Raw genomic sequence first — 224,265 nt, 5'->3', positions numbered from 1 at the left:
CGGCTGGTTGGCGACGAAGCCGACGGTGCGGCCCTCGACACGGCCGAAGCCGGTGACGATGTTTTTCGCAAAATTCTGCTGGATTTCGAAGAAGTCACCCTCGTCGGCAACTTTAAGGATCAACTCCTTGATGTCGTAGGGTTTGTTGGCATTGTCGGGGATCAGCCTGTCGAGCGACAGATCGTGATCGGTGACCGACTGGTGGCATTCGATCTCGGGAATTTCCGCCGTGTTGGAGGCGGGCAGCAGATCGACCAGCCGGCGCATCTGCAACAGCGCCTCGACGTCATTGTCGTAGGCTCCGTCGGCGATCGAGGACTTCGTCGTGTGGACGGAAGCGCCGCCGAGGCTTTCGGCGGTGACCGTCTCGTTGGTGACGGTCTTCACCACATCCGGCCCGGTGACGAACATGTAGGAGGTGCCGCGGACCATGAAGATGAAGTCGGTCATCGCCGGCGAATAGACGTCGCCGCCTGCGCAAGGGCCCATGATCAGCGAAATCTGTGGGATGACCCCGGAGGCCAGAACATTGCGCTGGAAGATCTCGGCGTAGCCGCCGAGCGCCGCCACGCCTTCCTGGATGCGGGCGCCGCCGGCGTCGTAGATGCCGATGATCGGCGCGCGGTTGCGCAATGCCATCTCCTGCACCTTGACCACCTTTTCGGCATGCGCCTCGGACAGCGAGCCGCCGAACACGGTGAAATCCTTGGCGAAAAGATAGACCGGGCGACCGTTGATGGTGCCCCAGCCGGTAACGACGCCATCGCCGGCGATCTTGGTTTTCTCCATGCCGAAATCGGTCGAGCGGTGCTCGACGAACATGTCGAACTCCTCGAACGAGCCTTCGTCGAGGAAGACGTCGATGCGCTCACGGGCGGTGAGCTTGCCCTTCTTGTGCTGGGCCTCGATGCGGGCTCGGCCGCCTCCCATGCGGGCGATCTCGCGGCGCCGCTCGAGTTCCTTCAGCACGTCCTTCATGACCGGTCCCCAAAACGGAAAGCTGGATTGTGGTAATCGTGGCAGCAAGTGAGCGCAAGCGCCGCTTCGCCATGGCTTCTGCTGCGCTGCAGCATCCGACCCCTTGCATTCCGAAGCGAAGTGGGCCATATGCGGCGGCATAGGCGCTTGGGCCGGGAAACTCCGGCCTTCTCGACGAATGAGACTGGTTGCGTCTGTTTTCCCTCTTCCCGACATATCGGCAAGGTGGCGAAAAAGCCCCGTGGCATGAAGCCTGCGGGCACGACAGCGCAGCCGTGTGGACGATGACGTCCGCCCGCCTTGTCGTTTCATGACAATTTTCGACGGCAGGTTGCGCCCTGCCGCCATCGATGTTTGCGGCCAGAAGCCGCATGAAAGAAGAATATTTTGACCAATGAAAACACTTTGACCGGTGAGAACACTGGGGAACTGACCGGTTTCGCCGCACTTGGAATTAGCGGTGCACTGCTCAAGGCCACCCATGCCGCCGGCTTTACCGATCCCAAGCCGATTCAGGCGCAGGCTATCCCGCCGCAGCTCGAAGGCCGCGACATTTTCGGCATCGCCCAGACCGGCTCGGGCAAGACCGCGGCGTTCGCGCTGCCGATCCTGTCGAAGATCATCGCGCTTGGCACCAGGCGCCGGCCGAAGACGGCTCGTGCGCTGATCCTGGCGCCGACGCGCGAGCTCGCCGTACAGATCGAGGACACCATCAAGATTCTCGCCAAGGGCGCACATGTCTCGACCGCGCTGGTGCTTGGCGGCGTCTCGCGCTTCAGCCAGGTCAAGAAGGTTGCACCCGGCGTCGACATCCTGATCGCCACGCCTGGCCGGCTGACCGATCTGGTGCGTGAGGGCGACCTCGTACTTGCCGACACCAAATGGCTGGTGCTCGACGAAGGCGACCGCATGCTCGACATGGGCTTCATCAACGACGTCAAGCGCATCGCCAGGGCAACGGCGCCGGACCGTCAGACGGTGCTGTTCTCGGCGACTATGCCGGCCGAAATCGCCGAGCTGGCGAAAGGCTTGCTGAAGAACCCGATCCGCGTCGAGGTCGCCCCCCACAGCACTGCGGCCGCGGAGATCGTGCAGGGCGTCGTCTTTGCCCGCACCAAGCAGAAGCGCCAGGTGCTGTCGACGATGCTCGCCGACGACGCGATGAAGTCCGTTATCATCTTTTCGCGCACCAAGCATGGCGCCGACAGGGTGACCAAGGACCTCGAGCGCGACGGCTTCAAGGCCGCCGTTATCCACGGCAACAAGTCGCAGAATGCCCGCCAGAAGGCGCTCAACGATTTCCGCGAAGGCTCGGTGCGAATTCTCGTGGCGACCGACATTGCAGCACGCGGCATCGATGTGCCCGGCATTAGCCATGTGGTGAATTTCGACCTGCCGGACGAGGCGGAGAGCTATGTCCACCGCATCGGCCGCACCGGCCGTAACGGCATGGATGGCATCGCCATCACGCTTTGCGACCCTTCGGAAAACGCCAAGCTGCGCCAGGTCGAGCGTATCATCCGCACCAAGCTGCCGATCGTTGCCGATCATCTCGGCAGCCCCGATCCGCAGCGCAATCCGGCCGAGAAGAACGAGCGCAGCTTCGAGCCGGCCAACGATCGCAACGACCACAACGGCCGTCGCGACGGCAGGCGTCCCGGCGGCGCCAACAACGGCTTCGCCAAGAAGCGTTTCGGCGGCGACAAGCCGGCCTTTGCGGGCGACCGCAAGCCGGAAGGCGCCAAGCCCTTCAAGGGCAACAACAAGCGCCGCTTCGGCGGCAAGCGGCCGGCTGCGCGGGCGGCATAACCTGACCGTTTTGCGTCCGGCCAAGCCTGGCTTGGTTACTCACGATTGAAAAGGGCGACCGGAGTGATGCTTCAGTCGCCCTTTGCTTGAGGCCTTTGGTTTACTTCACCACCGCCTCGACCCACACGACAATCCGCTGCGCGAGGGAAGGCGTGGTCGATGGCGCGAGCGCGTCGCCGGCAATGACGTGGCGCCCCAGCGACCCGCAAACACGATCCGTCGCCCCGCCACCGATCCTATTCGACCGGTGGCTTGCGGTCGAAATTCAGCGGCCGCGCATTCCAGCGGGTGACCGTGCTGATCACCCATCGGGAGAACGGCCTCGGCAGCATCCTGAGCAGCTTCAGCGTCCAGCTCAGGCGGCGTGGGAAAGTGACTTCGAAGCCGCCACATTCGATGCCTTGCGCGATACGGCGCGAGGCCAGGTTGACCGGCATCAAGCCCGGCATCGGCAGGAAGTTCTTCTCAGTCAGCCGCGTGTCGACAAAGCCCGGATTAATCACCTGGATGCGGACGTTCATCTTGTCGAAATCGTATTTCAGCGACTCGGCCAAGATATTGACTGCCGCCTTGGTGCCGCCGTAAGCGGCGGTAGTGGGCCAGCCGAAATAGGCGGTGACCGAACCGATCAGCACGACATGGCCGCGCGAGCGTACGCGCATGCGTTCGATGACCGGCACCAGGCCATTGATGATGCCGAAATAATTGACTTCGAAAGACCGACGGAAATTGCGCGCGACAAGATCCTCGCCCGGCGTTGCGATATAGCTTCCCGCGTTGAACACTGCCAACACGATCGGACCGAGATTTTTCTCGATCGCTGCAACCGTCTCTGCCATGCGTTTTTCGTCGGTCACGTCGCAAGGAAAGGCTGCAACACCCCCCGACATCTGCGCCGTTTCGACGATGAGCGTATCGATCGGATGGTCATCGGGCGCAGTCACCGCGACGACATAGCCCTGAGCGGCAAGATCCTTGGCCAGTGAACGGCCGATACCGCTGCTGCCGCCCGTAATCCAGGCGACGCCATGCTTCGGATTGGCCCGATAGAGTGTCATGCTGCGCCCCGCCGGCTCTTCTTAACCTGCGCTCTACCGGTGAAGAAATCGAATGAAAAGAGTGCTTTTCGGTACATCGTTGAAATGAATACCGGCTGGGCGCCCTTGGGTGCAGGAATTGCAGTGTGCGAATGCGACTGGACCAGGCAAATTCTTGCCTTGAAACCGAAGCTTCGGGTTTCTAGGGTTTCGCCGCACCCACAAAGGAATCTCCATGCCCCGTTCTGTGATCGACGTGATCGGCAACACGCCCCTGATCCGCCTCAACAAGGCCTCGGAAGCAACCGGCTGCGAGATCCTGGGCAAGGCCGAATTCATGAATCCCGGGCAGTCGGTCAAGGACCGCGCCGGCCTGTTTATCATCCGCGATGCGGAGCAGCGCGGGTTGCTGCGGCCCGGCGGCGTCATCGTCGAGGGGACGGCCGGAAATACCGGCATCGGCTTGACACTGGTTGCCAAGGCGCTCGGCTACCGCACGGTGATCGTCATTCCCGACACCCAGAGCCAGGAGAAGAAGGATACAATCAAACTGCTCGGCGCCGAGCTGATCGAAGTGCCCGCCGTGCCTTACAAGAACCCGAACAACTACGTGAAGCTGTCGGGCCGGCTGGCCGAGCAGATGGCGAAGACCGAGCCGAACGGCGCGATCTGGGCCAACCAGTTCGACAATGTCGCCAACCGTGACGGCCATATCCGCACTACGGCCGAAGAAATTTGGAACCAGACCGACGGCAAGGTGGATGGTTTCGTGTCGGCGGTCGGTTCCGGCGGCACTCTGGCAGGCGTCGGTTTCGGGCTGAAGGCCAAGAACAGCCAAGTCAAGATAGCGCTGGCCGATCCGCTGGGGGCTGCGCTCTATTCCTTCTACACCAGCGGCGAGCTGAAATCCGAGGGCAGTTCGATCACCGAAGGCATCGGGCAGGGGCGGATCACCGCCAATCTCCAAGGCTTTACACCCGATTTTGCCTTCCAGATCCCCGACGAGGACGCACTGCCGATCATATTCGACCTGATCCAGGAGGAGGGGCTTTGCGTTGGCGGTTCGACCGGCATCAACATTGCCGGCGCCATTCGCCTGGCGCGCGAGTTAGGCCCCGGCCACACCATCGTGACCATGCTTTGCGACTACGGCACGCGCTACCAGTCGAAGCTGTTCAATCCTGAATTCCTGCGCGAAAAGAAGCTGCCGGTGCCGGGGTGGATGGAGCAACAGAGCACGATTTCGGTACCGTTCGAAAGGGTTGCGTGATGGCGCACAAGACCGAAGCGCTGTTTCGTGACGACGCCTATCTGGGGACGGCCGACGCCACCGTCGTCGCAGTCAACGATCGCGGGGGCATCATTCTGGACCGGACGGTGTTTTACGCCACATCGGGCGGGCAGCCGGGCGACACTGGCAGCCTCGAGCGCGCCGACGGCACCGGCATAGCGATTGCCGCTACGATCACCGGCGAAACCAAGGACGAGATCATCCATGTGCCGGCGCTGGAGCAGGCAGTTCCAAAGGTGGGCGAGCGCATGCGGCTCGCCATCGACTGGCCGCGGCGGCAGTTGCTGATGCGCATGCATTCTGCCTGCCACCTGCTTACCGTCGTCTGCCCGTTCCCGATCACCGGCGCCGCGGTTTCCGAGGACGACAGCCGTATCGATTTCGACATCCCGGACGCCGGCTTTACCAAGGAAGACGTAACGGCCAGACTGATGGAGCTGGTGCGGGCCGACCACCCGATCTTCACCCGGCTCATTTCCGACGAGGAACTGGCATCCAATCCGGGCCTGGTGAAATCCAAGAATGTGCGCCCTCCGGCTGGCACGGGAAAGATCCGATTGGTCTGCATCGGCGAGAACGCCTCGATCGACAGCCAGCCTTGCGGCGGCACCCATGTAAAGAGCACCGGCGAAATCGGCGAGATCCATATCGGCAAGATCGAGAAGAAGGGCCGCGAGAACCGGCGCTTCCGCATTCGCTTTGGTCCTATGCCGCCAGCCTGATATAGGACTGCGACAGGCGGGACAGGAGAGAAAAGATGGCCGACGACAGTCCTTTCACCATCGATGCCGATTGGTTGCAGAAGCGGCTCGGCAAGCCCGGCCTGACGATTGTCGACGCGTCCTGGTATCTGCCGGCACAAAAGCGCGACGCGCGCGCCGAGTATGACGCAGCGCATATTCCAGGCGCCCGCTTCCTTGACCAGGACGCGGTTTCGGACCCCGACGCGGCTCTGCCGCACACGCTGCCGTCGCCGCAGCATTTCGCGCAATATGTCGGCGCGATGGGTATTTCGGCCGATGACACGATTGTTGTCTATGACGGGCCAGGGTTCTTTTCTGCACCGCGCGTCTGGTGGTTGTTTCGCGTCATGGGCGTATTCCAAGTCTATGTTCTCGACGGCGGCTTCGATCGTTGGAAAGCCGCCGGACGGCCGGTGACGGCGGAGCCGACGAAGATCGCCCCTTGCGTGTTTTATGCCAACTTTGATGCCGCCCGCGTCGCCAGCCTTGCGGACATGCGCCGGATCGTCGAGACGGGGGAGAGCCAGATCGCCGACGCGCGCTCGCCTGGCCGTTTTGCCGGCACCGAGCCGGAGCCGCGCCCCGGCATCCGCTCCGGTCATATGCCGGGCGCGCACAACGTGCCGTTTTCGGCGCTTTCGGAAAACGGCGAGTTGTTGCCAAAGGACAGGCTACGCAACGTGATCGAAGGAGCGGGCATCGACCTGTCGAAGCCGGTCGTCACCTCCTGCGGCTCGGGCGTCACCGCGGCAGCCATCACGCTAGCTTTGGAGACGCTTGGCCATACCGACAACAGGCTTTATGACGGTTCGTGGACCGAATGGGGCGGGCTTTCCGACACGCCCGTCGTGACAGGCAAGGACTGACGGGGATGGAAGACGGATCGCGGGAAGACATCGACGTCACCGTGACGTTTCTCGAAATGCATGTGCCGCCTGCCTATTCGCCGCCTCTGCCGTACAACCGCCAGATCGCGCTGCTCAAGACCAAAGACATTCCGCTGCATTTCTATCGCTATTTGATGGATCGGGTCGGCCGCAAATGGCACTGGGTCAATGTGTTGAGGCTGAACGACGAGGAGCTTGCGGCGGGCATCCACCGCGAGGACCGCGACATCAGGGTGCTTTATCTGGATGGTGCGCCGGCCGGCTTCTTCGACCTCAAACCGCATTTGCCGGAGGAAGTGGAACTCGCTTATTTCGGAATGATGGAGCACGCGACCGGGCAAGGCATCGGCCGCTGGTTCCTCGGTGCGGCAATCGCCGCGGCGTGGTCGCACGGGCCAAGGCGGGTAACCGTGCAAACCTGCACCCTCGATCACCCGGCAGCACTGCCGCTCTATCAAAAACTAGGCTTTACGCCAGTGGCGCAAAAAAAAGAGGTCGTACATCCGATGTCTTTCGCCGAGCGCGCGGCCAGCGTCATGCGGCCCTGATTCAGGCCGTTCATCCAGGCTTCAGCTTGTCGTTGCCACGCCCAGGGGTCTGGATCAACACTCAAAGGTGTGTCCGACTTGTATGAGCCGGGCACTTTCCATATCGCTGTCGTCTAAAAACCGATGGTGATGGAGGATCGCACGATGACAATACGGGTGGTAATGGCCGGTGCGACGGGCTGGGTCGGCAAGGCGCTGGTTCCGGCGATCGGGGCGCAAGGCGACATGGCGCTGGCCGGGGCCGTGTCACGCAGCGGCGCTGGGCAGGATTCCGGTCTGCTGGTTGGCATGCCGGCTAATGGTATTGTCGTTTCGGCTTCGCTGGCCGAGGCGCTGGAGGCGCCGTCGGACGTGCTGGTCGACTTCACCAAGCCGCATGTCGTGAAAGACCATGTGCTGCTCGCCATCGACAAGGGACGGCACGCTGTGATCGGCACATCGGGACTGGGTGCTGCCGACTATGCCGACATCGATGCCGCGGCGCGCGCCAACGGCGTCGGCGTCGTTGCCGCCGGCAACTTTTCCATCACCGCCACGCTGATGAAGCGGTTTGCACTTATGGCGGCAAAATACGTGCCGGATGTCGAGGTCATCGATTATGCCAGTGCAAAGAAGCCCGACGCGCCCTCCGGTACCGCACGGGAGCTTGCTGAGGCGTTGGCCGACATCCGCAAGACCTCAACGGCAAAGCCGGTCTCCGAGGTCTCTGGCGTGCCGGCTACACGCGGGGGTGCGGTCGGCGCAGGCGAGGGGGTGCAAGTGCACGCGCTTCGCCTGCCGTCCTACATCCTGTCCTGCGAGGCGCTGTTCGGCCTGCCAGACGAGCGGCTGACCATCCGCCACGACGCCGGCTCGTCCGCGGCACCCTATGTGGCGGGCACGCTGCTCGCCATCAGACGGGTACAGCAGATCAAGGGTCTGGTTCGCGGTCTCGACGCGCTGATGGACTGATCCATTTCGGCAGGAATCGGGTGGGAAGCTCTGTCTTGCGAGCATAATTTCCGGTCAACGACACCGGAGATTTTGCCATGACGATAAGATTCAAAGCCTTGCCAACCGACGCAGTCCGGGCACTTCAGCGCGGCGGGGCGGATGCTTATGGCCTGATGCCAGAGCGGCAGATTTCGGACGGCGACGGCGTGCCTTGCCGTCATTGCTTGAAGAATGTTGCTGCGGGGGAAGCCTATCTTGTTCTGGCCTATAGGCCTTTTCCGGAGCTGCAGCCTTATGCCGAAACCGGGCCGATCTTTCTGCATGCGGAAGAATGCGAACGCGCTGCCGAGGTTGAGTTGCTTCCAGAAATGCTCGAAAGCAGCGATTACATCGTGCGCGGTTATGGCAAGGACGACCGTATTGTTTACGGTAGCGGCGGCGTCATTCCGACCGACGCCATTGCCGCACGGGCAGAGACGTTGTTCAAACGCGACGACATTGCCTACGTCCACATCCGCTCGGCCCGCAACAATTGCTATCAGTGCCGGATCGACCGCGCGTAACCGAACAGGCTGCACCGGCTTGGGCCTGTCGCACTCCCGTCGCATACAAGCGGTAGAAAGAGACTGTCGATCGATTTGCCGACCGCGGATGAACCGGCGGAAATCTCGATAACCGAGGAAGCGGGGCTTTGGCTCCGCTTTTTTGTGCCTGCATTGTTCGCAAAACAAAAAAACCCGCCGGGATTAGCCGGCGGGCTTGAACGATTTGCCTGGAGGGCCTTAGTTGAACTTATACTTCGCACCGATACGGACGGTGTGGAAAGAAGGAGTGGTGGTGAGGACATCGCTCGGCCCTCCAAACTCCTCCAGAATGTCCTTCTCGGCAAACTGCGAATAGCGATATTCGAGACCGACAGTTACGTTGTTGGTCACGGCCGCTTCCAAACCACCACCGACCGAGAAGCCGCTCGAGCCCCAATCGATGATGTCGCCGATGGGTGAAGATGCGTTCAGATCGAAATGTTGCCAGCTGTAACCGCCAAGCACATAGGCGAGGGTTGATTCGTTGACCTTCAAACCGACCCGGCCCAGCACATCGAAACCATAGTCGGTGTCCAGATTAATGGACCCGCCGGGCACTTCCAGCTCCGAGGTCATGCCGGAGTAGCGAGCATCAACCATAACGCCGGCAACCCAGCTGCCGAAGTCATGATCGTAGCCGGCGTTCAATTCGCCAAACACGCCTTCGCCGCCGATACCGTTGAACTCCAGGTCGCCAAGCGGCGGAACATTGATCTGATGCACCGACGCACCCGCGCCGCCCGCACCGCCGATATAGAAGCCGGTCCAGTTGTAGGTAGGTGCCTCAAAGGAAGAGACACCGCCATTCTGGGCGCCAAAACGATAATTGGCTGCTACCTGGAACGTGTGACGCGATGTATCGAGGTTGATTGCGCCATCCGGTACACCGAACTCGGAAAGGACATCATCGTTGGTGCTGAATTGCGTAAAACGATATTCGGTTTTGATGGTCCAGTTGCTGTTGATGGCCGTCTCGACGCCGGCTCCGACGAAGTAGCCGCTCTGGTCCCAGTCGAAGTCAAAACCTGCGCTCGTGTCAAATTTGTATTTCTGCCATGAATAGCCACCAAGGACATAGCCCAAAGTGTTTGGCGTGAAGAGGTAGCCTGCCCGCAAGCCAGCGTCGAAACCATAGGTCTCTTTGACCGATGCGTCGAATCCAGCAACGTCGAGGGAGGTTTCGATGTTGCCGGCATGAGCGTCCAGAAGTCCGCCGATCAGGAACCGCGGCGCCACCATATAGTCATACCCAACGGTGAGTTCACCGTACAGGCCTTCGCCACCAATACCGTTGAACGACACCCCAGGAATGAAGTCGCTGCTCAACTCGTGGACGTTCGCCCCGGCGCCAACGCCAAAGCCGACGTAGATGCCACTCCAGTTGAAGCCCGCCGTCTCCACGACCGGTTCGACCACGTCGGCGGCATGAGAGACCGACCCAAGCGCCAGAACAGAAACTGCGCCGAGAAGAAGAGATTTCGTGAATTTTCTGCTGATCATTACCATGCCCCTGGTGAACCCGGCATCTACGTAGCATCGGCTCATTGTGGCGGCTGTAACAAAAAAGCCACAGAAAGAGCACATTGCATCAAACGGGCACCAGATGCGGGCAAGACCGGCTGTAGACCGAGAAAATTGCCTGTGAACAAGCAGCCGCCGACAGCATCGGCGACTCATCAGGAACAAACGGTTGGAAATCAGGCCGCGAGAACGGCCTTCGGCTCGACCAGTTCGTAACCGAGCGCTTCGGCCACCGCGCGATTCGTTATCTTGCCCTTGTGGACGTTCAGTCCGTTGCGCAGATGGTGGTCGTCTACCAGCGCCTTGAGGCCCTTGTCGGCGAGCTGCAGGCCATAGTGCAGCGTCGCATTGTTGAGCGCGTGGGCCGAGGTGACCGGCACCGCACCCGGCATGTTGGCGACGCAATAATGGATGATGCCGTCGACTTCATAGGTCGGCTCGGCATGGGTGGTAGCGTGCGAGGTCTCGAAACAGCCGCCCTGGTCGATGGCGACGTCGACCAGCACGGCGCCTTTCTTCATGCCCGACAGCATTTCGCGCGTCACCAGCTTGGGCGCTGCTGCCCCCGGGATCAGCACGGCGCCGACGACTATGTCAGCCGAAAAACATTCTTCCTCCAGCGCCTCGACGGTCGAGTAGCGGGTGTGAACGCGGCCGCCAAAGATGTCGTCGAGCTGACGCAGGCGCGGGATCGAGCGGTCGATAATAGTGACGTCGGCGCCGAGGCCGGCCGCCATCCGTGCGGCATGCAGGCCGACAACGCCGCCGCCGAGCACGGTGACCTTGCCGGGGAGCACGCCGGGCACGCCGCCAAGTAGCACGCCGCGGCCGCCATTGGCCTTTTGCAGCGCCGTGGCGCCCGCCTGGATCGACAGGCGGCCGGCAACTTCCGACATCGGCGCCAAGAGCGGGAGGCCGCCGCGCTCGTCGGTGACCGTCTCGTAAGCTATCGCGGTCACGCCGGAGGCCAACAGGCCCTTGGTTTGCTCCGGATCCGGGGCAAGATGTAGATAGGTATAGAGGATCTGGCCATCGCGGAGCTGAACCCATTCGTTGGCCTGCGGCTCCTTGACCTTCACGATCATGTCGGACTTGGCAAACACGTCGGCTGCCGTCTTGGCGATCGTGGCGCCGGCAGCGCGATACGCGTTGTCATCGGCGCCGATGCCTGCACCGGCGCCGGTCTCGACCAGCACTTCATGGCCATGCGCGACATATTCGCGGACCGAGCCCGGTGTCAGGCCGACGCGGTATTCGTGATTCTTGATTTCCCGGGGGCAACCGACGCGCATCTTTTTTCTCCTGATCCGGCCCTTGGGGCTCGTTCCCTGTCTAGAGATAGTGAACCACGAATCGCTCGATAAGTGTTTGCGAATGCGCTTGCCTGAGAGGCGACTCTTCGATAATCGTTGCGCAAAACATTGCAATTGTCGCAGGAACTCGCAAAAATGCCGCTCGACAGGATTGATATCGCCATTCTTGAGACGTTGCAGAAGGATGGGCGGATACCCAATGCAGCGCTCGCCGAGAAGGTCGGCCTATCGCAGTCGGCCTGTTCGCGGCGGCTGGACAATCTGGAGAAATCCGGAACCATCCGCGGCTATCACGCCCGGCTGTCCAACGCTGCACTTGGGCACCAGATGACGGCGATCGTGCATATATCGCTGTCCGGGCAATTCGAGAAGACTTTGTCGGATTTCGAGGCAGCGATAAAGCGCTGCCCGAACGTCCTATCCTGCCATTTGATGTCGGGCGAGTATGACTACATCCTGCGCATAGCGGCAAAGGATCTCGTCGACTACGAACGTATCCACAAGGAGTGGCTGTCGGCAATGCCGCATGTGACGAAGATCAATTCGTCCTTTGCCTTGCGCGAAATCGTCGATCGCACGGCCGTGGGAATGAAACCTGAACTCGCCTAGTTGTTGACTGCCTCGGTCACCACACAGTCCATCGGAATGTCGTGCGGCTGCGGGTAGATGGTGACGATGCGCTGCAGTTCGTAGCCGACGCCGATGACCAGCGGTTTGAAGGGCATCGCGGCAAGCGTACGATCGAAGAAGCCGCCGCCATAGCCCAGGCGAAACTGCTCAGGGTCGATGCCGACAATCGGCGAAATGACGATGTCGGGTAACACCGGATCGCCGTCAGCCGGTATCGGGATATTCCAGACGCCCTTCTCCAGCCGGTCTCCGTGGGTATAGGCGCGAAAGACAAGCGGCCGGTCTTTCTCGACGACGACGGGCAACGCCGTGCGCCCGCCCCGCGCGTTGACGGTTTCCATCCACGGGCGCAGGTCCGGCTCGCCACGAAACGGCCAATAGAGGCTGACCACGCGGCCGGCGACGTCACCGATCACCGCGTCGAGCCCTTCGGCAATGCGCTGCGACATGGCTGCGCGCGTGTCGGCTGAAACGGCAAGGCGGGATGCGATCAATCGCTGGCGCTCGGCCTTGCGCCAGCGCCTTACGTCGGTCCAGTCGGATAGCGGCGCTTGGAACTCCGGGTCGAGCTCGTGCATAAAACAAGGCGGCGAGGCGTACTGCGCTGAGCCTTCATCTTCATCGCTAGCCATGCTTCACCTGCAATATACAGTTCCAACCAAGTCGTATCCTGGACGCAGGCTATATCTGGGAACGAGTCTGCAGCATGCGTATTCACGACATCAAGGGACGACTCCCAGTTAGTTACAGCGCAGGGATTGCTGCACTGCACAACGACACCTACATCAGCCTTGGCGAGAGGGATGAGTGAGATGAACACAGTCAACCATCGCGTCGTCGTCGTGGGCGCCGGATTCGGCGGTCTCGAATTCACCCGCGCACTTGCCGGCGCGCCGGTGCGCATCACCATGATCGACAGGCGTAATCATCACCTCTTTCAGCCACTACTCTACCAGGTGGCGACGACGGCGCTGGCCACCTCCGAAGTGGCCTGGCCGATCCGCCATCTCCTGCGCAAGCGCGATGATGTGACGACGCTGCTCGCCGCCGTTACCGGCATCGACCGCACCGGCAAGCGCGTGCTGCTGCAGGACGGCGGCACGGTCGCTTACGACACGCTTGTGCTGGCCACCGGCGCGCGGCACGCCTATTTCGGCCATGACGAATGGGAACCGTTCGCCCCGGGCCTGAAGACGCTGGAGGACGCCACCACCATTCGACGGCGTATTCTTTTGGCTTTCGAGCGGGCCGAACGGGAAACCGATCCCGCCAAGCGTCAGGCATTGCTGACGTTGGCGATCGTCGGCGGCGGGCCGACCGGCGTGGAACTGGCCGGCACCATTGCTGAGCTGGCGCACGACACGCTGCGCGGCGAGTTCCGCAACATCGACCCGCGGCAGACGCGTGTGGTGCTGATTGAGGCCGGCGACCGCATTCTCTCCAATTTCGCTCCCGAACTCTCCGGTTATGCAACGAAGGCGCTCGAACGGCTCGGCGTGACCGTCGAACTCGGCCGGGCGGTTACGCGCTGCGATGCCGAGGGTGTCGTCTTCGGGGACACACACTTGCCGGCCAGGACAATCCTGTGGGCGGCGGGCGTCGCCGCTTCGCCGGCCGCCGAATGGCTCGGCGCGGCAGCGGACCGCGCGGGCAGAGTGCTTGTCGAGCCTGACCTGAGTGTGCCGGGAAACCCGGAGATTTTCGTCATCGGTGACGCAGCGCACGTCCTGCGGCCGGATGGCCGGCTGGTGCCGGGCGTCGCGCCCGCCGCCAAGCAGCAGGGACGGCACGTCGCCGCGACGATCAAGGCAAGGCTTGCCGGTGACGCGACACCGCGTCCTTTCAGCTACAGGCATGACGGCGATCTGGCGACGATCGGCAAGCGCGCCGCGGCCATCGATTTCGGCTGGATCAAGCTCACCGGCAGGCTTGCCTGGTGGCTGTGGGGCTTGGCGCATATCTACTTCCTGATCGGCTTTCGTAACCGGCTTGCGGTTTCCCTGAGCTGGCTATGGATCTACTTCACCGGTCAGCGCAGCGCGCGGTTGATCACCCAGGGCGACGACGATAAGGGCTGATTGTTCGCTGCCGGACATTCATCGGCGCGTCACCTCCTCTTGATGGAATCGGCTTCTGGACTCGGCTGGATTTCGGCGCGAAGCTTTGCTTCGGGCAGGACTTGTCACGTCGTGGAAGAAAGAGAAAACGAATGTCCCAACTGCGCCACCTCGTCTCACGCCGCGATTTCCTCGCCGGCGTTGCCGTGAGCGGAGCGCTGATTATGCTGCATCCGTTCTCCGCCCGGGCACAAGCCAATCAGGCGCATCTGAGGATTATGGAGACGACCGACATCCACGTGAATGTGCTGCCTTACGATTACTACGCCGACAAAGCCAACGACACGATGGGGCTGTCGCGAACGGCATCGTTGATTGAAGCCGTGCGCAAGGAAGCAACCAACGCGATGCTGGTCGATAATGGCGACCTTCTACAAGGCAACCCGATGGGCGACTACATCGCCTACGAGAGAGGGATGAAGGATGGCGATCTGCATCCGGTCATGAAGGGCATGAACCTGCTCGGCTACGAATGCTCGACGCTCGGCAACCACGAGTTCAACTATGGCCTGTCGTTCATGGGACAAGGTGCTGGCCGGTGCCAATTTCCCGTTCGTCTGCGCGAACCTGATCCGCGGCACCGAGCTCGCCGCGAACCCGCGCGACGACAAGCTCTATCTCAAGCCGTATGTCATCCTCGACAGGAAGATCAAAGACGGATCGGGCGCCGAGCAACCGATCAGGATCGGCATCATTGGCTTCGTGCCGCCGCAGATCATGGTCTGGGACCTGAAAAATCTCGAAGGCAGTGTCAAGACGCGCGACATCGTCGAGGCGGCCAAGGCGTGGGTGCCGCAAATGAAGGAAGAAGGCGCCGACATCGTCATTGCGCTCTCCCATTCCGGCATCGACGTGAAGCAAAGCGACATGATGGAGAATGCCTCCGCCTTCGTGGCAGGTGTCGAAGGCATCGATGCAGTGTTCACCGGCCACCAGCACCTCGTCTTCCCTGGCAAGAAGGACTTTCAGTCGTTGGAAGCCGTCGATCCGGCGAAAGGCACGCTGCAAGGCAAGCCCGCCGTTATGGCCGGCTTCTGGGGCTCGCATATGGGGCTGATCGATCTGTTGCTGGAGCGCGACGGATCGACATGGAAAATCGTCCCGGCGACCTCTGAGGCCAGGCCGATCTTTGAGCGGGTCGACAAGACGAACAAGCCGACCGTCGCGGACGACCAGCGCATCGTCGACGCGCTCAAACAGGATCACGAGGCGACGCTCGCCTATGTGCGCCGGCCTGTCGGCAAAACCTCGGCGCCGCTCTATTCCTATTTTGCGCTGGTCGCCGACGATCCATCGGTCCAGATCGTCAGTCAGGCGCAGACCTGGTACTTGAAGGACATCCTGAAGAACACCGAGTGGAAGGATATGCCGCTGCTGTCGGCAGCGGCACCGTTCAAGGCGGGTGGGCGCAACGGCGCCGACTATTACACCGACGTGCCGGTGGGCGATATCGCCATCAAGAACGTCGCCGACCTCTACCTCTATCCAAACACGGTGCGCGCCGTCGAAATCACCGGAGCGGAGGTGAAGGAATGGCTGGAAATGTCGGCCGGCATCTTCAACCGGATCGAACCGGGCAAAGCCGACCAGGCGCTCATCAACACTGACTTCCCATCCTATAATTTCGACGTGATCGACGGCGTCACCTACAAAATCGATCTGTCGCAGCCACCGAAATATGATTCGAAGGGCGGGCTGGTGAATGCTGGCTCGAACCGCATCATTGACTTGATGTTCAACGGCAATCCAATTGATCCCAAGGGGAAATTCGTCGTCGCCACCAACAACTACCGAGCCGGCGGCGGAGGCAATTTCCCGCAGATCAATGCCTCGAAGATCATCTACGAAGCGCCCGACACCAACCGCGATGTGATCGTTCGTTATATCGTCAGCAAAGGCACCATCAATCCGTCGGCGGACGCCAACTGGTCGTTTGCGCCACTACCGGGAACCAGCGTCGTATTCCAGACCGGCGCCAGGGCAAAGGATTTCATTGCGCAAGTGACGTCGCTGAAGATCGAGCCGGCGGGCGAGGGCGAAGCAGGGTTTGCCAAGTACCGCATCACTCTCTAGGTGAGGATTTGAGCGTCGACTCGAAACTGTCTCAGCGCTAAGATACTGTCCGGTATGGCAAACCTTTTTCCAGCAGATGGCCTTGTCACCCACGTGGTGCGAAACGCCGCTTGATGGCAGGCATGACCAGATCCAGTGCGTCCGTCGAAATCCCACCGGAATAATCGTCCGGCAGTTGGTCGATCGAGGCTGGGTCGTCGAGGCCTTGTGAAAAGCCGCCGCCGGAATAGGGACCGAGCAGGTAGACATGGCTGCCGACACCGTCCATACGGTCGAGAAAACGGTCCGGCCAGCCCCACATCCACTTTGCGACATTGACGGGGATGAGCAAAGTGCCCTGGCGGCAGGCATCAGGAACGTAGCCGCTCCAGCCGAGCGCAGTGTAGCGAAGAATGCAGCGCGTCAGGGATGCGCGACTCAGCGTGTGCGTATCCGGCAATGCTGCCTTGACCGCGTCCATAGGCCTGTCGCCGCCATAGACCGTCAGATTGGCGCGCTCGGCCGGCGTCAATGTGGCGAGCCAGGCAGCCAGCATCTCGCCTTCCTTGGGATCGTTGCTTTTGACGTTGATGTTGAAGCGCCGGTTCGGGAAGCGCTGCAAGACTTCATCCAGCGACGGCATCATGCCGACACCCTTGCCGCGAAACGGAAAGGTCTTGCCGCCATCGGCAGTGTAGCCATAACCAATATCGAGCGTCTTCAATTCGGACATTGCATGGCTGCGCGTTTCACCCTTGCCGTCGGTGCGACAATCCAGCGTCCAATCGTGGAAGACGGCGAACTTGCCGTCCGTGGTAGGATGGACATCAAGTTCGAGCGCGTCCGCACCGAGCGCGAAGGCGGCTTCCATCGACGGTATCGTGTTCTCGAGGAAGGAATGGCGCGGCGTCAGCATGCGAGCGGCCGTGCATGTTTCCGATCCGAGGTTCGTACGGTCGAAATCCTGAGCCAGGCCGCGATGCGCAAGCACCGAAGGGGTGCCGGCCGGCCGGCTCGAAAGCAGCGAGGTGTTGTTGAGCCAGATGCCGCCCGCAGCGACAAGAATTGCAACGAGGGAGATCGTCCGTCTGCGCATGATATGATTCCCATTGGCCGTTATGGCCGCATCCTGCGTCACGATCGGACTTTTTGACGGCCGGGCAGATCAAACGGCCGCTAAAGATTCCCGGGGAGGGTCCCCAGCAGCGTTGGAATCGTTATGGTTGCAGCCGTCCATATGCGCTAGTTTTAGTCATGCGTTATGTCATCGTCATCACGACCGTCACCTTTTTCCTGATCTGGGACGGCATTTACAACCAAGGCCGCTACCTCGACAGGACGGTCAGGGAGGTGACCCGCATCGTGCACTATGTAACCAGCATGGTGTAGTTTCTCTTCGCTGCTACGGTTCGCAGACGCGACAAACCTGCCGATTGACGGCACGCTGCCGCTGACACAAAAGAACGCCGGTCCAACGGTCGAGGAGGCTGGGTTGATCCGGCATATCGTTTTCTTCAGCGCACGGCATAAAGCGGATGTCGAGGCAGTGCGCACGGGCCTCCTGGCGCTTGGCAAGATACCTCATTCGCGTCATTTCGAGGTAACGCTCAACACCAAGGTCGACCCGCTCTCGGATGAGATCGATGTGGTCGTCTACGCCGAGTTCGAGGACGAAGCGGCGCTCGCCGCCTACAAGGCGCATCCGCTCTATGCAGAGACGACCAGCCGGGTCAAACCGCTACGCGAATTGCGTTATTCGGCCGACATCGTTGCAAGTTGACGAGTCGCCGTCCCCTAGGCGATGTGGTCTTGCCGCTGAGGCGTCGGCCAGCCCTTGAACCATTTTCAGGAATGAGGCACACCGCGCGGGACATGACCGAGAACACCTCCGCAAGGCCTCATCCGCTCGATCACTTGGTGCTGCCGACCGCGAGCCTCGATATTGCGCGGGCGCGCTTGACCCTGCTTGGCTTTACCGTTGCCCCGACAGGTATCCACCCTTTCGGAACGGAAAACTGCTGTGTCTTCCTCACCGACGGCACCTATCTCGAGCCGCTCGTGGTCGCCGACAGACAGGCCGTGGCAAAGGCGATCGCGAACCGCAATGTCTTTGTCGCGCGTGATCGCACCTATCGCGAAGAAAACGGCGATGAAGGATTTTCTGCCGTGGCGCTGGGCACCGAAAGCGCCGCCGCGGACTACGCGCGCTACATGGAAGCCGGTCTGTCGGCGGGAGACGCGCTAAGCTTTTCGCGCGCCTTCACCGATGCGACGGGAACGAGCGACACCGCATCGTTCAAACTGGCCTTCGCGGCTACAGGCAAGGCAACGGACGCTTTTCTCTTCGCCTGCGAGCGGATCAATGCGCCGAACATCGACCGCACTGCGTTGCAGGTCCACGCTAATGGCGCAACCGGCATTGTCGAAGTCGTAGCAGTCACTGGCGAACCTTTCGAACAAGGCCGGTTGATTTCGATCGCAGCCGGAATCGAGGCGCAGGGCGGCACTGTCTATGAGCTGCCGAATGCCGTTGTAACCATTCTGGATCCTGCAGCCTATTCGGCACGCTTCGGCATTCCTGCCGGCGCGCCATCTGAACTCCGCTTTGCTGGGATCGTCTTTTCGATTAGGCACGCCGACGCCGTCGCCAAGCTGCTTGCAGCCAATTCCGTCGAACACCACACGCGCGGCGGTGATATCATCGTGCCGCCGGCGCCAGGGCAGGGCGCCGCCTTCATTTTCCGGGAGATCGCATGAACAAGCTCAATCCACTGATGCCGAACTCTTCCGTTGCGGTCGGCAAAGTCATTTTCGGCAACAGCGCGCCCTTATCGCTGATCGCCGGTCCATGTCAGCTGGAATCGCGGCAGCACGCTTTCGACATGGCCGGTGCGCTAAAGGAATTGACTGAAAGGCTCGGCATTGGGCTCGTCTACAAGACCAGCTACGACAAGGCCAATCGCACCTCGCTTGGCGGCACGCGCGGCGCGGGGCTTGAAGCGGCAATGCCTATCTTCGACGACTTGCGCAAGAATTTTGTGCTGCCGATCCTGACTGACGTCCACACTGAGGAACAATGCGCGATCGTCGCTCCGCATGCCGATATCCTGCAGATTCCTGCCTTCCTCAGCCGCCAGACCGATTTGCTGATTGCTGCGGCAAGAACCGGCAAGGTGGTCAATGTGAAGAAGGGCCAATTCCTCGCGCCGTGGGACATGAAAAACGTCGTCGCCAAGATCATCGGCTCCGGCAACGCCAATGTCTTGGTGACCGAGCGCGGCGCATCCTTCGGTTACAACACCCTGGTGTCCGACATGCGGGCGCTGCCGATCATGGCCGAGATCGGTGCGCCGGTGATTTTCGATGCCACCCATTCCGTGCAGCAGCCGGGTGGGCAGGGCGGTTCGTCTGGAGGCGACCGGCGCTTTGTCGAGACGCTGGCGCGCGCGGCCGTCGCGGTTGGCGTCGCCGGCGTCTTCATCGAGACGCACCAGGACCCCGACAACGCGCCTTCCGACGGTCCCAACATGGTGCCGCTAAAGGATCTTCCCGCATTGCTTGAACGGCTGATGGCGTTCGATCGCATTGCCAAGAGCGTGGGTTGAACCAGCAGTTGCGCCACAGCAGCGTCGTCAAGAAAACTTTGAAGAATTTCGAACCCGCCTGGAACCTTAGCCCGCGGCCCTCATTGTCAAAATCTAATGTCAACGACGACGAGGAGAACACCATGACGACCCAGACGGGACACACCGAAGCCATCGCCGCTTCGCGGGTTATCGGCACATCGGTCTACAACACGGAAGGCACTCATATCGGCGACATCGAGGACGTCATGCTCGACAAATTGTCGAACGGAATCATGTTTGCCGTGATCGGTTTTGGCGGATTTCTCGGCATTGGCGAGAAATACCACGCCATTCCGTGGGCGAGCCTTGATTATGACGAGAACAAGGGTGGCTATGTCGTGCCGTTCACCAAAGACCAGCTGATGGCCGCTCCTTCTTACTCGATCAACGAGCTGACCGGCGCCGACGGCGAGGCCGCACGTGACGCCTCATACAACTACTACAAGGTCGAGCCTTACTGGCATTGACCTTACTGGCACCGACTAAGTCTCCTGGAATCAAAAAGGCCCCCGGGAAATCGGGGGCCTTTCGATGTGGCGGGTTGCTACTGCGCAATCTGCAGGGCCGGCAAAGGCGACGATCCCTGCGGGGGTTGCTGATTGTCGCACGACGTCAGGAACGCAGCCGCGATCAGGAACAAACTCACAATACCGCTCAACTGGGACATGGCGAAACTCCTCCTGTTTCGCCCCGCGCGACAACAGCCATAAACCAGAAACCGGCATGCGGCCTATGACAAATGATGACAGTGTTTTGTGCTTCGTGAGTCCCAAGAGCGGCAATGGGCGCGGGGCAATATTTGCAACTGCCCCGATTGCGTTTTGCGGCGCTTTGGCTAAGAGGTGCGCGACGCTTCAATCGATCAATCGGGGACATCGCAATGACGGCCATCATCGACATTGTCGGGCGTGAAATCCTGGACAGCCGCGGAAATCCGACCGTCGAGGTCGACGTCGTGCTCGAAGACGGTTCGATGGGTCGCGCCGCGGTGCCGTCCGGTGCCTCTACCGGCGCGCATGAGGCGGTCGAACTGCGCGATGGCGGCCCCCGCTATCTCGGCAAAGGCGTGCTCACGGCGGTCGAGGCGGTGAACGGCGAGCTGTTCGAGGCGATCGGCGGCATGGAGGCAGAGAATCAGATCCATATCGACCAGACCATGATCGAGCTCGATGGTACGGCCAACAAGAGCCGGCTCGGCGCCAACGCCGTCCTCGGCGTGTCGCTGGCGGTGGCCAAGGCCGCGGCCGAAGCGGCCGACCTGCCGCTCTACCGTTATGTCGGCGGTACCAAGGCCCATGTGCTGCCGGTGCCTATGATGAATATCATCAATGGCGGCGCGCATGCCGACAACCCGATCGATTTCCAGGAATTCATGATCCTGCCGATCGGCGCGCCGACGCTGCGCGACGGCGTGCGCTGGGGCTCGGAGATCTTTCATACGCTGCGAAAGAAGCTGAAGGACGCCGGCCATAACACCAATGTCGGTGACGAGGGCGGCTTTGCTCCCAACCTGAAGAGCGCGCCGGCCGCGCTCGACTTCATCATGGAATCGATCGAGCAGGCTGGCTTCAAGCCTGGCGAGGAGGTTGCGCTAGGCCTCGACTGCGCGGCGACCGAATTTTTCAAGGATGGTAACTACGTCTATGAAGGCGAGAGGAAAACCCGCGACCCGAAGGCACAGGCCAGATATCTGGCCAAACTTGCTGCCGACTACCCGATCATCACCATTGAGGACGGCCTGGCGGAGGATGACTGGGACGGTTGGAAAATGCTGACCGATCTCATCGGCAAGCAAACGCAGCTGGTTGGCGACGATCTGTTCGTCACCAACACGGCGCGGCTGCGCGACGGCATCCGCATGGGTGTCGCCAATTCGATCCTGGTCAAGGTCAACCAGATCGGCTCGCTTACCGAAACGCTCGACGCCGTAGAGACCGCGCACAAGGCCGGCTATACCGCAGTGATGTCGCACCGCTCGGGCGAGACCGAGGATGCGACCATCGCCGACCTCGCCGTTGCCACCAATTGCGGGCAGATCAAGACGGGCTCGCTGTCGCGCTCGGATCGCATGGCCAAGTACAACCAGCTCATCCGCATTGAGGAGGAGCTCGGCAAGCAGGCGCAATATGCCGGCAAGTCGATCGTGAAAAGGTGATTCCGAGAGAAAATCCGTGGCGGTGAGGGCGGGGACATTCCCGCCCTTTTTTGCTTCCTGGCTCTGAATCCAACAGGCTGTAACCGTCCATTAAGCACAATCGGGCGACAAAGGCGGCGTAGGGGATTCGGACCATGTGGACACGCCAGCACAAGCAAAGAAACACCGGCCGGCTGATCATCCCCTCGCTCTGCGTGGTGTTCCTGACTTATTTCGGCTTCCATGCCTATCATGGCGAGTTCGGGATATATTCCAAGTATCAGCTCGAAGCCGAGACTGCCGAATTGCAGGGCAGGCTCAATGCCGTCAGGACGCGCCGGATCGATCTCGAGCGCCGCGTTCAGCTGATGCATGAGGGCACGCTGGAGAAGGACATGCTGGACGAGCAGGCGCGCAAGGCGCTTAATCTGTCCCACGCCGACGAGATCACCATTATGTTGCCGGTCGCAAGATAACCTGATTTCAGTTAATCGGCGATATTTGCAATGATTTTAATTGCTTAGATGCATGACAGCCATGCGTTTTCGGCATGGCGAAAGCCTTCCCTGCATGTTAGCCTGCCTCAAATCGGTGGGAGAACTGATCTCCCTCGCTGTCCGCCAAGAGACGCCAACAGGGAGTGATGCATGGCCACCGCCACCAGAAAAGCGCCTGCCAAATCCAAATCAGACGGTAAAACGCCGGGCCTTTCCACCCCGAAGCCTGTTGAATTCACCAAAGACCAGGAGCTTGCCGCCTACCGGCACATGCTGCTCATCCGCCGCTTCGAGGAAAAGGCCGGCCAGCTTTACGGCATGGGCTTCATCGGCGGTTTCTGCCACCTCTACATCGGCCAGGAAGCGGTCGTTACCGGCATGAAGATGGCGCTGATCGATGGCGACCAGATGATCACCGCCTATCGCGACCATGGTCATATGCTGGCCATGGAGTTGTCACCGCGCGGCGTCATGGCCGAACTGACCGGGCGCCGTAGCGGCCTGTCGAGAGGCAAGGGCGGCTCCATGCACATGTTCTCCAAGGAGAAGCATTTTTACGGCGGCCACGGCATCGTCGGCGCGCAAGTGTCGCTCGGCACCGGCATTGCCTTCGCCAACCGCTATCGCGGCAACAACAATGTGACGCTGACCTATTTCGGCGATGGCGCCGCGAACCAGGGCCAGGTCTACGAAAGCTTCAACATGGCGTCGCTGTGGAAGCTTCCGGTGATCTACATCATCGAGAACAACCGCTACGCCATGGGCACCTCGGTCTCGCGCTCTTCGGCCGAGACGGATTTCTCGCACCGCGGCGCCTCCTTCAAGATTCCAGGCATCCAGGTCGACGGCATGGATGTGCGCGCCGTTAAGGCCGCCGGCGACCTCGCCGCCGAATGGTGCCGCGCCGGCAACGGGCCGCTCATTCTCGAAATGCAGACCTATCGTTACCGCGGCCATTCGATGTCGGATCCGGCAAAATACCGCTCCAAGGAAGAAGTGCAGAAAATGCGCTCCGAACGTGACCCGATCGAGCAGGTCAAGGCGCGGTTGCTCGACAAGAAATGGGCAAGCGAGGACGAACTCAAGGCCATCGACAAGGAAGTCCGCGACGTCGTCGCCGACGCCGCAGAATTTGCCCAGAACGACGCGGAGCCGGATCCGTCCGAGCTCTGGACCGACATCGTACTTTAACGAGAGGGCAAGGACATGCCGATCGAAATTCTCATGCCCGCCCTCTCGCCGACCATGGAAGAGGGTAATGTTTCCAAGTGGTTGAAGAAAGAGGGCGACAAGGTCGTAGCCGGTGACGCCATTGCCGAGATCGAGACCGACAAGGCAACGATGGAAGTCGAAGCCGTGGACGACGGCACCCTTGCCAAGATCGTGGTTCCTGCCGGCACCGAGGGTGTCAAAGTCAACACACTGATCGCTGTGCTGGCCGTCGATGGCGAAGACGTCGACGAGGCAGGCGAAGGTATCGGCGAGGAGGCCATTGAGTCGCAAGCGGAAGCGCCCGCGGCTGCTCCGGCCAAGAGCGAAGCTGCAGCACCTGTTGCCGCCGCACCCAAGCTGGAAATTGCCGCCGATCCCGACGTCCCGGCCGGCACCGAAATGGTCTCGACCACGGTACGTGAAGCCTTGCGCGATGCAATGGCGGAGGAAATGCGCCGCGACGGCGATGTCTTTGTCATGGGCGAGGAGGTTGCCGAGTACCAGGGCGCCTACAAGATCACGCAAGGCCTGTTGCAGGAATTCGGTCCGCGGCGCGTGGTCGACACGCCGATCACCGAGCACGGCTTTGCCGGCGTTGGTGTTGGCGCGGCGATGGCCGGCTTGAAGCCGATCGTCGAATTCATGACCTTCAACTTCGCCATGCAGGCGATCGACCAGATCATCAATTCTGCCGCCAAGACGCTCTACATGTCTGGCGGCCAGATGGGTGCCCCGATCGTCTTTCGCGGCCCGAACGGGGCGGCTGCCCGCGTCGCCGCGCAGCATTCGCAATGCTATGCCGCCTGGTACAGCCATATTCCCGGCCTGAAAGTGGTGATGCCTTATACCGCCGCCGACGCCAAGGGTCTGCTCAAGGCGGCGATTCGCGACCCGAACCCGGTCATCTTCCTCGAGAACGAAATCCTTTACGGCCACTCCTTCGACGTGCCGAAGATGGACGATTTCGTGCTGCCGATCGGCAAGGCGCGCATTCACAAATCCGGCAAGGACGTGACCATCGTCTCGTTCGGCATCGGCATGACCTACGCGATTAAGGCCGAGGCGGAGTTGCGTGGCATGGGCATCGATGCCGAGATAATCGACTTGCGCACCATCCGCCCGCTCGACTTCGACACGATCATCGCCTCGGTCAAAAAGACCAATCGCCTGGTGGTGGTCGAGGAAGGCTTTCCGCAGAACTCGGTCGGCGACCATATCGCCAATCAGGTCTCGCAGCGTGCCTTCGATTTCCTCGACGCACCGGTCATCACCATTGCCGGCAAGGACGTGCCGATGCCCTATGCAGCGAACCTCGAAAAGCTGGCGTTGCCCAATGTCGGCGAGGTCGTCGAGGCGGTCAAAGCCGTCACATATCGCTGAGCAGGGCGGAGGACAAAATGCCTATCAACATCACCATGCCGGCGCTGTCGCCCACAATGGAAGAAGGCAACCTTTCCAAGTGGCTGGTCAAGGAAGGCGACAAGGTTTCGCCCGGCGACGTGATTGCCGAGATCGAGACCGACAAGGCAACGATGGAAGTCGAAGCCGTCGACGAAGGCACGGTCGCCAAGCTGGTGGTTCCGGCGGGCACTGAAGGCGTCAAGGTCAATGCGCTGATCGCGGTCTTGGCGGCTGAGGGGGAGGATGCGGCGGCCGCCGCGAAAAGCGGTGATGGCGCTGCGCCGGCAAAGGCTGAGGCGAAGCAGGAAAAAGCACCAATCTCCCCACCCGTGGGGGAGATGTCGACGAAGTCGACAGAGGGGGGCGCTGTCCCTCCCGCCGCAGGGAGCGAGGCGCCCCCCTCTGGCCTGCCCTCGTTGCCCCCAGTTGGCATCTCCCCCACACGGGGGGAGATCAGCCAATCGGCAAACGGTGAGCGCATCTTCGCGTCGCCGCTGGCCCGGCGCATTGCCAGCGAAGCCGGTATAGATGTCGCGGCGCTGACCGGCTCCGGCCCCCACGGCCGCGTGGTAAAGGCCGATGTCGATGCCGCAATTTCCGGTGGCGGCGCCAAGGCGGCACCAGCAGCAAAAGCGGCCCCCGCCGGCGCTCCGGCGCCTGCCGCCGCAGCACCCAAGGCGATGCCGGACGAGCAGGTGCTCAAACTGTTCGCCGAAGGTTCCTACGATCTTGTCCCGCATGACAGTATGCGCAAGACGATTGCGCGGCGGCTGGTCGAGGCCAAGACCACCATCCCGCATTTCTATCTGACGCTCGACTGCGAACTCGATGCACTTCTGGCCCTGCGCACACAGATCAATGCGGCCGCCCCGGTGAAGAAGACCGAGAAGGGCGAAACGCCGGCCTACAAGCTGTCGGTCAACGACATGGTCATCAAGGCTCTTGCCATGGCGCTGATGGCGGTTCCGGATGCCAATGCGTCGTGGACAGAAAACGCCATGATCAAGCACAAGCACGCCGATGTCGGCGTTGCCGTATCGATCCCCGGCGGCCTGATCACCCCGATCATCCGGCGTGCTGACGAAAAGACGATGTCCGTTATCTCCAACGAGATGAAGGACCTTGCCGGGCGCGCCCGCAGCCGCAAGCTGAAGCCGGAAGAATATCAGGGCGGCACCACGGCGGTGTCCAATCTCGGCATGTTCGGCGTCAAGGATTTTTCTGCCGTCATCAACCCGCCGCACGCGACGATCCTGGCGGTCGGCGCCGGCGAGCAACGCGCGGTGGTGAAGAACGGCGAGATCAAGATCGCAACAATCATGTCGGTGACGCTGTCGACCGATCACCGCGCAGTCGACGGTGCGCTCGGCGCCGAGCTGCTCGTCGCCTTCAAGCGCATGATCGAAAATCCGATGGGCATGCTGGTCTAAGCGGGGAACAGGGCGGTGCGGAAATTCTACACCAGCCTTTTCGCCTCCATCCAATCCGGCTCGTAAACGATTATCGTACATTGGCTGTTCGGGCGGTAGCGATTGCGGATAGGTCTTTGTTGGAGGGGGAAAACGCATGAAAACGGTCCTCTGCTATGGCGATTCGCTGACCTGGGGCTATGACGCGGCAAGCCTCGGCCGGCACCCGCTGGAAGATCGCTGGCCGAGCGTGCTGCAGGCGGCATTGGGCAGCGGCGTCGAGGTCGTTGCCGAAGGCCTGAATGGCCGAACCACAGCCTTCGACGATCACTTGGCCGGGGCGGACCGCAATGGCGCAAGGCTGTTGCCAACAATCCTGACGACGCACGCACCGATCGACTTGATCATTATTATGCTCGGCGCCAACGATATGAAGCCGTGGATTCATGGTAATCCGGTCGCGGCCAAGCAAGGCATGCAACGCCTGATCGATATCGTGCGCTGTCACGATTACCCGTTCAATTGGCCGGCGCCGCAGATCCTGATCGTCGCGCCGCCCGTAGTCAGCCGCACGGAAAACGCCGAGTTCAAGGAAATGTTCGCTGGCGGCGATGACGCGTCAAAGCGGCTGGCGCCGCAATATTCCGCCCTTGCCGACGAGGCCGGCTGTGGCTTCTTCGATGCCGGCACGGTGGCCAAAACCACGCCGCTCGACGGCGTCCATCTCGATGCCGAAAACACGCGGAACGTCGGGCAAGCGCTGGCGCCGCTCGTGCGCCTCATGTTGGAATTGTGAAGGAGAAAGCCGTGGCTGAGAACTACGACGTCATCATCATCGGCTCCGGCCCCGGCGGCTATGTCACTGCAGTGCGTTCGGCGCAGCTTGGCTTCAAGACGGCGATCGTCGAGCGCGAGCACTTGGGTGGCATCTGCCTCAACTGGGGCTGCATTCCGACCAAAGCGCTACTGCGCTCCGCCGAGATCATGCACTATTCGGATCATCTGAAGGACTACGGCCTGAAGAACGATGGCAAGGTCAGCGTCGACACAGCCGCCGTCGTCGATCGATCACGAAAGGTCTCGCTGCGACTCAACGGCGGCGTCGGCTTCTTGATGAAGAAGAACAAGGTCGACGTCATCTGGGGCGAAGCCAAACTGACCAAACCTGGCGAGATCGTCGTGTCAAAATCGTCGAAGAAGCCGATGGAGCCGCAGCCGCCGGCGCCCAAGGGCGTCAAGGGTGAGGGCACCTATAGCGCCAAGCACATCATTCTGGCGACCGGCGCCAGGCCGCGCGCGCTGCCCGGCATCGAGCCTGATGGCAAGTTGATCTGGACCTATTTCGAGGCGATGGTGCCGAAAGAGATGCCAAAATCGCTGCTGGTGATGGGCTCGGGCGCCATCGGCATCGAGTTCGCCTCGTTCTACCGCACCATGGGCGCCGAGGTGACGGTGGTCGAACTGCTGCCAGCCGTGATGCCGGTCGAGGACGCCGAAGTGTCGAAGTTTGCGCAAAAGCAGTTCGAGAAGCAGGGCATGAAGATCATCCTCGAAGCCAAGGTAACCAAGGTCGAGAAGGGCGCCAGTTCGGTCACCGCGCATGTCGAGATGAAGGACGGCAAGGTCGAGAAGATCACCGCCGATCGTATGATCTCGGCCGTCGGCGTACAGGGTAACATCGAAAACCTCGGCCTCGAGACGCTCGGCGTGAAGACCGACCGCGGTTGCGTCGTCGTCGACGGCTACGGCAAGACCAACGTGCCGGGCATCTACGCCATCGGCGACGTTGCCGGACCGCCGATGCTCGCCCACAAGGCCGAGCATGAGGGCGTGGTCTGTGTGGAAAAGATCGCCAATTTCCCCGGCGTGCATGCCACCGACAAGCTGAAGATCCCAGGCTGCACCTATTGCAATCCGCAAGTCGCCTCGGTCGGACTGACAGAAGCCAAAGCGAAAGCCGACGGAAAGGACATCCGTGTCGGCCGCTTTCAGTTCGCGGCAAACGGCAAAGCGATTGCGCTCGGCGAGGACCAAGGCTTCGTCAAGACCATTTTCGACAAGAAGACCGGCCAGTTGCTGGGTGCCCACATGGTCGGCGCAGAAGTAACCGAACTGATCCAGGGCTTCGTCGTGGCGATGAATCTGGAGACCACCGAGGAAGAGCTGATGCACACGATCTTCCCGCACCCGACCCTGTCAGAGATGATGAAGGAGAGTGTACTCGACGCCTATGGTCGCGCACTGAATGCATGATAAATTAGTTGGGCGAGTCTCACAGGGAAGACACAACGGAACTCGACGGCAGAGCAATTCGTTTCGCAGGCATCATCCATCATACAAGGAGAGGGCATATGGAAATGAACGGCGTGGGCTGGGTAGCAGCCATCATCATCGGTGGCCTGGCGGGATGGCTCGCCGAGATGGTCATGAAGAGCAATACCGGCATCCTCATGAACATCGTTCTCGGCATTGTCGGCGCAATCGTGTTGAACGCCATCTTGCAGGCCCTGAACATTGGCATCTTCGGCGTCGGCTGGATCGCCTATCTGATCACCGGCTTCATCGGCGCCTGCATTCTGATTGCGGTCGGACGACTGGTGCGCCGCTAACCTCTGTCGGCACTTGCTATGCGAAAAAGGCCACCGCGGCATGCGTGATCGCGGCCTTTTTCTTTTCGCCGAAAAGTCCTAGATGACGTGGGTAGAGCGAGCGCTGGACAAGCGCTTGCCAATGAGCCGGGTTTCACATGGTCACCGTCCTTGACACGATTGCCAATGCGCCGCGCCTGCGGCATCCCGAAAAGGCGCACAAGCCGGATCAGGACGTACTGCGCAAGCCTGACTGGATCCGCGTCAAGGCGCCGATGTCGAAAGGCTATGCCGAGACGCGCGAAATCGTGAAGTCTCACAAGCTAGTGACGGTTTGCGAAGAGGCGGGCTGCCCCAATATCGGCGAGTGCTGGGAGAAGAAGCACGCCACCTTCATGATCATGGGCGAGATCTGCACGCGGGCCTGCGCCTTTTGCAATGTCGCCACCGGCATCCCGACCGCACTCGATCCCGACGAGCCGGCGCGTGTCGCGCATGCGGTCAAGCAGATGGGCTTGAGCCATGTCGTCATCACCTCCGTCGATCGCGACGATCTCGCGGATGGCGGGGCCCAGCATTTTGCCGATGTCATCCGTGCGATCAGGGCAGCAACCCCGTTGACGACGATCGAAATCCTGACGCCCGATTTCCTGCGCAAGGACGGTGCGCTGGAGATCGTCGTGGCGGCCAAGCCGGATGTTTTCAACCATAATCTCGAGACCGTGCCGTCTAACTATCTGACGGTTCGGCCGGGCGCGCGCTATTTCCACTCGATCAGGCTCTTGCAGCGGGTCAAGGAGCTTGACCCCTCGATCTTCACCAAGTCCGGCATCATGGTTGGCCTTGGCGAGGAGCGGAACGAAATCCTGCAACTGATGGACGACCTGCGTTCGGCCAATGTCGACTTCATGACCATCGGCCAATATCTGCAGCCGTCGAAGAAACACCATCCGGTGATCCGCTTCGTCACGCCTGAGGAATTCAAGTCCTTCGAGACGATCGGCAGGACCAAGGGCTTCCTGCTGGTGGCGTCGAGCCCGCTGACGCGCTCGTCGCACCATGCCGGCGACGATTTCGCCAGACTACGCGCGGCGCGTGAAGCGTTTCTCAGGAAGTCCGCCTAACAAACTGGTTTCATGCCACAATTCGAAGCCCATCGCCGCGTCGCGCATACGCCGGAGCAGATGTTCGCTCTGGTCGCCGATGTCGAATCCTATCCGCAATTCCTGCCGCTTTGCGAGGCACTGACGGTTCGCTCACGCAAGGAACGCGACGGACGCACCTTGCTCATCGCCGACATGAGCATCGGCTACAAGGCGATCCGCGAGACCTTTACCACGCAGGTGCTGCTGAATCCGGACGAGAACACCATCGATGTGAAATACATTGACGGCCCTTTCAAATATCTGAGCAATGTCTGGCGCTTCGACCCGGCCGACGGCGGCGGTTGCAACGTCTGCTTCTTTATCGACTACGAGTTCAAGAGCCGCATTTTGGGGGCGTTGATGGGAACCATGTTCGACCGTGCCTTCCGCATGTTCTCCGAGGCGTTCGAGAAAAGGGCCGAAATCATCTACGGCGCGCCATCGGCAGCCTGATCCGCAGCGAGCGCGCGCAGACCCAGCTCAAGCGCATGCCGGACCGTCTCCCGGCGGATGAAATCACGGCCCTTGTCGGCGAAAAGCTGGCATTCGCTGACTACCGGCCGGCCAGCCACGGCGACGCCGAACCAGACCAGGCCGACAGGTTTTTCCGCCGAGCCGCCGGCCGGACCGGCGATGCCAGTTACCGCCAGTGCAAGCCCGGCCGGCGAATGGGCCAAGGCTCCGGCCGCCATCTCCACTGCGGTCTCGCGCGAGACCGCGCCGTGCGCCTCGAGCGTAGCGGCCGAGACGCCGAGCATCTCGGTCTTGGCCTGGTTGGAATAGGTGATGAAGCCGCGATCGACCACCGCGGAAGAGCCGGCGATGTCGGTCAGGGCGGCGATGATCATGCCGCCGGTGCAGCTCTCGGCCGTCGCCAGCGTGATGCCGCGCTGCTGGCAGGCCTGAAGCAGGGCATCTGCGAGATCGCTATTGCTCACTCGGGGACATCCCCTGGAAACACGACGCTGGCGGTCGCGATGGCCGCTATGCCTTCCTCACGGCCGACGAAGCCGAGCTTCTCATTGGTTGTCGCCTTGATCGAAATGCGATCGAGCGAAATTCGCAGGATTGCGGAAAGCGTTTCGGTCATGGCCTCGCGATGCGGGCCGACGCGCGGCGTCTCGCAGATCAGGGTGATATCGGCGTTGGCGATGCGCCCGCCGCGCGCGCGCACCAGCTTGGCCGCGTGTTCGACGAAGATGCGTGAAGCGGCCCCTTTCCACTGTGGGTCGGAGGGCGGGAAATGCGTGCCGATGTCACCGGCGCCGCAGGTGGCGAGCAGGGCGTCGGTCAAGGCGTGGAGACCGACATCGGCATCCGAATGGCCGGACAATTTCCTGTCGTGTGGAATGGCGACGCCGCACAGGGTGACATGGTCGCCGGGCTCGAACGCATGGACGTCATAGCCATTGCCCGTTCGGATGTCGGGAAAACGTGGGGCGCTAGAAAGCCGCTGATCCGCCATTGCAATATCCCGTGCCCAGGTCAGTTTGACGTTGTCCGGCGAGCCGGGAACGATCTTCACCGGAATATGCGCCCATTCGGCGATTGCCGCATCGTCGGTGAAATCCGCTTTGCCCAGATGATGAGCCTTTTCGTGCGCAGCCAGGATCGGCCAGAACGGAAAGCCTTGCGGTGTCTGTGCGGCATAAAGCCCGGCCCTGGACACGGTTTCGCCGATCATGCCTTCGGCCGTTTCGCGCTTGAGCGTATCGGCAACCGGCAAAGCAGGCAGTGCCCCCTGGCGCTCGCCAATAGCTGCGATCGTGCGGTCTATTAGTTCCGCATCGACAAACGGCCGGGCCGCATCATGGATCAGAACCCGGCCCGGCGCATTGCTTCTCAACGCCAGCAGTCCAAGGCGGACGGACTCCTGCCGTGACGTACCGCCGGTCACAGCGACGACACGGTCGGCGTTCGCACCGGCCGCACGGCGGAAAAGCGCGCCGTCGTCGGCATGAATAGCAACGACGACAGGTCCAATCTTCGGATGCGTCAGAAAGGCACCGAGCGTGCGTGCAATAACGGCGCCGCCGCCAATTTGCTGGTACTGCTTCGGCCCATTGGCCTGTCCAGCGCGCGCGCCGCGGCCGGCAGCAACGATGACCACGGCGACCTTGTCGTCCGCAGCTTGCTTTTCGCTCACATCTCTCATGCCGAGACGCTTAACGCATGATCCCGAAAAGTGGTATCGCTTTTGAAAGACCCAGGATTGATGCGGTGCGGCGATCCGTTTTTTTCCCAAATGCGCCTTAATGTCACGACATTGCGCGTTGCACATTGCCGTCGTTCTGGCTAGAGAATGTGCAGCAACCGAAGGTGCTTGGTTTTTGTGCATGCCTGATGTGACCAAATTAGCTTCGCCGCTGGATGTGGGTGGCGTGAGAATCCGCAATCGCGTATTTCTCGCGCCCCTGTCGGGCATCACCGACGAACCGTTCCGGCAACGCGCGCATGCGCATGGCGCCGGGCTGGTCGTATCGGAAATGGTGGCGAGCGGTGAGCTTGCAAAGGGCAGGGCTGGTTCCAGCCTGCGCATCCGTCATTCCGGGCTGCCTGTCCACATGGTCCAGCTTGCCGGCCACGAGGCAATGCACATGGCCGAAGGCGCGCGAATCGCGGTCGGCGAAGGCGCCGACATCATCGACATCAACATGGGCTGTCCGGCCAAAAAGGTGACGGGCGGCTATGCCGGTTCGGCACTGATGCGAGACCTCGACCACGCGTTGTCGCTGATCGAAGCGGTAGTCGGCGCGATCGCGGTGCCAGTCACGGTCAAGATGCGGCTCGGGTGGGACGAAGGCGCGCTCAACGCGCCGATGCTGGCGCGACGCGCCGAGCAGGCCGGGGTGAAGATGGTGACGGTGCACGGCCGCACGCGTTGCCAGTTCTATCAGGGCAAGGCCGACTGGCGTGCCATCGCACGCGTCAAGCAGGCGGTCTCGATCCCGGTCGTTGCCAATGGCGATGTCGGCTCGCCGGCAGAGGCCGCGTCGATCCTCGAGCAGTCTGGCGCCGACGCGGTGATGGTCGGCCGCGCGCACTATGGCGCGCCGTGGACGGCCGGCAGCATTGTAGCGGCCGCGCTGGCCGAGCCGGTATCCAGCATGCCGGAAAGCCCGCAAGCGCTGGCCGACTACGTCATTGCCCATTACGAAGACATGCTGGCGCTCTATGGCGTGGAAAGCGGAGTGCGCCAGGCGCGCAAGCATCTCGGCTGGTATCTCGACCGCCACGCCGGCGGCACAAGCGACGACCGGCGCAAGACCATACTCACGTCTTTCGAGCCTGGGCGTGTCATTGCGTTGCTGCGCGACATGTTTTCAACCGCTCCCGAAGCGGCGAACCTGCGGAGTGCGGCATGAACGCTACCGTCACACAGAGCACGGATATGGCGGACGCCGCGCATATTGTGCTCAACACCATTCGCCGGCCGGTGATCATGGTCGATCCGGAAGGTTTCATCACCTTCGCCAATGCCGATGCCGAGGATTTTTTCCGGTCGAGCGCCACGATGCTCGCCCGCAACACGCTGCACAAGCTCATTCCTTTCGGCAGCCCGCTGCTGACGCTTGTCGACCAGGTGCGCGAGCGCCGGGCGCCGGTCAACGAATACCGGGTCGACGTGTCGTCGCCACGTCTCGGCATCGAGAAGGTGGTCGACCTCTACGTCGCACCAGTGACGGAATTTCCAGGCTCGGTCGTGGTGATGTTCCAGGAACGCTCAATGGCCGACAAGATCGACCGGCAGATGACGCATCGCGGTGCGGCACGCTCGGTCACCGGCCTCGCCGCGATGCTTGCCCATGAGATCAAGAACCCGCTGTCCGGCATTCGTGGTGCTGCGCAGTTGCTAGAGCTGTCGGCGTCCGACGAGGATCGCGCACTGACCAGGCTGATCACCGACGAGACCGACCGCATTGTCTCGCTGGTCGACCGCATGGAGGTGTTTTCCGACGAGCGGCCGATCGACCGCTACCCCGTCAACATCCATGTCGTGCTCGACCATGTCAAGGCAATCGCCAAGAACGGTTTTGCCAAGCGAATCAAGATATTGGAGGACTATGATCCATCATTGCCTCCGGTTTTTGCCAATCGCGACCAGCTCATCCAGGTGTTTCTCAATCTGGTAAAAAATGCCGCCGAGGCGATCGGCAGTGATCCGCAGGGCGAGATCATGCTATCGACCGCCTTCCGTCCGGGCATCCGTGTTTCCGTACCCGGGACCCAGGACCGCGTATCGCTGCCATTGGAATTCTGCGTGCGTGACAACGGTTCGGGTGTTTCCGAAGACATCCTGCCGATCCTCTTCGATCCTTTCATCACCACCAAGCCGAACGGCTCCGGTCTCGGTCTGGCGCTGGTCGCAAAGATCGTCGGCGAGCATGGCGGCATCATTGAATGCGAATCGACCCCGCGCGGCACCACTTTCCGCATCCTGATGCCGGCGTGGAAAGAAACCCAGTTTGGCACCGACGACGACGGTGAAGGAGACCGCAAATGACCGTTCGCGGCAATATTCTCGTCGCCGACGACGATGCGGCCATCCGCACTGTCCTCAACCAGGCGCTTTCGCGCGTCGGCCACGACGTGCGTGTCACCTCCAACGCTTCGACGCTGTGGCGCTGGGTTGCGGCGGGCGAGGGCGATCTGGTTATCACCGACGTTGTCATGCCTGACGAGAACGCCTTCGACATGCTGCCGCGCATCAAGAAGGCGCGACCGGAACTGCCGGTCATCGTCATGAGTGCGCAGAACACGTTCATGACAGCAATTCGTGCCTCCGAAACCGGGGCCTACGAGTATCTGCCGAAACCGTTCGACCTGACGGAGCTGCTTAACATCGTCAACCGCGCTCTTTCCGAGCCGCGGCGGCCGAAGATCGATACGCGGGCCGACGAGCCGCCGGAAACGATGCCGCTGGTCGGCCGCTCGGCGGCCATGCAGGACATCTACCGCATGCTGGCGCGCATGATGCAGACCGACCTGACGGTCATGATCAGCGGCGAGTCGGGTACCGGCAAGGAACTGGTGGCGCGCGCGCTGCATGAATACGGCCGCCGCCGAGGCGGTCCGTTCGTCGCTATCAACATGGCGGCGATCCCGCGCGACCTGATCGAATCGGAGTTGTTCGGGCACGAGAAGGGCGCCTTTACCGGCGCGCAGAACCGCTCCACCGGCCGTTTCGAGCAGGCCGAAGGCGGCACGCTCTTCCTCGACGAGATCGGTGATATGCCGATGGAAGCGCAGACGCGGCTGCTGCGTGTGTTGCAGCAGGGCGAATACACCACGGTCGGCGGCCGCACGCCGATCAAGACCGACGTGCGCATCGTCGCTGCCACCAACAAGGACCTGCGCACACTGATTAATCAGGGGCTTTTCCGCGAGGACCTGTTCTACCGCTTGAATGTTGTGCCGCTCAGGCTGCCGGCGCTGCGCGAGCGGTCGGAGGACATTCCGGACCTCGTCCGCCACTTCTTCAAGCTCGGCGTCAGTGAAGGCTTGCAGACCAAGCGCATTTCCACCGGCGGCATCGAGCTGATGAAGCGCTACCCATGGCCCGGTAATGTGCGCGAACTCGAAAACCTCATTCGCAGGCTGGCCGCACTGTATTCGCAGGACGAGATTTCCGCCGAGATCATCGAGGCGGAGTTGAAGACCGGCGAAAGGCCTGTCGTTCCAGGTGGCGGCAACCTCATTCCCGATGACCTTTCCATCGGCCAGGCGGTGGAGCATTTCCTGCAACGCTATTTTGCCTCGTTTGCCGGCGACCTGCCCCCGGCCGGGCTCTATCAGCGAATCCTCTCTGAGGTCGAATATCCGCTGGTCCTCGCCTCGATGACCGCAACGCGCGGTAACCAGATCAAGGCTGCCGAATTGCTGGGGCTCAACCGCAACACGCTGCGCAAGAAGATTCGCGAACTCGGCGTCAACGTCTACAAATCGTCCAGGCAGGTCTAGACGAATCCCTTTACGAGCGCTTTCCAGGGGATCGATTGCCGAAAGATTTCCGTCTAGGCCACACTTGTTGCATAATCGCCACAATGCGTTGCATACATCCGACGTAATCACTGGCTCTAGACAGCGACATGGCCCTGCACGCACCGACACTGAGCAAATCGCTTTTCAGCAATACGGGCGCGCGAGACGGTCGCCGGCTGCTTGCGCTGCCGGGCGTGATCGCCATTGCCGGTGCGCTGGTGACGGCGGCGATCTCCTTCGCCATTCTGGTCGGTGCGACGCCGATCACGCCCGACGCGAGGACGACGCTGGCGCTGATTGCGCTTAATGCGGCGTTCGTCCTGTTTCTGATTTTGCTGGTCGGCCGCGAGGTGCATCGCATCCTGATGGCACGACGGCATGGCAAGGCTGCGTCGCGGCTGCATGTGCGCATAGTGGCGATGTTTGCGCTGGTCGCCGCCATCCCCGCCATCATGGTGGCGATCATCGCGTCGATCACGCTCGACATCGGCCTCGACCGCTGGTTCGAGATCCGCACCAAGACGATCGTCAATTCGTCGTTGTCGATCGCTGACGCCTATGTGCAGGAAAACGCGCGAAATCTTCAGGGCACGACGTTGTCGATGGCTTACGACCTCGACGCTTCGCGCACGCTTTACGGCCTCGATCGTACCGGTTTCCTCGACCTCATGAACAAGGAGGCGGTGGGTCGCTCGCTGGCGCACGCGGCACTCATCAAGCCCGATGGTTCCTTCGTCATGAGCGCCAAGACCGACGCGGACTTTGCCATGCCAGAGCCGCCTGAGGGCGCCGTGGCAAGCGCTGCAGACGGCAAGCCGGTGCTGATAGAACCGCGCACCCGCAACATCATGGGTGCCATCGTCAAGCTGCGCGAGATCGACGGCCTCTATCTTTACACCATCCGCCTCGTCGATCCCGAGGTGATCAAGGCGCGGCAGATCGTCAAATCCAACACCGCCGAATATCGCGGTCTCGAAGACAATCGCCGCACCTCGCAAGTGGCTTTCGCGCTTCCCTATCTGTCGCTGACGCTGATCATCATCCTGTCCGCCATCTGGACCGGCATTGCGGTGGCCGACCGCCTGGTGCGGCCGATTCGTCAGCTCATCGGCGCGGCCGACGAGGTCGCTACCGGCAATCTCGACGTAGCCGTGCCTGTCCGCCCCTCCGACGGTGACGTCGCCTCGCTCGGCGACACCTTCAACAAGATGCTGATGGAGCTGAAATCGCAGCGCAACGAGATCCTGTCGGCCAAGGATTTGATCGACGAGCGGCGGCGCTTTTCGGAGGCGGTGCTTGCCGGCGTCACCGCCGGGGTCATCGGCGTCGATCCATATGGCATCGTCACCATCGTCAACCGTTCGGCCGAAACCATGCTGGCCATATCCGCTCCGGCAGCGCTTGGGCAGAACCTTTCCGCGGTGCTGCCGCATGTCGGCCGCGTCTTCGAGATCGGCCGCAAATCGGGCAAGCCGGTCTATCGCGAACAGGTCACCTTCTATCGTGCCGGCACCGAACGGACCTTCAACGTGCAGATCACGATTGAAGCCGGCGACGACGGTTCGGAGGATAAGTCCTACGTCGTGACAGTCGACGACATTACCGATCTGGTCCAGGCACAGCGTTCCTCTGCATGGGCCGACGTGGCGCGGCGCATCGCCCACGAGATCAAGAACCCGCTGACGCCGATCCAGCTTTCGGCCGAGCGCATCAAGCGCCGTTACGGCAAGGTCATCACCGAGGACCGTGAGGTTTTCGATCAATGCACCGACACCATCATCCGGCAAGTGGAGGACATCGGCCGCATGGTCGACGAGTTCTCGGCGTTCGCCCGCATGCCGAAACCGGAAATGAAGGCAATCGATCTGCGCGATTCGTTGCGCGAGGCCTCGTTCCTGGTCGAAGTAAGCCGCGCCGACATCACCTTCGAGCGCGTCTTCGGCAATGAGCCGCTCAAAGGCACGTTCGACAGCCGCCTGATGGCGCAGGCGTTCGGCAACGTCATCAAGAATGCCGCCGAAGCCATCGACGGACTTGATGCAGAGGATCGTCCGCACGGCATAATCCGGATTCAAGCCGGACGTCAGAATGGCGCGATTCGAATCGACGTCATCGACAACGGCAGGGGCTTGCCGCGCGAAAACCGGCAGCGCTTGCTCGAGCCTTACATGACGACACGCGAGAAAGGCACCGGGCTTGGCCTCGCTATCGTCAAGAAGATCGTGGAGGACCATGGCGGGCGACTCGAATTGCACGATGCACCAGCGGACTTCCACGATGGGCGGGGTGCAATGATCAGCATCATCCTGCCGGTTGCCGCCACAGTTCCGATACGCGGCGAGGGCAAGACGGAACACGAAAAAGAAACTGAAAAGGTCGGTAATGGCGTCTGATATTCTCATCGTCGATGACGAGGAAGACATCCGCGAACTCGTCGCCGGTATCCTGAGCGACGAAGGTCACGAAACACGCACGGCGTTTGACGCCGACAGCGCGCTGGCGGCGGTCGCCGACCGAGCACCCCGGCTGATCTTCCTCGACATCTGGCTGCAGGGTTCGCGGCTCGATGGCCTCGCTTTGCTGGACGAGATCAAGACGATGCACCCGAACCTGCCGGTGGTGATGATCTCGGGCCACGGCAATATCGAAACGGCGGTCTCGGCCATCCGCCGCGGCGCCTATGATTTTATTGAAAAGCCGTTCAAGGCCGACAGGCTGATCCTTATTGCCGAACGGGCGCTTGAAACGTCCAAATTGAGACGCGAGGTTTCGGATCTCAAATTGCGCAGCGGCGAGACTTTCGACCTCATCGGCATGTCGTCGGCAATGAGCCAATTGCGCCAGACCATCGAGCGCGTCGCGCCGACCAACAGCCGCGTCATGATTATCGGCCCCTCCGGCTCGGGCAAGGAACTGGCGGCGCGCGCCATCCACGCATTGTCGGCGCGCAAGAGTGCACCTTTTGTGACGCTGAGCGCCGCCAACATCACGCCTGAGCGTATGGAGATCGAGCTGTTCGGCACCGAATCGAACGGCGTCGAACGCAAGGTCGGCGCGCTGGAGGAAGCCCATCGCGGCATTCTCTACATCGATGAAGTGGCCGATATGCCGCGCGAGACGCAAAACAAGATCCTGCGCGTGCTGGTCGAACAGCAGTTCGAGCGGGTAGGGGGCACCAAGCGGGTCAAGGTCGACGTGCGCATCATCTCGTCGACCTCGCAGAACCTCGAAGCCATGATCGCCGACGGCCGTTTCCGTGAGGACCTTTATCATCGCCTGGCCGTGGTTCCGGTCATGGTGCCGGGACTGGCCGAGCGTCGCGAGGACATTCCTTATCTGGTCGACAATTTCATGAAGCAGATCGCTCGCCAGGCCGGCATCAAGCCGCGTCGCATCGGCGACGACGCGCTGGCGGTGCTGCAGGCGCACAACTGGCCGGGCAACGTTCGGCAGTTGCGAAACAATGTCGAGCGTCTGATGATCCTGGCGCGTGGCGATGATGTCGATGCGCCGATCACCGCCGACCTCTTGCCTGCCGAGATCGGCGACGTCATGCCGCGCACTCCAAACAAGTCCGATCAGCACATAATGGCGCTGCCGCTGCGTGAAGCACGCGAACAATTCGAAAAGGATTATCTGATCGCCCAGATCAACCGTTTTGGCGGCAACATCTCGAAGACGGCAGAGTTTATCGGCATGGAACGCTCTGCATTGCACCGCAAGCTGAAGTCGCTGGGCGTCTGACAGCCAAACCAGTCGTGGCCCACGCAATTATCGGTTACTGCGGTCCTTGGAATTGCATAAGAAAGCTGGGACTTCTTCCAGGGATTTGCCATGCCGCGCATTGCCTATGTTAACGGGCGCTATGTCGCTCACGCCGAAGCTTCGGTGCATATCGAAGACCGTGGCTATCAATTCGCCGATGGCGTCTACGAGGTCTGCGAGGTGGCACGAGGCTTCATCGTCGACATGCCGCGCCATCTCGCTCGATTGAACCGCTCACTTACCGAACTCTCGATCGATTGGCCGATCACGCGCGGCGTGCTACCGCTCGTCATGCGCGAGGTGGTGCGCCGCAACCATGTCGTCGACGGTCTGATCTACGTCCAGGTGACACGCGGCGTCGCCAGCCGCGAGTTTTTCTTCCCGCCGGCGGGCACGAAGCCGTCACTGGTGGTGATCGCCAAAAAAGCCGATCCTGCAGTTGCCGCGAAGCGGGCCGAGAGCGGGATCCGGGTCATCACGGTGCCGGAGAACCGATGGGATCGGGTCGATATCAAGTCGGTCGGCCTGCTGCCGAACGTGCTGGCCAAGCAGAAAGCCAAGGAAGCCGGCGCTCAGGAGGCCTGGTTCGTTGATGTTGACGGTACCGTCAAGGAAGGTGGATCGTCGAACGCGTGGATCATCACCAGGGACGGCGTGCTGGTGACACGGCCCGCCGAGCACGGCATCCTGCGCGGCATCACCCGCACGACACTGTTCGATGTCGCCGCCAAGCTTGGCCTGAAGATTGAGGAGCGCGGCTTTTCGGTTGCCGAAGCCAAGGCCGCGCGCGAGGTTTTCATCAGCTCTGCAACCACGATTGCCATGCCGGTGGTGGCGATCGATGGCGCTCCCGTCGCCAACGGCCACCCGGGCTCGATAACAGTTTCATTACGGCAGGCCTTTTTTGACGTTGCGGAAAAAAGTCCAGCCTGATAACCGCACAGATGGAATGAACATCAATATATCTCGTTCTGCTTGTCGTTACTGACGGCAAGATGGTGTTTGCGTGCTTGACATGTGCCGGCTAATTTGGCGCATTGGCCTGCAAACCGAAGGGGATCGGCGAAAGACAAGAACAATGGCGGAACGATCGCAAAATCTTCAGGACCTGTTCCTGAATTCAGTTCGCAAGAGCAAAAACCCACTCACCATCTTTCTCATCAACGGCGTGAAGCTGACCGGCGTGGTCACTTCGTTCGATAATTTCTGCGTTCTGCTGCGTCGCGACGGCCATTCCCAGCTTGTCTACAAGCACGCTATTTCCACGATCATGCCGAGCCAGCCGGTTCAGATGTTCGATGGTGAGGAAAGCCAGGGCGCCTGATTGGCACGTGAGAAAGACGCGGACCGCAGCGTTCGCGGAAAACCAGCACATCAGACCGGGACAGAGGCCAACGGCCGGACCCGGGCGGTGGTCATCGTGCCGGTGCTTACCCGGCAGCCGCGTGGCGACGACGATACCAATCGTCCGCGCCTGACCCGTTCCGCCGAGGCCCGTCGCGACGAGGCGGTCGGCCTCGCCAGCGCCATCGACCTTGACTTGGTCCACACGGCGGTGGTGACCGTCAATGATCCACGTCCGGCGACCCTGCTCGGCAGCGGCAAGGTCGCGGAGTTCGCCGAGATCGTCAAAGAGGGCCACGCGGAAGTGGTCATTGTCGATCATCCGCTGACTCCGGTACAGCAGCGCAACCTCGAAAAAGAGTTGAACGCCAAGGTGCTCGACCGCACCGGGCTGATCCTGGAGATTTTCGGCGAGCGCGCCCGCACCAAAGAAGGCACGCTGCAGGTCGACCTTGCCCATCTCAACTACCAGAAGGGCCGCCTTGTCCGAAGCTGGACCCACCTCGAGCGCCAGCGCGGCGGCGCCGGCTTTCTCGGCGGTCCTGGCGAGACCCAGATCGAGTCGGATCGGCGTGTGCTGCAGGACAAGATCACCAAGCTGAAGCACGAGCTCGAAACCGTGCGCCGCACCCGCGACCTGCACCGTGCCAAGCGCAAGAAGGTGCCATTTCCGGTGGTGGCGATCGTCGGCTACACCAATGCCGGCAAGTCGACGCTGTTCAACCGGCTGACCGGAGCAGGGGTGCTGGCCGAAGACATGCTGTTTGCCACGCTCGACCCGACGCTGCGCCGCGTGCGCCTGCCGCACGGTACGCCGATCATCCTTTCCGACACGGTAGGCTTCATTTCCGACCTGCCAACACATCTGGTCGCGGCCTTCAGGGCGACGCTGGAGGAAGTGGTCGAGGCAGACCTCGTCATTCATCTGCGCGACATCTCCGATCCCGATACGGCCGCGCAGGCCGAAGATGTCGAGCGCATCCTTGCCGATCTCGGCGTCGATGCCCGCGATAGCAAGCGCGTCATCGAAGTATGGAACAAGATCGACCGGCTCGACGAGGGCTACCGGGCGCGGCTGCTTGCTGATGGTGCTGACGGCAAGAAGGCACCGCCAATCGCCATATCGGCAGTGACCGGCGAGGGCATCGATGCGCTGAAGGCGATCATCGAGACGATGATGTCGGGCGAACTGGAGACGTTCACCGTCACGCTCAAGCCCGACCAACTCGCCGTCGTCGACTGGCTTTACCGCAACGGCGACATCGCCTCGCGTGATGACAATGAGGATGGCAGCGTGACCATCGCGCTCAAGGCCACGCACAGCGCCCGGCAGGAGATCGAAAGCCGATTGCGACGTCAAAACAGCGGGTAGGGACCTTTACTTCGCGCTTTTTGCTTGCTGCCAGAGCGCTTCCATCTCGTCCAGCGTCGCCTCTTCTAGGCTGTTTCCCGACGCTTGCAGCGTCCGCTCGACATAGTGGAAGCGCGACCGGAATTTTTCGTTGGTGCCGCTGAGTGCCGCTTCGGAATCAATTTTGAGGTGCCGGCCGAGATTGACGATCGCAAACAGCATGTCGCCGAACTCATCCTTGATCGGCGCGCTGTCGCCTTTGGCGAGCGCTTCGCGCAATTCGCCGATCTCCTCCTCTATCTTTTCGAGGATCGGTGCCGCCTCGCTCCAGTCGAAGCCGACGCGGGCGGCCTTTTCCTGCAGCTTGAGCGCCCGGGTCAGCGCGGGCAGCGCGACCGGCACGCTGTCGAGAAAGCCCTTGCCATGGTCTTCCGGGTCGAGCCCACGGGTGAGGCGCGCACTGCGCTTCTCCGCCTTTTCCTCTGCCTTGATCTTTTCCCACATGCCCTTGGCCATGCCGGCGCTGCGCGCCTTGTCGTCGCCGAAGACATGGGGATGGCGGCGGATCATTTTTGTGGTGATGGCCTGGACCACATCGCCGAATGAAAATTCGCCGGCCTCCTCGGCCATTTGCGCGTGGTAGACCACTTGCAGCAGGAGATCGCCAAGCTCGTCCCGCAGATCGTCGAGATCGCCGCGCGCAATGGCGTCCGCCACTTCGTAGGCTTCCTCGATCGTGTATGGCGCGATTGTCGAAAAGCCCTGCTCGATATCCCACGGGCAACCGGTTTCCGGCGCCCGCAGCGCTGCCATGATCTCGATCAGCCGGGAAATGTCTTTCGAGGGTTTCATCTGGGAAACGCTATCCTGTACACGGCTGTGCGGCCAACGGCTTCAGCCGGTGAGGGCGCCTTGTCCACAGATGGGCCGCCAGACCATGATACGAAAGTGGACCCGGTTTCCGGAAGATCCTAGTTAGCAAAAGCATCAGTCGAGCACGGAGACGATCGCCTTGGCGAGCGCATCCATGCCGTCCTCGGGCAGCCCGGCAACGTTGATGCGGCTGTCGCCGACCATGTAGATGCCATGCTCGGCGCGCAGCCGCTCGACTTGCGCTTCCGACAGGCCGAGCCGGGAAAACATGCCGCGATGGCTGGCGACGAAATCGAAACGGTCGGAGTTGGACTGCCGGCGCAGCGCCTCGGAGAACTGGACGCGCAGCCGCAGCATGCGCAGCCGCATCTCTTCAAGCTCTGCCTCCCAATCGGAACGCAATGCGGGGTCTTCGAGCACGATGCGCACCGCCGCCGCGCCGTGGTCCGGCGGCATCGAATACATGGCACGTGCCGCCGACAGCATCTGGCCCATCGCCAAATCCGCCTGCGCGCCGTCTTTCGCCATGATCAGCGCTGCACCGACTCGGTCGCGATAGACGGCAAAGTTCTTCGAGCAGCTCGAGGCAACGACCATTTCCGGAACTTTTGCCGCCAGAAGGCGCAAGCCGGCGGCATCCGCATCAAGCCCGTCGCCAAAGCCCTGATAGGCGATGTCGACAAAGGGCAGCAGGCCGCGCTCAACGACAAGATCGGCAATGGCAGCCCATTGCGGGATTTCTAGATTGGCGCCCGTCGGGTTATGGCAACAGCCATGCAACAATACGACGTCGCCAGGATTGGCGGTTCTCAATGCATTCAGCATGTCGTCGAAGCGAACCGCACCAGAAGCAGCGTCGAAATAGGGATATTCGCGTGTCTGCAGGCCAGCGGCGCGCATCACCGGCGTGTGGTTCGGCCATGTCGGATCCGACAGCCAGACCATCGCGTCGGTGCGGGTCCTTTTCAGCAGCTCTGCCACCAGCCGCAGCGCGCCGGAGCCGCCAGGCGCCTGTGCCGCACAAATGCGTGTCATGTCGGCGGCTGGGCCGAACACCAACCTGGCCAGCGCCGCGTTGAAGGCGGTATCCCCGGCGAGGCCGAGATAGGTCTTGGTATCCTGGCCCTGCAGCAACCGCTTTTCGGCTTCGCGCACCGCGCGCATCACCGGCGTCTTGCCGTCGCGATCCTTATAGACGCCGACCCCGAGATCGACCTTGTCGGGACGCGGGTCGGCGCGATAGAGGCCGATCAAGGCCAGGATCTTGTCGGCAGGCGCGGGCTGGAGATTTTCGAACATCGATAAGTTTCCGTTGGCGGCGGAGTGATACGCAAACCGGCCGTGCTTTGCCAGCAGTTTCATATGCGCCAACGCGGCGTCGGTTTGCCTCGAGGGCGGCCGATACTATCTGCCGGGCGAGGGCAGGCGCGATATCTCCCAGAGAGAGCGCGGCGAGCCGAAAAATTCGGGCGAGCGGGATTAAAATTCCGACCTGCTCCGTAAACAGGACATGAAACGGCCGATGCCACGCTTCGACATTCTGGGACAGCTCGGTTCACTGCGCCGCTATGCACGCTCGCTGACACGCGACAGCGCCGATGCAGAGGATCTGGTGCATGATGCGCTGGTGCGTGCCTATGAGCGACGCGGCAGCTTCCGCTCCGGCGGAAACCTTCGCGTATGGCTGCTGTCGATCGTCCACAACGCGTTCATCGACGGCTTGCGATCCCGCAAATCCGAAGCAATGCGCATCGAACAGGCCGGCTATCTCGCCGAGGCCAGCGTCCAGGCTGCGCAGGAACATTCGGTCCGTCTGGCACAGGTGCGCGACGCTTTTTTCACATTGCCGGAAGAGCAACGTTGCGCGCTGCATCTCGTCGCCATCGAGGGGCTCAGCTACAGCGAGGCGGCCGAGGTTAGCGGCGTGCCGCTTGGCACGCTGATGTCGCGCATCGGCAGGGCACGTGCGGCACTCCGCGAGATGGAGGACGCGGCACCGGCACGGGCGAAAGGCCATCTGAAGATCGTCGGAGGTCGATAATGAACCAACTGCGCGATCCCGTGACCGACACCGATCTCGACGCCTATGTCGACGATCAGCTGGACGTGGCACGCCGCATCGAGGTCGAGGCGTTCCTTTCGGCCCGCCCGGACGCGGCCGCGCGGGTGATGTCCGACCTGCGGATGCGTGACGAATTGCGCGTGGCGCTTGCCGGATCGAAAGGCATGGCGCGGCCCTCGACGGCCGAGGCCGCACGGCGGCTGGAGCGGGGATTGGCGCGCGGCCGCGTCCTTGGTGCTTTGCAGCGAGCGGCGGCAGTCGCTGTCTTCGTCGCTGCCGGCTGGCTTGCGAACGGGCTCATCGGACCGATATCGGTGACGGAAGTCGTCGCTTCGACCCATCCGCCCGCCTATGTGGAGGACGCGGTCCGGGCGCACCGCACGACGCTCGTGCGCGAGGCGATGTCGTCGCAACCCGAAGCGCCCGGCTACAATGCCGACGAAGTTCGCGCCGCGACGGCGATCATTATGCCATCGCTGCCAGCGGACTGGACGGTCCGCGACGTGCAGATCTACCCATCGCAGTTCGGCCCGAGCGTCGAGATGGCTGTCGAGACGAAAGAGATGGGGCTGGTCTCGTTGTTCGCAATCAGGCCCGGGACATTCGACGTCGTCAAGCCGACTGTCGTTCCCTCGGGCGACGTTTCCTCAGCTTATTTCCAGATCGGCGAGGTCGCCTACGCGGTCGTCGCACGTAGCGACATCCAAGGCATAGATCTCACGGCCGAAGCGCTCGCCAAGACGCTTTACTGATCGACCTTCAAGAAGGAGAACCACATGAACAATCTCGGATATATCGGGGCCGGAGCCCGAGCCGGAGCCGTCTACGACGAAGGCCTGCGCCGGCACATGCTGCGCGTCTACAACTACATGGGCCTTGGCCTCGTCGTTACGGGCGTGATCGCGTTCGTGGTGGCTTCCACACCCGCGCTTTACGTGCCGATCTTCTCCACACCGCTGAAATGGGTGGTTATGCTGGCACCACTGGCTTTTGTGCTCTTGTTCTCCTTCCGGATGCAGACGATGTCGGCGGCCGGCGCCCAGGCGATGTTCTGGGCATTCTGCGCGGTCATGGGGCTGTCGCTGGCTTCCGTGTTCCTGGTCTTTACCGGCACCAGCATCGCACGCACCTTCTTCATCGCCGCCACCATGTTCGGCGCGACCAGCCTTTACGGGTACACGACCAAACGCGACCTGACGCAGTTCTCGTCGTTCCTGATCATGGGCCTGATCGGCGTGGTGATCGCCAGCATCGTCAATATCTTCCTGGGCTCGACCGCGCTCCAGTTCGCGATCTCGGTGATCGGCATCGCCGTCTTCATCGGCCTCACCGCCTGGGATACCCAGACTATCAAAGAGCAGTATGCGGAAAACTTCGGTGCGGAATCACAGCAGAAGCTCGCTGTCTTCGGTGCATTCTCGCTCTATCTGAACTTCATCAACATCTTCCAACTGCTGTTGAACTTCACCGGCGAGCGCGAATAGCCGGCGTCGGACCACGACCGGAGGCGGATATCATGGACAGAAACGATCAACAGGCGATCGGACGCCTCTTCGAGAAGTTGGCAAATGTCGAGCGCCAGGCGTCGCCGCGCGATGCGGAAGCAGAGCGCTTCATCCAGGATCAGATCGGCCAGCAGCCTGGCGCGCCATATTACATGGCCCAGACGATCGTGGTTCAGGAGCAGGCCTTGAACGCAGCTCAGGCGCGCATCGAAGAACTGGAAGAGCAGGCGCAGCAGCCCGCCGGCGGTGGACCGCTCAGCAGCTTCTTCGGCCGCAGCGGCGGCAGGCGCTCGGGCTCGGTTCCGCGGGTAGGGCGCGCCGCCTCCGTTGCAACTGAAGGGCCGCAGGACACGCCACAGCGGGCAGGCGGCGGTTTTCTTGCTGGCGCTGCGCAGACCGCGATGGGCGTGGCCGGCGGAGTGCTGCTCGGCAACGCGATCGCCGGCATGTTTGGCGGCAGCGAAGCGAAGGCAGCTGAACAGCCGACGCCGCAGCCGGACGAAGCCGATCAGGCAGGCGATGCCAGCTCCGACAATGGCGGTGACTTCGGTGATATGGAGTTCTGACGAGCGACCCAGACTGTGCCTGTGCCGGCGCTGGTGACGATTGCGGGCCAGCATAGGCGAGATGGCGAGGGCAGCATCCGGGAAGCGAGCCCTCGCCGGCGGCTAATAACCCAGGCGCTTCAGTTCAGTCTTGACCGCTGCGATCGTCTTGAAGCGGAAGTGCTTCGTTGTGCCGTCGCGCCAATGGCAGTCGCATGTGGCGTCGAACTTCCGGCTCGCTTTCAATTGAGTCAGCGCCTTCTGGCCTGGCTTGGGGCCATCGAAGATGCGAACTTCGTAGAGCGTCCCTTCGACATCGTAGTGCATCTGAGCCCAGGAAAGTATCACGATCAGTTCCTTTGCCGGGTCGTGGTCGGCGTTGGCGAGGCCGAGCGCTATGTCCGGCGTGTCGCCCTCTTGTTCACCGATCGTGACCTGGATTGTGCGATATCTGTTGTCAGCTAGCCGTTGCAGCGCGACGAGCGGGCGTTCCGGATAGTCCTCAGCGGTCTGGTAATCGACGAAGAGTGTCTGGAGGCCGCTCCAGCTCACGGCTGTGGTGTGCGGATCAGCATTGTCGGCGAACCCGACAACACGTTTGGCGAAAGCCAGGTCGTTCTCGCCTGGCGCACGATCAAAGTCCTGCGCTCGCGCGCCAGTGAGCACGCAGGCGAGGGTGAGGACGAAACTTGTGAAGAGCCCAAGTCGCTTCATGATTCGCAACCCTAGCATGCCGGTTGAGAATCTTCGCGCCTGGCCGGCAGCCGATGAAATCTTGTCTGGCCATCATGCGTGAGGAAGCCGGCTTTCAAACTTGACGGACGATGGTGCCGATTACATTGACGAGAAGGCGCGCGGCGGTCATCGCCGACAGGCCGTCAATGTCGGCGGGAGGATAGAGCTCGACAAGGTCGAATCCTGCGATCTTGGCCCGCCTGCCGAGGCCCGCGATCAGGTCGATCACTTGCGTATAGGTGAGGCCGCCGGGTGTACGCGCAGCTACGCCAGGCATGATACCGGGATCGAGGCCATCGCAGTCGAGCGTGATGACGATCCGCGCTCCTTCCGGAATGTATCGGAGAGCGGCTTCGACGCCCTGGGCGTGAACCTCGCGGGCGGTCACGAAACGGCTGCCATAGCGCCGCGCAGCTTCGATTTCGGTGATGCGTGCGCTACCGACGCCACGGATGCCGACCTGCACGATGCCGGCAACATGCTGCATCTCGCTCGCCCGGCGCATCGGGTTCGAATAGCCGTATCGTTCGCCATGCAACTCGTCGCGCCAGGCCATGACTGTCCTCGCTGGGATACGTGCTGCCGTGACCGGCTCCGAAGATCACCGCACGAGGCATGCGGCCATCGGCGAGGTGATCGGGAAAGCCGAGAAAGTGGGTCATTTGCTGGTTGTAATGCTGCGGTTCGTCAGACGCACGACAAATGTCGCATCTCTAATTTGCTCAACCGTCGCATTCCTAAAATGGCTGCTACAAGCTTCAGTCGCATAAGATAGGTTATGGAACTGAAATGGCGGATAAGAATGTGGCGTGGAAGTGGCACCAGCGAGCCGCTGGGCCGGCTTTAGAGCGAGAATTGGTTTCACGCACCTTGCGAGACCCCACTCAGAAACCCAACCGTAAAAACTCGATCCTTCACGCTGATTCGTAAGGGATTTCGATCGTCATGCCATCATAAGCAGGCTCGACGTTGGCCGGCGTCTCGGCCATTACCGTTGCGTAGTCGAGTGGCACATGCATATGCGTCAGCACCGCGTTCTTCGGCGCCAGTCTTTCGATCCAGCCAAGCGCCTGGCCAAGCGACAGATGGCTCGGATGGACGGTGTATTGCAGCGCGTCGATGACCAGCACGTCCAACCCGCGCAAGCGCTCGGCGGTCGCGTCCGGAAAGTCGCTGACATCAGGGCAATAAGCCAGCCCGCCGATGCGGAAACCCAGCGAGGTGATGTCGCCATGAAGCTGCACCAGCGGTTCGAGGGTGAGGGCGCCGCCCTCGCCCTCGATCACCACCGGCCTGTCGTGGTCGATGATATGGGCGTTCACGATCGGCGGATACGAACTGCCTTTCGGTGTTTCGAAACAGTAGCGGAACGCCTCGCGTAAGCGCAGCATGGTGGCCTGATCGGCATGGATGTCGATCCGGTGGCGCTGCTCCAGTACGAAGCCGCGCAAATCGTCGATGCCGTGGATATGGTCGGCATGCGGATGTGTATAGACCACCGCATCGATGCGCCTGACCGATGCCAGCAGCATCTGCTCGCGGAAATCCGGGCCGGTGTCGATGACGACCGTGGTCCGGACGCCATTCGCCGCGATCCGCTCGACGAGCGCTGCGGTGCGCGTGCGCCGGTTTCGGGGGTTCGCGGGATCGCAACTGCCCCAGTCGCCGGTGATGCGTGGCGTGCCCGGCGATGAGCCGCAGCCGAGGACGGTAAGACGTAACCGGTCGCTCATGCGTCAGGCGCCCGGCGCGCTCGGGCGCGGCATTTTCCTGAACAGCCGGAAGAAATTATCCGTGGTGATATCAGCGATCTCGGCCTCGCTGAAGCCGATCGTCTCGGCCAGCACCTTGGCTGTATGCGCGACATAGGCGGGCTCATTGCGCTTGCCGCGAAACGGGATCGGCGCAAGGTATGGCGCGTCGGTTTCGACCAGCAGACGGTCGCGCGGCACATCGGCGGCGACGGCGCGCAGCTCGGCGGAGTTCTTGAAGGTCAGGATACCGGAAAACGAAACGTAGCCGCCGAGCGCGACACCGATCTCGGCTAGCCTGCGCCCAGACGAAAAACAGTGCAGGATGAAGGGGAAGGCGCCCTTCCCTGTTTCTTCTTCGAGGATGTCAGCCATGTCGTCGTCGGCGTCGCGCGAATGGATGACCAGCGGCAGACCGGTCACGCGCGCCGCGGCGATGTGGGTGCGAAAGCCCTGAGCCTGTGCGTCGCGCGGCGCATGATCGTAGAAATAGTCGAGCCCGGCCTCGCCGATCGCCACCACTTTGCGATGAGCAGAGAGCCGCACCAGATCATCGACAGCGACGTCAAGCTCTTCCGCCGCATTGTGCGGATGGGTGCCCACCGAGCAATAGACCTCATCGAAAGTCTCTGCAATCTCAAGCACTTGGCTAAATCGCTTCACCCTCGTCGAGATCGTCACCATACGGCCGACGCCGGCCGCGAGGGCGCGGGCGACGATGGTCGCCCGCTCTTCGGCGAAATCCGGAAAGTCGAGATGGCAGTGACTGTCGACCAGCATCAGGCGCTTGTATCCGTTTGCTCGACATAGCGTGGAAATACTGGTTCCGGCGCCGGCAGCGCCGTACCGGACACCAGCGCATGACGTTCGGCGACATGCGCGAAGTCGCGGCTGTCCGCCGGCACTGCCAAAAGATCGAGCAGCTTTGCCGCCGAGCCTGGAATGAAGGGCTGGCACAGCAATCCGACACGCCGGATCACCTCTGCCGTCGTCCACAGCACCGTTTCCATGCGTGCCGGATCGGTCTTCTTCAGCGCCCATGGCTCCTGCCCAGCGAAATAGCGGTTGGCTTCGGCCACCACGCCAAAGATCGCCGCCAGCGCCAAATGGATGCCCTGGTCGGCCATCGTCCTGCGCGCCGTGACAAGGGCAGCATCTGCCTGATCGAGGATCGCCTTGTCGGCGTCGCTCAATTCGCCACGCTTCGGCACCACGCCGCCGCAGTTCTTGCCGATCATCGACAGCGAGCGCTGCGCCAGATTGCCAAGATCGTTGGCAAGGTCGGCATTGGTGCGGTTGACGATCGCATCATGGCTGTAGCTACCGTCCTGACCGAACGGCACTTCGCGCAGGAAGAAATAGCGCACCTGGTCGAGACCGTAGTGCTCGATCATGGCGAACGGGTCGATGACGTTGCCGACCGACTTCGACATTTTCTCGCCGCGGTTGAACAAAAAACCATGCGCGAACACGCGCTTCGGCAATTCGATGCCAGCCGACATCAGGAAAGCCGGCCAGTAGACCGCGTGAAAGCGCACGATATCCTTGCCGATGACATGAACGTTTGCAGGCCAGAAAGACCATCTCTCGCTGGCCGGATCCGGATAACCGGCAGCGGTGATGTAGTTGGTCAGTGCATCGACCCAGACATACATCACATGCTTGTCGTCGCCCGGGACCGGCACGCCCCAGTTAAACGTGGTGCGCGAGATGGACAGATCCCTGAGGCCGGATTTGACGAAGCTGACGATTTCATTGCGCCGCTCCGCTGGCCCGACGAATTCGGGGCTGTTCTCGTATAGTGCGAGCAGCCTGTCCTGATAGGCGGAAAGCCGAAAGAAGTAGCTTTCTTCTTCGGTCCATTCGACAGGCGAGCCGAGCGGTTCGCGGCGCACGCCGTCGTCGCCGACCTTGGTTTCGGCCTCATCGAAATAGGCTTCCTGCCGAACCGAATACCAGCCGCTGTAGCGGTCGAGGTAAATGTCGCCATTCTCAGCCATGCGTGTCCAGATCGCCTGGCAAGCCTTGTAGTGCCGCTCCTCGGTAGTTCGGATAAAAACGTCGTTCGAGCAGCCGGTCGCTTCGAGCATCGAACGGAAGATCGCCGAATTGCGATCGGCAAGCGCCTTCGGCGTCAGGCCTTCGGCGTCCGCCGTCTGCTGCATCTTCAAGCCGTGCTCGTCGGTCCCCGAGACGAAGAAGACGTCCTTGCCGTCGAGCCGCTGGAAGCGGGCAAGCGTGTCGCTGGCGATCACATTGTAGGCATGGCCGATATGCGGCTTTCCGTTCGGATAGAAGATCGGCGTCGTGACGTAGTATTTTTCGCGTGACATGGATGAGCCGTCATGAATGTCTGAATGAAAGATGTCGCGGTGAGATATCGCATCGAAACGGCAATTGCCATCCGACGCCAATGTGGTGGCTTCGAAGTTCCTGCGATTGATTGGGATCAATGCTCAGGGGCTTCAAAGCCACGCCAGCGGCCGTCACATTCGCATTGCAGAATTCAGGCGGTCGATCATGGTCAGGGCGTGCTGCTTTTTGTCGAGATTGTAGGTCTCGGTTTCAGATATAGCGTTCAAAGCCTCGTGCCAAGTATCCGACAGCGTTTTGGCCCGCGCGAGATCGCCGGCGAGCGCGGCCTGGCTGGCGCCGGCCGACAGCAGGTCGAGCGCGCGGCGATTGAATATCTCGAACGGGATTGCCTGGTCGCGGCCGGCGACCGCCTCGGCAAGACGGTAGGCGCCTGCGACATCTATCTTTTTGGACATCACCAGGGCATCGAGGGTCGCGGCGATTTCAAGCCCGCCATACTGCGTCAACAGGATCGCGTTGCGCGCGCTGCCCCCTGCCCGCTCCGCCAGCGCCGCGCGCGCCGCAGGATCCTCCGGTGGCGGCGGCTCGATGCCCTCCAGAACCGCCATCAAGCTCTTGGCATCGAGCGGGGCTAATCGCACCATCTGGCAGCGCGACCGGATCGTCGGCAGCAAACTGCCCGGCGCATGGACGATGAGGATGAACAAGGTGCGCGCGGGTGGCTCTTCAAGATTCTTCAGCAAAGCATTGGCAGCATTGGTGTTCATGTCGTCGGCGGGATCGACGATAACCACCCGGTAGCTGCCGTCGTGCGAGGTCAGTGACAGAAAGCGGCTGACCTTACGGATTTCGTCGACCGTGACCACTGTCTTGAAGCTCTTGGTCTTGTCATTCGCGGGGCGTGTAAGATGCAGAACCGAAGGATGTGCCCCGGTGGCGATCTGGCGAAACAGCGACGAAGCCGGATCTGGAACGGCAAGGCTTTCCAGCGCCTGCTCGAAGGCCGGGTGCTTCAACAGATGATGCGCCAGATGAAAGGCCAGCGTCGCCTTGCCTATGCCCACCGGTCCGGCAAAGATCAGTGCGTGCGGCAGCTTTCCCGAGCGGTAAGCGGTGGCGAGCATGTTGGCCGCCTGCGGGTGACCGACAAGACGCGGCGTCTCGGATGGCTCGGGCACCCCGTCCAGCGTGTTGTGCTGTTCGGGCGCGATGCGTTCGAAAATCATGCCGGCGCCACCTGCCTTCTTTGCGCCGGCATCATCCTCTCGAGAGCCGCGAAGACGATGGCGGTAACGATATCCTCCACGGTGTCGGGGTCGGCTGACGCATCGACGACGACGCAGCGTTCGGGTTCAGCTGCGGCGATCGCGAGAAACGCCTCGCGCCGGCGTTGGTGGATGGCCAATGTTTCCTTCTCGAAGCGGTCCGGTCCGTCACTGCTCCCCCGCCGGGCGGTAGCGCGCCTCAGGCCCTCGGCGGGGTCGATATCGAAGATCAGCGTCATGTCCGGCACCATGCCGTTGATGGCGACCTTCTCCAATGCGTCCATGAATGCCGGGTCGAGGCCGCCGGTGACGCCCTGGTAGACGCGTGAAGAATCCATGAAACGATCGCAAAGCACGACCGAACCGCGCTCGACCGCCGGCCGGATGACCTGTTCGACATGGTCGGATCGCGCAGCGGCGAAAAGCAACGCTTCCATCTTGGGGCCGAACGGCTCGGCTGCGCCTGAAAGCAGGACATGCCTGACCGCCTCCGCGCCCGGCGAGCCACCCGGCTCACGCGTCACCAGCACATCGTATTTTTTGGCGCGCATCTTCTTGGCCAGCCGCTCGATCTGCGTCGACTTGCCTGCTCCTTCGCCGCCTTCAAAAGTGATGAAAAATCCGCGCGCCAAAGCCTTTGTCCATACTTCGGGGACCGTATAGTCCGGGCGGCAAAAAAGGTCCACCGCGACGGTGCTAACGCAGCCAGCCGACGGCCAGTTCCTTGGCGGCGTCGAGCGCGCGCTGCGGCAGCGAACCGACACCGATCGACTCGGCGGCAAACAGCGGCGTCTCCTGGCTCAGAGTATCGCCGATCCAGACGCGCAGCGTACCGACCGGCTGCCCCTCCTCCACCGGCGCGGCAACCGGTCCGTCATAGACGATCCTGGCGGTGAGCTTGTCGCGGTTGGTGATCGGCAGGAAGATCTGCACCGGTCCTTTTGCCTTTAACGCGACTCCGGATTTCGCGCCGCCAAAGACCTGGGCTTCGCCAACCACTTCGTCCTTGGCGAATACTTCAGTCTTCTCGAAGGAGCGAACGCCCCAGTCGAGCAGCTTTCGCGCTTCCTCAGCACGCTCGCGGTCGTTTGCCAGGCCGCTCATCGCCGCGATCACCCTTGTGCCGTTGTGGCTGGCCGAGCCGACAATGCCGAACCCGGATTGCTCGCTGGCGCCGACCGCGAGCCCGTCGGCGCCTATATCCATGGCCAGCAGCGGATTGCGGTTCCTCTGGGAAATCTTGTTCCAGGTAAAATCCTTCTGGCCGTAATAGCGGTAGAGATCCGGGTAGTTGCGCCAGATATGCAGCGCCAGAAGTGCGAGTTCGCGAACGCTCGTTTGCTGCCCATCTGCCGGCAGACCGGTGGAGTTGACGAAGGTCGATTTCTGCAAGCCGATCTGGCGGGCACGCTCGGTCATCTGCGCCGCGAAGTTTGCCTCGGACCCCGCGATTCCTTCAGCGATGACGATACAGCCGTCATTGGCCGCCTGCACGGTCACGCCCTGGATCAGGTCTTCAAGCCGGATCGTCGACTTGAGTTTCGCGAACATAGTCGATGTCCCCGAAGGCGCGCCGCCCTTGCGCCAGGCGTTTTCGCTCACCACGAAGGTGTCGTCGAGCGTCAGGCGCCCCGATTTGATGGCGTTGAAGACCACTTCCATCGTCATCAGCTTGGCCAACGAGGCCGGCGGTATCAACCTGTCGGCGTCCTTGGAAAACAGCACGGTTCCGGTTTCGGCATCGATCATGAAGGCCTGCGCGGCCTTGGTCTCGAAAAGCTGTGCCGAGGCCGGCGCAAGCGAGAGCAGCAGCAGGCCGAGCGCTATAAGCCCAGTGAAAGGGCGAAAAAATTTCATCAGATTCGACCAGTGAGCCGGCGCTCTTGCACGTTGGCAGAAGCTATCAGGCTTTTGCCTGGCGGATCAATCGCGCACGAAAAAACCAGGCAACCCCGAGCTCAGTCGCGTACAGCAAGCGCATCGGGCGCACCATGCGACCACGCTGCCTGCAGCATCTCGTCCAGGCTGCCACGGCCGTCGGCATAGAGGTTGACCGAGTACCAGTCCTTGCCTTCAAGTTCCGAGCGCTGGATTTCGGTCTTGCCGAAGCTGGAAAGCTGGGTCGCCACCTGCTCGGCTTCGGCGGCATCCTCGAACGAACCCGCCGCGACATAGTCCGTGGGCGACTGGGTTGGAGGAGCTTGCCGCTTCCACGATTGAAGAAGCTCGGCGGGCGACATGCCGGTGTCGTCCAGCTCGGCAAACGCGTTGGAGGCGCGCTGCACGCGCTCGTCGGCGTAAGACAGCGACGCCATGGTGAATGGAGATTGCGCCGGCAGGTTGATCTCCGGACGCTCCGGCACGATCGGGCCGAAATCGGGCAGTACAATGTCTCCCGAAGCAGACGCTTGCACCGCTATGACAGGCCCTGCATCGGATCCCTGCCCGGTATTCGTCAGCTGACCGGGGAACGGCACGGCTGCAGCGCTCACCGCCAGGCTTGGCGACGGCCCATTCATGGCGACCATGATACCGCTGGGCAGACCGTCCGACGGATCCGGCGCCCTGTTGCCTGGACGATACGAAGCCATAAGATACTGCCCGTCATTGCCTTCGAGCGGCGCATGGCCGACATATTCGACCTTCACCTCGGCCGTACCGATATTGGCATAATCGAGCATTTCAGCAGCGCGCTTCGACACATCGATGATGCGTCCATCATGATAGGGTCCGCGATCGTTGACGCGCACGATCACCGAGCTGCCGGTCTTCATGTTTGTGACCCGCGCATAGCTCGGGAGCGGCATAGTCGGATGCGCCGCCGTCAGATCTGCCATGTCGTAGACTTCGCCATTGGCGGTCAACCGGCCGTGGAACGCCTCACCATACCAGGACGCTAGGCCAACCTTGGCGTAACGTTTGTCTTCCCTCGGATAATACCACTTGCCGCGCACCTGATAGGGCTTGCCGAGCTGGTTGCGCCCCCGAGACGTCTTGAACATCACGCGCGGGCTGGCTTTCACGCCATATTCGGCTTCGGAAAAATATTCCTTGGAGCGAGGTTTCTTGTTGACCATCGCCTTCTGCTGCGGCGCGGCACATGCCGCAAGAAACGCTGCCGACAAGGCAAACAGCGCGAAAGCGAAAGCGCGACGAAGACGCGGGCGCGCCGTGGTCTGCATATTTTGATTGTCCCCTATAGCATCGACGAAGGCACCGCAGCATAAACGTCAGCGATGCCAAAGCACCCACTCCAGAAACGCCGGCAACGCCCTACCCCAATGCTTTTGTGCGCAGGAATTGTTTATCACCGTATTAACCGATTGTGGTCGGAACCGGGCGAGATTGTGGCGCGGACCGTCTCGCCGGTCGGGATGAAGTCATCGCTTAGATCAGCAAAACGCCGTTCGTGGCGGGCTTTGAACCTCGCCTGGCGTGTCTGCGAGCGCAGACTCAGGGACCGAAGATCACGAGCTCGGTGAACGTCAGATCTCCAGGTGTGGGTGGTCTGGGACCCTTGAAGTATTTCAGCCCCTTGTTGGGGCGGTACCATCCCACCAAACCTGGAATCGGCTCCTTGGCGTCGACAAAGCAAACCAGGATTCCGCTTCGCAAGAGAAAGCGCCCCATGGCACCGGCGCAGCGGCTCAAATCCGCGAGCGAGCGGCAATAGATGACCTGATGGCACCGGATAAGACCGTGCAATATTCGGCGCGGCATCAACACCAGGGGGAACGCTGCTCCGTCGCAGATGCAGATCAACGACAGGCACCCCAGCGCGGCGTGTTCCGAGAGTATGTATCTCTCACTCTCGGACAGCATCGCCAGTTCCGGAAGATCGGGACGCACTTCGACCACGCGACATGACCGCGGCGCCGAATTTAAAGCCGGCAAGAAGGTAAATTGTCCGCTGGAGAAGAGCCGAAAGCCGAGCGCCCGGTTGGCTTTCAATGTCGCTTGCGCCGGCGAAATGTTCGTGTAGGTCACGTCCTTCCGCTTGAGAACCGCCGCAACCAACATGGCGCCATAGGAACGGAATTCTGCGTCGACTGACCAGCTCGAAAGATTGCAGCGGATTTCCTCGCTCTCCGACCCCTGGTAGCGAGCATAAAGGGTGAGCACAACGCCGACGATCCGATCGGCATGCTCCAAAGCAAAGCCATATTGTGGGAACTCGGCAACCGCAGGCCGCTTCGACAAACGGGTCAGAGCCCGGATCCAGTAACTTCGGTTACGCGCCGGAAAGCCCCTGCACAGACAATCGACCACTCCCTCCCAGTCGGTTTCGCGAATTGGTCTACAGCGAAGACCGGGCGGGAGAGCGCCAAGTACGGCCAAAATTCAACTCCAGAAGACGATTTTACTTACATGTGCCTAATGCGCCCAACATATCAGCGCGCAACGATTAATAGTCCGTGCGGGTTTTAAAAACGATTTTCCACACTCAGCACAAACAGCTCGCCATGACGCTGCTCACCGTCCTGGATCGCGCCGAAAGGTGCGGCCGCCACGGTTGACTTGGCGTTGAATCCAGCTTTACAGAAATGGAGCGCGAACCGATCGGGGAACGTCCTGGTGCCAATCCGGTACCGACAGCTCGAACCCGCTCCTCTCGCGATATCCTAAGTGATTGAAAAATCACCCTGGAGGGATGGCCGAGCGGTTTAAGGCACCGGTCTTGAAAACCGGCGTGGGTGCAAGCCCACCGTGGGTTCGAATCCCACTCCCTCCGCCACGTGCCTTTGAAATGCTTTGATAATCTGCATTTTAAGAGAGCTTGCGTACAAAACTAGGTGCAAGGCGACAATGCTGTTCTTCACGCCGAGATGGACATATGCTGCCTCGTTGACACGTACGAAGTTACCGCAGTTTGCGAGCTTGGTGCCTGTGCTGGGATATGCCGTGCTTTGGGGCGAATCGTTCCAAGACTTGGTGATGAAGTTCTCCCCCTCACTCGGACCTTCTCTGTTGTTCACTGTTTTGACACGTATCTACCTCCTTTACGTTGGAGGCGTAGTCATCCTGCTTGGCCTGGTGCTATTCTGGTTGGCGTGCCCGCGACAGGTGAGGATATACCGTAGCCGGCGGGACTACGCTGAAGCCGTTCAAGGCGACCAGGATGCTGACGAGTGTCTTCGGGCCGGAAAAGCTTTAGTTCCATTCCAGAAATTGATCGGGTTTGGAACCCAGAAGACGATCTACGGAATATTGGTGTCTCAGCAAGCGCTCGATGTGATTGAGAAGCAAGAAGGCGCGGTGACTTCGGGCACTGCGAGATCTCCGTTAACTTTTTACTATGAATTCCTGGATCGGAGACAACCCCTCTTATCGGTGCTGTGCTTGTGCCTTCTAGTATGCGGAGCGTGCCTGTTTTTGCTCCCAAGCTTTGAGGTCTTTCTGATGGCCATGAACCGCTTAGGCGCCCACTTTCTGGGTTGGCGATAAGGTAAAGAAAGAGAAAAGCCCGCCACCGTGAGGCAGCGGGCGCGAGTTTCGGGAGGTGTCTCAGGGGCAGCGTCCCCTTTTTGCCCCTCGACGAGGGTACGCCTCGCTGAGCTGGATAATAAGCTCGCGCCGGTTGAAGCTCTGCATATTCAAGCTGCGTGACTTTTCCGCCACAACATAAAGAAAGCCCGCCACCGAAGGCAGCGGGCTTGCGTGGTGGTGGAAAAGTTTTCCGCGACCTTTACAGCGAGACCAGAACTTCCTGAGACTTAAGATCATCGCCCCACATGTCCTCTTCGCTCTCCCCAGCCAAGCGACGACTCGTCGTCGGCGGTTTCCTCCAGATCGCAGTCCGCCGCCATGAGATCCAACGCCGTTATCAGGCGGCTCATGGCGCGGTCTAGGAGATCGTTCAGGCGCGTTTCACGTTCCGCTTATTCGCTGATTTCGTCAAGCCGCTCCCTTCGGGGGAGCCCGCTTGCGCGCGCTCGCCAGTTGCGCGATTCTGTCTCGGGGAAATAAAAAGGGGGAATTACTATGCCGCACATAGAACGCGTCGAGACCAGGAAGCGCGGTTTCTTCGGTATGATCTTCTGGTGGATGTTCCTAGCCTTCAACGCCCTGATGGGGTTGTGGATCTTTGCCGGCATCAAGGGGGCGAGCGAGCAATATCAGGCGACAACCGACGCCGCATCTCACGTCGGCACCGCGATCGGCGGCACCATTGCGGTCGGCGTTTTGCTGTGGATCTGGGTGTTCGGCGACATCATCCTCGGGTTGCTGGTGCTTCTGTCGCGAGGCAAGAAAGTGACGATCGAGCGGACCGTCAACTGATGGCCGGCATGGGCGCCTACCTGCTGTTGCGCTAGCGCTTCTTCACCTTCGGCGTGATTTCTCGATCCGGGCAGGTGGTCAGCCTACCATCTCCATCCTTGACATAGCCCTCCTTGGATGTATTCCACGCTATACCCATCCCAGTACACAGTGGGATCAGTGAAATTGCCACACTGCTGACATGGATCACCTTCTGCTATATATTTCTTCATCGCGACCTTTGCTTCCCCGCATGAGACAGAGGAAAATTGACTTGAGTCGCACGAAGTCGAAGAAAACTGCCCATTGCTCTTGTCTCTACAGAGAAATCTACCGGTAATGTAGTACTTGTATTTTGGGGATATCAAATTGGGCTGAGATTGTTTGTTCCGTATATTCGCGCGCCTGCACGATTGAGGAGTTCCCCAGCAGTACGGATTAATAACTTCCACCAGCGTTTTGGGTTTACCTACTCTGAAGCGCTTTGGAACCGGAAATTTCTCGATGCGCAGCCGGCCGCCTGGGGCGAAAGGCTTGCCTGGGCTAAGTATCCCTCCCCTGCTAAACGGCTTTTTCAAATTGAGCTTACTCATGCTGCTCGGGGTAAAGAGCAAGGAAACGGCTAGTGCAATCAAAATGCACGAAATCGCTTTGTGGATGCGCTTCATGATATCCCCCTGTTATTCAAATCTCTCCGCTCAGCATTTTACTCCTTTGGTAAAGAAAATAATACGGCAACACCGTTGACCGATTAAGAAGCGCGGCCTTGAGACAAAAGGGGATTCACATCGAATCCGGTTCGATCTAGAATCGGGCCATGGAAACGATCTTTGACGATCTCTCCCAAGCCCTCAGAGAGCCCCGCCAGGACGCTTGGCGGTCGCAAAGCGCCTCCAACCCCTCTTGCCTGTAGCGGTTGAAGATCTTGTAGCCGGTCTTGCGCGAGATCCCGAACTCCCGGCACACCGCGCTCATGCCTTCTCCGTCAAGCAGGCGAGCCACAAAGCGAAGACGTTCCTCCATCACCGAACACTCTCTCCACGGCATCAACACCTCCCGGCAAAAACCGAAAAGTGTTACCTATGTGTCCGGTACAAATCGTCACCTATGTCTCGGGCCGCTCACTCTTTATCCCGAAAGCAATCTCCCGGACTTGCATCGAGATGACCGGGACGCGAGCGAGCCCCCGATCGGATTGATTTTTGCGCCGAAATATGGTGCTTCTCCCGCCCATGAATAGGTTATTTTTTGCGCTCCTCGCATGGATGGCGCTGCCTTGGCCGGCCAGCGCGATGGACAGCGCATTGCGCGCCGGCCTGCTGAAACTCGATCCGCAAACCCGGCTGGAGCAGCGATGCGACGCCGAAATTCTCGACCGGATTACCCGCGACGACCGCAAATACAAAGCCGATCGTGTCGTCGCCTACGCTTTTGCGACGCCCGAAATGGGCGCCGATGCGATCAAGAGCCCGGGTGCTGCGTTTCGCAGCAAGGGACAATGGTACCGGCTGAAATTCAAATGCGAGACAGCGCCGGACCATATGGAAGTCCTGCAGCTCCGCTACCGGATCGGTGATGAAATTCCGGAAAGCGACTGGCCCAAATACAATCTCTATAACTAGGCATTCGCGACCTGTGGCCGCATTTTGCCGGTGTTTCGGGCCGATCGTCGCAAACTCTGTATATTGCCGACCTTGTTCCAACCAGTCCCTTGACGCGCGGGAACCATACACGTTAGGCCCTCCAGGCATTCGACGCGAACGGTCGGCCAACCAGCAAGGGACTTCCAGTCGATGGAAATTTTCACTGCCGCGGGCTTCTCTGCCCTGCTCCAGGTCATCGCCATCGACCTCGTGCTTGCAGGCGATAACGCCATCGTCATCGGCCTGGCCGCAGCGGGCTTGCCGGTCGAGCAGCGCAAGAGAGCGATTCTCATCGGCGTGGTGGCGGCAACGGTGCTGCGCATCGGTTTTGCCGCGATCACCGTCACCCTGCTGCAGATTGTCGGCCTGCTGCTGGCCGGCGGCATCTTGCTGCTGTGGGTGTGCTGGAAGATGTATCGCGAGCTGCGCACGTCGCATGCCGACGAGGTGGAGGCGACCGAAGCGCTGTCCAATTCCGATATCAACAGCGATGATATGGTGGCTGGCAAGGCGCGTAAGAAGACCTTGGGTCAGGCGGCATTGCAGATCGTCATCGCCGACGTGTCGATGTCGCTCGACAACGTACTGGCGGTCGCCGGCGCGGCGCGCGATCACTTCCAGGTGCTGGTGATCGGCCTCGTCCTGTCGATCGCGCTGATGGGCCTTGCCGCGAGCTTCATCGCCAAGCTGCTGCACCGCCATCGCTGGATCGCCTATATCGGCCTTTTGATCATCTTCTATGTCGCACTCGATATGATCTATCGAGGCGCGGTGGAAGTCTTCCCGCATGTCAGCAGTGCGGTGAGCTGACGCATCGACTCGAATTCGCATCGGCCGCGACTTCGATTTCGGCGAGCCTTCGGCGATGCCGGCGGTTGCGTTTCGCCGCAGCCGCTGCCCATACCAATGCGGCAACAACTGTGGTACTGCGCCGCCAATCCTGAATCCGGAAAAGCTTGATGTCCGCCCCTCGCGTCAGTTTCGTCAGCCTTGGATGCCCGAAAGCCCTTGTGGATTCGGAGCGCATTATCACCCGCCTGCGGGCCGAAGGCTACGAGATCGCCCGCAAGCACGACGGCGCCGACCTTGTCGTCGTCAACACCTGTGGCTTTCTCGATTCGGCCCGCGACGAATCGCTCAACGCTATCGGCTCAGCACTTTCGGAGAACGGCAGGGTTATCGTTACCGGCTGCCTCGGCGCCGAGCCGGACGTCATTCGTGAAAGACACCCCAACGTCCTCGCCATCACTGGCCCACAAGCCTATGAAAGCGTTATGGCGGCAGTGCATGAGGCAGCACCGCCGAGCCACGATCCCTACGTCGACCTTTTGCCGCCGCAAGGGGTCAAGCTTACACCGCGCCATTATGCGTATCTCAAGATTTCGGAAGGCTGCAACAACCGCTGCACCTTTTGCATCATTCCGGCGCTGCGTGGCGACCTCGTATCGCGGCCAGCCGCCGACGTGTTGCGCGAAGCCGAGAAGCTGGCCAAGGCCGGGGTCAAGGAGATCCTCGTCATCTCGCAGGATACCAGCGCCTACGGCATCGATATCAAATACCAGACCAGCATGTTCGGCGACCGCGAAGTGCGGGCGAAGTTCCTAGATCTATCGGAAGAACTTGGCAAGCTCGGTGTCTGGGTGCGCATGCACTATGTCTATCCCTACCCGCATGTCGCTGACGTCATCCCCCTGATGGCCGAAGGCAAGATTCTTCCCTATCTCGACATTCCGTTCCAGCATGCCTCGCCGCAGGTGCTGAAGAACATGCGCCGGCCCGCTCATGGCGAAAAGACGCTCGAGCGCATTCGCAGCTGGCGCGACGTCTGCCCGGACCTTGCCATCCGCTCCACCTTCATCGTCGGTTTCCCCGGCGAGACGGACGACGATTTCGAGATGCTGCTCGACTGGCTGGACGAGGCGAAGATCGACCGCGCCGGCTGTTTCAAATACGAGCCGGTCAGAGGCGCCCGCTCCAACGAGCTCGGCCTCGAGCAGGTGCCGCAGGAGATCAAGGAAGCCCGCTGGCACCGCTTCATGCAGCGCCAACAGAAGATTTCGGCAACGCAGCTCACCAGGAAAATTGGCAAGCGACTGCCGGTCCTGATCGACGAGGCGCATGGCAATTCGGCCAAGGGCCGGACCAAATACGATGCGCCTGAAATCGACGGTTCGGTCCATATCCAGTCGCGGCGGCCACTGCGCGCCGGCGACATCGTCACGGTCAAGATCGATCGCGCCGACGCTTACGACCTCTACGGCTCGGCGGTCTGAGATCACTCAGTCCGAAATGAAAGGGCGCCTCGCGGCGCTCTTTCGTTCGGTGTGCTTCCGGTTGCCTACTGCGGCAGCTTGTCGTCGACGCCCTTCACGTAGAAATTCATGCCGAGCAACGTGGCGTCGTCGGCGACCTCGCCCTCCTTCAGCCAAGGTGTGCCGTCCTGCTTGGCGATCGGCCCGGTAAAGGGGTTCCAGCCGTCGGCGATCTTCTTGGTGGTGGCTTCGGCCATCGCCTTGACGTCGTCGGGCATGTTGGTGAACGGCGCCAGCTTGACGGCGCCGTCCTTGATGCCGAGCCATACATTGTCGGGCTTCCAGGTGCCGTCGAGTGCCGCCTGGACCCGGCTGATGTAGTACGGGCCCCATTCGTCGGTCAGTGCGGTCAGCTGCGCGTGCGGTGCGAACTTGATCATATCGGAGGACTGGCCGAAGCCGTGCAGCTTGCGCTCCTCCGCCACCTGCAACGCAGCGGTCGAGTCGGTGTGCTGGACGATGATGTCGGCGCCCTGGTCGAACAATGCCTTGGCGGCGTCGGCTTCCTTGCCCGGATCGAACCAGGAGTTCACCCAGACGATTTTGGCTTTGAAGTTCGGATTGATCGACTGTGCGCCTAGCATGAAGGAATTAATACCCATCACCACTTCCGGGATCGGGAAAGAAACGATGTAGCCGGCGACCCCCGACTTCGATTGCTTGGCGGCGATCTGACCAAGTACGTAACGGCCTTCATAGAAACGCGCATTGTAGATGCCGAGATTTTTGGCGGTCTTGTAGCCAGTGGCGTGCTCGAACATCACCTTGGGGAATTTTTTGGCGATCTTCACTTCCGGGTCCATGAAGCCGAAGGATGTGCCGAAAATGATCTTGCATCCCTCGCGCGCCAGGCGCTCGAAGGCGCGGTCGGCATCGGGGCCTTCGGAGACGTTTTCGAGATAGGCGGTCTCGACCTTGTCGCCGAGTGCCTTTTCCACCTCGAGGCGGCCCTGGTCGTGCTGGTAGGAGTAGCCGAAATCGCCGATCGGGCCGGTATAGACCCAGCATGCCTTCAGCTTGTCCGTCGCCTCAGCTGAGGCCGCCAGCGACAATGCGGCCGTCGTCGCCAGCAGGGCAATAAGCAGTTTTTTCATTTTGTTACCTCTCTGAGTTAAGCCTTGGAGCTTCCGTCTTTTTGTTGTCAACGATCCGGAACGAATGGCTGGCCCAAGGAGGCCGGCGTGTTCATCATCGTCAAACGCTTGTTGCGTGAGATTAGAACGAGAACCACGACGGTTGCCAGATAGGGCAGCGAAGAAAGCAGTTGCGAGGGGACCGGAATGCCGAATGCCTGTGCATGAAGCTGGCCGATCCAGACCGCGCCGAAAATATAGGCGCCAGCCAGCACCCGCCACGGCCGCCAGGAAGCGAAGACGACCAGAGCCAGCGCGATCCAGCCGCGGCCGGCGGTCATGTTCTCCACCCATTGCGGCGTGTAGACCAGCGATAGGTGGCCGCCGGCTAGGCCGGCACAAGCGCCGCCGAAAATCACTGAGAGATAACGATAGCGGATGACATGGATACCAAGCGCATGGGCCGATGCGTGGCTGTCGCCGATCGAGCGCAGCGTGAGCCCGGTGCGGGTTCTGAACAGGAACCACATCACGGCAGCGGTCAGCGCGATCGAGATGTAGAAGATTGGATCCTGGCCGAACAGCAGCCTGCCGACGACCGGGATTGCGGTCAGGCCGGGAATGTCGAGGTTTGGCAGCCTCTCGCCAGGCTGGCCGACAAAATTCGTCCCCATCATGCCGGAAAGCCCGAGGCCGAGCAGTGTCAGCGACAGGCCGGTTGCCACCTGGTTGGTGGCCAGCGACAGCGTCATGACGGCGAACAGAAGCGAGAACACTGCCCCCATGGTGATTGCCGCCAACAGCCCTATCCAAGGCGAGCCGGTGAGATAGCCGGCGCCGAAACCGCCGACGGCACCCATGATCATCATTCCTTCGACGCCGAGATTGAGCACACCCGAACGTTCGACCACCAGTTCGCCGATCGCCGCGATCAGCAGCGGCGTCGCCGCCGTCGCGATCGTCAAGAGGATGTTGACGGTGACGTCCATCAGCGGGCTCCCTCCAGCTTCGGCGCTGCCTCGAGCTTCGGCGCGGAAAAGCCGATCAGGCGAATGCGGTAATGGATGAGCGTGTCGCAGCCGAGCACGAAGAACAAAAGCATGCCCTGGAACACGCGCGCCACCTTGTCGGAGATGCCGAGCGCGCTTTGCACTGCCTCGCCGCCCAGATAAGTCAGCGCCAGCACAAGGCCTGCGGCGACGATGCCGAGCGGATTGAGCCGGCCGAGGAATGCCACGATGATAGCGGTAAATCCGTAGCCGGGCGAAATCACCGGCTGCAATTGTCCGATGGCTCCCGAGACCTCCGAAATCCCGGCAAGTCCGGCCAGTGCGCCCGACAGCAGGAAGGCAAAGAAGACCATACGGTTAAGGCCAAACCCGGCGAAGCGCCCTGCCCTCGGGCTTGAGCCGAGCACGCGGACCTCGAAGCCTTTCAGCATACGGCTCATCAGGATCCAGATCAGTATCGCCGCGACCAACGCGAAGACAAATCCCCAGTTTGCCCGGCCGGATTCCGGGAGGAGTTCCGGCAGTATGGCCGAGTCGTTGAACTGGATGGTTTGCGGGAAACCGTGGCCCTGCGGATCGCGCCACGGCCCGCGTACGAGCCAATCCAGGAAGAGCTGGGCGACATAGACCAGCATCAGGCTGGTCAGGATCTCGTTGGTGTTGAAGCGCGTCTTCAGCAGTGCCGGGATTGCAGCATAGGCAGCCCCACCGACCATGCCGAAAAGAAGCATCAGCGGCAGCACCAATGGGCCTTCGAACTGCGGAAACAGCACAGGGAAGATCGAGCCGACAATGCCGCCCAGGATGAACTGACCTTCGGCGCCGATGTTCCAGATGTTGGCCTTGTAGCAGACCGACAGTCCGACCGCGATCAGGATCAGGGGGGCGGCCTTGATCGCCAGCTCATGCAACTGCCAGACCTGGCTGATCGGTTCGATGAAGTAGATGCGGAACGCAGTCAACGGGTTGACGCCGAGCAGCGCGAACATGATGGCACCGGCTATGATCGTCAAAACGAAAGCGATGAAAGGCGAGAGTGCCGAAAACAGCATCGAGCGCTGCGGGCGTTTTACAAGTTCGAGGCGCATCAAGCCGTCTCCAGCGTATGTTCGGCATGACCGGGTTCGGCGCCGCCCATCAGCAGCCCGATTTTCTCGAATGTCGCTTCAGCTATCGGCAGCGGCTTCGACAGTTCGCCATTGTGCATGACCGTGATCGCATCGGAAATCTCGAACAGCTCGTCGAGGTCCTGGCTGATCACCAGCACCGCCGAGCCGCTGCGCGCCAGTTCGATCAGCGCCTGGCGGATGTGGGCCGCCGCACCCGCATCGACCCCCCAGGTCGGCTGATTGACCACCAAGACGCTTGGCCGGCGGTCGAGTTCGCGGCCGACGATGAATTTCTGCAGATTGCCGCCCGAAAGGGCCGCAGCCTCTGGGTCCGGCGCGCTCTTGCGCACGTCCATTGCCTTTATGATGCGTTGAGCAGCGGTATAGATCGCATCGCTCTTGACCATTCCACCGGCGCCGACAAACATCTTGCCGTCGGTGGCGTGGCGCGACAGAAGCAGGTTTTCCGAAAGCTTCATGCGCGGTGCTGCGCCGTGGCCGAGCCGCTCTTCCGGAACGAAGGCAGCGCCCATCAGGCGCCTGCCGGTGATGGCGAGGCCGCCGGCATCCTTGCCGCGGATGCGGACCGAGCCGGTATCCTCCTGCAGCACCTCGCCGGAAACGGATTCGAAGAATTCACCCTGGCCGTTGCCGGCCACACCGGCAATGCCGATCACCTCGCCGGCCCGGACTTCAAGATTGATGTTCCTGAGCGGGATCGAGAACGGGGTCGCCGGCTTGCGGGTGAGTTCGCGGATTTGAAGCAGCACCGGCGCGGTCTCGATACCTTCGGCCGGTGCCCGCACCACGGCCTGCACCTCGTTGCCGACCATCATCCGCGCCAACGAAGACGCGGTTTCCTGGCGCGGATTGCAATGGCCGACCACCTTGCCATGACGCAGCACGGTGGCGCGGTCGCAGATGCGTTTGACTTCTTCCAGCCGGTGCGAAATGTAGAGGATGGACTTTCCTTCCGAACGCAGCCGTTCGAGCGTCTCGAACAACTTATCGGCCTCCTGCGGCGTCAGCACCGAAGTCGGCTCGTCGAGGATGATGAGTTGCGGCGTCTGGAGAAGGCAGCGGATGATTTCGATACGCTGGCGCTCGCCGACCGACAGATCACCGACCAGCGATAGCGGATCGAGAGGCAGGCCGTAACTGTAGGAGAGCGCCCTCGCCTTGGCCGCGATCGTGCTGATCGGCGAGCCGTCATCCAGCGACAGCGCGATGTTCTCCGCCGCCGTCAGCGCTTCGAACAGGGAAAAATGCTGGAAAACCATGCCGATGCCGAGCTTTTTTGCGGTGCCGGGGCTGGTGATCCTGACCGCCTGGCCATTCCAGAAAATCTCGCCGGAATTCGGTTCCAGCGATCCAAACAGCATTTTCACCAAGGTCGACTTGCCGGCGCCGTTCTCGCCAAGCAACGCATGGATCTCGCCCTTGGCGATGTTGAGATCGACATGGTCGCACGCCGTCAACGTGCCGAATATCTTTGTGAGGCCGCGAACCTCAAGCAGGTTTGCGCCGTCCTGATCTGCACTCACGGTGCCTCCATCTGGTTTGCCAGACATGTTCTGTGTTCCCGCAAGCATCGTATGCGCGGGCTGCTCTCTACGGTAAGCGCCTCACGACTTGAAAGAGCTTCAAGAATTTCAGCGGAAACTCAAGCGGTAAAAAGCAGTTCGCAAGAACGGCGGCGTCGGCGGCCCGAAACGGCGGGCACCTAAGGGATAAGTATTGTTGTCCCGGTGGTCCGGCGCCCTTCGAGATCGGAATGCGCTTTGCCGGCCTCGCTGAGCGCGTAACGCTGGTTTATCTTGATCTTGACGGCGCCGCTGAGCACCACGTCGAACAAGGCAGCGGCGGAAACCTCGAGGTCTTCGCGCCTGGCATTATAGACGAACAGTGTCGGCCGCGTTGCGAACAGCGAGCCCTTCTGCGCCAGCAACGAGATGCTGAAGGGCGGGATCGGCCCAGACGATTGACCGAAGCTGACGAAAGTGCCGAGCGGCCGCAGGCAATCGAGCGAGGCTGGAAATGTGTCGTTGCCGACTGAATCGTAGACAACGTCGCATTTCTCGCCACCGGTGATAGCGGCAACGCCGGCCACGAAATCCTGTTCGCGATAGTTGATCACGTGGTCGAAGCCATGCGCCTTGGCGAGCTCGATCTTGTCGGTGGAACTCGCCGTGCCGATCACTGTCGCGCCAAGATGCTTGGCCCATTGGCCGAGGATCAGCCCGACACCGCCGGCCGCCGCATGAAACAGGATCGTGTCGCCGGCTTTCACCTTGAATGTACGGCGCAACAGATATTCGGCGGTCATGCCCTTTAGCATCATGGCTGCGGCCTGTTCGTCACTGATGCCGTCCGGCACCTTCACCACGCGGTCGGCGGCGATCACGCGCTGCCCGGCATAGGCGCCGGTCGTCACGGCGTAGGCGATGCGATCGCCGGGTTTGAGCCAGTCGACATCCGAGCCGACATCCAAGACCACGCCGGCCGCCTCGCCGCCGGGGATCAGCGGAAATCCGCCCTGCGGCGGATAAAGGCCAGAGCGATAATACACGTCGATGAAATTGAGACCGATCGCGGTATGCTTGACCAGGATCTGTCCCGAGCCCGGCTGCCCGGGATCGGCATCCTCATAGGTCAGGACCTCCGGGCCGCCATGGGCATGGATGCGGATCGCTTTGGACATTTTCTGGCTCTCTTGGGATCAGGCTTTCTTATCGGGCTTGGCGCCGAGATTTGGGAAGAACTGCATGATAGCGCCGATGCAAGCGAGGTAAAGCCCGGTGACCGTAATCCCGATCTTGATGAAATCGCTGACCTGCTCGCCCAGCACGCCGATCTGGTCGTAGAAGGAGGCAAGTGCGGCCTGCGCCAGCGCCAGCGCGCCGAAAGCGCACCAAAGCAGCGTCATGCCGAGATTGATTGGCCGCAACCGCTTCACCCGCACCGGATGGATGAAATTGATCGGCACGAAGGTGAGAATGCCGGCCACCACGACCACGGCGAAAGAAACCCATTGTCCGGGCTCGATGACGAACAGCGTGAACACCACCATGTTCCAGACGACCGGAAAGCCTTTGAAGAAATTTTCCTTCGTCTTCATGCCGGTATCGGCATAGTAGATTGCGCTCGACACCACGATGATCGCCGCCGACAGGAACGACAGGCGCTCGCCCATGAAGCCGCGCTGATAGAGCGCGAAGGCCGGAATCAACACGTAGGTCACGTAGTCGATGATGTTGTCGAGCAGTTCGCCCGACCAAGTCGGCAGGATTTCCTTGACATCGAGCTTCCTGGCGATCGGCCCGTCGATGCCGTCGACGAAAAGCGCCAGCCCCAGCCACCAGAACATCGCCGTCCAGCGCTGCTCGCTTGCTGCCACTAGCGACAGAAACGCCAGGAATGAGCCCGACGCGGTCAAGAGATGGACCGAGAACGCCCGCGCCTGCGGCCAGGTGACTTTCTTCTTCGGCCGCGGAATCCGGTCGGCGATTTTCCTGGCCGTCGTCTTCTTGCTCACGGGCCCCGCCAGTCCAGCTTGCAGATTTCGGCCGAACGGCCGGCAAAGTTCCAGTTGCGGCCAAAGGCCCGCATTTTGCTCTTGTCGGATTTGGCGACGATGATTTCCGGCGCAATCCAGTATTCCGAATTGCTGATGACCGTATCCTTGTCGCGATCCTTGCCGGTGATCGGCGTCACCGCACCATCGATGAGCTTCGGTATCTGGAAGATGCGTGTTTTCTCACGCGTCTCATAGGTGATCGGCACCTGCTCGACGCCGAGGACCTGTCCGACCAGGATGGAAAGCAGCGATGTGGTTCCACCGGCCCTGCCGGTGACTATCTTCGTCAGTCCCTTCACAGCGTAAACGGAGGCGCGCTTGTCGATGAAAAGGCCGGCCGTCCAATTGCCGCGGCTCATATAGCCGGGGATTTCCATGATCAGCCCAAGATTGAGACCGGACAGGTCGACCTCGCCGAAATGGCCGGCATCGATACGGAACCCCGCCCAGGTTTGGCAATAGCCTTCCGTAGGCGAATGGTTGCCGAGCGACAGAACGCAAGGGCAAAAAACCGTGCAATTGCAGGAGAGGACGAGTTCTCCCTTCATTGCCCAGCTTTGGTCTGTCATCGAATTGTCCCCCTCATGTCGAGACTACTAGTAGCGCTGCTGCCCAGACAAGCAGTATCGCACCGGCCAGCCGCGGCGGCAGATTGCCTGCCGTCTGTTTTTCGACCAGGCTGAACAAGCCGATCAGCGCCATCCAGAACACGTTCATCACACCGACGGCAAACATTACCAGCATCAGCGCCCAGCAGCATCCAAGGCACCACAGGCCCTGCTTCATGCCTAGCCGCAAAATACGAATGGGCCTGGCGCTCCAGTTGGCGAACAGGACCGAGAACGGATTTCTGCACTTGTCCAGACAGACTTCCTTCAGCGAGCTGAACTGATAGAGACCAGCGATCGACAGCGCGGCTGCCCCGGCAATTCCAACCAGTGGATCGAGCATCTGCCCGGATGAGGCGAATGCATGGATTGCGAGCGTCAGGGCAGCGAACATTGCCGAGGCGACAAGCCAGACGCTCAAATATCCAGCGACCAGGATCAGCGGATGGACGGCCGGCTCCCTCTTGATCCGGGCGGTATCCGCGATCTCGCAATAGGTGCGGATCATCGGCGCCGCGGAGGGCAGCATGGTCGCGATGGCCATCAACAGCCACATCGCGGTGAGTGCCCCGCCTTGCGCGCCTAGGCTTGCGCGAAGCGGCGCCGGCGCAAGGCAGAGGGCGAAGAAACGCGCAAGGAAATCCGGCAACGGCAGTAGCGGCAGGTATTCCAGCACGGCGTCGCCCGGTACATCAGCGCCCGGGAGCCGGCTTGCCGCCCCCCGAACTGCCATTACGCCGAGAAGGAGCCAGGCAAGGGCGATGCCCATGCCGGCAACAACGCTCACGGTCAGTCGAGGGCTGCGCGCAACGCTCGCCATCGCGCGGCCGGTACCGTCGAGGTGGCTGAAATCGTCTTGTTGGCCGGTCATGGCAACCGAATGGGCCGAATCGCCGCGTTGATCAAGCCGCATCACCTGACCTATATGGACCAGCAGGTCGGACAGGCCTCACCTCGCAATCCGGAAGCCGAATTTGAACCATCGGGAAACAGCACGGATACTGGTCGCCGGCAGCGGCCCTGCGGGGCTGATCGCGGCGCTTGGCTTTGCCGAGGCGGGCTTTCCCGTGACGCTCGTCGGACCCGACGCTGCCGGCCCCGACGGCCGGACGACAGCCTTGATGAACCCTGCCCTAAAGATGTTCGAACGGCTAGGGATCTTCGACGGAATCAGGCCGCACGCAGCGCCGCTCAAGGTGATGCGTATCGTTGACGCAACCAACCGGCTGATCCGCAGCCCGACAGTGACCTTTCGCGCCAGCGAGATCAACGAAGAGCAATTCGGGCTGAACTTGCCCAACAGCGTTCTCAACCGCACGCTAGCCGAGGCTGTCGCGCATTCGGGCATCGAATGGCGAAAGTCGATGGTGGAGGCATGGCGCCTCGATGCCGACCATGCACATGCCGTTCTCGCCGACGGTAGCGAGATCGAGGCATCGTTGGCAGTTGCCGCCGATGGCCGTCAATCGCCGGCCCGCGAGGCAGCCGGCATCCGGACCTCGGTCCGATCCTTTCCGCAGGCGGCGCTGGTGCTCAATTTCGGTCACCGCAGCGACCATGCATTCACCTCGACCGAATTCCACACCGAGACCGGTCCGTTCACACAGGTTCCCCTGCCCGGCAACCGGTCCAGCCTTGTCTGGGTGCTCGAACCCGAAATCGCCAAGGATCTTGCAGCACTCGACGAGGCCGAGCTTTCGACGCGGGTCGAACAGCGGATGCAATCGATGCTGGGCCGCGTGTCGGTTGAGCCCGGCCGGCAGGTCTACCCACTTTCAGCGGTGAGCCCGTGGCGGTTTGCGCATCGCCGCGTGGCACTTGTCGGTGAAGCCGCCCACGTGTTTCCCCCAATCGGCGCGCAAGGGCTTAATCTCGGCATCCGGGACATTGACGACCTGATTGGTACCGCAAGCAGAAACCGCTCGGACCCGGGCGCCGCCCAGGCGCTTGCAGCCTATGATTTCAAGCGGCGGCCGGACATTCTGGCGCGCAGCAGCGCGGTCAACCTGCTGAACATGTCGTTGCTTTCCGACATGCTGCCGGCCCAGCTGATGCGCAGTGCTGGTCTTGGCGCGCTTGAGGGGTTTGCGCCGTTGCGGGCGTTTTTCATGCGCGAGGGTCTTCGACCCGGCAGCGGTTTTGCGGCGTTTTTTGGCGGATTGCGAAAAGCGGCCGCGCGATAGCGATCGTGGCGCCGCCCTTGATCCGCATCTTGTGATGCTCAACCCGGCATCAAGTTGATCGGGATTGAATTGACGCGGCGTCTGCGCCAAATAATGACGATATCGACCGTAAGGCCTGGGCCGATCTTTGCCTGACCGGTGTGTAAGAATCTAAAGTCCTGGAGCGTTTCGTTGCGTGTTCCAGGATGCGTGGCGTTCAAGAAGTTCAAGTGGTGAGTGCGATGAAGACAGCCAAATTCTCGATCGGACAGGTGGTTCGCCACCGGCTGTTTCCGTTCCGCGGCGTCATTTTCGACGTCGATCCGCAATTCGCCAATACCGACGAATGGTACGAGGCGATCCCCGCTGACGTGCGGCCGCGCAAGGACCAGCCCTTCTATCATCTGCTCGCCGAGAATTCGGAGACGGAATACATCGCCTATGTGTCCGAGCAGAATTTACTCGAGGACCGGTCGGGCGAACCGGTTCGGCATCCGCAGATTGGTGAAATGTTCGACAAGAAGCCGGACGGGCGCTACGAGCCGAAGCACCAATTGAGACATTGACTTAGTCGGGATCTGGCTGGGCTCGGACAGGCTTGAGACAAGTCTTGACCCGATAATCAGCCGATTCAATAAAAAAGCGGGGCATGAACCCCGCTTTTTGTTTTGTTCGAAAACCCGTCGATCAGTTGGCGGCCTTCGCCTTTTCCTGCTCTTCCTTGAGCTTCTTGGCAAAATCCTGATTGTTCTTGGCGACGAACTCCTGGAGCTTCTTCTGTCGGTCCTCGATGTCCGACTGTTGCAGCGGCGGGCCGTCGAAGGCGCCGCTGAAGCCGGTCAGCGCGATCTTGATCGGGTTCGGCTGGTTCTGGAAATTGACCGAGGTCAGCGTCAGGTTCGAACCTTTCTTGAAGGACGCGACGAGCTGATCGGTCAGCGGCACTTCCGCCACGCAGCGATCCGGGAAACAGATCACGTACTCGAGCTTCTGCGCCTTGCCGGCGTCGATCTGGAGGCCGATGCCGGGAGGAACCAGACGGCCAGTCGGAACCGTCACCTGGAACACCTTGCGGTTCACCTTGCCCTTCAATTCGATCAGGCTGACGCCGGTGATGAGCTGACCATTGCCGGCGGTGGTGATGTTCTGGACGTTGCAAATGTCGACATCTTCCTGCTTGGTGCAGGCCTTGAACCAGCCTTGCGGAATCTGCTGTTGCTGCTGCGCGACAGCAGCGGGAATGCCGGCGCCCAGAATGCCGACCACGCCAGCGGCCATGACCGACAGGCGGTACGCGTTGCTGTTCAGGCTCGTCATGTCGTGCATTCCTCTCAAATGATCCCGGGACCGGCTTTTTTCATGCCGTGTGGTCCAGCTACCTGTTGCCGAAATGAGGCAACAGAATGACTTCGGACGGCGTGTTACACTGCAAGCGACGCCGAATCCAGCCCGGGCCGCGCGAATCTTGGCCGAGGGACTGGGTCGAGGGATTGGCCGGTGCACGACCGGCTCATGTATGCTGCGCATCGAATCGGGAAGGAGACGGTCATGGGCCGCGTTGTCGTTTGGCTGATCGCCACAATCTTGTTTGTCGGCCTTTCCCTGCAGCCGGCCCTGTCGGAACCGAAGCACGCGCTTGCCATGCAGGGCGAGCCGGCGCTGCCGGCCGACTATGATCATTTCAACTACGTCAATCCCGACGCGCCGAAAGGCGGCAGCATTACCTATTGTGTCGTCGGCAGCTTCGACAATCTCAATCCGTTCATCCTGAGAAGTCTGCGCACCACCGCGCGCGGCATGATGGATCAAGCTTTTGGCAATCTTGTCTTCGAGCCGTTGATGCAGCGCAACTACGACGAGGCCTTCAGTCTCTACGGCCTGCTCGCCGATACCGCCGACATGGATCCCGAGCGCAAGAGCATCGAATTCCACCTCGATCCCAGGGCCAAATGGTCGGACGGCGAGCCGGTGACGCCGGAAGACGTGTTGTTCACCTATGATGTCTTCACCGAGAAGGGTCGGCCACCTTACAGCCAGCGAATGAAAGCGATCGCCAAGCTCGAAAAGACCGGCGACCGCAGTGTGCGCTTCACCTTCAACGAAAAGGCGGACCGCGAATTTCCCCTAATCATTGCGCTGACGCCGATCATCCCGAAACACGCGTTCAACAAGGACACTTTCGACAGGACGACGCTGAAGCCGGTGATCGGCAGCGGGCCTTACATGGTGGCGCAAGTCGCGCCCGGCCAGCGCATCGTGTTCAAGCGCAATCCGCACTATTGGGGCAAGGACGTGCCGTCCAAGCGCGGCTTCGACAATTACGACCAGATCACCATCGAGTATTTCCTCAACGCCAACGCCAAGCAGGAAGCGTTCAAGAAAGGCATCTGCGCCATCGACGACGACAGCGACCCAGTCAAACGCGAGCGCGATCTCGACTTTCCGGCCTTCCACAGGGGCGAGGTCATCGCCGAAACTTTCGATACCGGCATTCCGCCGGTGGTCAACGGTTTCCTGTTCAACACGCGGCTGCCGAAATTTTCCAATCCGGTCGTGCGGCGCGCGCTCGGCATGCTCTACGATTTCGAATGGGCCAACAAGAATCTGTTCGGCGGCAAATACACGCGCACGATGAGCTTTTGGCAGAATTCCGAGCTGTCCGCGCTCGGCCACCCGGCCAGCGAAAAGGAAAAGGCCCTGCTGGCCCCCTACCCCGGCCGCGTGCCCGCAGATGTCATGGACGGCACCTACAGGCCGCCCGTTACCGATGGCTCCGGCCAGGACCGCAAGGTGCTGAAGGCGGCATTCGAGCTGCTGAAGAGCGCGGGCTATACGGTGCAGCACGGCGCGATGCTCGATCCCCAGCGAAAGCCGTTCGGTTTCGAGATCCTGACCGCCTCGCAGGACGAAGAGCGACTTGCCGCTATCTATCAGCGCACGCTTGAGAAGCTCGGCATCGATGTCGGCATCCGCAGCCTCGACGGCGATCAGATCCAGTCGCGCAAGCAGCGTTTCGATTTCGAGGTGCTGGTCGGCTCGACCGGTTTCAACAACTCACTGTCGCCCGGTATCGAGCAAGCCGGGCGCTGGGGATCCGCCGCCGCCAAGGCCGAAGGCTCGTTCAACCTAGCGGGTGTCGCCGACCCCGCAGTGGACGCGGCGATCGATGCGATGTTGAGAGCTCGCTCGAAGGGGGACTATGTCGCTGCTGTCCGGGTCCTCGACCGGCTGCTGATCTCAGGCAATTACATGGTGCCGACCCAGCACAACAACCGGCAATGGCTTGCTTATTGGAACTATCTGGAACATCCGCAAAAGACGCCCATATACGGTTATCAGTTGCCGACCTGGTGGCGCAAACCGAAGTGACCTCTTCAGAACAGGAGATCAAGATGAACGACGAGAACTCGATTACCGTCGATGTGGTCTCCGATGTCGTGTGCCCCTGGTGCTTTATCGGCCAGAAACGGCTCGACAAGGCGATTGCCGCAGTCGACATCGACGTTCACATACGTTGGCGGCCCTTCCAGCTCGACCCGACGATTCCGCCCGAAGGCAAGAACCGCCGCGACTACATGGTAGCGAAATTCGGCAGCGAGCAACGCATCCGCGAGATCCATGCCCGGATCGAGCCGTTGGGCGAGGCTGAGGGGATTTCCTTTGCCTTCGACGCCATCAAGGTCGCGCCCAATACGCTGGATGCGCACCGGCTCATTCGCTGGGCCGGGACGGCCGGCGAGGCCGTTCAGAACCGGCTGGTGCGCCGGCTGTTCCAGCTGAATTTCGAAGAAGGCGCCAATCTCGGCGATCATGCCGTGCTGATCGAAGCCGCCCGCGAGGCCGGCATGGATGCCTCCGTCGTCGAAACGCTTCTGTCGACGGACGCCGATGTAGAGGCGGTGCGCACCGAAATCGCCACTGCTTCGCGCATGGGCATATCGGGCGTGCCGTGCTTTCTGCTTGAAGGCAAATATGCGGTGATGGGCGCCCAGGACGCCGATACGCTTGCCGATGCGCTGCGCCAGGTGGCTGCGGCCAAGGCACGCGGCGAACTGGAGACGGCGAACTGAGCTGGGCTATTTTCGACTATTTCACCGTCACCTTCGCCTTGCTGACGAAAAAGCCATGGCCATGCTTGGCGGTGCAGGTCAATCCCTTGGTGGAGGACTGGCAGGAAAACAGCCCCTTGCTCCAGCTGTTGCCGTAGGCCTTGCTCGCCCGGGTTCGTGATCTGTGTCGGAATCCATGTCGGTCCGCATCCTGGACGTAGGGGCAACGTCGTTGCTTGGCTGATTACGGGCTCTCCCGACAAGGCGGCTTCACCCACGAATCATACAGGTCGCGTTCTGGCCGCCAACGAGGTCGGACCTGGCCGTAAGGGCGCGCTGAAGATCGGTTCAGGCTGTGAAGATCGACCGCTGGACGGCGCTTCTACGTTCACAAAGCTGTGTGAGGGCCTTCCCCAAGGGAAGGTCCCTACTTTCTCCGGTGCAGGCAAGTAACATATTGAAATTGCATTGATATCAAGCGCCTAGAATTCCGACGGCACAGCCCCGTGATCATCCACTCTGTTGCTCCACTGCAACGGCCGGCGAGTTAAGCCACCCGCGGCTGGTGAAAAGCTAATGGAAAATGATCAATTGGTGTTACTGTCCGTAATAAAAGAAAAATCGTTTGGGCGGGATAGTGATTCGGGTCGATAGACCAACGCGACATTCAATATCGGAAAAATGGCTCCGCGGTGCCGCAAGGCAGTCGCCCCTTACGCCCGTATCGTCGATGCGCAGCTTCTGGGGCCTGATGCGGGCCTACTGGTTTTCGGACAAGTGGGTGGAAGCCTGGACCTTGACGCTGGTGATCGCGCTGCTCACCGCGCTCTCCAGCAAGTCAGGCGTGTGGTTTGCCGTAGCATCCGGAGAGCTGGTCAACTCGATCGCCTTTTTCCATGATGCCGCGAACACCACCCCGCTTCAGACACTGCTGGCCAATGCCGGGATACTTGTCCTCCTGGTCTTGCTCAAGGATGCGGGTTTTACCGGTATCCGCAGCCTGGTATCCGCAACGTTGCATCGCAAGTGGCGCGGCTGGCTGGACAGCCAGTTCAACGAAGCCCTGCTTGATTCCAATCACACCCATTTCCACGCTCAGCATGGCTCGTCAGGTGCCGCCGCTCCCGACAATATCGACCAGCGCATCCAGGAATCGATCAAGGATATGACGGGCGGCGCCATCGGCCTCGCGATGGGGGTTTTGGCCGTTGCTACTTCATTGTATTTCGTCGGCCAGCAACTGCTTGCACACTCGGCGGAGGTCAAAGGGCTGGAGTTCCTCGGCAGCTATGGCAGCGCCGTCCTCGCCTTTCTGGCAGTCGCCACCTACGTGCCGTTGAACACCTGGATCGCCGTCAAGCTGGGCAGGCTGCTGGAACGGCTCAATGTCAGGATGCAGCAAGCCGAAGGCAGCTATCGCGGCGAGCTGATCACCTTTCTGCGCCGCAGTTTTCATGTCGCCGCATCGCAAGGCGAGAACGTGCAGAAGGCAGTGCACAGCCAGCGCTATGTCGACATCGACCGCACCTGGGCGCGGCTGAACATCGTCAACACAGGCTACAATTCGTTCGAGCTGATCTACAATTTCATCGGTGCCCGCATTGTCGCCTACGGGCCAGGCTTGGTTCCCTTCATCCATAACGGGTTCGATCTCAAGGGCTACATAACCGGCTCCGAGATGGTCAACTCGCTGATCAGTCAATGCTCGTGGTTCATCCATGTCATGCCTGCCATCGCCGCGCTGCGGGCCAACAGCCAGCGCGTCACCGAACTCGCAAACGCGATCGAAAACGTTCAGCACCCGCAGGAATTTTATCAGCAGACCGGCCGCTCCGATTTTCGCTACGACCGCCAAAACCCTGTTTTCGGCCTGACCATCCAGAAACTAGAGCTGGCGCATCAGGGCGAGGACGCAACGCCCTTCCTGAGTGCCGCGAACTTGCGCTTCCGGCGTGGCGAATGGACTTTCCTGAAGGGCGAATCCGGTTGCGGCAAGACCTCGCTGATCAAGGCGATCAACGGCCTTTGGCCCTATGGCCGCGGCACCATCGTCTTCCCGGAAGGGGTCAGGAGTTTCTACGCCGCCCAGGAGGTGAAGCTGCAGCAGGTTTCGCTGAAGCAATTGGTCTGCCTGCCGGGTTCCGAGCATGATTATCCCGACGTGCAGGTCGCATCCGCCCTGCACAAGGCCGGCCTCGGCGATTTCATCGAGCATTTGGCCGATGAGAGCCGTGAAGGAAAGATCTGGGATCAGGTTCTCTCGGGTGGGCAGAAACAGAAGCTGGTTGTCGCCCGTATCGTGCTGCAGCAGCCGGGATTGCTGTTCCTCGATGAAGCCACTGGCGCTCTCGATCCCGATGGACGGATCGCCTTCCACCAGGCGATCAAGGACAATTGCCCTGATGCAACTGTGATCTCGATCATGCATGAGGCGACGCCGCCGAGATCGCTCGCGGGCACCGAATTCTACCACAGCGTCGTTGCGATCGCCGACGGCGTCGCCACCAAGAAGCCGCTGGTTCCGAGCTTGCCGGTCGAGCTCACCACCATCCTCACGCAGCCGACGCGGCCGGCCGAGGACAAGTGGCTGCGCTTTCCCCGCCGGCTTAAGCAGAGATAGCTGCGGCACCGTTGCCAGCATCCAGCCAGCCTGCCACGTAGCCCGATCACAGTCTCGCGATCCAGTCGGTTTGCCGCCGTTTTAACCCGCTCTCGCGATTGACTTGGCAAGGCGCGCTCCTATGTTGCGCCGGCTTGCAGAATCTCAATCCGAACTCGCGAGCAGAAAGGTCACCGCGCCATGCCTGGCGACAGTCACAGTCGAACGCAACCGCCGTCCGCTTGACGTGATCTGACAGGCTCACGTCCTGCCGGACGGCAAGGAGTGAGCCATGAACGAGTTTTCCCCCGTTGCGGGCGGCGACGCCGTCGCCATCGCCCGCGTACTTGCCAACGAACACGTCGCCGACATGGTCGAGGCGCTGAACCAGGAGCCCCGCGAGACGGCATCGGAGCTGCTTTGCGAAGTGCCGTTCGAGCGGCTGGTCGAGATCTTCGACCAGCCGAAGCTCAACGGCGCATCCGAACTCGTCGAGGCACTACCCCGCATCAAGGCAGGCAGACTGCTTGCCGCCATGTCGGTCGACCGCGCCGCCGACATACTGCGCGATCTGAACGAACCGGCTCGTTCCGAGCTGCTCGGCGGCCTGGCGCCACCGCTGCGCGCGACGCTGCTTGCTATTCTCGGCTACCCCGAGGGCAGCGCCGCCTCGCTCATGACGACTGAATATGTCAGCGTGCCGCCGGACTGGAGCGTTGCCCGCACGCTGGATTACATTCGCAAGGTCGAGCGGACGCGCGAAACCGTCTACGCGATCTACATCGTCGATCCGCAAACGCAGGTCCTGTTGCGCTCGACCAGCCTGCGTCGACTGATCGCTGGCGAACCCGACGAACTGATCATGGCAATAGCGCCGGATCGTGCGCCTATCACTGTTTCACCGCTGACCGATAGTGAAAAGGTTGCTCAGTTGATCTCCAAATATGATCTGCTCGCCGTCCCGGTCGTGGACAACGGCAAGCTTCTCGGCATCGTCACCATCGACGACATTATCGATACGATGATCTCGGAAACGACCGAGGACGTGCATCGTTTCGGCGGCATGGAGGCTCTCGACGAGCCCTATATGAAGATGGGTTTTCTGGCGATGATCCAGAAGCGCGCCGGGTGGCTGTGTGCGCTGTTTATCAGCGAGATGCTGACCGCCAATGCGATGCAGAGCTACGAGGGCGAGCTGGAAAAGGCGATCGTGCTGACCCTGTTCATTCCATTGATCATGAGCTCCGGCGGCAATTCCGGCTCGCAGGCGACCTCGCTCGTCATCCGAGCCCTGGCGCTGCGCGAGATCGGCCTTGGCGACTGGTGGCGGGTGGCCCTGCGGGAGCTGCCCACCGGCCTGGTGCTTGGCTCGATCCTTGGCGTAGTCGGCGTCGGCCGCATCGCGCTCTGGCAATATTTCGGCTTCTACGACTACGGCCCGCACTGGCCGCTGATCGCAATGACGATCGGCGCCACGCTGGTTGGCATCGTCACTTTCGGCTCGCTGTCTGGATCGATGTTGCCGTTCGCCCTGAAGCGCATCGGCTTCGACCCGGCCAGCGCATCGGCCCCGTTCGTCGCCACGCTGGTCGACGTCACCGGGCTGGTGATCTATTTTTCTGTGGCGCTGGTAATCCTGCGCGGAACATTGCTGTAAGATCACGCACTTCCATCGCGGCAATCTCGTTGCCGCGATGGGTCGTCGTCGCGTCAGACGCGCTCACCATCTCTCACCCGGTAAGTCGGTTTGTACATGGTGACGAGTTCTTCCGCCGCGGTCGGATGCACCGCCATGGTGCGATCGAAATCATCTTTGGTCAGCCCGGCCTTCAGCGGTATGCCGAGAAGCTGCGCCATTTCGCCGGCGTCCGGCCCGAGGATATGGGCGCCGAGGACTCTTTTCGACGCGCCGTCGACGACCAGCTTCATCAGCATCTTTTCATCGCGGCCGGAAAGCGTGTGCCGCATCGGCCGGAAGGTGGCGCGGTAGATTTCAAGATCCGAAAAGCGCTTTGCCGCCTCATCCTCCGACAGGCCGACCGTGCCGATCTCGGGCTGTGAAAAGACTGCGGTAGCGATCGTGTCATGGTCGGGCGCCATCGGATTGTCCTTGAAGGCGGTCTCGACGAAGCACATCGCCTCGTGGATCGCCACCGGCGTCAATTGCACGCGGTGGGTGACGTCACCGATCGCCCAGATGTTGTCGATGTTCGTGCGGGAGTATTCGTCGACCTGGATTGCCCCGGTTTTGGTCATCTCGATGCCGACGCCTTCCAGCCCCATGTTCTCGGTATTGGGAATGCGGCCGATGGCGAGCATGACCTGGTCGACCGTCAGCACGGTGCCGCCGGTGACAAGCGCGTCGAGCCGGCCGTCAGGGCGCTTCCTGACCCACTCGGACACGGCGTGGCAGAGGATTTTTATCCCCTTCTTTTCCATCGTCTCGTGCAGCATGCGTCTGAGGTCCATGTCGAAGCGGCTGAGTATCTCCTTGCCGCGATAGACCAGAGTCGTGTCGACGCCCAGCCCATGAAAGATATTGGCGAATTCGACGGCGATATAGCCGCCGCCCTCGATCATGATTGCCTTCGGCAGCTCCTTGAGGTCGAAGGCTTCGTTGGAAAAGATGCAGTGCTCATGGCCGGGCAATGCCGGATGCGGCGCCGGGCGCCCGCCGGTAGCGATCAGGATCTGGTCGGCGGTAACGGTGCGATCCTCACCGAGAAGATGCACCACATGCGGATCGACCAGGGTGGCGCGCGAATGAAAGACCTCACCGCCGGCGCCCTGCACGTTCTTCTTGTAGACGGCCTCCAGCCGGCTGATTTCGCGGTCCTTGTTGGCGACCAGCTTCTGCCAGTCGAAATGCGCCTCAGGCACCGTCCAGCCAAAACCGGCAGCGTCGGCGAAATGCTCGGGGAATTGCGAGGCGTAGACATAAAGCTTCTTCGGCACGCAGCCGCGGATCACGCAGGTGCCGCCGTAACGAAATTCCTCGGCAATGCCGATACGCTTGCCGAGTAGAGCCGCGACGCGCGCCGCCCTCACCCCGCCGGAGCCGCCGCCGATGACGAAAAGATCGTAGTCGTAACCGGCCATGGTCCAGCTCCTGCCCCTCAAACAACGAGACAGGTAGGCTGCCAGCCACCAAAAGAAAAGCCCGGACTTGCCGGGCTTTCTGGTCCAGTGGCGGTCAGGCCACTCGGAAGTCCTTGATCAATTCGGCGTGGCGTCCGCGGGAGCAGCGCCGTCTGCCGGGGCGGCACCCTCGGCAGGTGCAGCCTGCGCCTTGGCATTCGCCGCTGCACCCAGGGTCTCGCCGACCTGCTGGGCGAGATCGCGAGCCAAGCCGTTCTGCCAGATCTCGGCAGCCTTCACCAGTTCGCGCGTCACGATCGGGCCGTTGTCGAGCAGCTTCTTGCCGGACTCGGAATTGTAGAAGGCGGCGATTTCATTGAGTTCCTTTTCCGAGAACACCTTTGCATAGGCAAGCGCTGCTTCCTTTTCCAGGTCGGCGCGGCGCGATGCCAAGGCCATCGCCTTCTCGTTGATCGTCTTGGCGATCAGTTCCTGCATGTCCGGGTTCTTCTGGATCAGCTGCTGCTCGAGCGCCGCGGCCGCTTGCGGCAGGATGTTGTCGAACGTATCCGTCGCATGGATCGCCGCGACCGCGGCACGCGCCGCCTTCAGATGCGCATCAGTGACGTCCTGCGAAAACGCCGGCGACGAAAACGCGAAAACGGCCGAGGCCGCCAGAATGGCAAAAAAGCGGCCAACCCGGTTATGCAACATCATGATCGGTAAAACTCCTTGGTTTTCGGGCGGCATGGACGGTTTGGATGCCGTCGCCGCCGGCTATGATGGCCGTTGTCGCCAGCCCGATGAAAAGACCGTGCTCGACCACGCCGGGAATGGAGTGGAGAGCATTCGAAAGCGCTCTTGTATCCGGAATGCGGCCAAAAGATGCATCGAGGATAAAATGGCCGCCGTCTGTAACAAATGGCTGGGTCCCCGTCATCCTCAATGTAACAGGGCCGGAAAGGCCCAGGTTTGCAGCCGCCACGCCAACCGCAATTTCGGTGGCGCGCAGGCCAAACCGGTTGACTTCGATGGGCAGCGGAAAGCGGCCGATCATCTCGACCATCTTGGAGCTGTCCGCGATGACGATCATGCGGGCGGAGGCCGCCGCGACAATCTTTTCGCGCAGCAGCGCGCCACCGCCGCCCTTGACCAATGTCAGCGCCGGATCGATCTCGTCGGCGCCGTCGATGGTGAGGTCGAGCTCCGGTGTTTCCTCGAGGGTCGACAGCGGCACACCAAGCTCGGTGCAAAGGACGGCGGTGCGCTCCGAGGTCGGCACGCCGATGACAGTCAGGCCGGTGGCGACCTTGTCGGCGAGCAGCCGCACGAACTCATCCGCTGTCGTGCCGGTGCCGATGCCGAGCCGCATGCCATCCGTCACATGGGCCAGCGCTGTCCGCGCGGCCTCAACCTTCAATTGCCTCGCATCCATGCCGGGCCCCAAGATTTGTTTCGGCGCTCGTAGCATTTTTGCCGAGCTGGTCAAAGGACCTTGCCCGCGGTGGATAAGCCGGCTTGCCTGAACGGGCCGCAGCGGTTATCGCCTGCCGGCAATCGAATCGTCACAGGACAGGCCATGACCCGACCGACCATCGTGTTCGACCTCGACGGGACGCTGATCGACACGGCGCCGGACCTGCTCGACAGTCTCAACCACAGCCTTGCCGCCAGCCAGCTCGCGGCCGTCGACGAAGCCGGCTTCAAGCGTTTCGTCGGCCATGGCGGCCGTGTGATGATCGAGCGCGCCCATGCAGCGCAACACAGGTCGCTGGCCGTGGAGGAGCACGATCGCCTGCTAAAGCTGTTTCTGGACCATTACACCGTTAACATTCCCGGCAAATCGCGCCCCTACCCGGGCGTTCCCGAGGCGATCGCACGGTTCGAGGCAGCCGGTTACCTGCTGGCCATCTGCACCAATAAATATGAGGCCAATTCGGTGGCGCTGATCGAGGCGCTCGGTATGACCAGGCATTTCGCGGCGATCTGCGGCCAGGACAGTTTTCCGTTCCGCAAGCCCGACCCGCGCCATCTCACGCAGACCATCGCGCGTGCCGGCGGCGATCCGCACCGTGCACTGATGGTCGGTGATTCGCAGACCGACATCGACACGGCAAAGGCCGCCGGCATTCCGGTAGTGGCAGTCGATTTCGGCTACACCGATCGTCATGTGCGGGAGTTCGAACCGTCGGCGGTGATCTCGCATTTCGATTCGTTAACGCTCGATCTGGTACAAGTGCTGATGGCCGCGGCAGAAGGCTGAAGCCGGTCATAGTCCAGACGGCCAGATGACGGCCGACAAGTGGTTGACTTCGCAGGCCGGCCTCCCTTATATCGCGGCGCGCTTGGCCTTCGGGCAACGAGCGGGCGATTAGCTCAGCGGGAGAGCACACCCTTCACACGGGTGGGGTCGCAGGTTCAATCCCTGCATCGCCCACCATCTTTTCGGCACTTAGCCATCACCGACGGGGAAGGCTGCCGTGATCGAGAACCAGCGCATGATCGCATTGGTTTTCCGTGCGCTTTTCCGCAAGCTATAAGACTGACAGGCACACTTACGCTTAGCACAATTGCCGGTCTGGACGATCCGCAAGCCCGAGTCCGGGAACAAACCCGTATGTAGATGAGTTTCTGCTCATCGCAATGTGAGGGAAAGCCATGTCCAGACTTGTTTTGGCGGCCGCCGTGCTGCTTGTCGGCGGATCGGCCTTTGCCGCGGACGAAAATCCGGTGCCGCCGCAGAATGCCAAGAAGCTGTCGGAAATCATCGCCAAGGTCGAGCAGCGCGACGACTTCCGCTACATCAAGGAAATCGATTGGGACAGCGGCGCCTACACCGTCATTTATTACACGAACGACAAGGCGAAAGTTGAAATCACCTATGATCCGGTGACAGCCGCGCCGAAATGAGGCTGGCCGCCAACGGTCCAGATTCTAAAAAATGCCGCTCCTCGAAGGCCCGCGGCCTTCGGCACACCCTTGCGTAGATATGACTTTGATGGCTGACTGGGTGCTATCATTGCGCGCGGGGGTGGGCATGGCGACGGTAAAGCACGTATTGAAACGCTTTTTGATGGTGCTCGCGGGTTATTTCATAGCGGTACTGGTTGGGCTGATCGCGGTGGCGGCGATCTATGGCGGGCTGAGTTCGCTGCCAAATGCGCCGAATTATTTCGACGTCATGGGTGTCACCCCCGTTGCGGTGCTGCTGTTGCCGCCGCTCGGCATGTTCATCTATTTTCTGACGATTGTGATAACCGGCCTGCAGACGCTGATCTTCGCACTGATTGCCGAGTTTTTCTCGCTGCGCAGTTTTTGGCTGCACATGGTCTTCGGCGCGGCGGCCGCGGTTGGCGGCTTCGCCTTGATCTGGCCCAGTGTACCGGACGACACGAACCCGGAGCGCTGGGCCGATATCGGCATCATTGCCGCGGCAGGCGTTGTCGCGGGCTTGGTCTACTGGCTCATCGCCGGACGCGATGCGGGTTTCCGGCGCCCACTGTTTCAGCGCTAGAACCGTATCTCTCAGCTGGCCGGCGAACGCACCGCTTCCGTGCTGTCGAGCGCCTGCTGCAGCCTTGTGTCGCGGCCGTAGACGTCATTGAAATATTCGACGGTACCGGACAGGTCCGGCCATGCGGTGAAATAGGCGACATAGACCGGGATCTTGCGTGTCACGTCCTCGGTCGAATGTCCGTGTTTCAGTCTGTCCTCGATGTAGTCGACCGAGGTACCGAGCACGGCAGCCGCCATGCCGCGCGGATCCTGCAAGCGAACGCAACCATGGCTGAGCGCGCGCATGTCGCGCTGGAAAAATGACTTCTGTGGTGTGTCGTGCATGTAGATGGCGTGCTTGTTGGGAAACAGTATCTTCAGCTCGCCCAGCGCATTGGCCTCGCTCGGCAACTGGCGCACGCCGTAGGGTATCTTTGCGCCATAGGCACCCCAATCGACTGAGGATGAGGGAATGCGCTTGCCGCGGGCATTGACCACCTCATAGCCGGCGCGGTCGAGATAGCCAGGATCGCGCCGCAGCCGCGGCAACATCTCGTTGACCAGGATCGACTGCGGCACGCCCCAATAGGGATGAAAGTCGACCTGCTCGATCTGATCATAGAAGAAAGCAGTCTGGTTGGTGGGCCTGCCGACCACGGCGCGGGTCTTCAGCTTTTCCTCGCCGTCGTCGATATAGCTCGCGGTAAAAGCCGGCTGGTTGATGAAGACGCGCGGGCTGCCGAGGTCGGAAGGCAGCCAGCGCAACTCTTCGAGCGCAACCCGAACTTTCTGAATTTTGTCGGCCTTGGACGTTCCGGCCAACGATGCAACGGTACGCGGGCCGATGACGCCGTCGCCTTTCATGCCGGCCCGTTTCTGCACCGCCTTGATCACCGGCACCAGCTCCGGATCGTAGACCTCGCTGGTGGCGAGCCTCGCCAGCACCTCGCCATAGGCACCGCCCATCTCGTCATCGAGATTGCGCGCGATCCTTGTCAAAAGCTTCGGCAGCTCGGGGCTGGTCTGCCCCGGTTTCAACAGCAGATTGGGATCGACGACGATCTCGTCCTCGGCGCTGGCCTGTAGCGATTCCAGTTCGACGCGCAGCGCCTGATACTCGGAATTCTGTGGATGCCGTGATTCGAGATAAGTGCGCACTTGCTGGGTATGGGCCAGCGTCTTCAGTACCCCTTCCATGTCGAGCGGCTTCGGCGGAAAATCGTAGTAGCCGGTGATGCGGTTGGGATCGACGCGGCCGCTTTGTGCGTCGCGGGCGTAGCGCAGGACACGGGCCGACATCGCCATCTCAAAGCGAACCAGCTCTTTCAGGCGCTCATCGGCATTGCCCGCCGATGCGCCTGCTGCCGGAACTTCGACGGTGTAGTCGGCGGGCGTCAGGCCGTAGCTCGCGGCCTCGCCCAGCACCCGCACAGCATCCTCGGCACGGCTGTTGGGACTGGTTCCCGTCACCCAGAGGAAATCCGGATTGGCTGAGTAGTACGCGATCAGCGCCTTGGCGATGTCCTTCTCGGCGTAGAGATCATAGCCGTCGAGCCCGGCAATGGCTTCGCGGAATGCAGCCCCGGTGGCCGTCGGCTCGAATGCAGCATCCTGAGGCGTTGCCGGTTCAGGCGCTGCCGACAGTGCCGAAAAATCGACGCGCACCAGCGGATCGCTCTTGTAGGTGTAATAGGACGGGCTGCTGATTTGCGCACCACCACCCCCACCGGAAGCGGCTGGCGCCTTGGGCTTGTATTTTGACGGTGGCGGCGGAAAGTTACCTTTCGGCGGTGCGTGTTTGACGCCGCCGCCGAAAAGCATGTCGAAGAACCCTTGCGCTTCAACCTGCGGCGTCCCGAAGGCCAGCATTGCCGCGGCCACCGCGAACGGCAGCACGGTTGCTTTGTTTCCAAGGAGTTTCATGGATCACCCGCTCCGGTTGAACCGGATCCCGTTCCGCACCGCTTTCACGGTCTCGCCCACCCCATGGCGGATGTAAGGCGTGACTACACTGATTCATACTGATTTCGTTAAGCTTCCATAAATTTCGGAACGTCTGTTGCAGAACGGTTTCACAAGGTCGTGACGGGTCAAGCGAATCCGTCGCCGTCCTCGGCCAGAACGGCAACCGTCCAATGACCAAGTCTCACGCGTTTGCGCCGCCGTCGATGATCAATGCCGCGCCTGTCACGAAGCGTCCTTCGGGACCGGCAAGCCAGGCGACCATGCCGGCGATCTCGTCGGCCGTTCCGAAGCGAGGCATCGCCATCTTCTGGCGCTGATGCTCGGCGTGCGGGCCGGCTGCCGGATTCATGTCGGTATCGGTCGACCCCGGATGGACGACATTGGCGGTGATGCCGCGCGGACCGAGATCGCGGGCAAAGGCCTTGGTCAGGCCAACCAAGGCAGCCTTGCTGGCCGAATAAGCGCTCAGGCCGGCGTCGGTGGCACGCTCGGCCAGATTGCTGCCGATCGAGATGATCCGGCCACCCTCGCCCATATGTGCTGCTGCCGCCTTGACGGCGACGAACGGGGCCCTGAGGTTGACCGCCATCGTCTCATCGAAGTCGGCAAGCGACAGAGCATCGATCGGCGCAGCGCGCCAGATGCCGGCGCTGTTGACGAGGATGTCGAGCCGTCCGAAGGCTTTTGCTGCCTCATCGACTGCCGCCTCGATCGCCGCAGCATCGCGATTGTCGGCCTTGATGGCAAAGCCCCGGCCGCCGGCCGCCTCGATTTCCCTGACCACCGCGAGTGCCCTTTCCTCACCATTCACATAGGTGATCGCCACGCCTGCGCCGTCGGCCGCGAGCCTTCTTGCGATCGCCGCACCAATGCCGCGGCTGCCGCCGGTGACGAGGGCGGCCTTGCCGTTCAAGCTTCTGGATGACATCTGCTTCTCCATTTTGTAGTGATTGATACATAAATATCTGCCAGCCTTGCTGAACCACGTCAACTGAATTATGTATCGATCAATACAGAAAGGATACCATGCCGGAACGAGGCCGCCCCCGCACCTTCGATCGAGCCGCCGCCTTGCGGCGCGCAATGGAAGTGTTTTGGCTCAAGGGTTATGAGGGCGCGTCGATAAGCGATCTGACCGCTGCAATGGGCATCAACTCACCCAGCCTCTATGCCGCCTTCGGCAGCAAGGAAGCGCTATTTCTCGAGGCAACCGAGCTTTACACGCGGGTCGAGGGAACCGAGATCTGGTCCGCGCTGGAAAAGGCGCCGACCGCGCGCCAGGCCGTCGAGCGGTTCCTGCGGCAGACTGCCAGGGCCTATTCACAGACCGGTCGTCCGCAAGGCTGCCTTATCGCGCTCGCCGCATTGCACCAGGACTCAAGCCGCGGCGCCATCTGTGATGATCTGCGCCGTCGCCGCGCCGAAAACCGCGAAGCCTTGCTGAGACGCTTCGAGCGTGGCGTGGCCGAAGGAGAGTTGCCGGCCGATTTCGACTGCGGTACGGCCGCGACCTTCTACGCCACCGTGCAGCACGGCATGTCGATCCAGGCGCGCGACGGCGCGTCGCGCTCGGCCCTTCTGGCGACGGTGGCCGGGGCAATGGCGGCTTGGATAGCGATGGCCGGCACCGGGGTGGCGGCGTGACGATCGAACCCGGCAGACAAGACCAGACATTCAGATCACTGCAGAGACGGCTCCAGCCTGCCGGCAACGAAGCCAACGGCACGCTCCACCACACCCCTGTCGGCGAGAATGCGGCGGTGGCCGAGCCCGTCGGCCCAGTACAGCCGCACATGGTCTCCGGCGCGCGCGTAGAGCCTTGCATGATCGGCGGACACTTCGCGGTCGTCCGGCGCGTGGATCACCAGCGTCGGCAGCAGCGTGCTTGCCAGCTGGCGATCACCGGTAAACTCGTGCAACGGCCGGCCGGCGATACGCTCGACCCGGTCGGCCATGGCGACCTGCGAGCGCGAGCCGACATTCAGCATGCGACTGAAATCAGCAAAGATTGCCGGCAGTGAGCTCGGCGCAGCGATAAGCACCAGTCGCCCGGCCGCCAATCGCGGGATGTTCCTGATTGAACCGGCAACTGCATTGGCGGCAACGGCACCACCAAAGGAATGGCCGACGATCGCGGCAAACGGCCCGAACCATTCGCCGGCAACCCGTGCCGCGTCGACCGCACTGACCAGGGTAAGCCGGCGGCCCTGCGACTGGCCGTGGCCCGGCAGGTCGAGCGAGACGACCTTATAGCCAGCATCGCGATAGGCTTCGATCAGCGTGCGCATGTATTCGGTGCGCGAACGCCAACCATGGATGACGAGCACGGTGCCGGCAGTGGCCCTGCCCGGCTCGGGCCGGAATTCATGCACCATGACGCAGCCGGTTCTGGTCTTTAGCCGGTGATGTCGTGCCTGGGTCATGAAATCGGCGGCGCGATCGATTGCGCGGCGCTCGCCTTCACTCAAGCTCTTCTCATGCGGCGTGCGGCAGAACAGCTCGAATGCAGCGCGCCCGGTGAGTCGCGGTGCCACATGCTCAGCCACTCCGAACGTGCCGCGGATGACCTTCAGTCCAAATGATGCCATAGTGGCGATCCATTCATTGGTTCAAGCATGAACATAATAGTTCAAACATGAACATTAAGCAAGACCTGCCCTGGGACAACCCGCGCTTTCGCAACTGGGTGGCAGTGGCGCGCGCATGCCACGTGCTGGAACGCACCCTGGCGGTGAAGCTGGCGCCGCTCGACCTGAAGCCGGCGCAGCTCGACGTGCTGATGAACCTCTACCGTCATCCCGGCATGTCGCAGCACGACCTCGCTCGCCGGCTGCTGGTCGGTCGCTCCAACATCACCATGCTTTTGCCGCAGCTGGAGACTCGTGGCCTGCTGCGCCGCGAGGGCGACGAGAAGGACAAGCGCGTGCTGCGGCTGACGTTGACCGAGACCGGCGAGGCACTGCTGATGCAGGCGCTGAAGGTCCATATGGCGCTGATCGAGAAGGCGATGAGCCAGTCGACGCCGGAGCAATGCGACATGATCGGCGAACAGATGCGTAGGGTTGCCGAGGTTTTGAAGACCGCCTGACAGCCCAGCGCTCCACCAACAAGTGCTTCACCACATCGATTTTTTCGCGCGCTCCGGCCATTCCTTGTCGTAGACCTCGCCGTCGATGTTCTTGCGGCTGGTGATTTCCAGAATTTGGCCGGGAGTCGGCAGCGATCTCGGGTCGACATGCCTTGCCGGATTCCACAACTCCGACCGGTGGATGGCGCGGGCGCACTGGAAATAGACCGCATCGACCTCGATGACCGTCACCGAGCGCGCCGGCTTGCCTTCGACTGCGAACGAGTCGCAGAGCGCGGCATCGGTGGTGATGTGGGCGCGGCCATTGACGCGCAGCGTCGTGCCGGAACCCGGCACCAGGAACAGGAGCGCGACGCGCGGATCGCGAAGGATGTTCCTTAGCGAATCGGCACGGTTGTTGCCGCGCCGGTCTGGCATCATCACCGTTTTCGGATCGTGGATGCGGACGAAGCCGGCGAGATCGCCGCGCGGCGAGCAGTCCAGCCCTTCAGGCCCGCAGGTTGCGAGCACGGCGAACGGCGAAGCCTCGATGATAGCTGCGTATTCGGGAATCAGCTGATCGAGTTCTTTGACCACCGACGCCTCGCCAGGCGGGCCATAGAGCGTTTCGAGCTGTTCGACGCTGGTGATCATGGACATGTTTTCGTCTCCAAAGCTTTGCCGGCTGCTCCAGATGCATGACGTTTTCACGACATCGTGCCCGCTTGCCGGTCATCAGGAAACGGGTGTCGAGGCAACGCGAAGAAGGGCAAACCGCTTTCACCTACACAATCGCACCGACGGATACGGAGACCGAAAATGGATAAACCGCTCGACCGGCGACGCACCGCCATGGAACTTATTGAAAACATGTTCAATGTTGAAATGCGTTTCCTGCAATCAGGATCGGAAAGCCTCGATGTGCTTGCCAGCGCATTCCATGCCGAGATTGTGGTGCATGAGCCGCAGTCCCTGCCCTATGCCGGTGACTGGAATGGCCTCGACGGCGTTGGCGCTCTTTTCCGCAAGATGCGGGAAATCTGGAGCGACGTGGCGGTGGAGGATCTTCAAACCGCCCAGAACGATAACGTGGTGTTCATGAGCTGCATGCTTTCGCTGACGTCGCGAGCCACTGGTGCAACAATCATACAGCCGTTTGCCGAGTCTTGCGCTTCAAGGATGACCGACTGATCGAAGGCACGCCGTTTTACTATGACACCGGCGAGATCCTGGCGATCCTGCGCTGAGCATACCGCGAAACCATTCAGCGGTCGCGGCTCAGCCCCTTCTCTTCCAGCTCGGCGAGATAGGCGGCCCAGCGTGCGTCCTTCTCATGACCCAACGTATGCAGGTAGTTCCAGGTGAAGATACCGGTGTCGTGGAAATCGTCGAAGGTGATGCGCACGGCATAGTTGCCGACCGGCTCGATCTTCAGGATCGCCACATTGCGCTTGCCGGGAACGGTGACGCGCTGTTCGGGCGAATGGCCCTGCACCTCGGCCGATGGCGAGGCGACCCGCAGAAGCTCGGCCGGCAACTCGAACGGCTGATGTCCCGGAAAGGTCACGGAAAGCAGCTTGCGATCTTTCGAGACCCTGAGTTCCTTCGGCGCTGTCATGGTGGTGGATCCTGCGGAGAACCGCCCTTCCCTACGCCGCTTCGTGTCGAGGGAAAAGGCCGCATCGAAAGTTCCGACATGATCTGTCGGCGTCGGAATGTTACCGGAGATCGCGAGCTGATATCTTGAATGGCAAGTTGGCTCGTATCACATAGCTATATATAACGAAGCCGTTCACGGCCACGGGAAGCGTACAGCATGGATATGATCGATCCTTTCGGTCGCACGATCACCTACCTGCGCGTGTCGGTTACGGACCGCTGCGATTTTCGCTGCACTTATTGCATGGCCGAGGACATGACGTTCCTGCCCAAGAAGGACCTGCTGTCGCTGGAAGAGCTCGACCGGCTCTGCACGGTCTTCATCGAAAAGGGCGTGCGCAAGCTTCGCCTCACCGGCGGTGAGCCGCTGGTACGCAAGAACATCATGCATCTTGTGCGCCAGCTTTCGCGGCATCTCGAGAGCGGTGCGCTGGAAGAGCTGACGCTGACCACCAATGGATCGCAGCTTTCCCGCTTTGCCGCCGAGCTCGCCGACTGCGGCGTCAAACGCATTAACGTCTCGCTCGATACTCTCGATGCCGACAAATTTCGACAGATCACCCGCTGGGGCAATCTGGACAAGGTCATGGATGGCATCGACGCCGCGCAGGCGGCCGGGCTGAAGGTAAAGCTCAACGCTGTGGCGTTGAAGGACTTCAATGACGCCGAATTGCCGGACATGCTACGCTGGGCGCATGGCCGCGGCATGGATCTGACGGTCATCGAAACCATGCCGATGGGCGAGATCGATGCCGACCGCACCGATCAGTATTTGCCGCTGTCGCTGCTGCGTGCAGCACTCGAGCGCCAATTCACGCTGAGCGATATTCCCTACAAGACCGGTGGCCCGGCCCGCTACGTCCATGTCGCCGAGACCGGCGGGCGGCTGGGCTTCATCACGCCGATGACGCATAATTTCTGCGAAAGCTGCAACCGGGTCCGGCTGACCTGCACCGGCACCCTTTACATGTGCCTCGGCCAGGAAGATGCCGCAGACCTGCGCGCGCCACTGCGTGCGTCGGAAGGCAACGAGCTGGTCGCCGATGCCATCGACGAAGCAATCGACCGCAAGCCCAAAGGCCATGACTTCATCATCGATCGCCGCACCAACCGTCCGTCGGTGTCGCGGCATATGAGCGTCACCGGCGGCTGATTTTTAGCCGATTTCGTGCAAGAACAATCGCCTTGGTATCAGCGCGAGGCAAGGCGTGCAGCGGTTTCTTTTAGTCCTGACGTTTTTCGGAGTGATGGCGGGGACCATGGCAGTTGCCGCGCCATTTACTTATACGAACGAGCGCTTCGGTACCGTCTGCACCTTTCCGGATGAAATCTTCACTCTTCGCCAGGCTGAGCCGGATAATGGCGATGGACAACGGTGGCTCACTGCCGATGGCGCCAGCCTGATCTGTTCAGGCATTCTCAATGTCGATGATGACACCCCGAAAGCCTTCCTCTCCGCCGAGAGGGCCAGCAAGGAACCTGGCTATAAGATCACCTACAGCAAGACCGGCAAGGACTGGGCGGTGCTGTCGGGCATCAAAGGCGGGAACATCTTCTACGAACGCCGCCTGTTCGGAAAAGATGGTGTCATCCGCACGGTCTGGATCGACTATCCGCCAGCCCTGAAATCGAAATACGACCCGCTCGTCGGTGCCATCGCCGGCAGCCTCAGGGGGCCGTGAGCATCCGGCCCGTCTCGACGTATTCGCAGCCTATTGTTTTTGCTGATGAATTAAGGCTGACGCGTGTAGTCGTACTGCACGGCGAGCCATTTCCTGCCGCTGCCATTGGCCTGGAGGAAATGCTGCTCGGCCACCTCGTGGTTGTCGCCATCCCTGGAAATGATGAAATCGGAGGCCGTGTATCGCCCTTCGACCTCGGGCCTGAAGCCGACGAAACCAAGCGGCTCGAACAGCAGTGAAATCTTGCCGTCCTCTTCGCCACCAAAACTCCAGGCGGGCATGATCCCTGCCGGGAAACGGGTGTCCATGGAGACATACTTCCAGCGGCCCTCCACCCGGTCATAGCTCAAATAGGCTATCCGCTGGAAGTCCGGGATTTTCGACCCGGGCGCCGGGCGCATCACCTCCTGCATGAAGGGGCCGATCATCGTACGTTCGGCCACCAGCCCGGTCATCACGATCGGCTGCGCACCGGGGGTTGGCCAGATCGTGTTGACGACGTTCCACTTCCCGATGCGGCGAGCGAGCTCATTCGCTTCGTGACCCGGCGTGGACATCCGTTCGACTGCCGATGCCGAAGCGCCGTTCTCGGCCAACGCAGGCGCTATCGCCATGAAGATGACCGCCAGTGCAGAAGAGAACCGGAAAGCCGACGAAACGTGCCGCCTGCTGCCTGTGCCAAGCCTGGCCGCATTGCCTCGTGCATTCGTCATGGACCACCTCCCCAGACAAGATCAGAAGCCTACAATGACCAATTTGGCGACTCTTGCCGAGCAAATTGATCTCGTCGAGAATTTTCCTCGAGCGGCAGTGTGATCGATTTGCCATCCGAACCGAACCTTTAAAAGGGCACCTTTCGGGGTCACACCAGAAAAGGTCTTGTCCGCAAACGGTCACCGGATTTACCGCAAGCCCATTCGGGCCTAGCCTCTGCTCTGGAGCGGTGCTTCGCCCAGTGGGGGAATACGATATGCGCAAACTCATTCTTTCTCTTGCATTGCTCAGCCTCGCGGCCCTGCCCGCGGCGGCCCAGTCGATCGGCGGCACCTATGCCGTGGCCGGCACCAATTTCGATGGGTCGTCCTATGGTGGCGACGCGACGATCACGCTGACTAGCGAGACGACCTGCACGATCCATTGGGAGACAGGCGGCTCGTCCTCGGACGGCATCTGCATGCGCAACGACGATGCCTTCTCCGCCGGTTATGTCATGGGCAAGGCGGTCGGTCTTGTCGTCTACAAGGTGCAGGACGACGGCTCGCTGCGTGGCCTGTGGACGATTGCCGGCAAGGAAGGCAACGGCACCGAGGTACTGACGCCCAAATAAGCCCTGCCGCTCTTGCGCGACAGATGTTACGGGCCATAGAAAGGCTGTGGCCCAGCCCTTTGACGTTGCTGTTTTGCGGGTGCCTGCTAGACGCTTGCTGCAGGACTCACCCGGTAATCTGCCTTGCCTCTTTCGCCAAACCTGCGCGGCGCGTTGTTCATGATGGTGGCCATGGCTGGTTTCACTCTCAACGACGCTATCACCAAATTCTCGTCGGAATCGATGAACATGGCGCAGGTCATGCTGATCCGCGGCGCCTTCGCTTCGCTTTTCGTTGGCCTGCTTGCGTGGCAACGCGGCGCGCTTGCCCGGCCAGGTTCGATGCTGCAGCCGACCGTTGCGCTGCGCGTTGCCAGCGAGGCCGGCGCCACGGTGTCCTTCCTGGTTGCTCTGGCGCATCTTCCGATCGCCAATGTCTCCGCCGTGCTGCAGGCGCTGCCGCTGGCGGTGACGATGGGCGCAGCGCTTGTGTTCAACGAGGGCGTCGGCTGGCGGCGCTGGCTGGCTATTGCCATCGGTTTTGCCGGCGTGCTGATCATCGTGCGGCCGGGCTTCGAAGGGTTCAGCGTCTTTTCTCTGCTGGCGCTGGCCAGCGTGGCATGCTGTTCGGTGCGCGATCTCGCCACCAAGCGGATACCGCAGGCAATTCCGACATTGCTGGTATCGAGCGCCACCGCCCTTGCCATGACGTTTCTGGGCGCGGCATTGCTTTCACCGATGGGCGGCTGGACACCGATGACAGGACAAAGCACGGCGTTCCTGGCGCTGGCGGCGGTGCTCGTGCTCATCGGCTACCACTTCATCATCACGGCGATGCGGGTGGGCGATATCTCCTTCATCGCGCCGTTCCGCTACACCGCCCTGCTCTGGTCGATCCTGCTTGGCTTCACGATCTTCGGCGATGTCCCGGATCTGCCGATGATCGGCGGTGCCACGATCATCATCGGCTCAGGCCTCTATGCACTCTACCGCGAACGGATCGTCGGCCGGCGAAAAACAGCCGCCGAAAGCACTGGACCGGACATGGCGCCGGACGGCATATAGAGTGACTGTCGACGACTGTCTGATTTGAAAACTGGATTTTGGGTCTGGGCAGCAAACGATGGGCCGACATATCGCAGGGATCATTCTGGCCGGCGGCCGGTCGAGCCGGATGGGCGGCGGCGACAAGACGCTGCTTGCGCTTGGCGACGGTACCCTGCTCGACCGTGTCGTTTCGCGCCTTGGCCCGCAGGTCGGTCCGCTTGCGCTAAACGCCAATGGCGATCCGACACGGTTTGCCGCGACGGGGCTTCCGGTGCTTGCCGACACCGTCAAAGGTTATGCCGGGCCGCTTGCCGGGATACTGACCGGCCTCGAATGGGCTTCCGACACGACCTGCCAGGGGCTGGTCACGGCTGCCGGCGATACGCCTTTCCTGCCCAGGGATATGGTCGAGCGGCTGCTCGCGGCAGCCGACGAACGCCCCGGCTCGATTGCGGTCGCCTGTTCCGGCGGCAAACGGCATCCGACCTTTGCACTCTGGCCGCTAGGGTTAGATCAGGTCTTGCGACAATTTCTCGTCGAGGAAGACAACCGGCGAGTTGCGGCGTTCATCGACCGGCACGGTTTTGTCGAGGTGGAATTTCCTATCCTGAAATCCGGCGGGGCCGAGATCGATCCGTTCTTCAACATCAACACTCCCGACGACCTTGCCCAGGCCGTGCATCTGTTGCAGAGCATCGAGCCATGAAAAGACGTATTTTCGGCATCACCGGCTGGAAGAACTCCGGCAAGACGACATTGACCGAAAAGCTGGTGGCCGAACTCGTCCGGCGCGGCTGGAAAGTGTCGACGGTAAAACACGCCCATCATGATTTCGACATCGACAAACCCGGAGCGGACAGCTTTCGCCACCGGCAGGCGGGAGCGATGGAGGTCGCGGTCGTGTCGGGCAGGCGCTGGGCGCTGATGCACGAATTGCGCGGCGAGGACGAGCCGACGCTAGACGCGATCCTGTCACGGCTGGCACCGTGCGACATCGTGTTGGTCGAGGGTTACAAGCGCGAAGCGCACAAGAAACTCGAGACGAGACGGCTCGAGGCCAAGGACCGGACACCGCTCTCGGCAGGCGATCCACACATTGTCGCCATCGCCTCCGACTTCCCCATTGTCGGCGAAGACCTGCCGGCCTTCGATCTCGACGACACGAATTCGATAGCTGACTTCATCGAGCGCGCCACAAGCCTGTCGCGCTGAAAATGCGGCAGAAGACAGTTTCCGCCCACTTGCTTTCCAATTTAGGCGTCTGACCCGGCGTCATCGCTTTCTGAACATGACCTTCCCTCAAGCGACGGTTTTGCAGTTGCTTTTTCTTGGGAAAGAATGGGAGTATCGCATCAGCGGGCGGTCAAAAGCACCGCCCACAGAGCCGTTCGGGAACGACGGCCGGGACCAACAGAGAGGACCATTATGCGTATTGCACTGCGTATCGCGCTTGCCGCTTCGGCTGCGCTGCTGACGCTTGGCGTTGCCCAGGCCCAGGAAAAGACCTTGAGGATCGGCACCGAGGGAGCCTATCCCCCATTCAACAATCTGACAGCCGACGGCCAGCTCGTAGGCTTCGATATCGACATTGCCAAGGCGCTCTGCGACGAGATGAAGGTGAAGTGCACCTTTGTCGCGCAGGACTGGGACGGCATCATTCCCGCCCTTCAGGCAGGCAAGTTCGACGCCATCGTCGCGTCGATGTCGATCACGCCGGAACGCGCCGAGAAGGTCGACTTCACCCACAAATATTACAATACGCCGCCGGCGATTGCCGCCCCCAAGGACACTGACATCAAGGGTGTAACCAAGGAAGATTTGGCCGGCAAGACGATCGGCGTGCAGGCGTCCACCACGCATTTCAACTATTCGACCAAGACTTATACCGACAGCACCGTCAAGCCGTACCCGACCGCACAGGAATACCAGCTCGATCTGGCCAATGGCCGGCTCGATGCCGCCAATGACGACATCGTCGTGCTGCAGCAATGGCTGGATTCGCCGGACGGCGCCTGCTGCAAGCTGGTCGGCACAATCAAGCCGGTCATCGAAATCCACGGTCCGGGCGCCGGCATTGCCGTGCGCAAGGGCGAGACCGACCTGGTCAACCAGTTCAATGCGGCAATCGACGCCATCCGAGCAAACGGAAAGTACAAGGAAATCAACGACAAATACTTCAAATATGACGTTTATGGCGGCGAGTCCTGATCGACCGACATACGAGGACTTGAACGGCGGGAGATTCCCGCCGTTCTTATAAGGATGCCGCGCACGAGGGGTGACGCGGCACGGGTCTCAAAGAGCCTCAAGGAGAACAGGCAGGCGGATGCAGAGCGCACTGACGCTTCTCAGTTGGGGACCCGAAGGCTGGCTCGACGACATCGCCGCGGGTGTGTTTGTCACAGTATGTCTTGCGCTGGCCACTCTGCCCTTCGGGCTGACGCTCGGCTTTTTCGTGGCGCTGGCCAAACAGTCGGAAGAGCCGTCGCTGAGACTGGCCGGGAACATCTACACCACGATTTTTCGCGGAATACCCGAGCTGCTCACGCTGTTTCTGATCTTCTTCGGCATCCCATTGATCCTGCAGTACATTGTCCGCCTAGTGAGCCCTGGAACGTCCGCCGACGTCAACAGTTTCGTCGCCGGCATGATCGCGCTCTGCTTCATTTTCTCCTCTTATTCCAGCGAGGTGTTTTTATCCGCCTTCCGCGCCATTCCAAAAGGGCAATATGAGGGAGGCTATTCGGTTGGCCTGTCCAGCGGCCAGACGATGCGGCTGATCGTGCTGCCGCAGTTGATCCGCATCGCATTACCCGGACTTGCCAATCTCTGGCTTATCCTGCTCAAGGACACCGCGCTCGTCTCGGCCGTTGGCCTCAACGAGATCCTCAGGCAGAGCGGGGTTGCCGCGCGCGTCACCAAGCATGCCTTCCTGTTTTACGGTTTTGCCGGCCTGACCTATCTCCTGCTGGCGATCGTCTCCTCCTTCGGCATCAATGCGATCGAACGAGCGGTCGGCGGCAGCGAGGTCAAGAGATGAGCCTGGCCACCGACACGCTGAAGGTCGACCGGCCGCCGCCGCCCGCACGCGGCTGGTCGCGTCAACGCATCCTCGGCCATGTCCTGGTCGGCCTGTGGATCGCTCTCGGCATTGGCATGGTCGTCTACCTGGTCGCTGCGTGGAACCCGGAGTTCTTCCAGAAATATGCACCCGGCTACATATCCGGCCTCGGCATCACCCTGTTGCTGGTTGCCATCTCGATTGTGCTTGGCGCGATCCTGTCGGTGCCGATCGCCTATGCACGCATGTCGAAGAACCCGATCCTTTCGGGGTTCGCCTATGCCTATGTCTATTTCTTTCGCGGCACGCCGCTGTTGGCGCAGACCTTCCTGGTCTACTATGGGGTCGGCTCCTTCCGGCCGGAGCTCGAGATGGTCGGACTGTGGGGCTTCTTCCGCGAAGCGTTCAACTGCGCGATCTTCGCCTTTTCGCTGAATACGGCCGCGTACCAGGCCGAGATTTTGCGTGGCGCAATCGAGAGCGTGCCGAGGGGCCAGTGGGAAGGTGCCGCCTCGCTCGGCCTGCACAAACTGCAGACGATGTGGAAGATCATCCTGCCGCAGGCGCTGATCGTCGCGTTGCGCCCGTATGGCAACGAGATCATCCTGATGATCAAGGGCTCGGCAATCGTCGCCATCATCACGGTCTACGATTTGATGGGCATCACCCGGCTCACCTATGCGCGCACCTTCGACTTTCAGTCGTACATCTGGGCGGCGATCATCTATCTGATCATCGTGGAAACATTGCGCCACGGCGTCGAGTGGATCGAACGGCGCATCACCATCCATCTGCACCGCTGACTCCCATCGCCTTGCCTGATCCGGTAAGAAGACCGCAAAGCAGGCTACTAAGGGATTCGAAAACATGGCTTCGGTGGCATTTCTTGGTCTTGGCGTCATGGGCTATTCGATGGCCGGACATCTCAAGAACAAGGGCGGTCACGACGTCACCGTCTACAACCGCACCAGGGCCAAGGCCGAGCAGTGGGTTGCCCAGCATGGTGGCAGCTTCGCCGCGACACCAGCCGAGGCGGCCGCGGGCAAGGACTTCGTCTTTTCCTGCGTCGGCAATGACGACGATCTGCGCTCGGTGACGACCGGTGCCGAAGGCGCCTTCAATTCCGTGAAGAAAGGCGCCATCTTCATCGACAACACCACGGCATCGGCGGAGGTCGCGCGCGAACTGGCGCAGCAGTCGCAAGCGCTCGGGTTTGCGTTCCTCGACGCCCCGGTCTCCGGCGGCCAGGCAGGCGCCGAGAACGGCATGCTGACCGTGATGGTCGGCGGCGAGCCCGACGCCTTCGACAGGGCCAAGCCAGTCATAGATGCTTATGCCCGCATGGTCGGATTGATGGGACCGGCCGGGGCTGGCCAGCTCACCAAGATGATCAACCAGATCTGCATCGCCGGCCTCGTTCAGGGCCTGGCCGAGGGCATCCATTTCGGCAAGAAGGCAGGGCTCGACATCGAAAAGGTCATCGAGGTGATTTCCAAGGGTGCGGCCGGTTCCTGGCAGATGGAGAACCGGCACAAGACGATGAATGCCGGCAAATATGATTTCGGCTTCGCCGTCGACTGGATGCGCAAGGATCTTGGCATCTGCCTCGCCGAGGCCGACCGCAACGGCGCCAAACTGCCGGTGACGGCACTTGTCGACCAGTTCTACAAGGACGTGCAGGCGATGGGCGGCAAGCGCTGGGACACGTCCTCGCTGCTGGCGCGGCTGGAGAAATAGGACTTCACCGTGGCCGAGCTTTCGCCTCAATCCAGCGCCGATGAAATCGTTGCTCATCTGCGCTCGATCGCCTCGGAGGAAAATCGGCTTGGCATGCTGCGCTACGGCATCAAGATCGAACGTGCGCTCGGTATCTCGCATGGCGTGCAGCGGCAGATTGCCAAGAAAATCAAGCGCAACCATGAGCGTGCCTTTGAGCTTTGGCAGACAGGCATCATGGAGGCGCAGTTCATCGCTTCCGTGACAGCCGATCCGGAGCGGTTCTCCGCCGCGGATGCAAGACGATGGGCGGCGACTTTCGACTCGTGGGATATCGTCGACGGGGTCTCCGATCTCTTTGTCGATACGGATTGCTGGAAGGAATTGATCGCCGAATTCGCGGTCGACGAACGGGAATTCGTTCGACGCACGGCTTTTGCGATGATGGCCTGGTCGGTAGTCCACCGGAAGAAGGAACCCAAGACGACCTTCCTCGAATTCCTGTCGATCATCGAAGCGCATGCGACCGACGGCCGCAATTTTGTGAAGAAGGCCGTGAACTGGGCGCTTCGTTCGATCGGCAAGCGATCGATGAATTTGCACGGCCCTGCCCTTGCCGTGGCGCTAAAACTGGCGGCCTCGACAGACAGGACCGCACGCTGGATCGGCAAGGACGCCGTGAAGGAACTTTCCGATGCCAAGACGCTCGAGCGGCTCGCCGCCAGAAAAGCTTGACCTGAGCGAAGTGCGCTTCACGGAGGTGACGCAATCGACGCGCGCCGATTTCGAAAACCTGTTCGAGCAACCCGGCGGGCTGGTGTATGGCTTGGCGCAATCTCGACCGCCGCGAGCATGTCGAGAACGACGAGAAGAAACGCGCGATGATGACGCTGATCGACGCCGGCACGCCGGTCGGCATTGTCGCCCAGATCGATGGCCGGACCGTCGGCTGGTGCTCGATTGCGCCGCGCGAGACCTACCGCAAGCTGTCACGGCAGCAGGACGATAGCGAGATGGGCATCTGGTCGATCGTCTGCTTCTATGTACCGAGAGCGCTGCGCGGCGGCGGGCTGGCAAGCGCATTGCTCGACGCGGCCATCGATCACGCCTTTGCCAAAGGCGCCAGGACGATCGAAGCCTATCCGGTCGACCAGGCGTCGCCGAGCTACAGCTTTATGGGTTTTCGGGACACGTTCGCCGCCCGCGGCTTTCGCGAGATCGGCATGACCGGCTCGCGCCGGCATGTGATGCGGCTTGAACGTTGACCTGTGGGCAGCGGCGGTTTTACTTGATGTCACCGGCAGCAAGGTCAAGGCTCAACAGTGGAGCAGCAATGAGCAACCGTCTCAATTCAGGAGCGATCCTGGCGGCCGCGGTGTTCGTGTCCATTGTGGCAGACAGCGCTTGCGCCGGGACGATGCATATTTTCTGGAAGGATCTGCGCCCGGCGACCCAGGCAGCCGCCGAAAGCGTCGGACTGCCAATGATTGCGGCCAAAATGCCGGATCATGGCGAGACGCTCTCACTCAACTTGCAGGACAAGACCGTGCAGCTCGCGGGCTATGCGCTGCCGGTCGATCGCGACGGTGATCTCGTCTACCAATTCCTGCTGGTGCCGTGGACGGGAGCCTGCAGCCACATGCCGACGCCGCCGCCCAACCAGATCGTCCTCGTCACGCCTGCACACCCTTACAGGATGTCCGAGGCCTACCAGCCGGTTTCGGTGACCGGCGCATTACGGCCGGGCATGGAGAAGAGCCAGCTTTTCATCCTTGACGGCGTCAGCGTCATCCAGTCGGGCTACACCGTGCGCAAGGCCGAGGTGGTCAATGTCGACACCGTGCCGGACACGATCACGCTGCCGGTCAACTCGCCCTGGAGTTTCCTCAACAAAAAGAAGAACTAAACAGAAGAATCTCAGGCGGCGTTCGCGCCGGACTCCTTGTCGAGCATCATGTAATCCAGCGGCATCTCGGTCGTGTATTTGATCTGCTCCATGGCGAAGGAAGACGACACGTCGCGGATCTCGATCTTGGCGATCAGCCGCTTGTAGAAGGCGTCGTAGGCGGCGATATCGGGCACCACGACGCGCAAGAGATAGTCGACGTCGCCGCTCATGCGATAGAATTCGACCACTTCCGGGAATTCCTGGATGACCTCCGAAAAGCGCCGCAGCCATTCATGGCTGTGCGAATTGGTGCGGATCGAGACGAACACCGTGACCCGCACATTGACCTTTTCATGATCGAGGATGGCGACGCGCCGCTTGATGACGCCCTCTTCCTCGAGCTTCTGGATGCGCCGCCAGCACGGCGTCGTCGACAGGCCCACCTTCTTGGCGACGTCGGCGACTGCAAGCGTCGCATCCTCCTGCAGGAGGCGGAGAATTTTTCTATCAAGGCGGTCCATTGGGTGCTCCCCTGATGCAAGTCGTCCAAGTGCGCAGCGGCCTTGGCACAACGACATGCATAAAAACAAGAATTTAACGCGCGTCCCCTCATGCGCGACGCGCTTCGAGGAATGGATTACCATAATCCCTCTTGTTCGAGCCTATTACAAGAAAGAAATTCTGCCGCACAGTACGAAAGCGAGTGATTTCTTGCTGGATGCCTAGCCGAGGCGATAGCGGATTTCCGATCTCAGAAATGGCAGCAAATCCATTTCAAACCATGGATTGCGCTTCAGCCAGCCGGTGTTGCGCCAGGACGGGTGCGGCAGCGGCAGGACTTTCGGGTCGGTCGCCGCCGCCCAGATGGCACGCCAATCCATGACCGTTTCCGTCAGCGAGGGACGGCGCGCCGCGCCCATATGCCAGCTTTGCGCGTAGATGCCGATCGTCAGCACCATATCGACTTGCGGCATCAGCGCCATCAGCGATGTGCGCCATGCCGGCGCACATTCGCGGCGCGGCGGCAGGTCGGCGCCCCTGGCGTCCTGACCGGGAAAGCAAAAGCCCATCGGCACGATGGCGAATTTGTCCGTGTCGTAAAATTCCTCGCTGCCGACGCCCAGCCAGCTTCGCAGCCGGTCGCCGGAGGCGTCGGTGAACGGCATCCCTGTAATGTGAACCTTGGTACCCGGCGCCTGGCTGGCGATCAGGATACGCGCACTCGAAGATGGCCTGAGCACGGGCCGCGGTTGGTGCGGCAGCGGCCTGGCGGCCGGGTTATCGACGCAGATGCGGCAGGCGCGTACCCTCGCCGCCAAGGCTTCCAGCTCTTCGCTCATTCGGAACTCGTTGTCAGGCGGCGGCACTCGGCCGGCTGGAGATTTCCCGATGCCAGCGCAGCACGTTGGTGCACTCTTCGGGTACCTTGATGCGAGCCGGCTTCATGAAGTCGATGGCGACCAGCCCGGTGATGTCGGCGATCGAATAGGCATCGCCGGCGATGAATTCCCTGCCGGCGAGCTCAGTGTCCAGAAATCTCAGGAATTCGATCGCCTTCGGCTTGTTGGCCTCGCCCCATTCGGGGATTTGCGGGATCTCCCATTCCCTCATTGCGGGGTGGATGTGCCGGAACGCCGCGGCGACGCAGCCGAACAGATTGAACTCCACACGTCTTTGCCACATCTCGACGATCGCCTTGCCGAGCGCGCCACGCCCGAACAAAGCCGGCTCGGGGTGCAGTTCCTCGAAGTAACGACAGATTGCGACGGATTCGGTGATGACTGTGCCGTCGTCGAGCTCGAGCACCGGCAGACGCTTCAGCGGATTGCGCGAGCTGACCGGCTGCTCTTTGTGCTCCAGCGCGCCCATGTCGACGGGCATCAGCGGAACCTGAAGTCCCTTTTCGGCCAGAAAAATCCGAACCCGACGTGGATTGGGCGCGCGCCCGCCGTCGAACAGCTTCATCTCTATCCTCCTCGTCCGTCTCGACGAACTATAGGCGACAGCTCACCAGAAGCGAAAAATTTCGCGCAAGGCGTCGCCGATCGACGCCAAGGTACCGTGCTTTCTTTCGACCAGCTCATGGCCGTGGCTCTCGCGCCAGTTCTTCGGCTCGTCGAAAGTTCCGCCCCAGATGCCGGCTTTGCCCGCGCGCGCAGCAGCTTCCTCGGTCTCGAAATCGCCAAAGGCGACCGCCCAGCCGGCCTCGACCTGCGCGCGGTTGAGATCCTTGCCGCCGGCCTTGCAGTCGCCGAGCAGCCTGCCGTAGCGGTCGCGCTGCCAGCCGCTGCAGGAGACGGCTTTGCCGGCGATCAACCGCACCAGGGACTGCCGCGCGAGCTTGCCGCAGGGATAGTCGGCACCGTCCTTGCGGCAGATCTGCGAATATTCCGGCGCATCGATGCCGCGCATGCGGATACGCTCGCCGCCGAGCGTGATGCTATCGCCGTCATTGACGGTGGCCGCGCCCTCCGTCTTGCGCGTCTCGATCCGGTCGAGGCGCGCCGCCAGGAGGATCGCCAGGCCGAGCACGATGAGTGTCAGCCCATAGTCCATTAGTCGGCGCCACAGGCTTCGCGGACGTGGCGCATAGTCTCGCTGGCGCGGCCATCGCGACCACGAACGGCTCATATGGCAAACCGTTGGTTAATCATTCGAACGTAGCTTAACGATTTGAAATTGCTGCCCGTGTAAATTGAAGACTTCATGCCCCTGCAACGCTCGACCACGGCGGACAAGTTTATTGTGGACCGCAGGAAACGCCATCGCAACAGCGATGTCGCGCGCGCGGTGCGCAAGACGCGCGACCGTCTTTCGCAGCAAGCCGGAAATCCCGACTTCGACCGCGAGCTGTTGAAGCTCCACGCGCTTTCGATGACCGGCGGCGTGATCGTCCTTCCGCTGCTCGTTCTGGCAACGGCCGCGGCAGGCTTGCTCGCGGGCATCGGCAAGGAGATCGGCGTCTGGGCGCTGTTCACATTCATCTGCTATACCATCGTTGCATTCATGGCCAAACGCGTCACTCAAGCGTCCGAGCTCAACCCGCTGGAAACGCATAGGGATTTCCTGATCGGCCATTTTCTGTGCGGGCTTGGCTGGGCTTGGTTCGCATGGCTCGGCTGCGAAACTTGCCAAATGGATCAGTTCCAGGTCGCCAAGGCGGTGGTGCTGCTGCTCGCCATGTCGGCAACCGCGATCCTGGCATCGTCCCTTCGCGGTGCGCTGTTGGCGACCTTCGCCCTCCCGGTCGCCATCTATGCCTATGCCAGTGCAAAATTATGGATGCCGGTCGAAGTGATCATGGCCGGGTTGCTGATCTCGTCGCTGCCGTTCTTCGCCTATGTGGCGCGCCAGCTCAACCGTTCCTCGCTGATGCTGTTTTCGTTCCGCTCCGAAAAGGATGCGCTGATCGCCGAAGTGGAGACGGCGAAATCGATGTCGGACGAGGCACGGCGGCGGGCGGAAGACGCCAATCTGGCGAAATCGCGTTTCCTGGCCTCGATGAGCCACGAACTGCGCACGCCGCTCAACGCCATTCTCGGCTTTTCCGAAGTAATGGCCAACGAGGTGCTCGGCCCGATGAGCAACCCGACATATCGCGACTATGCCCGTGACGTGCACGACTCCGGACAGCATCTGCTCGACCTGATCAACGAAATCCTCGACCTGTCGCGCATCGAAGCGGGCCGTTATCAGCTCAATGAGGAGCCGATGATGCTGCTTTCCGTCGTCGAGGATTGCTGCCACATGATGGAGTTGAAGGCGCGCAACAAGGACATCCGCATCGTCCAGGATTTCGAAAACGCCTTGCCGCGCCTGTTTGCCGACGAACGCGCGGTGCGGCAGATTGTGCTCAACCTCTTGTCCAATGCCATCAAGTTCACCGCGACCGGCGGCGAAATCCGCGTGCGCGTCGGCTGGACGGCGGGCGGCGGGCAATATCTCTCCGTCAAGGACAATGGGCCGGGCATACCGGAAGACGAGATTCCAATCGTGCTCTCGGCCTTCGGCCAGGGCTCGATCGCCATCAAGAGCGCCGAACAGGGTACAGGGCTTGGCCTGCCGATCGTGCAAGGCCTGCTGGCCATGCATGGCGGCGAATTCCAGCTCCATTCCCGGCTGCGCGAAGGTACCGAGGCGATCGCCATCTTCCCGCTGAGCCGGGTGATGGAGGAACTGCCGGCGCTGCCGACCAAGGCGGTTGCTTCGCGCCGGCGCTGAATGCTTAACCGCCGACCGCGGCTGCCATGCCGGAGCTGGTCAGCGCGGCCGCCTTGACCAGGCCGGCGGCAAGCGACGCTCCTACCCCCTCGCCTTGACTGACGCCCAGATCGAGCAGCGGGCGAAGGCCGAGGCGCTCGGCGGCCTTGGCATGGCCAGGCTCCGGCGACAGGCTTGCGAGGAGACAGTGATCGAGCGCGGCGGGGTTGGCGGTATGTAGGACGCCAGCGGCCGCAGTCACCGCAAACCCGTCGAGCAGCACCGGGATCTTCTGCATCCGCGCCGCCAGAATGGCGCCGCAGATCGCTGCGAATTCCCGTCCACCGACCCGGCGCAGCGCTTCCAGCGGGTCCTTCAGGCTCGCGCCGTGAAACGCGACCGCGGCATCGACCACCTCCGCCTTGCGCCTTTGCATCGCTGCGTCGGCCCCTGATCCGGGGCCGACCCAGTCGGCGCCGGTGCCGCCGAACAGTGCGGTGCAAAGGGCCGCGGCGACAGTCGAATTGCCAACGCCGAGGTCGCCAAGGCAAAGCAGGTCGGTGCCGCCGGCAATCGCCTCCATGCCGAAGGCCATGGTGGCGGCGCAACCGCGCTCGTCCAGTGCCGCATCCTCGGTGATGTCGGCTGTCGGAATCTGCAGAGCCAGATCGAACACCTTCAAGCCGAGATCGTTGGCGATGCAGATCTGGTTGATCGCTGCACCGCCGGCGGCGCAGAGCTCGACTGCATTTGCCGTAGCGGCGGCGGGGCGCGGCGAAATACCGTGGCGGGTGACGCCATGATTGCCGGCAAAGATCGCCACCAATGGTCGAGTCAACGCCGGCGGCGAGCGACCGCTCCAGCCGGCGAGCCAGGCGGCGATGTCCTCGATGCGGCCAAGCGAGCCTTCGGGCTTGTCTGCCTTGGCAAACAACTGGCGAACGCGGGTGTTGGCAACCATATCTGCCGGCGGCAGGCTCACCAGGAGGTCGCGAAAATCGTCGAAAGGCAGTGCGCTGGTCATGTCGATGGCAATCGTCCCTGTGAATTGGGGAGCGGCATAGCCGCCTTGGCGGGCCGGCACAACCTCGGCACAACTTCGAGGTATTGACGCGAACGCACCCGTTGGCGGCGCATCCCGGAGGGCTTGCATTGACTTTGTCGTTGCACCATGTGGAGGCTAGCCAAGGAAATCCTTATGACGGCCATTGAATCCCCGTGCATCCTGGTCTGCTCGATCGACATGAAAACCGGCTTCTGTTTCGGTTGCGGGCGCACGCGCGAGGAAATCGCAGCCTGGATCGACATGACCCCGCAAACCCGCCGCAGCGTGATGGCCGAGCTGCCGGCAAGGCTGGAAACGGTCGAGCGACGCCCCCGCCGGGAAACCCGTCGCAGCCGCATGGCACGCGAACGCGACGCCCTCTCGTGAACCGGCCGCAGAGATGAACCGACTGCTGTGGATTCTGATCGTCGCGATCGGGGCAGGTGTACTCCTGCTCATGCTCAACGATTCCGCCGGCAGTACATTCGGCATTGAGAATTACGATTTCAGCCAGTTGATCTGGCTTGGCGCCTTAGCGGCACTCGTCGGCGCCGGCCTGCTCAGATCGGGCAGGCCGTTGGGCACCATGGCCCGCAGCCTCGGCGCCTGGGGCGCCATCGTGCTGGCGCTGATAGCCGGCTATCAGTACCGCTATGAGTTGCAGGATTTCGCCAGCCGCGTCACCGCCGGCCTTGTTCCCGGCAGTCCGCTGGCGCTGGGCGTGGAAGAAGGCCATGCCACCGTCACCCTGGACAAGGCCGGCAGCGGCCATTTCGAAGCGCGCGTCACGATCAACGGCACGCCGATCCTGACGGTTGTCGATACCGGCGCGACCAGCACAGTGCTGACCGCCGAGGACGCTCTGGCGGCCGGGTTCAATTCGGCGGCTCTCCACTTCACCATCCCGATCTCGACCGCCAACGGCATGACGCGCGCAGCGGCGGTGCGAAGCGACGAACTGTCGATCGGCGGCATCGTGCGCAAGGACATGCCCATCATGATCGCCGCACCCGGCACCCTCGGTCAGAGCCTGCTCGGCATGAATTTCATTAGCTCGCTGTCGGGTTTCGACGTCCGTGGCGATCGCATGATCTTGCGGGATTAAGTTTGCTCAGGCCGCCTCTGCGGCCCTGCCGAAATCGACCTCGGCGAAGGCTGACTTCAGCACCTCCGGTCCGGCACCCGGCCGTGTCGCCTCGGTGGAGAGGATCTGCCGGTAGCGGCGTGCACCGGGCAGGCCGTGAAACAGCCCGACCATGTGCCGGGTGACATGCCCGAGGCGTCCGCCCTGCTCGATATGGCGTGACGCGTAATCCGCCATGGCATCGATCAGCGCGGCAAAATCGAACGACTCAGCCGTGCTGCCGTAAAACGCGGCATCGATGCCGGTCAGTATCCCTGGCGTGTGATAGGCGGCGCGGCCGAGCATGGCGCCATCGACATGGTCGAGATGCGTCAGCGCCTCTGCGAGAGATTGAATGCCGCCGTTGATGCCGATGAATTTGTTTTGTTTTCTGGCTTTCAGCCGATAGACGCGGTCATAGTCGAGCGGGGGGATGTCACGATTTTCCTTTGGGCTCAGTCCTTCCAGCCAGGCCTTGCGGGCGTGCACCCACAGCGCGTCGGCGCCGGTCGCGAAAACACCATCGGCCAACGCATCGAGTGCCGGTTCCGGATCCTGCTCATCGACGCCGATGCGGCACTTGACGGTAACCGGTATTTTCACCGCCGCCTTCATCGCCGCAACGCAATCTGCGACGAGCACAGGCGCCTTCATCAGGCAGGCTCCGAAGGTGCCCGACTGGACGCGGTCGGACGGGCAGCCGACATTGAGGTTGATTTCATCATAGCCGAAGGCTTCGCCGATGCGCGCCGCCTCGGCCAGCTTTCCCGGATCGGCGCCGCCGAGTTGCAGCGCCACCGGATGCTCGCTGTCGTCGAAGCCAAGCAGGCGCTCGCGTGCGCCGTGGATGACCGCATCGGCCACCACCATCTCGGTGTAGAGCAGCGCCTCGCGCGTCAGCTGGCGATGGAAGAACCGACAGTGCCGGTCCGTCCAGTCCATCATCGGGGCCACGGCAACTTTGTGGCGTAACATATTCATTTTTCTAGTTTCTCTGTCTCAATCCGTCCGACACTCCGTTCGAATGACAGAGCAATTTGGCAAGAGATACAACACCTAACTAACGCGATATACGATTTTGCCGCCGCAACTGAAAGCAAATTGGCATGTCACAATGTCACTGTACGCACCAGTTAGATGCCTGCCGTGGAACGATGCACCGCCGGCGGCATACCAGTCAGCCAAGGCGAAGCGTGTTGCGGGCGATCTGCCACGCGTTCGACATGCCGCCGCGCCGCCGCCTCGTCCGGCTTGCGCGACCGGATTGCATCCATGATTTCGGTCATTCGGCGATCGCCGGCTTTCAGGACCCGACTTCCGGCGATGTCTTGCTGGAAGGAAAATCACTGCTTGCAGTGCCTTCGCACAAGCGCAACATCGGCATGGTGTTCCAACGCTACACGCTGTTTCCGCATCTGACGGTGGCCGAAAACGTCGCTTTTCCGCTGCGGGTTCGCCGCCGGCCGGACGCCGAGGTGAAGAAAAAAAAGGTCGCCGACATGCTGGCCCTGGCGCGGCTCGAAAGCTTTGCCGGGCGCTTACCCGGTGCGCTGTCGGGCGGCCAGCAGCAGCGCGTCGCGCTGGCCCGGGCGCTGGCCTACGATCCTCCGATCCTTTTGATGGACGAGCCATTGTCGGCGCTCGACAAGAAGCTGCGCGAGGAAATCCAGGGCGAAATCCGCCGCATCCATCGCCAGAGCGGCATCACTATTCTCTACGTCACCCACGATCAGGAAGAGGCGCTGCATCTGTCGGACCGAATCGCCCTGTTCAAGGATGGCCGCATCGAGCAGACCGGCACCGGCGAGGATCTCTATCTCGGGCCGGCGACCGATTTCGTTGCCGGCTTCATCGGCAATTCGAATTTCCTCGCTGCCGAACATCTCGGCACCACCAACGGCACGACAACGATCCGCATGACAGACGGTTCGGTCATATCCGGCGTCAGGGCCAACGGCACGTTCGGCAAAGGCCAGAAGACCAGGCTGATGATCCGGCCCGAAGCCTTTAGCATGGAGCGGAGCCCGGCGAGCGCGGAACTGAATGTCGAGATCGTCGACATCGCATTTTACGGCGAGCGCCGGCGGATCGTCGCGCGCATCGCCGCTGGACAGGAGGTTGACATCAGGCCGACCTCCGCCGCCATGCAATCGCGTGTCGCCCTGCACCCGGCAGGTCTTTTTCGATCCGGCTGCTGCATTCCTGTTTCCGGCCTGACTAAGCCGCGATGGATCGCCGCCCTTCAACGCTTCGCAGCGATGGAAGCGTGCTTGGGAGCAAGCCGCGGTTAGGCCCATCATCAGCTTCGGTCGGCAAGCGCGCAACGTGATCGACGCTGCAGTCGGCTGATTGGATGGCGGGCGCAACTCCTGTATCCATTGACAGTCGTCATGCTCGGTTGGAAGATGAAGAAGGTCAGCGGCGATAGCCATACGGGAAGGCAATGGTCCAACCGCCAGATACCGGACACCATCCTGGCAGCGTCGTCGCGGTCATCGTCATTTGTTTGATCATCGTTGCTTTGTTCTTCATAGGCTTCAGATACTCAAGGCCGGGCCAGGGTACTCTCGTTATTCCTGGCGGTACGCAGCAGCAACCGTGAGTCCGCCCCATGGCGCCCGCTGATGTGGAGCCGTTCTCGGGCTGCCAAAAGTAGCCGGCGGGACTGGGGGACGCAGCAGAATGGTCCGGCGCTTCGCAGCCGGTCCTTTGCTTCCCGACACGGCTTTCCTTTCCCACCTAAACAACCAAGCCTGGCCGGCGTGGTATCGACCATGCTGGGAGATGACGAGCCCTCATCCACCAGGCACTAGACGGCCCTGATCAGCCGGAGCAAAGAAAGCGCTTCGAAAAAGGTCCCTTTGCGAAAGGCGAGATAGGTCGGCTCTTCGACACCATGGAACCGGCGCTTGAAGGCCGCCTGCCCCTGCAGGTTGAAGCGGGTGCGATTGACCCACGGCGATTCATAGGCACGCTGGAAGGCGCGCCGCCAGAAATCGCTTTCGGCAAACCCGCTAGGTCCGATTTCGACAAGCGGCGACAGGCCGAGGGTGACCACGGAAACACCTTCGTCGCGAAAGCGGTCGACCGCGAATTTGGTCAGGCCGATCTCGGCATGCGCCGAGGCATCGATGTGCTTGCGCTTGAACGAGGTGGTGTAGCCGATGACCTTGCCGTCGCTGAACAGCGGATCGAAATCCAGCAAGGCCACGAGCTCTCCATCCGGACCGTGCAGGACGAAACGGCGCATATCGACGCCAAGGTGATCGGCAAAAGGCCTGTTGAGAAACCTCATCTCCCAGCGCTTGACGATGCGGTCGGCCCGCCAATTCTGGGAGAGCCTGGCAATCTCGTCGAGGAAGACGGTCCCATTGTCCTCCGCGAAGGAAAACCCCTTCCTCAAGAGCCAGCGTTCGGAATAACGCACTGTCTCATTGCGCTTTCCGGAAAAGTCGTGGCCGGGCAGGACAAGCCTGGTGTCGACGCCGAGGCGGTTGACCTGATAGCCAAGTCCGGCAAGCACGTGCGCCGTCTGTTCGCCGATCTGCACGAACCACGGGCTGCCGGCAACCTCGATGAAACGTTCGATATAGTCGCGCCGATCGGCCGGGGCAGCCATTGGATCACCGAGCGCGAAGTGATGTCGCGTTTTGGTTCCGTAAGCGATGTAGCCCTGGGCATCGCCGAAGTAGTGAAGCCCCTTCTGCACGGCGGTCGAATAGGCAAGGGAAAAATCACCATGGCGACGGACCAGCGCCAGGCGCTCGACATGGTTCAGCCGCAGCCGCGGTATTTTAGGCCCGCGGTTTTCCAGGAAACGATCGAGGCGTCTTCGCAGTGACGACATGGTCGACCTTCGCGTGCCGGCTAGGCCGATGAAAGAGCTGACGGACCCCAAACCGATCATATTGCCGCGAGCTGATCCTTATCTCAGCGCGTCATGCTTCCCCAGCCGGAACCGCCAGATTCCTAGGCGCAATCTGCCCCGGTCCCGCCCCGAGGCGGCACCACGCGTTGTTGCCGACGCCGATGCCACTTCGGAAGCGCCCAGGTCACCTGCCAAACACGATGCTCTTATCGAACTGCGCTCTGAGAAGATTCTGCCTGATCGGAAGCCAGGAACTCGTCGCGTTCTGCTATCCACAAGTCGGCATAGTCGACATTCTGCCACTCGGCAAACCACGGGCCGCCGCTCGTATAGTGGACCGCCTTAGGTGTGCCGACAGCAGGCTTTTCGTTCCAGCCTTCGAGCCAATTCCACTCTACCGGCAATGAACCCAAATCTTTGTCGGCAACCCACTGCATTCGGTGAAGATAGGCGCCACTTTCCTGATTCACGACCTCTGGCGTGAGCGATTTGACCGAAGGATGCGCGCAATTGAACAGCATCAGCGACGACCAGTTTTTCCGAGGATAGGATGTCTGGACCACGCCATCCATCTTGGTTGTGGCCTTCGGCGTATAGTCATGCTGGACGCAATAGACCGCCTTGTCCGAGTCCGTATATTTCAGCAGGCCAGCGACGTCACCAAGCCACAGAAAATCGCAATCACAAAACAGGGCCCAACCCGTGTAGTCGGCGAGAAAAGGCGTGAGGAAGCGCGTGTAGGTGAACTCCGTCGAGGCGAGTGGATCTTTTTCCCGCCAATACAGCCTGCGGGCACGCATCTCGTCTTGTTTGATCGGAATGACGGAGACAGGCGCCGACGCATGTTTGAGCAGCGAGTGTCGCGCGACGTCGTACGCGATCGGCTCACGGCTGTCCCATCCGATAAATACCCTAAACGCATCAGTCATATTCACTACCCTGGCTTTCGATTTTAACGGTCGTACACTAACTAGTTGGCGATGGCTCGGCAACAATTGCGGTCAACCGAGCCGGTTTCTCACAGATTTGTCCTGGCCTCAGCCTTGCTTTTTTGGGTGGACCTGACCTCGCATTTCCAATGCGACACGCGCCCATTTCTGATAGGTGTAGCTGGCCGAATACGCGGCCACCATCGCACCAATGGAACCGTCCAGAAATCCCAGCCGGAAAATATAGCTGCGCACATAGGCCCAGACGGAACGCAAAACTGCCTTGCCTATCGAGCTTTTTCTGCCCTCGGCAAGCAGCTGCGCGGCGGATGCTTCTGCGTACCGGCCGATCTTGTCATGGGCATCTGCCAGGTCGGTGATCGAGTCGTGCTCGATCGGCTGGGACAATCGCCCGACCTTTCCGTTCAGCACTACTTTCTCGTGCACGGTGTCGTCGCTGAAGCGCCCGGAGCGGCGACGGAAGAGCCTGAGCACCAGATCGGGCGACCAGCCACTATGGCGGACAATGTGCCCGCAAAAGCGCGATCTTCTCGGTATTTCGAAGCCGTCATAGGCTTTTGGGTCGGCGATTGCGGCCCTGATTTCCGCGCCGAGCGGCGCCTCCACCCACTCATCGGCATCCAGCGAGAGGATCCAATCCCCCGTTGCCGCGGCCAGCGCACGGTTTTTTTGCGCGCCGAAACCGGGCCAATCAAGGGTCATCAAAACCTTGGCCCCCAAGTCACCGGCAATCTCCCTGGTGCTGTCGCTGCTGTCATTGTCGAGAACGATGATTTCGTCTGCAAAATCCACCGAGCGAAGGCAGCGCGCGATGGACGCCTCCTCGTTGCGGGTGATGATAATGACCGAGAGCGCCGGCACGGTCAGAAGGTTCCGGCATCAAAGCTGCCACTGTCATTCGAATGCATCTGCAGCATCGGCTCCCGGCCCGTTAGCACATTGAGGGTACTAATCTATTCAACAAAGTCGAAAATCATTTCAGATCAAGGCTTTCATACAGCGCCATCATTCGCTTGATCATGACATTGAAATCATAGTGTTCGGCCGCCGCTCTCACCCGGGCTCCGGTTTCAGGTCGTGACGCCAACTGCAGCGCGTGGGCGAGCGCTGCTGCGAGGTCACTTTCGCTGGCCGCATCGCAAACGAGCGTCGGCTCGAACCGCTCGACAAGCTCGCGCGCTCCACAGCCGGTGCTTACCACGGCGGGCAAGCCGCTGGCCATCGCTTCGATGACCACTGTGCCGAAAGGATCATAGATGGAAGGCAGCACGGCAATATCGGCCGCGCCGTACCACGGCAGCATGTCTTTCTGCGGCCCCAGCATCTTGAGCCGTGCGCCGAGACCGAGCCTGTTACCGGCCTGCCTGAAGGCGTTGGCGCGCGAATCATGGCCGATGACCCACAATTCCGGCTCGCCATCGAGCGTGGCGACAGCCTTCATCAGTGCAAGCAGTCCTTTTCGCGCAAAGCCCGAGCCGACAAACAGGACGACCGGCCTGTTTTCGTCGACGTCGAGCCGCGCGCGGAGCGCGGCCCGATGCTGTTGGCGCAGTTGCGGATTGAAGCGGTCGAGGTCCACCCCGTTGGGAATATGGTGCACATTTTCGGCCGGATAATCATAGTGACGGACAATGTCCTCGGCGACCATCTTCGAAATCGCTATGACAGCTTTGAGCCGTAGGCTGGCATAGGTTGCGCGCTCGAGGCGCAGCGTCTGGCGGTGAAAGGGGCTCAGCGCCATTGCCGCCCTGCCAAGCCGCGTCTCGAAACGCCGCCGTTCGGCAAGATAGGCGGCATGAACGCCCTCCCCGGCCCGGAAAACATCGCAGCACGGGAGGCGATCGTTGCTCTGCACCAGCGCGGGTGGCATCTCGGCGATCTTGCGGCAGGCGGCTTGAGCAAAGGACGCCGCCCGCAGCGAACGCGGAAAGCGGCGGCCGGCGCAATGGATGAATTCTATGCCTTCATAGCGCGGCCAGTCGCCGGAGAGCACGGCCACCGACCGCTGACGCGCGGCAAATGCAGCCATGATGTTTTCCAGCATGATCTCGCCGCCGCCAAAGGGCGCATAACGCTGGCGCACGAACAGGATCGGCCTGTCGAATTGATTTTCGATGCCACGAATGCCGGCATGCATTGGGTCAGGGCTCCGGCCTTGTTGCCATCTGACGATGTCTATAGAGGCCAGCGCGCATCGGCAACAGTTGGAGAGCTCACTCGCGGAACTCAGAACAGGCCTGTGTCCATTGTCCGCGACTGCTTGCGATTTGCCTGACGGTGCTGCATGTAGAAATTAACTGCAAACAGCGGATCAGCGCCAGCTCCAGCCGGATAGTGACCGCTATGAGGGGGAATCGACGGCTTGAGCAAAGCAACCTGGCCCGCCATTGTCCGCCGGACGATTACCGACACCGCCATATATCGGCTGAGACACACCTTCGGAAGACGGGCAGAAGTGTCATCGCTGCGGCCGATAACGCCCCTCAAAGTGAATGACCTGCCTTTGATCCTCGTCATCCGCAACGAGGCGGACAGGCTACGCCCGTTCCTGAAGCACTATCGCGAGCTCGGCGTCACCAGATTCGCCGTCCTCGATGATCGCTCAACCGACGGAACAGCTGAGCTTCTGGCCGAGCAGCCAGATGTCGATCTATTCAGCTCGCCGCTCACCTATTCTCAGTCGGACCTGGGAAACCTTTGGCGGCAGCGTCTTGTGCAGATTTATGGTCAGCCTCGCTGGTATCTGACCGTCGATGCGGACGAATATCTTGTCTATGACGGCATGGATCAGAATCCGCTCGGCGCGATGGCCGCCTGGCTCAAGCGGCGCGGAATGACACGCCTGCTGGCGCCGATGATCGACATGTATCCGAGCGGAAACATCTGGGACGTACCCTTCGATCCCATCGTGCCGCCATGGCAGGTTGCGGACCATTTCGACGGCAGCGGCTATGAGGTGACGAGGAGCCCCCGGCATCTCAAGATCACAGGCGGCCCGAGGACCCGGCTTTTCGCCAGGCAGCACAAGTTGACCAAGTTTCCTCTGATATATGTTGATCGCCAGACGATTTTTACGTCGATTCACGCACCGCTGCCCTACTGGCGAAACTATATAAAGGGATTGGCCGGCCTGCTTCATTTCAAGTTCTTCGCCGATTTCAACGACAAGGCGCAGGTCGCGGTGGCGGAAGGTCAGTATTGGAACGGCGCTTCCAAATATCGCCAGTATCATGAGGTATCGAGCGGTAAAGCCGCTCTCAGCGCGATGAGCGAACAGTCAATGCTGTACGAAGGCGCTCACAGCCTATTCCAAACGGGTTTGATCGACAAAATTGATTGGTAGACGGCACTCCGGCAGATGCCGAACCAACATCATGCATAACCGAACGCTTTCATGAGCTGGGCACCTCGTCCTTGTACCAGGTCCTGTAACTCGGCGTTTCCAAGTTCGGAGCGCCATCTCCCGCTCCCGTCATAGATTGGCTGATTGACCTGGTGGTTCCGGAGCACCTCGTGTGGCGTCTCGACGCTGGCGTCGGTCGGCTTGAACCATTGCTGCGGGTTCTTGTGGTAGTCGAGGAGATCCGGGCTGAAGGTCACATCAAGAAAGCCGCATATCTGCTCGACCACTTTGGCCGGTTTCTCGACCAGATCCTCATAGCGATAGATCAGCACATCCGGCTTTCCCCGTTCCGCGAGAACCAGCGCATTATCGTTGATCCAGCGGTCGAGAGCCTCCTGTGGGTCGTCAAGTCGTTTCGTCAGCGACGCCACGACGTCGCGCCCGTCTCGCACCGGCATGATGAAACGCGCGCCGGGCACGAGCCGGCGAATGCGGGCCACACGGCGGATATGCCGCGGCGTCTTTTCAAGCAGCACGTTCTTTCCAGCCTCGCGCGCCGCCCGCTTCAGTTTCCAGAAGCGGAACATGGCCAGTGGCGTCCACTTGAAGAAAATGTTGGTTTCCTGGAGCGGCAGGTAGACGTCAGGATGCGACGCAAGGATCGTTGCAATCAACGTCGTCCCGCTATGGCCGCAGCCGCAAATGAATCCGGTCCGCATCACCATGTCGGCAATGCCCCCTAACCCAAGGCGACCCGGGCGCGGTTATCGACGCGAGCATAGCACAAGCCGTTCGTGCTAAAGACCTTGTCCAGCTTCTCCCAATATTCGAACTTGGCCAACTGCTCGTCACAATAGGCCACGTCGTTCTCGGAAAGATATTCGCCGTAACCGCCTATCTTACCCTTGCGCACCTTGAAGCTTTCGGGATCATTCGCATCGCGCGGCTGTAATATCTTGCCGTATCGATCGGACAGATCACCGGTCGATTCACTCACTTTCATCTTGTCGAAGGTTCGGTTGTTCGCCACGTCGACAAGCGTCTGATCGTCAGCCTGCTGGTTCAGGAATCCAAGGATCGCGCGAAGGACACCAGCCGTATCCCGATGCATATCTTCATATTGAAGATACCGGATTTCGCGCATCCGGGGCATGGCTGCGAACCATTGCAGATTGAACCTGATGATCTTTTCAATCCCATGATTGTCGCTTCTGATAAAATCACTGAACGATCCGGCTGGAAGCATGTGGCGCTTCTGAACCTGAAAGTACCCTGAGACCACCGTATCTCTTGGGTCGCGAACAAGCATTATTGTTCTTCTCTTCTTGTATCGAGATTTATTCTCCTTGAGGCTCGATTTTGGTCGAAGTAACTTGTGGTCGGTTCCGTCGTGAATGTATTGAACTTCAACCCCGAGATCATCCAGCATGACACGCAGCCACGTGCGCCCTGATTTTGGAAAGGATACGATAAGAGGAAGAGCCGGCGCTTTGGCCTGGAAAAATTTTAGAAAGGACATGGGAGAGACCTCCTTTAGATTATCAGAGCTGGCGCCCGAACCGCTGCCGGCCAGACCAACCCCATTACTGGGCGCCTAAGCCTACGGCTGATTCGAACACAAGGCAGAAATACCGGCAAGAATTGCGATCCTCTGCGGGGCGAATTGGCCTTTACTATATCCCGGTTCGGAATGCCTTATGTTTTTTGGCCTGTTGCGACGAGTGTTCGACACGGGCGCTCCATTCCGCGATCCGTCGGCCGAACGCTTAATGCGGATCGCGTCGATGCGTATTCAGTGACGCGCTTTCGGACGACATGCATTAGCCACTCACTTTTGTGATCCATGGCGCCAGGATGGCCTCGGCCTCGCTCATCACCACGGACCAGGGGCGTTCCCGTTTCGAGACCAGCACGGCCGATGGATAGTAGGGCGTGCGGTCGCCCTCGACCGGCCAGGAGCGCTTGAAGCCGTCGCCCAGAATGAAAACCGAGGGGATGCCGAGCGCGCCCGCCAGATGCGCTCCGGTATTGCTGATGGTCACCACGGCGTCCATCGCGGCAACCTGCGCGGCGAAAAGGTCCATGTCGACGAGCTGATCGACCGATCTGTCATAAAGGATGCGCTCCGGCTCACCGTCGGTCAGGATCTTCAGATCGGTCTCGATCTGGCCGTACTGCAGCGAGACGAACCGGAGGTCCGGGCGGCCGATCAGGTTTCGCCAGGCGGCAAGCGGCGGCAGGTCTTTGCCGGGATTGGAGCTGCCCCATGCGATACCGACCAACGGCCGCCCTTCCTTCCGGTAGCGGGCGCGAAGTTCAGCGACCCGGGCCGGATCCGGCTTAAGGGGCACGAAATGCTCGCGGATCGTTGCCTCGTCGGTCTCGAAAACGGCAGTCAGATGCTGGACGCCGGCGAAGGCCTGCGCCTCGGCATAGACGGCCTTGCCGCCAGCGCCGACCGGCCGCACATCGGCAGTTGGAAAAGTGCGCTGAAAGAGCGGTACCAGGCGGCGCTCGACAAGGACGATCGAACAGGCGGCGCGCGCCAGGGCACAGCCGACGGAGCTCGCATGATGGATCGCGGTGGCCAGACCCTGCTTTTCCGTTTCCATCAGATCGATCAGCAACGTCTGGCCAGAAATATCCTGGCCCAGCCACTCGCCATCGACGCGGCCGTTGACGATGTGGCGTCGTGCAATCCTGAGTTCGGCGGCTGCGCCATAGGCGCCCATCCGCATCAGCGCCTTGCTGAGCTCGTCGAGCAGGTGGACCTCGCCCCTCGATTTTGCAATGGATCCAAGAGCCAGGGCTTTCGGCAGTGCCGCCGGCCAATCGCGGGACTCGACGCTCCGCCGATAATCCGCCATCTGATCGGCAATGTCGCCGTCACGCCAGCGAAGGAAGAGCTGCCGCCGGTGACGTCGGAACCAGACCTTGTATTTGTAGCCTGCAAGCGCGACAGCGCGGCGCAACCGGCCGAGAAGTAGGCTACCTTCCATCGCCAGCTCCGCCGATGATTTGCATGAGGCGTCCGCCTGCTTCCTGCACTGCCGACGCCCAGGCTCGGCCGCCTTTTCGGACCAGTCGAACGCTCGGATATGCGGCGACGGTCTCGCCGAAGGCAGGCCAGGACAGTCGAAACCCGTCGTCGAGCATGACAACCGTCGGCACGCCGAGCGCTCCCGCCAGGTTGGCACCGGTATTGCTGATCGTCACCACCGCGTCGAGCGCCGCGATTTGGGCGGCAAAGCGGTCCATGTCCGTCAACTGATCGACGGAAGCATCATGGATGATGCGCCCCGGCGCGTGGCGCTTAAACTCGGAGAGGGCCGGCCCGACATCGCCATATTGCAAGCTGACGAGGCGCCCCGGCAGGCTGGCGAACAGCGTCCGCCAGTCGTCCAGGGCCGGCAGATCCTTGCTCTTGTTGAGGCTTCCCCAGGCAAATCCGATCAGGGGACCTGGGCCGCCATCGAGATAGGTGCCGCGCAGCTCGGCAACCAGTCGGCGGTCCGGCTCCAGCGGAACGAAGGGCGCGCGTGCCGCCGGGTCGTCCGGCCAGAAATGCTTTGCGAGTGTCTCGAAACCGGCAACGACATCGGCGTCCACTGCCGCCATGTCCTCTTCCCCTTCAATCCTGACATCGAGCGCAGGATATGTTCTGCGATAAAGCGGTGCCAGTCGCGGCTCGACGAAGACGATGCATCGACCGGCAGCCGCGACGACTGGACCAAGCAGCGACGCGAACTGGAAAAAGATCGCCAGGTCGCCTTCGCGACGATCGACGAGAAGCGTGCGACCCGCAAGATCACTGCCATCCCAATCGGGTCTGCCGCGCTGCTTGCTCGCCGCCATCAACTGCCAGATGCGATTTCCTCCGTCGAGACGCCTCAGTCCGCGCCCCGCTTTCTTGATCAGGCCGAGATCGCCAAGCTGCTCACCAAGCGCGCCAAGCGCCAGTGCATGGTCGCGAGCAGTTTGCCAGTCACCACGCTGCACGCTTTCCTCCATCAGCCTCATATGCCTTTCGGCACTTTCGTCGGCGTGGCGCGAGGGCCGTCTAAGAAGTTCCTTTGCCCGCTCGAGAACCTTCTGCAGCCGCTTGCCGGCGGCGCCTTGCGGGCGCAGATCGGCGGTTTTTGCTTTCTGAAGGACGGTTCGTCTGTTCTGCACGGCGATGTTCTATCGTCCTCGGGGAGCGTCGGAAAGCGCCGTCAGGATCGATGAGAGCCGCCGGCCGGCCTCGTCGAGCACCAGCGACCAAGTGCGCCCCTCCTTGCGAATGACAATGCCCTTCGGATACCAGGGTGTCCGGTCGCCGGTCACCGGCCATGCCGTCTGAAAATTATCGTCGATGAGGAAAACAGTCGGCACGCCAAGGGCTCCGGCAAGATGGGCCGCCGTATTGCTGATCGTCACGACAGCATCGAGTGCGGCGACCTGTGCCGCGAAACCGTCCATGTCGACCATCTGGTCGACGCCGTCGTCAAAGATCAGACGCGCGTCATTGCCGCTGCGAAGGCGCCGCAACGCCGGCTTGATCTGTCCGTACTGGAGCGAAACGAAGGTCGCTTGTGTCTGGGCGATGAACCGTGCCCATTCAGGAAAATCAGGCACGTCCTTGGTGTGGGATTTGCTGCCCCAGGAGAGGCCGACCAGCGGCAGATCCGTCATCGCCCGATAGCGCTTGCGGAATGTCTCGACGTGTTCAGGATCTGCCCGCAGCGGCACGAAGTCGGCAGCAAGCTTTTCGGCATCGCGTCCGAACACCCAGGCGAGATCTTCGAAAGTCGCACGTTTGTTGGCGACCACATCCCGCTGCGCCGGGACCACGGTCGCCTTCGGGAACGTTCGCTGCAGAATTGGTACCAGGCGCGGCTCGACCCGGATTGTTGCGCTTTGCGCATAGGCAGCGGCAGCGCCGGCCAGTCGCGCGTGGCGGATAACCCGGCCAAGGCTGCGCGGGTCATCCTCCACAAGGTCGATCAGCAGTGTATCCGATCCGAGATTCTCGCCGGTCCACTCGTTCGCGCTTTTCCCTTTCCGCAGCCGGCGAGCGGAAAGCCGAAGCTCAGCTGCCCGCGCAAAGTTGCCAAGCCGTTCGAATGCCTGGCCCGCCTTCTGCATCAGCTCCGGGTCGCGATTATGATCGGCCGCGACAGCTATCTCATTGGTACCGGCTTCAAGGCCTTTCCAGTCCCTGCGAACGATCAGGGCCTCAACCTTGGCTTGCAGCTCAAGAATGGACCGCGGCTGCTTGGGGCCGGAAAACAACCTGCGCACCGCCTTTTTGTACCGGCGCACCTGAAGGCCCAGTCCACCAATCACATACCGAACATAGGAACCGTGATAAAAGCTGGTCATCGGCCCTCAGCGCAATATGCTCTGCCGCAGCTTTTTGCCGCTTTCGACCATCGGATCGGGCGCCTCCAGGTGGAATATCGAACGATATATCTCGCTGTGCTTGGCAAGCTGGTCATGCGTTCCAGCATCGACAAGCTGTCCGGCGTCAAACACGAGAATACGATCGGCCGCCTTAATTGTAGACAGCCTGTGCGCAATGCAGATCACTGTGCGCTGAAATGTGTTGTCGAAGGCTGCCTCCATGACTGCCCGTTCGTTTTCACCGTCAAGCGCCGATGTCGCTTCATCATAGACGATTACCGCAGCATTCTTGAGCAGGGCGCGTGCGATGGCGACGCGCTGTTTCTGCCCGCCCGACAGATTAGTGCCGCTCGGCCCGACAAGCGTGTCGAGCCCGTTTTCGAGCGCCGAAGCAAAGCTGGTGACCCGGGCGAGGTTCGCAGCGGACTCGATTTCCTGATCCGTGGCGCTCGGGCGGCCGTCGCGAATGTTGTCGCGGATCGAGCCTTCGAACAGGAAGACGTCCTGTGACACCAGTGCGATATTGTCGCGAACGTCGGCCAGGCTGATCTTCGAAATGTCCTTTCCGTCGATCAGGATCCTGCCCTTGTCCGGCTCCATCAGGCGCAGGATCAGATTGACGATGGTGGTCTTGCCGGCGCCGGAGCGGCCGACGATCGCCAGCTTCTCACGAGGTCGCACGTCGAAGGAAACACCCTCGAGCGCGGGGCTGTTGCCGTCATAGGAAAAGGCCACATCTTCAAAGCGGATACCACCATCGACGTCGGCCAGGCGCTCGCCCGCGATTGCACGTCGCCGCTGCTCGGGCGTGTCGATCAAATCATACATCTGTTCGACGGCGACCATTTGCTTCTGGATGTCGACATTGACCCGGGCCAACCGCTTGGCAGGCTCATAGGCAAGCAGGAACGCGGTAATAAAGGCCATGAATTCGCCGGGCGTCTTGCCGTTGCCGAGGGTCTGCCAGCTGGCGTACATAACGAAAAGCCCGATGATCACGCCGCCGCCGGTCTCCATCAATGGGCTCATCAATGCTGACGTCCGGTTGATCTGGATGCCACGTCTTTCCATCTTGCGGACGGCCTTTGCAAAGCTGGCAACCGCCTTGTCCTCGAGCTGGAAGGATTTGATGGTGCGGATGCCTTCGACGGCTTCCGTGCCGATCGACTGGACCTGTGCGGCCAATTCCGTCTCGCCCCTCGCCAGCGCCTTGAGCTTCCTGGTTATCGCGCCGACTGATAGGAACAGCATCGGCAGAACCGCCACGGATATCAGCGACATCACCGGGTCCTGCTTGACCATGACGCTGGCCAACGCAATCAGTGTCAGCAGATCAGAGACGGCGCTGCTCGTGAGGGTGAGAATAACGGTCGCCCCGGCGCGCGCGTTGAACATGATTTTGGAGATAAATTTTGCCGGATGCTGGTTCGCGAAACGGCTGATGTCGAAATACACCATTCGGGAAAATTGACGGTTTTGAAGGTCTGAAACGATAGCCCGGCGAATCTTCCCCGTGGTGATGGTCTGGCAGTAGGCAGCTATGCCCTTGACCAGGAAAATGCCGATGATGACGACGCTGATACCCGATACAGCGGCAGCGTCTCGCTCGACATAGATGGTGTTGATCATGACTTTCATGATCCAGGCCGCTGCCCCGGTCGCCGCAGCAGCAGCGATCGAGCACAGCAAACCTGTCACATACAGCATCTTGTGCGGCGGCAGATTTTCGCCAATCAGACGCTTGATCAGCGGATATGCTGGGGCAGTTGATACTCGTTTCTTTGCAATCATCTCGTCGCCGCCCGTTGCGATCCCGTCCGGTCTTCGTGTTGTCTTGAAGCGCGAAACGGTTTCGATCACCTGTCTGTGGCTTCGTTCCCGACCGCAGTCAATGCCGAACCGGATCCTTGCACGTCATCGGCTTGCGACCGTCGGTTCCTCGCGTACGAGCATAGCGGACCCAGCCACGCGGCTCTTGCGCCATTCGCCGTCGGCGGCGCTATGCCCGGTCAGTGTTTCCCGAGGACCATGAGATGGCTTCCAAGAGGCGAGGTGTGATTGCTTTTGATTGAAAAGCCCACATCCGAAAGCACCGCGATCATCTCTCTATCCTTGCCAGGAGGAACGCGGGCAACGATCGTTTGAGCACGCCTGGCGATATCGCACAGCACGCGTCGCGCCTTATCCGCGCCGAGGCTCCACTGCATGTGATGGTAGACCGCCAGCAGCATGACGATGTCATACTGCCGTTGGAGAACATTTTGCAGCTTCCGGCTGCCAAGATCGAGACAATCGAACCGGCTTTGAACCGGACAACCCAGGAAGATCATCCTGGCCGTCTCGATATGCGGCTTGAGAATGTCGATCCCATGGATCGAAGTCGGTCCTAGCTTGGATATCTCATAGGCGACAACACCCATGTTGCAGCCAACATCGAGAATGGACTTCCCGGCGTAGTCGACCTCTGCTGAGAATAGGCCGTCCAGTCGGTCGTCCCACGTTCCCTTGAATCTCTTTTGCTTATTTGACCACCACAAATCATTGTTCTCCAAAAGCGGCGCCGGACTGGTTTCCTTGACGGAGGACGACTGTGCGCTGGGCCTTGGCCCCGGACCAGTTGCTGGCGCGCAAACGACACTGTCCAGAACGTCCTGTAAACGTAACCGCGGGAGAAAGGAACTCCTGATCACAGCATCCTGCGAAGACGTTTCGGGAAGCTGACGAACACCAGCTCGACAGATCGACACATCGGTTGGAAACCGCAATGTCGCTTGGTGCCCCCTACCCGGGCCTGCCCTCGAGTTCCTGAAACGTACGCCCTTTCGGCAAGGCAAGCCATGTTTGTTCTTGCTTTGTGCCGGCAGCTATGCTACTAATTTGCCTACGGTGCTGATTTGCACCAACGACCGTCTTGCCGCGAGATGCGGTTTTTCAGCCAGGCTCGATCAAAGCTCGCCCGCATTCCCGGGCTTTTTGGCCAACAAGGTCGAGCGCCGGCCTTTTCGGCAGCTTCCGAGAAGGGAAATCGGAAAAGCAGCTTCCGGTTCTCGTCGCAGATTTCGAAGGAAAGGCCTGTCAGAACTGGGCCGCCGCTGAGCAGACCCTCGGCCAGGATTTCCTTGGCCGAAGCCATGGCGTTGTCCTGGGCGGCAGATAGGCCATTCAGCTCCCCCTCGAAATTTTCCGTCAAACGGCCGTCATTGTTTCGGAAATGAAAAAAATATCTCGCATGCCGCTCCGGCTGGTTGGTTATGTCGTCGCGAGCGGTCTCAGAAACAGCGTTGGATTCGTACAGGACAGCACTGTACGATTTTGACATCGGGATTCATGGCATTCAGGCCTTCATGCGTCAGGTCGATCGAACAGCACCCCCAGCCCATGTTCGAACGCACATGCCGCAATCATGTCGTCCAGGGCTTTTCCGGAGACCGGGCAATTCGGCATGACAGCCGTGATCGCCATCTCAGCCGCTGCGGTGGAAACCTCATCGTGGCGCCTCTTCCTGGTCTCGATATATTGCTCGATCAGAATTGTCAGGCGCCGCGCTGCAATCTCGTCGACGACCATCGTTCTCCCTCGATTCGGCACAATGTCCGTCTTCCGGGTGAAGGGTCCGCTGCCATTGGGTAGCAGCGGACCACTCGGCTGGGTGACCCAATAGCCCGAGGCGGGGGTCTCGGGCCGTCACACAATAGCTTCGAGAGGCCACTCGTTCCAGAACGCTGCCGTTGGTAATATTCGTACACTGAACATTGCCGCAGGCAGTCCGCGACTGTGCGATTTTTCGGCTAAGCTGCCGTCGCCGGATACCGGATCAGCTCCGGCTTTGATAGCTGTAGATGCCTGCGCCGATAGCGACCGCTCCTACGGTGATCAGAATCGATGGCACCCCCATCAACGTCGCGACGATCCCCCAGATGATGGCGACGGCGATTGCGCAGGCAGTTCCCAGGACCAGTCTAAGCCGTTTCGACATTATCGATTCCCCCAAAAGTGCATCTCTGGCCTTTTCCGGTCGAAATACAGCAATGCGGCACCATTGTCTGCGCTTCGTCCAACTTTCTATGCCGCCCCTGAGCCCGACCGCTGAGGCGTAAGCGATCCGTTTGCCGCCCTGTTGCAAACACCCACTCGACAGCGAGGAAGCTTTGGGCGCGAGCCCGAGAAGCGAGGCGTCAGAAAGCGAGGTGTCTATGCAAAATTTCGGAATTTACTCCGGTTCTCGATCATGGCGGTGGCGGCCACGACAACCGCAACCAGCGGAACAGGCGGTACCAGCGGCGGTGGCCACTCTACTTGACCCATGCCGGCGACCTGGCGGCCGCCAACGGCAATCAATCCTCATAACAACGGGAGTAGTAGCTTGACGCTCCAACCGAAATCGGCGACCGCGCCCCTCACCGGCCTCGCAGGATTGCTTGGTCTTGCGCTGGCTGTCGCGATGCTCGTCGACAGAAGCTGGCCTGTGCATTTGCAGGCCATGAACGCGTCTGTTCGCAAAAGCGCATCGGTCGCCGATCGAGCGCTCCGGCTGAATGCCACCCGTGCTCTGACGATCAGCGGCAGTTGGCGCCTATCGCCTCAACGCGTGATCGCGATGCCGATCCTCGCCGCTCATCGGCAACGGCCGATCGCCCTCGAGCAGGCGGGTGATCCGGGCAAAGCCGGTAAAAGCCTTTCGCGCTTCCTCGGCCGACATCCGGCCGGCCATGGCCGCAGCGCAGCAATTCACGGCGCACTGGTAAACGGGCCCGCGCCGCCCGGCCGGCCATTTTCGCAAGAATGCCATTGCTTCGGCAACGCTGTCGATCTCCTCCACGGGCTGTCCCTGTCCGCGCAAAATCCGCACGGGTGAAAAGAATTGCAAGCGGTCCATCATTTCCTCCCCGTCGACCGGATGCGTGCGATCGAACCCCACTAAACTCGCGAACCGGGCTTTGGTTCCCGGCAAAGAGGGCTTGGCTTGGAAAATGTTGGCGGACCAGACGAGCAGCGGTGGAAACGCCCCGCAGCCCCTATCGGATGACATCTTGCCCCAATTGGATGACATCTTGCTATGGTACGGGAACGTTAGCGCGGCTGATGCATTTCGATGCCACGAGCAGTCTTTTTTGAGGGAAATGCCAAAACATGAGAATAGCCCATGTGGCGCCGCTCCATGAATCCGTGCCACCCCGGTTCTATGGAGGGACGGAGCGCATCGTCTCCTATCTGACCGAAGGATTGGTCGAGCTTGGCCATGACGTGACCCTGTTCGCCAGCGGCGATACAAAGACATCGGCAAAATTGGTGGCGTGTCGCGAGCGCGCGCTCCGTCTCGATCCGCGCCCGCACAAATCCGAAACCGCGGCGCATCTCGCGATGCTCGCCGAGGTGAGGAACCGGGCGCAACAGTTCGACATCATCCATTTCCATCTCAGCCACTTCCTGCATTTTCCTTTCTTCGAACACATGCCTGACCGGACGGTGACGACACCGCATGGCAGGCTCGACTATGTCGACCTGGCCCCGGCCTACGAACGTTTTCCGCGCTTTCCGATGATCTCGATTTCGCGCAGCCAGAGAACCGGGCTACTCATGGCCAATTGGCTGGCGACCATCCATCACGGGCTGCCGATCAATATCTACGAGCCGACTTTCGAGACGGATGCGGACGAGCCGTATCTGGCCTTTCTGGGCCGGCTGTCGCGCGACAAGCGGCCGGACCGTGCCATTGAGATCGCCTTGCGCTCCGGGCTGAAACTGAAGGTTGCGGCAAAGATCGGCGACGACGACCGCGCTTTTTTCCACAGCACGGTCGAGCCGCTGATCGACGGCGACCGTGTCGGCTACATCGGCGAGATCGAAGAGGACAGAAAAGCGGAATTCCTCGGCAAGGCGGCCGGCCTGCTGTTTCCGATCGATTGGCCGGAGCCGTTCGGTCTTGCCGCGATAGAGGCTATGGCCTGCGGCACGCCGGTGATCGCCTGGAAATGCGGTGCCCTGCCGGAGATCATCGACCACGGCGTGACCGGTTTCCTTGTCGATTCAGTCGAAGCTGCTGTCGCCTCGATACCGGAATTGCTGCGCCTCGACAGGCGACAGGTGAGAGCCGTATTCGAAAACCGTTTTTCTGCCACGAGGATGGCCCACGACTATGTGACTGCCTATGCGCACCTGATCGGCACTCCCGGTGAAGCGAGAGCGTCCTGATCGGCGTCATTGTGGACATTGGAAACGAAACGACAGAGCTTGTGACGTATGAATCAACTCGACGAGCGTAAGCTTGATCCCGCCGTAGCCCTTGCCTCGCTCGACGAGGTTGCGCCCCGGGAGCCGCACCGACTGTTCGCCCTCAAGCAAGGCGACTGCTTCGCGGTGGCCGACGCTTATGGCGACATCCGCGGCGCCGGCGACGGCTTTTTCCGAGACGACACGCGTGTGCTTTCGGAATTCCGGCTGACGATCGGTGGCCGGCAAATGTCGCTGCTGGGCGCATCGCTCAGCCAGGACAATGTGCTTTTCACCTCTAACCTGACCAATCTGCCGATCCAGAGTGTCGGTGGCCGCGACATTCCGCAGGGGGCGATCCACATAGAACGCGTCAGGCTGCTTTGGCAGGACCGGCTGTTCGAGCGCATCACCCTTTCGAACTACAGCCAGGAATCGTCGGCCATTCGGGTTTCCTTGCATTTCGCAGCAGATTTCCGCGACATGTTCGAGGTGCGCGGTTCGACCCGGCTCAAGCGCGGAATAGCCCACGCCGCCGAGACCAGTCCGACATCCGTGGTGCTTCGATATGACGGGCTGGACCAGCTCGTACGCCTGTCGGCGATCTCGTTCTCGCAGGCGCCGGACAATTTGACCGCCAGCCGTGCGGATTTCCTGGTTGCGGTGACGAAGCGCAGTAGCGAGGTCCTCTATATCGAGGTCGGCCCGGAGGTGGCGGAGACACCCGACCGTGACCGTTTTCGGGCTGCCGCCGCCCGCGCTCGCTTCGGCATGCGCGCCAAACGCCGCCACGGCGCGACGGTGCACAGCTCCGGCCGCGTCTTCAACGACTGGATCGAACGCGCGCGCGCAGACGTGGCGTTGCTGACCACCGAGCTTGCAACCGGACCTTACCCCTATGCCGGCATACCCTGGTTCTCGACGGCGTTTGGCCGTGACGGGGTGATTTCCGCACTGCAGATGCTGTGGTTGAATCCTGGGCTGGCGCGCGGCGTACTTGCCTTTCTCGCCCAGCATCAGGCAACCGAAACGTCGCCGTTCAGCGATTCGCAGCCGGGCAAGATCATGCACGAGACCCGCAAGGGCGAGATGGCGGCGCTGCGGGAGCTCCCGTTCGGCCGCTACTACGGCGGTGTCGATACCACGCCGCTCTACATTCATCTCGCTTGCGCCTATGCGGATCGTACCGGCGACATGGCGTTCGTCGACAGCCTGTGGCCATCGCTTTGTGCAGCGGCCGAATGGACGGAAGACACAAGCCGCGCGACCGGCTTCGTTACCTACCAGCGCGGCGCCGAGACCGGCCTCGCCAACCAGGGCTGGAAGGACAGTTTCGATTCCGTCTTCCATGCCGATGGCCGCATGCCCAAGGGGCCGATCGCCCTGGTCGAGGTGCAAGGTTACGTCTTTGCCGCGTTCCGTGGGCTGGCAGCGCTCGCCCGCCGCCGCGGCGAGGACGACAAGGCCGATCATTGGGAGGAACGCGCCGAAACCATGCGCGTCGCGGTGGAACGCCATTTCTGGATGGACGATCTCAATTTCTATGCACTGGCGATCGATGGTGCAGGCGAGCTCTGCAAGGTACGGACGTCGAATGCCGGCCATCTTCTCTATGTCGGGCTGCCCGAGCCGGAACGGGCGCAGATGGTCGCCGATCAGCTGCTCTCCGCGTCGTTCCACTCTGGTTGGGGAGTGAGGACGCTGGCCGACGATGCGATATTCTTCAATCCGATGTCCTACCACAATGGCTCGATCTGGCCGCACGACACCGCCATGTGCGGTGCCGGCCTGGCACGTTACGGCGTGCGCGACAGCGTGGTCCGGCTGATGAGCGGCACGTTCGAATCGGCTGTCCATTTCAACATGCGGCTGCCGGAACTGTTCTGCGGCTTTACCCGGTCGCCGGGCGAAGCGCCGATCGCCTATCCCGTCGCGTGCCTGCCGCAGGCCTGGTCGGCGGGATCGGCCTTCATGCTGATGCAGGCCTGCCTTGGCCTCGAAATCGACGGCTGGAAGAGCGAAATCCGGGTCACCCGCCCAAGGCTGCCGATCGGCATCGACACGCTGACATTGCGGCATCTGGGTGTCGGCTCGACGGTGGTCGACCTCACATTCCAGCGTGTCGGCGACCGGGTCGTCGCCTTTCTCGCCGATCGGTATGAGGGGATGGTGCCGCTCATCGTGCGCACTTGATGCCGCCGCGCTGCGACGCATCGAAATGATGCCCGGCATTGCAATCGTCCGGAACCGATAGCCTCTTTGTGCGTTGCAAAATGGGCAGCGGGGAATGCTGTCGTCGTCACACGGCAGCGAACCAGAAAAACAAATAGAAACGGCTATCGGCCGGCCGGAGGCGAGATCACATTCGATGTCAGATTATACTGTAAACCTGCTCTGGGTTTTGCTGATTGCAAGTTTTGGCTTTTCCGCTTTTGCCATTCTCCTATCGATATCCCGCCAGCGCCGCGGCCGCGCAACGGCGGCCGCATACACGCCGAGCGAGGATGTCGCGTCGGAAGCGGCACGCAAGGTGCTGCGCGAGTTCGAAAAGAACGGCCAATCGGCCGATGCGGCACTCGTCACGTGGTCGCCCGACACCTTGCGCAAGATCCTGGCCGATGACCTGCCGGACGCACAGGTCATCGTCGTGTCCAACCGCGAACCCTACATCCACAACATCAAGGATGACGGCGTGCAACTTTTAGTGCCGGCCAGCGGGCTGGTTTCGGCACTCGAGCCCATCACCCGCGCCTGTGCCGGCACCTGGATCGCCTATGGCGGCGGCACGGCAGACCGCCTCACAGTCGACAAGGACGACCGGGTGCAGGTGCCGCCAGGCAATCCGTCCTACACGCTGCGCAGGGTCTGGCTGACGGAGGAGGAATATCAAGGCTATTATCTGGGTTTCGCCAATGAGGGGCTATGGCCGCTTTGCCATATCGCCTTCACCCGCCCCGTGTTTCGCGCCTCGGACTGGGACGCATACGAGGCCGTCAACCGCAAATTCGCCGATACGGTGGTTGCCGAAGCCCGCAACGAACGGCCGATCGTGCTAGTGCAGGACTACCATTTTGCGCTGCTGCCGCGCATGATTCGCCAGCGCCTGCCGGACGCGATAGTCATCACCTTCTGGCATATCCCCTGGCCCAATTCGGAAGTGTTCAGCATCTGTCCGTGGCGTGAGCGGATCCTGGAGGGACTGCTCGGCAGTTCGATCATCGGCTTTCATACCCAATTCCATGCCAACAACTTCACCGAAAGTGTCGACCGCTTTCTGGAGAGCCGGATCGAACGGGCAGACGCGGCAATCTCCTATGGTGGGCAGACCACATTGGTCCACGCCTATCCCATTTCCATAGAATGGCCGGCCCAATTGCTGGCAAAACTGCCGTCTGTCGAGGAGTGCCGCGCCCGTGTCCGCGACAGATTCGGCCTGTCAGCGGATACCAAACTGTGCATCGGAGTCGAGCGCCTCGACTACACGAAAGGCATTCTCGATCGCTTCCATGCCTTGGACGAATTGTTCACGAAATATCCCGAATGGATAGGCAAGGTGGTTTTCCTGCAGATCGCGGCGCCGAGCCGGGGGACATTGCCCGCCTACCAGCAACTCCACGACGAATGCCGCCGCTATGCCGACGAGCTCAACCGACGCTATGGCAGCGAGACATACAGTCCTATCCTGATGGTCGCCGAACATCATCGGCAGGAGCAGGTCTACGAGGTCTATCGCGCCGCCGACATCTGCATGGTCACCAGCCTGCATGACGGCATGAACCTTGTCGCCAAGGAATTCGTCGCAGCGCGCGACGACGAACAGGGCGTGCTTTTGCTCAGCACCTTCGCCGGTGCGTCGCGCGAACTGCTGGAAGCACTGATCGTTAACCCCTACGATGCGGCCATGATGAGCGAGGCGCTGTTGCAGGCGCTGACGATGACGCCGGAAGAGCAGCGCGAACGTTTGCGGCCGATGCGTGAGATGGTCCGCGACAACAATGTCTACCGCTGGGCCGGCAGCATGCTGCTGGACGCCGCACGCCTGCGCAAACGCGGCGATCTCGACAGGGTGACCGGAACCGGCGAGCGCCCGCCATCGAACACCAACAACGTCATCTCGATGTTCGAGCGGGCACGGAAGGCAGCATCGTGAAAAGCTTTGAACAACCGCCAGCGTTGAGCCTGTCGGAAGGGCAATGGGCGCTCTTCCTCGACATCGACGGAACCTTGCTGGAACACGCTGCCCATCCCGACGCGGTGTTTGTTGGCGAGGAATTGCGCAATCTGCTTGGACGCATCGAGCGGCGGCTGGATGGTGCGGTCGCCTTCATCACCGGCCGATCGATTCCCGCCGTGGACAAGCTGTTCCATCCGCTGAAGCTGCGGATCGCCGGACTGTATGGGCTGGAGCACCGGCTGACGCCGACCGGTCCGATCGATGCCGCCGACGCGCCGGCCGACATCGCCGCCCTTGCCGACGAGATCGAGGCCGAACTGGGCAGCGGCAAGGTCTATGTCGAGCGCAAGGGGCCGGTCCTTGCCGTTCATACAAGAGCAGCACCGCAACTGCTTGCGCCCGCAATCCAGCTCGTCGAACAGGCATTGGCCCGGCTTCCGAAGGGTTATCGGGTGCTTCCGGGAAACGCCGGCGTAGAGCTCATGCCCCTGGAAGCCGTCAAAGGTGCAGCCATCCGGCGTTTTGTGGACATTCCGCCCTTTGTCGGCCGGCGGCCGATATTCCTCGGAGACGATACATCGGACGAACACGGTTTCGAGGCGATCAATGAAATTGGCGGCATCTCCATCCGCGTGAAGCCGAACGGGCCGACGGCCGCAAACTATGCCCTCGACGACGTGACCGGCGCAATAGCCTGGCTCAAGGCCAGTTTCGAGACGTCGGCGGTCTCCGGTGCTCTACCGGCCGACAAGCAGGCAGAGACCGAATCAAGGGCGAAGATCAACATCGCAGCCACGGCATCGTCCGGCCGATAAGCGCGGTTCTCATTGAATGTCTTTAAGGCCAAGCCGGCAAATCGTCTGCTTGCCGGTTCCCCTGCGTCAGGCTTAACCTGCTGCCATGCGTGGAGGCGCGTGCCATAACAAGGGGAGGACATAGCAATGACCATACAAGGTGCATCACCGGACCTGTACAATGACGATCTCGCCCCGGCAAAGGTTCGAAACTGGGGACCGTTCTCGATCTTCAACGTCTGGACGTCGGATGTCCACAGCCTGTGGGGCTACTATCTGGCGGCCAGTCTGTTCCTGTTTTGCGGCGGCTTCGTCAACTTCATCATCGCCATCGGTATCGGTTCGCTGATCATCTATGCATTGATGAACATGGTCGGCTATGCCGGCGTGAAGACCGGGGTGCCCTACCCTGTCCTGGCGCGTGCCTCCTTCGGCATCTGGGGCGCCAACGTACCGGCGCTGGTGCGCGCCGTAGTCGCCTGCTTTTGGTACGGCGCGCAGACGGCGGCTGCCTCAGGCGCGATCGTAGCTCTGCTGATCCGCTCGCAATGGTTCGCCGACTTCAACCAGAGCACACATTTCCTCGGCCACTCCGGGCTCGAGGTGATCTGCTTCGCCGTCATCTGGGCGCTGCAGCTCCTGATCATCCAGAAGGGCATGGAAACGGTGCGCCGCTTCCAGGATTGGGCCGGACCGGCGGTGTGGGTGATGATGTTGATCCTGGCCGTCTATCTTTGCATCAAGGCAGGCACCTTCGCCTTCACCAGCGACATCCCGATGGATGTGCTGCTGGAAAAGACGAAGGACGCGGGCGTGCCGGGCACGCCGGGCTCCTGGACCTCGCTGTTTGCGGTGGCGGCTATCTGGGTGACCTATTTCTCTGCGCTCTATCTCAACTTCTGCGATTTCGCCCGCTATGCGCCGGACAAGGCATCGCTGCGCAAGGGAAACATCTGGGGCCTGCCGGTCAATCTCATCCTGTTCTCGCTTGTCGCCGGCGTCACCACGATCGCCGCCTTCGACGTTTATGGCGAAGTGCTGCTGCATCCCGACCAGATCTCGGCGAAGTTCGACAGCTGGTTCCTGGCGGCGCTCGCAGCGCTGACTTTTGCGGTGGCGACGCTCGGCATCAATGTGGTGGCGAACTTCGTGTCGCCGGCCTTCGACTTCTCCAACGTCTTTCCACGCCAGATCGACTTCAAGAAGGGCGGTTACATCGCGGCGTTGATAGCACTTGTGCTTTATCCTTTCGCGCCCTGGGAAGGCAGTGCTGCCTCCTTCGTCAACATCATTGGCGCGACGATGGGGCCGATCTTCGGCGTGATGATGGTCGACTATTACCTGATCCGGAAGGGCGAGGTCGACGTCGAGGCGCTCTACAGGGAGAATGGCGAATTCCGCTTCCAGGGCGGCTGGCATGTCAATGCCTTCATCGCCGCCGGCATCGGCGCGGTCTTCTCCTCGATCCTGCCCAACTTCACCAGTCTGCTGCCGTCATGGTGGGGCGTCTATGGCTGGTTCTTCGGCGTGGCAATTGCCGGCGTCATCTATTACGTGCTGCGCACGATGGCACTCGGTGCCGGAGCCAGGATAGCCAAGGCTTGAGCGATTCGGGGCGGCGCAAGCCGCCCCGTTCATTCTGCGACCATCTCGGCCAGGCGGCGTACGGTGTTCCAGTTGCGCGAGGTGCCGATGCCCAGGCGTTTCTGACTGACCGCTGCAAGCAGCCGCGAACTCGGCGTCTCGCGCGAAAAGACGATCCAGATGTCGCCGCCGACAATCCGCAGCTTCTCGCCCTCGCCGGCATAGGCCTCAAGCGCCGCGGCGGCCTCGTCGCGAACGGGCGCCCGCATCACGCGCACCGCCACCTGGTCCGCGGCCTCAGCCGATTCGGCTGGGAACGGATTGCCGGCCGCCAGCCTCAGCCAGCCGTCGGCGCGGCGCACGACGATGTCGACGTGGCGGCCGAAAGTCTTTGCAAACGCCGCCTCCAGCCGCTGCTCCAACGCCGCAAGTTCTGTTTCTTGCGCCTCGAAAACAAGATTGCCGGTCGCCACCAGCGTGCGCGGGTTATTCAGGCCCAGGTCTTCGGCCATCGCCTTCAGATCGGACATGGCGACCCGCCGCCCCTCGCCCAGAACAACGCTGTAGAGCAGCGCGACGTAAGTTTGCATGGGCGGCTAGTCTAGACCAGACGCGACTGCTCTACCGCCGCCTCGATGAAGCTGGCAAACAGCGGGTGTGGATCGAGCGGCCGGCTTTTCAGCTCGGGATGGTACTGCACGCCGATGAACCAGGGGTGGTCTGGATATTCGACCGTTTCCGGCAGCACGCCGTCCGGCGACATGCCGGCAAACACCAGGCCGCAATTCTCGAGCCGCTCCTTGTAGTCGACATTGACCTCGTAGCGGTGACGATGGCGTTCGGAAATCTGGGTATCGCCATAGATCTCAGCGATCTTCGATCCCTTGGCGAGGTCGGCCTGGTAGGCACCGAGCCGCATGGTCCCGCCAAGGTCGCCGGTTTCCCTGCGCTTTTCCAGCATGTTGCCCTTCAGCCATTCGGTCATCAAGCCGACGACCGGCTCCTCGGTCGGGCCGAACTCGGTCGATGATGCGTGCTCGACGCCGGCCAGCGAACGCGCCGCCTCGATGCAGGCCATCTGCATGCCGAAGCAGATGCCGAAATACGGCACCTTGCGCTCGCGCGCGAACTTCGCCGCCAGGATCTTACCCTCCGAGCCGCGCTCGCCAAAACCGCCGGGGACGAGAATGCCATGGACCTTCTCCAGCCACGGCGCCGGGTCTTCCTTCTCGAATATCTCGCTTTCGATCCAGTCGAGCTTGACCTTCACCCGGTTGGCGAGGCCGCCATGCGACAGCGCCTCGATCAGCGATTTGTAGGCGTCCTTGAGGCCTGTATATTTGCCGACGACGGCAATGGTCACTTCGCCTTCCGGATTGTGGATGCGGTTGGACACCGCTTGCCAGCGTTCCATGCGCGGCTTCGGCGCCGGATCGATGCCGAAGGCGGCCAGCACTTCCGAGTCGAGCCCTTCATTGTGATAGGCCATCGGCACGTCGTAGATGTGCGGGACGTCGAGCGCCTGGATGACGGCGCTTTCGCGGACATTGCAGAACAGCGACAGCTTTCTGCGCTCTTCCTTGGGGATCGGCCGGTCGGCGCGGACCAGCAGTATGTCGGGTGCAATGCCGATGCCGCGCAACTCCTTGACCGAATGCTGCGTCGGCTTGGTCTTCAGTTCGCCTGCCGTCGGAATGTAAGGCATTAAGGTCAGGTGGACGTAGACGGCGTTGTTGCGCGGCAGGTCGTTGCCGAGCTGGCGGATCGCCTCCAGGAACGGCATCGCTTCGATGTCGCCGACGGTGCCGCCGATCTCGCACAGCACGAAATCGTAATCGTCATTGCCGTTGAGGACGAAGTTCTTGATCTCGTCGGTGACGTGCGGAATGACCTGCACGGTGGCGCCGAGATAGTCGCCGCGCCGCTCGCGCTCGATGATGTTCTTATAGATGCGGCCGGTGGTGATGTTGTCTTGCTGGTTGGCCGAGCGGCCGGTGAAGCGCTCATAATGGCCAAGATCGAGATCGGTCTCGGCCCCGTCATCGGTCACAAAGACTTCGCCGTGCTGATAGGGCGACATCGTGCCGGGATCGACATTGAGATAAGGATCGAGCTTTTTGATGCGTGCGCGATAGCCCCGCGCCTGCAAGAGAGCCCCAAGGGCCGCCGCAGCAATGCCTTTTCCAAGTGAGGAAACCACGCCGCCTGTGATGAATACATATCGCGCCATGGGAGTCATCGCTTAACGCGGCCGAATTGATTCCGCCAGAGAAAAAACCGCCGCGAAGGCTTTTTCCCAAGAAGGCGCTCTGGTCGTTGGCGTATCAAAACAAAAGGGCCGGCGAGGCCGGCCCTTTTGGCACGATCTGTCAAAGCGTCAGATGATGACGACTTTGGTGCCTACTTTCACCCGGCGGTAAAGGTCCATGACGTGCTCGTTGATCATGCGGAAGCAGCCATTGGAGGCGCTGGTTCCGATCGACTGCGGCGCGATGGTGCCGTGAATGCGCAGGTGGGTATCCTTCTTGCCGTCGTAAAGATAGATGGCGCGCGCACCGAGCGGATTGTCGCCGCCGCCGGGCATACCGTCCTTGTATTGGCCATAGTGCTTGGGTTCGCGCTTTTGCATATCCAGCGTCGGAATCCAGCGCGGCCATTCCTGCTTGTCGCCGACGGCAACCGTACCCTTGAACTGCAGGCCTTCCCGGCCGACCGCGATGGCATAACGGCGGGCGGTTGACGATGATTCGACGAGGTAGAGACGGCGAGCGCTGGTATCGATGACGATGGTGCCCGGGTTGTAGCCAGTGAATTCGACCTCCTGCGGCACGAATTCCGGCTTGACCTTGAACTGCCGCTTGGCCTGCTTCCTTTCGAGTGCGGCGTCGAGCGCGCGTGTTTCCGGAAGCAGCGACATTGACGACGAAGTTGTGCCGCCGAACAGTCCCGCGAACAGCCCGACGCTCTGCGGCTTCTGCCCCACCGGTTCGCTGCGCAACTCGCCATTGTTGCCGGTCAGGGCAACGTTCATGGCCTCGGCCGGGATCGGCTCGGCCGACTGGATCTGCGCAATGGGTGCAATCGGTTCGATGATGTTGAGGGTCTTCTTCTTGGCTGGCGTAGCGTCAGCCACCTTCGCCGCCGCGAGCGGCTGGCTCTTCTTGGCAAGGAATGCCTGCCGTTCCGCATCGGCTTTGGCTTTCGCCGCCTCCCGCATCGCCAGCTTCCTGGCTTCGAGTGCTTTGGCGCGAGCGGCTTCCTTGTCGGCTGCGATCTTGGCTTCGATCTTGCGGATCTGCGCAAGGTCGTCCGGCGTCGGATCTTTCTTCTTCTTGAGAAGCTTCAATTGCGCCGCATCGCTTTTGGCAGCGACGTTGACGACGTCGGTTGTTGCTGCGGCTTTATGGGCCGAGTTTGCCGTCGGCATGGCCGCGTAAGCGGGCGCACCTAGGCTGAGCACGGCACAAAGGCCGGCAAAAATGAAGCTGCGAAGCTGCATGGGGAAGATCCGATCGTTCAATGCTTGTTGCCCACGGCATCGCCCGGCGCCCCCCAAGGACGCCGAGAATGCCGCGTGCAACCTATAATCGATTAGCCGGAAGCGCCTCAAGCGCGCGGTGCGGTCGAATCTTCGTGATCGTGCGGCATTTGCCGCGACTGTGTTCAAACGACAACAGATCGCGGCATAAGATGCCCGATTACTGGTTGGGGACCTGCGGCGTGGCCGGCGCGGTGGCGCCGTTTGTCGCTGGCGGCGTCGCCGGAGCGGTTGCCGGCGGCGTCGTTGCCGCGCCATTGCCGGACGGCGGGGTCGGCGCCGTGGTGCCCGAAGGCGGCGTCGGCGTCGTGGTTCCGGGCAATTGGTTGAGTACGCCCTTGCCTGCCCCGTCCGAGGTCGCCGGCACGCGATCGAGAATGTCGATCGGCTTCTCGCCATAGCGCGCTACGATCGACAGTGTCAGCGAAGTGACGAAGAAAGCTGCGGCCAGGATCGCCGTCGCCCGCGTCAGCGCATTGGCGGCGCCACGCGCGGTCATGAAGCCCGATCCGCCGCCGATGCCGAGGCCGCCGCCTTCGGAGCGCTGCAGCAGCACCACGCCGACAAGCGCGAGCACGACCATGAGGTGGACGACGATCAGTACGGTTTCCATAATTTATCCTGGCAAGGCCTGGTGCGGCCGCTGATTTGGAGGCGGCTCAATACAATGCTTTGACGGCATTTCCAAGCCCGTGGCCGGAATATGGGAAGCAATGCGTCCTTTGCAACGATTTCGGCGCCGGCCGTCCGCTCAAATGCAGCAAGCAGCCTTGTATCAAGCGATGTTTCGATAGGCTTCCGCGATGCCGAGGAAGTCCGCCGCCTTTAGGCTGGCGCCGCCGACCAGCGCGCCATCGACATTCCTGACGCCTAGCAACTCGACGGCGTTGGACGGCTTGACCGAGCCGCCGTAGAGAATGCGCATCTTGGCCGCCGTATTGCCGAGCTTCCGGGCCAGTTCTTCGCGGATATGCGCATGTGCCTCGGCGACGTCGGCGGCGGTCGGGGTCAAGCCGGTGCCGATCGCCCATACCGGCTCATAGGCAATGACGGTGTTGGAAGCCGTGGCGTTTGGCGGGACCGAGCCAGCGACCTGGCGCGACAGCACGTCGAGCGTGGCTCCTGCTTCGCGTTCGGCTCTTGTCTCACCAATGCAGATGATGGCCACCAGCCCGGCACGCCATGCGGCGGAGGCCTTGGCCTGCACTAAGGCATCGTCCTCCTTGCGATCGGCGCGGCATTCGGAATGGCCGACAATGACATGGCTGGCTCCTGCATCCTTCAGCATCTCGGCCGAAATGCAGCCGGTATAGGCGCCGCTTTCCTCGGTGTGGCAATCCTCTCCGCCGGCCCGCACCGGTGTGCGCGACAGAATCTCGGCGGCGTGCGCAAGTAAGGTCGCCGGCACGCAGAGCACCGCTTCGGTCTCGGCGTCGAGCCCGCTCATGAAGCCGTTGCCGATCATCCTGAGCTCGTTGAGCGAGGCGCTGGTACCGTTCATTTTCCAGTTGCCGGCGACGAGCGGGCGGATTCCAGGCGTCATGGGATTGTTTCTCCGGGCAATTTCCAGCTGGCCCTCACTATCAAAATCAGGCCACAAAGCAATCGACAGTGAGCAGGAAGGGCGCTATTGCGCTTGTTTCAGACTCGGCGCATGCGAAATGCGCAAAAATCGGAAGTACTCATGCTTGGTATGTTGAGAAGTGCGGCGGGGACCTGGGTCGCGAAACTGCTGCTGTCATTGTTGGTGTTGAGCTTCGCCGTCTGGGGTATCTCGGGACGGCTGATGGGCGGTCTTGCCGGCCATGACGCCGTGATCACGGCCGGAGTCACCAAGGTCTCTATCAACGAATACCGCCTCGCCTACGATCGCCAGCTCAGCGTCATGTCGCAGCAATTCGGCCAGCGCATCAGCCGTGAGCAGGCGACGGCGCTCGGCATCGACAACCAGGTGCTGGCGCAACTCGTATCGGGTGCCGTCCTCGACGAGCAGGCCCGCAAGCTCGGCCTCGGCCTGTCCAAGGACCGGCTCGCCGAACTGACGCGTGAAGACCCGGCGTTCAAAGGGCCTGCCGGAACCTTCGACAGGAGAACGTTCGAGTACCTGCTTCGGCAGATCGGCATGCGGCCGGAAGACTATTTGAAGAACCGCGCCCAGGTCGCGGTCCGCCAGCAGATCGTCGAGGCGGTTTCGGACGGCCTCAAGGCCCCTGATACATTCTTCAAGGCGGTCGCGCTCTATCGCGGCGAAGATCGCACCATCGACTACCTGACCTTGCCGAAATCGCTTGTCGAGCCGATAGAAGCGCCGTCCGACAGCGTGCTTTCGGCCTATTTCGAGGACAACAAGAAAACCTACGCCGCGCCCGAATACCGCAAGTTCTCCTATGTCAGGCTCGAGCCGGAAGACATCATGGATTTGAGCGCGGTGACCGACCAACAGGTCAGCGACGACTACAACAAGAACAAGGCGCGCTACACCACGCCGGAGATGCGCACCATCGAGCAGCTTGTATTCAAGACGCCTGATGCCGCAAAGGCGGCGCTCGATTCGCTCAGGACCGGCGCGACTTTCGACAAGATCGTCGCCGCCGAGGGCAAGACCCCGGCCGACACGCTGCTCGGCACGCTGGCCAAGGACAAGATCGCCGACAAGGCGGTCGCCGACGCCGTCTTCAAGCTCAACGTCAATGAGGTCAGCCCGGTCGTACAAGGCGCATTTGGTCCCGTTCTGCTGCGCGTCACCGAGATCAAGCCGGAAGTGGTGAAGCCGCTGGCCGAAGTATCCGAGCAGATACGCAAGGACCTGGCACTGGGCGAGGCAAGCCGCATCTTGCTGGACGTGCACGACAATTACGAGGATACGCGCGCCTCGGGCAGTTCGCTCGCCGAGGCAGCCGCCAAATTGAAGCTGAAGGTCGTCACCATCGACGCCATCGACCGCACCGGCCAACGGCCGGATGGAAGCATCGTCAAAGACCTGCCGGAATCGCCGGCGCTCATCAAGGCGGTGTTCGAATCCGAACCCGGAACCGACAATGAAGGTCTCACCACCGCCGATAACGGCTTCGTCTTCTACGACGTGAGCGCGATCACGCCGGCCCGTGACCGCACATTGGACGAAGTCCGCCAGAAGGTCGTGGCCGACTGGACCGCGGCGGAGACCACCAAACGGCTCACCGCAAAAGCGCAAGAGCTCGAGAAGCGTCTCAAGGCCGGCGCGACGCTCGAGGTGATCGCCGGTGAGCTCAAGCTCGAAAAACAGACCAAGCGCGGCGTCAAGCGCGATGCTGACGACGTCGATTTCGGCAAGGAAGGGGCCGCCGCGATGTTCGGCGTCGGCGAAGGCGGCACCGGGCTGATCCCCTCGCCCACCGGCGACGGACAGATCTTGTTCAAGGTTGCCGAGGTATTCGAGCCCGCCGGGGCCGACGCCAGCTCAGTACCCCAGGACGCACAGAAATCCTTCACATCCGGCATGTCCGACGACCTGCTCGACCAGTTGGTAGCGCAGTTGCAGACGCAATATGACGTCCGCATCGATCAGACGGCCGTAACCCAAGCCCTGGCCAGATGAGCGCACTGAAGATCCACATCGCCAAGGTCGCCGCCGGCAGCGCTCTTTCTTTCGAGGAGGCGCGCGAGGCCTTCGACATTATCATGTCGGGCGATGCTACTCCGGGCCAGATAGGCGGCTTCCTGATGGCATTGCGCGTGCGCGGCGAGACCGTCAGCGAGATCGCCGGCGCCGTCGCCACCATGCGCGCCAAGATGCTGCGCGTCGAAGCCCCCGAGGGCGCCATCGACATTGTCGGCACCGGCGGCGACAATTCGCACAGCGTCAACATTTCGACCGCATCCGCCTTCGTCATCGCCGGCAGCGGCGTGCCCGTCGCCAAGCACGGCAATCGCGGACTGTCCTCGCTGACCGGCGCCGCCGATGTGCTGATCGCATTGGGCGTCAAGATCGACATCCCTCCGGAGACGATCGGCCGCTGCATTCACGAGGCCGGCGTTGGCTTCATGTTCGCGCCGGCGCATCACCCGGCGATGAAGCATGTCGGCCCGACCCGGGTCGAGCTCGGCACCCGCACCATCTTCAATCTGCTGGGCCCGCTTTCCAATCCGGCCAGTGTCAGACGGCAGATGGTCGGCGTGTTCCTGCCCGAATGGATCATGCCGGTGGCAGAAACGTTGAAGGAGCTTGGCGCCGACCACGCCTGGGTCGTCCATGGCGACGGCTATGACGAGATCACCACCACCGGCGAAACGCAGGTCGCCGAATTGGCCGGCGGCGAGATACGCAGCTTGGTGCTGACCCCGGAAGCAGTCGGGCTGACGCGTCACACCAAGGACGAGTTGCGCGGCGGCGACGCCGCCCACAACGCCCAGGCACTGCGCGACATGCTGGGCGGCGCCGCTGGCGCCTTTCGCGATACGGTGCTGATGAATGCCGGCGCCGGGCTGGTGGTAGCCGGCAAGGCGACGACGCTTGCCGACGGCATGGTAACGGCGGCGCAGGCCATCGACAGCGGCCGCGCGCTGAAAGTGCTCGACAGGCTGGTCGAGATTTCGAACGGTTAAAACCATGTCCGACATCCTGCGCAAGATCGAGGCTTACAAGCGCGACGAGATCGCGGCGGCCAAGGCACGCGTGCCATTGGCCGAGATCAAGGCACGGGCGACGGATGCCGACGCGCCGCGCGGATTTCTTTCCGCCCTTGAAGCAACGCGCAAATCCGGCGGGTTTGCGCTGATTGCCGAAATCAAGAAAGCTAGCCCATCCAAAGGCCTGATCCGCGCCGATTTCGATCCGCCGGCGCTGGCCAGGGCCTATGCGAAAGCCGGTGCCGCCTGCCTTTCGGTGCTGACCGACACACCCTCTTTCCAAGGCGCGCCCGAATTCCTCACCGCTGCGCGCGCTGCCGTCGAGTTGCCTACCTTACGCAAGGATTTCCTGTTCGACCCCTATCAGGTCTACGAGGCCAGGGCATGGGGCGCCGATGCCATCCTGATCATTATGGCCAGCGTCGACGACGCGTTGGCAAGAGAACTCGAAGCGACAGCTTTCGGGCTCGGCATGGACGCGCTGGTCGAAGTGCATGATGAGGCGGAAATGGAACGTGCGCTGCGGCTGTCGTCGCGGCTGATCGGCATCAACAACCGCAATCTCCGGACCTTCGAAACCAGCCTCGAGACCTCGGAACGGCTGGTAGCGATGGTGCCGGGCGGCCGCCTTCTAGTCAGTGAGAGCGGAATCTTTTCGCATGACGATTGCCGCCGGCTGGAGCGGAGCGGCATCGCTACTTTCCTGGTCGGCGAGAGCCTGATGCGTCAACAGGACGTGGCCGCGGCAACGCGCCTGCTGTTGACGGGCAAGACGCCGGCAGAGGCGATCTGAGGATGGCGGCCGCCCTCACCCATCTTGGCGCGCAGGGCGAAGCCAACATGGTCGATGTCGGCGGCAAGGCTGAGACGGTGCGCACGGCAGTCGCGGAAGGTTTTGTCGCGATGCGGCCCGAGACATTGGGCATGATCCTCGCCGGCGATGCCAAGAAAGGCGATGTGCTGGGCACCGCCCGCATTGCCGGCATCATGGCGGCCAAGAAGACGCATGAACTGATCCCGCTTTGCCATCCGCTGCTGCTGACCAGGATATCTGTCGATATCGAGCCGGACGCCGCACTGCCCGGCCTGAAGGTGACGGCTTTGACCCGCGTCACTGGCAAGACCGGCGTTGAAATGGAGGCCTTGAGTGCCGTCTCGGTCGCTTGCCTGACCATCTACGACATGGCCAAGGCGATCGACCGCGCCATGGTCATCTCCGGCATCAGGCTGGTTGAAAAGACCGGCGGTAAATCCGGCGACTACAAGATCACCGGGGCCACCGAGGCAGGCCGCTAATGGCGCTGGTCCCAGTTGCCGAGGCGCTCGAGCGCCTGCTGGACGGAGCAGTTGCACTGCCGGGCGAACGTGTCGCGCTGCTGGATGCCGCCGACCGCGTGCTGGCGGAGCCGGTTGTGGCGCTCCGCACCCAGCCGCCGTTCAACGCCTCCGCCATGGACGGCTATGCCGTGCGGGCGGCTGACATCGCGTCCCTACCCGCAAGGCTTTCGGTGATCGGCATAGCGCCGGCCGGACGCGGCTTTGCCGGAACGGTGCAGCAGCGGCAGGCCGTGCGCATCTTTACCGGCGCGCCGCTTCCCGAAGGCACCGACACTATCGTCATCCAGGAGAACGTCCGCGACCTCGGCGGCGGCAGCGTCGAAGTGACAGAGCCGACGGTGCAGGGGCGCAACATCCGCCGCCTTGGGCTCGATTTCGCCAAGGGCGATGTCCTGCTGCCCAAAGGCCGCCTGCTCGATTCGGCCGCCTTGTCGCTGGCGGCATCGGCCAATCACCCCGAGGTCGGCGTGGTCAAACGGCCGCTGGTCGCCATCATCGCCACCGGCGACGAATTGCTGCCGCCGGGCAGCGAGCTTGGCCCCGACCAGATCATCTCCTCTAACGCCTATGGTGTCGCTGCCGCCGCACAGTCGGTCGGTGCGCGGGCGCTCGACCTCGGTATCGCGCCGGACCGCAGGGAGGCGATCGCGGCATTGGTTGAAAAGGCCGTGAAGGCTGGCGCGAACGTCATCGTCACGCTGGGCGGTGCCTCGGTCGGCGACCACGACTTCGTCCATGACGTGCTGACCGGGCAAGGCATGACCCTCGATTTCTGGAAGATCGCCATGCGACCGGGCAAGCCGCTGATGTTCGGGCGGCTGGGCGACATTCGCTGCATCGGCCTGCCCGGCAACCCCGTGGCGAGCCTGGTCTGCGCTCAGCTCTTCCTGAAGCCGCTGCTGGCGCGGCTCGGCGGCCGCGCCTTTCAGCGGGATATCCGTCGGGCACGGCTCGGTGCTGCCATGCCGGCCAACGATCTCAGGCAAGATTATGTGCGGGCTGTTGTCACAGACGACGCCGGTGCGCTCGTGGCGACGCCGTTCGGCATCCAGGACTCCTCGATGCTGAAAATGCTGGCCGATGCCAACGGGCTGATCGTCCGCGCGCCGTTCGCGCCTGCTGCGGCGGCGGGCTCCCCCTGCGACGTGCTGATGCTACGCTGAACCTGCCTCACTCCGAGGTCAAGGTCCGGGTCAGCGGATGGTCTGGATCGGCCAAACCGTCGATGATGTTGAAATGATGCCGGTCGGGCTCGACCACGGAGCTGGTCGCGGCACCCAGGCCGATCCAGATGTTGGCCAGCAACGCGCTCTGGCGCAGGAATTCGGCGCGCTCGCCGCCGCCGGCCCAGCAGGTCAGGCGGGCCTTTTCCATCGGGCGCAGCAGCACCGGACTTTCGGCCTGCGCCTCGGCCTCATCGATCGCCAGCGTCTCGTTCATGCCGGTGCGCATGATCGGGCGCAAATCATGCACCCCCGAGATCGACACCACGTGACGAACGCGCCGGACCACTTCGGGCGCCAGCGGCGTTGTCCTGGTAACCATCCGGCTAACAAGATGGCCGCCGGCCGAGTGCCCGGTCAGCATCAGCGGCCCTGCGACCATCGCCGCCGCCTTGCCTATCGCCGCGCCGACTTCCTTGACGATGCTGCCAATGCGTATCTGCGGACAGAGCGTGTAGGACGGCATGGCAACTGCATAGCCGCGATCAACAGCGCCCGCGGCAAGATGTGACCAGAAACTCTTGTCGAATGCCATCCAGTAGCCGCCATGGACGAACACCACGACCCCCTTCGGCTTGGTGGCCGGCAGGAAAAGATCGAACCGGTTGCGTGGGTTATCGCCATAGGCCAGGTCGAGCCGCGCCCTGCCCTCGGTCGAAAGCGCCTCGCGGAAAACCTGCGCGGGCTCGACCCAGGCCGCCGGCCAGCGATCGCTGCCGGCTATGTTGGCGCCGTTGGCATAGGCGTTGTCCCAATCGGCAATATGACGTTCGAACACCCTGCGCCCTCCCTGGCAATATGGCCTTGCAACCTAGCCGCGAGCATCGCGCGGCGCATCATCGCCAGCCTCACGATTCCAGCTCTCGCATCAATCTCAGTGACAGCCGCCTTGATGGCGAAGCGCGCATCCTTCCACGCACCGGTGCGCAGGATGTCCTCAAGCACTTCGACGCCTGCCAGACATCGGCATAGCCGACATAGAGCGGGGTGAAGCCGAAGCGCATGGTCGATGGCGCGCGAAAATCGCCGATCACACCACGTTCGATCAGCGCGCGCATGATCTGGTAGCCATGCTCATGCATGAATGAAATCTGGCTGCCGCGTTTTTCCCCATCGCGCGTGCTTTCGAGCGTGAGGCCGTAAGTGCCGCACTTTGCCTCGACAAGCTCGATGAACAGATCGGCCAGTGCGATGCTCTTCTTGCGCACCGCAGTCATGTCGACATCGTCCCAGATGTCGAGCGCGCCCTTCAGCGTGCGCATCGAAAGGATCGGCTGGGTGCCGCACAGAAACCGGCGGATGCCGGTGCCGGCCGCATAGCCTGGCTCGAAGGCGAAGGGTCGTGCATGGCCCCACCAGCCGGTGAGCGGCTGCTGGATGTCGGAAAGATGCCGCTCAGCCGCATAGATGAAGGCAGGCGCGCCCGGGCCGCCATTCAGATATTTATAGGTGCAGCCAACGGCAAAATCGGCGTTTGCTTTGTCGAGCTCGACTGGCATCGCGCCAGCGGTGTGGCAGAGATCCCAGACGATCATCGCCCCGGCTTCCTGGGCCCTGCGCGTCAGAGCCGGCATGTCGCGCAGTTCGCCCGATTTGTAGTTGACGTGATTGACCAGCACCACGGCGGTGCGATCGTCGATCAGCTCCTCGATGGTCGGCGCGTCGACCCCCGAGAGGCGCAGCAGCGCATCTTTTCGCGTCGAAACCACACCCTCAGCCATGTAGAGGTCTGTCGGAAAACTATCGCCCTCGGCGACGATGGCCTGCCGCTCCGGTCGCATGGCCATGGCCGCGTGCAGCAGCTTGTAGATGTTGACCGACGTCGTGTCGCAGACCACCGTCTGGCCGACCGCGGCACCGATCAGGCGCCCGAGCTGGTCGCCAAGTTCAAGCGGCATGTTGAACCAGCGGGCCGTGTTCCATGCGCGGATGAGATCATGCGACCATTCTTCGGTCGCGGCCTTGCGCAATTCATCGAAGGCGGCACGTGAAGCAGCTCCTAGCGAATTGCCGTCGAGATAGATCACTCCTTGCGGCAACACAAAGCGGTCGCGCATCGCGCGCAGCGGATCCGCGGCATCCATCGCCTTTACGGCCACGAGATCGGGAATTCCCGTCATGATTTGCCTGCTCCCTCAAAAAATCCAACGCAACGCCGGACACGCATCAACTGTTCTTCCATTACCGGGTAGCGCGTAGCAAGGCTCCACCGGCGAGAAGCAGCCTGACCAGGCGGTGGAAACCTGGAGTTAGCCCGAGGTTGGCGTTTTGAGTTCGTTTCGTTCACGGTGCATTGACCAAACCGCACAGTCGATACGGGTTCAATTCCGTGCCCTTTGCCGACCGACGGCCGATGCCAGTGCCGCCTTCAAGGAGGCCAGAACGGCGCAAACGAAAGCAGAATCAAGGGGATGAGGCTCGCGGCGGTGAAAATACGGTACGCCGGTAGGGGACGTCGTTTGTTTCCCGAGCCTTAACGCATTCATTAAACTTTAAACAGTTGCGGAACACAACTGGAACAGATAGTGTCTGTTCTGGGTTTGTTTTCTGATTCTGTTGGGGGTCGCTATGCTGACACGCAAACAACACGAACTGCTTATGTTCATCCACGAAAGGTTGAAGGAAAGCGGTATCCCACCTTCCTTCGACGAGATGAAGGAAGCGCTCGACCTGGCTTCCAAATCCGGAATCCACCGACTGATTACGGCGCTGGAGGAGCGCGGCTTCATTCGCCGTTTGCCCAACCGGGCCCGTGCGCTGGAGGTACTACGCCTGCCTGACTCGATCGCCCCCGGCCTCAATGCGGCACGCAAGTTCTCGCCGAGTGTCATCCAGGGCAGTCTTGGGCAAGGTGCCCCTCGGCAGGGCAAGCCCACATCGTCGCGCGTCCCTGCAGCCGGCAATGACGACGATGTCGTCGCCGCCGTTTCGATCCCGGTAATGGGCCGCATCGCCGCCGGTGTGCCGATCGATGCTATCCAGCACCAGACGCATTCGATTTCGGTGCCGCCGGATATGATCATGGGCGGCGAGCATTATGCGCTCGAGGTCAAAGGCGATTCGATGATCGAGGCTGGCATTTTCGACGGCGACACGGTGATCATCCGCAACGCCGATACGGCGAGCCCCGGTGAGATCGTGGTGGCCTTGGTCGACGAGGAGGAAGCGACGCTGAAGCGGTTCCGCCGCAAGGGCGCCTCGATCGCCCTGGAGGCCGCCAATCCGGCCTACGAGACGCGCATCTTCGGACCAGACAGGGTCAAGGTGCAGGGCAAGCTCGTTGGGCTGATCCGCCGCTACTGAGTTGCGCCCTTGGTGCCGGCTTTTGGATTGTCGGCTCTGCGGTATGGCGGCAGGCCGCGCGCCGCGCGTGAAAATTTCCGCTGCACGTGCCAGGGCCGGTATGATTTTTCGACGGCGAAGCGGATTTCGGCGCGTGTTGCCGCTTGTGGATCGAAATAGACGGCCGCACTTCCCGCGCGCGCCAGTTGCCGTTTGGTGACGACGAGGACCAGCCGGTCGTAGTAGCAGGGATTATGGGCGGTGGCGTCGTCGATGACGATCAAGCTGGCGAAGGCGCAGGCTGGCCGTGCGGTATCGCGGTCCTTGGCTTGCGCAATGATCGCGCCGGATGGATGCCTGGCGAGGCAGAGACCGTCCGTGCAAATGAACGGCATGCCCGGCGGTAGGTCGGCCGGATCGGCAATGTCGAATTGCGGATCGTTCTTTCCAGGTGTTTCCGGCGCGACGATAGCCTCTGATGTGAGCGCGCGTTTCCAGTTGTCGATCGTGAACTCATTCGGGCGTGCCCGGTTGACGGCGAGCTCACCGCTGCCGATCGGCAGCGCGACCAGCCGTGCGTCCTCCGAGATCAATACGTCGGGTACGCGCGTCTGCGTTGTCGTTAGCAAGCCGGCGAGCGCAAAAGGAAGTGCCGCGAGCCGCAACCAGGTCGTCGCCATGCTGGCAATGACGAGGGCGATCGTCACCAAAAGGACAGATCTCAGCGAAATCAGTCCGACCGCATCGATCGGCGAGCGCTCGGAGATCCACCCGGACAGGGCGATCATCGCCGTCAGCCCTTTGCCCATCACGTATAGGAAAGGCCCATCCGCGCCGAACGGCATCGCCAGCGCACTGAGGACGGCGAAGGGCATGACGACCAGTGAGACGATGGGCATGATGGCCAGATTGGCGAACAGGCTGAGCGGCGCCACGCGCTGGAAATGCCATATGGCGAAAAGCGCCGTGGCGCTCCCTGCAATGATCGAGGTCATCGCCAGGCCGCCCATGCCCAGCAGGACCTTTCGCGTGGCGAGGCGTAGCGGCGACCGCCGCGGCGGCGGCGTGGTGGCCCTGCCGGCGCGGTAGTCGGACCAGCCGGCATAGGCGCCGACAAGGGCCGCCGTCGCGGCGAAGGACATCTGGAAGCTCGGACCGACCACCTCGTGCGGCGACACCACGATGACCGCGATGGCCGAGATCGCCAGGTTGCGCATGGTGAGCGCGGCCCGGTCGAACAGCACGGCGATAAGCATCACCGCCAGCATGATGAAGCTGCGTTCGGCCGCTACCACAATGCCGGAAAAGACGAGGTAGGCCGCAATCGAAAAAAGCGCGGCGGCTGCGGCATATTTCTTGACCGGCCGTCGCGATGAGAAGTCGGGAAACAGCGCAAAGGCGCCGCGTAGCAGCGCCATGATGGTGCCGGCGACCAACGCCATATGCAGCCCCGAGATGGAGATGATGTGGTAGATGCCTGTACGCCGCATCGCTTCGTTGATCTCCTCGGGAATGCCGGCGCGCACGCCAACGATCAGCGCAGCAGCAATCTCGCCCTCGGCGCCGCCGATGCGGCTGCGGATATGGTCGGCGATGGATTCGCGCGCGTCTTCGATCGCGGAAGAAAGCCGCGCGGCAAGCGGCATGCTGCCCGAAGCCACGACTTTCGGATTGCCGAGAAAGAAGCCGCTGCCGCCGATACCGGCGAAATAGCTGTCGAAGGAGAAATCATAGCTGTCGGGCCGCACCGGGCCGGTCGGCGGCAGCAGCCGCACATAGCCGGTGATCTCGGAACCAGCGGCCAGCTCAGCCGGTATCTTCATCGCCGAAATGCGGACCCGTTCCGGCATGTAGCGCAGCGTCGGCCTGGCGGTTGAGATCACATCGATTGTCAGTCTGATGCGGCCGCTCGCCATGGGCTCGTACGATACGACACGACCCGTCAGCCGCGTCGAGATTTCGGAACCGAGCATATGCGTCCCGACACGCCAGGTCTCGAACTTGGCGGCAAGCACGCCAAGCGCGCAGAGCAGCGCCACCATGAAGCACAGGCGGGTCCTGGGCCATGACCGCGAGATGACGGCACAAAGGGCCGCGAGGAGCACGATTGCGATCGGCTGCGGAAAGGCCGGCTCCACCGACAGCGCGAAATATACGACCACCCCGCATGCGAGGAACACCGGCACCAGCAGGAAGGCGACGCCACGGTCGAGTTCCAGGCCGGCTGCCGAGGTTACGCTGTTGCGGATGCGGGATGGTGACGGGAGGCGGAAACGCCGGCGTAGGCGCACGATGGGCTCGGACGCAGGCACCGGAACCGTTGCTGGGTCGCTGGCCGGCAGCGACGGAGCATCGAAGCGCGGAGCGGGCAGCAATGCCGATACCGGCAGGGCAGGCGGGGGAGCGGCAAACAGCAAGCGTTCGCTGACGCCGCTACCAGCGTCCTCGCCCTCGCCCGCACCACGGCCTCGCACAGCCATCGGGTCTGCCTCTTGCGCCCTCGACCTCCTATGCTACATGAACGCGCAACGCGCGAAAGTCCGCAAACCCACTTCCTTGGCCCGCCTGAGAGTTCCATGCCCGATAAGGTCGTCACCCGTTTTGCCCCCTCGCCCACCGGTTATCTGCATATTGGCGGCGCGCGCACGGCGCTGTTCAACTGGCTGTATGCCAAGCACACAGGCGGCACGATGCTGCTGCGCATCGAAGACACCGACCGCGAGCGCTCCACCGATGCGGCAACCGCAGCCATTCTCGACGGGCTTTCCTGGCTTGGCCTGACATGGGACGGTGAGCCGGTGTCGCAGTTCGAGCGTGCGCCGCGCCATCGCGAGGTGGCCGAGGAGCTGGTGCGCGTGGGCAAGGCCTATTACTGCTACGCGACGCCGGCGGAGCTGGAGGCGATGCGCGAGGCAGCGCGAGCCAAGGGGCTTCCGCCCCGCTATGATGGACGCTGGCGCGACCGCGACCCGTCGGAGGCGCCGCCCGGCGCCAAGGGGGCGATCCGCATCAAGGCGTCGACAGACGGCGAGACGGTGGTGCATGACCGCGTCCAGGGCGACGTGCGCTTTCCCAACAAGGATCTCGACGATTTCATTATTCTGCGCTCGGATGGCAATCCCACCTACATGCATGCCGTCGTCGTCGACGATCACGACATGGGCATCACCCACATCATCCGCGGCGACGATCATTTGACCAACGCGGCACGCCAGACCGTAATCTATCAGGCCATGGGCTGGGAGGTGCCGTCGATGTCGCATATCCCGCTGATCCACGGTGCCGACGGCGCCAAGCTGTCGAAGCGGCACGGTGCGCTTGGCGTCGAAGCCTATCGCGCTATGGGCTACCTGCCGGAGGCGCTGCTCAACTATCTGGCGAGGCTTGGCTGGAGCCACGGCGACGATGAGATCATGTCGATCGCCGACATGATTGCATGGTTCGACATTGGCGACGTCAACAAGGGCGCCGCCCGTTTCGACTTCGCCAAGCTCGAGGCGCTTAACGGCGTGCATATGCGCCGGATGAACGACGCGGCGCTGCTCGACATCTTCATCGCCACTCTGCCCTATCTTGAAGGCGGCCCGGCAATCGCCGCGCGCCTCGACGACAGACGCAGGGCGCAACTGCTTGCCGCTTTGCCGGGCCTGAAGGAGCGCGCCAAGACGCTGGTCGAACTTGTTGAAGGGGCTGCATTCCTTTTCGTCGAGCGGCCGCTGCCGGTCGACGAGAAGGCGGCGGCGCTGCTCAGCGGTGAGGCGCGCGCGATCCTGCGGGGCGCTCATGCGGCACTAGCCACGGTTTCGGAGTGGTCTGCCGCCTCAGCCGAAGCCGCGATCCGCGACTATGCGCAGGCCGCCGGCCATAAACTCGGCGCCGTGGCCCAACCTTTGCGCGCCGCGGTCACCGGCAAAAGTACCTCGCCAGGTGTCTTTGATGTGCTTGCCGTGCTTGGCCGCGAGGAAAGCCTGGCGCGGATCGCTGATCAAATCGATTAGCAAACTGGCCTAAGAAGATTGGCATTGAAAGGTGTGTTTCGCAGTGCAACATTGGGTCTTGGCCTAATCTGCCGCGCAGATTCAATTGCGGGCGCAAATGTGCGTATTCCGATGCTTTTGACGTGTTGGGTTCAGATATTTTGCCTTTGCCGGCCTGAGGAAACAAAAAGGAGTTTGCTATGACCGAACCTGCGACAAAAATGGAATTTGGCGGCAAAACCCAGGCATCGACGGCCAAGCTGGAACTCGGCGGCAAAACCCATGAATTCAAGATACGAAGTGGTTCGGTAGGACCTGACGTCATCGACATCGGTTCGCTCTACAACACCGCCGGCATCTTTACCTACGATCCCGGCTTTACGTCGACGGCGAGCTGCGAATCGGAAATCACCTTCATCGATGGCGATGCCGGCATTCTTTTGCACCGCGGCTACCCGATCGACCAACTGGCCGAGCACGGCGACTTCCTCGAAGTCTGCTATCTCTTGCTCTATGGTGAACTGCCGACCAAGGCGCAGAAGGACGATTTCGACTACCGGGTGACGCGCCACACCATGGTGCATGAGCAGATGTCGCGCTTTTTCACCGGCTTCCGCCGTGATGCGCATCCGATGGCGGTGATGTGCGGCGTGGTCGGCGCACTGTCGGCCTTCTATCACGATTCCACCGACATCTCGGATCCTTATCAACGCATGGTCGCCTCAATGCGGCTGATCGCCAAGATGCCGACAATCGCGGCGATGGCGTACAAATACCACATCGGCCAGCCGTTCATCTATCCGAAGAACGAGCTGAATTTCGCAGCCAACTTCCTGCATATGTGCTTCGCCGTGCCTTGCGAGGAATACAAGATCAATCCGGTGCTGGCGCGTGCGATGGAGCGCATCTTCATCCTGCACGCCGATCACGAACAGAACGCCTCGACTTCGACCGTCCGCCTGGCCGGCTCGTCGGGCGCCAATCCCTTTGCCTGTATCGCTGCCGGCATCGCCTGCCTGTGGGGTCCTGCACATGGCGGCGCCAACGAGGCAGCCCTGAACATGCTGGGCGAGATCGGCCATGTCGATCACATCCCGGAATTCATTGCGCGCGCCAAGGATAAGAACGATCCGTTCCGATTGATGGGCTTTGGCCACCGCGTTTACAAGAACTACGATCCGCGCGCCAAGATTATGCAGAAAACCGCGCACGAAGTCCTGGGCGAGCTCGGCATCAAGGACGATCCGCTGCTCGACATCGCCATGGAGCTGGAAAAGATCGCACTGACCGATTCCTATTTCATCGAGAAGAAGCTCTACCCCAACGTCGATTTTTATTCCGGCATCACCCTTAAGGCGCTGGGCTTCCCCACCACCATGTTCACCGTACTGTTCGCGGTCGCCCGCACCGTCGGCTGGATCGCGCAGTGGAAGGAGATGATCGAGGATCCGCACCAGAAGATCGGTCGCCCGCGCCAGCTCTATACCGGCGCGCCGGAACGGGATTACGTGCCGATCGCGAAGCGGTGAAGGTAGCGAGTAGCGAGTAGCGAGTAGCGAGTAGTAGCTGAAGCAGCTTGGCCGTTACCGCCAGCACCATTTCCTACTCGCTATTCACCATTCACCACTTCCTCACCATCCCCGTCACCACCCCCGCAGCAATCTCGCCTGACGGCGTGGCGGTTGCCATACGCCCGGCAATGTCGGCAAAACCGTGCTTCTGCCAGGTGCGGTAGGCGGTATCGGAGAACAGCGCTTCCAGTTGCCGCGCCAGATAATGCGGCCGCACATATTGATTGTAGTGTTCCGGCACAATCGGCCGGTCGGCAATGAGATTGGGCAAGGCTGCGCTCCATACTTTGATCAGCGGCTGCGCCATGCGCATGACCGGATCGAGCCGGTAGCAGGAGATCATCGGCACACCTGCCAGTGCAAGTTCCAGCGATACCGTCCCCGACGCGATCAGCGCCGCATCCGCCTTGCCGAAGGCCTGCCATTTGCGTTCGGCATCAAGGATGATCTCCGGCTTCTCGTCCCAGCTCGCAACCGAGGTCCTGACCAGATCGGCGACGTGCGGGACCGTCGGCAACAGCAGGCGCAAGCGGTGCCCGCGCGCCCGCAGGATCGACACCGTCTCGCCGAACGGCCCGACCAGGCGTCGCACCTCGCCGCGACGCGAACCGGGCAATACAAGCAACGTTTTGACGTGATCTGCGGACAGGTCACGTGGCTGCGCCTGCGCCCTGGCGGCACCGACTATGCCCGGATCGTGTGCAAGGCGATGCCCGACATAGGTCCCGGGCGGCCCGCCCAGGCGAGCGAGTTCCTTCACCTCGAACGGCAGGATGCAAAGAATGTGATCGACATACGGTTTCATCGCCGCCGCCCTGCCCGGCCGCCAAGCCCACACGCTCGGGCAGACATAGTGAACGATCGGGATAGTCGGATCGGCGGCACGCACCTTTTTGGCGACGCGCAGCGAGAAATCCGGACTGTCGATGGTGATAAGGCAATCGGGCTTTTCACCGGAAATCGCGTTTGCCGTCTGGCCGATCCGCCGCATCAGGCGCGGCAGGTCGCGCAGGATAGCGCTAAGCCCCATCAGCGCGATCTCGCTGCCGTCGAACAATGGCGCCAGGCCGAGTGCCTGCAAATGGCGGCCGCCGATGCCGACAAGCCGAACGTCGCGCCCGGTCATGCGTTTTAACGCCTGCACAAGATCGGCACCAAGCAGGTCGCCGGACTCCTCGCCGGCGACGACGGCTATCTTCAACGGCCGCTCATTCGCCATGCGCCGGCTCCGCAGCAGGCAGCCCGATCACGAACAGGCCGAGCGCATTGGCACGCCCGATGGTGGCGGGACCTTCGAGCACCAGCGAGCGGCCGGCTTCTACGGCAATGCCGGCCAGTCCGGCGGCATGCGCCGCCTCGACGGTCAGCGGGCCAATGGAGGGCAGATCGGCACGCAGTTCCTGACCGGGCTTGGCGCATTTGACCAGGACACCGCGCGTCCGGCCAGCCAGCCTGCCGTGCCCGCGCAATTCCCTTGTCCGCTCGAGCAGCCCGTCAGTCCCTTCGACGCCTTCCAGCGCAATGGCGCGGCCGCCGACCGCAACAGCCGCTTGGCCGATATCCAGCGCGCCGATGGCTTTTGCCGCCGCGTGCGCTGCCTCGATGTCGCGCCAGTCGGCTTTGCGTGGCGCCGCCTTGGTCAGCAGGCCTTCGGCTGCGACCAGCTCCGGCACGATCTCGTGAGCGCCGACGACTTTGATGCCGCTGCGCTCGATCCTGCGCACGAACAATTTCAGCACCGTATCGTCTCCCCGGGTTACACCGACGAAGAGGCTGGGCAGCCAGGCGAGCAGGCCCAAATTGAGGCGCATGGCGCTCAGCCTGGGGCGGCGCGTGATATGACCCGCGGTCACCAGATGCGTAACGTGATGCCGCTTGAGGATCGGCACCAGCGAGCCGACGTCTTCCAGCCTCAAGACCACCTGCTCATATGGCTCGAAATCGGCTATGCGATCGACCTCGCCCGCCGCCATCACGATGAAGGGCAATTTGCCTTGCCGGGCGAGCGCTCGGGCAATTTCGACCGGGAGGCTGCCGCCGCCGGCGATGATGCCGACCTTGGCATCTGGCGCGAGATCAAGGCCCTTTCCGGCAGCCTCAATCTTCGTCATCTGCTCTCAGTCTTCATCATCGGTATCGTCGCCGTCGCCACCCTTGAGCGACGGCACGGCATAGTGCCGCTTGCCGCGACCGGCGATGAAATCGACAATCTTCATGGCAGTCGGCGACGAGGCGAACTCCGCCTTGGCGAATTCGATGTTTTCGCCGACGGTCCGGGAGCGATCGAAGATCGTCTTATAGGCTTTGCGCAGCAAATGGATCTCCGAACGTGGCAGGCCGGCGCGCTTCAGCCCAATGATGTTGAGGCCGCGAAGGCTGGCACGGTTGCCAACGGCGATGGCGTAGGGAATGACGTCGCCGACGATCGCCGAGCAGCCGCCGAGAAACGCGTTATCGCCGATGCGGACAAACTGATGAACCGCGGTCAGGCCGCCGATGTAGACATTGTCACCGACTTCGCAATGCCCGCCTAACGTCGCTTGATTGGCGAAGGTGGCGTTCTTGCCGACCACGCAGTCATGGGCAATGTGGGCATAGGCAAGGAAATTGCCGTTGTCGCCGATCGTCGTCTCGCCGCGGCTGGAATCGGTGCCGACATGCATGGTGACGCCTTCGCGGATCGTGCAGTTCTCGCCGATCACCAGCGTGGTACGGCCGCCCTTGTGCTTGGTGTTCTGCGGTGGTCCGCCCAGTATCGCCATCGGATAAACCTTGGTCGATGCACCGATGGTGGTCGCGCCAATCACCGAGACATGGCTGACCAGCTCGACGCGGTCGCCGATCACGGCATCGGGGCCGACGTGACAGAAGGGCCCGATGCGGGCGCCTTCGCCGATTTGGGCGCCTGCCTCGATGACCGACGATGGATGGATGACTGTCTGGATTTTCATTAGCATTCGTTTGTCAGCCGCTTGCGACCATCATCGCCGAGATCTCGGCTTCCGCCGCCTTGGCGCCATCGACGAGGGCCTCGCAAGCGAATTTGAGAAGATTGCCGCGTTTCTTGATTTTCTTCACATGAATTTTCAACTGGTCGCCTGGAACGACCGGCTTGCGGAACTTGGCATTGTCGATGGTCAGGAAATAAACCAGCGACGGCTTTTCCGTACCAAGGCTGCGGATGCAGATGGCGCCGGCCGTCTGCGCCATCGCCTCGATGATCAGCACGCCGGGCATGACCGGCTGGTCAGGGAAATGACCTTGGAAATGCGGCTCGTTTATGGTGACGTTCTTGATGCCGATTGCGGATTCGTCGCCATCTATGTCGACGATACGGTCGATCATCAAGAACGGATAGCGGTGCGGCAGGAGCTTCATCAGCCGCATTATGTCAACCGCTTCGAGCGTCGCCGCTGCGATGTCAGCCATTTCCCCCCTCACCCTGTCTGCGCGTCCGTGCAAGTCTGCGCAAGGCCGCTATCTCGCGCATGGCTTCCGCCATCGGCTGCGCCGGATATCCTCCCCAAATCTCACCGGCAGGCACATTGCTCATAAACCCGCTTCTTGCCGCAAGCTTGGCGCCGGACCCGATGGTCAAATGATCCGCAAGGCCGACGCCGCCACCCATGGTGACGTTGTCGCCTATCGTCACTGAACCGGAAATACCCGAAAGCCCGGCTATTATGCAATTGCGGCCGATGCGAACGTTGTGCGCGATCTGCACCAGATTGTCGATCTTGGTGCCCTGGCCGATGATCGTGTCGGACATGGCGCCGCGATCGACGGTCGTATTCGACCCGATCTCGACGTCGTCCTGGATGATGACGCGGCCGATCTGCGGAACCCGCTCAGGACCCTTTGCGCCGGCCACAAAGCCGAAGCCATCCTGGCCGATCCTGGCGCCGCCATGAATGATAACGCGATTGCCGATCAATGCATATTGCACGCTGGCACCTGGACCGACATAGCCGTCGCGGCCAATCTGCGAGGAAGGACCGATAACCGCATGAGGGGCAATGACGGTTCCGCTGCCGATGGCAGCGCGCGGTCCGATGACCGCGCCCGCTTCGATGATCGCACCGGGCTCGACATGGGCGGTCGCATCGATATGGGCGTGCGGCGAGATACCGGTTTCGCCGGTCATCGGTCCAGGCGTCGCAGCCGCCGGGAAAAGCAGGCGCCCGACCATTGCGAAAGCCTGCTGCGGGCGCGGATGCACCAGAACCGCGATGCCCGCTGGCGCCTTGGCGGCAAATTCGGCAGGGCAGAGAACCGCTGCCGCCCGCAGTGACTGCATCAGGGCGAAATTGCGCCTGCCATCGACGAAGACAAGGGCGTTCTCGCCGCCTTCGTTGGCGGGAGCCAGAACGTCGATCGAAACATCGGAGAGAGCGGAATCGACAAGCATCGAGCCGGTCAGATTCGCGACTTCGCCGGCCGTATACCGGCGTGAGGGCGCGAAGAACACCGGATCGGTCATTCCAGAAGCAATATCCAGCTAGCGCATGACCCCGAAATCGGAAATCGATCCTCGGAAAGGATCATGCGCAAAATCAAATTGCTACAACGTTCTTTGAGCGTCCGATAGGACGCACTGCGCTGTAGTGTCGGATCACTGACATCCGGATCCAAACGAGCCGGAAGCATCGTTACCCGCACATTAGAAGCGGGTCGATATGCCGAAGTTGAATTCCTGCACGTCGTCGGTCTTTTCCTTCTTGACCGGGATCGCATAGTCGATGCGGATGGGGCCGAAAGGCGATGCCCACATCAGACCGACGCCGACAGAAGCGCGCCATTCCATGCCGGTCGTCGACTGATTGACGAGGTTGGAGGCAATCTTGCTGCCGTAGAGCGTTGCCGCATCGGCGAATACCGCGCCGCGCAAACCGAAGCTTTCCGGGATGACCGGCAGCGGGAACTGCGCTTCCGCCGAGGCATTGAAGTAAGTGGTGCCGCCGAGATGGTCATTGCTGTTGTCCGAGGCAACCGGACCGATGCCGCCATATTCGAAACCGCGGATCATTCGATCGCTGCTCTGGAAATGGTCGAAGACACGCAGGTCGCCGCTGCCATATCCCTGGACATGGCCGGCACCGCCAGAAATGAGGCCTACCAGATCCAATTGTTCGGACAACGTCTGATAAATGCTGCCGCGCGCTGTCACCTTGATGAACTTGGCGTCGCCGCCCACGCCAGCCACTTCCGTGCCGACGTTGGCAAAAATGCCTTCATGGGGATTCTTCATGTCGTCAATGGTATTGTAAACTAGGCCGAGACTAACCGACGATTTGAGCCACGGACTCTCTTCGACACCGTTTATAATCGCCTGGGAGACATCGCAGGTGGCAGGGTCGCAGTCCTCGTCGAACTCATACTTCTCCTGAGCGATATTATACGCGAGCTGCGTCGAGATGTTGTCGGTAATCGGCAGGCCGAAGCGCACTGTCGCGCCCGTCGTGTCGCTATCGTAATGGTCATAGTTTCGAGTCTGCTTGTAGATGTCGAATCCGGCAGCGATACGGCGACCAAGGAAGTACGGTTCGGTAAACGAGAAGCTGTAATCGCGCGAGTTCTTGCCGCCGCCAGCCGCCACCTTGATGAATTGGCCGCGGCCGAGGAAGTTCCGCTCACTGATTGAACCTTCTACGGACGGACCAGCCGTCTCGCCACCAGTCGAATAACCGGCACCGACCGAGAACTCACCGGTCGATTTCTCGACCACGTCGACCACCAGCACGACTTGATCAGGCTCAGAGCCCGGAACGGTGGAAATCTCGACTTTCTCAAAATAATCGAGTGCTTCCAGCCGCCTCTTCGCGCGCTGGATGAGAACCTGATTGAAAGCGTCGCCTTCGCTGACATCGAACTCGCGGCGAATGACGTAGTCGCGCGTCCGATCGTTGCCGCGGATCTCGATGCGCTCGATATAGGCCTTGGTGCCCTGGTCGATCGTATAAACGACAGAGATGGTGTGGTTTTCGAAGTTGCGGTCACCGCGCGGCGTCACCTGGGCAAAGGCATAACCAGAACCGGCGACCTTTTCGGTCAGCGCGATGATCGTGTCCTCGACATCCTTGGCGTTATAGACATCGCCCTTGTGGGTCTCGACCACCGATTCAAGCGACTTGCTGTCGACCTCGGGGATCGTGCTTTCGACGCTGACGTCCCCGAACGTATACCGCTCGCCCTCCTGCACCGTGATGGTAACGGTGTATTTGTTGGTTGTGTCGTCGAGTTCGCCGACAGCCGAGACGACCTGGAAGTCGGCATAGCCGTGATTATAATAGAAGCGGCGCAGCAGCTCCTGGTCGGCGCGCAGCTTGTCCTCGTCATAAACATCGTCGCGCAGCACGAACGACAGGAAGGACGAGCGCTTGGTGGAGATGATGTCCGACAGACGGCGGCTCGAATAGGCGCTGTTGCCGACGAAATTGATCGCCGCAATCTGGGTGCGGCCGCCTTCGTTGATGTTGAAGACCACGTTTACCCGGTTGTCGCCGAGATCCATGATCTGGGTGGTCACGGCGGCATCGTCGCGGCCGATACGCCGGTAGGCGGCCTTGACCGCCTCGACATCGGCGTCGAGCTGTTGTTGCGAGAAGGTGCCGCGCGGCTTCAATTGCACCGCGGCTGCAAGCGCGTTGTCCTTGAGCTTCTTGTTGCCCTGGAACAGCACCTGGTTGACGACCTGGTATTCGGAAACCTTGATGACCAGCGTCGATCCGACCTGGTTGATCTGCACGTCCGAAAACAGCCCGGTGCCAAACAGCGCCTTGACCGCATCGTCGATGTCGGAGCTGGAAAACGCCTTGCCGGGCTTGATTGTCACGTAATTGCGGATGGTGTCCGCGTCGACACGCTGATTGCCGGTGACTTCGACTCTGGAGACGACAGCCGCCTCGGCGGCCGATGTGGCAACGAACTGCACTGCGAGCGCGCCTGGTACAACCAGAGCAGCGGACATAGCCACCGCGGACGCGGCGCTCAGAACCTTGGATGCTGCCTTCATCGGGCTTTTGTACCTTTTCTCGAAGTCCCCACGGCGAGAAAACCGGACGTGCGGTAATTTCCCCTACCGTATTAACCGGATTTTCCCTACACGCAAGGCTTCTGGTTAATTTGTATTTACTTAACCCTGTGGCGTGGCTTTCGCGTCACGCATATCCCCACGCATGGTAAACGGCGTCTCAACATTGGTCGCGCTGAAGCCAAATTTCTTCATGATTTCAGCACCCAAACAGATCGTTCCAGAAAACAAAACCCATGAAGCCGAGCACCAGGATGAGGCCGCTCCGATAAGCCATTTCCATCATCCGTTCGGACACCGGCCGTCGGATGACAGCTTCCACGCCGTAGAACAGAAGATGCCCTCCGTCGAGGGGGGGAATCGGCAGAAGATTGAGAATTCCTATCCCGACTGACAGATATGCAACAAGCTGGACGAGCAATTCGAAGCCGAGCTTTGCCGCCTGGCCCGACATCTTGGCGATCTTGATGGGCCCGCCCAGCTGGCACTTGTCCTCGCGGCCAACAACGAAACGCTGCAGGAACTGGCCGGTGCGCTGGATGACGTGGCCGGTTTCCTGGATGGCCGCCCCGACTGCCCCGGCCGGGCTGTAGGTGATCAGCCGCGGCTGGCCGAGTTCCTTGTTGTTGATGACGCCGATCACGGCCACCTGGGCTTTGTTGCCCAATGCGTCTTGTTGTTCCATCAAACGCGGCGTCGCCGTGACGGTGATTTCCTTGCCGCCGCGTAACATAACGAAGGTGATGCTGTCGCCGGCGCGGCCCGAAACCAGACGCTGGACGTCGGCAAAGGTCTCGACCTTGCTGCCGTCGACGCTGACGAATCGGTCACCGGGCATGATGCCGGCCGCCGCTGCCGGACTGCCTTCGGTGACTTCAGCCACCATCGGCTCGTATACCGGCCGACCATATATGGAAAACAGCACGGCAAAGACGGCGATCGTCAGCAGGAAGTTGAACAGCGGCCCCGCCACGACGGTCGCCGCCCGCTTCCAGATCGGCTGCGTGTGGAAGGCAACCTTGCGTTCGTCGTCGCTCAGCGCCTCGACCTCCTCCGAGCTGGGCTGGCTCGACGTCGCGTTCATATCGCCGACGAACTTGACGTAGCCGCCGAGCGGTATGGCGCAAAGCTTCCAGCGGGTGCCGCGGCTGTCGTTGAAGCCGATGATCTCTGGGCCGAAACCGATCGAAAAGGCTTTTGCGCCGATACCGCACCAGCGGCCGACGAGGTAATGGCCCATTTCGTGGACGAACACGACCACGGTCAGCACGAACAGGAAAGGCACCAGCGTACCGAGGACAAGGCCGTCCGTGCTGAAAACCGCGTGAAGAATCTCGTTCAATTCATGCCCTCAAATTCATCCACGGCGCAGATCACGCCGCGACTGTGACATCAATCCAGGCGAATCCATGACGCAGCCCCGCGCCGGCCCACCGACGATGCCGTTCAAACCGGAAACAGCCCCTGTGCCGGATGGTCGGCGGTCGCGGAAATCCAGCCGATGACGTATAGGGCGAAAGCCGCCGCGACAAGCCCATCGACCCGATCCATGATGCCGCCATGGCCGGGTATCAGCGTGCCGGAATCTTTACGGCCGTGGCGTCGCTTGACCCATGATTCGAACAGGTCGCCGGCCTGCGCGACGATCGAAAGCACCAGTGCGACCACGCCAAGCACGGCGAGGTTGCCCGTTCCGGCTACTGCGGCCAGAAGCAGACCGGCCACTACGCCGCCGACCACCCCACCGAGCGCCCCGCTCCGCGTCTTGCCCGGCGAGATCGACGGCGCCAGCCTTGGGCCACCGACGGAGCGGCCGACGAAATAAGCAAAAATATCGGTCGCCCAAACCACGGCGAATAGGAACAGAATGGCCAGCAGCCCTGAATGGTCGCCATCACGCAAGAAGGCCAGCGATAAGCCCGATACGGCCGCATAGGCAAGGCCGGATGCTTCCCACGGTCCTGCCTTTCGCATCGACGCCGCGATGGCAGTGACAGCAACCAGAGCCGCCACGAGCGGCAGCAGCAAAGACGCAGGCAGGCCGGCGACGAGGGCACCAATAAAGACCACGATCAGCGCCTCGGGCAGAAAGCCGAGACCTGCCATAGGACTAGCACCTGCCGGGGCAACGGGGCGGCTCATCCGCGTCCACTCGTAGAAGATCACCGCCGCCATGGCAGCGCAAAGCAACCGGAAGGGCAGTCCGCCGAGCCAGGTCAGGCCAAGCGTCACGATGGCAAGCACGACGGCCGAAATGACCCGGAGTTGGAGGTTGCTCATTCCTCAGCCTGAGGCGACATCTTGGGCGGCAAGTCCGCCGAAGCGGCGCTCGCGGCCGGCGAAATCGCGCAGTGCATCGGACAGGTGCTCGCGACTGAAGTCGGGCCAATAGCAAGGCAGAAAAACGAGTTCACTATAGGCAGCCTGCCATAACAGGAAATTCGACAACCGAAGCTCGCCGCTGGTGCGGATGACCAGTTCCGGATCCGGAATGCCCTCTGTATCGAGCGAGCTGGCAAAGGACTCGGCCGTGATCGCCTCGCTGTCGATCTCACCGCGCGCCACCGCAGCTGCGAGCTTGCGCGCGGTGCGCACGATCTCGTCGCGCCCGCCGTAATTGAAGGCAATGACCAGCGTCAGCGCTTCGTTGCGGAGAGTGAGCGTTTCGGCTTCCTCAAGCAGGCCCCTTATGTCGGGCTGCAGCCCTGCCCTGTCACCGATGACCCTGATCCGCACCCCACTCTGGTGCAGCTCGGCGAGGTCACGTCGGATGAAAAGCTTCAGCAGGCCCATGAGGTCGCTGACTTCAGATTTCGGTCGTGACCAGTTTTCCGACGAAAAAGCGTAGACGGTCAGGAAGGAGATGCCGAGGCCGGGGGCGGCGCGCACTGTCTTGCGCAGCGCCTCAACGCCGGCGCGGTGACCAGCCAGCCGAGGCAAGCCGCGCGCCTTGGCCCAGCGTCCGTTTCCGTCCATGATGATCGCGACATGCGCGGGCGTTGCCATGTTCTCACTTCCGGGCCAGCCGTGGCCAGACCCTAGACCTGCATGATTTCCGCTTCCTTGTCGGAAAGCAGGTGGTCGATGGTGCTGATTGTCTCGTCGGTCAGTTTCTGAACCTGGTCGGCCCGTTTGCGATGGTCGTCCTCACTGATGTCGCCGTCCTTTTCCGCCTTTTTCAGAAAGTCCATGCCGTCCCGGCGAACGTGTCGTGCGGCGACACGGGCATTCTCGGCATAACCGTGCGAGATCTTCACCAGCTCCTTGCGGCGCTGTTCGTTGAGCTCGGGCAGCGGAATCCTGAGATTGGTACCGTCGACGATAGGATTGAACCCGAGATTGGCTTCACGGATGGCACGGTCGACCGCGCTGACCATCGACTTGTCCCAGACCGAAACCGAAATCATGCGCGGTTCCGGAACCGACACTGTTGCCACCTGGTTGATCGGCATGGTGGTGCCATAGGCCTGCACCTGGACGGCATCGAGCAGGTTGCTCGACGCGCGGCCGGTGCGCAGCGAAGCCAGATCATGCTTGAACGCGGCGATCGCCCCGTCCATGCGCCGTTTGAGATCGTCGTATTCGCCATTCATCATCGTCTCCTCGACCCGTTAACCCGGGTTCACTGCTTAGGGTAAGCCCTGTTCGAGCCTCATCCGCAACCGATCCCTTTCGGGTTCATGGTCCGGTCAATCGTCTGCGACGACCGTGCAACGGCCGCCACCCCTCAGGATATCGCCGAAACCACCCTTCTCGTGGATCGAATAGACGATTATCGGAATGTTGTTTTCGCGCGCAAGTGCAATCGCCGCCGTATCCATGATCGAAAGCCCGCGTTTGATGACTTCGTCATGGCTGATCCGCTCGAAACGTGTCGCGTGCGGGTCCTTCTTGGGATCAGCCGAATAGACACCATCGACCTGGGTGCCCTTGAACAGAGCATCGGCTCCGATCTCGGCGGCGCGAAGGGCTGCAGCCGAATCGGTGGTGAAGAACGGATTGCCGGTGCCGCCGGCGAAGATAACGACCTTGCCCTGGTTCATGTAGGCGGTCGCCTGACGCTGCGAAAAACTTTCGCAAAGCTCGGGCATGGCGATCGCCGACAGCACCACGGCGTCGACGCCGATCTTGTTGAGCGAGGTGCGCAGCGCCAGCGAATTGATGACGGTGGCAAGCATGCCCATATGGTCGCCGGTGACGCGGTCTCCGCCTTTTGACGCGACTGCGACGCCACGGAAGATGTTGCCGCCCCCTATGACGACACCGACTTCGATGCCCAATGCGCGGGCCTCGGCGATGTCGGCGGCGATGCGGTCGACCACCGATACGTCGATGCCGAAATGCTGCTCGCCCATTAACGCTTCGCCCGATGCTTTCAGCAAGACACGTCGGTAGAGGGGCTTCACCGTCATCTGGTCCTCGTCATCGTGCGTGTGATGCGTTTCGGTGCGCCCCGAAACACTGGGCGTTCCGATACACGAAGGGCGCCACGATGTCACGCGGCGCCCGAGCCCGAAAACTCTCTTCCAGCTTCAGCTTACACGGCAAAAGCACCTTGCATGAACGGGTTCGGCATGTTGCCAGCCGGCTTGTCACCGACTGTCTGACCTCCGGTAAGGCCATCCTGTATTTCCGAGCCGAAGAACGAATACGAAAAAGGGTGTGAAAGACCGGCTCACCGCATCGAGCCGTGCCCGAAGGTCCTGCGCAATGTCGAAATCGAGCGCGCCGAGGTCGTCCTTGAGTTGATCCTACGCCGCGCAAGAATCGGCCGGGCATCCTCGCGGACACCCGGCCGAAAAAGACTTTTAAACGAATAGTTTACTTCTTGACCGCTGCCGCGACTTCCGCCGCGAAATCGGTCTCTTCCTTCTCGATGCCCTCACCGAGCGCGAAGCGCAGGTAGGCAGCGATTTTGGCTGGCGCGCCGATCTCGCTTTCGGCATCCTTCAGCGCCTTCTCGACGGTGATGTCGGGATTGAGCACGAAAGCCTGCTTGAGCAGCACGACCTCTTCGTAGAACTTGCGCAAACGGCCCTCGACCATCTTCTCGATAATCGCTTCTGGCTTGCCGGACTGGCGTGCCTGGTCGGCGAAGATCGCCTTCTCGCGCTCCACCGCGGCCGGATCGAGCTCTTCAGTGGTCAAGGCCATCGGATTGGTGGCAGCGACATGCATGGCAACCTGACGGGCGAAGGCGTTCGCGGCATGCGCGTTGCCTGTCGTCTCGATGGCCACCAGCACGCCGAGCTTGCCAAGGCCGTCGGCGACCGCATTGTGAACGTAGGTTGCGACAGCGCCGTGCTCGACGGTGAGCTTGGCCGAGCGGCGGAAGCCCAGATTCTCGCCGATGGTGCCGACGGCGTCCTTGATGGTCTCGGCGACCGACTTGCCCGAGCCCGGATAGGGAGCGGCGGCAACGGCTTCGGTCTTGCCGCCATAGGCAAGCGCGACCTTCGCGACATTGGCGACGATCTCTTGGAACGCAGCATTGCGGGCAACGAAGTCCGTCTCGGAATTGACCTCGACGATCGCTGCCTCGCGGACGCCCGAATCGACGCCGATCAGGCCTTCGGCAGCGGTACGGCCAGCCTTCTTGTCGGCCTTGGAAATGCCCTTCTTGCGCAGCCAGTCGATGGCTTCTTCCATATTGCCGTTGGTCTCGTTCAACGCCGCCTTGCAGTCCATCATGCCCGCGCCGGTCAAGTCGCGGAGTTCTTTGACCTGTGCAGCCGAAATGCTCATTGTCGCCTCTTTGTCTAAATGCACTGACGCACCATCGATTTTCGATGATGCGCCTGGTGCCGGTAGCGCTTACCGCGCCAACATATTGGAAAGATGAAGGCCGCAGCCGGCCTTCGCTACTATGCTTCCGGGGTCTGGGCTGCCGGGCTCTCGGCGGCCGGGGTCTGCTCGAGCGCCGGCTCGACCGGAGCCTCGACCGATGCGCCGATATCGACACCGAGCGCGCCCTGCTGACGGGCGATGCCGTCGATAGCTGCCTTGGCGATCAGATCGCAATACAGCTGGATGGCGCGGGCCGCGTCGTCATTGCCGGGGATCGGGAAGTCGATCTTGTCCGGGTCGCAGTTGGAATCGATGATGGCAACGACCGGGATGCCGAGACGCTTGGCCTCGAGAATGGCGATCGCTTCCTTGTTGGTGTCGATCACGAACATCAAATCGGGCGTCGAACCCATATCCTTGATGCCGCCCAGCGCCTTGTCGAGCTTTTCACGCTCGCGATCGAGGTTGAGGCGCTCCTTCTTGGTCAGGCCCTGAGCCTCGCCGGCCAGCATCTCGTCGAGCTTGCGCAGGCGCTGGATGGAATTCGAGATCGTCTTCCAGTTGGTCAGCATGCCGCCGAGCCAGCGCGAATTGACATAGTACTGGGCCGAGCGCTGCGCGGCATCGGCGACAATGTCGGAGGCCTGGCGCTTGGTGCCGACGAACAGCACGCGGCCGCCCTTGGCAACAGTGTCGGAAACCTGCTTCAGCGCCTGGTGCAGCAGGGGCACCGTCTGCGAGAGGTCGATGATGTGGATGTTGTTGCGGGCGCCGTAGATATAGGGCGCCATTTTCGGATTCCAGCGGTGGGTCTGGTGGCCGAAGTGAATGCCAGCTTCCAATAGCTGGCGCATGCTGAAATCAGGCAGAGCCATTCTTATTTCCTTTCCGGTTAGCCTCCACGGACACAGGCATTTTTGGACTTTGTCCTCAAACGCCACCGGAGGTTTCAGCCGGATTTCTCCCGGGCAGACACCAAAGTCCGTGTGTGGAATGAGCGCGCATATAGAGGGGAAGCGCGACAAACGCAAGCGCTGTGGCGTCTTGCGGCTCAGCGTGCGGCGATCAGCGCACCGGTGTCATTGTCGCATCTTCCCCTTCGGCACCCGCACACGCCGGAAAACAGCGACGATCTCCTCGCGGGTGCATTCGATGGCGCCTAACCGCACTGCGCGGTCACGCTCCAACCCGGTTATGTCGTAATGCGGCGCCGATGTCTTGGGCGGCCCTTGATAGGACGAGCGCTTGACGCCGAGTTGCGCGGCGAAGCGATGCAGCTCGTCGGTATCGTCTGCCAGCAGATGACACCAGCGGTGGCCGACCCATTTCCAGATCGCCGCATCGACATAGACCGCCATGAGGTTTGCCGCACTCCTTCATCTTGCGCCGACCAACACGCCGCTAACGATGATAGAAGGGATTGGCATAGAAAATGAAGGCGCCGCCGGCCTCGAGTTGCGTCATCGTCCTGGTGACGGTCTCCTGCATGCGGTCGTGCAGTTCGGCGAGTGCCTCCTCGACGGAACCTTGATAGGCATGCAAGCCTAGCGGCTCCGGTACCCGGACATAGGCGCGGCGCGGGCCTGCCGGCTGCGGCACGAAACGGTTGACCGTATCGCGCAGCGTACCCCGGCAATAATCGTTGCGGATTCGCTTCAAATGTTCGGCGATCTCCTCCTGCGTGATGCGCGGATTGGCTGAAGCCCACGACCCGACACGCTGCAGTCGCTGGATTGCATCCGCCAGCATTCGGACCTGCTTCTGCCGTCCGGTGTCGTCCGTATTTTCCCGCAGCCAGCGGCGTGACCGACGCAAAAGCTCTGAACCGTCGAGCGTGCCGGCGTCGGCCGAAACAAGGTCAGCAAGGCGACGGCCGAGTTCGGCAAGCAGGTTTTTTTGACGCGCGCCGTACAGCGCCCGCTCATCAGGCTGAAGGCCACATGCAGCCTCATCCCGCGACAGCAGCGTCGCATAGGTGTGATGGACGCGCTCCGGCAGCGTATTGCCGGCACGGCGTTCGATCTTCAGGCTGTGCTCGACATAGGCGCATTCCTTTGCCAGCGCTGCCTCGACATTCCCCGTGAAAGCAAGCTTCCAGATCACGGGCGCGATCCAAACCTTGAAATCCGGATCCATCAGGCGGCCGCGCTTCAGCGCCTCGAACCCCATTTCGACCGCCCCCGGCAGCAGCGGGGCAACGATGTTGGCATGCCAGCCGACACCGCCTTCGGGATGTAGGAGCACGCCGTGCCCCTTCAGCGCCCAGGCCACCGAATGTTCCTTGGCGGCCGCGCTGTTGCCCGGGATTTGCGCGATCAGATTGTTGGCCAACCAGAATTTCTGCATCAGCCGGCCAAGCCCGTTGACGACGCCGTGCGTGGCCCAGGATGCCGCCAGCGGGCTTACCCGCGAGACGACCTCCTTGTCGATCATCCAGTCGGTAAAGAATTCGGGATGGTTGGGCGTGATGAACGTCGCCTTGCCCGCACCGCAACAAGCCTTCAGCCTTTGCCGGTCATCCTCCGGAAAATCGATGTGGCGGACATTGGCGACGCCGCGCAAACCGGCCAGACGGTTGAACGGCAACAGGTCGCGAAAGCCTGGAATGCCGTGCAGCATGACAATTCGGTTGACGAACGTCATGGCCTTGATCAGCGTCGCATTGGGCCGCGGCGCCACAAAAACGTCGATCCTGCTCAACCTGCTCCCCCACGGCGCTTACCGTCGTAAGACGATGATAGCCAATTGCGGCATGGTCAAGTCGATACGACACGCCCCGCAAGATCAAGCGCTACTATCCCGGATAGCGGCCGGCGGCTTGTCGTTGGTTCGAGCCTATTTCGACGGGCAGGTCTTTGGCTGATCGAACAGCGACAGATTGACCAGTTTGCCGGTCATCGAGAACTCGCCATAGTCCATGACGAGATCGCGCGTGATGCCGTTCTTGTGCAGCTTGAAGCTGATCCGGTATTCCGGCACCTCCTCGCCGCCTTTGTCGGCATCATCGAAATAGGCGATGTCGACCGGCCAGTATTTGTCGGTGGCGAGCTTGGCCAGCGCCGGCGCTTCCGGATCGGCGTTGTCGGCATCGGCTTGCTTGCCGACGACGACGGTGGTGGTCACCACCTTGTTGGCATCCTCAGAGCCGTCGAACAGGTTGGTTTCGTAGAAACGCTCGCCCTTTTCCGCCTTGCCGATCATTTCGACCATTTGCTGGGTCGGGAACTGGGTCGGCGCGAGTTCCAAGCTGTTCTTCTCGGGCTTGTCGATATCGACCTTGAGACCGTTGGCCTCCTTCGTTGCAGTCCCCTTGACCTCCTTGTCGAGGTTCTGGTCGACAAAGGACTTATTCACGAAGGAGAAGGTCTTGCCCTCGGCATCCTCGAAGGTGGTCATCTGCTGGTCGGTCAGCCTGGTGTTGTCGCTGGTTACGATCTGGGTCACCAAACGGAACTTTACCGTATAGCCCTCGCAAGGCGAGCCGTTGAACTCGTAGACCATGCGGCCAGTGATGCCGGTGATGCCGGAGCGGTCGGAGGCTTTGTCGAGTGAAATGTCGTAAACCGCGCGATGCGCCTGCAGCGCCGGCACCGCAAAAGCGGGAGCCGCCCAGGAAGCCGCTGTCAAGAGAACGGCGTTGAATGCGAGGCGCGTTGCGCGCATGGGGTGCTCCGATCATCGCGGCTAATGGCAGGCCGCATGGAAAGATGGTCCAGCTTAAAAAAAGTCGTGGCGGAAGCGAGGCAAAAATAGCAATTTCGGCCCGGCCTGCGCGGCACCTTCAAGCAATAGGGAAATAGCATGAGCGAAACAATCGAAAAGCGGCTAAGCGGTCTCGGCGTGACGCTGCCGGCCGCCGCCGCGCCCGCCGCCAATTACGTGCCCTATTGCAGGACCGGCAATCTGCTGTTCACCGCCGGGCAGTTGCCGCTCAAGGACGGCAAGCTCCAGGCGAGCGGACTACTTGGCCGCGATGTCGACACCGCGACCGGCAAGGAAGCCGCAAAATACTGTGCGATCAACATATTGGCGCAAGCCCAGGCAGCACTTGGCGATCTCGAGAAAATCCGTCGCTTGGTGAAGATCACCGTCTTCGTCGCCTCGGCACCGGATTTTGTCGAACAGCATCTGGTAGCCAACGGTGCCTCGGATTTTCTCGCCGCGGTGCTCGGCGGTCGCGGCAAGCACGCCCGCTCCGCCGTCGGCACCGCCTCCCTGCCGCTTAATGCCGCAGTGGAAATCGAAGCGATCTTCGAAGTCGAATGACCGGGACTGCAACGATGACCGATCTTTCCTGGCTGACCGCCCGGCCCGTCGCCCATCGCGGCCTCCACGACATGAACAAGACGCGCTGGGAGAACACCCTTTCCGCCTTCGCCGCGGCGGCCGAGCGCGGCTACGCGATCGAATGCGACGTGCACCTGTCTTCCGACGGCGTCCCCGTCATCATCCACGATGGCGATCTGCGGCGGCTGACCGGCGAAAACGGCTTCGTCTGGCAGCGTACGGCTGCCGAGATCACCGCGCTGAAGGTCGGCGGCACCGCTGACCATCTGCCGACGCTGCAGCAGGCGCTTGATCTGGTCGACGGCCGTGTGCCGATGGTTGTCGAGCTGAAAGGAGCTGCCGGGCACGACGAAGGCCTGGTCGAAAGCGTCGGCAAGATGCTCAAGCAATACAACGGCAAGGCTGCGATCATGTCGTTCGACCATTGGCTGATCCGTGAGTTCCCGAAATATGCTCCCGGCATACCCGGCGGTTTGACCGCCTACGGCAACGACAACCACCTGATCGAGGCGCATTTCGCCATGCTGGCGCATGACATCGCCTTCACCTCCTACGCCGCCGGCGACCTGCCGAACCGGTTCGTCTCCTTCGTGCGAGAAAAACTCGGCATGCCGGTGATCACCTGGACCGTGCATGACCAGCCTGCCGTCGAGCTGACCTTCAAATATGCCGACCAGATGACGTTCGAAGGATTCGAGCCAGATCTGGTACGGCTTGCTTGAGCGGGCTTGTATGGGTCCACAGCGAGCTTAAGTAAGCCTCATGGATCAAGGGGACGACTGCGAAAGACAAACGGCGAACGCGGAGCTGTCGATCCGCATCGCAGCGGGCATCGGGGCCTTTACCAGCGCTGAATGGGACAGCTTCGGCGGCACTACACGCGGCGATGCAGAAAACGGCTACAACCCACTTGTTTCATTTGCCTTTTTGAGCGCGCTGGAAGATTCCGGCTGCGCTGTTCGGCGCACCGGCTGGCAAGGCCATCACCTGAGGCTGGAAACCGCCCGAGGCAAGCTGCTCGGGGCGGTCCCCTGCTATCTGAAGTCGCACAGCCAAGGCGAATATGTATTCGACCATGGCTGGTCGGACGCATTCGAACGCGCCGGCGGGCGCTACTATCCGAAGCTGCAATGCGCGGTGCCGTTCACGCCCGTCACCGGCCCTCGCCTGCTGGTCGGCAAGGGCGAGGACAGTCCCACCGTCAAGGCCGGTCTTGCGGCCGGCCTGAAGGCGGTGACGGATAAGCTCGGCGTGTCTTCCGCCCATGTCACCTTCGCGCCGGAGGACGATGTCCAGATATTGGCGGCGGCCGGTTTCCTGCATCGCACCGACCAGCAGTTTCACTTCTTCAACGAAGGTTTTTCGAGCTATGACGATTTTCTCGCGACGTTAGCGTCGCGCAAGCGCAAGGCAATGAAGAAAGAGCGGCGCGAGGCGCTCGCCGACGGCATCTCGATCGACTGGCTGACCGGCAAGGATCTGACCGAAAAGGCCTGGGACGACTTTTTCGCGTTCTACATGGATACCGGCAGCAGGAAGTGGGGCCGGCCCTACCTCAACCGCGATTTCTTCTCCCTAATCGGCGAGCGCATGGCCGACGACATCCTGCTGGTCATGGCCAAACGCAACGGACGCTACATAGCGGGCGCCATCAACTTCATCGGCTCAGACGCGCTCTACGGCCGCAACTGGGGCTGCATCGAGGACCACCCATTCCTGCATTTCGAAGTCTGCTACCATCAGGCAATCGATTTCGCCATCTCGCGCAAGCTGAAGGTGGTTGAAGCCGGTGCTCAGGGCGAGCACAAGCTGGCGCGCGGCTACCGGCCCGTGACGATGCATTCGGCGCACTATATCGCCCATCCAGGTCTGCGCAATGCAGTGGCCGACTACCTCCAGCGCGAGCGGCGCGAAGTCGAGCGGATGAGCGAATATCTGGAAGAGCACACCCCGTTCCGAAAGGACATGGCGGAGTAGGGTAGCGAGCCCAATCGCTCAGCCGCGCGGGCCCGCATGGCCGATGTCGATCGATCATCTTGCCCGCCCGGAACAGCTTCGCTACACGAGACAGCGAGCCAAGAACCGGAGGGCGCGCCATGGCCGAAGCAACCTACGACAGCAGCAACATCTTCGCCAAAATCCTGCGCGGAGAAATCCCTTCGCACCGCGTCTACGAGGATGACGCGGTCATTGTCTTCATGGATGTGATGCCGCAAGGACAGGGTCACACGCTGGTGGTGCCGAAAGCGCCGTCGCGCAACCTGCTTGACGCGGATCCGGCGGTGCTTGGCCCGCTCTTCGCTCACGTCCAGAAAGTTGCGCGGGCCGTAAAGAAGGCCTTCGATGCCGATGCCGTCACGGTTATGCAGTTCAACGAACCAGCTTCGGGGCAGACTGTCTTTCACCTTCACGTCCATGTCATTCCGCGCTTCGAGGGCATTCCCCTGAAACCGCACAGCGGACAGATGGAAAAGCCTGAAGTCCTGGCCCAGAACGCCGGCAAGATACGGATGGCGCTGGCAAGCTGAACCGGCGCAAACCGCTCCAGCGGGCGCCGGGTGCTTAACCGGAGGGTGTCACAAAAAAAGCCCCGTTTCCGGGGCTTTTTTACTGGCTGGTTCGTCAGTTCTTACGCGGCAGTTGCGGCACGAGACTGCGCTTGCCGCCGTCCTTACCTTTGGGCTCCGGCTTCTGCGCCACCGCCTTTTTCGCGGCGGGCTTCTTTGCCACCGCCTTCTTGGCCTTCGGCACGTCGTCCGGCTCTTCCTTCTTCGGCTTCACCGGCGCCTCGTCGGCGAGCGATTCGAGCTTCAGGCCGGTCTCGCCGGTTTCCTTCTTCTCGACGGTGACACGCACCGTGCCGCCCTTCTTGAGCTTGCCGAACAGCACCTCGTCGGCCAGCGGCTTCTTGATGTGCTCCTGGATGACACGGCCAAGCGGCCGGGCGCCCATGCGCTCGTCATAGCCCTTGTCGGCCAGCCATGCGATTGCATCCTGCGACAAGTCGAAGGTCACGCCACGCTCGGAAAGCTGCGCTTCCAACTGCATGACGAACTTCTGCACCACCTGATGGATGACCGGCACCGGCAGCGAGCCGAACGGAATGATCGCATCGAGACGGTTGCGGAACTCCGGCGTGAACAGCCGGTTGATCGCCTCGACATCGTCGCCTTCGCGCTTGGTCGAACCGAAACCGATCGCCGCGCGCTGCGCATCGGATGCGCCCGCATTGGTGGTCATGATCAGGATGACATTGCGGAAGTCGATCTGCTTGCCGTTATGGTCAGTCAGCTTGCCGTGGTCCATGACCTGCAACAGGATGTTGAACAGGTCCGGATGCGCCTTCTCGACTTCGTCCAGCAACAGCACGCAATGCGGATGCTGGTCGACGCCGTCGGTCAGAAGGCCGCCCTGGTCGAAGCCGACATAGCCGGGAGGCGCGCCGATCAACCGCGAAACGGTGTGGCGTTCCATATATTCCGACATGTCGAAGCGGATCAGCTCCACGCCGAGCGAGGCGGCGAGCTGCTTGGCGACTTCCGTCTTGCCGACACCGGTCGGGCCCGAGAACAGGTACGAGCCGATCGGCTTTTCCGGTTCCCGCAGGCCGGCCCGCGCCAGCTTGATGGCCGAGGTCAGCGCTGTGATCGCGGTGTCCTGGCCGTAAACGACACGCTTCAACTCGATGTCGAGGCCTTGCAGCACCTTCTCGTCGTCGGCGGAAACCGTCTTCGGCGGGATGCGCGCCATGGTGGCGATCGTCGCTTCGATCTCCTTGATGCCGATGGTCTTCTTGCGCTTGGCTTCCGGCACCAGCATTTGTGAGGCACCTGTCTCGTCGATCACGTCGATCGCCTTGTCCGGCAGCTTGCGGTCGTTGATGTAACGCGCCGAGAGTTCGACCGAAGCCTTGATCGCCTCGCTCGTGTAGCGGACCTTGTGGAACTCTTCGAAATAAGGCTTGAGGCCCTTCATGATCTCGATGGCGTCCTCGACCGTCGGCTCGTTGACGTCGATCTTCTGGAAGCGCCGCACCAGCGCGCGGTCCTTCTCGAAGAACTGGCGGAATTCCTTGTAGGTGGTCGAGCCGATGCAGCGGATGGCGCCGGACGACAGTGCGGGTTTTAACAGGTTCGATGCATCCATGGCGCCGCCGGAGGTGGCCCCTGCCCCGATCACGGTGTGGATTTCATCGATGAACAGCACGGCGCCGGGATAATCCTCGAGCTCCTTGACGACCTGCTTCAGCCGCTCCTCGAAATCGCCGCGATAGCGGGTGCCGGCCAGCAGCGTGCCCATGTCGAGCGCGAAGATGGTGGCATTGTGCAACACTTCGGGAACGTCGCCCTCGACGATGCGCTTGGCGAGGCCTTCGGCGATAGCCGTCTTGCCGACGCCGGGATCACCGACATAGAGCGGGTTGTTCTTGGAGCGGCGGCACAGCACCTGGATGGTCCGGTTGATCTCGCTCTCGCGACCGATCAATGGATCGATCTTGCCGGCCTTGGCCTTGTTGTTCAGGTTGACGCAATAGGCAGTCAGCGCGTCCTGCTGCTGCTTCTTCTTGCCGCCTTCCTCTTGCGGCTCGGCTCCGCTCTGGCTGCCTTGCTCGTCGTCGGCGCCGCGCGGGGTACGCGTCTCGGAAGCGCCGGGCCGCTTGGCGATGCCATGCGAGATGTAGTTGACCGCGTCGTAGCGGGTCATCTGCTGTTCCTGCAGGAAGTAAGCGGCGTGGCTCTCACGCTCAGCGAAGATGGCGACGAGCACGTTGGCGCCGGACACTTCTTCGCGGCCTGACGACTGCACATGGATCACCGCGCGCTGGATGACGCGCTGGAAACCGGCAGTCGGCTTGGAATCTTCATCGTAGCCGGTGACGAGATTGTCGAGCTCGGTGTCGATATAGGTGAGAACCGTATGCTTCAACTCGTCGAGATCGACGTTGCAGGCACGCATGACGGCCGCCGCCTCGGTGTCGTCGATCAGGGCGAGCAGCAAATGTTCAAGGGTTGCATATTCATGGTGCCGCTCATTGGCGAGCGTCAGCGCTTGGTGAAGCGCCTTTTCCAGGCCTTGGGAGAAAGCCGGCATGTTACCTCACTTCTTCTCCATCACGCATTGCAGCGGATGCTGATTCTGTCGGGCGAAATCCATGACCTGAGACACTTTGGTCTCGGCCACCTCGAATGTATAGACCCCGCACTCGCCCACCCCATGATTGTGAACATGAAGCATTATGCGTGTGGCGGCTTCGCGGTCCTTCTGGAAAAAGCGCTCCAGCACGTGGACCACGAATTCCATGGGTGTGTAGTCGTCGTTAAGAATGAGGACCCGATACAGACTGGGCTTCTTGGTCTTGGTTTTTGTGCGCGTGATGACGGCCGTGCCGCGACCGGCCTCATTGCCGTTGCTGCCGTTCTGCATTCGCACCACGTAGCTCGTGGCAGTCAAACCTGTAGTCACGTAGTCCTGCCTCTTTCGAATCCTCATGCATGCTCGACATGTAGGTGTTCGATGGACGATTTTAAGCCCTTCTGTTTAGCTGACAATATGGCTAGGTGGCCAAACTTGCCCGATTTTTCAAATCGTGAAGACCGTAGGCCCCCGATTTCGAGCTGGCATGAAAAAACCCGGCCGTGCGTTCGCGACCGGGTTTGTCTTTGCAAGCCCAGGGGCCGGCTCGGAATGTTCGTCGAATTTACTTCGCCTTGGCGACGATCGATTCGAACGGCTTGTAAGCTTCCTTGGCGAGTTCGGCATAGAGATCGCCAAGCTTGGTGGCCTCGGTGACGAAGCTCTCATAGGACTGCTTGGCATAGTCGGACTGGATCTCGATCGCCTTGTCCAGCGACTTGGCGGAAAAGAGCTTCTCGACAGCGGCGCTACCGGCTTCGAAGCTTTTCTTGGTGTACTCGCCCGCCTCGGCGGCGATAGCCTGTGCACCCTTGGACAGCGAGGCGAAGCTCTTCAATCCGGTGTCCGCAAATTCCTTGCCGTATTTGCTGAAATCTTCATAGGTCTGGGTCATTTCACGCTTTCCCTTGAACGGTTGCCTTGGACGATAGACGCGCCTTGTCCGGGCCGCGTTGTGCAATGCGTGTAAATATATTGTGCAGTGCACAAAAAGTCAAGATTCCCGCGGCAATGCGCATCGTGAGCTGCCGGCAATCGCTAAGATTCGAATAAAGAGAAGCTCAATCCCGCAGAAAATGGTGAACGCGGCGGTTACCATAAACGGATTGGTAACGCTGCCCGCGTTAGCGTGGCCGAAGGTGAGGCAGGACCCCTTTGCCGCCTCCGAGGCAACGGAAATTCAAAGGAACTATCAGTGCGTAAGGCGTTGTCGGGCTTCGTTTCCAAATCCGCGTCACCCCTCAAAACGATCATGATCCTCGCCATGGCGATGAGCTTCGTCGTCGCGGACGCGGCTTCATCCATGGCGGCCAAGTCGGCGGCCATCGTCATCGATGCCAAGACCGGCAAGGTGCTTTATTCATCGGATGCCGATGGCCGGCGCTATCCGGCTTCGCTTACCAAGATGATGACGCTTTATCTGACGTTCGAGGCATTGGCGAAGGGCAGGATCAGCAAGAATTCCCCGGTCGTGTTCTCGGCCAATGCCGCTGCCGAGCCGCCGACGAAGCTAGGCGTCAAGCGGGGCGGCTCGGTCACGGTCGAGACCGCGATCCTGTCGATGGTGACCAAATCGGCAAACGATTCCGCAACGGCGCTTGGCGAGATGCTCGGCGGCAATGAAGCCAATTTCGCCCGCATGATGACCGCCAAGGCGCGGGCGCTGGGCATGAGGGGAACCGTTTTCCGCAACGCCAACGGCTTGCCTGATCCCGGCCAGTTCACAACCGCGCGCGACATGGCGATGCTCGGCATCGCCCTGAGAGAGCATTTTCCGCAATATTACGGCTATTTCTCGCAGCGCTCCTTTCTTTATGGGCGGCAGCGCATCAACGGCCACAACCGTCTGCTCGGACGCATCAAGGGCGTCGACGGCATCAAGACCGGGTACACCCGCGCCTCCGGTTACAATCTGGTGTCCTCGGTCTCGGATGGCGATCGGCGGATCGTAGCGGTGGTCATGGGCGGCAGATCCGGCGGCAGCCGCGACAGCCAGATGGCCGGGTTGATCAATGCCTACATGCCGAAGGCGTCGTCGAGCGGCGGTGGCGTGCTGATTGCCAAGGCTGGCGGTGGCAATCCGATTTCAGCCTTGGCCAAGGCGTTTCTACCGAAGCATGACGCGCCGACACCGGACAGTAAGCCGAACGACGATGCCGTTGCCTCTCTTGTCGAGGAAAATGCGCCCGTCGTTGAAGAAACCACTCCGGTCGTTCAGGCCAAGAGGGTCAAGACGACGGCGGTGGCGACGGTGGACGACGTGGCGACAGCCCGGGTCGCCGCAGCCTATGCCGAACCGGCGGCAGAGGTCGATCCGGTCAGCACGGCATCGGTGCCATCCGGCTGGGCAATCCAGGTCGCCTCTTCGCCAAAACAGGCCGAAGCGAAGGCTTTCCTCGACAAGGCGACGAAGCAGGCACCCTCCGTTCTTGCCGATGCCTCCGGTTTCGCCGTCGCCTTCGACAAGGACGGCGTCACCTACTACCGCGCCCGGTTCGGTGGTTTCGGTTCGAAGACCGCTGCCTGGAAGGCCTGCAACGCTTTGAAAAAGAAGAAGATCGAGTGCTACGCCGTCCAGCAGTAAGCGGCGCGCGAAACGATATCTTTCCCGAAAGTTCTGCGTCGAAGGAGACTAGTTGTGATTGGAGAGCAAGACGTCCTTGGCTTCATTGATCCGCGCCGCCAGGAAAGACGTGCCACCGATATCGGGGTGCAGGCGCTGCATCAGGCGGCGGTGCGCCTTGCGGACATCCGCCGCGGCAGCCCCCGCTTCAAGACCAAGGATCTTGTAGGCCTCCTCCTTAGTCATGGCGCCAGAACCTGGCGCAACACCCAGCCCTTCGCCGTCATTCGCATCAGCGTCTTTGCGCCAGATGGGAAATCTGCCGTCAAGATACGTCTCTAGCAATTGGCGGCTCTCCGGATCGCCGGAGAGTTCGCGATAGAGTTGCTGCAATTCGGCACGCCCCATCGAGCCAAGCATCTTGCCTTCATGGCGCCCGGCCAGCACGAGGCCTTCGAGGCCGCCGGTATCGTGATCGAGTTCCATTTCAAGCGCCGCGGTACGAACTGTCGAACGCTTGCCTTGTGCCAGTTTTGCCACCGGCCGATTCATGCGCATGGAACCGTACCAGGCGAGCGCAACCGACAGGATCAAGCCGCCGATGCCCTCGCGCCCGACCAGCAGCACGGCGACGCCGACCAGCCCGAGCAGTACAGGTCCAAGCGTTCTCATGCCGCCTGCAAGCTTCGCCGCATCGGCGCGCAGGAAGATGGTGAGCATGCCGAGAAGCACTAGAAGCAACGCTACAAAAGCGATAATTGCGCCCATCAGTTTCCGCCGCCCCGCATATGCTCGATCATCAGCCGGTCTTCCGGTCTGCCCCGGGCCTCCAGTGCTTTCAGCCCGCCGGTCGCAAACACAGCGACGGACGAAAGCAGGCCGGCCAAGGTTGCGGCAGCCCGCCGATCGAAGCGGAACCAGGCCCCTTTCGACAGCCGCGCAATCTCCTTGAACGCCTTTTCCGCGGCGGCATCATCGCCCTCCTGAAAGACGAAGACAGGAACGCCGTGCAGACCGAGGCTGCCGGCCTTTTCGGCCAGATTATCTATGTTTTCTTCCATCGCGTCGCCGATATAGACCAGCGCGTTGACCTTGGCCGCCGCCGTCTGTTTCAGGGCATGGGCGAGCACCTTGCCGATCTGGGTATGGCCGCTGCGGCAGTCGATGCGCGTCATCAGCTGCTTCAGAGCTTCGGTATCGGTGACGAATGCGGAGGAGCGGCACTCGCCAAGGCCGCGAAAATAGACAAGTTGAATCTTGAGCGCCCCGGCCTTGCCGACGGCGTCGAACATCTCGGCCTGCAGCGCACAGGCGAGATCCCAGGTCGGCTGACGGCTCATCGTCGCGTCGAGGGACAGGATCAGCCTGCCTGAACCGGTGGCGGATGCAGCGAGCGTCCTTGCCTGACGGAGAAACGCGTCGATCTCGCCGGTGCTCGATTGAGACTCGACCGGTGCAGGATTGGCCCTTGCAGGCACGGGCTGCTTCTTGTCGCTCATGACATTCAAGATGTGGCGTTGTTCCCCGGCTTGCAAGCCCAGATGAGGCGACCTGGAGGACCGATGATGGCAACTGCGTACAAGCACTTCGGCTGGTGGTGTTGGCGTTGCGGTTCTCGGCGTCAGAGCAGGCCGAGATCGGCAAGCTCACGCCTGAGCTTCGGCGGCATCTCGATCAGCCCGGCTTTGCCCTTACCGAGATCGGCCGGCGCGTCCGTCTGCTTTAGGTAGCGCCACCCCTGGAATGCGCGGCGCGGTTGCCAGTCAGTGCGCACGACCTCGGGATCGAGGATCAGATGGCAACGGCCGATGCCCTCGTCATCGGTGAAGGGGCGGATTTCGGTGATCAGCTGGCGGCATTGGACATTGCCCTTGATCACCCAGTAGAGCGAACCGCCGTCGGTAATCTCGGCACCGCGTGCAGGCACCATGCGGGTGGTGTGGTAGTGCTCGGCCGGTTCGCCGGCGCGGCGCCGCTCGTCGAGACGGAAGGCAATCCACTCTTCCAGATCCTCGACGCTGTCACAGCCGACGCAAAGCTTTATGAGATTGAGAGACATCGTTTAAGGTTTAGTCCAGCACGCGAACGCGTCAACGGCCTGATCGACTTCTCCACAGTGGTGGTCCAGGCCACCAGATTGGCGCTCAGCACTCCACGACATTCACTGCCAATCCGCCAAGGCTGGTTTCCTTGTACTTTTCGTTCATGTCGAGGCCGGTCTGGCGCATCGTCTCGATCGCGGCATCAAGCGGCACGAAATGAACGCCGTCGCCCTTGATGGCCAGCGAAGCGGCGGTCACCGCCTTGACGGCACCAAGCGCGTTGCGCTCGATACACGGCACCTGCACCAGCCCGCCGACCGGATCGCAGGTCATGCCGAGATGATGTTCCAACGCGATCTCGGCAGCGTTCTCGACCTGCTCGGGCGTGCCGCCCATGACGGCGCACAATCCCGCCGCAGCCATTGCCGAAGCCGAACCGACCTCGCCCTGGCAGCCGACTTCCGCCCCCGAGATCGAAGCATTGGTTTTGATGATGCCGCCGACGGCCGCCGCCGTCAGCAGGAAATCGCGGATGCTGGGCTGGTCGGCTTCTGGATGGAAATGCAACCAGTAGCGCAGCACCGCAGGCAGAGTGCCGGCCGCCCCATTGGTTGGCGCGGTGACGACACGGCCGCCGGCGGCGTTCTCCTCATTGACCGCCATCGCATAGATCGACAGCCAGTCGTTGGCGAGCAGCGGGTTGGGCCGGTTCTGCTGCCATTGCTCCTGCAGCTTGTCGTGCAGCATCCGGGCACGGCGGCGCACCTTGAGTCCGCCCGGCATGATGCCGTCTTGCGACAGGCCGCGCTCGATGCAGCCCTTCATGGCGCTCCAGATGCCGTCGAGGCCGGCGTCGAGCTCCTCGCGCGACATCTGCGTCTCCTCGTTGACGCGCTTCATCTCGGCAATGGAAAGCCCGCTTTTCGCTGCCATGGACAGCATTTCGACGGCGTTCTTGAACGGATACGGAACCTTCTTGCCTTCGGTTGTCGCCGAGCCCCTTGCTTTCATCCGCTGCAGTTCCTCTTCGGACATGACGAAGCCGCCGCCGATCGAATAATAGACGCGCCTCAGCAGCAACCGGTCGCCGGCATCATAGGCAGAGAAGGCCATGCCATTGGCGTGACCCGGCAGCGGCGTCTTGCGATCCAGCACCAGATCCATTGCCGGGTCGAAACGATAGGACGGATGGCCGGGCGGCGAGATCCGCTTCTCGGCGGCGATGCGAGCGACGATGCCGTCCGCCTGGTCGGGATCCACCGTCTGCGGCGTCTGGCCGGCGAGGCCGAGCACCACGGCACGATCGGAGCCATGGCCGATGCCGGTATAGGCGAGCGAGCCATGCAGGCTGGCCGCGATCCGGTCGACCTTGGCGCCGGCCGGGCGCGGCCAGTCGTCTCCCGCAATCTCGTCGAGAAACCGCCGCGCAGCCGTCATCGGCCCCATCGTGTGCGAACTCGATGGGCCGATGCCAATCTTGAACAGGTCGAAAACCGAAAGGAACACGTGGGCGTTTTCTCCTGGGACCTTGTTGAGGTCTACATATAGGAATTCCCATGGTGTTTTCCGCTGTTTTGAAGATCGCGGCGCTGCGCCTGCCGACCTTGTTTGCTCCGGCAGCGACATTCCAGCTTCGGCCATCGAAGCGTCCCCTCCGCCTGTGGTAAAAGCAACGCATGAGCGATTCCTTTCATCTATCGATGGCTGACCTTGCGGCGCTGGGGTTCTTCCTTGCCGCGTGGGTGCTGCATACGCTCGCCGCCGACGGAATGCTGGTCAGCCGCATGTCGCTGACGAGGGCGATGAACGCGCAGCGCGAGGCCTGGATGCGGACCATGGCCGAGCGCGAGATCCGCATCGTCGACACCGCCATCATGAGCGGCCTGCAGCAGGGAACCGCCTTCTTTGCCTCGAGTTCGCTGATTGCGATCGGCGGCTGTTTTGCCTTGCTCGGCGCCTCCGACCAGGTTCTGACCGTGCTGGGTGACCTGCCGTTTGGCGCTACGCCCTCACGCGCGGCGTTCCAGACGAAGGTGTTCGGCCTTGTGCTGATCCTGGCCTTTTCCTTCTTCAAGTTCGGCTGGGCTTACCGGCTGTTCAACTATTGCTCGATCCTGATCGGCGCCGTGCCGATTCCGCATGGCGAGGCGTCGCGCAATCCGGTCACCGAAACGGCAGTCTGGCGTGCGGCGCGCATGAACATGCTGGCCGGGAAGCATTTCAATTCGGGCCTGCGCGGCGTGTTCTTCTCGATTGGCTATCTTGGCTGGTTCGTCGATCCCGCCGTTTTCGTGCTATCGACGCTGCTGCTGCTGGCGGTGCTGGTGCGCCGCCAATTTTTCTCGGCGGCGCGGCAAGCGGTGCTCGGTCAGCCGCCCGGCCCGGGAAAAGGCCGATCAATGCGGCCCGACAGCCAGTAGGCGGTGAGCCCTATCCATTCGCGGATCGCAACAGTGGTGACCTCCAGCCAGTCGCCGGGATAGGGGAACGTGGCGATGCCTTCCCTACCGGAGGTGCGATAGTCGACTGGCCACGGAATGGTCGAAAAGCCGGCTTTGTCGAACAGCGCCTTGGCGCGTGGCATGTGGAAGGCCGAGGTCACCAGCAACCAGGTCTCGCCCGGTTTCGGCGTCACCAGTTCCCTGGTAAAGACAGCATTCTCGTAGGTGTTGCGGGATTTGTTCTCGAGGATCAGCCGATCGGCCGCCACGCCGAAAGCGGCAAAAAGACGCGGTGCGGTATCTGCATCGCCTTCGCCGCCGCGGAAGGTTTCGATGCTGCCACCGGAGATAACGACTTTCGCTGTCGGAAACCGCCGCGCCAGCACGGCCGCCTCGACCATCCGGTCGCCACTGGAGTTCATTTCATAGCCGCCACGCACCAGATTGACGGCGCCATCCAGACTGCCGCCAAGCACTATGATACCGTCGACCTTTTCCGGCAGCGGCGGCCTGGGGAAGCGCTCCTCCAGCGGATTTAGCATCATGGGGCCGAGTGGGCTCCATGTCGCAACAACAAGGATGAAGAAGGCAAGAGTGCTGCCGACGGCCGCCAATCGCCGCCGGCCGAACATCGCCGCGACCAGCCCCGCCAGCAGCAGGAAGATCGCGAGATTCAACGGCTGAACGAAGAACCAGAGAATCTTGGAGGCATAGAAGAACATCCCTCACCCCCTCAGATGAGAAACGATCCTACCACCATTTATCCGGCTGAAATGTGCCGGCCGCCTGTTCGATGACATGGGCGGTCTGGAACAGCGTTTCCTCGTCGAAGGGCCGGCCGATCAGCTGCAGGCCGAGCGGCAGCCCCTTGGCGTCGAGCCCAGCCGGAACCGCTATGCCGGGCAGGCCGGCCATGTTCACTGTCACCGTAAAAATGTCGTTGAGATACATCTTGACCGGGTCGGCGGCCATGTCCTCGTCGGCGATGCCGAAGGCGGCGGAAGGCGTTGCCGGCGTCAGGATGACGTCGACGCCTGCGGCAAACACATTTTCGAAGTCGCGCTTGATCAGGGTTCGAACCTTCTGCGCCTGCAGATAGTAGGCATCGTAGTAGCCGGCGGAAAGCACATAGGTGCCGATCATGATGCGGCGCTTGACCTCGCGCCCGAAGCCGGCGGCGCGGGTCTTTTCATACATGTCGGCAATGTCCCTGCCGGGCACGCGCAACCCATAGCGGACCCCGTCGTAACGGGCGAGGTTGGACGAGGCTTCGGCCGGCGCCACGATGTAATAGGCCGGCAGCGCGTATTTGGTGTGCGGCAGCGAGATATCGACGATCTCGGCGCCGGCATCCCGCAGCCAGGCAATGCCTTTCTGCCACAGCGCCTCGATCTCCGCGGGCATGTCGTCGACACGATATTCCTTTGGGATGCCGACCTTCATGCCTTTGATCGGGCGGCCGATCGCCGCCTCGTAGTCCGGCACCGGCAGGTCGATGGACGTCGTGTCCTTCGGGTCGACCGAAGCCATCGACTTCAACAGGATCGCGGCATCGCGGACGTCGCGCGCGATCGGCCCGGCCTGGTCGAGCGACGAGGCAAAAGCTACGATCCCCCAGCGCGAGCAGCGGCCATAGGTCGGCTTGATGCCGACTGTGCCAGTGAAGGCGGCGGGCTGGCGGATCGAGCCGCCGGTGTCGGTGGCGGTGGCGCCTGCGCACAGGAAGGCCGAGACGGCTGATGCCGAGCCACCGGACGAACCGCCCGGCACCAGTTGGGCATTGTCCAACGTGCGCGCGGTCCTGGTGCCGCCCGCCGAAACGAAGCCGCCCTCGCCCTGATGTGTCGTCGGCATCACCACCGTGTCGAGGCGTGAACGCCGCCACGGGTTGATGACCGGCCCGTAATACGAGGTCTCGTTGGACGAGCCCATGGCGAACTCGTCCATGTTGAGCTTGCCGAGCATGACGGCACCATCCGCCCACAGATTGGCGGTGACCGTCGACTCGTAGCGCGGCTTGAAGCCGTTCAGCACATGGCTGCAGGCCTGGGTGTGGACGCCTTCAGTGCCGAACAAATCCTTGATGCCGAGCGGGATACCCTCGAGCGACCCGGCATCGCCCTTGGCCAATTTCGCGTCGGAGGCCTTGGCCATGCCGCGCGCCTTGTCGTCGGTGACCACGACATAGGCATTGAGCACCGGATTGGCTCGCTCGATCGCCGATAGATAGGCCTCGGTGATTTCGGTGGCGGTGATCTCCCTGCAACGTAGTTTGGCGCGGGCCTGCGAAATCGTCAGCTGGGTCAGGTCGCTCATCAGGCAAGGCTCTTTTCGTAAAACACCGACCACTCGGAATCGGGATAATCCAGTACCGGGCCGCAGCGCGAAAAACCGGCGCGTTCGTAGACGGTCCAGGCGGCGGGATGACGGTCCCCCGTCTCCAGCACCAGACGCTTAAGCCCTTCTTGGCGCGCCAGCGTCTCGATAAGCTCGACAATCTTCGCGCCGATCTTGCGGCCGCGATGCGAAGGTCGCGTATACATCCGCTTGACCTCGCCGACCACAGCATCGTGGCGCTTCAGTGCGCCGCAAGCGATGGCAAGGCCGTTATCGCGGGCGATGAAAACGGTCGTGTCGCGATCCGCCATCTGCTCGACGGTCAAATGATAGCAATGCTCCGGCGGCGTCAGCTCCAGCAATGTGGCGTTCAGCTCCTCGACCAGCCCACGCACATCGTCCTGCAGCGGCGTCTCAGCGGCGATGTCGATTGCCATCGGCCTGCTACTCCACGACCTTCGGCACAAGGAAGAAATTCTCTTCGGTCGCTGGCGCGTTGGCGACGATGTCAGCTGCCTTGCCGCCGTCGGTGACGACGTCCTGGCGCTTTTTCATTGCCATCGGCGTGACCGAGGTCATCGGCTCGACGCTGGAAACATCGACCTCATTCAACTGCTCGACAAAGCCCAAAATGGCGTTCAATTCGCCGGTCATACGCTCTGCATCCTCCTCGCTCACCGCAATACGGGCAAGGTGCGCGACGCGCTTCACGGTTTTTATATCAACGGACATGTTTGTGCCTCGGGGAAAACCAGCGCTATAGCGGCGCAGCGCGTGCCGCGCAACATGCATCGTGCCGACAACTGCCCTATGGCATCGTGACGCCGTCGCAGAGGAAATAACTGCCGCCGTTACCGCTCTGCTCGCCTTCGTCGGCGGCAGGCCGTACCGATACCAGGTCGATCTGCTTCGGGCTCATCTGTGTCAGTGAGAGAACATCGGGAAAGACGTAGCCCGGCTCCTGGCATATAGCGGTCACCGCCCAGCTTGGTGAGCGTGTCGCTTTGGTGATCTGCAGGAATTCACAATTATATTCGATGCTTTCCACCCCATTTGCCGACAGCACGATATTGCCGCCCTCGATCACCGTCTGCAGCGTATCCTTTTTGGCCTGCGCGCAGAGATCCTCCGATTGCAGATAGACCCCGTTGATGAAATCCCCGGCGGCCAGCGCCGGCGACGCGGCAACCAGCATGGAAATGCAAAGAGAATTTCTCAGATCCATGTCGTCATTCCGGTTCGCTGTCGCTACAGCGTAATCGTCTCGCCGATCTTCGGCAACGCCACTTTCACACCCGATCCGTCCAGCCCGGCCACGAATTTGTCGGCGGTCTGATCTATCATCGGAAATGTGCCGAAGTGAGCGGGAACGACCGTCTCGAACTTGAAGAAACGCTGGCAGGCAAGGGCTGCCACCGCGCCGCCCATGGTGAAGCGATCGCCGATCGGCACGATGCCGATCTTCGGTTCATGCAACTCGTTGATCAGGGCCATGTCGGAAAAGATGTCGGTGTCGCCCATGTGATAAAGCGTCTTGTCCTCGGGGAAGTGCAGGACAAGCCCGCCCGGATTGCCGAGATAGGTATTCTGGCCGCCCTCGCCCGGAAACGACGATGAATGCAGAGCCTGAACGAAGGTGGTGGTGAAGCCGCCGCAATCGACCGTACCGCCGATATTGCCGGGATTGATCTGCTTGTTACCGACGCCCTTGCCGACCAGGTACATGCAAATCTCGAAATTGGCGACCACCATCGCGCCGCTCTTCTTGAGCACTTCGATGGCGCCGCTGATGTGGTCGCTGTGGCCATGGGTGAGCAACACGTGCGTGACCCCTTCGGCCGGCCCTTCCCACCCACCCGTCCACGACGGATTACCGACCAGATAGGGGTCGATGAGGATTTTCGCGCCTTCGATTTCGATTCGGAATGCCGAATGTCCGTACCAGGTCAGTTTCATCAATGCTTTCCTCGATTTTTGCTTCGGTAGAGGATAGAACGCCGACGGCGAAATTAAAGTGCCGCGCACGCTTTGCGCGTATAGGACGTGCGGCGTCGCGGTCAAAGGAAAAGCCATTGGGCATCATCACCATCGAGGAGTTGCCGGCCCGGCTCGGCGGCGGCAAGACCCTGGCCGGTCTCGATCTCGGCGATAAGACGATCGGCGTGGCGGTTTCCGATCGCGGCTTGTCCTTCGCCCACCCGCGCGCTGTCATCATGCGCAGGAAATTCTCGCTCGATGCCGCAGTGCTGCTCGCTCTGCTACAGAAGGAAAATGCCGGCGCCGTGGTGATCGGCCTCCCCATCAATATGGACGGCTCGGAAGGCGCGCGCGCCCAAAAATCCCGCGCTTTCGTGCGCAATATGGCTGGATTGACCGATCTGCCCTTCGTCTTCTGGGACGAGAGGCTGTCGACGGTGGCGGCCGAGCGGACGTTGATCGAGATGGATTTTTCCCGCAAGAAACGCGCCGGCAAGATCGATTCTGCGGCGGCCGCTTTTATCCTCCAAGGCGTTCTCGACCGGCTTCAGGTGCTCGGCGTCGATGCCTGGTCGAAATAGCGGTTGCGCATCGCCGTGATCCAGCCACCAATCGCCTTGCGGCGGCGAAATGCCCAGAACCCCGTCAGCAGCAGCCCATCGAACACGCAAGCTTTCGCCACCATGCCCGGAATGAGTGCCGGATCGACGCCGAGCATCTGTCCATAGAGCTGGAAGACGAGATCGTGCAATTGACGGCTCAGCATGACGTAGCCGAAATTGATGTCGTTGAGCGACAGAAAGAACCAGCCCCAAAACAAGAGGAGCGGAGCCGCCCAAAGCGCGAACAAGGTGCGCATCAGCGGTCGTCCCTCGAATCCAGCCGGCCGGAAATGCGGGCAAGCGAGGAATTATGCGCCGCTGCCTTGGCCATGACATGCGCGGCCGCTCGGATGTCGCCGGTCCCTGGAACTGCAGCGGCAACGGCCGACCGCCTCTCGGCGAGCATCGCGACATAGGACGCCAGAAGTGCCGCCAATTGCACCGCGACAACCATGAACAGCCCATTGATGCCTTGCGCGGCGCCGCCGATGACTATCAGCGACAGCACGCCCAAGGCGGAGATGAAGGCGATCCGCACGATGCTGTCGGCAGGATCCGGGTTGGTCGCGTGGCTGGTCAGTGCTTCAACAAAAGCCCAGCAGAACAACACCGCGACGACAAGCAGTGCCACGGCGAGCGGTGCCACGACGACGGCGTTTTCGAGATCGGCAAATCGAGTGTTCTGGACGGGAACGCCCAGTACGCCAAGGGCCGTCGCCACGCCTCGATTCCCGTCGATGCAGATGAACGCCAGCAGGGCGAAAACGGCCGCCCAATGCAATGCCAGAAAAGAGCTCAGAATATGCCGCATGACGCTCCCGCTTCGCAGGGCAAAGCCGCTCAAGCTGAACAGTCCTTGCCTTAACCATAACATTGGGCTTTGCCACCGGCCGCCGCAATGGAAACCATTCGTTAAGGTTAACGGCCATCCACAGGGGCGCGAGAGCGGCAGCGAATTTGGCGACGGCACCTAGTTGATCGGCGGGTAGAGCGTATCGATGATCATGCGGGCATCATGGCGCGAATCGATCATGCCATAGGTATTGCGCCACTGGCCGGCGAGGCGCGTTTCGACGAAGGCGTCGGCGATCCGCCCTGCCCCCAGCCTGCGAAGCTCTGCCGCCGCCGCCGACAATGCCAATTGCTCGGTCAAGAGCCGCGCCGAGCCCTCGTCGGTTGCTGCGACCTGCATTGCCGCCTTGAGCACGCCGACGGTGCCGCGTCCGCCGGCGCCTAGATCGCGGTCGATGCCGGCCAGCACGTCGTCGAACAGGCCTGGCGCGCGGCCGAGCACGCGCAACACGTCGAGCGCCATGACGTTGCCTGAACCTTCCCAGATCGCGTTGACCGGAGCTTCGCGATAGTAGCGGGCGAGCGGCCCCTCCTCGACATAGCCATTGCCGCCGAGGCACTCCATCGCTTCATAGAGCAGCGGCGGCGCAATCTTGCAAACCCAGTATTTGACGACAGGCGTCATGGCGCGGGCGAAGGCCGCCTCGCCGCGGTCGCCGGCCGCCTCGTCGAAGGAGCGCGCCAGCCGGAACGACAGCGCGGTAGCGGCGGCAACGTCGAGCGCCATATCGGCCAGCACACGCTGCATCAGCGGCTGCTCGATCAGATTGGTTCCAAACACCTTGCGGTGGCGCGTGTGGTGGACAGCCTCGGCCAGTCCGGCCCGCATGATCGCCGACGAGGCGACAGCGCAGTCGAGCCGCGTCAGGGTCACCATATCCATGATCGTCTTCACGCCGGCGCCGGGCTCGCCGACCATCTCGCCGATGGCACTGACGAATTCCACCTCCGACGAGGCATTGGAGCGGTTGCCGAGCTTGTCCTTCAGCCGTTGAAAACGGAAGCCGTTACCGGATCCGTCGCCGAGCAAGCGGGGCACGAGAAAGCACGACAGTCCCTCCGGCACTTGTCCGAGCACCAGGAAGGCATCCGACATCGGCGCCGACATGAACCATTTGTGGCCGGTCAGGCGATAAAACCCGCTGCCGGCGCGCTCGGCCCTGGTGACGTTGGCGCGGACATCGGTGCCGCCTTGCTTCTCGGTCATGCCCATGCCGAGTGTCAGCCCTGCTTTTTCGACCGGCGGCTTTTGGCTTTGATCGTACTTGCGCGTCGTCACCCGCGGCGCCCATTCGCGAAACAGCTTCGGGCTGGCCATCAGCGCTGCCAGCGAAGCGCTGGTCATGGTGATCGGGCAGAGATGCCCGGTCTCGAGCTCAGCCGTGAGATAAAAGCGCGCGGCACGCACCTGGTGGCGACGGCCGATCTCGGCGTCGCCATTCTCCCAGACCGACGAATGCAGCCCGTTGGCAACAGAGCGGCGCATGAGCGCGTGATAGGCGGGATGGAACTCGACCTGGTCGATGCGCCGGCCCTGGCGATCATGGGTCCTGAGCTTCGGCGTCTCGACATTGGCAAGACGAGCCAGCTCCTGCGCCTCATGTGTCAGAACGAAACGGCCAAGCCCGTCGAGGTCCTTACGCACCGGATCGGAAAAGCGCTCGGCAAGCTGGATCAGCAACGGATCGCCCCGCCAGGCGTTGCCGCCGGCCAGCGGCGGCGGCTGGTTGGTCACGTCGTCAGTCACGCTTCGTCCTTATCACCTGAAGGCTGCGAATCCAAAGCCAAGGCGGTTTATAGCCTATGGCCAGCGGCGCGCGACGAAAATACCGGGGAGAACCGATCCAATCCCAAGCCGATGCTTGCAGCCGCGGAGCCTCCCCCCTATAGCAGCGACTTGAGATGACCGACGCATCGTCCCTGCCACTTTATCCCCACCGCCATCTTCTGGGCATCCGCGATCTTTCCCCCGCCGACATCGAGCTTCTGCTCGACCGGGCGGACCAGGCCGTTGCCATCTCGCGGCAATCGGACAAGAAGACATCGACGCTGCGCGGCCGCACCCAGATCAATCTGTTCTACGAAGCCTCGACCCGTACGCAATCGTCGTTCGAGCTGGCCGGCAAACGGCTCGGCGCCGACGTCATGAACATGTCCGTAGCGAGCTCTTCGGTGAAAAAGGGCGAGACGCTGATCGATACTGCGATGACGCTGAATGCCATGCGTCCCGACATATTGATCATCCGCCATCAATCGGCCGGCGCGGCAGCACTTCTTGCCCAAAAAGTCGGCTGCTCGGTGGTCAATGCCGGCGACGGCGCCCATGAGCATCCTACCCAGGCGCTGCTCGACGCACTGACCATCCGCCGCGCCAAGGGTCCGCTGTCGAAGCTGATCGTGGCGATCTGCGGCGACATCCTGCATTCGCGCGTGGCCCGCTCCAATATCATCCTGCTCAACGCGCTTGGTGCCCAGGTCAGGGTCGTCGCCCCTTCGACGCTTTTGCCCGCCGGCATCGAGAAGATGGGCGTCATCGTCACCCGTTCCATGGCCGAGGGTCTGAAGGACGCCGACGTGGTAATGATGCTGCGCCTGCAGCGCGAACGCATGGAAGGCGCTTTCGTACCGTCGGTGCGCGAATATTTCCGCTATTTCGGCCTCGACGCCGAGAAGCTGAAGGCGGCCAAGGACGGTGCGCTGGTTATGCATCCCGGCCCGATGAACCGCGGCGTCGAGATCGCCTCGGAGATCGCCGACGGCCCGCAAAGCGTCATCCAGGAACAGGTTGAGATGGGCGTCGCCGTACGCATGGCGGTGATGGAAGCGCTGCTCGACCCGCGTCGAAACCACGAGGGTCGGTGCCGATGAGCATAACGGTCTTCAGCCGCGCCCGCATCGTCGACCCATCGCGCGGCATCGATGAGATCGGCACCGTCATCGTCGAAGGGCGCAAAATTGTTGCCGCTGGCAAGGCGGCCTTGAACCAGGGCGCGCCCGAAGCCGCCACGATGATCGAGTGCGCCGGCAAGGCGATCATCCCCGGCCTGATCGATGCGCGTGTCTTCATCGGCGAACCGGGCGGCGAACACCGGGAGACCATCGCCTCGGCCAGCGTGGCGGCAGCGGCCGGCGGCGTAACCTCGATTGTGATGATGCCCGATACCGACCCGGTGATCGACAATGTCGCATTGGTCGAGTTTGTGCTGCGCACCGCCAAGGATACAGCCATAGTCAACATCTTTCCGGCAGCGGCGATCACCAAGGGTCTCGAAGGCCGTGAGATGACCGAGTTCGGCCTGCTCCTCGAAGCCGGCGCGGTCGCCTTCACTGACGGTCGCCACACCATATCCAGCGCGCTGGTGATGCGCCGGGCGCTGACCTATGCGCGCGATTTCGGTGGCGTGATCGCCCACGAAACCCAGGATGCCGATCTCGCCTCGTCAGGCGTGATGAATGAAGGCCTATATGCAAGTTGGCTCGGCCTTGCCGGTATTCCGCGCGAGGCCGAATCCATCCCGCTGGAGCGCGATCTGGCGCTGGCGCGGCTGACCGGCGGCGCCTATCACGCGGCCAAGATCTCGACGGCGATGGCGGCGGCTGCTGTGACGCGAGCCAAGGCCGACGGCGCCAATGTCACATCAGGCGTGTCGATCCACAATCTGTCGCTCAACGAGAACGATGTCGGCGAGTACCGCACCTTCTTCCGACTGACGCCGCCGCTGCGCGCCGAGGAAGACCGGCTGGCGATGATCGAAGCGATCAAGGACGGCACCATCGACCTCATCGTCTCCTCGCACGACCCGCAGGACGTCGACACCAAGCGCCTGCCCTTTGCCGATGCTGCGGCCGGCGCCATCGGGCTGGAAACGCTGTTAGGCGCAGCGCTGCGGCTCTATCACAATGGCGACGTGATGCTGCTGCGGCTGATCGAGACACTGTCGACCGCGCCGGCAAGATTGTTCAGCCTGCCCGGCGGCACGCTGAAACCGGGGGCATTGGCCGACCTTGCGCTCGTCGATCTGGACGAGCCATGGGTCGTTAGCGAGAGCGGCATCCGCTCACGCTCGAAAAACACCTGTTTCGAAGGCGCGCGACTGCAAGGCAAGGTCTTGCAAACGATGGTGGCGGGCCGCACAGTGTTTTCGGCCTAGGACGAAGCGGGTGTCACGTCTTCAACTTCGCTCAGCCAAGGAAAGTTCGGGGGAACAATGGTTTACAGTCCCGTCTTGGCATTGGTGTTCGGCTATCTTCTCGGCTCGATCCCGTTTGGCCTGCTGATCACCCGTGCCGCCGGCCTCGGCGACGTGCGCAACATCGGCTCCGGCAACATCGGCGCCACCAATGTGCTGCGCACCGGCAACAAGGGCTTGGCCGCGGCCACGCTGCTGCTCGATGCGCTGAAGGGCACCGCGGCGGTGTTGATCGCGGGCCGCTTTGCGCCCGAGCTCGGACTTTGGGCCGGATTCGGCGCGTTTTCAGGTCATCTTTTTCCGGTCTGGCTCGGCTTCAAGGGGGGCAAGGGTGTCGCCACTTACCTCGGCGTGCTGATCGGCCTTGCCTGGCAAGTGGCGCTGATCTTCGCCGTCGTCTGGCTGGCGGTGGCCTTCCTGTTCCGCTTCTCCTCGCTTGCGGCACTGACGGCAGCGGTCGTCGTGCCCGTTGCCCTGTATTTCCTGAGCACCCAGCAGATTGCCGGGCTTTTCGCGGCGATGAGCCTCATCGTCATCGTAAAGCACCGCGCCAACATTGCGCGGCTGCTTGCCGGCACCGAGGGTAAGATCGGGGCCAAGGAGTGAGCGAGCCCGACGCCGGGCCGCGCCTCAGCGACCGGCAGCGGCTGAGCTGGCTTCGTCTGATCCGCACGCCGAATGTCGGCCCGGCTTCCTTTCGCGACCTGATCAACCGGTTCGGTTCGGCCGAAGCAGCATTGTCGATGCTGCCCGAGCTGATGATTTCGGGTGGCGCCAAAAAAATCGTCCGCATCCCGTCCATTGCCGAGGTCGAGGCGGAGCTGGAGACGGCCCGGCGGGCCGGCGCCCGCTTCGTCGGCATCGGCGAGACGGATTATCCACCGCTGATGAAAAGCATGGATCATCCGCCGCCGCTGCTCGCGGTCAGGGGCAACAGCGCGGTGTTCCGGTTGCCAGCGGTCGCTATCGTCGGCGCGCGCAACGCATCGCTGGCAGGCATCAAGATGGCGCGGATGCTGGCGGCGGATCTCGGCCGCGACGGTTATGGCATTGTTTCCGGCCTGGCGCGCGGCATCGATACAGCCGCGCACCAGGGCAGCCTTTCGACCGGCACGATCGGCGTGCTCGCCGGCGGCCTCGATTTGCCCTACCCGCCCGAAAATGCCGACCTGTGCGACGAGATCGCCGAGCATGGCGGCGCCATCATTTCCGAAATGCCGTTTGGCTGGCAGCCGCGCGCACAGGACTTTCCGCGCCGCAACCGTCTCGTCGCCGGTGCTGCATTGGGATTGGTGGTGGTCGAGGCCGCACAGCGCTCCGGCTCGCTGATCAGCGCCCGCCTCGCCGGCGAGATGGGGCGGCTGGTTTTCGCCGTTCCCGGTTCACCGCTCGATCCGCGCGCCGCCGGCGCCAATGGCCTGCTCAAGGACGGCGCCACCCTTGTGACCGAGGCCGCCGATATCACCAGTGCCATAGCGCCGCTGGTCGGCGGCTGGTCGCCAAGGACATCGCCGCTTGAAGAGCCGCCCGACTTTTCGGCAACACCGCCGCCGCGCGAGGACGATCGCGACCGCGTCGTCGAAGCGCTCGGCCCGACGCCGGTATCAGTGGACGAGATCATCCGCCACACCGGCCTGCATCCCGCCCAAGTGTTCATGGTGCTGCTGGAGCTCGACCTCGCCGCCCGGCTCGAACGCCATGCCGGCGGCAACGTCTCACTGATTTGACCCAGAACTTGCGCATGTCCCGGCAAGCAATTCCGACGTGATCCGATGGCCGATCCGAGCAACAAACCAAAGCAGACGCTGTTCACTCGTATGACGGCCCTTGTCTGGTCAGCTCTGAGCGTCATGCTGGCGCTGCAATGGTCGATGGATCTCGGCATGTCGGGTTTTCCCGACGGCTACATAACGCCCTTTGCAAGAGCGACCAGCACGCTTCTGGACATTCTGACGGCAGCCTGCATGGCCCAGGGTCTCTACTTTTTCCTGGCCGGCGCGTTCGGCAGGAAGGTAAGCGCCGTCGGTCTTTTCCTGCAAATCCTTGCCGCGGCGGTTCTTACCGTGGCGCCAGTGCTTATCGTGAAGGATTGTCCGGGTTCTCAGGTGTGCAGCAGAGCCTATGAGGCGCTCACCGGCACGATGATGGACGATGGCGCGGGCGGCTAACGCCACTGCATGCGTTCGGCACGAGGCTGTCACCCATGTCGTAGGTACAAACTGTTACCCATGTCTCCGGGTCGTACCGGGTCGTACCCTCTGGATTTGGTGAGCGCGATGGGATTCGAACCCATGACCTACTGATTAAAAGTCAGTTGCTCTACCGGCTGAGCTACGCGCTCCCGCGGGCTCAGAAAGGCCGCCCTCGAAATTGCGCGGAACATAGGGAGAGTGCCTCTGCCGGTCAACCGGAAAAAGACGGCTCCCAGACCGGACCTTCCTGCCGCGTCATCATGCCGTGCGGTGCGCTTCGGCGTTGACGGAATTGCCTCCGTCTCGCGCAAGGGCGAAGCTCGCGCTTGGCGGGACAAGCGCAAGCAGCGAATCGAGAGAACCTTTGCAGATCAGCAACTTGGGATTCTTAGCGGAACAATTTGCGCAGCCTGCCCGTTTTTCCGCGACAAGGGACACGCGTTTCAAGGAGAAGATCATGAATAGGATCATGTCGAGCCTGCTGGCGACCACCCTTTCGATCTCATTCGCTGCCGCGGAGATCGTGCCAGTCAACGCTCAGCCCAGCTATGCGCCCCCTGCCCAAGGGCTCACCTCGAATGTCCAGACCGTCCAGTACGAGCCGTGGCGGAGGCACCGGAATTTCAATCGCGATTTCTCGCGTCGCGATTTCTCCCGGCGCAGTTTTGCGCGTGACGACGGCATGTATTGGCGTGGCCATCGCGGCTATCGCGAATATCGTCGCGGCTATCGCCGCCATGGCGACTACTGGTTCCCGCTGGCCGCTTTCGCCACCGGTGCGCTGATTACCGGCGCTATCATCAACAACCAGAATCGTGTCTATCGCGGCGATGCCCATGTGCAGTGGTGCTATGACCATTATCGGAGCTATCGTGCCTCTGACAACACCTACCAGCCCAATTACGGTCCGCGCCGGCAGTGCCGATCGCCTTACTGAGTCGTGATTAGAGACTGTAAGCCCGCGCCCGCAACGGCGCGGGTTTTTCATGGGTGCGAAGCCGGTGCCATCCCTGCTTATTGCACGCTTAGCGTCCTGCGCACAGCGTGGCGCCAACCTGCCAGCTTGGCGGCACGTGTCGAAGCATCCATCTCCGGCTTGAACCGGCGCTCGAGCGCCCAACTCCTGGCGAATTCCCGCGCCTTCGGCCAGGCACCGGCCTTCGAGCCGGCCAGCCATGCCGCACCAAGCGCGGTCGTCTCGAGAATTGTCGGCCGGTCGACCGGCGCATCGAGAATGTCGGCCAGCCGCTGCATGGTCCAGTCCGACGCCACCATGCCGCCATCGACCCTGAGCACAGTCTTGGCCGAAGCGCCCTTCCAGTCCTTGCGCATAGCGTCGAGCAGATCGCGCGTTTGGAACGCAACGGATTCCAGCGCCGCGCGGGCAAATTCCGCCGGCCCCGAATTGCGGGTCAGCCCGAAGATGGCGCCCCGCGCCTCGGCATCCCAGTGCGGTGCGCCGAGCCCGACGAAAGCCGGCACCAGATAGACATTCTGCGTCGGATCGGCCTCCGCCGCCAATTTGCCGCTCTGCTCGGCCTTGCCGATCACCTTGATGCCGTCCCGCAGCCACTGCACGGCGGCGCCGGCGATAAAGATAGAGCCCTCCAGTGCATAGGTGGTCTTGCCGCTCAGCCTGTAGGCGATGGTGGTCAAAAGCCGGTTCTTCGAACGCACCAGATCGCTGCCGGTGTTGAGCAGCGCGAAGCAACCGGTGCCGTAGGTCGATTTCATCATGCCCGGCTCGAAACAGGCCTGGCCGATCGCCGCCGCATGCTGGTCGCCGGCCACACCGAGGATTCTGATCTCTGTGCCGAACAGACTTTTGTCGGTGATTCCAAAATCATCGGCACAGTCTTTCACCTGCGGCATCATTCTTGCAGGTATGCCAAGAATGGCCAGCAACTCGTCATCCCAGGCGTTTTGTTCGATGTTGTAGACCAGCGTGCGCGAGGCATTGGTGGCGTCAGTGGCGTGGACCTTGCCGCCAGTCAGGCGCCAAATCAGAAAACTGTCGATGGTGCCGGCCAGCAGTTCGCCCTTCTCGGCGCGTTTTCTGGCGCCCTTCACCTTGTCCAGCATCCAGGCGATCTTGGTGCCGGAGAAATAGGGATCGAGCAGCAGGCCGGTCTTTTTCGTGAATTTCTTCTCCAACCCCAGCTTCTTCAGTTTCTGGCATAGCGGCGCGGTGCGGCGGTCCTGCCAGACAATCGCGTTGTGAACCGGCTCGCCGGTCTCCTTGTCCCAGATGACGACGGTTTCGCGCTGGTTGGTGATGCCGATCGCGGCGACGTCCGCTGCGTTGCGGCCGGCTGTCTTCAGCGCGGCCCTCACCGTTTCCACGACGCTTGACCAGATTTCCTCGGGATCATGCTCGACCCAGCCGGAGGCCGGATAATACTGGGTGAATTCCTTTTGCCCGCTGCCGACGACCTTCATCTTGTCGTCGAACAGGATCGCCCGGCTCGATGTCGTGCCCTGGTCGATTGCGAGGATATATCCGGTCATTCTCTCTCCCGTCGAAGCGAATTCAAGGTGCTGCGATGTCTCGACGCCCGATGGCGCGGAGCCGTTCACGCAAACAGGGGAGACGGCAACATGCCGCCTCCCCTGAGTATGGCGATGCGGGCGCGAACGCCCGCATCAAACAGCCCTATTGCTGCCAGCTCTTCACCAGCTCGTCATAGTTGATGGTGACCGGTTTTTCCTTCTCGTTCTCGATCTTGAGCTGAGGAGCGAGATTGCCCTTCTTGACCGCATCGGCGTTCCAGTAGGCGAGGTCATGCTCTTCGGCCATCTTCGGGCCGATATCGCCCTGGACGCCCGACTTCTCGATGCGGCTCATCACCTTTTCCTGCTCGGCACAGAGCGAGTCCATTGCTTCTTGCGCGCTCTTGGCGCCCGACGAAGCATCGCCGATCGCCTGCCACCAGAGCTGTGCCAGCTTCGGATAGTCCGGCACGTTGGTGCCGGTCGGGGACCACTGGACGCGTGCCGGCGAGCGGTAGAACTCGATCAAGCCGCCGAGCTTTGGCGCACGTTCGGTGAAGCTCTTGTCGTGGATCGTGCTCTCGCGGATGAAGGTCAGGCCGACATGGCTCTTCTTCACGTCGACCGTCTTCGAGGTGACGAACTGCGCGTAGAGCCAGGCGGCCTTGGCGCGGTCGGTCGGCGTCGACTTCATCAGCGTCCAGGAACCGACGTCCTGATAGCCGAGCTTCATACCGTCCTTCCAATAGACGCCATGCGGCGACGGCGCCATGCGCCACTTCGGCGTGCCGTCGTCGTTCAGCACCGCCTTGGCGCTGGCGTCGACCATGCTGGCGGTGAAGGCGGTATACCAGAAGATCTGCTGGGCAACCGCGCCCTGCGCCGGCACCGGCCCTGACTCGGAGAAGGTCATGCCCTGGGCTTCCGCCGGTGCATAGGCCTTCAGCCAATCGAGGTACTTCTGGATGGCGTAGACAGAAGCCGGGCCATTGGTGTCGCCGCCGCGCGCCGTGCAGGAACCCACCGGACGCGAATTCTCGTCGACCTTGATGCCCCATTCGTCGACGGGCAGACCGTTCGGAATGCCCTTGTCGCCATTGCCGGCCATCGACAGCCATGCGTCGGTGAACCGCCAGCCGAGCGACGGGTCCTTCTTGCCATAATCCATATGGCCGTAGACCTTCTTGCCATCGATCTCGCGGCCGGTGAAGAACTCGGCGATGTCCTCATAGGCCGACCAATTGACCGGCACGCCGAGGTCGTAGCCGTATTTGGCCTTGAAGTCCGCCTTGTTCTTCTCGTCGTTGAACCAGTCGTAACGGAACCAGTAGAGGTTCGCGAACTGCTGGTCGGGAAGCTGGTAGAGCTTCTTGTCGGGCGCGGTGGTGAACGAGGTGCCGATGAAATCCTTCAGGTCGAGATTCGGGTTGGTGACATCCTTGCCGTCGCCTGCCATCCAGTCGGTCAGGTTGCGCACCTGCTGGTAGCGCCAGTGCGTGCCGATCAGATCGGAATCGTTGACCCAGCCGTCATAGAGGTTCTGGCCGGTCTGCATCTGGGTCTGGATCTTCTCGACGACGTCGCCTTCCTGGATGACGTCATGCGTGACCTTGATGCCGGTGATGGCCGTAAAGGCCGGCGCAAGCACCTGCGATTCATACTGATGCGTGGCGATAGTTTCGGAGACCACCTTGATATCCATGCCGGCGAAAGGTTTCGCGGCATCGATGAACCATTGCATTTCGGCTTCCTGGCCGGCACGGTCGAGCGTCGAGAGGTCGCCAATTTCCTTGTCCAGGAAGGCCTTGGCCTCGTCCATTCCGGCATAGGCATTGCTTGCCCCTAGCAACAGGACAAGCGCAGTTGTTGATGTCAAGAATTGCCGTCGCATGTATTTCCTCCACTGTTAAAGTTCAAAGTGCGATCTGGATCGGCGGCCGGCACGCCGCCGTTCCAACAGTTTCCCCCTCTATACGTAGCGGAACACGCCGACGGCGAAGACCACGGAGAGAGCGAGAGCCCACCACAGATTGGGTCCGACTAGACCCAGCCAAGCGAGATGGATAAAGGCGCTGCCCAGCAGCGACAGGAACAGGCGGTCGCCGCGCGTCGTTTCGAAGCGCAGCACGCCGACGCGCGGATTGCCGCCCGGCGAGACGTATTCCCACACCGCCATGCCGCAAAGCAGCAGAAAGATGGTTCCAAAGAAGGCCGCGGTCGGCCACGTCCAGGCCATCCACGAAAAATCGAGGTTGGACGAGAGGTTAAATCCCCACAGGCGGATATTGGCCGGGTCGCTGAAGCCCACCGTTATCGCCACGAAATCGATTTGAAGTGCCACCCAGGCCACGACGACCAGGGCAAGAAACAGCACGGCCCACCACCATGGGCTTCTGTCGACCTGCTCCATCATACCCTCCCCAGGGCAAAGCCCTTGGCGATGTAGTTGCGCACAAACCAGATGACGAGCGCGCCGGGAATCAGCGTCAGCACGCCGGCGGCGGCAAGCAACCCCCAATCCATACCGGCGGCCGAAACGGTGCGGGTCATGGTCGCGGCGATCGGCTTGGCATCCGTGGTCGTCAGCGTGCGGGCGATCAAGAGCTCCACCCACGAGAACATGAAGCAGAAGAAGCACGCCACGCCGATGCCGCTCGCAATCAGCGGCATGAAGATCTTGATGAAGAAGCGCGGGAACGAATAGCCGTCGATATAGGCGGTCTCGTCGATCTCCTTGGGCACGCCCGACATGAAGCCTTCGAGGATCCACACCGCCAGCGGCACGTTGAACAGGCAATGCGCCAGAGCCACGGCGATATGGGTGTCGATAAGGCCGAAGGCCGAATAAAGCTGGAAGAATGGCAGCGCGAACACCGCCGGCGGCGCCATGCGGTTGGTCAGCAGCCAGAAGAACAGATGCTTGTCGCCGAGGAAGCGATAGCGCGAAAAAGCATAGGCAGCAGGCAGTGCCGCAGCCACCGAAATCACCATGTTCATAACCACATAGGTGATCGAGTTGATGTAGCCCGAATACCAGGACGCGTCGGTGAAGATGGTGCGGTAATTCGCCAATGTCGGCGCGTGCGGGTAGAGAGTCAGCGACGAGACGATCTCGCCATTGGTCTTGAAGCTCATATTGATGAGCCAGTAGATCGGCAAAAGCAGAACGACGATGTAGAGCGTCGGCACGATCCACCACCAGCGCGACTCCTCGCCGCGACGGCGCATCAGCCGTGCGATCTCGTCCTGTCGTAGCGTGCTGGCGAGCCCTTCCGAAGCTGTCGTCTCGCTCACCCTATCGGCTCTCTCTTCGGTGCGGCTCATCTCAACGCTCCGCGTCGTAATTGGTCATCACGGTGTAGAACACCCACGACAACAGCAGGACGATAAGGAAGTAGACCAGCGACATCGCCGCCGCCGGGCCGAGGTCGAACTGACCGAGCGCGGTCTTGACGAGATCAATCGAAAGAAAGGTCGTCGAGTTGCCGGGGCCGCCACCGGTGACCACGAACGGCTCCGTGTAGATCATGAAGCTATCCATGAAGCGCAGCAGCACGGCGATCAGCAGCACGCGGTTCATCTTCGGCAACTGGATGTAGCGGAACACCGCCCAGCGCGAGGCACCGTCGATCTTGGCTGCCTGATAAAAGGCATCCGGGATCGAGACCAGGCCGGCATAGCAGAGCAGGACGACGAGGCTGGTCCAATGCCAGACGTCCATGATGATGACCGTGACCCAGGCGTCATATGGGTCTTGCACATAATTATAGTCGATGCCGAGCGCGTTGACGTAATAGCCGAGCAGGCCAATGTCGTTGCGCCCGAACACCTGCCAGATGGTGCCGACGACGTTCCACGGGATCAGCAGCGGCAACGCCATCAAAACAAGGCACACAGGCACGCCCCAACCCTTCTTCGGCATATTGAGCGCAATGAAGATGCCGAGCGGCACTTCGATCGCCAGGATGATAAAGGAGAAGACAAGGTTGCGGATCATCGCCTGCCAGAAGCGGCTCGAGGAAAGCAGTTCCTCGAACCATTCCGTGCCGGCCCAGAAGAAGACGTTATTGCCGAAAGTGTCCTGCACCGAATAATTGACGACCGTCATCAGCGGTATGACCGCCGAGAACGCCACCAGCAGCAACACCGGCAGCACCAGGAACCAGGCTCTGTTGTTCCAGGTCTTTTCCACTTCAGGCCCCCATCTCGACGCGCCAGGAATCGGCATAGATGTTGATGCCGGCTGGGTCGAACCGCACCTTCGGATCAGCCGGAACTGTCTCGTCCTCGCCGATGACGGCGGCGATCTCGCGCCCTTCGAGATTGGCACGGACCACCTTGTGGCGGCCGACGTCCTCGACCTTGCTGATCCGGACGGCCATGCCCTGGCTGCCCAGGCGCACATATTCGGGACGGATGCCGAGCTCGATGGCGCCGCCACCGGCCTTAGGCACGCCCGGCAGTTCGATCTGCTGCGAGCCCAGCCGCGCAGTCTTGCCGTCGATCGCCACCGGCATGACGTTCATGCCGGGCGAGCCGATGAAATAGCCAACAAAGGTGTGGCGCGGGCGCTCAAACAGTTCTGCCGGTGTGCCGATCTGCACGATTTCGCCGTCATACATGACGACCACCCTGTCGGCGAAGGTCAAGGCCTCGGTCTGGTCGTGCGTGACATAGACCATGGTGTAGCCGAAGCGGCGGTGAAGCTGCTTCAACTGGGAGCGCAGCATCCATTTCATATGCGGGTCGATGACGGTCAAAGGCTCGTCGAACAGGATGGCATTTACGTCGGAGCGCACCAGCCCGCGTCCGAGCGAAATTTTCTGCTTCTGGTCAGCGGTCAGTCCGCGCGCCTTTCGTTTGGCCATATCGGCCAGCCCGATCATCTCCAGCGTTTCGCGCACCTTACGGTCGACGTCGGCTTCCGGCACGCCGCGATTGCGCAGCGGGAACGCCAGATTGTCGTAGACCGTCATCGTGTCGTAGATCACCGGGAACTGGAAGACCTGGGCGATGTTGCGCTCTTGGGTCGACAGATTGGTCACGTTCCTGCTGTTGAACAGCAACTGGCCGTGCGAGGGATGCAGCAATCCCGAAATGATGTTGAGCAACGTAGTCTTGCCGCAGCCGGACGGGCCGAGCAGCGCATAAGCGCCGCCATCCTCGAAGGTGTGGTGCACTTCCTTCAACGCGAAATCGGCATCCGTGCGCGGGTTCTGCAGATAGGAGTGGCGGATATGATTGACATCGATGCGCGCCATCGCTTCCTCCTAAGCCGCCAGCTTCGGCGCGGCCACGGCGCGGCCGTGCTCGTCGAAGACCATGATGTGGCGCGGGTCGATAAACACCTCGACCTCCTCGTCCGGCTCGAAGTCGCGAATGCCGTGGGTCAGCATGACCCAGCGCGCATCGGCAAAATCGAGATGGATGAAGCTTTCCGATCCGGTGATCTCAGTGATCGTCACCTTTGCGCGCACCGGCACTGCGGCGGCGTTGGGCCGATCGAGGGACAGATGATGCGGCTGGAAGCCGATCGTATAGATCGCATCGGCAATGCCGAAGAGTTCCGCCGGCACCGGCAATTTCACACCGCCCTCGAGCAGGAAATCCAGGCCCTTCTTGGCAAGCACGATGGTGTTGAGCGGCGGATCGGCGAAGGTCCTCGCCGTCACCAGATCGACCGGTTTGCGGAACACTTCGATGGTCGGCCCGAACTGGGTGATGCTGCCCTCGGAAAGCGTTGCCGTGTTGCCGCCGAGCAGCAAGGCCTCGTGCGGCTCGGTCGTGGCATAAACAAAGATTGTGCCGGCGGCCGCGAAGACTTTCGGCAGTTCCGCGCGTAATTCTTCACGCAGCTTGTAGTCGAGATTGGCGAGCGGCTCGTCGAGCAGCACGAGGCTGGCATTCTTGACGATGGCGCGGGCCAGCGCGGTGCGCTGCTGCTGGCCGCCCGACAGACTGAGAGGCGTCCGGTCGAGATAGGTCGTGAGTTTGAGAAGGGCGGCCGCATTGCGCACCTCCCTGTCGATCGTTGCCTGATCCGTGCCGGCTACCCGCAGCGGTGAGGCGATGTTTTCGTAGACCGTCATCGCCGGATAATTGATGAATTGCTGGTAGACCATGGCGACGTTGCGCTTTTGCACCGGCATGCCGGTGACATCCTTGCCATCGAACCAGACCGAGCCCGAGGTCGGCACGTCGAGGCCCGCCATCAACCGCATCAGGCTGGTCTTGCCAGAGAGCGTCGGCCCGAGCAGGACGTTGAGCGAGCCGTGCTGAAGCGTCAGCGAGACATCGCGGATATGTTCCGCCGCACCCACCGTCTTCGTCACGTTTCTCAGTTCAAGCATGATGCCTCCTCCCAGGCTTTCTGCATCAGTCGGCCGTCCCTATTCGGCAGCCGCTACGTGCTGCCGGCTTATTCCGCGCATGAACTCGTCGAGCACTGCGGCCTGCTCACGGCTGAGACGCAGGCCGCGCTTGGTCCGGCGCCACAATACATCCTCGGCAGTCATCGCCCATTCGTTTTCGGCGAGGTAGCGCACTTCGGCTTCGTACAGATCGGCGCCGAAGTTGCGGCCAAGATCGACGTTCGACTTGGCGAGGCCTAGCAGCTTCCTTGCGCGGGTGCCGTAGAGCCGGGTCAACCGGCGGGCCAGCCGGGCGTCGAGGAACGGGTACGCCGTTTTCAGTTTCGCCACCTCGGTATCGAAGCCGGTGACGGGAAAGTCACCGCCGGGCAGCGGCGCGTTTGCCGTCCATGGCTTACCGCGCTTGCCGAGAAAACCCTCGATCTTCTCCAGCATCGATTCCGACAATCGGCGGTAGGTGGTGATCTTGCCGCCAAAGGCATTGACGATCGGGGCGGCACCCTCGCCTCCATCGGCCTTCAGCACATAGTCGCGGGTGGCTTCCTGCGCCTTTGAGGCGCCATCGTCGTAGAGCGGGCGCACCGCGGAATAGGTCCAGACGATATCCGACGGCTTGACCGGCTGCGCGAAATATTCGCTTGCCGCAGCGCAGAGATAGTCGATCTCGGCATCACTGATCCTGACGTCGTGCGGATCGCCGGGATAGTCCCGGTCGGTGGTGCCGATGAGCGTGAACTCGTCTTCATAGGGGATGGCGAAAATGATGCGCCCGTCCTTGTTCTGAAAGAAATAGGCGCGTGGGTCGTCGAATTTCTTGCCAACGACGATGTGGCTGCCTTGCACGAGGCGGACATTGTGCACGTCGTTCAAGCCGACGGTGGCCGACAGCACCTGATCCACCCACGGGCCGGCGGCATTGACCAGCAGCCGCGCCTTGACCTCCTCGGTATCGCCGGTCCGCACGTTTTCAAGCCTGACCGTCCAGAGATTGCCTTCGCGGCGTGCGCTGACGACCTTTGTTCGGGTTCGAATGGTTGCGCCGCGCTCGGCAGCGTCGCGGGCGTTCAACACAACCAGCCGGGCATCGTTGACCCAACCGTCCGAATATTCGAACGCCTTTCGAAACAGCGGCTTCAGCGGCTTGCCGGCCGGATCCTTGGCCATGTCCAGCGTTTTCGTCGGCGGCAGCAATTTGCGCCCGCCAATATGATCGTAGAGGAAAAGCCCGAGCCGGATCAGCCAGGCCGGACGCAGCCCCTTGGCGTATGGCAGCACGAAGCGCATCGGCCAGATGATATGCGGCGCGTTCCTCCACAGGACCTCGCGTTCCATCAGCGCTTCGCGCACCAGGCGGAACTCGTAGAATTCGAGATAGCGCAAGCCGCCATGGATCAGTTTGGTCGAACCGGAAGAGGTTCCGCTGGCCAGATCGTTCATCTCGGCAAGAAATACCGAAAACCCACGCCCCACGGCATCGCGGGCGATACCGCAGCCATTGATGCCGCCACCGATGACGAAAATGTCATGGATCGGTGATGCGCCCAAAGAGTCCTCCCTCGATTTCGCATTGCGGCATTTTTGGGTTCTTGCGAAACCGTACGGGAATTATTTCGAAATGATAACGAATGTCAAACGAAATATGATTGGCCACAGATGCCGCAACGGCATCTCTAGGAGAGCGACGTTTCGATCAGCTGAACTTCTGCCTCCTGGCAGATCCTACGCACCGATGGGATGTCGCAACGATCGGTGATAAAGGTGTTTACCTGCGACAGATGGCCGATGCGGACGGGCGCGGTGCGCTCGAATTTGGTCTGGTCCGACACGAGGATCACATGCCGCGCGTTGGCGATGATCGCCTGCGCGACCTTCACCTCGCGAAAATCAAAGTCGAGCAGTGCGCCGTCATGATCGATGGCCGAGGCGCCGATCACCGCAAAATCGACCTTGAACTGCCGGATGAAATCGACTGCTGCCTCGCCGACCACACCGCCGTCGGAACCGCGTACGACACCGCCGGCGATCACCACCTCGATCGAAGGATATACGCGCATCCTGTTGGCAACATTGATGTTATTGGTGATGACCATCAAGCCGCTGTGATCGAGCAGCGACTTGCTGACAGCTTCCGTCGTCGTCCCGATATTGATGAAAAGAGACGCGTTGTCGGGGATCAGCCGGGCTGCTGCGCGGCCGATCGCCTCCTTCTCCTCGGCGGCGATCTTGCGCCGAGCCTCATACTCCATGTTCTCGATGCCGGACGGGAACAATGCCCCGCCATGAATGCGAGACAAAAGCCGCTGGTCGCAGAGATCGTTGAGATCCTTGCGGATCGTCTGCGGCGTCACGTTGAAATGCGTCGCCAACTCCTCGACCAGTACGCGGCCATGGTCCTTGGCCATCTGGATGATTTCGGAATGACGCGGCGACAGATACATCTAGCAACCTCTCGTTTTCGTTTTACTTGTCTATAACGGAAAACGAAAGCCATGAACAGGAAGATCAGGTGACTGCAAGAAGAGCCCCGGCGCAACCTCGATGATGCCGGTCAACCCAGGCCACGCGCAATTTCAGTAATGACCTCGAAAGCAGTATCGACATCCGCCGCAGTCGTTTCGAATTGTCCGACCTGAAAGCGGATCGCCACCTTCCCGTCCACCCGGGTTTGCGTCAGATAGATGCGGCCGTCATCGTTGATCGCGCTGACCAACCGCAAATTGTGCTCGTCAGAGTCGGCGCCCGCAGCCGCGAGATGCCGGAACGAGAACAGCGACAGCATCGGCTCCGTGACGATCTCGAAATCCGGTTCCTTTGCCAGCCTTGCGGCGAGGCTCTCGCTCCAGGCGACATGGTTGCGGACCATGGTCCGCAGATTTTCCAAGCCATGTGCACGCAGCAGGAACCAAAGTTTCAGCGCGCGGAACCTCCGGCCAAGCGGCACCGACCATTCGGAGTAGTTGATGACTCCGTCGCGGCCATGCGTCTTGAGGAATTCGGGCTTGATCGCCAGCGTGCGCACGAGGTCTTCCGGCTGACGGATGAACTGCATCGAGCAATCGAACTGTGCGCCCAGCCATTTATGCGGGTTGAAGACAATGGAATCCGCATGTTCGGCGCCTGCCCAGAAATGCCGGAACTCGGGGCAGATCATGGCGGAGCCAGCCCATGCGGCATCGACATGCAGGTAGAGCCCGTGCCGCTTAGCTACCGCGGCAACAGCCGCCACATCGTCGGTGCCGCCGGTACTTGTGCCACCGACGCTGGCGATGATCCCCGCCGGCAGCATGCCGTTTTTGCGGTCGGTGACGATCGCTGCTTCCAGAGCCGCCGTCTGCATGGCGCGGAAGCGTCCGGCGACCGGAATGCGCACGAGGTTCGCCTCGCCGATGCCCGACACCCAGATCGCCCGGTCGATGGAAGTATGGACTTGGCCGGAAGAATAGACTCGCACGACCGGCTGGCCTTGCAAGCCGTTCTTGTTACCTTGCCAGTCGAGCGCGCGCTCGCGAATGGTCAGCACGGCGGCAAGCGTCGCCGATGAAGCCGAATCCTGCATGACGCCGGAAAATCCCTCCGGCAGACCAAGCGCCTGCCGCATCCAGTCGACGACACGCGTCTCGAGTTCGGTTGCCGCCGGCGAGGTCTGCCAAAGCATGCATTGCGCGGCCATGGCGGAAACCAGATACTCGGCCACGACCGAGGCCGGTGCCGCATTGGCCGGGAAATAGGCGAAGAAACGCGGATGCTGCCAGTGCGTCATGCCCGGCAGAATCTTTTGCTCGAAATCGGCGAAGATTGCCTGCATCGTTTCGCCGTTTTCCGGCGGCGCAACATCGATGCTTTTGAAGATTTCGCCCGGCTCGACAAACGGCCGCACCGGTCTTTCGCGAAGGCTGTCTCTGTAGTCGGCGCCCCATTCGGCCGCTCGCAGCGACCATTCGCGGAATTCGTTGCTATTCATCTTCGCCTCCGTAGCGCCTCGTCGAGCCGCCATCAAAGAGCACGAAAAACGAAGGTTTTCATTCGGGAAAATCAGGCAAGCTGGCAAAGGCAGTCTTCAGCGCGTTCGACCAGCTATCCGAGATCGTGCGATAATATTGATCATCCTGGGTTATTCGCTTTTTGAGGCCAACCTTGAAGGTGTCCTTTTCATAGAACAGCAGGTCGAGCGGCAGGCCGACCGACAGGTTCGACTTCAGCGTCGAGTCGAACGACACAAGCAGCAACTTCACCGTCTCGGCGAAACTCATCGTCCTTTCATAAGCGCGGATGATGATCGGCTTGCCGTATTTGGTCTCACCTATCTGGAAGAACGGCGTGTCGTCGGTGGATTCGATGAAATTGCCTTCCGGATAGATCATGAACAGGCGCGGCGCGCTGCCCTTGATCTGACCGCCGAGGATGAAGGAGGCGTTGAAATAGGAATCCGCCTTTTCGCCCGCCGGCGACGAACTGGCGATGACCTCCTTGACGGTGTCTCCGACCAGCCGCACTGTCTGGTACATGGAAGGCGTTTCGAGCAGCGTGGCACGGCGCTCCGCCACTGCCTTGGTGCGTTCGTCGAGCAGGCTGACTACGGCCTGCGTCGTCGCCAGATTGCCGGCCGACATCAAAACGATGACGCGCTCGCCCGGCTCTTCCCAGACATGCATCTTCCTGAAGGTCGAGATCGAATCCATGCCGGCGTTGGTGCGCGTGTCCGACATGAACACGAGCCCGCGATCGATCTTCAGCCCGACGCAATAGGTCATCGAATCTCTTTGGCAACAATCTTGGCGGAGATTACTGCTCCACGGTGACGGTGACGGCAAGCTGTTCTTCCGCCTGTCCCAGCCGAATTCCCGATACCGGTGTGGCGTCGCGATAATCGCGGCCAGTCGCCACCTTTACATAACGCTCGTCGGGAGAAATGCCGTTGGCGACGTCGAAGGCGACCCAGCCGAGGCCCGAGACATGCGCCTCGGCCCAGGCGTGGCTTGCCGCCTGCTCGATCGCTGCATTCATCATCAGATAGCCACTGACATAGCGCGCGGGAAAATCCATGGCGCGCGCCGCCGCAACGAAGATGTGGCTGTGGTCCTGGCAAACGCCGGTCTTGAGCGCCAGGGCCTCTTCGGCCGGCGTCGTCGCGTTGGTGGTGCCCGGCGTATAAGCGACGCGCTCGCCGATCATCGCCATCAACCGGTGCAGCCTTTCGATGTCGGTGCCCTTGCCGACCGAGGCAGCAAGCTCGCGAATGCCGCTGCCGATCGTCGTCAGCGGCGTTTCGTGGCCGAACAGCCAGAGCGGCACGAAACCCTGGTGCGGCCCGCAGACGCCGGCGGTGTCGCGCGTCACCACTTCGCCGGCTGCTTCGACGGTGATGAAGTCGCGCTCACCCTCGACGCTCAACAGCCGGGTATCATTGCCGAAATGGTCGGTGAAGCGCACTTCCTCGCGTGCGCCTTCGATCTTCAGCGCCCAGGACAGTACCGTCTGGGTGCGCCCGTTCACCGGGAGCAGCCGCAAACGCTGCAACAAATAATGCACCGGCGCATCGTAGCGGTATTCGGTCCGGTGGGTGATCTTCAGCCGCATCGCACTCGTCCCTGGAGCATGAGCTTTTCCGAAAACCGGCGTCCGCTTTTTGGGGTCATGCTCAATAGAACCTGTAATCCTGCGCGATCTCGTCGCCGAGTCTGGTGTTGTCGCGGATGAAATTGGCCAGGAATTCATGCAGGCCAGCGTCGAAAATATCCTTGATCGAGCCGGCCGTAAGCATGGCCTGGGTCTTGGCAGCCGTCGCATGGCAGGCGTGGCGCTCACCATAGTCGTCACCCAGGAATTTGAGATGCTCCGTCAGGAAGCGGTAGCAAAAGGTCAGCGAGCGCGGCATGCGGACGTTGAGGATCAGATAGTCGGCGATGTTGCTCGGCTTGTAGTCGGCGTCATAGACCCAGCGGTAGGAGCGGTGCGCCGATACCGAGCGGAGGATCGATTCCCACTGGTAGTTGTCGAGCGTCGAGCCGACCCAGGAAATCGACGGTAACAGCACGTAGTACTTCACGTCCAGGATGCGGGCAGTGTTGTCGGCGCGTTCGACATAAGTGCCGAGCTGCGAAAAATCGAAAATCTCATTGCGCAGCATCGTGCCGTAGAACGAGCCGCGGATCAGCGCCGTCTCGCGTTTGATTGCGTCGAGCGCGTTGGGCAGGTCGCGCTCGTCGATCGGCTTGGCTAGCATCCGCTTCAGCGACATCCAGGCTTCGTTGATGCTTTCCCAGGTTTCACGCGTCAACGCGGTACGCACCATGCGAGCATTGTTACGGGCCGTTTCGATAGACGACATCGTGCTCGACGGGTTCGATGTGTCGCGCAGCAGATAGTCGGCGACATTGGCGGCGGTGTAGTCGGAATATTTCTGCGTGAAGCTGGCGTCCGAACCGGCGCTGAGCAGCACCGAATTCCACTCCTCCGAAGCGTTCTGAGTACGGGTTAGCGCCATGCGCAAGCCGGCGTCCACCAGCCGCGCCATGTTTTCCGCCCGCTCGATATAGCGGTTCATCCAATAGAGCCCGTTGGCGGTGCGACCGAGAAGCATGTCAGGCGGTCCTGTGGCGAATGGTGGATGGTGGACGGTGAATGGTGACTATCCAGACTTTAGGCCACGATGCCGCGTGCTTCACTTCAGGGCATTTCACCAACATCAACAACATATATCCTTATCTATTCACTATTCACTATTCACTACTTCCACTCTAATCATCCAACACCCACGTATCCTTTGTGCCCCCGCCTTGCGAGGAATTGACGACCAGCGAGCCTTCCTTGAGCGCTACTCGGGTCAGCCCGCCGGGCACGATCTGGATACGGTCGGAAACCAGCACATAGGGGCGCAGATCGACATGGCGCGGCGACAGCCCCTTGTCCGTCAGGATCGGACAGGTCGACAGCGCCAGCGTCGGCTGAGCAATGTAGTTCGATGGTTTTGCCGCGAGCTTTTTCGAAAAATCCTCGCATTCCTTCTTGGTCGCCGCCGGACCGACCAGCATGCCGTAGCCGCCGGACCCGTGGACCTCCTTGATGACCAGTTCATCGATGTGCTCGAGCACGTATTTCAGGCTGTCCGGCTCCGAGCAGCGCCAGGTCGGGATGTTGCCGAGCATCGCCTTGCGGCCGGTGTAGAATTCGACGATCTCGGGCATGTACGAATAGATCGCCTTGTCGTCAGCGATGCCGGTTCCCGGCGCATTGGCGATCGTGATATTGCCGGCGCGGTAGACGTCCATAATGCCCGGCACGCCAAGTGCCGAGTCGGGGCGGAAGGTCAGCGGATCGAGGAACGAGTCGTCGACACGCCGGTAAAGCACGTCGATCTGCTTGTACCCCTCGGTCGTGCGCATCGCGACATGGCCATCGACGACGCGCAGATCCTGCCCTTCGACGAGTTGCACGCCCATCTGGTCGGCAAGGAAGGCATGTTCGAAATAGGCCGAGTTGAAGCTGCCCGGCGTCAGCACGGCAATCGTCGGCGTGCCCTTGGTGCTTTGCGGCCGTACCGCCGCCAGCGACTGGCGCAGGAGCTGCGGATAATTCTCCACCGGCCGCACCTTGATCTGCTGGAACAACTCGGGAAACAGCTGCATCATCGTCTCGCGGTTCTCCAGCATGTAGGAGACGCCGGACGGCGTGCGCGCATTGTCCTCCAGTACGTAGAACTCGTTCTCGCTAATGCGTACGATGTCGACGCCGATGATGTGGGTATAGACGCCGGCCGGCGGCCGCACCCCGATCATCTCGGGCAGGAACGCCTCGTTCCTGGCGATCAACTCCTTCGGCACCCGGCCGGCGCGCAAGATCTCCTGGCGATGGTAGATGTCGTCGAGAAAGGCGTTCAGCGCCTGGACGCGCTGCTCGATGCCTTGCGTCAGCCGTCGCCATTCATTGCCCGAAATGATGCGCGGAACGATGTCGAAGGGTATCAGCCGCTCCGATGCTTCCTGCTCGCCATAGACGGCGAAAGTGATGCCTGTCTTGCGAAAGACGCGTTCGGCGTCCTGCATCTTCTCGGTAAGTCTGGCCGGGTCCTGTTCCTTCAGCCAGCGATCGTAAGCCGAATACGGTTTTCTCAGCCCGGAAACTTCCGGAAGCATTTCGTCGAACGCTGCCAATCGCATACTCCCCTGTGACGCCATTTCACTGGCCTCGCTGGAGAAAATCAAGCGCAATCGGCGATTTGGCGGGCGCCGGCGATCAGTATATCGCGGTTGCCTAAAATTAAGGCAGCACCAATAGGGCCTTGATCAGGCTTTGCCTGGTGTCCGGGCAAATGTCGGATGGAGATCAAAACGCGCGAAAGGTGACGACCGTAAACGTATCTTTGATGCCCGGGAGAATCTGCACTTTCTCGTTGACGAAGTGGCCGATGTCTTCCTCGTCGTCGACATAGAATTTGGCGAGCAGGTCGTAGTTGCCGGCTGTCGAGTAGATTTCCGAAGCAATCTCGGCATCGGCCAGGGCGCTGGCAACGTCGTAGGCCTTGCCCAGATCGCACTTTATCTGCACGAAAAATGCCTTCATTGCCTGGTCCTGTCCAACATCGCACGCTCTAATCGAGCGGCCCTTGTGGCAGACTGCCGCCCGGCTTTCAAGCATCGCCAATCGCTCAGGCTGTCTCGCCTCGACAATGCTTTCTCGGCTCGGACGCGGACTGCTACGCCGAATGTTTACGCTCGGCTGAAACCCTGAAGCATGGCAAAGCGTATGGTATCATGTACCTTCAGGCAGCGATTTCTCGGGGACAACGGAGACAGGCCATGCGCCGCGCGTTTTTCGCATTCGCAGTCGTTCCATTCATTTTCGCATCCCAGGCCTTTGCTGGCGACGCCGAAGTCAAAGCGGCGCAGACGGTCATCGATGGTCAGTTGAGGGCCTTCATCGCCAATGACGGAATGACGGCCTACAGCTTTGCCGCACCGAATGTGAAGCGCCTCTTTCCGACCGTCGATACCTTCATGAACATGGTGACCAACGGCTATCCGCCGGTGCGCCAGCCGCAGACCTACTCTTTCGGCAAGGTTCGTGAGACGAGCCCGACCTCGATCATCCAGCAGGTGCTGATCGTCGGACCGGACGGCAAGGACTATGAAGCGGTCTATACGCTCGAGCAGCAGCCCGACGGCAGCTTTCGGATCACCGGCTGCAGCCTGCGCGCGTCCGTGTCGCTCAGCACTTGAGCCTTCGATCACCTCACTGGGAGATCGCCCCGCCTCCAGCCTTCGGAAATCTCAGCTGAGCGTGCTTCCAACCTGCCAGCTTCGATCGCTTCACGAATGTCGCGCATCAGCTGCTGGTAATAGGACAGATTGTTCCAGGTCAGGAGCATCGCCCCAAGCGCCTCTTGCGAGCGCACCAGATGGTGCAGATAGGCGCGCGAATAGTCGCGTGCGGCCGGGCAGTCGCTTTCCTCATCGAGCGGACGCGGATCGTCGGCATGGCGGGCGTTGCGCAGATTGACCTTGCCGCGCCGTGTATATGCAAGGCCGTGGCGCCCTGCCCGCGTCGGCATCACGCAGTCGAACATGTCGATGCCGCGCGCCACCGACTTCAAAATGTCGTCCGGGGTGCCGACGCCCATCAGGTAGCGCGGCCGGTCAGCCGGCAGCTCCGGGCAAGTGATGTCGAGCATCTCCAGCATCACCGCTTGCGGCTCGCCGACAGCCAGCCCGCCGATCGCGTAGCCCTTCAGCTCCATTGCCTTCAGCGCCTGCGCCGAGCGCAGCCGCAGATCCGGCACGTCGCCGCCTTGCACAATGCCGAACATCGCCTTGCCGGGCTGCTCGCCGAATGCCGTCTTGCAACGCTCGGCCCAGCGCAACGACAACTCCATGGCACGCTCGATCTCGTTCTGCTTGGCCGGCAGAGCCGTGCATTCGTCGAGCTGCATCTGGATGTCGGAATCGAGCAGCCCCTGGATCTCAATCGAACGCTCCGGCGACATCTCGAAGGCGCCGCCGTCGATATGCGAACGGAAGGTCACGCCGTTCTCGGTCAGTTTCCTCAGCTTCGACAGCGACATCACCTGGAAGCCGCCGCTGTCAGTCAGGATCGGATACGGCCAGCGGGCGAATTCGTGCAGGCCGCCGAGCCGTGCCACGCGCTCGGCGCCGGGCCTCAGCATCAGATGATAGGTGTTGCCGAGGATGATGTCCGAGCCAACGCCGCGCACCTGATCCATATACATCGCCTTCACCGTGCCGCCGGTACCGACCGGCATGAAGGCAGGCGTGCGGATTTCCCCGCGCGGCATGGTGATTGCACCACGCCGCGCCCTGCCCTCGGTCGCCAGCACCTTGAAGGTGAATGCGTCAGTCATTGAAATTCCCTAGCCATCGAACTCCTTGTCGAATACCGGCGCGTCCGGAGCTTGCTTATCGAGCGATTGACGGTAGCGGATGCAGCCGCGCATGAATTTCGGCCACGGCGGCACTGCAATCGCCGGCTCGGTCTTTTCGGGCAAAAGCGACCACAGGTCGGGATGATGCCAGCACAGATCATGGCCGGTGGCGTCGCGGTGTTGGCGGATGCCGGCGCGTAATTTCCTGACTTCGCCGATCAATGCTTCGCGGTCGAAGGTTTCCAGGTCATCGTCCATTACTATCCTCCCTGAACAGAAGACTTGCGTCTCCATAGGAATAAAACCTGTAGCGATTCTCGATGGCATGCGCATAGGCCGCCCGCATCGTCTGCAAACCGCAGAAGGCCGAAACCAGCATGAACAGCGTCGAACGCGGCAGATGGAAATTGGTCATCAGCATGTCGGCGGTCTTGAAGCGATAGCCGGGGGTGATGAAGATGTCGGTCGGGCCTGACCATGCGGCCAGCCTGCCCTCCTCGCCAGCCGCGCTCTCCAGCAAGCGCAGCGATGTCGTGCCGACAGCGATAATGCGCCCTCCTTTTGCTTTCGCCGCATTCAGCGCCTCGGCGGTTTCCGCGCTGACCGAACCGGTCTCGGCGTGCATCTTGTGGTCGGCGGTGTCGTCCGCCTTCACCGGCAGGAACGTACCGGCGCCGACATGCAGCGTGACGAAACGGCGCTCTATGCCCTTGGCGTCGAGCGTCGCAAACAGCTCCGGCGTGAAATGCAGCCCTGCCGTCGGCGCGGCGACCGCGCCCTCCTCCCTGGCATAAATGGTCTGGTAATCGCTTCGGTCGCGTTCGTCGTCGTCACGCTTGGAGGCGATGTAGGGCGGCAGCGGGATGTGGCCGACAGCGTGCAGTGCCTCGTCGAGGAACGGACCTGACAGGTCGAAGCCGAGCAGCACCTCGCCGCCTTCCCCCTTCTCGATCACGGTTGCATCGAGTTGGCCGAGAAAGCAGGAATTGGCATCATGACCGAAATGGATGCGGTCACCGGCTGCGATGCGCTTGCCCGGACGCATGAAGGCGAGCCAGCGGTCGGGCGCCGTCCGCATATGCAGCGTGGCTTCGACCTGCGCTGCTGCTTCGCCGCGCCGCCTGATGCCCTTCAATTGTGCCGGAATGACCTTGGTGTCGTTGAAGACCAGCACATCACCAGCCTTGAGCAGGGCCGGCAGGTCGCGCACCGTCCGGTCTTCGAGCCCCTCACCCGGCCTGACCACCAGCATCCTGGCGCTGTCGCGCGGCTCGGCTGGGCGAAGCGCGATGCGTTCTTCCGGCAGATCGAAGTCGAAAAGGTCGACGCGCAAGAAAACCCCGCCTCAAGGTTCCGGGCAGGTCACCGCCCAGGCACCGACGCCGTCAATGCTCAACGTGCCGCCCATTGCGAAACTGGACTGCTCGCTGGCCTTGACCAGCCGCAATTTGGCGACGATCGAGCTGAGGCCCTCATCAGTGAGATCGATCAGCATGCGCTCGTCGTCTTCGAATGCCTGTCCAACGATGACTTTCGTTGAGCCTGGCTGGCCGTCCGTGGTCCATGTCTTGCCGCCGGCATCCAGCCACACCCGCGCCACCGCAATGACGGCCGTGTGTCCCATCAAAACATCAATCGATGCCGCGCCGCCGTCGGCGCTGCAAACGATCGATTCCGTCGCCAGCGCCGGAGTGGCCGCCGCGACGAGCACAAGTGCGATGGCCGCGACAGCCCGGCTGGTCATTTCACGTCGGCCGCAACCTTGAGCGATACGATCTTGTCGGGGTCCTGCACCGGTTCGCCGCGCTTGATCTTGTCGACATTGTCCATGCCTTCGATGACCTGGCCCCATACAGTGTACTGGCGGTTGAGGAAGGCGGCGTCGTCGAAGCAGATGAAGAACTGCGAATTGGCCGAGTTCGGGTTTTGCGAGCGCGCCATCGAACAGGTGCCGCGGCCATGGTTGGCGTTGGAGAACTCGGCCTTCAGATCGGGCTTGTCGGAACCGCCAGTGCCGGCGCGCGACGGCGCGAAAGACGGCTTGTTGGAATTGCCGAACTTCACGTCGCCGGTCTGCGCCATGAAGCCGTCGATGACGCGGTGGAAGACCACGCCGTCATAGGCGCCTTCGCGTGCCAACTCCTTGATACGGCCCACATGGCCGGGCGCCAGATCTGGAAACAATTCGATGACGACCTTGCCCTTGGTCGTGTCCATGATGAGCGCGTTCTCGCGGTCCTTGATTTCGGCCATGTCAGAAATATCCTTTTGAAACTTGGGTTTACTTGCCGTCGGCGGCGATGCGCACCTTGATCATGCGATCGGGGTCGGTCACCGTCCCGTTCTGCGCCTCGTCGCCTTTCTTGATGTGGTCCACCAGCTCCATGCCGCTGACGACATTGCCAACGATGGTGTACTGGCCATCGAGCGGCGGTGCCGGCGCGAACATGATGAAGAATTGCGAATTGGCGGAATTCGGATCGTCGGAGCGGGCCATGCCGACCACGCCGCGCTGGTAGTGCTCGGTACTGGAGAATTCGGCCGGCAGGTCAGGAAGATCGGAGCCGCCGGTGCCGACAGCGTCGGCATTGAAGCCGCTCTTCATGTTGCCGAACTTGACGTCGCCGGTCTGCGCCATGAAGCCGTCGATGACGCGGTGAAAGGCGACGTTGTCGTAGGCGCCCTGGCGCACCAGCTTTTTGATCTGCGCGACGTGTTTCGGCGCAAGGTCGGGCCTCAGCGCGATGGTCACGTCGCCGTCCTTCAGCGTTACAATCATGGTGTTTTCCGGATCAGCGGCAAAGGCCGACACGGATGCGGTCACAAGACCGGCAAACACGGCAAGCAAGAAGGCAAGCTTTTTCAGCTGCATGGGATCTTTCTCCGAATATCTTCGTTCATGCATGTCGTTACCCAAAGCCGGGTTCCACTTTTGGGTGGCATGAATTTATTTCGCGAATTTGGCGGCGAGCGCGCCGGCCACGGCCGCCGGCACGAAGGGGCGGATGTCGCCTCCCATCGAAGCTATCTGGCGCACAAGTGTGGCGGTAATGGTGCGCACCGAGGGGCTGGCGGGCAGGAACACCGTCTGCAGCTCCGGCGCCATGGTCTCGTTCATGCCGGCCATCTGCATCTCATAGTCAAGATCGGTGCCGTCGCGCAGGCCGCGGATCATGATCGAGGCGCCATGCTTCCTGGCCGCATCGATGACCAGCCCGTCGAAGGCGACCACTTTGATGCGCGCACCGTCGCTGCCGAATTCCGCCTTCGCGGCCGTTTCGATCAGGCCAACCCGTTCCTCGAAGGAAAACAACGGCTTCTTGCCGGGATGGGTGCCGATCGCCGCATAGATTGTATCCGCCACGGCCAGCGATGCCTTCAGCACGTCGAGATGCCCGTTGGTCAGCGGGTCGAAAGAGCCGGCATAAAGGGCGATGCGTTCGGTCATGGCAGGTGCTTCTAGCGAGCCTCTCTCCTAAAGGCAAATCCGATCGCCAGCCCGCCCCGTGAACCCTTTGGCCGACGTGAACGACAGATGAATGTGCCGCTCACAACAGCTTCACGCAGTGTTCACTAAGTTGCAGCTGCAGAAGATGAAACCAAACACCCACCTGATCGTTGTTAGGCGCAGGAGAACACGCACATGCTGATCTATATGCTTGCCACCGCAATGAACCGTCGCCATGCTGATTGCTACCGTATTCGGGCTGCATCAGGAAGCACAGCGCGTCCGCGCCAAGGCCAATACCAAGCGGTTCGAAGGCTTCGGCATCCGTAAGCCTTATCGGCATTTCTAGAGTGTTTATTGACAAGACCGGACCGACCTATCGGGCTGGCGGCGTCGTGGCAACTCACTCGACGTTGTTATTGTCAGGCTCCCCACCTTCGGTAGCAGCGCCGCTTTCAGCCTCGACACTCTCTTCGATCTCTTCGTCCGCCTGCGGCTCCGAAATCCGCTCCACCGAAACGACCTTCTCGCCCTCTGCGGTATTAAAGATCGTAACGCCCTTGGTGGCGCGGCTGGCGAAACGAATGCCGTTGACCGGGACCCGAATGACGGTTCCGCCATCCGAAACCAGCATGATCTGATCATCATTGCCGACCGGGAAGGTCGCGACCAGGCGGCCGATTTCGGCCGTTTTCGACACGTCGGTGGCGCGGATACCCTTGCCGCCGCGACCGGTCAGGCGGAAATCGTACGACGACGAACGCTTGCCGTAGCCATATTCCGTCACCGTCAGCACGAACTGCTCGTGTGCCTTGAGGAATTCGTAGCGCTCGTCCGAAAGCTCCGCCTCTTCGCCGACCTCTTCGTTGGTAAGCTGGATTTCTTCCTCCTCACTGGCGGCGATGTCGGCGGCGAGCCGGCGTTCAGCCACCACCCGCTTGAGATAGGCGGCACGCTCCGCCGGCGGCGCATCGACGTGCTCGATCACCGCCATCGAGATCACCCGGTCGCCATCGGCCATCGCAATGCCGCGCACGCCGACCGAATTGCGGCTCTGGAAGACGCGTACGTGGCTGACCGGAAAGCGGATGCACTGGCCGGAACTTGCCGTCAAAAGCACGTCATCATTGTCGGTGCAGGTCTCGACGCCAAGGATCTCGTCGCCTTCCTCGTCCAGCTTCATGGCGATCTTGCCGTTGCGGTTGACCTGGACGAAGTCCGACAGCTTGTTGCGACGCACGGTGCCACGCGTGGTGGCAAACATGACGTCGAGCTCGCCCCAACTCGTCTCATCCTCCGGCAGCGGCATGATCGTGGTGATGCGCTCGCCCTGTTCGAGCGGCAGCATATTGATCAGCGCCTTGCCGCGCGATTGCGGGTTGCCGATCGGCAGGCGCCAGACCTTTTCCTTGTAGACGATGCCACGCGAAGAGAAGAACAGCACCGGCGTGTGCGTGTTGGCGACGAACAGCCGGGTGACGAAATCCTCTTCCTTGGTCGACATGCCGGAGCGGCCCTTGCCGCCGCGGCGCTGCGCCCGGTAGAGCGACAGCGGCACGCGCTTGATATAGCCGGAATGGCTGACCGTGACGACCATGTCCTCGCGCTGGATCAGGTCCTCGTCTTCCATGTCCGCCCCGCCCTCGGCGAGCTCGGTGCGGCGCGGCGTGCCGAACTCGTCGCGCACGGCGATGAGCTCGTCCTTGACGATCTGCTGGACGCGGGCGCGGGACGACAGGATGTCCAGGTAGTCCTTGATCTCGTCGCCGATCGTGTTCAGCTCGTCGGCGATCTCGTCGCGGCCGAGCGCGGTCAGGCGCTGCAGGCGCAGTTCGAGGATGGCGCGCGCCTGCTCCTCGGAGAGATTGTAGGTACCGTCCTCGTTGATGCGATGGCGCGGGTCGTCGATCAGAAGAATCAGCGATTCCACGTCGCCCGAAGGCCAGCGCCGCTCCATCAACTGCTCGCGCGCCGTCTGCGGGTCCGGAGCGCTGCGGATCAGCTTGATGACTTCATCGATGTTGGCAACCGCGATGGCAAGGCCGACCAGCACATGGGCGCGGTCGCGCGCCTTGCGCAGCAGGAATTTCGTGCGCCGGCTGATCACCTCCTCGCGGAAGGCGACGAACGCCTTCAGCATGTCGGTCAGCGTCAGCAATTCCGGCTTGCCGCCGTTCAGCGCCACCGTATTGGCACCGAAGGACGTCTGCAGCGGAGTGAAGCGGTAAAGCTGGTTGAGGATGACGTCGGCGACGGCGTCGCGCTTCAGTTCGATGACGACGCGGTAACCCTGGCGGTCGCTCTCGTCGCGAATGTCGGAAATGCCCTCGATGCGCTTGTCGCGCACCAGTTCGGCCATCTTCTCGATCATCGATGCTTTGTTCACCTGATAGGGAACCTCGGTGATGACGATCGATTCACGGTCGTTGCCGCGCGCCTCGATGTTGACGCGGCCGCGCATGACGATGGAGCCGCGGCCGGTCGAATAGGCGCTGTAGATGCCGGAACGGCCAAGCACGATGCCGCCGGTCGGGAAATCCGGTCCCGGAATGATCTCCATCAGCGCCGGAAGATCGATCGCTGGATTGTCGATGAGGGCAATGGCGCCGTTGCAGACCTCGCCCAGATTGTGCGGCGGGATGTTGGTGGCCATGCCGACGGCGATGCCGCCGGAGCCGTTGACCAACAGGTTCGGAAAGCGCGCCGGCAGGACTTTCGGTTCGCTGCCCGACGCATCGTAAGTGTCCTGGAAATCGACGGTGTCCTTGTCGATGTCTTCCAGCAACTCATGCGCGACCTTGGTCAGCCGCGATTCCGTGTAGCGCATCGCCGCCGGCGGATCGCCGTCGATCGAGCCGAAATTGCCCTGCCCGTCAATCAGCGGCACGCGCAGCGACCAGTCCTGCGCCATGCGCACCAAAGCGTCGTAGATAGAGGCGTCGCCATGCGGATGGTATTTACCCATCACGTCGGCGACCGGGCGTGCCGATTTCACATATTTACGATTCCAGTGATAGCCGCTCTCATAGGCGGCGTAGAGGATGCGGCGATGCACCGGCTTGAGGCCGTCGCGCACGTCCGGCAGCGCACGACTGACGATCACGCTCATGGCGTAATCGAGATAGGAGCGCTGCATCTCCTCGATGATGGATATCGGCTCGATGCCGGTGGGGCCGCCGTCGGCGCCGCGCGGTGTCTTCTGGTCGGTCAAATCGGATCACAATCTAATCAGGAATCACTTGGTGCTTATATAGGAAGCCGGCCCGAAACTCCAACAATCGCGGCAGTTTTCCAATGTGGTTTTTAGCGGCAAATTCAAAAGGATACACCAATTGCGACGATATGGCCGTGGCACCCTTTCACCGGCGTCGCCGGCGGGCGCGATAAGTACCCGGCGCCTCGCCCATCAGCCGCCGGAAACGGCGGTTGAAGGTTGATAGATCGTTGAATCCCGCCGCAAAGGCGATCGCCGAAATTGTGTTATCTGACGTCCGCAGCCGCACGGCTGCCCTGTGCAGCCGCGTTCTCAGCAGGAATTGGTAGGGCGTCATGCCGGCAACGTGCCGGAAGGTGCGCAGGAAATGGTAAGGGCTGGTGGCGGTCTCGTCGGCGAGCTCGGCAA

The 224,265-nt window shown here is 61.6% G+C and carries 218 protein-coding genes, 3 tRNA genes and 6 pseudogenes (2 of these 227 only partly in view); 101 read left to right on the top strand and 126 right to left on the bottom strand.

Annotated features, from left to right (window positions below):
• Positions 1–978: the 5' portion of an acyl-CoA carboxylase subunit beta gene (locus tag NKJ13_RS15795; protein ID WP_352478807.1), read on the bottom strand. It extends 555 nt beyond the left edge of the window; 978 of the gene's 1,533 nt are visible here — the first part of the coding sequence; the start codon lies at positions 976–978; its stop codon lies beyond the left edge, outside the window.
• A 387-nt stretch (positions 979–1,365) separates the two neighbouring features.
• Between NKJ13_RS15795 and NKJ13_RS15790 the strand changes: the two genes are divergently transcribed.
• Positions 1,366–2,787 (top strand): DEAD/DEAH box helicase, encoded by a 1,422-nt coding sequence (locus tag NKJ13_RS15790; protein WP_352689276.1) that lies wholly within the window; start codon positions 1,366–1,368, stop codon positions 2,785–2,787.
• A gap of 236 nt (positions 2,788–3,023) precedes the next feature.
• Here the strand turns inward: NKJ13_RS15790 and NKJ13_RS15785 are convergent, their stop codons facing one another.
• Positions 3,024–3,845 carry an SDR family oxidoreductase gene (locus tag NKJ13_RS15785; protein WP_352736426.1) on the bottom strand — a complete coding sequence of 274 codons (822 nt, stop codon included), beginning with the start codon at positions 3,843–3,845 and terminating at the stop codon, positions 3,024–3,026.
• Positions 3,846–4,059: 214 nt separating this feature from the next.
• Here NKJ13_RS15785 and NKJ13_RS15780 point away from each other — a divergent pair, with 214 nt between their 5' ends.
• The 6 genes from NKJ13_RS15780 (at position 4,060) to NKJ13_RS15755 (ending at position 8,789) form a co-directional block, all read left to right on the top strand.
• Positions 4,060–5,094, top strand: coding sequence for a cysteine synthase A (locus NKJ13_RS15780; RefSeq protein ID WP_254817174.1), 1,035 nt, complete (start codon positions 4,060–4,062; stop codon positions 5,092–5,094).
• The gene (locus NKJ13_RS15775; protein ID WP_254817175.1) at positions 5,094–5,837 is read left to right on the top strand and encodes an alanyl-tRNA editing protein; all 744 of its coding nucleotides are present in this window, start codon (positions 5,094–5,096) and stop codon (positions 5,835–5,837) included. Before NKJ13_RS15780 ends, NKJ13_RS15775 begins: the two co-directional genes overlap by 1 nt.
• A 35-nt stretch (positions 5,838–5,872) precedes the next feature.
• Positions 5,873–6,724 carry a 3-mercaptopyruvate sulfurtransferase gene (gene sseA, locus NKJ13_RS15770; protein ID WP_352689281.1) on the top strand — a complete coding sequence of 284 codons (852 nt, stop codon included), beginning with the start codon at positions 5,873–5,875 and terminating at the stop codon, positions 6,722–6,724.
• Positions 6,725–6,729: 5 nt separating this feature from the next.
• Positions 6,730–7,293: a GNAT family N-acetyltransferase gene (locus tag NKJ13_RS15765; protein WP_352689283.1), complete on the top strand. Its 564-nt coding sequence runs from the start codon at positions 6,730–6,732 to the stop codon at positions 7,291–7,293.
• Between the two features lie 144 nt (positions 7,294–7,437).
• Positions 7,438–8,244, top strand: coding sequence for a 4-hydroxy-tetrahydrodipicolinate reductase (gene dapB / locus NKJ13_RS15760; protein ID WP_352736428.1), 807 nt, complete (start codon positions 7,438–7,440; stop codon positions 8,242–8,244).
• A gap of 77 nt (positions 8,245–8,321) precedes the next feature.
• Positions 8,322–8,789, top strand: a complete 468-nt coding sequence (locus NKJ13_RS15755; protein WP_254817179.1) for a DUF1203 domain-containing protein — start codon at positions 8,322–8,324, stop codon at positions 8,787–8,789.
• A 219-nt stretch (positions 8,790–9,008) separates the two neighbouring features.
• Here NKJ13_RS15755 and NKJ13_RS15750 read toward each other — a convergent pair whose 3' ends face one another.
• On the bottom strand, positions 9,009–10,310 hold the full coding sequence (locus NKJ13_RS15750; protein WP_352478814.1) for an outer membrane protein: 1,302 nt from the start codon (positions 10,308–10,310) through the stop codon (positions 9,009–9,011).
• A gap of 197 nt (positions 10,311–10,507) precedes the next feature.
• Complete coding sequence (gene ald / locus NKJ13_RS15745) at positions 10,508–11,623, bottom strand: alanine dehydrogenase (protein WP_352507429.1); 1,116 nt, start codon at positions 11,621–11,623, stop codon at positions 10,508–10,510.
• A 156-nt stretch (positions 11,624–11,779) separates the two neighbouring features.
• Between ald and NKJ13_RS15740 the strand changes: the two genes are divergently transcribed.
• Positions 11,780–12,253, top strand: a complete 474-nt coding sequence (locus NKJ13_RS15740) for an Lrp/AsnC family transcriptional regulator (protein WP_023675099.1) — start codon at positions 11,780–11,782, stop codon at positions 12,251–12,253.
• Here the strand turns inward: NKJ13_RS15740 and NKJ13_RS15735 are convergent.
• A complete protein-coding gene (locus NKJ13_RS15735) occupies positions 12,250–12,906 on the bottom strand; it encodes a 5-formyltetrahydrofolate cyclo-ligase (protein WP_352736430.1) in 657 nt (218 codons plus the stop codon). The two genes, NKJ13_RS15740 and NKJ13_RS15735, sit on opposite strands and share 4 nt — an antisense overlap.
• A gap of 180 nt (positions 12,907–13,086) precedes the next feature.
• Here NKJ13_RS15735 and NKJ13_RS15730 point away from each other — a divergent pair, with 180 nt between their 5' ends.
• Together NKJ13_RS15730 and NKJ13_RS15725 are read left to right on the top strand one after the other, a co-directional pair.
• The gene (locus NKJ13_RS15730) at positions 13,087–14,352 is read left to right on the top strand and encodes an NAD(P)/FAD-dependent oxidoreductase (protein ID WP_352736432.1); all 1,266 of its coding nucleotides are present in this window, start codon (positions 13,087–13,089) and stop codon (positions 14,350–14,352) included.
• A 131-nt stretch (positions 14,353–14,483) separates the two neighbouring features.
• A pseudogene (locus NKJ13_RS15725) lies at positions 14,484–16,464 on the top strand (bifunctional 2',3'-cyclic-nucleotide 2'-phosphodiesterase/3'-nucleotidase).
• A gap of 85 nt (positions 16,465–16,549) precedes the next feature.
• Here NKJ13_RS15725 and NKJ13_RS15720 read toward each other — a convergent pair.
• Positions 16,550–17,539: a glycerophosphodiester phosphodiesterase family protein gene (locus NKJ13_RS15720; protein ID WP_352736434.1), complete on the bottom strand. Its 990-nt coding sequence runs from the start codon at positions 17,537–17,539 to the stop codon at positions 16,550–16,552.
• 158 nt (positions 17,540–17,697) lie between these two features.
• Between NKJ13_RS15720 and NKJ13_RS15715 the strand changes: the two genes are divergently transcribed.
• From NKJ13_RS15715 to NKJ13_RS15695, 5 genes are all read left to right on the top strand, one after another.
• Positions 17,698–17,832, top strand: a complete 135-nt coding sequence (locus tag NKJ13_RS15715; RefSeq protein ID WP_292655342.1) for a hypothetical protein — start codon at positions 17,698–17,700, stop codon at positions 17,830–17,832.
• A gap of 103 nt (positions 17,833–17,935) precedes the next feature.
• Positions 17,936–18,223 (top strand): Dabb family protein, encoded by a 288-nt coding sequence (locus NKJ13_RS15710; RefSeq protein ID WP_254817185.1) that lies wholly within the window; start codon positions 17,936–17,938, stop codon positions 18,221–18,223.
• Between the two features lie 92 nt (positions 18,224–18,315).
• The gene (locus NKJ13_RS15705) at positions 18,316–19,200 is read left to right on the top strand and encodes a VOC family protein (RefSeq protein ID WP_352736436.1); all 885 of its coding nucleotides are present in this window, start codon (positions 18,316–18,318) and stop codon (positions 19,198–19,200) included.
• On the top strand, positions 19,197–20,048 hold the full coding sequence (kdsA, locus tag NKJ13_RS15700; protein ID WP_352736438.1) for a 3-deoxy-8-phosphooctulonate synthase: 852 nt from the start codon (positions 19,197–19,199) through the stop codon (positions 20,046–20,048). The genes NKJ13_RS15705 and kdsA overlap by 4 nt, the downstream gene beginning before the upstream one ends.
• Positions 20,049–20,170: 122 nt before the next feature.
• Positions 20,171–20,536 (top strand): PRC-barrel domain-containing protein, encoded by a 366-nt coding sequence (locus NKJ13_RS15695; protein ID WP_023675091.1) that lies wholly within the window; start codon positions 20,171–20,173, stop codon positions 20,534–20,536.
• Between the two features lie 77 nt (positions 20,537–20,613).
• Here the strand turns inward: NKJ13_RS15695 and NKJ13_RS15690 are convergent, their stop codons facing one another.
• Positions 20,614–20,736 carry a hypothetical protein gene (locus NKJ13_RS15690; protein ID WP_084642452.1) on the bottom strand — a complete coding sequence of 41 codons (123 nt, stop codon included), beginning with the start codon at positions 20,734–20,736 and terminating at the stop codon, positions 20,614–20,616.
• Between the two features lie 213 nt (positions 20,737–20,949).
• Here NKJ13_RS15690 and eno point away from each other — a divergent pair, with 213 nt between their 5' ends.
• The 10 genes from eno to NKJ13_RS15640 all read left to right on the top strand — a co-directional run bounded on the left by eno (position 20,950) and on the right by NKJ13_RS15640 (position 30,908).
• Positions 20,950–22,224, top strand: a complete 1,275-nt coding sequence (eno, locus tag NKJ13_RS15685) for a phosphopyruvate hydratase (RefSeq protein ID WP_352704004.1) — start codon at positions 20,950–20,952, stop codon at positions 22,222–22,224.
• A 134-nt stretch (positions 22,225–22,358) separates the two neighbouring features.
• Entirely contained in the window at positions 22,359–22,679 is a 321-nt protein-coding gene (locus tag NKJ13_RS15680; protein ID WP_352704002.1) for an FtsB family cell division protein, read from the top strand.
• 171 nt (positions 22,680–22,850) lie between these two features.
• The gene (gene pdhA / locus NKJ13_RS15675) at positions 22,851–23,891 is read left to right on the top strand and encodes a pyruvate dehydrogenase (acetyl-transferring) E1 component subunit alpha (RefSeq protein WP_352507419.1); all 1,041 of its coding nucleotides are present in this window, start codon (positions 22,851–22,853) and stop codon (positions 23,889–23,891) included.
• A 15-nt stretch (positions 23,892–23,906) separates the two neighbouring features.
• Positions 23,907–25,292 carry a pyruvate dehydrogenase complex E1 component subunit beta gene (locus NKJ13_RS15670; protein ID WP_352703999.1) on the top strand — a complete coding sequence of 462 codons (1,386 nt, stop codon included), beginning with the start codon at positions 23,907–23,909 and terminating at the stop codon, positions 25,290–25,292.
• A gap of 17 nt (positions 25,293–25,309) precedes the next feature.
• Positions 25,310–26,743 carry a pyruvate dehydrogenase complex dihydrolipoamide acetyltransferase gene (locus tag NKJ13_RS15665; RefSeq protein ID WP_352703997.1) on the top strand — a complete coding sequence of 478 codons (1,434 nt, stop codon included), beginning with the start codon at positions 25,310–25,312 and terminating at the stop codon, positions 26,741–26,743.
• A gap of 136 nt (positions 26,744–26,879) precedes the next feature.
• Complete coding sequence (locus NKJ13_RS15660; protein WP_352703995.1) at positions 26,880–27,518, top strand: SGNH/GDSL hydrolase family protein; 639 nt, start codon at positions 26,880–26,882, stop codon at positions 27,516–27,518.
• A gap of 11 nt (positions 27,519–27,529) precedes the next feature.
• Entirely contained in the window at positions 27,530–28,975 is a 1,446-nt protein-coding gene (gene lpdA / locus NKJ13_RS15655; RefSeq protein WP_352736440.1) for a dihydrolipoyl dehydrogenase, read from the top strand.
• 98 nt (positions 28,976–29,073) lie between these two features.
• Positions 29,074–29,331, top strand: coding sequence for a GlsB/YeaQ/YmgE family stress response membrane protein (locus NKJ13_RS15650; protein ID WP_023675081.1), 258 nt, complete (start codon positions 29,074–29,076; stop codon positions 29,329–29,331).
• A gap of 137 nt (positions 29,332–29,468) precedes the next feature.
• Positions 29,469–30,434, top strand: coding sequence for a lipoyl synthase (lipA, locus tag NKJ13_RS15645; protein WP_352478827.1), 966 nt, complete (start codon positions 29,469–29,471; stop codon positions 30,432–30,434).
• A 12-nt stretch (positions 30,435–30,446) separates the two neighbouring features.
• Positions 30,447–30,908, top strand: a complete 462-nt coding sequence (locus NKJ13_RS15640) for a type II toxin-antitoxin system RatA family toxin (RefSeq protein ID WP_352703991.1) — start codon at positions 30,447–30,449, stop codon at positions 30,906–30,908.
• Here NKJ13_RS15640 and NKJ13_RS15635 read toward each other — a convergent pair.
• A complete protein-coding gene (locus NKJ13_RS15635; protein ID WP_254817196.1) occupies positions 30,884–31,393 on the bottom strand; it encodes a CinA family protein in 510 nt (169 codons plus the stop codon). The two genes, NKJ13_RS15640 and NKJ13_RS15635, sit on opposite strands and share 25 nt — an antisense overlap.
• Positions 31,390–32,610, bottom strand: coding sequence for a bifunctional 2-C-methyl-D-erythritol 4-phosphate cytidylyltransferase/2-C-methyl-D-erythritol 2,4-cyclodiphosphate synthase (locus NKJ13_RS15630; protein ID WP_352703989.1), 1,221 nt, complete (start codon positions 32,608–32,610; stop codon positions 31,390–31,392). The genes NKJ13_RS15635 and NKJ13_RS15630 overlap by 4 nt, the downstream gene beginning before the upstream one ends.
• 181 nt (positions 32,611–32,791) lie before the next feature.
• On the opposite strand from NKJ13_RS15630, the gene dusB reads away from it, so the two are divergent.
• The 8 genes from dusB (at position 32,792) to hflX (ending at position 42,918) form a co-directional block, all read left to right on the top strand.
• A complete protein-coding gene (gene dusB, locus NKJ13_RS15625) occupies positions 32,792–33,820 on the top strand; it encodes a tRNA dihydrouridine synthase DusB (protein WP_352703987.1) in 1,029 nt (342 codons plus the stop codon).
• Entirely contained in the window at positions 33,817–34,959 is a 1,143-nt protein-coding gene (locus NKJ13_RS15620; RefSeq protein ID WP_352703985.1) for a two-component system sensor histidine kinase NtrB, read from the top strand. The genes dusB and NKJ13_RS15620 overlap by 4 nt, the downstream gene beginning before the upstream one ends.
• Positions 34,956–36,416: a nitrogen regulation protein NR(I) gene (gene ntrC, locus NKJ13_RS15615; protein WP_254817199.1), complete on the top strand. Its 1,461-nt coding sequence runs from the start codon at positions 34,956–34,958 to the stop codon at positions 36,414–36,416. Before NKJ13_RS15620 ends, ntrC begins: the two co-directional genes overlap by 4 nt.
• Positions 36,417–36,544: 128 nt before the next feature.
• Positions 36,545–38,830 (top strand): sensor histidine kinase NtrY-like, encoded by a 2,286-nt coding sequence (locus tag NKJ13_RS15610; RefSeq protein ID WP_352478832.1) that lies wholly within the window; start codon positions 36,545–36,547, stop codon positions 38,828–38,830.
• A complete protein-coding gene (ntrX, locus tag NKJ13_RS15605) occupies positions 38,820–40,181 on the top strand; it encodes a nitrogen assimilation response regulator NtrX (protein WP_254817201.1) in 1,362 nt (453 codons plus the stop codon). The genes NKJ13_RS15610 and ntrX overlap by 11 nt, the downstream gene beginning before the upstream one ends.
• Before the next feature lie 90 nt (positions 40,182–40,271).
• Complete coding sequence (locus NKJ13_RS15600; protein WP_352689299.1) at positions 40,272–41,135, top strand: D-amino-acid transaminase; 864 nt, start codon at positions 40,272–40,274, stop codon at positions 41,133–41,135.
• A 145-nt stretch (positions 41,136–41,280) separates the two neighbouring features.
• Positions 41,281–41,526 carry an RNA chaperone Hfq gene (gene hfq, locus NKJ13_RS15595; protein ID WP_006202172.1) on the top strand — a complete coding sequence of 82 codons (246 nt, stop codon included), beginning with the start codon at positions 41,281–41,283 and terminating at the stop codon, positions 41,524–41,526.
• Complete coding sequence (gene hflX, locus NKJ13_RS15590) at positions 41,527–42,918, top strand: GTPase HflX (protein ID WP_352777879.1); 1,392 nt, start codon at positions 41,527–41,529, stop codon at positions 42,916–42,918.
• A gap of 6 nt (positions 42,919–42,924) precedes the next feature.
• On the opposite strand, the gene mazG is transcribed toward hflX, so the two are convergent.
• The gene (mazG, locus tag NKJ13_RS15585; RefSeq protein WP_352507406.1) at positions 42,925–43,749 is read right to left on the bottom strand and encodes a nucleoside triphosphate pyrophosphohydrolase; all 825 of its coding nucleotides are present in this window, start codon (positions 43,747–43,749) and stop codon (positions 42,925–42,927) included.
• Positions 43,750–43,884: 135 nt separating this feature from the next.
• Entirely contained in the window at positions 43,885–45,069 is a 1,185-nt protein-coding gene (locus NKJ13_RS15580; protein ID WP_352736445.1) for an amino acid aminotransferase, read from the bottom strand.
• Positions 45,070–45,280: 211 nt separating this feature from the next.
• Here NKJ13_RS15580 and NKJ13_RS15575 point away from each other — a divergent pair, with 211 nt between their 5' ends.
• From NKJ13_RS15575 to NKJ13_RS15560, 4 genes are read left to right on the top strand one after another with little or no spacing between them, the layout of a single operon-like run.
• Complete coding sequence (locus NKJ13_RS15575; RefSeq protein WP_352876799.1) at positions 45,281–45,811, top strand: sigma-70 family RNA polymerase sigma factor; 531 nt, start codon at positions 45,281–45,283, stop codon at positions 45,809–45,811.
• On the top strand, positions 45,811–46,584 hold the full coding sequence (locus NKJ13_RS15570) for an anti-sigma factor family protein (RefSeq protein WP_352736446.1): 774 nt from the start codon (positions 45,811–45,813) through the stop codon (positions 46,582–46,584). Before NKJ13_RS15575 ends, NKJ13_RS15570 begins: the two co-directional genes overlap by 1 nt.
• A 24-nt stretch (positions 46,585–46,608) precedes the next feature.
• The gene (locus NKJ13_RS15565; RefSeq protein WP_254817208.1) at positions 46,609–47,316 is read left to right on the top strand and encodes a Bax inhibitor-1/YccA family protein; all 708 of its coding nucleotides are present in this window, start codon (positions 46,609–46,611) and stop codon (positions 47,314–47,316) included.
• A 32-nt stretch (positions 47,317–47,348) separates the two neighbouring features.
• A complete protein-coding gene (locus tag NKJ13_RS15560) occupies positions 47,349–47,903 on the top strand; it encodes a DUF2076 domain-containing protein (RefSeq protein WP_352689307.1) in 555 nt (184 codons plus the stop codon).
• A gap of 102 nt (positions 47,904–48,005) precedes the next feature.
• Here the strand turns inward: NKJ13_RS15560 and NKJ13_RS15555 are convergent, their stop codons facing one another.
• The 10 genes and pseudogenes from NKJ13_RS15555 to NKJ13_RS15510 all read right to left on the bottom strand — a co-directional run bounded on the left by NKJ13_RS15555 (position 48,006) and on the right by NKJ13_RS15510 (position 58,287).
• Entirely contained in the window at positions 48,006–48,596 is a 591-nt protein-coding gene (locus NKJ13_RS15555) for a hypothetical protein (RefSeq protein ID WP_352689308.1), read from the bottom strand.
• Positions 48,597–48,690: 94 nt separating this feature from the next.
• Positions 48,691–49,170: pseudogene (locus tag NKJ13_RS15550) on the bottom strand (arginase family protein); the annotation flags it as partial.
• A 361-nt stretch (positions 49,171–49,531) separates the two neighbouring features.
• Positions 49,532–50,350 carry an MBL fold metallo-hydrolase gene (locus NKJ13_RS15545; RefSeq protein WP_352478841.1) on the bottom strand — a complete coding sequence of 273 codons (819 nt, stop codon included), beginning with the start codon at positions 50,348–50,350 and terminating at the stop codon, positions 49,532–49,534.
• 3 nt (positions 50,351–50,353) lie between these two features.
• Positions 50,354–51,148, bottom strand: a complete 795-nt coding sequence (locus tag NKJ13_RS15540; RefSeq protein WP_352689311.1) for a TatD family hydrolase — start codon at positions 51,146–51,148, stop codon at positions 50,354–50,356.
• Complete coding sequence (gene metG / locus NKJ13_RS15535; RefSeq protein ID WP_352689351.1) at positions 51,148–52,734, bottom strand: methionine--tRNA ligase; 1,587 nt, start codon at positions 52,732–52,734, stop codon at positions 51,148–51,150. The genes NKJ13_RS15540 and metG overlap by 1 nt, the downstream gene beginning before the upstream one ends.
• Positions 52,735–52,854: 120 nt before the next feature.
• Positions 52,855–53,910, bottom strand: coding sequence for a DNA polymerase III subunit delta' (locus NKJ13_RS15530; protein WP_352736448.1), 1,056 nt, complete (start codon positions 53,908–53,910; stop codon positions 52,855–52,857).
• Positions 53,907–54,581: a dTMP kinase gene (tmk, locus tag NKJ13_RS15525; protein ID WP_352736450.1), complete on the bottom strand. Its 675-nt coding sequence runs from the start codon at positions 54,579–54,581 to the stop codon at positions 53,907–53,909. Before tmk ends, NKJ13_RS15530 begins: the two co-directional genes overlap by 4 nt.
• A gap of 64 nt (positions 54,582–54,645) precedes the next feature.
• Positions 54,646–55,806, bottom strand: coding sequence for a D-alanyl-D-alanine carboxypeptidase family protein (locus NKJ13_RS15520; RefSeq protein WP_352507397.1), 1,161 nt, complete (start codon positions 55,804–55,806; stop codon positions 54,646–54,648).
• A 101-nt stretch (positions 55,807–55,907) separates the two neighbouring features.
• Complete coding sequence (locus NKJ13_RS15515) at positions 55,908–57,131, bottom strand: septal ring lytic transglycosylase RlpA family protein (protein WP_352736452.1); 1,224 nt, start codon at positions 57,129–57,131, stop codon at positions 55,908–55,910.
• A 271-nt stretch (positions 57,132–57,402) separates the two neighbouring features.
• Positions 57,403–58,287, bottom strand: a complete 885-nt coding sequence (locus NKJ13_RS15510; protein ID WP_352777878.1) for a GNAT family N-acetyltransferase — start codon at positions 58,285–58,287, stop codon at positions 57,403–57,405.
• 307 nt (positions 58,288–58,594) lie between these two features.
• On the opposite strand from NKJ13_RS15510, the gene NKJ13_RS15505 reads away from it, so the two are divergent.
• Positions 58,595–58,684 (top strand) — tRNA-Ser (locus NKJ13_RS15505).
• A gap of 1,247 nt (positions 58,685–59,931) precedes the next feature.
• The gene (locus NKJ13_RS15500; protein ID WP_352736456.1) at positions 59,932–60,228 is read left to right on the top strand and encodes a hypothetical protein; all 297 of its coding nucleotides are present in this window, start codon (positions 59,932–59,934) and stop codon (positions 60,226–60,228) included.
• Between the two features lie 783 nt (positions 60,229–61,011).
• Here the strand turns inward: NKJ13_RS15500 and NKJ13_RS15495 are convergent.
• Positions 61,012–61,254 carry a helix-turn-helix domain-containing protein gene (locus tag NKJ13_RS15495; RefSeq protein ID WP_352736458.1) on the bottom strand — a complete coding sequence of 81 codons (243 nt, stop codon included), beginning with the start codon at positions 61,252–61,254 and terminating at the stop codon, positions 61,012–61,014.
• Between the two features lie 167 nt (positions 61,255–61,421).
• On the opposite strand from NKJ13_RS15495, the gene NKJ13_RS15490 reads away from it, so the two are divergent.
• The 3 genes from NKJ13_RS15490 to rimO all read left to right on the top strand — a co-directional run bounded on the left by NKJ13_RS15490 (position 61,422) and on the right by rimO (position 64,123).
• Positions 61,422–61,829 carry a DUF930 domain-containing protein gene (locus NKJ13_RS15490; RefSeq protein ID WP_352736460.1) on the top strand — a complete coding sequence of 136 codons (408 nt, stop codon included), beginning with the start codon at positions 61,422–61,424 and terminating at the stop codon, positions 61,827–61,829.
• Positions 61,830–62,000: 171 nt separating this feature from the next.
• Positions 62,001–62,660 (top strand): TerC family protein, encoded by a 660-nt coding sequence (locus NKJ13_RS15485; RefSeq protein WP_352508444.1) that lies wholly within the window; start codon positions 62,001–62,003, stop codon positions 62,658–62,660.
• 149 nt (positions 62,661–62,809) lie between these two features.
• Positions 62,810–64,123 carry a 30S ribosomal protein S12 methylthiotransferase RimO gene (rimO, locus tag NKJ13_RS15480; protein WP_352736463.1) on the top strand — a complete coding sequence of 438 codons (1,314 nt, stop codon included), beginning with the start codon at positions 62,810–62,812 and terminating at the stop codon, positions 64,121–64,123.
• Between the two features lie 65 nt (positions 64,124–64,188).
• Here the strand turns inward: rimO and NKJ13_RS15475 are convergent, their stop codons facing one another.
• The 8 genes from NKJ13_RS15475 to NKJ13_RS15440 all read right to left on the bottom strand — a co-directional run bounded on the left by NKJ13_RS15475 (position 64,189) and on the right by NKJ13_RS15440 (position 72,452).
• Positions 64,189–65,256 (bottom strand): BMP family ABC transporter substrate-binding protein, encoded by a 1,068-nt coding sequence (locus tag NKJ13_RS15475; RefSeq protein WP_352736465.1) that lies wholly within the window; start codon positions 65,254–65,256, stop codon positions 64,189–64,191.
• 47 nt (positions 65,257–65,303) lie between these two features.
• Positions 65,304–66,224, bottom strand: a complete 921-nt coding sequence (locus NKJ13_RS15470; RefSeq protein WP_352508440.1) for an ABC transporter permease — start codon at positions 66,222–66,224, stop codon at positions 65,304–65,306.
• The gene (locus NKJ13_RS15465; protein WP_352478850.1) at positions 66,224–67,336 is read right to left on the bottom strand and encodes an ABC transporter permease; all 1,113 of its coding nucleotides are present in this window, start codon (positions 67,334–67,336) and stop codon (positions 66,224–66,226) included. The genes NKJ13_RS15470 and NKJ13_RS15465 overlap by 1 nt, the downstream gene beginning before the upstream one ends.
• Positions 67,333–68,925 carry an ABC transporter ATP-binding protein gene (locus tag NKJ13_RS15460; RefSeq protein WP_502896087.1) on the bottom strand — a complete coding sequence of 531 codons (1,593 nt, stop codon included), beginning with the start codon at positions 68,923–68,925 and terminating at the stop codon, positions 67,333–67,335. The genes NKJ13_RS15465 and NKJ13_RS15460 overlap by 4 nt, the downstream gene beginning before the upstream one ends.
• A gap of 152 nt (positions 68,926–69,077) precedes the next feature.
• Positions 69,078–70,055, bottom strand: coding sequence for a quinone oxidoreductase family protein (locus NKJ13_RS15455; RefSeq protein WP_352736467.1), 978 nt, complete (start codon positions 70,053–70,055; stop codon positions 69,078–69,080).
• A gap of 18 nt (positions 70,056–70,073) precedes the next feature.
• Positions 70,074–70,850, bottom strand: coding sequence for a phosphatidylcholine synthase (pcsA, locus tag NKJ13_RS15450; protein ID WP_502893794.1), 777 nt, complete (start codon positions 70,848–70,850; stop codon positions 70,074–70,076).
• Positions 70,851–70,885: 35 nt separating this feature from the next.
• Entirely contained in the window at positions 70,886–71,500 is a 615-nt protein-coding gene (locus tag NKJ13_RS15445; RefSeq protein ID WP_352736469.1) for a DUF1326 domain-containing protein, read from the bottom strand.
• A gap of 13 nt (positions 71,501–71,513) precedes the next feature.
• Entirely contained in the window at positions 71,514–72,452 is a 939-nt protein-coding gene (locus tag NKJ13_RS15440) for a DUF2182 domain-containing protein (RefSeq protein ID WP_352777877.1), read from the bottom strand.
• Positions 72,453–72,513: 61 nt separating this feature from the next.
• Between NKJ13_RS15440 and NKJ13_RS15435 the strand changes: the two genes are divergently transcribed.
• Both NKJ13_RS15435 and hspQ read left to right on the top strand, forming a co-directional pair.
• On the top strand, positions 72,514–73,722 hold the full coding sequence (locus tag NKJ13_RS15435; RefSeq protein ID WP_352508435.1) for a UbiH/UbiF family hydroxylase: 1,209 nt from the start codon (positions 72,514–72,516) through the stop codon (positions 73,720–73,722).
• A gap of 221 nt (positions 73,723–73,943) precedes the next feature.
• Positions 73,944–74,267, top strand: coding sequence for a heat shock protein HspQ (hspQ, locus tag NKJ13_RS15430; protein ID WP_023675043.1), 324 nt, complete (start codon positions 73,944–73,946; stop codon positions 74,265–74,267).
• Between the two features lie 121 nt (positions 74,268–74,388).
• Here hspQ and NKJ13_RS15425 read toward each other — a convergent pair whose 3' ends face one another.
• The gene (locus NKJ13_RS15425; RefSeq protein ID WP_352478856.1) at positions 74,389–75,018 is read right to left on the bottom strand and encodes an invasion associated locus B family protein; all 630 of its coding nucleotides are present in this window, start codon (positions 75,016–75,018) and stop codon (positions 74,389–74,391) included.
• 231 nt (positions 75,019–75,249) lie between these two features.
• Between NKJ13_RS15425 and NKJ13_RS15420 the strand changes: the two genes are divergently transcribed.
• From NKJ13_RS15420 to mgtE, 4 genes are all read left to right on the top strand, one after another.
• Positions 75,250–77,070, top strand: a complete 1,821-nt coding sequence (locus NKJ13_RS15420) for an extracellular solute-binding protein (protein ID WP_352777875.1) — start codon at positions 75,250–75,252, stop codon at positions 77,068–77,070.
• A 23-nt stretch (positions 77,071–77,093) separates the two neighbouring features.
• Positions 77,094–77,771 (top strand): DsbA family oxidoreductase, encoded by a 678-nt coding sequence (locus tag NKJ13_RS15415; RefSeq protein WP_254817233.1) that lies wholly within the window; start codon positions 77,094–77,096, stop codon positions 77,769–77,771.
• Positions 77,772–78,480: 709 nt separating this feature from the next.
• Complete coding sequence (locus NKJ13_RS15410) at positions 78,481–80,370, top strand: ABC transporter ATP-binding protein/permease (RefSeq protein ID WP_352478859.1); 1,890 nt, start codon at positions 78,481–78,483, stop codon at positions 80,368–80,370.
• A 271-nt stretch (positions 80,371–80,641) separates the two neighbouring features.
• Entirely contained in the window at positions 80,642–82,006 is a 1,365-nt protein-coding gene (gene mgtE, locus NKJ13_RS15405) for a magnesium transporter (protein WP_352736473.1), read from the top strand.
• A gap of 53 nt (positions 82,007–82,059) precedes the next feature.
• On the opposite strand, the gene gor is transcribed toward mgtE, so the two are convergent.
• From gor to rpiA, 3 genes are all read right to left on the bottom strand, one after another.
• Positions 82,060–83,448, bottom strand: a complete 1,389-nt coding sequence (gene gor, locus NKJ13_RS15400) for a glutathione-disulfide reductase (protein ID WP_352777873.1) — start codon at positions 83,446–83,448, stop codon at positions 82,060–82,062.
• Positions 83,449–83,565: 117 nt separating this feature from the next.
• Positions 83,566–84,144 carry a DUF2059 domain-containing protein gene (locus tag NKJ13_RS15395; protein WP_352508431.1) on the bottom strand — a complete coding sequence of 193 codons (579 nt, stop codon included), beginning with the start codon at positions 84,142–84,144 and terminating at the stop codon, positions 83,566–83,568.
• Positions 84,131–84,862: a ribose-5-phosphate isomerase RpiA gene (gene rpiA, locus NKJ13_RS15390; protein WP_352736477.1), complete on the bottom strand. Its 732-nt coding sequence runs from the start codon at positions 84,860–84,862 to the stop codon at positions 84,131–84,133. Before rpiA ends, NKJ13_RS15395 begins: the two co-directional genes overlap by 14 nt.
• 144 nt (positions 84,863–85,006) lie before the next feature.
• Between rpiA and NKJ13_RS15385 the strand changes: the two genes are divergently transcribed.
• From NKJ13_RS15385 to NKJ13_RS15370, 4 genes are all read left to right on the top strand, one after another.
• A complete protein-coding gene (locus NKJ13_RS15385; RefSeq protein ID WP_352736478.1) occupies positions 85,007–85,690 on the top strand; it encodes a phosphoglycolate phosphatase in 684 nt (227 codons plus the stop codon).
• Between the two features lie 102 nt (positions 85,691–85,792).
• A tRNA-Val gene (locus tag NKJ13_RS15380) sits at positions 85,793–85,867 on the top strand.
• Positions 85,868–86,085: 218 nt separating this feature from the next.
• Positions 86,086–86,337, top strand: coding sequence for a PepSY domain-containing protein (locus NKJ13_RS15375; protein WP_254817240.1), 252 nt, complete (start codon positions 86,086–86,088; stop codon positions 86,335–86,337).
• Between the two features lie 127 nt (positions 86,338–86,464).
• A complete protein-coding gene (locus tag NKJ13_RS15370) occupies positions 86,465–86,941 on the top strand; it encodes a hypothetical protein (protein WP_352736659.1) in 477 nt (158 codons plus the stop codon).
• A gap of 11 nt (positions 86,942–86,952) precedes the next feature.
• Here NKJ13_RS15370 and NKJ13_RS15365 read toward each other — a convergent pair whose 3' ends face one another.
• Both NKJ13_RS15365 and NKJ13_RS15360 read right to left on the bottom strand, forming a co-directional pair.
• Positions 86,953–88,845: a L,D-transpeptidase family protein gene (locus NKJ13_RS15365; protein ID WP_352689327.1), complete on the bottom strand. Its 1,893-nt coding sequence runs from the start codon at positions 88,843–88,845 to the stop codon at positions 86,953–86,955.
• A gap of 223 nt (positions 88,846–89,068) precedes the next feature.
• Entirely contained in the window at positions 89,069–89,815 is a 747-nt protein-coding gene (locus tag NKJ13_RS15360; protein ID WP_352689329.1) for a 3-oxoacyl-ACP reductase family protein, read from the bottom strand.
• Between the two features lie 98 nt (positions 89,816–89,913).
• Here NKJ13_RS15360 and NKJ13_RS15355 point away from each other — a divergent pair, with 98 nt between their 5' ends.
• Entirely contained in the window at positions 89,914–90,531 is a 618-nt protein-coding gene (locus NKJ13_RS15355; protein WP_352689330.1) for a TetR/AcrR family transcriptional regulator, read from the top strand.
• Positions 90,532–90,566: 35 nt separating this feature from the next.
• Here the strand turns inward: NKJ13_RS15355 and NKJ13_RS15350 are convergent, their stop codons facing one another.
• Positions 90,567–91,475, bottom strand: coding sequence for an alpha/beta hydrolase (locus NKJ13_RS15350; RefSeq protein ID WP_352508427.1), 909 nt, complete (start codon positions 91,473–91,475; stop codon positions 90,567–90,569).
• Between the two features lie 47 nt (positions 91,476–91,522).
• On the opposite strand from NKJ13_RS15350, the gene NKJ13_RS15345 reads away from it, so the two are divergent.
• Positions 91,523–91,975, top strand: coding sequence for a MarR family winged helix-turn-helix transcriptional regulator (locus NKJ13_RS15345; protein ID WP_352689332.1), 453 nt, complete (start codon positions 91,523–91,525; stop codon positions 91,973–91,975).
• Positions 91,976–92,002: 27 nt separating this feature from the next.
• Here NKJ13_RS15345 and NKJ13_RS15340 read toward each other — a convergent pair whose 3' ends face one another.
• Positions 92,003–92,614 carry a pyridoxamine 5'-phosphate oxidase family protein gene (locus NKJ13_RS15340; RefSeq protein ID WP_352508425.1) on the bottom strand — a complete coding sequence of 204 codons (612 nt, stop codon included), beginning with the start codon at positions 92,612–92,614 and terminating at the stop codon, positions 92,003–92,005.
• A gap of 159 nt (positions 92,615–92,773) precedes the next feature.
• Here NKJ13_RS15340 and NKJ13_RS15335 point away from each other — a divergent pair, with 159 nt between their 5' ends.
• Positions 92,774–93,145, top strand: coding sequence for a nuclear transport factor 2 family protein (locus NKJ13_RS15335; RefSeq protein ID WP_352777872.1), 372 nt, complete (start codon positions 92,774–92,776; stop codon positions 93,143–93,145).
• A gap of 73 nt (positions 93,146–93,218) precedes the next feature.
• On the opposite strand, the gene NKJ13_RS15330 is transcribed toward NKJ13_RS15335, so the two are convergent.
• Entirely contained in the window at positions 93,219–93,572 is a 354-nt protein-coding gene (locus tag NKJ13_RS15330; protein WP_023717628.1) for a gamma-butyrobetaine hydroxylase family protein, read from the bottom strand.
• A gap of 198 nt (positions 93,573–93,770) precedes the next feature.
• Here NKJ13_RS15330 and moaA point away from each other — a divergent pair, with 198 nt between their 5' ends.
• Together moaA and NKJ13_RS15320 are read left to right on the top strand one after the other, a co-directional pair.
• Entirely contained in the window at positions 93,771–94,766 is a 996-nt protein-coding gene (gene moaA / locus NKJ13_RS15325) for a GTP 3',8-cyclase MoaA (protein ID WP_352478871.1), read from the top strand.
• A 106-nt stretch (positions 94,767–94,872) separates the two neighbouring features.
• Complete coding sequence (locus tag NKJ13_RS15320; RefSeq protein ID WP_352508423.1) at positions 94,873–95,295, top strand: hypothetical protein; 423 nt, start codon at positions 94,873–94,875, stop codon at positions 95,293–95,295.
• 50 nt (positions 95,296–95,345) lie between these two features.
• Here NKJ13_RS15320 and NKJ13_RS15315 read toward each other — a convergent pair whose 3' ends face one another.
• Positions 95,346–95,891, bottom strand: a complete 546-nt coding sequence (locus NKJ13_RS15315; RefSeq protein WP_352508422.1) for a hypothetical protein — start codon at positions 95,889–95,891, stop codon at positions 95,346–95,348.
• A 16-nt stretch (positions 95,892–95,907) separates the two neighbouring features.
• Between NKJ13_RS15315 and NKJ13_RS15310 the strand changes: the two genes are divergently transcribed.
• From NKJ13_RS15310 to NKJ13_RS15255, 12 genes and pseudogenes are all read left to right on the top strand, one after another.
• Positions 95,908–96,111, top strand: a complete 204-nt coding sequence (locus tag NKJ13_RS15310) for a hypothetical protein (protein ID WP_352508421.1) — start codon at positions 95,908–95,910, stop codon at positions 96,109–96,111.
• A 154-nt stretch (positions 96,112–96,265) separates the two neighbouring features.
• Entirely contained in the window at positions 96,266–96,622 is a 357-nt protein-coding gene (locus NKJ13_RS15305) for a hypothetical protein (protein ID WP_352448884.1), read from the top strand.
• A gap of 123 nt (positions 96,623–96,745) precedes the next feature.
• Positions 96,746–97,666, top strand: coding sequence for a DMT family transporter (locus NKJ13_RS15300; RefSeq protein ID WP_352508420.1), 921 nt, complete (start codon positions 96,746–96,748; stop codon positions 97,664–97,666).
• A 58-nt stretch (positions 97,667–97,724) separates the two neighbouring features.
• Positions 97,725–98,354 (top strand): molybdenum cofactor guanylyltransferase MobA, encoded by a 630-nt coding sequence (mobA, locus tag NKJ13_RS15295; RefSeq protein ID WP_352508419.1) that lies wholly within the window; start codon positions 97,725–97,727, stop codon positions 98,352–98,354.
• A complete protein-coding gene (mobB, locus tag NKJ13_RS15290; RefSeq protein ID WP_352508418.1) occupies positions 98,351–98,860 on the top strand; it encodes a molybdopterin-guanine dinucleotide biosynthesis protein B in 510 nt (169 codons plus the stop codon). Before mobA ends, mobB begins: the two co-directional genes overlap by 4 nt.
• A 213-nt stretch (positions 98,861–99,073) precedes the next feature.
• Positions 99,074–99,856 (top strand): ABC transporter substrate-binding protein, encoded by a 783-nt coding sequence (locus tag NKJ13_RS15285; RefSeq protein WP_023717637.1) that lies wholly within the window; start codon positions 99,074–99,076, stop codon positions 99,854–99,856.
• A gap of 118 nt (positions 99,857–99,974) precedes the next feature.
• Positions 99,975–100,688, top strand: a complete 714-nt coding sequence (locus NKJ13_RS15280; RefSeq protein ID WP_352736483.1) for an ABC transporter permease — start codon at positions 99,975–99,977, stop codon at positions 100,686–100,688.
• On the top strand, positions 100,685–101,512 hold the full coding sequence (locus tag NKJ13_RS15275) for an ABC transporter permease (RefSeq protein ID WP_023675012.1): 828 nt from the start codon (positions 100,685–100,687) through the stop codon (positions 101,510–101,512). The genes NKJ13_RS15280 and NKJ13_RS15275 overlap by 4 nt, the downstream gene beginning before the upstream one ends.
• A 61-nt stretch (positions 101,513–101,573) precedes the next feature.
• Positions 101,574–102,446 (top strand): annotated as a pseudogene (locus NKJ13_RS15270) (NAD(P)-dependent oxidoreductase); the annotation flags it as partial.
• Between the two features lie 9 nt (positions 102,447–102,455).
• Positions 102,456–103,160 (top strand): DNA alkylation repair protein, encoded by a 705-nt coding sequence (locus tag NKJ13_RS15265; protein ID WP_352508417.1) that lies wholly within the window; start codon positions 102,456–102,458, stop codon positions 103,158–103,160.
• A gap of 86 nt (positions 103,161–103,246) precedes the next feature.
• Entirely contained in the window at positions 103,247–103,690 is a 444-nt protein-coding gene (locus tag NKJ13_RS15260; protein ID WP_352508416.1) for a GNAT family N-acetyltransferase, read from the top strand.
• Positions 103,691–103,758: 68 nt separating this feature from the next.
• Positions 103,759–104,331 carry a DUF3299 domain-containing protein gene (locus NKJ13_RS15255; protein WP_352736485.1) on the top strand — a complete coding sequence of 191 codons (573 nt, stop codon included), beginning with the start codon at positions 103,759–103,761 and terminating at the stop codon, positions 104,329–104,331.
• Between the two features lie 11 nt (positions 104,332–104,342).
• Here NKJ13_RS15255 and NKJ13_RS15250 read toward each other — a convergent pair whose 3' ends face one another.
• The 4 genes and pseudogenes from NKJ13_RS15250 to NKJ13_RS15235 all read right to left on the bottom strand — a co-directional run bounded on the left by NKJ13_RS15250 (position 104,343) and on the right by NKJ13_RS15235 (position 106,944).
• Positions 104,343–104,834 carry an Lrp/AsnC family transcriptional regulator gene (locus NKJ13_RS15250; protein WP_023675006.1) on the bottom strand — a complete coding sequence of 164 codons (492 nt, stop codon included), beginning with the start codon at positions 104,832–104,834 and terminating at the stop codon, positions 104,343–104,345.
• A gap of 201 nt (positions 104,835–105,035) precedes the next feature.
• A pseudogene (locus NKJ13_RS15245) lies at positions 105,036–105,653 on the bottom strand (uracil-DNA glycosylase family protein); the annotation flags it as partial.
• A gap of 13 nt (positions 105,654–105,666) precedes the next feature.
• A complete protein-coding gene (locus NKJ13_RS15240; RefSeq protein ID WP_352508415.1) occupies positions 105,667–106,278 on the bottom strand; it encodes a glutathione S-transferase in 612 nt (203 codons plus the stop codon).
• 42 nt (positions 106,279–106,320) lie between these two features.
• On the bottom strand, positions 106,321–106,944 hold the full coding sequence (locus NKJ13_RS15235) for a thermonuclease family protein (RefSeq protein ID WP_352736487.1): 624 nt from the start codon (positions 106,942–106,944) through the stop codon (positions 106,321–106,323).
• 75 nt (positions 106,945–107,019) lie between these two features.
• On the opposite strand from NKJ13_RS15235, the gene NKJ13_RS15230 reads away from it, so the two are divergent.
• The gene (locus tag NKJ13_RS15230) at positions 107,020–108,534 is read left to right on the top strand and encodes a sensor histidine kinase (protein ID WP_352508413.1); all 1,515 of its coding nucleotides are present in this window, start codon (positions 107,020–107,022) and stop codon (positions 108,532–108,534) included.
• Between the two features lie 4 nt (positions 108,535–108,538).
• Here NKJ13_RS15230 and NKJ13_RS15225 read toward each other — a convergent pair whose 3' ends face one another.
• The gene (locus tag NKJ13_RS15225; RefSeq protein ID WP_352736489.1) at positions 108,539–109,537 is read right to left on the bottom strand and encodes a nicotinate-nucleotide--dimethylbenzimidazole phosphoribosyltransferase; all 999 of its coding nucleotides are present in this window, start codon (positions 109,535–109,537) and stop codon (positions 108,539–108,541) included.
• A gap of 174 nt (positions 109,538–109,711) precedes the next feature.
• Between NKJ13_RS15225 and NKJ13_RS15220 the strand changes: the two genes are divergently transcribed.
• Both NKJ13_RS15220 and NKJ13_RS15215 read left to right on the top strand, forming a co-directional pair.
• Positions 109,712–109,945 (top strand): DUF1289 domain-containing protein, encoded by a 234-nt coding sequence (locus tag NKJ13_RS15220; RefSeq protein ID WP_031193575.1) that lies wholly within the window; start codon positions 109,712–109,714, stop codon positions 109,943–109,945.
• Positions 109,946–109,958: 13 nt separating this feature from the next.
• Positions 109,959–110,663: a TIGR02281 family clan AA aspartic protease gene (locus NKJ13_RS15215; RefSeq protein ID WP_352736491.1), complete on the top strand. Its 705-nt coding sequence runs from the start codon at positions 109,959–109,961 to the stop codon at positions 110,661–110,663.
• Positions 110,664–110,669: 6 nt separating this feature from the next.
• On the opposite strand, the gene dusA is transcribed toward NKJ13_RS15215, so the two are convergent.
• A complete protein-coding gene (gene dusA / locus NKJ13_RS15210) occupies positions 110,670–111,662 on the bottom strand; it encodes a tRNA dihydrouridine(20/20a) synthase DusA (RefSeq protein WP_502899804.1) in 993 nt (330 codons plus the stop codon).
• Positions 111,663–111,970: 308 nt separating this feature from the next.
• On the opposite strand from dusA, the pseudogene NKJ13_RS15205 reads away from it, so the two are divergent.
• Positions 111,971–112,898, top strand: a pseudogene (locus NKJ13_RS15205) (ABC transporter ATP-binding protein); the annotation flags it as partial.
• A 592-nt stretch (positions 112,899–113,490) separates the two neighbouring features.
• Here NKJ13_RS15205 and NKJ13_RS15200 read toward each other — a convergent pair.
• The 4 genes from NKJ13_RS15200 to NKJ13_RS15185 all read right to left on the bottom strand — a co-directional run bounded on the left by NKJ13_RS15200 (position 113,491) and on the right by NKJ13_RS15185 (position 117,636).
• Entirely contained in the window at positions 113,491–114,528 is a 1,038-nt protein-coding gene (locus NKJ13_RS15200) for a phosphatidylglycerol lysyltransferase domain-containing protein (protein WP_352736497.1), read from the bottom strand.
• A gap of 227 nt (positions 114,529–114,755) precedes the next feature.
• Positions 114,756–115,478: a glycosyltransferase gene (locus NKJ13_RS15195; protein WP_254817270.1), complete on the bottom strand. Its 723-nt coding sequence runs from the start codon at positions 115,476–115,478 to the stop codon at positions 114,756–114,758.
• A 108-nt stretch (positions 115,479–115,586) separates the two neighbouring features.
• Complete coding sequence (locus NKJ13_RS15190; RefSeq protein ID WP_352736499.1) at positions 115,587–116,360, bottom strand: glycosyltransferase family 2 protein; 774 nt, start codon at positions 116,358–116,360, stop codon at positions 115,587–115,589.
• 112 nt (positions 116,361–116,472) lie between these two features.
• A complete protein-coding gene (locus NKJ13_RS15185) occupies positions 116,473–117,636 on the bottom strand; it encodes a glycosyltransferase family 4 protein (RefSeq protein WP_352736501.1) in 1,164 nt (387 codons plus the stop codon).
• Positions 117,637–117,861: 225 nt separating this feature from the next.
• Here NKJ13_RS15185 and NKJ13_RS15180 point away from each other — a divergent pair, with 225 nt between their 5' ends.
• Positions 117,862–118,842, top strand: a complete 981-nt coding sequence (locus NKJ13_RS15180; RefSeq protein WP_352736503.1) for a glycosyltransferase family 2 protein — start codon at positions 117,862–117,864, stop codon at positions 118,840–118,842.
• A 29-nt stretch (positions 118,843–118,871) separates the two neighbouring features.
• Here the strand turns inward: NKJ13_RS15180 and NKJ13_RS15175 are convergent, their stop codons facing one another.
• The 11 genes from NKJ13_RS15175 to NKJ13_RS15130 all read right to left on the bottom strand — a co-directional run bounded on the left by NKJ13_RS15175 (position 118,872) and on the right by NKJ13_RS15130 (position 129,103).
• Positions 118,872–119,567, bottom strand: coding sequence for a sulfotransferase family protein (locus tag NKJ13_RS15175; protein WP_352777871.1), 696 nt, complete (start codon positions 119,565–119,567; stop codon positions 118,872–118,874).
• Between the two features lie 14 nt (positions 119,568–119,581).
• Positions 119,582–120,361, bottom strand: coding sequence for a sulfotransferase domain-containing protein (locus tag NKJ13_RS15170; protein WP_352736505.1), 780 nt, complete (start codon positions 120,359–120,361; stop codon positions 119,582–119,584).
• 301 nt (positions 120,362–120,662) lie between these two features.
• Entirely contained in the window at positions 120,663–121,841 is a 1,179-nt protein-coding gene (locus tag NKJ13_RS15165; RefSeq protein WP_352736507.1) for a glycosyltransferase family 9 protein, read from the bottom strand.
• Complete coding sequence (locus NKJ13_RS15160) at positions 121,831–123,015, bottom strand: glycosyltransferase family 9 protein (protein WP_352736509.1); 1,185 nt, start codon at positions 123,013–123,015, stop codon at positions 121,831–121,833. The genes NKJ13_RS15165 and NKJ13_RS15160 overlap by 11 nt, the downstream gene beginning before the upstream one ends.
• 9 nt (positions 123,016–123,024) lie before the next feature.
• On the bottom strand, positions 123,025–124,206 hold the full coding sequence (locus NKJ13_RS15155) for a glycosyltransferase family 9 protein (RefSeq protein ID WP_352736511.1): 1,182 nt from the start codon (positions 124,204–124,206) through the stop codon (positions 123,025–123,027).
• A gap of 6 nt (positions 124,207–124,212) precedes the next feature.
• On the bottom strand, positions 124,213–125,925 hold the full coding sequence (locus NKJ13_RS15150; RefSeq protein WP_352777869.1) for an ABC transporter ATP-binding protein: 1,713 nt from the start codon (positions 125,923–125,925) through the stop codon (positions 124,213–124,215).
• A 311-nt stretch (positions 125,926–126,236) separates the two neighbouring features.
• Positions 126,237–126,779 (bottom strand): class I SAM-dependent methyltransferase, encoded by a 543-nt coding sequence (locus NKJ13_RS15145; RefSeq protein ID WP_352736515.1) that lies wholly within the window; start codon positions 126,777–126,779, stop codon positions 126,237–126,239.
• 329 nt (positions 126,780–127,108) lie between these two features.
• Positions 127,109–127,546 (bottom strand): DUF6894 family protein, encoded by a 438-nt coding sequence (locus NKJ13_RS31595; protein ID WP_352736517.1) that lies wholly within the window; start codon positions 127,544–127,546, stop codon positions 127,109–127,111.
• Between the two features lie 23 nt (positions 127,547–127,569).
• On the bottom strand, positions 127,570–127,794 hold the full coding sequence (locus NKJ13_RS15140) for a hypothetical protein (RefSeq protein WP_352777868.1): 225 nt from the start codon (positions 127,792–127,794) through the stop codon (positions 127,570–127,572).
• Positions 127,795–128,041: 247 nt separating this feature from the next.
• Positions 128,042–128,203, bottom strand: coding sequence for a hypothetical protein (locus NKJ13_RS15135; RefSeq protein ID WP_352777867.1), 162 nt, complete (start codon positions 128,201–128,203; stop codon positions 128,042–128,044).
• Positions 128,204–128,800: 597 nt separating this feature from the next.
• Complete coding sequence (locus NKJ13_RS15130; RefSeq protein ID WP_254817285.1) at positions 128,801–129,103, bottom strand: DUF982 domain-containing protein; 303 nt, start codon at positions 129,101–129,103, stop codon at positions 128,801–128,803.
• Positions 129,104–129,357: 254 nt separating this feature from the next.
• On the opposite strand from NKJ13_RS15130, the gene NKJ13_RS15125 reads away from it, so the two are divergent.
• The 5 genes from NKJ13_RS15125 (at position 129,358) to NKJ13_RS15105 (ending at position 137,010) form a co-directional block, all read left to right on the top strand.
• Positions 129,358–130,419 (top strand): glycosyltransferase family 4 protein, encoded by a 1,062-nt coding sequence (locus NKJ13_RS15125; RefSeq protein WP_352736522.1) that lies wholly within the window; start codon positions 129,358–129,360, stop codon positions 130,417–130,419.
• A gap of 48 nt (positions 130,420–130,467) precedes the next feature.
• Entirely contained in the window at positions 130,468–132,630 is a 2,163-nt protein-coding gene (locus NKJ13_RS15120; RefSeq protein ID WP_352736523.1) for an amylo-alpha-1,6-glucosidase, read from the top strand.
• A gap of 175 nt (positions 132,631–132,805) precedes the next feature.
• Positions 132,806–134,587 carry an alpha,alpha-trehalose-phosphate synthase (UDP-forming) gene (locus NKJ13_RS15115; protein ID WP_254817288.1) on the top strand — a complete coding sequence of 594 codons (1,782 nt, stop codon included), beginning with the start codon at positions 132,806–132,808 and terminating at the stop codon, positions 134,585–134,587.
• A complete protein-coding gene (gene otsB / locus NKJ13_RS15110) occupies positions 134,584–135,426 on the top strand; it encodes a trehalose-phosphatase (RefSeq protein WP_352736526.1) in 843 nt (280 codons plus the stop codon). The genes NKJ13_RS15115 and otsB overlap by 4 nt, the downstream gene beginning before the upstream one ends.
• Before the next feature lie 126 nt (positions 135,427–135,552).
• Positions 135,553–137,010 (top strand): NCS1 family nucleobase:cation symporter-1, encoded by a 1,458-nt coding sequence (locus NKJ13_RS15105; protein WP_352736527.1) that lies wholly within the window; start codon positions 135,553–135,555, stop codon positions 137,008–137,010.
• Between the two features lie 29 nt (positions 137,011–137,039).
• On the opposite strand, the gene NKJ13_RS15100 is transcribed toward NKJ13_RS15105, so the two are convergent.
• The 5 genes from NKJ13_RS15100 to tpiA form a co-directional block, all read right to left on the bottom strand.
• Entirely contained in the window at positions 137,040–137,579 is a 540-nt protein-coding gene (locus NKJ13_RS15100; protein ID WP_352736528.1) for a DUF1697 domain-containing protein, read from the bottom strand.
• 11 nt (positions 137,580–137,590) lie between these two features.
• Positions 137,591–139,219, bottom strand: coding sequence for a CTP synthase (pyrG, locus tag NKJ13_RS15095; protein WP_254817292.1), 1,629 nt, complete (start codon positions 139,217–139,219; stop codon positions 137,591–137,593).
• Between the two features lie 147 nt (positions 139,220–139,366).
• Positions 139,367–140,488, bottom strand: a complete 1,122-nt coding sequence (locus NKJ13_RS15090; protein ID WP_352777866.1) for a L,D-transpeptidase — start codon at positions 140,486–140,488, stop codon at positions 139,367–139,369.
• A 199-nt stretch (positions 140,489–140,687) separates the two neighbouring features.
• On the bottom strand, positions 140,688–141,140 hold the full coding sequence (gene secG / locus NKJ13_RS15085) for a preprotein translocase subunit SecG (protein ID WP_254817294.1): 453 nt from the start codon (positions 141,138–141,140) through the stop codon (positions 140,688–140,690).
• A 162-nt stretch (positions 141,141–141,302) separates the two neighbouring features.
• Positions 141,303–142,070, bottom strand: a complete 768-nt coding sequence (tpiA, locus tag NKJ13_RS15080; protein WP_352507308.1) for a triose-phosphate isomerase — start codon at positions 142,068–142,070, stop codon at positions 141,303–141,305.
• Between the two features lie 141 nt (positions 142,071–142,211).
• Here tpiA and NKJ13_RS15075 point away from each other — a divergent pair, with 141 nt between their 5' ends.
• From NKJ13_RS15075 to NKJ13_RS15055, 5 genes are read left to right on the top strand one after another with little or no spacing between them, the layout of a single operon-like run.
• Entirely contained in the window at positions 142,212–144,104 is a 1,893-nt protein-coding gene (locus tag NKJ13_RS15075) for a peptidyl-prolyl cis-trans isomerase (RefSeq protein ID WP_352507309.1), read from the top strand.
• A complete protein-coding gene (gene trpD, locus NKJ13_RS15070; RefSeq protein WP_352736532.1) occupies positions 144,101–145,111 on the top strand; it encodes an anthranilate phosphoribosyltransferase in 1,011 nt (336 codons plus the stop codon). Before NKJ13_RS15075 ends, trpD begins: the two co-directional genes overlap by 4 nt.
• A gap of 4 nt (positions 145,112–145,115) precedes the next feature.
• Complete coding sequence (trpC, locus tag NKJ13_RS15065; RefSeq protein ID WP_352736534.1) at positions 145,116–145,928, top strand: indole-3-glycerol phosphate synthase TrpC; 813 nt, start codon at positions 145,116–145,118, stop codon at positions 145,926–145,928.
• A gap of 2 nt (positions 145,929–145,930) precedes the next feature.
• Positions 145,931–146,431, top strand: a complete 501-nt coding sequence (moaC, locus tag NKJ13_RS15060; protein ID WP_352688336.1) for a cyclic pyranopterin monophosphate synthase MoaC — start codon at positions 145,931–145,933, stop codon at positions 146,429–146,431.
• Positions 146,431–147,636 (top strand): molybdopterin molybdotransferase MoeA, encoded by a 1,206-nt coding sequence (locus tag NKJ13_RS15055; RefSeq protein WP_352736536.1) that lies wholly within the window; start codon positions 146,431–146,433, stop codon positions 147,634–147,636. The genes moaC and NKJ13_RS15055 overlap by 1 nt, the downstream gene beginning before the upstream one ends.
• A 7-nt stretch (positions 147,637–147,643) precedes the next feature.
• On the opposite strand, the gene NKJ13_RS15050 is transcribed toward NKJ13_RS15055, so the two are convergent.
• Positions 147,644–148,474 (bottom strand): hormone-sensitive lipase, encoded by an 831-nt coding sequence (locus NKJ13_RS15050; RefSeq protein ID WP_352688332.1) that lies wholly within the window; start codon positions 148,472–148,474, stop codon positions 147,644–147,646.
• A 98-nt stretch (positions 148,475–148,572) separates the two neighbouring features.
• A pseudogene (gene kynU, locus NKJ13_RS15045) lies at positions 148,573–149,816 on the bottom strand (kynureninase); the annotation flags it as partial.
• Positions 149,817–150,264: 448 nt separating this feature from the next.
• On the opposite strand from kynU, the gene lexA reads away from it, so the two are divergent.
• Positions 150,265–150,999, top strand: a complete 735-nt coding sequence (gene lexA, locus NKJ13_RS15040; RefSeq protein WP_023674949.1) for a transcriptional repressor LexA — start codon at positions 150,265–150,267, stop codon at positions 150,997–150,999.
• On the opposite strand, the gene NKJ13_RS15035 is transcribed toward lexA, so the two are convergent.
• Complete coding sequence (locus NKJ13_RS15035) at positions 150,993–153,458, bottom strand: ComEC/Rec2 family competence protein (protein WP_352705973.1); 2,466 nt, start codon at positions 153,456–153,458, stop codon at positions 150,993–150,995. The genes lexA and NKJ13_RS15035 overlap by 7 nt on opposite strands.
• Positions 153,459–153,554: 96 nt before the next feature.
• Between NKJ13_RS15035 and gltX the strand changes: the two genes are divergently transcribed.
• Together gltX and gltA are read left to right on the top strand one after the other, a co-directional pair.
• A complete protein-coding gene (gene gltX / locus NKJ13_RS15030) occupies positions 153,555–154,976 on the top strand; it encodes a glutamate--tRNA ligase (RefSeq protein ID WP_352777865.1) in 1,422 nt (473 codons plus the stop codon).
• Positions 154,977–155,155: 179 nt separating this feature from the next.
• A complete protein-coding gene (gene gltA / locus NKJ13_RS15025) occupies positions 155,156–156,484 on the top strand; it encodes a citrate synthase (protein WP_352688322.1) in 1,329 nt (442 codons plus the stop codon).
• Between the two features lie 91 nt (positions 156,485–156,575).
• On the opposite strand, the gene lpxB is transcribed toward gltA, so the two are convergent.
• From lpxB to NKJ13_RS14945, 16 genes are all read right to left on the bottom strand, one after another.
• Positions 156,576–157,745, bottom strand: a complete 1,170-nt coding sequence (gene lpxB / locus NKJ13_RS15020) for a lipid-A-disaccharide synthase (RefSeq protein ID WP_352777862.1) — start codon at positions 157,743–157,745, stop codon at positions 156,576–156,578.
• Positions 157,735–158,637, bottom strand: a complete 903-nt coding sequence (locus tag NKJ13_RS15015; protein ID WP_502896085.1) for an LpxI family protein — start codon at positions 158,635–158,637, stop codon at positions 157,735–157,737. The genes lpxB and NKJ13_RS15015 overlap by 11 nt, the downstream gene beginning before the upstream one ends.
• 6 nt (positions 158,638–158,643) lie before the next feature.
• Positions 158,644–159,477: an acyl-ACP--UDP-N-acetylglucosamine O-acyltransferase gene (gene lpxA / locus NKJ13_RS15010; protein WP_352478915.1), complete on the bottom strand. Its 834-nt coding sequence runs from the start codon at positions 159,475–159,477 to the stop codon at positions 158,644–158,646.
• Between the two features lie 13 nt (positions 159,478–159,490).
• Positions 159,491–159,955 carry a 3-hydroxyacyl-ACP dehydratase FabZ gene (fabZ, locus tag NKJ13_RS15005; protein WP_023674942.1) on the bottom strand — a complete coding sequence of 155 codons (465 nt, stop codon included), beginning with the start codon at positions 159,953–159,955 and terminating at the stop codon, positions 159,491–159,493.
• Positions 159,948–161,006, bottom strand: coding sequence for a UDP-3-O-(3-hydroxymyristoyl)glucosamine N-acyltransferase (lpxD, locus tag NKJ13_RS15000; RefSeq protein ID WP_352688320.1), 1,059 nt, complete (start codon positions 161,004–161,006; stop codon positions 159,948–159,950). Before lpxD ends, fabZ begins: the two co-directional genes overlap by 8 nt.
• 180 nt (positions 161,007–161,186) lie before the next feature.
• On the bottom strand, positions 161,187–163,538 hold the full coding sequence (gene bamA, locus NKJ13_RS14995; protein ID WP_352777860.1) for an outer membrane protein assembly factor BamA: 2,352 nt from the start codon (positions 163,536–163,538) through the stop codon (positions 161,187–161,189).
• Between the two features lie 217 nt (positions 163,539–163,755).
• Complete coding sequence (rseP, locus tag NKJ13_RS14990) at positions 163,756–164,898, bottom strand: RIP metalloprotease RseP (RefSeq protein WP_352508489.1); 1,143 nt, start codon at positions 164,896–164,898, stop codon at positions 163,756–163,758.
• Between the two features lie 104 nt (positions 164,899–165,002).
• Positions 165,003–165,836: a phosphatidate cytidylyltransferase gene (locus NKJ13_RS14985; protein WP_352508488.1), complete on the bottom strand. Its 834-nt coding sequence runs from the start codon at positions 165,834–165,836 to the stop codon at positions 165,003–165,005.
• 3 nt (positions 165,837–165,839) lie between these two features.
• Positions 165,840–166,562, bottom strand: a complete 723-nt coding sequence (locus tag NKJ13_RS14980; RefSeq protein ID WP_352508486.1) for an isoprenyl transferase — start codon at positions 166,560–166,562, stop codon at positions 165,840–165,842.
• Between the two features lie 32 nt (positions 166,563–166,594).
• Positions 166,595–167,149, bottom strand: a complete 555-nt coding sequence (frr, locus tag NKJ13_RS14975) for a ribosome recycling factor (RefSeq protein WP_352508485.1) — start codon at positions 167,147–167,149, stop codon at positions 166,595–166,597.
• Between the two features lie 96 nt (positions 167,150–167,245).
• Positions 167,246–167,968 (bottom strand): UMP kinase, encoded by a 723-nt coding sequence (gene pyrH / locus NKJ13_RS14970; protein WP_023674934.1) that lies wholly within the window; start codon positions 167,966–167,968, stop codon positions 167,246–167,248.
• Between the two features lie 409 nt (positions 167,969–168,377).
• Entirely contained in the window at positions 168,378–169,301 is a 924-nt protein-coding gene (gene tsf / locus NKJ13_RS14965; protein WP_352471655.1) for a translation elongation factor Ts, read from the bottom strand.
• A gap of 119 nt (positions 169,302–169,420) precedes the next feature.
• The gene (rpsB, locus tag NKJ13_RS14960; RefSeq protein ID WP_254817316.1) at positions 169,421–170,218 is read right to left on the bottom strand and encodes a 30S ribosomal protein S2; all 798 of its coding nucleotides are present in this window, start codon (positions 170,216–170,218) and stop codon (positions 169,421–169,423) included.
• A 204-nt stretch (positions 170,219–170,422) separates the two neighbouring features.
• Complete coding sequence (locus NKJ13_RS14955; RefSeq protein WP_352508484.1) at positions 170,423–170,701, bottom strand: DUF4031 domain-containing protein; 279 nt, start codon at positions 170,699–170,701, stop codon at positions 170,423–170,425.
• A gap of 43 nt (positions 170,702–170,744) precedes the next feature.
• Positions 170,745–172,043, bottom strand: coding sequence for a lysophospholipid acyltransferase family protein (locus NKJ13_RS14950; protein ID WP_352736545.1), 1,299 nt, complete (start codon positions 172,041–172,043; stop codon positions 170,745–170,747).
• Positions 172,044–172,178: 135 nt separating this feature from the next.
• Complete coding sequence (locus tag NKJ13_RS14945; protein ID WP_023674927.1) at positions 172,179–173,006, bottom strand: cell envelope integrity EipB family protein; 828 nt, start codon at positions 173,004–173,006, stop codon at positions 172,179–172,181.
• Positions 173,007–173,144: 138 nt separating this feature from the next.
• Here NKJ13_RS14945 and NKJ13_RS14940 point away from each other — a divergent pair, with 138 nt between their 5' ends.
• The 4 genes from NKJ13_RS14940 to NKJ13_RS14925 all read left to right on the top strand — a co-directional run bounded on the left by NKJ13_RS14940 (position 173,145) and on the right by NKJ13_RS14925 (position 176,158).
• The gene (locus tag NKJ13_RS14940) at positions 173,145–173,609 is read left to right on the top strand and encodes a RidA family protein (protein ID WP_352736547.1); all 465 of its coding nucleotides are present in this window, start codon (positions 173,145–173,147) and stop codon (positions 173,607–173,609) included.
• Between the two features lie 14 nt (positions 173,610–173,623).
• Positions 173,624–174,352, top strand: a complete 729-nt coding sequence (locus NKJ13_RS14935; RefSeq protein WP_352645639.1) for a glycerophosphodiester phosphodiesterase — start codon at positions 173,624–173,626, stop codon at positions 174,350–174,352.
• Between the two features lie 40 nt (positions 174,353–174,392).
• Entirely contained in the window at positions 174,393–175,607 is a 1,215-nt protein-coding gene (locus NKJ13_RS14930) for a GNAT family N-acetyltransferase (protein WP_352736548.1), read from the top strand.
• A 119-nt stretch (positions 175,608–175,726) separates the two neighbouring features.
• Positions 175,727–176,158 (top strand): HIT family protein, encoded by a 432-nt coding sequence (locus NKJ13_RS14925; protein WP_352736550.1) that lies wholly within the window; start codon positions 175,727–175,729, stop codon positions 176,156–176,158.
• A gap of 94 nt (positions 176,159–176,252) precedes the next feature.
• Here NKJ13_RS14925 and clpA read toward each other — a convergent pair whose 3' ends face one another.
• The 3 genes from clpA to NKJ13_RS14910 form a co-directional block, all read right to left on the bottom strand.
• Positions 176,253–178,721, bottom strand: a complete 2,469-nt coding sequence (gene clpA, locus NKJ13_RS14920; RefSeq protein WP_023674922.1) for an ATP-dependent Clp protease ATP-binding subunit ClpA — start codon at positions 178,719–178,721, stop codon at positions 176,253–176,255.
• A 6-nt stretch (positions 178,722–178,727) separates the two neighbouring features.
• Positions 178,728–179,054, bottom strand: coding sequence for an ATP-dependent Clp protease adapter ClpS (clpS, locus tag NKJ13_RS14915; RefSeq protein ID WP_023717744.1), 327 nt, complete (start codon positions 179,052–179,054; stop codon positions 178,728–178,730).
• A 274-nt stretch (positions 179,055–179,328) separates the two neighbouring features.
• Positions 179,329–179,658, bottom strand: coding sequence for a phasin family protein (locus tag NKJ13_RS14910; protein ID WP_023674920.1), 330 nt, complete (start codon positions 179,656–179,658; stop codon positions 179,329–179,331).
• A 300-nt stretch (positions 179,659–179,958) separates the two neighbouring features.
• On the opposite strand from NKJ13_RS14910, the gene NKJ13_RS14905 reads away from it, so the two are divergent.
• Positions 179,959–181,347: an SPOR domain-containing protein gene (locus NKJ13_RS14905; protein WP_352777859.1), complete on the top strand. Its 1,389-nt coding sequence runs from the start codon at positions 179,959–179,961 to the stop codon at positions 181,345–181,347.
• Positions 181,348–181,395: 48 nt separating this feature from the next.
• Here the strand turns inward: NKJ13_RS14905 and NKJ13_RS14900 are convergent, their stop codons facing one another.
• From NKJ13_RS14900 to NKJ13_RS14885, 4 genes are all read right to left on the bottom strand, one after another.
• Positions 181,396–182,094, bottom strand: a complete 699-nt coding sequence (locus NKJ13_RS14900) for a DnaJ domain-containing protein (protein WP_352736555.1) — start codon at positions 182,092–182,094, stop codon at positions 181,396–181,398.
• The gene (locus NKJ13_RS14895) at positions 182,094–182,825 is read right to left on the bottom strand and encodes a vWA domain-containing protein (protein WP_352736557.1); all 732 of its coding nucleotides are present in this window, start codon (positions 182,823–182,825) and stop codon (positions 182,094–182,096) included. The genes NKJ13_RS14900 and NKJ13_RS14895 overlap by 1 nt, the downstream gene beginning before the upstream one ends.
• 122 nt (positions 182,826–182,947) lie before the next feature.
• A complete protein-coding gene (locus tag NKJ13_RS14890) occupies positions 182,948–183,385 on the bottom strand; it encodes a DUF1489 family protein (RefSeq protein WP_352736559.1) in 438 nt (145 codons plus the stop codon).
• 85 nt (positions 183,386–183,470) lie between these two features.
• The gene (locus tag NKJ13_RS14885) at positions 183,471–184,874 is read right to left on the bottom strand and encodes an L-serine ammonia-lyase (protein WP_254817328.1); all 1,404 of its coding nucleotides are present in this window, start codon (positions 184,872–184,874) and stop codon (positions 183,471–183,473) included.
• 170 nt (positions 184,875–185,044) lie between these two features.
• Here NKJ13_RS14885 and NKJ13_RS14880 point away from each other — a divergent pair, with 170 nt between their 5' ends.
• On the top strand, positions 185,045–185,788 hold the full coding sequence (locus NKJ13_RS14880) for a DUF599 domain-containing protein (RefSeq protein ID WP_254817329.1): 744 nt from the start codon (positions 185,045–185,047) through the stop codon (positions 185,786–185,788).
• Here the strand turns inward: NKJ13_RS14880 and NKJ13_RS14875 are convergent.
• The 6 genes from NKJ13_RS14875 to NKJ13_RS14850 all read right to left on the bottom strand — a co-directional run bounded on the left by NKJ13_RS14875 (position 185,737) and on the right by NKJ13_RS14850 (position 190,102).
• On the bottom strand, positions 185,737–186,531 hold the full coding sequence (locus NKJ13_RS14875) for a YdcF family protein (protein WP_352736561.1): 795 nt from the start codon (positions 186,529–186,531) through the stop codon (positions 185,737–185,739). The two genes, NKJ13_RS14880 and NKJ13_RS14875, sit on opposite strands and share 52 nt — an antisense overlap.
• Positions 186,532–186,559: 28 nt before the next feature.
• Positions 186,560–188,125, bottom strand: a complete 1,566-nt coding sequence (locus tag NKJ13_RS14870) for an amidase family protein (protein ID WP_352736563.1) — start codon at positions 188,123–188,125, stop codon at positions 186,560–186,562.
• On the bottom strand, positions 188,125–188,583 hold the full coding sequence (locus tag NKJ13_RS14865) for a GNAT family N-acetyltransferase (RefSeq protein ID WP_352736565.1): 459 nt from the start codon (positions 188,581–188,583) through the stop codon (positions 188,125–188,127). Before NKJ13_RS14865 ends, NKJ13_RS14870 begins: the two co-directional genes overlap by 1 nt.
• Before the next feature lie 7 nt (positions 188,584–188,590).
• Positions 188,591–188,878 (bottom strand): Asp-tRNA(Asn)/Glu-tRNA(Gln) amidotransferase subunit GatC, encoded by a 288-nt coding sequence (gatC, locus tag NKJ13_RS14860; RefSeq protein WP_352736661.1) that lies wholly within the window; start codon positions 188,876–188,878, stop codon positions 188,591–188,593.
• Positions 188,879–188,954: 76 nt separating this feature from the next.
• Complete coding sequence (locus NKJ13_RS14855) at positions 188,955–189,371, bottom strand: hypothetical protein (protein ID WP_352736567.1); 417 nt, start codon at positions 189,369–189,371, stop codon at positions 188,955–188,957.
• Between the two features lie 23 nt (positions 189,372–189,394).
• Positions 189,395–190,102, bottom strand: a complete 708-nt coding sequence (locus NKJ13_RS14850) for a metal-dependent hydrolase (protein ID WP_352736568.1) — start codon at positions 190,100–190,102, stop codon at positions 189,395–189,397.
• Positions 190,103–190,218: 116 nt separating this feature from the next.
• Here NKJ13_RS14850 and ruvX point away from each other — a divergent pair, with 116 nt between their 5' ends.
• Positions 190,219–190,704 (top strand): Holliday junction resolvase RuvX, encoded by a 486-nt coding sequence (ruvX, locus tag NKJ13_RS14845; protein WP_254817335.1) that lies wholly within the window; start codon positions 190,219–190,221, stop codon positions 190,702–190,704.
• On the opposite strand, the gene NKJ13_RS14840 is transcribed toward ruvX, so the two are convergent.
• The 3 genes from NKJ13_RS14840 to NKJ13_RS14830 all read right to left on the bottom strand — a co-directional run bounded on the left by NKJ13_RS14840 (position 190,671) and on the right by NKJ13_RS14830 (position 193,324).
• On the bottom strand, positions 190,671–190,982 hold the full coding sequence (locus NKJ13_RS14840) for a DUF6105 family protein (protein WP_352478942.1): 312 nt from the start codon (positions 190,980–190,982) through the stop codon (positions 190,671–190,673). The genes ruvX and NKJ13_RS14840 overlap by 34 nt on opposite strands.
• Positions 190,982–191,536, bottom strand: coding sequence for a hypothetical protein (locus NKJ13_RS14835; protein WP_352736570.1), 555 nt, complete (start codon positions 191,534–191,536; stop codon positions 190,982–190,984). The genes NKJ13_RS14840 and NKJ13_RS14835 overlap by 1 nt, the downstream gene beginning before the upstream one ends.
• A 159-nt stretch (positions 191,537–191,695) precedes the next feature.
• Positions 191,696–193,324 (bottom strand): DNA alkylation response protein, encoded by a 1,629-nt coding sequence (locus tag NKJ13_RS14830; RefSeq protein ID WP_352478944.1) that lies wholly within the window; start codon positions 193,322–193,324, stop codon positions 191,696–191,698.
• A 155-nt stretch (positions 193,325–193,479) separates the two neighbouring features.
• Here NKJ13_RS14830 and NKJ13_RS14825 point away from each other — a divergent pair, with 155 nt between their 5' ends.
• The 5 genes from NKJ13_RS14825 to NKJ13_RS14805 are packed head-to-tail and all read left to right on the top strand — an operon-like array spanning position 193,480 to position 197,935.
• Positions 193,480–194,445, top strand: a complete 966-nt coding sequence (locus NKJ13_RS14825) for an aspartate carbamoyltransferase catalytic subunit (RefSeq protein WP_352736571.1) — start codon at positions 193,480–193,482, stop codon at positions 194,443–194,445.
• The gene (locus tag NKJ13_RS14820) at positions 194,442–195,728 is read left to right on the top strand and encodes a dihydroorotase (RefSeq protein WP_352736572.1); all 1,287 of its coding nucleotides are present in this window, start codon (positions 194,442–194,444) and stop codon (positions 195,726–195,728) included. Before NKJ13_RS14825 ends, NKJ13_RS14820 begins: the two co-directional genes overlap by 4 nt.
• Positions 195,729–195,785: 57 nt before the next feature.
• Entirely contained in the window at positions 195,786–196,373 is a 588-nt protein-coding gene (gene plsY / locus NKJ13_RS14815; RefSeq protein WP_254817341.1) for a glycerol-3-phosphate 1-O-acyltransferase PlsY, read from the top strand.
• A complete protein-coding gene (gene dprA, locus NKJ13_RS14810; RefSeq protein WP_352736574.1) occupies positions 196,370–197,494 on the top strand; it encodes a DNA-processing protein DprA in 1,125 nt (374 codons plus the stop codon). The genes plsY and dprA overlap by 4 nt, the downstream gene beginning before the upstream one ends.
• Positions 197,495–197,539: 45 nt before the next feature.
• Positions 197,540–197,935, top strand: coding sequence for a hypothetical protein (locus NKJ13_RS14805; protein WP_352777856.1), 396 nt, complete (start codon positions 197,540–197,542; stop codon positions 197,933–197,935).
• A gap of 97 nt (positions 197,936–198,032) precedes the next feature.
• Here NKJ13_RS14805 and NKJ13_RS14800 read toward each other — a convergent pair.
• Positions 198,033–198,108: transfer RNA gene (locus NKJ13_RS14800), tRNA-Lys, on the bottom strand.
• A gap of 308 nt (positions 198,109–198,416) precedes the next feature.
• Here NKJ13_RS14800 and NKJ13_RS14795 point away from each other — a divergent pair.
• A complete protein-coding gene (locus tag NKJ13_RS14795; protein ID WP_352736578.1) occupies positions 198,417–198,896 on the top strand; it encodes a BA14K family protein in 480 nt (159 codons plus the stop codon).
• 77 nt (positions 198,897–198,973) lie between these two features.
• Here NKJ13_RS14795 and glpK read toward each other — a convergent pair whose 3' ends face one another.
• The 15 genes from glpK to NKJ13_RS14720 form a co-directional block, all read right to left on the bottom strand.
• The gene (glpK, locus tag NKJ13_RS14790; RefSeq protein WP_352736580.1) at positions 198,974–200,467 is read right to left on the bottom strand and encodes a glycerol kinase GlpK; all 1,494 of its coding nucleotides are present in this window, start codon (positions 200,465–200,467) and stop codon (positions 198,974–198,976) included.
• A 145-nt stretch (positions 200,468–200,612) separates the two neighbouring features.
• Positions 200,613–202,340 carry an ABC transporter substrate-binding protein gene (locus NKJ13_RS14785; RefSeq protein ID WP_254817346.1) on the bottom strand — a complete coding sequence of 576 codons (1,728 nt, stop codon included), beginning with the start codon at positions 202,338–202,340 and terminating at the stop codon, positions 200,613–200,615.
• Positions 202,341–202,418: 78 nt separating this feature from the next.
• Entirely contained in the window at positions 202,419–202,685 is a 267-nt protein-coding gene (locus NKJ13_RS14780) for a DUF2160 domain-containing protein (protein ID WP_352508493.1), read from the bottom strand.
• Positions 202,686–202,858: 173 nt separating this feature from the next.
• A complete protein-coding gene (locus NKJ13_RS14775) occupies positions 202,859–203,773 on the bottom strand; it encodes a carbohydrate ABC transporter permease (protein ID WP_352478954.1) in 915 nt (304 codons plus the stop codon).
• Position 203,774: 1 nt separating this feature from the next.
• The gene (locus NKJ13_RS14770; RefSeq protein ID WP_023674893.1) at positions 203,775–204,641 is read right to left on the bottom strand and encodes a carbohydrate ABC transporter permease; all 867 of its coding nucleotides are present in this window, start codon (positions 204,639–204,641) and stop codon (positions 203,775–203,777) included.
• A gap of 1 nt (position 204,642) precedes the next feature.
• Positions 204,643–205,710 (bottom strand): ABC transporter ATP-binding protein, encoded by a 1,068-nt coding sequence (locus tag NKJ13_RS14765; RefSeq protein WP_352705486.1) that lies wholly within the window; start codon positions 205,708–205,710, stop codon positions 204,643–204,645.
• A 9-nt stretch (positions 205,711–205,719) separates the two neighbouring features.
• Positions 205,720–206,799, bottom strand: a complete 1,080-nt coding sequence (locus NKJ13_RS14760; RefSeq protein WP_352736582.1) for an ABC transporter ATP-binding protein — start codon at positions 206,797–206,799, stop codon at positions 205,720–205,722.
• Positions 206,800–206,838: 39 nt separating this feature from the next.
• Complete coding sequence (glpD, locus tag NKJ13_RS14755; protein ID WP_352645606.1) at positions 206,839–208,365, bottom strand: glycerol-3-phosphate dehydrogenase; 1,527 nt, start codon at positions 208,363–208,365, stop codon at positions 206,839–206,841.
• Positions 208,366–208,490: 125 nt separating this feature from the next.
• Positions 208,491–209,258 carry a DeoR/GlpR family DNA-binding transcription regulator gene (locus NKJ13_RS14750; protein ID WP_352478957.1) on the bottom strand — a complete coding sequence of 256 codons (768 nt, stop codon included), beginning with the start codon at positions 209,256–209,258 and terminating at the stop codon, positions 208,491–208,493.
• A gap of 110 nt (positions 209,259–209,368) precedes the next feature.
• A complete protein-coding gene (locus tag NKJ13_RS14745; RefSeq protein WP_352736584.1) occupies positions 209,369–210,781 on the bottom strand; it encodes a pyridoxal phosphate-dependent decarboxylase family protein in 1,413 nt (470 codons plus the stop codon).
• 58 nt (positions 210,782–210,839) lie between these two features.
• On the bottom strand, positions 210,840–211,571 hold the full coding sequence (locus NKJ13_RS14740) for a proteasome-type protease (protein WP_254817354.1): 732 nt from the start codon (positions 211,569–211,571) through the stop codon (positions 210,840–210,842).
• A gap of 31 nt (positions 211,572–211,602) precedes the next feature.
• Positions 211,603–212,397: a transglutaminase family protein gene (locus NKJ13_RS14735; protein WP_254817355.1), complete on the bottom strand. Its 795-nt coding sequence runs from the start codon at positions 212,395–212,397 to the stop codon at positions 211,603–211,605.
• Between the two features lie 61 nt (positions 212,398–212,458).
• Positions 212,459–213,400, bottom strand: coding sequence for an alpha-E domain-containing protein (locus tag NKJ13_RS14730; protein ID WP_023674885.1), 942 nt, complete (start codon positions 213,398–213,400; stop codon positions 212,459–212,461).
• A 157-nt stretch (positions 213,401–213,557) separates the two neighbouring features.
• Positions 213,558–214,970 carry a circularly permuted type 2 ATP-grasp protein gene (locus NKJ13_RS14725; protein WP_352736586.1) on the bottom strand — a complete coding sequence of 471 codons (1,413 nt, stop codon included), beginning with the start codon at positions 214,968–214,970 and terminating at the stop codon, positions 213,558–213,560.
• 172 nt (positions 214,971–215,142) lie between these two features.
• Positions 215,143–215,379, bottom strand: a complete 237-nt coding sequence (locus NKJ13_RS14720) for an Lrp/AsnC ligand binding domain-containing protein (protein WP_023674883.1) — start codon at positions 215,377–215,379, stop codon at positions 215,143–215,145.
• 236 nt (positions 215,380–215,615) lie between these two features.
• Here NKJ13_RS14720 and NKJ13_RS14715 point away from each other — a divergent pair, with 236 nt between their 5' ends.
• Complete coding sequence (locus NKJ13_RS14715; protein ID WP_352736588.1) at positions 215,616–216,035, top strand: DUF4864 domain-containing protein; 420 nt, start codon at positions 215,616–215,618, stop codon at positions 216,033–216,035.
• 8 nt (positions 216,036–216,043) lie between these two features.
• Here the strand turns inward: NKJ13_RS14715 and tgt are convergent, their stop codons facing one another.
• From tgt to NKJ13_RS14670, 9 genes are all read right to left on the bottom strand, one after another.
• Positions 216,044–217,174 carry a tRNA guanosine(34) transglycosylase Tgt gene (gene tgt / locus NKJ13_RS14710; RefSeq protein ID WP_352736590.1) on the bottom strand — a complete coding sequence of 377 codons (1,131 nt, stop codon included), beginning with the start codon at positions 217,172–217,174 and terminating at the stop codon, positions 216,044–216,046.
• Positions 217,175–217,183: 9 nt separating this feature from the next.
• Positions 217,184–217,453 (bottom strand): hypothetical protein, encoded by a 270-nt coding sequence (locus NKJ13_RS14705; protein WP_254817360.1) that lies wholly within the window; start codon positions 217,451–217,453, stop codon positions 217,184–217,186.
• Positions 217,443–218,528, bottom strand: coding sequence for a tRNA preQ1(34) S-adenosylmethionine ribosyltransferase-isomerase QueA (gene queA / locus NKJ13_RS14700; protein WP_254817361.1), 1,086 nt, complete (start codon positions 218,526–218,528; stop codon positions 217,443–217,445). The genes NKJ13_RS14705 and queA overlap by 11 nt, the downstream gene beginning before the upstream one ends.
• 12 nt (positions 218,529–218,540) lie before the next feature.
• Positions 218,541–218,939, bottom strand: a complete 399-nt coding sequence (locus NKJ13_RS14695; RefSeq protein ID WP_254817362.1) for a hypothetical protein — start codon at positions 218,937–218,939, stop codon at positions 218,541–218,543.
• Entirely contained in the window at positions 218,936–219,448 is a 513-nt protein-coding gene (locus NKJ13_RS14690) for a peptidylprolyl isomerase (protein WP_254817363.1), read from the bottom strand. The genes NKJ13_RS14695 and NKJ13_RS14690 overlap by 4 nt, the downstream gene beginning before the upstream one ends.
• Before the next feature lie 28 nt (positions 219,449–219,476).
• Positions 219,477–220,067: a peptidylprolyl isomerase gene (locus NKJ13_RS14685; RefSeq protein WP_254817364.1), complete on the bottom strand. Its 591-nt coding sequence runs from the start codon at positions 220,065–220,067 to the stop codon at positions 219,477–219,479.
• A gap of 75 nt (positions 220,068–220,142) precedes the next feature.
• The gene (gene coaD, locus NKJ13_RS14680) at positions 220,143–220,643 is read right to left on the bottom strand and encodes a pantetheine-phosphate adenylyltransferase (protein ID WP_352507881.1); all 501 of its coding nucleotides are present in this window, start codon (positions 220,641–220,643) and stop codon (positions 220,143–220,145) included.
• 403 nt (positions 220,644–221,046) lie between these two features.
• Positions 221,047–223,854, bottom strand: a complete 2,808-nt coding sequence (gyrA, locus tag NKJ13_RS14675; RefSeq protein WP_352736592.1) for a DNA gyrase subunit A — start codon at positions 223,852–223,854, stop codon at positions 221,047–221,049.
• Positions 223,855–224,002: 148 nt separating this feature from the next.
• Positions 224,003–224,265, bottom strand: the end of a protein-coding gene (locus NKJ13_RS14670; protein WP_352736594.1) for a helix-turn-helix transcriptional regulator. It continues 565 nt past the right edge of the window; the window shows 263 of its 828 coding nt (coding positions 566–828); the start codon falls outside the window, past its right edge; it ends in the stop codon at positions 224,003–224,005.

This window comes from Mesorhizobium sp. M0174 (assembly GCF_040322275.1).
GTDB lineage: Bacteria > Pseudomonadota > Alphaproteobacteria > Rhizobiales > Rhizobiaceae > Mesorhizobium.
This window is presented reverse-complemented; position numbering and strand designations above follow the sequence as displayed.

Excerpts from the sequence above, each read along its gene's own strand:
- NKJ13_RS15785 (WP_352736426.1), bottom strand. The coding sequence starts at position 3,845 with ATGACACTCTATCGGGCCAATCCGAAGCATGGCGTCGCCTGGATTACG.
- NKJ13_RS15780 (WP_254817174.1), top strand. The coding sequence starts at position 4,060 with ATGCCCCGTTCTGTGATCGACGTGATCGGCAACACGCCCCTGATCCGC.
- NKJ13_RS15775 (WP_254817175.1), top strand. The coding sequence starts at position 5,094 with ATGGCGCACAAGACCGAAGCGCTGTTTCGTGACGACGCCTATCTGGGG.
- sseA (WP_352689281.1), top strand. The coding sequence starts at position 5,873 with ATGGCCGACGACAGTCCTTTCACCATCGATGCCGATTGGTTGCAGAAG.
- NKJ13_RS15765 (WP_352689283.1), top strand. The coding sequence starts at position 6,730 with ATGGAAGACGGATCGCGGGAAGACATCGACGTCACCGTGACGTTTCTC.
- dapB (WP_352736428.1), top strand. The coding sequence starts at position 7,438 with ATGACAATACGGGTGGTAATGGCCGGTGCGACGGGCTGGGTCGGCAAG.
- NKJ13_RS15755 (WP_254817179.1), top strand. The coding sequence starts at position 8,322 with ATGACGATAAGATTCAAAGCCTTGCCAACCGACGCAGTCCGGGCACTT.
- NKJ13_RS15750 (WP_352478814.1), bottom strand. The coding sequence starts at position 10,310 with ATGATCAGCAGAAAATTCACGAAATCTCTTCTTCTCGGCGCAGTTTCT.
- ald (WP_352507429.1), bottom strand. The coding sequence starts at position 11,623 with ATGCGCGTCGGTTGCCCCCGGGAAATCAAGAATCACGAATACCGCGTC.
- NKJ13_RS15740 (WP_023675099.1), top strand. The coding sequence starts at position 11,780 with ATGCCGCTCGACAGGATTGATATCGCCATTCTTGAGACGTTGCAGAAG.
- NKJ13_RS15735 (WP_352736430.1), bottom strand. The coding sequence starts at position 12,906 with ATGGCTAGCGATGAAGATGAAGGCTCAGCGCAGTACGCCTCGCCGCCT.
- NKJ13_RS15730 (WP_352736432.1), top strand. The coding sequence starts at position 13,087 with ATGAACACAGTCAACCATCGCGTCGTCGTCGTGGGCGCCGGATTCGGC.
- NKJ13_RS15720 (WP_352736434.1), bottom strand. The coding sequence starts at position 17,539 with ATGCGCAGACGGACGATCTCCCTCGTTGCAATTCTTGTCGCTGCGGGC.
- NKJ13_RS15715 (WP_292655342.1), top strand. The coding sequence starts at position 17,698 with ATGCGTTATGTCATCGTCATCACGACCGTCACCTTTTTCCTGATCTGG.
- NKJ13_RS15705 (WP_352736436.1), top strand. The coding sequence starts at position 18,316 with ATGACCGAGAACACCTCCGCAAGGCCTCATCCGCTCGATCACTTGGTG.
- kdsA (WP_352736438.1), top strand. The coding sequence starts at position 19,197 with ATGAACAAGCTCAATCCACTGATGCCGAACTCTTCCGTTGCGGTCGGC.
- NKJ13_RS15695 (WP_023675091.1), top strand. The coding sequence starts at position 20,171 with ATGACGACCCAGACGGGACACACCGAAGCCATCGCCGCTTCGCGGGTT.
- NKJ13_RS15690 (WP_084642452.1), bottom strand. The coding sequence starts at position 20,736 with ATGTCCCAGTTGAGCGGTATTGTGAGTTTGTTCCTGATCGCGGCTGCG.
- eno (WP_352704004.1), top strand. The coding sequence starts at position 20,950 with ATGACGGCCATCATCGACATTGTCGGGCGTGAAATCCTGGACAGCCGC.
- NKJ13_RS15680 (WP_352704002.1), top strand. The coding sequence starts at position 22,359 with ATGTGGACACGCCAGCACAAGCAAAGAAACACCGGCCGGCTGATCATC.
- pdhA (WP_352507419.1), top strand. The coding sequence starts at position 22,851 with ATGGCCACCGCCACCAGAAAAGCGCCTGCCAAATCCAAATCAGACGGT.
- NKJ13_RS15670 (WP_352703999.1), top strand. The coding sequence starts at position 23,907 with ATGCCGATCGAAATTCTCATGCCCGCCCTCTCGCCGACCATGGAAGAG.
- NKJ13_RS15665 (WP_352703997.1), top strand. The coding sequence starts at position 25,310 with ATGCCTATCAACATCACCATGCCGGCGCTGTCGCCCACAATGGAAGAA.
- NKJ13_RS15660 (WP_352703995.1), top strand. The coding sequence starts at position 26,880 with ATGAAAACGGTCCTCTGCTATGGCGATTCGCTGACCTGGGGCTATGAC.
- NKJ13_RS15650 (WP_023675081.1), top strand. The coding sequence starts at position 29,074 with ATGGAAATGAACGGCGTGGGCTGGGTAGCAGCCATCATCATCGGTGGC.
- lipA (WP_352478827.1), top strand. The coding sequence starts at position 29,469 with ATGGTCACCGTCCTTGACACGATTGCCAATGCGCCGCGCCTGCGGCAT.
- NKJ13_RS15640 (WP_352703991.1), top strand. The coding sequence starts at position 30,447 with ATGCCACAATTCGAAGCCCATCGCCGCGTCGCGCATACGCCGGAGCAG.
- NKJ13_RS15630 (WP_352703989.1), bottom strand. The coding sequence starts at position 32,610 with ATGAGAGATGTGAGCGAAAAGCAAGCTGCGGACGACAAGGTCGCCGTG.
- dusB (WP_352703987.1), top strand. The coding sequence starts at position 32,792 with ATGCCTGATGTGACCAAATTAGCTTCGCCGCTGGATGTGGGTGGCGTG.
- NKJ13_RS15620 (WP_352703985.1), top strand. The coding sequence starts at position 33,817 with ATGAACGCTACCGTCACACAGAGCACGGATATGGCGGACGCCGCGCAT.
- ntrC (WP_254817199.1), top strand. The coding sequence starts at position 34,956 with ATGACCGTTCGCGGCAATATTCTCGTCGCCGACGACGATGCGGCCATC.
- NKJ13_RS15610 (WP_352478832.1), top strand. The coding sequence starts at position 36,545 with ATGGCCCTGCACGCACCGACACTGAGCAAATCGCTTTTCAGCAATACG.
- ntrX (WP_254817201.1), top strand. The coding sequence starts at position 38,820 with ATGGCGTCTGATATTCTCATCGTCGATGACGAGGAAGACATCCGCGAA.
- NKJ13_RS15600 (WP_352689299.1), top strand. The coding sequence starts at position 40,272 with ATGCCGCGCATTGCCTATGTTAACGGGCGCTATGTCGCTCACGCCGAA.
- hfq (WP_006202172.1), top strand. The coding sequence starts at position 41,281 with ATGGCGGAACGATCGCAAAATCTTCAGGACCTGTTCCTGAATTCAGTT.
- mazG (WP_352507406.1), bottom strand. The coding sequence starts at position 43,749 with ATGAAACCCTCGAAAGACATTTCCCGGCTGATCGAGATCATGGCAGCG.
- NKJ13_RS15580 (WP_352736445.1), bottom strand. The coding sequence starts at position 45,069 with ATGTTCGAAAATCTCCAGCCCGCGCCTGCCGACAAGATCCTGGCCTTG.
- NKJ13_RS15575 (WP_352876799.1), top strand. The coding sequence starts at position 45,281 with ATGAAACGGCCGATGCCACGCTTCGACATTCTGGGACAGCTCGGTTCA.
- NKJ13_RS15570 (WP_352736446.1), top strand. The coding sequence starts at position 45,811 with ATGAACCAACTGCGCGATCCCGTGACCGACACCGATCTCGACGCCTAT.
- NKJ13_RS15565 (WP_254817208.1), top strand. The coding sequence starts at position 46,609 with ATGAACAATCTCGGATATATCGGGGCCGGAGCCCGAGCCGGAGCCGTC.
- NKJ13_RS15560 (WP_352689307.1), top strand. The coding sequence starts at position 47,349 with ATGGACAGAAACGATCAACAGGCGATCGGACGCCTCTTCGAGAAGTTG.
- NKJ13_RS15555 (WP_352689308.1), bottom strand. The coding sequence starts at position 48,596 with ATGAAGCGACTTGGGCTCTTCACAAGTTTCGTCCTCACCCTCGCCTGC.
- NKJ13_RS15545 (WP_352478841.1), bottom strand. The coding sequence starts at position 50,350 with ATGAGCGACCGGTTACGTCTTACCGTCCTCGGCTGCGGCTCATCGCCG.
- NKJ13_RS15540 (WP_352689311.1), bottom strand. The coding sequence starts at position 51,148 with ATGCTGGTCGACAGTCACTGCCATCTCGACTTTCCGGATTTCGCCGAA.
- NKJ13_RS15530 (WP_352736448.1), bottom strand. The coding sequence starts at position 53,910 with ATGATTTTCGAACGCATCGCGCCCGAACAGCACAACACGCTGGACGGG.
- NKJ13_RS15520 (WP_352507397.1), bottom strand. The coding sequence starts at position 55,806 with ATGAAATTTTTTCGCCCTTTCACTGGGCTTATAGCGCTCGGCCTGCTG.
- NKJ13_RS15515 (WP_352736452.1), bottom strand. The coding sequence starts at position 57,131 with ATGCAGACCACGGCGCGCCCGCGTCTTCGTCGCGCTTTCGCTTTCGCG.
- NKJ13_RS15500 (WP_352736456.1), top strand. The coding sequence starts at position 59,932 with ATGCCGCACATAGAACGCGTCGAGACCAGGAAGCGCGGTTTCTTCGGT.
- NKJ13_RS15495 (WP_352736458.1), bottom strand. The coding sequence starts at position 61,254 with ATGCCGTGGAGAGAGTGTTCGGTGATGGAGGAACGTCTTCGCTTTGTG.
- NKJ13_RS15490 (WP_352736460.1), top strand. The coding sequence starts at position 61,422 with ATGGTGCTTCTCCCGCCCATGAATAGGTTATTTTTTGCGCTCCTCGCA.
- NKJ13_RS15485 (WP_352508444.1), top strand. The coding sequence starts at position 62,001 with ATGGAAATTTTCACTGCCGCGGGCTTCTCTGCCCTGCTCCAGGTCATC.
- rimO (WP_352736463.1), top strand. The coding sequence starts at position 62,810 with ATGTCCGCCCCTCGCGTCAGTTTCGTCAGCCTTGGATGCCCGAAAGCC.
- NKJ13_RS15475 (WP_352736465.1), bottom strand. The coding sequence starts at position 65,256 with ATGAAAAAACTGCTTATTGCCCTGCTGGCGACGACGGCCGCATTGTCG.
- NKJ13_RS15470 (WP_352508440.1), bottom strand. The coding sequence starts at position 66,224 with ATGGACGTCACCGTCAACATCCTCTTGACGATCGCGACGGCGGCGACG.
- NKJ13_RS15460 (WP_502896087.1), bottom strand. The coding sequence starts at position 68,925 with ATGTCTGGCAAACCAGATGGAGGCACCGTGAGTGCAGATCAGGACGGC.
- NKJ13_RS15455 (WP_352736467.1), bottom strand. The coding sequence starts at position 70,055 with ATGTCCAAAGCGATCCGCATCCATGCCCATGGCGGCCCGGAGGTCCTG.
- NKJ13_RS15445 (WP_352736469.1), bottom strand. The coding sequence starts at position 71,500 with ATGACAGACCAAAGCTGGGCAATGAAGGGAGAACTCGTCCTCTCCTGC.
- NKJ13_RS15440 (WP_352777877.1), bottom strand. The coding sequence starts at position 72,452 with ATGCGGCTTGATCAACGCGGCGATTCGGCCCATTCGGTTGCCATGACC.
- hspQ (WP_023675043.1), top strand. The coding sequence starts at position 73,944 with ATGAAGACAGCCAAATTCTCGATCGGACAGGTGGTTCGCCACCGGCTG.
- NKJ13_RS15425 (WP_352478856.1), bottom strand. The coding sequence starts at position 75,018 with ATGACGAGCCTGAACAGCAACGCGTACCGCCTGTCGGTCATGGCCGCT.
- NKJ13_RS15420 (WP_352777875.1), top strand. The coding sequence starts at position 75,250 with ATGGGCCGCGTTGTCGTTTGGCTGATCGCCACAATCTTGTTTGTCGGC.
- NKJ13_RS15415 (WP_254817233.1), top strand. The coding sequence starts at position 77,094 with ATGAACGACGAGAACTCGATTACCGTCGATGTGGTCTCCGATGTCGTG.
- NKJ13_RS15410 (WP_352478859.1), top strand. The coding sequence starts at position 78,481 with ATGCGCAGCTTCTGGGGCCTGATGCGGGCCTACTGGTTTTCGGACAAG.
- mgtE (WP_352736473.1), top strand. The coding sequence starts at position 80,642 with ATGAACGAGTTTTCCCCCGTTGCGGGCGGCGACGCCGTCGCCATCGCC.
- gor (WP_352777873.1), bottom strand. The coding sequence starts at position 83,448 with ATGGCCGGTTACGACTACGATCTTTTCGTCATCGGCGGCGGCTCCGGC.
- NKJ13_RS15395 (WP_352508431.1), bottom strand. The coding sequence starts at position 84,144 with ATGATGTTGCATAACCGGGTTGGCCGCTTTTTTGCCATTCTGGCGGCC.
- rpiA (WP_352736477.1), bottom strand. The coding sequence starts at position 84,862 with ATGGATGCGAGGCAATTGAAGGTTGAGGCCGCGCGGACAGCGCTGGCC.
- NKJ13_RS15385 (WP_352736478.1), top strand. The coding sequence starts at position 85,007 with ATGACCCGACCGACCATCGTGTTCGACCTCGACGGGACGCTGATCGAC.
- NKJ13_RS15375 (WP_254817240.1), top strand. The coding sequence starts at position 86,086 with ATGTCCAGACTTGTTTTGGCGGCCGCCGTGCTGCTTGTCGGCGGATCG.
- NKJ13_RS15370 (WP_352736659.1), top strand. The coding sequence starts at position 86,465 with ATGGCGACGGTAAAGCACGTATTGAAACGCTTTTTGATGGTGCTCGCG.
- NKJ13_RS15365 (WP_352689327.1), bottom strand. The coding sequence starts at position 88,845 with ATGAAACTCCTTGGAAACAAAGCAACCGTGCTGCCGTTCGCGGTGGCC.
- NKJ13_RS15360 (WP_352689329.1), bottom strand. The coding sequence starts at position 89,815 with ATGTCATCCAGAAGCTTGAACGGCAAGGCCGCCCTCGTCACCGGCGGC.
- NKJ13_RS15355 (WP_352689330.1), top strand. The coding sequence starts at position 89,914 with ATGCCGGAACGAGGCCGCCCCCGCACCTTCGATCGAGCCGCCGCCTTG.
- NKJ13_RS15350 (WP_352508427.1), bottom strand. The coding sequence starts at position 91,475 with ATGGCATCATTTGGACTGAAGGTCATCCGCGGCACGTTCGGAGTGGCT.
- NKJ13_RS15345 (WP_352689332.1), top strand. The coding sequence starts at position 91,523 with ATGAACATTAAGCAAGACCTGCCCTGGGACAACCCGCGCTTTCGCAAC.
- NKJ13_RS15340 (WP_352508425.1), bottom strand. The coding sequence starts at position 92,614 with ATGTCCATGATCACCAGCGTCGAACAGCTCGAAACGCTCTATGGCCCG.
- NKJ13_RS15335 (WP_352777872.1), top strand. The coding sequence starts at position 92,774 with ATGGATAAACCGCTCGACCGGCGACGCACCGCCATGGAACTTATTGAA.
- NKJ13_RS15330 (WP_023717628.1), bottom strand. The coding sequence starts at position 93,572 with ATGACAGCGCCGAAGGAACTCAGGGTCTCGAAAGATCGCAAGCTGCTT.
- moaA (WP_352478871.1), top strand. The coding sequence starts at position 93,771 with ATGGATATGATCGATCCTTTCGGTCGCACGATCACCTACCTGCGCGTG.
- NKJ13_RS15320 (WP_352508423.1), top strand. The coding sequence starts at position 94,873 with ATGGCAGTTGCCGCGCCATTTACTTATACGAACGAGCGCTTCGGTACC.
- NKJ13_RS15310 (WP_352508421.1), top strand. The coding sequence starts at position 95,908 with ATGAAGATGACCGCCAGTGCAGAAGAGAACCGGAAAGCCGACGAAACG.
- NKJ13_RS15305 (WP_352448884.1), top strand. The coding sequence starts at position 96,266 with ATGCGCAAACTCATTCTTTCTCTTGCATTGCTCAGCCTCGCGGCCCTG.
- mobA (WP_352508419.1), top strand. The coding sequence starts at position 97,725 with ATGGGCCGACATATCGCAGGGATCATTCTGGCCGGCGGCCGGTCGAGC.
- mobB (WP_352508418.1), top strand. The coding sequence starts at position 98,351 with ATGAAAAGACGTATTTTCGGCATCACCGGCTGGAAGAACTCCGGCAAG.
- NKJ13_RS15285 (WP_023717637.1), top strand. The coding sequence starts at position 99,074 with ATGCGTATTGCACTGCGTATCGCGCTTGCCGCTTCGGCTGCGCTGCTG.
- NKJ13_RS15280 (WP_352736483.1), top strand. The coding sequence starts at position 99,975 with ATGCAGAGCGCACTGACGCTTCTCAGTTGGGGACCCGAAGGCTGGCTC.
- NKJ13_RS15275 (WP_023675012.1), top strand. The coding sequence starts at position 100,685 with ATGAGCCTGGCCACCGACACGCTGAAGGTCGACCGGCCGCCGCCGCCC.
- NKJ13_RS15260 (WP_352508416.1), top strand. The coding sequence starts at position 103,247 with ATGGCTTGGCGCAATCTCGACCGCCGCGAGCATGTCGAGAACGACGAG.
- NKJ13_RS15255 (WP_352736485.1), top strand. The coding sequence starts at position 103,759 with ATGAGCAACCGTCTCAATTCAGGAGCGATCCTGGCGGCCGCGGTGTTC.
- NKJ13_RS15250 (WP_023675006.1), bottom strand. The coding sequence starts at position 104,834 with ATGGACCGCCTTGATAGAAAAATTCTCCGCCTCCTGCAGGAGGATGCG.
- NKJ13_RS15240 (WP_352508415.1), bottom strand. The coding sequence starts at position 106,278 with ATGAAGCTGTTCGACGGCGGGCGCGCGCCCAATCCACGTCGGGTTCGG.
- NKJ13_RS15235 (WP_352736487.1), bottom strand. The coding sequence starts at position 106,944 with ATGAGCCGTTCGTGGTCGCGATGGCCGCGCCAGCGAGACTATGCGCCA.
- NKJ13_RS15230 (WP_352508413.1), top strand. The coding sequence starts at position 107,020 with ATGCCCCTGCAACGCTCGACCACGGCGGACAAGTTTATTGTGGACCGC.
- NKJ13_RS15225 (WP_352736489.1), bottom strand. The coding sequence starts at position 109,537 with ATGACCAGCGCACTGCCTTTCGACGATTTTCGCGACCTCCTGGTGAGC.
- NKJ13_RS15220 (WP_031193575.1), top strand. The coding sequence starts at position 109,712 with ATGACGGCCATTGAATCCCCGTGCATCCTGGTCTGCTCGATCGACATG.
- NKJ13_RS15215 (WP_352736491.1), top strand. The coding sequence starts at position 109,959 with ATGAACCGACTGCTGTGGATTCTGATCGTCGCGATCGGGGCAGGTGTA.
- dusA (WP_502899804.1), bottom strand. The coding sequence starts at position 111,662 with ATGAATATGTTACGCCACAAAGTTGCCGTGGCCCCGATGATGGACTGG.
- NKJ13_RS15200 (WP_352736497.1), bottom strand. The coding sequence starts at position 114,528 with ATGTCGTCACTGCGAAGACGCCTCGATCGTTTCCTGGAAAACCGCGGG.
- NKJ13_RS15195 (WP_254817270.1), bottom strand. The coding sequence starts at position 115,478 with ATGACTGATGCGTTTAGGGTATTTATCGGATGGGACAGCCGTGAGCCG.
- NKJ13_RS15185 (WP_352736501.1), bottom strand. The coding sequence starts at position 117,636 with ATGCATGCCGGCATTCGTGGCATCGAAAATCAATTCGACAGGCCGATC.
- NKJ13_RS15175 (WP_352777871.1), bottom strand. The coding sequence starts at position 119,567 with ATGGTGATGCGGACCGGATTCATTTGCGGCTGCGGCCATAGCGGGACG.
- NKJ13_RS15170 (WP_352736505.1), bottom strand. The coding sequence starts at position 120,361 with ATGTCCTTTCTAAAATTTTTCCAGGCCAAAGCGCCGGCTCTTCCTCTT.
- NKJ13_RS15165 (WP_352736507.1), bottom strand. The coding sequence starts at position 121,841 with ATGGAAGGTAGCCTACTTCTCGGCCGGTTGCGCCGCGCTGTCGCGCTT.
- NKJ13_RS15155 (WP_352736511.1), bottom strand. The coding sequence starts at position 124,206 with ATGACCAGCTTTTATCACGGTTCCTATGTTCGGTATGTGATTGGTGGA.
- NKJ13_RS31595 (WP_352736517.1), bottom strand. The coding sequence starts at position 127,546 with ATGTCAAAATCGTACAGTGCTGTCCTGTACGAATCCAACGCTGTTTCT.
- NKJ13_RS15140 (WP_352777868.1), bottom strand. The coding sequence starts at position 127,794 with ATGGTCGTCGACGAGATTGCAGCGCGGCGCCTGACAATTCTGATCGAG.
- NKJ13_RS15135 (WP_352777867.1), bottom strand. The coding sequence starts at position 128,203 with ATGTCGAAACGGCTTAGACTGGTCCTGGGAACTGCCTGCGCAATCGCC.
- NKJ13_RS15130 (WP_254817285.1), bottom strand. The coding sequence starts at position 129,103 with ATGGACCGCTTGCAATTCTTTTCACCCGTGCGGATTTTGCGCGGACAG.
- NKJ13_RS15125 (WP_352736522.1), top strand. The coding sequence starts at position 129,358 with ATGAGAATAGCCCATGTGGCGCCGCTCCATGAATCCGTGCCACCCCGG.
- NKJ13_RS15120 (WP_352736523.1), top strand. The coding sequence starts at position 130,468 with ATGAATCAACTCGACGAGCGTAAGCTTGATCCCGCCGTAGCCCTTGCC.
- NKJ13_RS15115 (WP_254817288.1), top strand. The coding sequence starts at position 132,806 with ATGTCAGATTATACTGTAAACCTGCTCTGGGTTTTGCTGATTGCAAGT.
- NKJ13_RS15105 (WP_352736527.1), top strand. The coding sequence starts at position 135,553 with ATGACCATACAAGGTGCATCACCGGACCTGTACAATGACGATCTCGCC.
- NKJ13_RS15100 (WP_352736528.1), bottom strand. The coding sequence starts at position 137,579 with ATGCAAACTTACGTCGCGCTGCTCTACAGCGTTGTTCTGGGCGAGGGG.
- pyrG (WP_254817292.1), bottom strand. The coding sequence starts at position 139,219 with ATGGCGCGATATGTATTCATCACAGGCGGCGTGGTTTCCTCACTTGGA.
- NKJ13_RS15090 (WP_352777866.1), bottom strand. The coding sequence starts at position 140,488 with ATGCAGCTTCGCAGCTTCATTTTTGCCGGCCTTTGTGCCGTGCTCAGC.
- secG (WP_254817294.1), bottom strand. The coding sequence starts at position 141,140 with ATGGAAACCGTACTGATCGTCGTCCACCTCATGGTCGTGCTCGCGCTT.
- tpiA (WP_352507308.1), bottom strand. The coding sequence starts at position 142,070 with ATGACGCCTGGAATCCGCCCGCTCGTCGCCGGCAACTGGAAAATGAAC.
- NKJ13_RS15075 (WP_352507309.1), top strand. The coding sequence starts at position 142,212 with ATGCTTGGTATGTTGAGAAGTGCGGCGGGGACCTGGGTCGCGAAACTG.
- trpD (WP_352736532.1), top strand. The coding sequence starts at position 144,101 with ATGAGCGCACTGAAGATCCACATCGCCAAGGTCGCCGCCGGCAGCGCT.
- trpC (WP_352736534.1), top strand. The coding sequence starts at position 145,116 with ATGTCCGACATCCTGCGCAAGATCGAGGCTTACAAGCGCGACGAGATC.
- moaC (WP_352688336.1), top strand. The coding sequence starts at position 145,931 with ATGGCGGCCGCCCTCACCCATCTTGGCGCGCAGGGCGAAGCCAACATG.
- NKJ13_RS15055 (WP_352736536.1), top strand. The coding sequence starts at position 146,431 with ATGGCGCTGGTCCCAGTTGCCGAGGCGCTCGAGCGCCTGCTGGACGGA.
- lexA (WP_023674949.1), top strand. The coding sequence starts at position 150,265 with ATGCTGACACGCAAACAACACGAACTGCTTATGTTCATCCACGAAAGG.
- NKJ13_RS15035 (WP_352705973.1), bottom strand. The coding sequence starts at position 153,458 with ATGGCTGTGCGAGGCCGTGGTGCGGGCGAGGGCGAGGACGCTGGTAGC.
- gltX (WP_352777865.1), top strand. The coding sequence starts at position 153,555 with ATGCCCGATAAGGTCGTCACCCGTTTTGCCCCCTCGCCCACCGGTTAT.
- gltA (WP_352688322.1), top strand. The coding sequence starts at position 155,156 with ATGACCGAACCTGCGACAAAAATGGAATTTGGCGGCAAAACCCAGGCA.
- lpxB (WP_352777862.1), bottom strand. The coding sequence starts at position 157,745 with ATGGCGAATGAGCGGCCGTTGAAGATAGCCGTCGTCGCCGGCGAGGAG.
- NKJ13_RS15015 (WP_502896085.1), bottom strand. The coding sequence starts at position 158,637 with ATGACGAAGATTGAGGCTGCCGGAAAGGGCCTTGATCTCGCGCCAGAT.
- lpxA (WP_352478915.1), bottom strand. The coding sequence starts at position 159,477 with ATGAAAATCCAGACAGTCATCCATCCATCGTCGGTCATCGAGGCAGGC.
- fabZ (WP_023674942.1), bottom strand. The coding sequence starts at position 159,955 with ATGGCTGACATCGCAGCGGCGACGCTCGAAGCGGTTGACATAATGCGG.
- lpxD (WP_352688320.1), bottom strand. The coding sequence starts at position 161,006 with ATGACCGATCCGGTGTTCTTCGCGCCCTCACGCCGGTATACGGCCGGC.
- bamA (WP_352777860.1), bottom strand. The coding sequence starts at position 163,538 with ATGAAGGCAGCATCCAAGGTTCTGAGCGCCGCGTCCGCGGTGGCTATG.
- NKJ13_RS14985 (WP_352508488.1), bottom strand. The coding sequence starts at position 165,836 with ATGAGCAACCTCCAACTCCGGGTCATTTCGGCCGTCGTGCTTGCCATC.
- NKJ13_RS14980 (WP_352508486.1), bottom strand. The coding sequence starts at position 166,562 with ATGGCAACGCCCGCGCATGTCGCGATCATCATGGACGGAAACGGACGC.
- frr (WP_352508485.1), bottom strand. The coding sequence starts at position 167,149 with ATGAATGGCGAATACGACGATCTCAAACGGCGCATGGACGGGGCGATC.
- pyrH (WP_023674934.1), bottom strand. The coding sequence starts at position 167,968 with ATGACGGTGAAGCCCCTCTACCGACGTGTCTTGCTGAAAGCATCGGGC.
- tsf (WP_352471655.1), bottom strand. The coding sequence starts at position 169,301 with ATGAGCATTTCGGCTGCACAGGTCAAAGAACTCCGCGACTTGACCGGC.
- rpsB (WP_254817316.1), bottom strand. The coding sequence starts at position 170,218 with ATGGCTCTGCCTGATTTCAGCATGCGCCAGCTATTGGAAGCTGGCATT.
- NKJ13_RS14955 (WP_352508484.1), bottom strand. The coding sequence starts at position 170,701 with ATGGCGGTCTATGTCGATGCGGCGATCTGGAAATGGGTCGGCCACCGC.
- NKJ13_RS14945 (WP_023674927.1), bottom strand. The coding sequence starts at position 173,006 with ATGCGCGCAACGCGCCTCGCATTCAACGCCGTTCTCTTGACAGCGGCT.
- NKJ13_RS14940 (WP_352736547.1), top strand. The coding sequence starts at position 173,145 with ATGAGCGAAACAATCGAAAAGCGGCTAAGCGGTCTCGGCGTGACGCTG.
- NKJ13_RS14935 (WP_352645639.1), top strand. The coding sequence starts at position 173,624 with ATGACCGATCTTTCCTGGCTGACCGCCCGGCCCGTCGCCCATCGCGGC.
- NKJ13_RS14930 (WP_352736548.1), top strand. The coding sequence starts at position 174,393 with ATGGATCAAGGGGACGACTGCGAAAGACAAACGGCGAACGCGGAGCTG.
- NKJ13_RS14925 (WP_352736550.1), top strand. The coding sequence starts at position 175,727 with ATGGCCGAAGCAACCTACGACAGCAGCAACATCTTCGCCAAAATCCTG.
- clpA (WP_023674922.1), bottom strand. The coding sequence starts at position 178,721 with ATGCCGGCTTTCTCCCAAGGCCTGGAAAAGGCGCTTCACCAAGCGCTG.
- clpS (WP_023717744.1), bottom strand. The coding sequence starts at position 179,054 with ATGCAGAACGGCAGCAACGGCAATGAGGCCGGTCGCGGCACGGCCGTC.
- NKJ13_RS14910 (WP_023674920.1), bottom strand. The coding sequence starts at position 179,658 with ATGACCCAGACCTATGAAGATTTCAGCAAATACGGCAAGGAATTTGCG.
- NKJ13_RS14900 (WP_352736555.1), bottom strand. The coding sequence starts at position 182,094 with ATGGGCGCAATTATCGCTTTTGTAGCGTTGCTTCTAGTGCTTCTCGGC.
- NKJ13_RS14895 (WP_352736557.1), bottom strand. The coding sequence starts at position 182,825 with ATGAGCGACAAGAAGCAGCCCGTGCCTGCAAGGGCCAATCCTGCACCG.
- NKJ13_RS14890 (WP_352736559.1), bottom strand. The coding sequence starts at position 183,385 with ATGTCTCTCAATCTCATAAAGCTTTGCGTCGGCTGTGACAGCGTCGAG.
- NKJ13_RS14880 (WP_254817329.1), top strand. The coding sequence starts at position 185,045 with ATGAGCGATTCCTTTCATCTATCGATGGCTGACCTTGCGGCGCTGGGG.
- NKJ13_RS14875 (WP_352736561.1), bottom strand. The coding sequence starts at position 186,531 with ATGTTCTTCTATGCCTCCAAGATTCTCTGGTTCTTCGTTCAGCCGTTG.
- NKJ13_RS14870 (WP_352736563.1), bottom strand. The coding sequence starts at position 188,125 with ATGAGCGACCTGACCCAGCTGACGATTTCGCAGGCCCGCGCCAAACTA.
- NKJ13_RS14865 (WP_352736565.1), bottom strand. The coding sequence starts at position 188,583 with ATGGCAATCGACATCGCCGCTGAGACGCCGCTGCAGGACGATGTGCGT.
- gatC (WP_352736661.1), bottom strand. The coding sequence starts at position 188,878 with ATGTCCGTTGATATAAAAACCGTGAAGCGCGTCGCGCACCTTGCCCGT.
- NKJ13_RS14855 (WP_352736567.1), bottom strand. The coding sequence starts at position 189,371 with ATGGATCTGAGAAATTCTCTTTGCATTTCCATGCTGGTTGCCGCGTCG.
- NKJ13_RS14850 (WP_352736568.1), bottom strand. The coding sequence starts at position 190,102 with ATGAAACTGACCTGGTACGGACATTCGGCATTCCGAATCGAAATCGAA.
- NKJ13_RS14840 (WP_352478942.1), bottom strand. The coding sequence starts at position 190,982 with ATGCGCACCTTGTTCGCGCTTTGGGCGGCTCCGCTCCTCTTGTTTTGG.
- NKJ13_RS14835 (WP_352736570.1), bottom strand. The coding sequence starts at position 191,536 with ATGCGGCATATTCTGAGCTCTTTTCTGGCATTGCATTGGGCGGCCGTT.
- NKJ13_RS14825 (WP_352736571.1), top strand. The coding sequence starts at position 193,480 with ATGACCGACGCATCGTCCCTGCCACTTTATCCCCACCGCCATCTTCTG.
- NKJ13_RS14820 (WP_352736572.1), top strand. The coding sequence starts at position 194,442 with ATGAGCATAACGGTCTTCAGCCGCGCCCGCATCGTCGACCCATCGCGC.
- plsY (WP_254817341.1), top strand. The coding sequence starts at position 195,786 with ATGGTTTACAGTCCCGTCTTGGCATTGGTGTTCGGCTATCTTCTCGGC.
- NKJ13_RS14805 (WP_352777856.1), top strand. The coding sequence starts at position 197,540 with ATGGCCGATCCGAGCAACAAACCAAAGCAGACGCTGTTCACTCGTATG.
- NKJ13_RS14795 (WP_352736578.1), top strand. The coding sequence starts at position 198,417 with ATGAATAGGATCATGTCGAGCCTGCTGGCGACCACCCTTTCGATCTCA.
- glpK (WP_352736580.1), bottom strand. The coding sequence starts at position 200,467 with ATGACCGGATATATCCTCGCAATCGACCAGGGCACGACATCGAGCCGG.
- NKJ13_RS14785 (WP_254817346.1), bottom strand. The coding sequence starts at position 202,340 with ATGCGACGGCAATTCTTGACATCAACAACTGCGCTTGTCCTGTTGCTA.
- NKJ13_RS14780 (WP_352508493.1), bottom strand. The coding sequence starts at position 202,685 with ATGGCCTGGACGTGGCCGACCGCGGCCTTCTTTGGAACCATCTTTCTG.
- NKJ13_RS14775 (WP_352478954.1), bottom strand. The coding sequence starts at position 203,773 with ATGAGCCGCACCGAAGAGAGAGCCGATAGGGTGAGCGAGACGACAGCT.
- NKJ13_RS14765 (WP_352705486.1), bottom strand. The coding sequence starts at position 205,710 with ATGGCGCGCATCGATGTCAATCATATCCGCCACTCCTATCTGCAGAAC.
- NKJ13_RS14760 (WP_352736582.1), bottom strand. The coding sequence starts at position 206,799 with ATGCTTGAACTGAGAAACGTGACGAAGACGGTGGGTGCGGCGGAACAT.
- NKJ13_RS14750 (WP_352478957.1), bottom strand. The coding sequence starts at position 209,258 with ATGTATCTGTCGCCGCGTCATTCCGAAATCATCCAGATGGCCAAGGAC.
- NKJ13_RS14745 (WP_352736584.1), bottom strand. The coding sequence starts at position 210,781 with ATGAATAGCAACGAATTCCGCGAATGGTCGCTGCGAGCGGCCGAATGG.
- NKJ13_RS14740 (WP_254817354.1), bottom strand. The coding sequence starts at position 211,571 with ATGACCTATTGCGTCGGGCTGAAGATCGATCGCGGGCTCGTGTTCATG.
- NKJ13_RS14735 (WP_254817355.1), bottom strand. The coding sequence starts at position 212,397 with ATGCGGCTGAAGATCACCCACCGGACCGAATACCGCTACGATGCGCCG.
- NKJ13_RS14730 (WP_023674885.1), bottom strand. The coding sequence starts at position 213,400 with ATGCTTCTCGGTCGCACCGCCAACGGGCTCTATTGGATGAACCGCTAT.
- NKJ13_RS14720 (WP_023674883.1), bottom strand. The coding sequence starts at position 215,379 with ATGAAGGCATTTTTCGTGCAGATAAAGTGCGATCTGGGCAAGGCCTAC.
- NKJ13_RS14715 (WP_352736588.1), top strand. The coding sequence starts at position 215,616 with ATGCGCCGCGCGTTTTTCGCATTCGCAGTCGTTCCATTCATTTTCGCA.
- tgt (WP_352736590.1), bottom strand. The coding sequence starts at position 217,174 with ATGACTGACGCATTCACCTTCAAGGTGCTGGCGACCGAGGGCAGGGCG.
- NKJ13_RS14705 (WP_254817360.1), bottom strand. The coding sequence starts at position 217,453 with ATGGACGATGACCTGGAAACCTTCGACCGCGAAGCATTGATCGGCGAA.
- NKJ13_RS14695 (WP_254817362.1), bottom strand. The coding sequence starts at position 218,939 with ATGACCAGCCGGGCTGTCGCGGCCATCGCACTTGTGCTCGTCGCGGCG.
- NKJ13_RS14690 (WP_254817363.1), bottom strand. The coding sequence starts at position 219,448 with ATGGCCGAAATCAAGGACCGCGAGAACGCGCTCATCATGGACACGACC.
- NKJ13_RS14685 (WP_254817364.1), bottom strand. The coding sequence starts at position 220,067 with ATGCAGCTGAAAAAGCTTGCCTTCTTGCTTGCCGTGTTTGCCGGTCTT.
- coaD (WP_352507881.1), bottom strand. The coding sequence starts at position 220,643 with ATGACCGAACGCATCGCCCTTTATGCCGGCTCTTTCGACCCGCTGACC.